At 70.3% G+C, this 228,233-nt stretch carries 217 protein-coding genes, 1 tRNA gene, 15 pseudogenes and 1 riboswitch (2 of these 234 cut by a window edge); of the genes and pseudogenes, 156 read left to right on the top strand and 77 right to left on the bottom strand.

Features of this window, described 5'->3' with window-relative positions; translation table 11 throughout:
- Positions 1-119 carry the final stretch of a hypothetical protein gene (locus ACZZ0J_RS11580; protein ID WP_463437013.1) on the top strand. It extends 328 nt beyond the left edge of the window, so the window shows 119 of its 447 coding nt (coding positions 329-447); its start codon lies beyond the left edge, outside the window; its stop codon occupies positions 117-119.
- Positions 120-302: 183 nt separating this feature from the next.
- Positions 303-605 carry a DUF427 domain-containing protein gene (locus tag ACZZ0J_RS11575; protein WP_463437011.1) on the top strand — a complete coding sequence of 101 codons (303 nt, stop codon included), beginning with the start codon at positions 303-305 and terminating at the stop codon, positions 603-605.
- A gap of 18 nt (positions 606-623) precedes the next feature.
- On the opposite strand, the gene ACZZ0J_RS11570 is transcribed toward ACZZ0J_RS11575, so the two are convergent.
- The 6 genes from ACZZ0J_RS11570 to ACZZ0J_RS11545 form a co-directional block, all read right to left on the bottom strand.
- Positions 624-1,883, bottom strand: coding sequence for an Nramp family divalent metal transporter (locus tag ACZZ0J_RS11570; protein ID WP_214546623.1), 1,260 nt, complete (start codon positions 1,881-1,883; stop codon positions 624-626).
- Positions 1,884-1,958: 75 nt separating this feature from the next.
- A complete protein-coding gene (locus ACZZ0J_RS11565) occupies positions 1,959-2,654 on the bottom strand; it encodes a CGNR zinc finger domain-containing protein (protein ID WP_123311680.1) in 696 nt (231 codons plus the stop codon).
- A gap of 47 nt (positions 2,655-2,701) precedes the next feature.
- Positions 2,702-3,193, bottom strand: coding sequence for a SprT-like domain-containing protein (locus ACZZ0J_RS11560; protein WP_194647351.1), 492 nt, complete (start codon positions 3,191-3,193; stop codon positions 2,702-2,704).
- Positions 3,190-4,020, bottom strand: a complete 831-nt coding sequence (locus ACZZ0J_RS11555; protein WP_123339450.1) for a hypothetical protein — start codon at positions 4,018-4,020, stop codon at positions 3,190-3,192. Before ACZZ0J_RS11555 ends, ACZZ0J_RS11560 begins: the two co-directional genes overlap by 4 nt.
- A 125-nt stretch (positions 4,021-4,145) precedes the next feature.
- The gene (locus ACZZ0J_RS11550) at positions 4,146-4,853 is read right to left on the bottom strand and encodes a hypothetical protein (RefSeq protein WP_463437008.1); all 708 of its coding nucleotides are present in this window, start codon (positions 4,851-4,853) and stop codon (positions 4,146-4,148) included.
- Between the two features lie 115 nt (positions 4,854-4,968).
- Entirely contained in the window at positions 4,969-5,811 is an 843-nt protein-coding gene (locus tag ACZZ0J_RS11545; RefSeq protein ID WP_463437006.1) for a spermidine synthase, read from the bottom strand.
- 143 nt (positions 5,812-5,954) lie between these two features.
- Here ACZZ0J_RS11545 and ACZZ0J_RS11540 point away from each other — a divergent pair, with 143 nt between their 5' ends.
- The 6 genes and pseudogenes from ACZZ0J_RS11540 (at position 5,955) to rpoC (ending at position 17,242) form a co-directional block, all read left to right on the top strand.
- A complete protein-coding gene (locus tag ACZZ0J_RS11540; RefSeq protein ID WP_463437004.1) occupies positions 5,955-6,479 on the top strand; it encodes a hypothetical protein in 525 nt (174 codons plus the stop codon).
- A gap of 85 nt (positions 6,480-6,564) precedes the next feature.
- Positions 6,565-7,824, top strand: a complete 1,260-nt coding sequence (locus ACZZ0J_RS11535) for a sensor histidine kinase (RefSeq protein ID WP_463437002.1) — start codon at positions 6,565-6,567, stop codon at positions 7,822-7,824.
- Positions 7,821-8,471, top strand: coding sequence for a response regulator (locus ACZZ0J_RS11530; RefSeq protein WP_463437000.1), 651 nt, complete (start codon positions 7,821-7,823; stop codon positions 8,469-8,471). Before ACZZ0J_RS11535 ends, ACZZ0J_RS11530 begins: the two co-directional genes overlap by 4 nt.
- A 306-nt stretch (positions 8,472-8,777) precedes the next feature.
- Positions 8,778-9,389, top strand: a complete 612-nt coding sequence (locus ACZZ0J_RS11525; protein ID WP_463436998.1) for a hypothetical protein — start codon at positions 8,778-8,780, stop codon at positions 9,387-9,389.
- A gap of 438 nt (positions 9,390-9,827) precedes the next feature.
- Positions 9,828-13,315, top strand: a pseudogene (gene rpoB, locus ACZZ0J_RS11520) (DNA-directed RNA polymerase subunit beta).
- A gap of 45 nt (positions 13,316-13,360) precedes the next feature.
- On the top strand, positions 13,361-17,242 hold the full coding sequence (gene rpoC / locus ACZZ0J_RS11515) for a DNA-directed RNA polymerase subunit beta' (RefSeq protein WP_463436996.1): 3,882 nt from the start codon (positions 13,361-13,363) through the stop codon (positions 17,240-17,242).
- A gap of 129 nt (positions 17,243-17,371) precedes the next feature.
- On the opposite strand, the gene ACZZ0J_RS11510 is transcribed toward rpoC, so the two are convergent.
- Entirely contained in the window at positions 17,372-17,767 is a 396-nt protein-coding gene (locus tag ACZZ0J_RS11510; protein WP_463436994.1) for a VOC family protein, read from the bottom strand.
- An 85-nt stretch (positions 17,768-17,852) separates the two neighbouring features.
- Between ACZZ0J_RS11510 and ACZZ0J_RS11505 the strand changes: the two genes are divergently transcribed.
- From ACZZ0J_RS11505 to ACZZ0J_RS11480, 6 genes are all read left to right on the top strand, one after another.
- Positions 17,853-18,881, top strand: a complete 1,029-nt coding sequence (locus ACZZ0J_RS11505) for a GNAT family N-acetyltransferase (RefSeq protein ID WP_463436992.1) — start codon at positions 17,853-17,855, stop codon at positions 18,879-18,881.
- Positions 18,882-19,059: 178 nt separating this feature from the next.
- Complete coding sequence (locus tag ACZZ0J_RS11500; RefSeq protein WP_111083486.1) at positions 19,060-20,727, top strand: GspE/PulE family protein; 1,668 nt, start codon at positions 19,060-19,062, stop codon at positions 20,725-20,727.
- A gap of 219 nt (positions 20,728-20,946) precedes the next feature.
- Positions 20,947-22,272 carry a type IV pilus twitching motility protein PilT gene (locus ACZZ0J_RS11495; protein ID WP_463436990.1) on the top strand — a complete coding sequence of 442 codons (1,326 nt, stop codon included), beginning with the start codon at positions 20,947-20,949 and terminating at the stop codon, positions 22,270-22,272.
- Entirely contained in the window at positions 22,272-23,495 is a 1,224-nt protein-coding gene (locus ACZZ0J_RS11490; RefSeq protein ID WP_123293117.1) for a type II secretion system F family protein, read from the top strand. Before ACZZ0J_RS11495 ends, ACZZ0J_RS11490 begins: the two co-directional genes overlap by 1 nt.
- 192 nt (positions 23,496-23,687) lie before the next feature.
- Complete coding sequence (locus ACZZ0J_RS11485; protein ID WP_194647359.1) at positions 23,688-24,119, top strand: type II secretion system protein; 432 nt, start codon at positions 23,688-23,690, stop codon at positions 24,117-24,119.
- Between the two features lie 77 nt (positions 24,120-24,196).
- Positions 24,197-25,117 (top strand): prepilin-type N-terminal cleavage/methylation domain-containing protein, encoded by a 921-nt coding sequence (locus ACZZ0J_RS11480; protein WP_463436987.1) that lies wholly within the window; start codon positions 24,197-24,199, stop codon positions 25,115-25,117.
- 67 nt (positions 25,118-25,184) lie between these two features.
- On the opposite strand, the gene ACZZ0J_RS11475 is transcribed toward ACZZ0J_RS11480, so the two are convergent.
- Positions 25,185-25,466 carry a hypothetical protein gene (locus ACZZ0J_RS11475; protein WP_463436985.1) on the bottom strand — a complete coding sequence of 94 codons (282 nt, stop codon included), beginning with the start codon at positions 25,464-25,466 and terminating at the stop codon, positions 25,185-25,187.
- A 1-nt stretch (position 25,467) separates the two neighbouring features.
- Between ACZZ0J_RS11475 and ACZZ0J_RS11470 the strand changes: the two genes are divergently transcribed.
- The 41 genes and pseudogenes from ACZZ0J_RS11470 (at position 25,468) to map (ending at position 53,915) form a co-directional block, all read left to right on the top strand.
- Entirely contained in the window at positions 25,468-25,659 is a 192-nt protein-coding gene (locus ACZZ0J_RS11470) for a hypothetical protein (RefSeq protein WP_463436983.1), read from the top strand.
- Positions 25,656-26,357 carry a PulJ/GspJ family protein gene (locus ACZZ0J_RS11465; protein WP_463436981.1) on the top strand — a complete coding sequence of 234 codons (702 nt, stop codon included), beginning with the start codon at positions 25,656-25,658 and terminating at the stop codon, positions 26,355-26,357. Before ACZZ0J_RS11470 ends, ACZZ0J_RS11465 begins: the two co-directional genes overlap by 4 nt.
- Positions 26,358-26,808: 451 nt before the next feature.
- Entirely contained in the window at positions 26,809-27,711 is a 903-nt protein-coding gene (locus tag ACZZ0J_RS11460; RefSeq protein ID WP_463436979.1) for a hypothetical protein, read from the top strand.
- Positions 27,708-28,247 carry a hypothetical protein gene (locus ACZZ0J_RS11455; RefSeq protein WP_463436977.1) on the top strand — a complete coding sequence of 180 codons (540 nt, stop codon included), beginning with the start codon at positions 27,708-27,710 and terminating at the stop codon, positions 28,245-28,247. Before ACZZ0J_RS11460 ends, ACZZ0J_RS11455 begins: the two co-directional genes overlap by 4 nt.
- Complete coding sequence (locus ACZZ0J_RS11450) at positions 28,214-29,089, top strand: prepilin peptidase (protein ID WP_463436975.1); 876 nt, start codon at positions 28,214-28,216, stop codon at positions 29,087-29,089. The genes ACZZ0J_RS11455 and ACZZ0J_RS11450 overlap by 34 nt, the downstream gene beginning before the upstream one ends.
- A gap of 42 nt (positions 29,090-29,131) precedes the next feature.
- Complete coding sequence (pilM, locus tag ACZZ0J_RS11445) at positions 29,132-30,184, top strand: type IV pilus assembly protein PilM (protein WP_131921051.1); 1,053 nt, start codon at positions 29,132-29,134, stop codon at positions 30,182-30,184.
- Complete coding sequence (locus ACZZ0J_RS11440) at positions 30,181-30,921, top strand: hypothetical protein (protein WP_463436973.1); 741 nt, start codon at positions 30,181-30,183, stop codon at positions 30,919-30,921. The genes pilM and ACZZ0J_RS11440 overlap by 4 nt, the downstream gene beginning before the upstream one ends.
- Before the next feature lie 481 nt (positions 30,922-31,402).
- Entirely contained in the window at positions 31,403-31,621 is a 219-nt protein-coding gene (locus ACZZ0J_RS11435; protein ID WP_463436971.1) for a hypothetical protein, read from the top strand.
- A 174-nt stretch (positions 31,622-31,795) separates the two neighbouring features.
- On the top strand, positions 31,796-32,407 hold the full coding sequence (locus ACZZ0J_RS11430) for a CBU_0592 family membrane protein (protein WP_463436969.1): 612 nt from the start codon (positions 31,796-31,798) through the stop codon (positions 32,405-32,407).
- A gap of 27 nt (positions 32,408-32,434) precedes the next feature.
- Positions 32,435-32,920: a DUF6121 family protein gene (locus tag ACZZ0J_RS11425; protein ID WP_194647367.1), complete on the top strand. Its 486-nt coding sequence runs from the start codon at positions 32,435-32,437 to the stop codon at positions 32,918-32,920.
- Between the two features lie 36 nt (positions 32,921-32,956).
- Positions 32,957-34,123 (top strand): hypothetical protein, encoded by a 1,167-nt coding sequence (locus ACZZ0J_RS11420; RefSeq protein ID WP_463436967.1) that lies wholly within the window; start codon positions 32,957-32,959, stop codon positions 34,121-34,123.
- Positions 34,124-34,352: 229 nt separating this feature from the next.
- Positions 34,353-34,721 carry a 30S ribosomal protein S12 gene (gene rpsL, locus ACZZ0J_RS11415; protein WP_017885540.1) on the top strand — a complete coding sequence of 123 codons (369 nt, stop codon included), beginning with the start codon at positions 34,353-34,355 and terminating at the stop codon, positions 34,719-34,721.
- 5 nt (positions 34,722-34,726) lie between these two features.
- Positions 34,727-35,197, top strand: a complete 471-nt coding sequence (rpsG, locus tag ACZZ0J_RS11410) for a 30S ribosomal protein S7 (protein ID WP_055950927.1) — start codon at positions 34,727-34,729, stop codon at positions 35,195-35,197.
- 86 nt (positions 35,198-35,283) lie between these two features.
- Positions 35,284-37,395 (top strand): annotated as a pseudogene (fusA, locus tag ACZZ0J_RS11405) (elongation factor G); the annotation flags it as partial.
- Between the two features lie 151 nt (positions 37,396-37,546).
- Positions 37,547-38,734, top strand: a complete 1,188-nt coding sequence (gene tuf, locus ACZZ0J_RS11400) for an elongation factor Tu (protein ID WP_111083472.1) — start codon at positions 37,547-37,549, stop codon at positions 38,732-38,734.
- Between the two features lie 205 nt (positions 38,735-38,939).
- A pseudogene (locus tag ACZZ0J_RS11395) lies at positions 38,940-39,917 on the top strand (DNA topoisomerase IB).
- A 79-nt stretch (positions 39,918-39,996) separates the two neighbouring features.
- Complete coding sequence (locus ACZZ0J_RS11390) at positions 39,997-40,614, top strand: hypothetical protein (RefSeq protein ID WP_463436964.1); 618 nt, start codon at positions 39,997-39,999, stop codon at positions 40,612-40,614.
- Positions 40,539-40,823, top strand: coding sequence for a hypothetical protein (locus ACZZ0J_RS11385; protein WP_463436962.1), 285 nt, complete (start codon positions 40,539-40,541; stop codon positions 40,821-40,823). Before ACZZ0J_RS11390 ends, ACZZ0J_RS11385 begins: the two co-directional genes overlap by 76 nt.
- A gap of 510 nt (positions 40,824-41,333) precedes the next feature.
- On the top strand, positions 41,334-41,642 hold the full coding sequence (gene rpsJ, locus ACZZ0J_RS11380) for a 30S ribosomal protein S10 (protein WP_463436960.1): 309 nt from the start codon (positions 41,334-41,336) through the stop codon (positions 41,640-41,642).
- Positions 41,643-41,653: 11 nt separating this feature from the next.
- On the top strand, positions 41,654-42,310 hold the full coding sequence (gene rplC / locus ACZZ0J_RS11375; protein WP_027466731.1) for a 50S ribosomal protein L3: 657 nt from the start codon (positions 41,654-41,656) through the stop codon (positions 42,308-42,310).
- A 2-nt stretch (positions 42,311-42,312) separates the two neighbouring features.
- Positions 42,313-42,971: pseudogene (gene rplD, locus ACZZ0J_RS11370) on the top strand (50S ribosomal protein L4).
- Positions 42,968-43,266, top strand: a pseudogene (gene rplW / locus ACZZ0J_RS11365) (50S ribosomal protein L23). The pseudogenes rplD and rplW overlap by 4 nt, the downstream one beginning before the upstream one ends.
- A gap of 18 nt (positions 43,267-43,284) precedes the next feature.
- Positions 43,285-44,124 carry a 50S ribosomal protein L2 gene (gene rplB, locus ACZZ0J_RS11360; protein WP_111083467.1) on the top strand — a complete coding sequence of 280 codons (840 nt, stop codon included), beginning with the start codon at positions 43,285-43,287 and terminating at the stop codon, positions 44,122-44,124.
- 11 nt (positions 44,125-44,135) lie between these two features.
- Positions 44,136-44,417 (top strand): 30S ribosomal protein S19, encoded by a 282-nt coding sequence (rpsS, locus tag ACZZ0J_RS11355; protein ID WP_017885529.1) that lies wholly within the window; start codon positions 44,136-44,138, stop codon positions 44,415-44,417.
- A 25-nt stretch (positions 44,418-44,442) separates the two neighbouring features.
- The gene (gene rplV / locus ACZZ0J_RS11350) at positions 44,443-44,835 is read left to right on the top strand and encodes a 50S ribosomal protein L22 (protein ID WP_111083466.1); all 393 of its coding nucleotides are present in this window, start codon (positions 44,443-44,445) and stop codon (positions 44,833-44,835) included.
- Positions 44,835-45,647: a 30S ribosomal protein S3 gene (gene rpsC / locus ACZZ0J_RS11345; RefSeq protein ID WP_017885527.1), complete on the top strand. Its 813-nt coding sequence runs from the start codon at positions 44,835-44,837 to the stop codon at positions 45,645-45,647. Before rplV ends, rpsC begins: the two co-directional genes overlap by 1 nt.
- Positions 45,648-45,649: 2 nt before the next feature.
- A complete protein-coding gene (gene rplP / locus ACZZ0J_RS11340; protein WP_111083465.1) occupies positions 45,650-46,069 on the top strand; it encodes a 50S ribosomal protein L16 in 420 nt (139 codons plus the stop codon).
- Positions 46,069-46,389 (top strand): 50S ribosomal protein L29, encoded by a 321-nt coding sequence (gene rpmC / locus ACZZ0J_RS11335; RefSeq protein ID WP_111083464.1) that lies wholly within the window; start codon positions 46,069-46,071, stop codon positions 46,387-46,389. Before rplP ends, rpmC begins: the two co-directional genes overlap by 1 nt.
- The gene (gene rpsQ / locus ACZZ0J_RS11330; protein ID WP_111083463.1) at positions 46,389-46,673 is read left to right on the top strand and encodes a 30S ribosomal protein S17; all 285 of its coding nucleotides are present in this window, start codon (positions 46,389-46,391) and stop codon (positions 46,671-46,673) included. Before rpmC ends, rpsQ begins: the two co-directional genes overlap by 1 nt.
- A 31-nt stretch (positions 46,674-46,704) precedes the next feature.
- Positions 46,705-47,073 (top strand): 50S ribosomal protein L14, encoded by a 369-nt coding sequence (gene rplN / locus ACZZ0J_RS11325; protein ID WP_111083462.1) that lies wholly within the window; start codon positions 46,705-46,707, stop codon positions 47,071-47,073.
- A 3-nt stretch (positions 47,074-47,076) separates the two neighbouring features.
- Entirely contained in the window at positions 47,077-47,436 is a 360-nt protein-coding gene (gene rplX / locus ACZZ0J_RS11320) for a 50S ribosomal protein L24 (RefSeq protein WP_111083461.1), read from the top strand.
- Entirely contained in the window at positions 47,436-48,029 is a 594-nt protein-coding gene (gene rplE / locus ACZZ0J_RS11315) for a 50S ribosomal protein L5 (RefSeq protein ID WP_194647370.1), read from the top strand. The genes rplX and rplE overlap by 1 nt, the downstream gene beginning before the upstream one ends.
- Positions 48,030-48,182: 153 nt before the next feature.
- Positions 48,183-48,581, top strand: a complete 399-nt coding sequence (rpsH, locus tag ACZZ0J_RS11310; protein ID WP_017885519.1) for a 30S ribosomal protein S8 — start codon at positions 48,183-48,185, stop codon at positions 48,579-48,581.
- A 6-nt stretch (positions 48,582-48,587) separates the two neighbouring features.
- Complete coding sequence (rplF, locus tag ACZZ0J_RS11305) at positions 48,588-49,124, top strand: 50S ribosomal protein L6 (RefSeq protein WP_111083459.1); 537 nt, start codon at positions 48,588-48,590, stop codon at positions 49,122-49,124.
- 2 nt (positions 49,125-49,126) lie between these two features.
- Positions 49,127-49,501, top strand: a complete 375-nt coding sequence (rplR, locus tag ACZZ0J_RS11300) for a 50S ribosomal protein L18 (RefSeq protein ID WP_031259041.1) — start codon at positions 49,127-49,129, stop codon at positions 49,499-49,501.
- Positions 49,498-50,373 (top strand): 30S ribosomal protein S5, encoded by an 876-nt coding sequence (rpsE, locus tag ACZZ0J_RS11295; RefSeq protein WP_463436955.1) that lies wholly within the window; start codon positions 49,498-49,500, stop codon positions 50,371-50,373. The genes rplR and rpsE overlap by 4 nt, the downstream gene beginning before the upstream one ends.
- Positions 50,373-50,558, top strand: coding sequence for a 50S ribosomal protein L30 (gene rpmD / locus ACZZ0J_RS11290; RefSeq protein ID WP_173168934.1), 186 nt, complete (start codon positions 50,373-50,375; stop codon positions 50,556-50,558). Before rpsE ends, rpmD begins: the two co-directional genes overlap by 1 nt.
- Before the next feature lie 17 nt (positions 50,559-50,575).
- Positions 50,576-51,020 (top strand): annotated as a pseudogene (rplO, locus tag ACZZ0J_RS11285) (50S ribosomal protein L15); the annotation flags it as partial.
- 147 nt (positions 51,021-51,167) lie between these two features.
- Positions 51,168-52,489, top strand: a pseudogene (gene secY, locus ACZZ0J_RS11280) (preprotein translocase subunit SecY).
- Positions 52,486-53,075, top strand: a pseudogene (locus ACZZ0J_RS11275) (adenylate kinase). Before secY ends, ACZZ0J_RS11275 begins: the two co-directional pseudogenes overlap by 4 nt.
- Positions 53,076-53,135: 60 nt before the next feature.
- A pseudogene (gene map, locus ACZZ0J_RS11270) lies at positions 53,136-53,915 on the top strand (type I methionyl aminopeptidase).
- Positions 53,916-54,138: 223 nt separating this feature from the next.
- On the opposite strand, the gene ACZZ0J_RS11265 reads toward map, so the two are convergent.
- Positions 54,139-55,422: an LCP family protein gene (locus tag ACZZ0J_RS11265; protein ID WP_463436953.1), complete on the bottom strand. Its 1,284-nt coding sequence runs from the start codon at positions 55,420-55,422 to the stop codon at positions 54,139-54,141.
- A gap of 293 nt (positions 55,423-55,715) precedes the next feature.
- Between ACZZ0J_RS11265 and infA the strand changes: the two genes are divergently transcribed.
- The 9 genes and pseudogenes from infA to ACZZ0J_RS11220 all read left to right on the top strand — a co-directional run bounded on the left by infA (position 55,716) and on the right by ACZZ0J_RS11220 (position 63,436).
- The gene (gene infA, locus ACZZ0J_RS11260) at positions 55,716-55,937 is read left to right on the top strand and encodes a translation initiation factor IF-1 (RefSeq protein ID WP_017885509.1); all 222 of its coding nucleotides are present in this window, start codon (positions 55,716-55,718) and stop codon (positions 55,935-55,937) included.
- Positions 55,938-56,007: 70 nt separating this feature from the next.
- Positions 56,008-56,124 (top strand): 50S ribosomal protein L36, encoded by a 117-nt coding sequence (gene rpmJ / locus ACZZ0J_RS11255; protein ID WP_071276701.1) that lies wholly within the window; start codon positions 56,008-56,010, stop codon positions 56,122-56,124.
- A 185-nt stretch (positions 56,125-56,309) separates the two neighbouring features.
- Positions 56,310-56,684 carry a 30S ribosomal protein S13 gene (gene rpsM / locus ACZZ0J_RS11250; protein ID WP_058728274.1) on the top strand — a complete coding sequence of 125 codons (375 nt, stop codon included), beginning with the start codon at positions 56,310-56,312 and terminating at the stop codon, positions 56,682-56,684.
- 9 nt (positions 56,685-56,693) lie between these two features.
- On the top strand, positions 56,694-57,092 hold the full coding sequence (gene rpsK / locus ACZZ0J_RS11245; protein ID WP_017885507.1) for a 30S ribosomal protein S11: 399 nt from the start codon (positions 56,694-56,696) through the stop codon (positions 57,090-57,092).
- A 190-nt stretch (positions 57,093-57,282) separates the two neighbouring features.
- Positions 57,283-58,278: a DNA-directed RNA polymerase subunit alpha gene (locus tag ACZZ0J_RS11240; RefSeq protein WP_463436936.1), complete on the top strand. Its 996-nt coding sequence runs from the start codon at positions 57,283-57,285 to the stop codon at positions 58,276-58,278.
- A 63-nt stretch (positions 58,279-58,341) separates the two neighbouring features.
- Entirely contained in the window at positions 58,342-58,911 is a 570-nt protein-coding gene (gene rplQ / locus ACZZ0J_RS11235; protein WP_131845954.1) for a 50S ribosomal protein L17, read from the top strand.
- Positions 58,912-59,071: 160 nt separating this feature from the next.
- Positions 59,072-60,190 (top strand): FUSC family protein, encoded by a 1,119-nt coding sequence (locus ACZZ0J_RS11230; RefSeq protein WP_463436933.1) that lies wholly within the window; start codon positions 59,072-59,074, stop codon positions 60,188-60,190.
- Positions 60,191-60,440: 250 nt separating this feature from the next.
- Positions 60,441-60,914: pseudogene (locus tag ACZZ0J_RS11225) on the top strand (AfsR/SARP family transcriptional regulator); the annotation flags it as partial.
- Positions 60,915-60,931: 17 nt separating this feature from the next.
- Positions 60,932-63,436 carry an ATP-binding protein gene (locus ACZZ0J_RS11220; protein WP_463438176.1) on the top strand — a complete coding sequence of 835 codons (2,505 nt, stop codon included), beginning with the start codon at positions 60,932-60,934 and terminating at the stop codon, positions 63,434-63,436.
- 10 nt (positions 63,437-63,446) lie between these two features.
- On the opposite strand, the gene ACZZ0J_RS11215 is transcribed toward ACZZ0J_RS11220, so the two are convergent.
- Positions 63,447-64,280: an ABC transporter permease gene (locus tag ACZZ0J_RS11215; protein WP_123339476.1), complete on the bottom strand. Its 834-nt coding sequence runs from the start codon at positions 64,278-64,280 to the stop codon at positions 63,447-63,449.
- Positions 64,277-65,290, bottom strand: coding sequence for an ATP-binding cassette domain-containing protein (locus ACZZ0J_RS11210; RefSeq protein ID WP_463436931.1), 1,014 nt, complete (start codon positions 65,288-65,290; stop codon positions 64,277-64,279). The genes ACZZ0J_RS11215 and ACZZ0J_RS11210 overlap by 4 nt, the downstream gene beginning before the upstream one ends.
- A gap of 90 nt (positions 65,291-65,380) precedes the next feature.
- On the opposite strand from ACZZ0J_RS11210, the gene truA reads away from it, so the two are divergent.
- The 5 genes from truA to glmM all read left to right on the top strand — a co-directional run bounded on the left by truA (position 65,381) and on the right by glmM (position 72,162).
- Positions 65,381-66,235, top strand: coding sequence for a tRNA pseudouridine(38-40) synthase TruA (gene truA / locus ACZZ0J_RS11205; protein WP_463436929.1), 855 nt, complete (start codon positions 65,381-65,383; stop codon positions 66,233-66,235).
- An 81-nt stretch (positions 66,236-66,316) separates the two neighbouring features.
- Positions 66,317-69,466, top strand: coding sequence for an ExeM/NucH family extracellular endonuclease (locus tag ACZZ0J_RS11200; RefSeq protein ID WP_463436927.1), 3,150 nt, complete (start codon positions 66,317-66,319; stop codon positions 69,464-69,466).
- A 330-nt stretch (positions 69,467-69,796) separates the two neighbouring features.
- On the top strand, positions 69,797-70,243 hold the full coding sequence (gene rplM / locus ACZZ0J_RS11195; protein WP_071259898.1) for a 50S ribosomal protein L13: 447 nt from the start codon (positions 69,797-69,799) through the stop codon (positions 70,241-70,243).
- Positions 70,244-70,280: 37 nt separating this feature from the next.
- Positions 70,281-70,766, top strand: a complete 486-nt coding sequence (rpsI, locus tag ACZZ0J_RS11190; protein WP_111083442.1) for a 30S ribosomal protein S9 — start codon at positions 70,281-70,283, stop codon at positions 70,764-70,766.
- A gap of 22 nt (positions 70,767-70,788) precedes the next feature.
- The gene (gene glmM / locus ACZZ0J_RS11185; protein WP_463436925.1) at positions 70,789-72,162 is read left to right on the top strand and encodes a phosphoglucosamine mutase; all 1,374 of its coding nucleotides are present in this window, start codon (positions 70,789-70,791) and stop codon (positions 72,160-72,162) included.
- A gap of 246 nt (positions 72,163-72,408) precedes the next feature.
- On the opposite strand, the gene coaA is transcribed toward glmM, so the two are convergent.
- A complete protein-coding gene (gene coaA, locus ACZZ0J_RS11180) occupies positions 72,409-73,353 on the bottom strand; it encodes a type I pantothenate kinase (RefSeq protein WP_123339480.1) in 945 nt (314 codons plus the stop codon).
- A 105-nt stretch (positions 73,354-73,458) separates the two neighbouring features.
- The gene (locus ACZZ0J_RS11175; RefSeq protein WP_111083439.1) at positions 73,459-73,944 is read right to left on the bottom strand and encodes a glutathione peroxidase; all 486 of its coding nucleotides are present in this window, start codon (positions 73,942-73,944) and stop codon (positions 73,459-73,461) included.
- A gap of 70 nt (positions 73,945-74,014) precedes the next feature.
- On the opposite strand from ACZZ0J_RS11175, the gene glmS reads away from it, so the two are divergent.
- The 9 genes from glmS to ACZZ0J_RS11130 all read left to right on the top strand — a co-directional run bounded on the left by glmS (position 74,015) and on the right by ACZZ0J_RS11130 (position 82,196).
- Positions 74,015-75,862, top strand: a complete 1,848-nt coding sequence (gene glmS, locus ACZZ0J_RS11170) for a glutamine--fructose-6-phosphate transaminase (isomerizing) (RefSeq protein WP_214546653.1) — start codon at positions 74,015-74,017, stop codon at positions 75,860-75,862.
- A gap of 7 nt (positions 75,863-75,869) precedes the next feature.
- A complete protein-coding gene (locus ACZZ0J_RS11165; RefSeq protein WP_463436922.1) occupies positions 75,870-76,244 on the top strand; it encodes a holo-ACP synthase in 375 nt (124 codons plus the stop codon).
- The gene (gene alr, locus ACZZ0J_RS11160) at positions 76,241-77,344 is read left to right on the top strand and encodes an alanine racemase (protein ID WP_123671434.1); all 1,104 of its coding nucleotides are present in this window, start codon (positions 76,241-76,243) and stop codon (positions 77,342-77,344) included. The genes ACZZ0J_RS11165 and alr (ACZZ0J_RS11160) overlap by 4 nt, the downstream gene beginning before the upstream one ends.
- Positions 77,345-77,417: 73 nt before the next feature.
- Entirely contained in the window at positions 77,418-78,506 is a 1,089-nt protein-coding gene (gene alr, locus ACZZ0J_RS11155; RefSeq protein ID WP_463436920.1) for an alanine racemase, read from the top strand.
- Positions 78,507-78,555: 49 nt separating this feature from the next.
- Positions 78,556-79,011 carry a tRNA (adenosine(37)-N6)-threonylcarbamoyltransferase complex ATPase subunit type 1 TsaE gene (gene tsaE / locus ACZZ0J_RS11150; RefSeq protein ID WP_463436918.1) on the top strand — a complete coding sequence of 152 codons (456 nt, stop codon included), beginning with the start codon at positions 78,556-78,558 and terminating at the stop codon, positions 79,009-79,011.
- A 74-nt stretch (positions 79,012-79,085) separates the two neighbouring features.
- Positions 79,086-79,712, top strand: coding sequence for a tRNA (adenosine(37)-N6)-threonylcarbamoyltransferase complex dimerization subunit type 1 TsaB (tsaB, locus tag ACZZ0J_RS11145; protein WP_463436916.1), 627 nt, complete (start codon positions 79,086-79,088; stop codon positions 79,710-79,712).
- A 4-nt stretch (positions 79,713-79,716) separates the two neighbouring features.
- Positions 79,717-80,265, top strand: a complete 549-nt coding sequence (gene rimI, locus ACZZ0J_RS11140; RefSeq protein WP_463436914.1) for a ribosomal protein S18-alanine N-acetyltransferase — start codon at positions 79,717-79,719, stop codon at positions 80,263-80,265.
- A complete protein-coding gene (tsaD, locus tag ACZZ0J_RS11135) occupies positions 80,252-81,307 on the top strand; it encodes a tRNA (adenosine(37)-N6)-threonylcarbamoyltransferase complex transferase subunit TsaD (protein WP_214546659.1) in 1,056 nt (351 codons plus the stop codon). The genes rimI and tsaD overlap by 14 nt, the downstream gene beginning before the upstream one ends.
- A gap of 115 nt (positions 81,308-81,422) precedes the next feature.
- Positions 81,423-82,196 carry a DUF4190 domain-containing protein gene (locus ACZZ0J_RS11130; RefSeq protein ID WP_463436912.1) on the top strand — a complete coding sequence of 258 codons (774 nt, stop codon included), beginning with the start codon at positions 81,423-81,425 and terminating at the stop codon, positions 82,194-82,196.
- On the opposite strand, the gene ACZZ0J_RS11125 is transcribed toward ACZZ0J_RS11130, so the two are convergent.
- Positions 82,189-83,379 (bottom strand): class I SAM-dependent methyltransferase, encoded by a 1,191-nt coding sequence (locus ACZZ0J_RS11125; RefSeq protein WP_463436910.1) that lies wholly within the window; start codon positions 83,377-83,379, stop codon positions 82,189-82,191. The genes ACZZ0J_RS11130 and ACZZ0J_RS11125 overlap by 8 nt on opposite strands.
- A 160-nt stretch (positions 83,380-83,539) precedes the next feature.
- Between ACZZ0J_RS11125 and groES the strand changes: the two genes are divergently transcribed.
- Together groES and rarD are read left to right on the top strand one after the other, a co-directional pair.
- Positions 83,540-83,836, top strand: coding sequence for a co-chaperone GroES (gene groES, locus ACZZ0J_RS11120; protein ID WP_110893972.1), 297 nt, complete (start codon positions 83,540-83,542; stop codon positions 83,834-83,836).
- A gap of 154 nt (positions 83,837-83,990) precedes the next feature.
- On the top strand, positions 83,991-84,953 hold the full coding sequence (gene rarD / locus ACZZ0J_RS11115) for an EamA family transporter RarD (RefSeq protein WP_463436908.1): 963 nt from the start codon (positions 83,991-83,993) through the stop codon (positions 84,951-84,953).
- A gap of 169 nt (positions 84,954-85,122) precedes the next feature.
- Here rarD and ACZZ0J_RS11110 read toward each other — a convergent pair whose 3' ends face one another.
- The 3 genes from ACZZ0J_RS11110 to guaB all read right to left on the bottom strand — a co-directional run bounded on the left by ACZZ0J_RS11110 (position 85,123) and on the right by guaB (position 88,606).
- Positions 85,123-86,454, bottom strand: coding sequence for an ABC transporter substrate-binding protein (locus tag ACZZ0J_RS11110; protein ID WP_194647386.1), 1,332 nt, complete (start codon positions 86,452-86,454; stop codon positions 85,123-85,125).
- A gap of 191 nt (positions 86,455-86,645) precedes the next feature.
- Positions 86,646-87,029: a VOC family protein gene (locus tag ACZZ0J_RS11105; protein WP_463436906.1), complete on the bottom strand. Its 384-nt coding sequence runs from the start codon at positions 87,027-87,029 to the stop codon at positions 86,646-86,648.
- A 74-nt stretch (positions 87,030-87,103) separates the two neighbouring features.
- The gene (guaB, locus tag ACZZ0J_RS11100) at positions 87,104-88,606 is read right to left on the bottom strand and encodes an IMP dehydrogenase (RefSeq protein ID WP_123293173.1); all 1,503 of its coding nucleotides are present in this window, start codon (positions 88,604-88,606) and stop codon (positions 87,104-87,106) included.
- Between the two features lie 242 nt (positions 88,607-88,848).
- Here guaB and ACZZ0J_RS11095 point away from each other — a divergent pair, with 242 nt between their 5' ends.
- The 7 genes and pseudogenes from ACZZ0J_RS11095 to ACZZ0J_RS11065 all read left to right on the top strand — a co-directional run bounded on the left by ACZZ0J_RS11095 (position 88,849) and on the right by ACZZ0J_RS11065 (position 96,490).
- Positions 88,849-90,243, top strand: a complete 1,395-nt coding sequence (locus tag ACZZ0J_RS11095; RefSeq protein WP_463436904.1) for a branched-chain amino acid ABC transporter permease — start codon at positions 88,849-88,851, stop codon at positions 90,241-90,243.
- Between the two features lie 12 nt (positions 90,244-90,255).
- Positions 90,256-91,242 (top strand): branched-chain amino acid ABC transporter permease, encoded by a 987-nt coding sequence (locus ACZZ0J_RS11090; RefSeq protein ID WP_123293176.1) that lies wholly within the window; start codon positions 90,256-90,258, stop codon positions 91,240-91,242.
- On the top strand, positions 91,235-92,137 hold the full coding sequence (locus tag ACZZ0J_RS11085) for an ABC transporter ATP-binding protein (RefSeq protein ID WP_123293178.1): 903 nt from the start codon (positions 91,235-91,237) through the stop codon (positions 92,135-92,137). Before ACZZ0J_RS11090 ends, ACZZ0J_RS11085 begins: the two co-directional genes overlap by 8 nt.
- Entirely contained in the window at positions 92,134-92,952 is an 819-nt protein-coding gene (locus ACZZ0J_RS11080; RefSeq protein WP_463436902.1) for an ABC transporter ATP-binding protein, read from the top strand. The genes ACZZ0J_RS11085 and ACZZ0J_RS11080 overlap by 4 nt, the downstream gene beginning before the upstream one ends.
- A 189-nt stretch (positions 92,953-93,141) precedes the next feature.
- Positions 93,142-93,333, top strand: a complete 192-nt coding sequence (locus ACZZ0J_RS11075; protein ID WP_123936942.1) for a hypothetical protein — start codon at positions 93,142-93,144, stop codon at positions 93,331-93,333.
- Positions 93,334-93,420: 87 nt separating this feature from the next.
- Entirely contained in the window at positions 93,421-94,539 is a 1,119-nt protein-coding gene (locus ACZZ0J_RS11070; protein WP_123339491.1) for a GuaB3 family IMP dehydrogenase-related protein, read from the top strand.
- Between the two features lie 65 nt (positions 94,540-94,604).
- Positions 94,605-96,490 (top strand): annotated as a pseudogene (locus tag ACZZ0J_RS11065) (glycerol-3-phosphate dehydrogenase/oxidase).
- Positions 96,491-96,622: 132 nt separating this feature from the next.
- Here the strand turns inward: ACZZ0J_RS11065 and ACZZ0J_RS11060 are convergent.
- Positions 96,623-97,123 (bottom strand): hypothetical protein, encoded by a 501-nt coding sequence (locus tag ACZZ0J_RS11060; protein ID WP_463436900.1) that lies wholly within the window; start codon positions 97,121-97,123, stop codon positions 96,623-96,625.
- Between the two features lie 75 nt (positions 97,124-97,198).
- On the opposite strand from ACZZ0J_RS11060, the gene ACZZ0J_RS11055 reads away from it, so the two are divergent.
- From ACZZ0J_RS11055 to guaA, 5 genes are read left to right on the top strand one after another with little or no spacing between them, the layout of a single operon-like run.
- Positions 97,199-97,729, top strand: coding sequence for a cation:proton antiporter regulatory subunit (locus tag ACZZ0J_RS11055; protein ID WP_071260110.1), 531 nt, complete (start codon positions 97,199-97,201; stop codon positions 97,727-97,729).
- 3 nt (positions 97,730-97,732) lie between these two features.
- Positions 97,733-99,184 carry a cation:proton antiporter gene (locus ACZZ0J_RS11050; RefSeq protein WP_123339493.1) on the top strand — a complete coding sequence of 484 codons (1,452 nt, stop codon included), beginning with the start codon at positions 97,733-97,735 and terminating at the stop codon, positions 99,182-99,184.
- A 5-nt stretch (positions 99,185-99,189) separates the two neighbouring features.
- Entirely contained in the window at positions 99,190-99,969 is a 780-nt protein-coding gene (locus tag ACZZ0J_RS11045) for an SURF1 family cytochrome oxidase biogenesis protein (RefSeq protein ID WP_123671443.1), read from the top strand.
- 10 nt (positions 99,970-99,979) lie between these two features.
- Complete coding sequence (locus ACZZ0J_RS11040) at positions 99,980-100,426, top strand: DUF3817 domain-containing protein (RefSeq protein ID WP_111083416.1); 447 nt, start codon at positions 99,980-99,982, stop codon at positions 100,424-100,426.
- The gene (guaA, locus tag ACZZ0J_RS11035) at positions 100,423-102,003 is read left to right on the top strand and encodes a glutamine-hydrolyzing GMP synthase (protein ID WP_111083415.1); all 1,581 of its coding nucleotides are present in this window, start codon (positions 100,423-100,425) and stop codon (positions 102,001-102,003) included. Before ACZZ0J_RS11040 ends, guaA begins: the two co-directional genes overlap by 4 nt.
- Positions 102,004-102,329: 326 nt before the next feature.
- On the opposite strand, the gene ACZZ0J_RS11030 is transcribed toward guaA, so the two are convergent.
- Together ACZZ0J_RS11030 and ACZZ0J_RS11025 are read right to left on the bottom strand one after the other, a co-directional pair.
- Positions 102,330-103,193, bottom strand: a complete 864-nt coding sequence (locus tag ACZZ0J_RS11030; protein ID WP_463436896.1) for a Bax inhibitor-1/YccA family protein — start codon at positions 103,191-103,193, stop codon at positions 102,330-102,332.
- Positions 103,194-103,229: 36 nt separating this feature from the next.
- The gene (locus ACZZ0J_RS11025; RefSeq protein WP_463436894.1) at positions 103,230-104,219 is read right to left on the bottom strand and encodes a DUF817 domain-containing protein; all 990 of its coding nucleotides are present in this window, start codon (positions 104,217-104,219) and stop codon (positions 103,230-103,232) included.
- 106 nt (positions 104,220-104,325) lie between these two features.
- On the opposite strand from ACZZ0J_RS11025, the gene ACZZ0J_RS11020 reads away from it, so the two are divergent.
- The 5 genes from ACZZ0J_RS11020 to ACZZ0J_RS11000 all read left to right on the top strand — a co-directional run bounded on the left by ACZZ0J_RS11020 (position 104,326) and on the right by ACZZ0J_RS11000 (position 113,131).
- Complete coding sequence (locus ACZZ0J_RS11020) at positions 104,326-105,336, top strand: glycerophosphodiester phosphodiesterase family protein (protein WP_463436892.1); 1,011 nt, start codon at positions 104,326-104,328, stop codon at positions 105,334-105,336.
- Between the two features lie 12 nt (positions 105,337-105,348).
- Complete coding sequence (locus tag ACZZ0J_RS11015; RefSeq protein ID WP_463436890.1) at positions 105,349-107,790, top strand: ATP-dependent helicase; 2,442 nt, start codon at positions 105,349-105,351, stop codon at positions 107,788-107,790.
- Positions 107,791-107,940: 150 nt separating this feature from the next.
- Positions 107,941-109,362, top strand: a complete 1,422-nt coding sequence (locus ACZZ0J_RS11010; protein ID WP_463436888.1) for a pyridoxal phosphate-dependent decarboxylase family protein — start codon at positions 107,941-107,943, stop codon at positions 109,360-109,362.
- A complete protein-coding gene (locus ACZZ0J_RS11005) occupies positions 109,359-110,735 on the top strand; it encodes a lysine N(6)-hydroxylase/L-ornithine N(5)-oxygenase family protein (protein WP_463436886.1) in 1,377 nt (458 codons plus the stop codon). The genes ACZZ0J_RS11010 and ACZZ0J_RS11005 overlap by 4 nt, the downstream gene beginning before the upstream one ends.
- On the top strand, positions 110,732-113,131 hold the full coding sequence (locus ACZZ0J_RS11000) for a GNAT family N-acetyltransferase (RefSeq protein ID WP_463436884.1): 2,400 nt from the start codon (positions 110,732-110,734) through the stop codon (positions 113,129-113,131). The genes ACZZ0J_RS11005 and ACZZ0J_RS11000 overlap by 4 nt, the downstream gene beginning before the upstream one ends.
- 183 nt (positions 113,132-113,314) lie before the next feature.
- On the opposite strand, the gene ACZZ0J_RS10995 is transcribed toward ACZZ0J_RS11000, so the two are convergent.
- From ACZZ0J_RS10995 to ACZZ0J_RS10940, 12 genes are all read right to left on the bottom strand, one after another.
- Positions 113,315-113,950, bottom strand: coding sequence for a pyridoxine/pyridoxamine 5'-phosphate oxidase (locus tag ACZZ0J_RS10995; protein WP_463436882.1), 636 nt, complete (start codon positions 113,948-113,950; stop codon positions 113,315-113,317).
- A gap of 18 nt (positions 113,951-113,968) precedes the next feature.
- Positions 113,969-114,619, bottom strand: a complete 651-nt coding sequence (locus ACZZ0J_RS10990; protein WP_463436880.1) for a hypothetical protein — start codon at positions 114,617-114,619, stop codon at positions 113,969-113,971.
- Positions 114,616-116,208 (bottom strand): nicotinate phosphoribosyltransferase, encoded by a 1,593-nt coding sequence (locus ACZZ0J_RS10985; RefSeq protein WP_463436878.1) that lies wholly within the window; start codon positions 116,206-116,208, stop codon positions 114,616-114,618. The genes ACZZ0J_RS10990 and ACZZ0J_RS10985 overlap by 4 nt, the downstream gene beginning before the upstream one ends.
- Positions 116,205-116,882 carry a phosphoribosyltransferase family protein gene (locus tag ACZZ0J_RS10980; RefSeq protein ID WP_463436876.1) on the bottom strand — a complete coding sequence of 226 codons (678 nt, stop codon included), beginning with the start codon at positions 116,880-116,882 and terminating at the stop codon, positions 116,205-116,207. The genes ACZZ0J_RS10985 and ACZZ0J_RS10980 overlap by 4 nt, the downstream gene beginning before the upstream one ends.
- A gap of 2 nt (positions 116,883-116,884) precedes the next feature.
- A complete protein-coding gene (locus tag ACZZ0J_RS10975; RefSeq protein WP_463436874.1) occupies positions 116,885-117,055 on the bottom strand; it encodes a hypothetical protein in 171 nt (56 codons plus the stop codon).
- A 24-nt stretch (positions 117,056-117,079) separates the two neighbouring features.
- Positions 117,080-118,162 (bottom strand): hypothetical protein, encoded by a 1,083-nt coding sequence (locus ACZZ0J_RS10970; protein WP_463436872.1) that lies wholly within the window; start codon positions 118,160-118,162, stop codon positions 117,080-117,082.
- Entirely contained in the window at positions 118,159-118,701 is a 543-nt protein-coding gene (locus ACZZ0J_RS10965) for a hypothetical protein (protein ID WP_463436871.1), read from the bottom strand. The genes ACZZ0J_RS10970 and ACZZ0J_RS10965 overlap by 4 nt, the downstream gene beginning before the upstream one ends.
- A complete protein-coding gene (locus ACZZ0J_RS10960) occupies positions 118,701-119,534 on the bottom strand; it encodes a hypothetical protein (protein WP_463436869.1) in 834 nt (277 codons plus the stop codon). The genes ACZZ0J_RS10965 and ACZZ0J_RS10960 overlap by 1 nt, the downstream gene beginning before the upstream one ends.
- Positions 119,525-120,133, bottom strand: a complete 609-nt coding sequence (locus ACZZ0J_RS10955; protein WP_463436867.1) for a hypothetical protein — start codon at positions 120,131-120,133, stop codon at positions 119,525-119,527. Before ACZZ0J_RS10955 ends, ACZZ0J_RS10960 begins: the two co-directional genes overlap by 10 nt.
- Positions 120,130-121,968: a WXG100 family type VII secretion target gene (locus tag ACZZ0J_RS10950; protein ID WP_463436865.1), complete on the bottom strand. Its 1,839-nt coding sequence runs from the start codon at positions 121,966-121,968 to the stop codon at positions 120,130-120,132. The genes ACZZ0J_RS10955 and ACZZ0J_RS10950 overlap by 4 nt, the downstream gene beginning before the upstream one ends.
- Positions 121,969-121,970: 2 nt before the next feature.
- Positions 121,971-122,300, bottom strand: a complete 330-nt coding sequence (locus ACZZ0J_RS10945; RefSeq protein ID WP_123936922.1) for a DUF6507 family protein — start codon at positions 122,298-122,300, stop codon at positions 121,971-121,973.
- Between the two features lie 100 nt (positions 122,301-122,400).
- Positions 122,401-122,697: a WXG100 family type VII secretion target gene (locus tag ACZZ0J_RS10940; protein WP_071404660.1), complete on the bottom strand. Its 297-nt coding sequence runs from the start codon at positions 122,695-122,697 to the stop codon at positions 122,401-122,403.
- Between the two features lie 107 nt (positions 122,698-122,804).
- On the opposite strand from ACZZ0J_RS10940, the gene ACZZ0J_RS10935 reads away from it, so the two are divergent.
- On the top strand, positions 122,805-125,534 hold the full coding sequence (locus ACZZ0J_RS10935; protein ID WP_463436861.1) for an FtsK/SpoIIIE domain-containing protein: 2,730 nt from the start codon (positions 122,805-122,807) through the stop codon (positions 125,532-125,534).
- A 23-nt stretch (positions 125,535-125,557) separates the two neighbouring features.
- The gene (locus ACZZ0J_RS10930) at positions 125,558-127,225 is read left to right on the top strand and encodes an FtsK/SpoIIIE domain-containing protein (RefSeq protein ID WP_463436859.1); all 1,668 of its coding nucleotides are present in this window, start codon (positions 125,558-125,560) and stop codon (positions 127,223-127,225) included.
- A gap of 71 nt (positions 127,226-127,296) precedes the next feature.
- Here ACZZ0J_RS10930 and ACZZ0J_RS10925 read toward each other — a convergent pair whose 3' ends face one another.
- The 6 genes from ACZZ0J_RS10925 to ACZZ0J_RS10900 form a co-directional block, all read right to left on the bottom strand.
- Positions 127,297-127,905: an FHA domain-containing protein gene (locus tag ACZZ0J_RS10925; RefSeq protein ID WP_123293218.1), complete on the bottom strand. Its 609-nt coding sequence runs from the start codon at positions 127,903-127,905 to the stop codon at positions 127,297-127,299.
- Positions 127,905-128,513: a hypothetical protein gene (locus ACZZ0J_RS10920; protein ID WP_111085350.1), complete on the bottom strand. Its 609-nt coding sequence runs from the start codon at positions 128,511-128,513 to the stop codon at positions 127,905-127,907. Before ACZZ0J_RS10920 ends, ACZZ0J_RS10925 begins: the two co-directional genes overlap by 1 nt.
- 5 nt (positions 128,514-128,518) lie before the next feature.
- Positions 128,519-129,322, bottom strand: coding sequence for an oxygenase MpaB family protein (locus ACZZ0J_RS10915; protein ID WP_463436857.1), 804 nt, complete (start codon positions 129,320-129,322; stop codon positions 128,519-128,521).
- A 92-nt stretch (positions 129,323-129,414) separates the two neighbouring features.
- Positions 129,415-129,780, bottom strand: a complete 366-nt coding sequence (locus tag ACZZ0J_RS10910; RefSeq protein ID WP_194647404.1) for a hypothetical protein — start codon at positions 129,778-129,780, stop codon at positions 129,415-129,417.
- Positions 129,781-129,841: 61 nt separating this feature from the next.
- Positions 129,842-130,135, bottom strand: coding sequence for a hypothetical protein (locus tag ACZZ0J_RS10905; protein ID WP_123340961.1), 294 nt, complete (start codon positions 130,133-130,135; stop codon positions 129,842-129,844).
- A gap of 43 nt (positions 130,136-130,178) precedes the next feature.
- A complete protein-coding gene (locus ACZZ0J_RS10900) occupies positions 130,179-130,613 on the bottom strand; it encodes an ester cyclase (RefSeq protein WP_463436855.1) in 435 nt (144 codons plus the stop codon).
- A 323-nt stretch (positions 130,614-130,936) separates the two neighbouring features.
- Between ACZZ0J_RS10900 and sucC the strand changes: the two genes are divergently transcribed.
- From sucC to ACZZ0J_RS10855, 9 genes and pseudogenes are all read left to right on the top strand, one after another.
- The gene (sucC, locus tag ACZZ0J_RS10895) at positions 130,937-132,106 is read left to right on the top strand and encodes an ADP-forming succinate--CoA ligase subunit beta (RefSeq protein ID WP_463436853.1); all 1,170 of its coding nucleotides are present in this window, start codon (positions 130,937-130,939) and stop codon (positions 132,104-132,106) included.
- An 11-nt stretch (positions 132,107-132,117) separates the two neighbouring features.
- Positions 132,118-133,004 (top strand): annotated as a pseudogene (gene sucD / locus ACZZ0J_RS10890) (succinate--CoA ligase subunit alpha).
- 104 nt (positions 133,005-133,108) lie between these two features.
- Positions 133,109-134,521: a cell division protein PerM gene (locus ACZZ0J_RS10885; RefSeq protein ID WP_463436851.1), complete on the top strand. Its 1,413-nt coding sequence runs from the start codon at positions 133,109-133,111 to the stop codon at positions 134,519-134,521.
- Positions 134,522-134,610: 89 nt separating this feature from the next.
- Positions 134,611-135,129, top strand: coding sequence for a hypothetical protein (locus ACZZ0J_RS10880; protein WP_463436849.1), 519 nt, complete (start codon positions 134,611-134,613; stop codon positions 135,127-135,129).
- Positions 135,130-135,170: 41 nt separating this feature from the next.
- On the top strand, positions 135,171-135,764 hold the full coding sequence (gene purN, locus ACZZ0J_RS10875; RefSeq protein WP_463436847.1) for a phosphoribosylglycinamide formyltransferase: 594 nt from the start codon (positions 135,171-135,173) through the stop codon (positions 135,762-135,764).
- Entirely contained in the window at positions 135,761-137,395 is a 1,635-nt protein-coding gene (purH, locus tag ACZZ0J_RS10870) for a bifunctional phosphoribosylaminoimidazolecarboxamide formyltransferase/IMP cyclohydrolase (protein ID WP_123671462.1), read from the top strand. Before purN ends, purH begins: the two co-directional genes overlap by 4 nt.
- Positions 137,396-138,000: 605 nt before the next feature.
- Positions 138,001-139,809: an ABC transporter ATP-binding protein gene (locus tag ACZZ0J_RS10865; protein ID WP_131877582.1), complete on the top strand. Its 1,809-nt coding sequence runs from the start codon at positions 138,001-138,003 to the stop codon at positions 139,807-139,809.
- A 92-nt stretch (positions 139,810-139,901) separates the two neighbouring features.
- A complete protein-coding gene (locus tag ACZZ0J_RS10860) occupies positions 139,902-141,710 on the top strand; it encodes an ABC transporter ATP-binding protein (protein ID WP_123671580.1) in 1,809 nt (602 codons plus the stop codon).
- A 37-nt stretch (positions 141,711-141,747) separates the two neighbouring features.
- Complete coding sequence (locus ACZZ0J_RS10855; RefSeq protein ID WP_463436844.1) at positions 141,748-142,173, top strand: DUF805 domain-containing protein; 426 nt, start codon at positions 141,748-141,750, stop codon at positions 142,171-142,173.
- A gap of 39 nt (positions 142,174-142,212) precedes the next feature.
- Here the strand turns inward: ACZZ0J_RS10855 and ACZZ0J_RS10850 are convergent, their stop codons facing one another.
- Positions 142,213-142,560, bottom strand: a complete 348-nt coding sequence (locus ACZZ0J_RS10850; RefSeq protein WP_463436842.1) for an MGMT family protein — start codon at positions 142,558-142,560, stop codon at positions 142,213-142,215.
- Between the two features lie 14 nt (positions 142,561-142,574).
- Positions 142,575-143,030 carry a GNAT family N-acetyltransferase gene (locus ACZZ0J_RS10845; protein ID WP_111085338.1) on the bottom strand — a complete coding sequence of 152 codons (456 nt, stop codon included), beginning with the start codon at positions 143,028-143,030 and terminating at the stop codon, positions 142,575-142,577.
- Between the two features lie 85 nt (positions 143,031-143,115).
- Between ACZZ0J_RS10845 and ACZZ0J_RS10840 the strand changes: the two genes are divergently transcribed.
- From ACZZ0J_RS10840 to ACZZ0J_RS10815, 6 genes are all read left to right on the top strand, one after another.
- The gene (locus ACZZ0J_RS10840; RefSeq protein WP_463436840.1) at positions 143,116-144,093 is read left to right on the top strand and encodes an ROK family transcriptional regulator; all 978 of its coding nucleotides are present in this window, start codon (positions 143,116-143,118) and stop codon (positions 144,091-144,093) included.
- On the top strand, positions 144,090-144,440 hold the full coding sequence (locus ACZZ0J_RS10835) for an ROK family protein (RefSeq protein ID WP_463436838.1): 351 nt from the start codon (positions 144,090-144,092) through the stop codon (positions 144,438-144,440). Before ACZZ0J_RS10840 ends, ACZZ0J_RS10835 begins: the two co-directional genes overlap by 4 nt.
- A gap of 82 nt (positions 144,441-144,522) precedes the next feature.
- Positions 144,523-145,443, top strand: a complete 921-nt coding sequence (locus ACZZ0J_RS10830; RefSeq protein WP_463436836.1) for a hypothetical protein — start codon at positions 144,523-144,525, stop codon at positions 145,441-145,443.
- Between the two features lie 117 nt (positions 145,444-145,560).
- On the top strand, positions 145,561-146,547 hold the full coding sequence (locus tag ACZZ0J_RS10825) for a lamin tail domain-containing protein (RefSeq protein ID WP_463436834.1): 987 nt from the start codon (positions 145,561-145,563) through the stop codon (positions 146,545-146,547).
- Entirely contained in the window at positions 146,511-147,572 is a 1,062-nt protein-coding gene (locus ACZZ0J_RS10820) for a hypothetical protein (protein ID WP_463436832.1), read from the top strand. Before ACZZ0J_RS10825 ends, ACZZ0J_RS10820 begins: the two co-directional genes overlap by 37 nt.
- Positions 147,573-147,666: 94 nt before the next feature.
- Positions 147,667-147,963, top strand: a complete 297-nt coding sequence (locus ACZZ0J_RS10815; protein WP_463436830.1) for an LPXTG cell wall anchor domain-containing protein — start codon at positions 147,667-147,669, stop codon at positions 147,961-147,963.
- Between the two features lie 76 nt (positions 147,964-148,039).
- Here ACZZ0J_RS10815 and ACZZ0J_RS10810 read toward each other — a convergent pair whose 3' ends face one another.
- Positions 148,040-148,549 carry a hypothetical protein gene (locus ACZZ0J_RS10810; RefSeq protein WP_463436828.1) on the bottom strand — a complete coding sequence of 170 codons (510 nt, stop codon included), beginning with the start codon at positions 148,547-148,549 and terminating at the stop codon, positions 148,040-148,042.
- 145 nt (positions 148,550-148,694) lie between these two features.
- Between ACZZ0J_RS10810 and ACZZ0J_RS10805 the strand changes: the two genes are divergently transcribed.
- The 13 genes and pseudogenes from ACZZ0J_RS10805 to ACZZ0J_RS10745 all read left to right on the top strand — a co-directional run bounded on the left by ACZZ0J_RS10805 (position 148,695) and on the right by ACZZ0J_RS10745 (position 163,518).
- Positions 148,695-149,537, top strand: coding sequence for a PhzF family phenazine biosynthesis protein (locus ACZZ0J_RS10805; RefSeq protein WP_463436826.1), 843 nt, complete (start codon positions 148,695-148,697; stop codon positions 149,535-149,537).
- A gap of 236 nt (positions 149,538-149,773) precedes the next feature.
- Entirely contained in the window at positions 149,774-151,132 is a 1,359-nt protein-coding gene (locus ACZZ0J_RS10800) for an extracellular solute-binding protein (RefSeq protein WP_123293238.1), read from the top strand.
- Between the two features lie 108 nt (positions 151,133-151,240).
- Entirely contained in the window at positions 151,241-152,191 is a 951-nt protein-coding gene (locus tag ACZZ0J_RS10795; RefSeq protein ID WP_111085332.1) for a carbohydrate ABC transporter permease, read from the top strand.
- Positions 152,191-153,090 (top strand): carbohydrate ABC transporter permease, encoded by a 900-nt coding sequence (locus ACZZ0J_RS10790; protein ID WP_333925055.1) that lies wholly within the window; start codon positions 152,191-152,193, stop codon positions 153,088-153,090. Before ACZZ0J_RS10795 ends, ACZZ0J_RS10790 begins: the two co-directional genes overlap by 1 nt.
- Before the next feature lie 37 nt (positions 153,091-153,127).
- Positions 153,128-156,240 (top strand): annotated as a pseudogene (locus tag ACZZ0J_RS10785) (alpha-mannosidase).
- A gap of 911 nt (positions 156,241-157,151) precedes the next feature.
- Entirely contained in the window at positions 157,152-157,517 is a 366-nt protein-coding gene (locus ACZZ0J_RS10780; RefSeq protein ID WP_463436823.1) for a hypothetical protein, read from the top strand.
- Positions 157,518-157,550: 33 nt separating this feature from the next.
- The gene (locus tag ACZZ0J_RS10775) at positions 157,551-158,291 is read left to right on the top strand and encodes a histidine phosphatase family protein (protein WP_194647418.1); all 741 of its coding nucleotides are present in this window, start codon (positions 157,551-157,553) and stop codon (positions 158,289-158,291) included.
- Positions 158,281-159,144, top strand: a complete 864-nt coding sequence (locus tag ACZZ0J_RS10770; protein WP_463436821.1) for an NAD(P)H-hydrate dehydratase — start codon at positions 158,281-158,283, stop codon at positions 159,142-159,144. Before ACZZ0J_RS10775 ends, ACZZ0J_RS10770 begins: the two co-directional genes overlap by 11 nt.
- A gap of 277 nt (positions 159,145-159,421) precedes the next feature.
- Entirely contained in the window at positions 159,422-159,820 is a 399-nt protein-coding gene (locus tag ACZZ0J_RS10765) for a hypothetical protein (RefSeq protein WP_463436819.1), read from the top strand.
- Positions 159,772-160,563 (top strand): ABC transporter substrate-binding protein, encoded by a 792-nt coding sequence (locus ACZZ0J_RS10760; protein ID WP_463436817.1) that lies wholly within the window; start codon positions 159,772-159,774, stop codon positions 160,561-160,563. The genes ACZZ0J_RS10765 and ACZZ0J_RS10760 overlap by 49 nt, the downstream gene beginning before the upstream one ends.
- Before the next feature lie 67 nt (positions 160,564-160,630).
- Entirely contained in the window at positions 160,631-161,479 is an 849-nt protein-coding gene (locus ACZZ0J_RS10755; protein WP_463436815.1) for an ABC transporter permease, read from the top strand.
- Between the two features lie 177 nt (positions 161,480-161,656).
- Positions 161,657-162,451, top strand: a complete 795-nt coding sequence (locus ACZZ0J_RS10750; protein WP_463436813.1) for an ABC transporter permease — start codon at positions 161,657-161,659, stop codon at positions 162,449-162,451.
- Complete coding sequence (locus ACZZ0J_RS10745; RefSeq protein ID WP_463436811.1) at positions 162,448-163,518, top strand: ABC transporter ATP-binding protein; 1,071 nt, start codon at positions 162,448-162,450, stop codon at positions 163,516-163,518. The genes ACZZ0J_RS10750 and ACZZ0J_RS10745 overlap by 4 nt, the downstream gene beginning before the upstream one ends.
- A gap of 164 nt (positions 163,519-163,682) precedes the next feature.
- Here ACZZ0J_RS10745 and ACZZ0J_RS10740 read toward each other — a convergent pair whose 3' ends face one another.
- The gene (locus tag ACZZ0J_RS10740) at positions 163,683-164,162 is read right to left on the bottom strand and encodes an NUDIX hydrolase (RefSeq protein WP_463436809.1); all 480 of its coding nucleotides are present in this window, start codon (positions 164,160-164,162) and stop codon (positions 163,683-163,685) included.
- 59 nt (positions 164,163-164,221) lie between these two features.
- Here ACZZ0J_RS10740 and nagB point away from each other — a divergent pair, with 59 nt between their 5' ends.
- Positions 164,222-165,007, top strand: a complete 786-nt coding sequence (gene nagB / locus ACZZ0J_RS10735) for a glucosamine-6-phosphate deaminase (protein WP_111085323.1) — start codon at positions 164,222-164,224, stop codon at positions 165,005-165,007.
- A 9-nt stretch (positions 165,008-165,016) separates the two neighbouring features.
- Here the strand turns inward: nagB and ACZZ0J_RS10730 are convergent, their stop codons facing one another.
- From ACZZ0J_RS10730 to ACZZ0J_RS10720, 3 genes are read right to left on the bottom strand one after another with little or no spacing between them, the layout of a single operon-like run.
- The gene (locus ACZZ0J_RS10730) at positions 165,017-166,204 is read right to left on the bottom strand and encodes a MalY/PatB family protein (protein WP_463436807.1); all 1,188 of its coding nucleotides are present in this window, start codon (positions 166,202-166,204) and stop codon (positions 165,017-165,019) included.
- 45 nt (positions 166,205-166,249) lie between these two features.
- The gene (locus ACZZ0J_RS10725; RefSeq protein ID WP_463436805.1) at positions 166,250-166,603 is read right to left on the bottom strand and encodes an SbtR family transcriptional regulator; all 354 of its coding nucleotides are present in this window, start codon (positions 166,601-166,603) and stop codon (positions 166,250-166,252) included.
- Positions 166,494-166,811: a helix-turn-helix domain-containing protein gene (locus tag ACZZ0J_RS10720; protein WP_463438175.1), complete on the bottom strand. Its 318-nt coding sequence runs from the start codon at positions 166,809-166,811 to the stop codon at positions 166,494-166,496. The genes ACZZ0J_RS10725 and ACZZ0J_RS10720 overlap by 110 nt, the downstream gene beginning before the upstream one ends.
- A gap of 89 nt (positions 166,812-166,900) precedes the next feature.
- Between ACZZ0J_RS10720 and ACZZ0J_RS10715 the strand changes: the two genes are divergently transcribed.
- Together ACZZ0J_RS10715 and ACZZ0J_RS10710 are read left to right on the top strand one after the other, a co-directional pair.
- On the top strand, positions 166,901-167,446 hold the full coding sequence (locus ACZZ0J_RS10715) for an SDR family NAD(P)-dependent oxidoreductase (protein ID WP_463436803.1): 546 nt from the start codon (positions 166,901-166,903) through the stop codon (positions 167,444-167,446).
- A complete protein-coding gene (locus tag ACZZ0J_RS10710) occupies positions 167,410-167,796 on the top strand; it encodes a hypothetical protein (RefSeq protein ID WP_463436801.1) in 387 nt (128 codons plus the stop codon). The genes ACZZ0J_RS10715 and ACZZ0J_RS10710 overlap by 37 nt, the downstream gene beginning before the upstream one ends.
- Before the next feature lie 552 nt (positions 167,797-168,348).
- On the opposite strand, the gene ACZZ0J_RS10705 is transcribed toward ACZZ0J_RS10710, so the two are convergent.
- Positions 168,349-168,693: a hypothetical protein gene (locus ACZZ0J_RS10705; RefSeq protein ID WP_463436799.1), complete on the bottom strand. Its 345-nt coding sequence runs from the start codon at positions 168,691-168,693 to the stop codon at positions 168,349-168,351.
- Positions 168,694-168,818: 125 nt separating this feature from the next.
- Between ACZZ0J_RS10705 and ACZZ0J_RS10700 the strand changes: the two genes are divergently transcribed.
- Positions 168,819-171,275 carry a GH92 family glycosyl hydrolase gene (locus ACZZ0J_RS10700; RefSeq protein WP_463436797.1) on the top strand — a complete coding sequence of 819 codons (2,457 nt, stop codon included), beginning with the start codon at positions 168,819-168,821 and terminating at the stop codon, positions 171,273-171,275.
- Between the two features lie 42 nt (positions 171,276-171,317).
- Here the strand turns inward: ACZZ0J_RS10700 and ACZZ0J_RS10695 are convergent, their stop codons facing one another.
- Positions 171,318-171,959, bottom strand: a complete 642-nt coding sequence (locus ACZZ0J_RS10695; protein WP_463436795.1) for a DUF3592 domain-containing protein — start codon at positions 171,957-171,959, stop codon at positions 171,318-171,320.
- 243 nt (positions 171,960-172,202) lie between these two features.
- On the opposite strand from ACZZ0J_RS10695, the gene ACZZ0J_RS10690 reads away from it, so the two are divergent.
- Positions 172,203-172,385: a hypothetical protein gene (locus tag ACZZ0J_RS10690; RefSeq protein ID WP_463436793.1), complete on the top strand. Its 183-nt coding sequence runs from the start codon at positions 172,203-172,205 to the stop codon at positions 172,383-172,385.
- A gap of 36 nt (positions 172,386-172,421) precedes the next feature.
- Here ACZZ0J_RS10690 and nagA read toward each other — a convergent pair whose 3' ends face one another.
- The 8 genes from nagA to clpS all read right to left on the bottom strand — a co-directional run bounded on the left by nagA (position 172,422) and on the right by clpS (position 178,593).
- A complete protein-coding gene (nagA, locus tag ACZZ0J_RS10685; RefSeq protein WP_463436791.1) occupies positions 172,422-173,588 on the bottom strand; it encodes an N-acetylglucosamine-6-phosphate deacetylase in 1,167 nt (388 codons plus the stop codon).
- Positions 173,585-173,992 (bottom strand): YrdB family protein, encoded by a 408-nt coding sequence (locus tag ACZZ0J_RS10680; protein ID WP_463436789.1) that lies wholly within the window; start codon positions 173,990-173,992, stop codon positions 173,585-173,587. Before ACZZ0J_RS10680 ends, nagA begins: the two co-directional genes overlap by 4 nt.
- 8 nt (positions 173,993-174,000) lie before the next feature.
- Positions 174,001-174,861 (bottom strand): formyltetrahydrofolate deformylase, encoded by an 861-nt coding sequence (purU, locus tag ACZZ0J_RS10675; protein WP_205463260.1) that lies wholly within the window; start codon positions 174,859-174,861, stop codon positions 174,001-174,003.
- A 105-nt stretch (positions 174,862-174,966) separates the two neighbouring features.
- Entirely contained in the window at positions 174,967-176,289 is a 1,323-nt protein-coding gene (locus tag ACZZ0J_RS10670; RefSeq protein WP_463436787.1) for an MFS transporter, read from the bottom strand.
- Between the two features lie 100 nt (positions 176,290-176,389).
- Positions 176,390-176,815, bottom strand: coding sequence for a MarR family winged helix-turn-helix transcriptional regulator (locus ACZZ0J_RS10665; protein WP_463436785.1), 426 nt, complete (start codon positions 176,813-176,815; stop codon positions 176,390-176,392).
- A 76-nt stretch (positions 176,816-176,891) separates the two neighbouring features.
- Positions 176,892-177,818 carry a GNAT family N-acetyltransferase gene (locus tag ACZZ0J_RS10660; protein WP_463436783.1) on the bottom strand — a complete coding sequence of 309 codons (927 nt, stop codon included), beginning with the start codon at positions 177,816-177,818 and terminating at the stop codon, positions 176,892-176,894.
- Positions 177,815-178,291, bottom strand: a complete 477-nt coding sequence (locus ACZZ0J_RS10655) for a DUF2017 family protein (RefSeq protein ID WP_463436781.1) — start codon at positions 178,289-178,291, stop codon at positions 177,815-177,817. The genes ACZZ0J_RS10660 and ACZZ0J_RS10655 overlap by 4 nt, the downstream gene beginning before the upstream one ends.
- A complete protein-coding gene (gene clpS / locus ACZZ0J_RS10650; protein ID WP_194647434.1) occupies positions 178,288-178,593 on the bottom strand; it encodes an ATP-dependent Clp protease adapter ClpS in 306 nt (101 codons plus the stop codon). The genes ACZZ0J_RS10655 and clpS overlap by 4 nt, the downstream gene beginning before the upstream one ends.
- Positions 178,594-178,630: 37 nt before the next feature.
- Positions 178,631-178,716: riboswitch (ZMP/ZTP riboswitch) on the top strand.
- 54 nt (positions 178,717-178,770) lie between these two features.
- On the opposite strand from clpS, the gene glyA reads away from it, so the two are divergent.
- From glyA to ACZZ0J_RS10635, 3 genes are all read left to right on the top strand, one after another.
- Positions 178,771-180,075 (top strand): serine hydroxymethyltransferase, encoded by a 1,305-nt coding sequence (glyA, locus tag ACZZ0J_RS10645; RefSeq protein WP_463436779.1) that lies wholly within the window; start codon positions 178,771-178,773, stop codon positions 180,073-180,075.
- Between the two features lie 16 nt (positions 180,076-180,091).
- The gene (locus ACZZ0J_RS10640; RefSeq protein WP_123671583.1) at positions 180,092-181,003 is read left to right on the top strand and encodes a tetrahydrofolate dehydrogenase/cyclohydrolase catalytic domain-containing protein; all 912 of its coding nucleotides are present in this window, start codon (positions 180,092-180,094) and stop codon (positions 181,001-181,003) included.
- Between the two features lie 184 nt (positions 181,004-181,187).
- Positions 181,188-181,691: a hypothetical protein gene (locus ACZZ0J_RS10635; protein WP_463436777.1), complete on the top strand. Its 504-nt coding sequence runs from the start codon at positions 181,188-181,190 to the stop codon at positions 181,689-181,691.
- Positions 181,692-181,814: 123 nt separating this feature from the next.
- Here ACZZ0J_RS10635 and galK read toward each other — a convergent pair whose 3' ends face one another.
- Both galK and galT read right to left on the bottom strand, forming a co-directional pair.
- Positions 181,815-182,951 (bottom strand): galactokinase, encoded by a 1,137-nt coding sequence (gene galK / locus ACZZ0J_RS10630; RefSeq protein WP_463436775.1) that lies wholly within the window; start codon positions 182,949-182,951, stop codon positions 181,815-181,817.
- Complete coding sequence (gene galT, locus ACZZ0J_RS10625) at positions 182,948-184,045, bottom strand: galactose-1-phosphate uridylyltransferase (protein WP_194647437.1); 1,098 nt, start codon at positions 184,043-184,045, stop codon at positions 182,948-182,950. The genes galK and galT overlap by 4 nt, the downstream gene beginning before the upstream one ends.
- 64 nt (positions 184,046-184,109) lie before the next feature.
- Between galT and ACZZ0J_RS10620 the strand changes: the two genes are divergently transcribed.
- Positions 184,110-184,955, top strand: a complete 846-nt coding sequence (locus ACZZ0J_RS10620; RefSeq protein ID WP_463436773.1) for a DeoR/GlpR family DNA-binding transcription regulator — start codon at positions 184,110-184,112, stop codon at positions 184,953-184,955.
- Positions 184,952-185,884 carry an aldose 1-epimerase family protein gene (locus ACZZ0J_RS10615; protein WP_463436771.1) on the top strand — a complete coding sequence of 311 codons (933 nt, stop codon included), beginning with the start codon at positions 184,952-184,954 and terminating at the stop codon, positions 185,882-185,884. The genes ACZZ0J_RS10620 and ACZZ0J_RS10615 overlap by 4 nt, the downstream gene beginning before the upstream one ends.
- Before the next feature lie 188 nt (positions 185,885-186,072).
- On the opposite strand, the gene ACZZ0J_RS10610 is transcribed toward ACZZ0J_RS10615, so the two are convergent.
- The 4 genes from ACZZ0J_RS10610 to ACZZ0J_RS10595 all read right to left on the bottom strand — a co-directional run bounded on the left by ACZZ0J_RS10610 (position 186,073) and on the right by ACZZ0J_RS10595 (position 187,702).
- Entirely contained in the window at positions 186,073-186,393 is a 321-nt protein-coding gene (locus tag ACZZ0J_RS10610; protein WP_111085292.1) for a hypothetical protein, read from the bottom strand.
- A gap of 170 nt (positions 186,394-186,563) precedes the next feature.
- Complete coding sequence (locus tag ACZZ0J_RS10605; protein ID WP_194647440.1) at positions 186,564-187,313, bottom strand: SGNH/GDSL hydrolase family protein; 750 nt, start codon at positions 187,311-187,313, stop codon at positions 186,564-186,566.
- 102 nt (positions 187,314-187,415) lie between these two features.
- Positions 187,416-187,488, bottom strand: a tRNA-Lys gene (locus ACZZ0J_RS10600).
- 52 nt (positions 187,489-187,540) lie between these two features.
- Entirely contained in the window at positions 187,541-187,702 is a 162-nt protein-coding gene (locus ACZZ0J_RS10595) for a DUF2207 domain-containing protein (protein WP_146249745.1), read from the bottom strand.
- Positions 187,703-187,828: 126 nt separating this feature from the next.
- Between ACZZ0J_RS10595 and ACZZ0J_RS10590 the strand changes: the two genes are divergently transcribed.
- The 3 genes from ACZZ0J_RS10590 (at position 187,829) to ACZZ0J_RS10580 (ending at position 190,492) form a co-directional block, all read left to right on the top strand.
- Positions 187,829-188,458: a DNA-directed RNA polymerase subunit beta gene (locus ACZZ0J_RS10590; protein WP_463436769.1), complete on the top strand. Its 630-nt coding sequence runs from the start codon at positions 187,829-187,831 to the stop codon at positions 188,456-188,458.
- 568 nt (positions 188,459-189,026) lie between these two features.
- A complete protein-coding gene (sigK, locus tag ACZZ0J_RS10585) occupies positions 189,027-189,626 on the top strand; it encodes an ECF RNA polymerase sigma factor SigK (RefSeq protein ID WP_123293272.1) in 600 nt (199 codons plus the stop codon).
- Complete coding sequence (locus ACZZ0J_RS10580) at positions 189,623-190,492, top strand: anti-sigma factor (protein WP_194671678.1); 870 nt, start codon at positions 189,623-189,625, stop codon at positions 190,490-190,492. Before sigK ends, ACZZ0J_RS10580 begins: the two co-directional genes overlap by 4 nt.
- Before the next feature lie 264 nt (positions 190,493-190,756).
- Here ACZZ0J_RS10580 and pstB read toward each other — a convergent pair whose 3' ends face one another.
- The 7 genes from pstB to ACZZ0J_RS10545 form a co-directional block, all read right to left on the bottom strand.
- Complete coding sequence (pstB, locus tag ACZZ0J_RS10575; protein ID WP_123340921.1) at positions 190,757-191,536, bottom strand: phosphate ABC transporter ATP-binding protein PstB; 780 nt, start codon at positions 191,534-191,536, stop codon at positions 190,757-190,759.
- Positions 191,537-191,570: 34 nt separating this feature from the next.
- On the bottom strand, positions 191,571-192,656 hold the full coding sequence (pstA, locus tag ACZZ0J_RS10570) for a phosphate ABC transporter permease PstA (RefSeq protein WP_123340920.1): 1,086 nt from the start codon (positions 192,654-192,656) through the stop codon (positions 191,571-191,573).
- 12 nt (positions 192,657-192,668) lie between these two features.
- Positions 192,669-193,619 carry a phosphate ABC transporter permease subunit PstC gene (gene pstC, locus ACZZ0J_RS10565; protein WP_123340919.1) on the bottom strand — a complete coding sequence of 317 codons (951 nt, stop codon included), beginning with the start codon at positions 193,617-193,619 and terminating at the stop codon, positions 192,669-192,671.
- A 173-nt stretch (positions 193,620-193,792) separates the two neighbouring features.
- Positions 193,793-194,896: a phosphate ABC transporter substrate-binding protein PstS gene (gene pstS, locus ACZZ0J_RS10560; RefSeq protein ID WP_123340918.1), complete on the bottom strand. Its 1,104-nt coding sequence runs from the start codon at positions 194,894-194,896 to the stop codon at positions 193,793-193,795.
- A 210-nt stretch (positions 194,897-195,106) separates the two neighbouring features.
- Positions 195,107-196,054: an NUDIX hydrolase gene (locus tag ACZZ0J_RS10555; RefSeq protein WP_123671493.1), complete on the bottom strand. Its 948-nt coding sequence runs from the start codon at positions 196,052-196,054 to the stop codon at positions 195,107-195,109.
- Positions 196,051-198,216: an RNA degradosome polyphosphate kinase gene (locus ACZZ0J_RS10550; RefSeq protein WP_123293277.1), complete on the bottom strand. Its 2,166-nt coding sequence runs from the start codon at positions 198,214-198,216 to the stop codon at positions 196,051-196,053. Before ACZZ0J_RS10550 ends, ACZZ0J_RS10555 begins: the two co-directional genes overlap by 4 nt.
- A gap of 75 nt (positions 198,217-198,291) precedes the next feature.
- Positions 198,292-199,287 carry a DUF418 domain-containing protein gene (locus ACZZ0J_RS10545; protein WP_463436764.1) on the bottom strand — a complete coding sequence of 332 codons (996 nt, stop codon included), beginning with the start codon at positions 199,285-199,287 and terminating at the stop codon, positions 198,292-198,294.
- A gap of 213 nt (positions 199,288-199,500) precedes the next feature.
- On the opposite strand from ACZZ0J_RS10545, the gene ACZZ0J_RS10540 reads away from it, so the two are divergent.
- The 3 genes from ACZZ0J_RS10540 to ACZZ0J_RS10530 all read left to right on the top strand — a co-directional run bounded on the left by ACZZ0J_RS10540 (position 199,501) and on the right by ACZZ0J_RS10530 (position 205,668).
- Positions 199,501-199,782, top strand: a complete 282-nt coding sequence (locus ACZZ0J_RS10540; protein ID WP_027466625.1) for a hypothetical protein — start codon at positions 199,501-199,503, stop codon at positions 199,780-199,782.
- Between the two features lie 106 nt (positions 199,783-199,888).
- On the top strand, positions 199,889-202,915 hold the full coding sequence (locus ACZZ0J_RS10535) for a DUF6531 domain-containing protein (RefSeq protein ID WP_463436761.1): 3,027 nt from the start codon (positions 199,889-199,891) through the stop codon (positions 202,913-202,915).
- Between the two features lie 62 nt (positions 202,916-202,977).
- Entirely contained in the window at positions 202,978-205,668 is a 2,691-nt protein-coding gene (locus ACZZ0J_RS10530) for an RHS repeat-associated core domain-containing protein (protein WP_463436759.1), read from the top strand.
- A gap of 89 nt (positions 205,669-205,757) precedes the next feature.
- Here ACZZ0J_RS10530 and ACZZ0J_RS10525 read toward each other — a convergent pair whose 3' ends face one another.
- A complete protein-coding gene (locus tag ACZZ0J_RS10525; protein WP_463436757.1) occupies positions 205,758-206,171 on the bottom strand; it encodes a hypothetical protein in 414 nt (137 codons plus the stop codon).
- A 300-nt stretch (positions 206,172-206,471) separates the two neighbouring features.
- Between ACZZ0J_RS10525 and ACZZ0J_RS10520 the strand changes: the two genes are divergently transcribed.
- Entirely contained in the window at positions 206,472-206,870 is a 399-nt protein-coding gene (locus tag ACZZ0J_RS10520) for a hypothetical protein (protein ID WP_463436756.1), read from the top strand.
- A gap of 18 nt (positions 206,871-206,888) precedes the next feature.
- Here ACZZ0J_RS10520 and ACZZ0J_RS10515 read toward each other — a convergent pair whose 3' ends face one another.
- Positions 206,889-207,482: a hypothetical protein gene (locus ACZZ0J_RS10515; protein WP_463436754.1), complete on the bottom strand. Its 594-nt coding sequence runs from the start codon at positions 207,480-207,482 to the stop codon at positions 206,889-206,891.
- A 252-nt stretch (positions 207,483-207,734) separates the two neighbouring features.
- On the opposite strand from ACZZ0J_RS10515, the gene ACZZ0J_RS10510 reads away from it, so the two are divergent.
- From ACZZ0J_RS10510 to ACZZ0J_RS10490, 5 genes and pseudogenes are all read left to right on the top strand, one after another.
- Positions 207,735-210,491, top strand: a complete 2,757-nt coding sequence (locus ACZZ0J_RS10510) for a hypothetical protein (RefSeq protein ID WP_463436752.1) — start codon at positions 207,735-207,737, stop codon at positions 210,489-210,491.
- Positions 210,488-211,894, top strand: a complete 1,407-nt coding sequence (locus tag ACZZ0J_RS10505; protein ID WP_463436750.1) for a hypothetical protein — start codon at positions 210,488-210,490, stop codon at positions 211,892-211,894. The genes ACZZ0J_RS10510 and ACZZ0J_RS10505 overlap by 4 nt, the downstream gene beginning before the upstream one ends.
- 89 nt (positions 211,895-211,983) lie before the next feature.
- Positions 211,984-212,394, top strand: a pseudogene (locus tag ACZZ0J_RS10500) (FHA domain-containing protein); the annotation flags it as partial.
- Between the two features lie 200 nt (positions 212,395-212,594).
- Positions 212,595-213,497, top strand: coding sequence for a hypothetical protein (locus tag ACZZ0J_RS10495; RefSeq protein ID WP_463438247.1), 903 nt, complete (start codon positions 212,595-212,597; stop codon positions 213,495-213,497).
- Positions 213,494-216,181 carry an FtsK/SpoIIIE domain-containing protein gene (locus tag ACZZ0J_RS10490; protein WP_463436748.1) on the top strand — a complete coding sequence of 896 codons (2,688 nt, stop codon included), beginning with the start codon at positions 213,494-213,496 and terminating at the stop codon, positions 216,179-216,181. The genes ACZZ0J_RS10495 and ACZZ0J_RS10490 overlap by 4 nt, the downstream gene beginning before the upstream one ends.
- A gap of 90 nt (positions 216,182-216,271) precedes the next feature.
- Here ACZZ0J_RS10490 and ACZZ0J_RS10485 read toward each other — a convergent pair whose 3' ends face one another.
- The 3 genes from ACZZ0J_RS10485 to ACZZ0J_RS10475 are packed head-to-tail and all read right to left on the bottom strand — an operon-like array spanning position 216,272 to position 219,854.
- Entirely contained in the window at positions 216,272-218,275 is a 2,004-nt protein-coding gene (locus tag ACZZ0J_RS10485; RefSeq protein WP_463436746.1) for a serine/threonine-protein kinase, read from the bottom strand.
- A 56-nt stretch (positions 218,276-218,331) separates the two neighbouring features.
- Complete coding sequence (gene mshD / locus ACZZ0J_RS10480; RefSeq protein WP_463436744.1) at positions 218,332-219,171, bottom strand: mycothiol synthase; 840 nt, start codon at positions 219,169-219,171, stop codon at positions 218,332-218,334.
- Positions 219,171-219,854, bottom strand: coding sequence for a winged helix-turn-helix domain-containing protein (locus ACZZ0J_RS10475; RefSeq protein WP_123293289.1), 684 nt, complete (start codon positions 219,852-219,854; stop codon positions 219,171-219,173). Before ACZZ0J_RS10475 ends, mshD begins: the two co-directional genes overlap by 1 nt.
- Positions 219,855-220,006: 152 nt before the next feature.
- Here ACZZ0J_RS10475 and ACZZ0J_RS10470 point away from each other — a divergent pair, with 152 nt between their 5' ends.
- From ACZZ0J_RS10470 to ygfZ, 3 genes are all read left to right on the top strand, one after another.
- On the top strand, positions 220,007-220,288 hold the full coding sequence (locus ACZZ0J_RS10470; RefSeq protein ID WP_123936868.1) for a hypothetical protein: 282 nt from the start codon (positions 220,007-220,009) through the stop codon (positions 220,286-220,288).
- Between the two features lie 137 nt (positions 220,289-220,425).
- Positions 220,426-221,028, top strand: a complete 603-nt coding sequence (locus ACZZ0J_RS10465; protein WP_463436741.1) for a heme-binding beta-barrel domain-containing protein — start codon at positions 220,426-220,428, stop codon at positions 221,026-221,028.
- A complete protein-coding gene (ygfZ, locus tag ACZZ0J_RS10460; RefSeq protein ID WP_463436739.1) occupies positions 221,028-222,113 on the top strand; it encodes a CAF17-like 4Fe-4S cluster assembly/insertion protein YgfZ in 1,086 nt (361 codons plus the stop codon). The genes ACZZ0J_RS10465 and ygfZ overlap by 1 nt, the downstream gene beginning before the upstream one ends.
- 97 nt (positions 222,114-222,210) lie before the next feature.
- Here ygfZ and ACZZ0J_RS10455 read toward each other — a convergent pair whose 3' ends face one another.
- Positions 222,211-222,987 (bottom strand): class I SAM-dependent methyltransferase, encoded by a 777-nt coding sequence (locus tag ACZZ0J_RS10455; RefSeq protein WP_123340904.1) that lies wholly within the window; start codon positions 222,985-222,987, stop codon positions 222,211-222,213.
- A gap of 45 nt (positions 222,988-223,032) precedes the next feature.
- Here ACZZ0J_RS10455 and ACZZ0J_RS10450 point away from each other — a divergent pair.
- A pseudogene (locus ACZZ0J_RS10450) lies at positions 223,033-223,778 on the top strand (phosphoglyceromutase).
- Between the two features lie 188 nt (positions 223,779-223,966).
- On the opposite strand, the gene ACZZ0J_RS10445 reads toward ACZZ0J_RS10450, so the two are convergent.
- Both ACZZ0J_RS10445 and phoU read right to left on the bottom strand, forming a co-directional pair.
- Positions 223,967-224,506, bottom strand: a complete 540-nt coding sequence (locus tag ACZZ0J_RS10445; protein ID WP_194647523.1) for a P-loop nucleotide/nucleoside kinase family protein — start codon at positions 224,504-224,506, stop codon at positions 223,967-223,969.
- Between the two features lie 31 nt (positions 224,507-224,537).
- Positions 224,538-225,206, bottom strand: a complete 669-nt coding sequence (gene phoU / locus ACZZ0J_RS10440) for a phosphate signaling complex protein PhoU (RefSeq protein WP_463436736.1) — start codon at positions 225,204-225,206, stop codon at positions 224,538-224,540.
- Between the two features lie 145 nt (positions 225,207-225,351).
- Between phoU and ACZZ0J_RS10435 the strand changes: the two genes are divergently transcribed.
- Positions 225,352-226,518, top strand: coding sequence for a sensor histidine kinase (locus ACZZ0J_RS10435; protein ID WP_111085243.1), 1,167 nt, complete (start codon positions 225,352-225,354; stop codon positions 226,516-226,518).
- Positions 226,515-227,195, top strand: coding sequence for a response regulator transcription factor (locus ACZZ0J_RS10430; RefSeq protein ID WP_111085241.1), 681 nt, complete (start codon positions 226,515-226,517; stop codon positions 227,193-227,195). The genes ACZZ0J_RS10435 and ACZZ0J_RS10430 overlap by 4 nt, the downstream gene beginning before the upstream one ends.
- Before the next feature lie 203 nt (positions 227,196-227,398).
- Here the strand turns inward: ACZZ0J_RS10430 and ACZZ0J_RS10425 are convergent, their stop codons facing one another.
- Complete coding sequence (locus ACZZ0J_RS10425) at positions 227,399-227,803, bottom strand: hypothetical protein (protein ID WP_463436733.1); 405 nt, start codon at positions 227,801-227,803, stop codon at positions 227,399-227,401.
- A 155-nt stretch (positions 227,804-227,958) separates the two neighbouring features.
- Between ACZZ0J_RS10425 and ACZZ0J_RS10420 the strand changes: the two genes are divergently transcribed.
- Positions 227,959-228,233, top strand: partial view of a CarD family transcriptional regulator gene (locus tag ACZZ0J_RS10420; protein WP_017888066.1) — the 5' portion only. Its footprint extends 208 nt past the window's final position; the window shows 275 of its 483 coding nt (coding positions 1-275); its start codon is at positions 227,959-227,961; its stop codon lies beyond the right edge, outside the window.

Genomic DNA, 228,233 nt, shown 5'->3' with positions numbered 1-228,233 from the left:
TCGAGGACCTGCTCGCCGCCGGCGCCGTCGTCGATGCGCTCGCCGCGGTCGGGATCGACCACACTCACCGGAGGCAGCCGCGGCCTGCGCGGCGTACACCGGGCTCCGGCGCGCGGTGAAGCACCTGGTCACGGCGTCCGAGAGCGCCGCCGTCCTCGGTCGCGAGCCGGTGAACGCGGCGCTCGTCGTCGGACCGGACCTGGTCGTCCTGCGGGAATCGCGGGGCCGGGCGTAGCGTTCGGGCGGACAGGGACCGGAGCGCCGTCCAGGCCGTCCGGCACCAGCGAGCGAAGGAGCAACGCATGAAGGCAGTCGTCGGCGACACGGTGATCGCGGAGGCCCAGGAAGAGGACCTCATCAAGATCGAGGGCAACTGGTACTTCCCGCCGTCGAGCGTGAAGTCCGAGCTGTTCACCGAGAGCCCCACCCAGTACCACTGCCCGTGGAAGGGCGACACCCAGTACTTCACGGTGAACGTCGACGGACAGGCGCTGCAGGACCGCGCGTGGTCCTACCCGACGCCGATCCCGTCGTCGTTCGACCGCGTCGGCAAGGACTACTCGGGCTACGTCGCGTTCTGGAAGGACGTCACGGTCGTCGAGTGACGACCGACGTCACGGCGCTCACTGCGTCACCGTGAGCACGATCAGTGCGACGTTGAGCGCCACGATGACCGCCGCGATCACCCACGCCACCACGCGGGTGGTCGCGGCGTTCACGTCCGTGCCCATGATGCTGCGGCGCGACGTGTAGACGACCAGCGGGACGATCGCGAAGGCGATCCCGAAGCTCAGCACCACCTGGCTCACCACCAGCAGCATCGTCGCGTCGGCACCGATCGCGAGCAGCACGATCGCCGGCACCAGGGTGATCACACGCCGCGCCACGAGCGGGATCCGGACGTGCAACAGCCCCTTCATGATCTCGGCGCCGGCCATGCAGCCGACCGAGGTCGAGGCCAGTCCGGACGCCAGCAGCCCCACCGCGAAGAGCACCCCGACGACGGGCCCGACGTGGTCGGCGATCGCCCGCTGGGCGCCGGGGATCGAGTCGGTGCCGGCGACGCCGGGCAGGGTCGCCGCGGCCAGGACGAGCATGCAGATGTTCACGCCGCCGGCGACCACCAGCGCGAGACCGACGTCCCACCGGGTCGCGACGAGCACGCGGCGGCGCTCGGGGCCGGCGGGCACGTCGCCGTGCCGGTCGCGGGCGAGCGCCGAGTGCAGGTAGACCGCGTGCGGCATGACCGTCGCGCCGAGCATCGACGCCGCGAGCATCACCGACTCCGAGCCCTCGAACCGCGGCACCAGGCCGCTGACGAGCTCGGCGGGGGAGACCTGCGCGAAGAGCAGTCCGGCGCAGAAGCCGACGGTGAGGATCGCGAGCATCGCCGTGACGACGGCTTCGAAGGTGCGGGTCCCGCGGCGGCTGTGCAGGGTCAGCAGGAGCATCGAGACCACGCCCGTGATGAGCCCGCCGGCGACGAGCGGCAGGCCGAAGAGCAGGTGCAGGGCGAGCGCGCCGCCGATCACCTCGGCGATGTCGGTCGCGGCCGCGACGACCTCGGCCTGCCCCCAGAAGAGCAGCCTCGGGGTGCGACGCATCCGCAGGCCCAGGTGCTCCGGCAGGGACTTGCCCGTGACGACGCCGAGCTTGGCGGACAGGTACTGCACGACGACCGCGCTCGCGTTCGCGGCGACCAGGACCCAGAGGAGCAGGTAGCCGTACTTCGCCCCGGCGGTGAGGTTGGCGGCCACGTTGCCGGGGTCGACGTAGGCGATGGCCGCCACGAACGCCGGGCCGAGCAGGGTCAGGCCCGCGGCGCGGCGGCGCGGCGTGCCGGAGGGCTGCTCGGTGGTCCTGGCGGCGGCGGTGTCGGTCACGGGACCCAGCATGCCAGAGAATTCGGCGCGCCGAATCTTTTCTTCGCGGTGCCTTGACGGCTGGCTGGAGGGTGGTCAGGCCGCCGCGCGCCGAGCGCGGTGCGCACGGACCTTGGCGCGGTTCCCGCACCGCTGCATCGAGCACCAGCGACGCGTCCCGCCCCGCGAGGAGTCGTAGAAGACCAGCGCGCAGTCGTCCGCCGAGCAGCGGCTCAGACGCGTCGGCCGGCCGTCGGCCTCGACGTCGTCGAAGCCGACCTCGGTGAACAACGCGACGGCGTCACGCGCGACGCTGGACAGTGCCTGGGCCAGGCGGACACGGTTGGCTCCGGCACGTCGGCGGCCACCCGGGAGGCTCGGGGGCACGTCCGGCAGGGCGGCGAACAGGTTGACGGTGTCGATGTCGTCGGGCGCGGGGCGCGTGCGGCCGGTCCCGGCACGCAGGCCCGCCGCGACGGCGGTGCGCTCGGCCGCGGTGGTCGCCGGGCCGGGGGCCGCGGCGACGGCGAGTCGGGCGATCGCGGCGCGGAGCGCGCGGGCGTCCTGCAGCTCGCGCGCGCTGGCCCCGACGTCGATCGGTTCGGTGTGGTCGCTGAGCCACTCGTCCAGGTCGGCCGGGCTCGCGAGCAGCTCACCGAGCTGCGATCGGGGACGCCGGCCGTCCGGGTCGTCGGCGAACCCACCGGTGTGCGCGAAGTCCAGGGCGATCCGACCGGCGTCGAAGAACCAGGTGGATCCGGCGTCCGTGCGGATGTGCTGCCCCGTGTGCATCCGTCCAGGCTAACGGGTTACCGGCGCGCCTCCGAGCGCGGACGGACTCATGCGGTAGTCGAGGCCACCGTCGACGGGGTGTCAGCCTCGCTCCGGCGCCGCCAGACGATGGCGTTGCGCGCGTCGAACCGGCGGGAGCACCGGGCACAGGCGAGCTGGCGGGTGGGCGTCCGGTAGCGGAAGTGCTCGTGTCCGGCGGGGCAGGTCCCGATCCACGGTGCGAGCTCGCTGGCGATCGGGCCGTCGTGCAGCCGTGACCCCGTGTACCCGATGGCGGACGCGGTCCGCTTCCACTTCGGGCCGTGGCCCGCACGTGCCCCGGCGAGGGCGTGCGCGACCTCGTGCAGCAGGACCTGCTCGACGTCGTCGTCCGAGAACCGTGCGGCCAGGTGTCGGCTGACGGTGATGCGCTTCCGGGCGAAGTCGCACTGTCCCGCACGGGTCTTCGCGTGGTCGAACCCGAAGGCCCATGCGCCCGCGCCGAGGTGCTCGGTGATGAGTGCCTCGGCTCGGGAACGGACCGTCTCGAGTGCGGTCACTGGTCGGCGCGGGGGTCGGCCTGGCCCTTCTTGGCTGCCCGTGCGGCGATCCGTCCCCAGATGTCGTCGGCCTCGGTGCGCGCGGCGTCCGGCGCCCCGAGCACCCGGCGGCGGATCGGCGGGACCTGCTTGACCGGCTCGGCGACGCGCATGGTCGGTTCGTCGTCCTCGGCGCGGCGGGCGGCGACCTCGCGAGCCGTCCGCGGCTTGTCGGCGGGTTCGGCGGGGTGCGTGATCGAGGCACGCATCGCCGCCTCGACCGCGGTGCGCAGGGCGTCGGTGCGCTCGGACGGGGCACCGGCCTGGCGGAACGCCTGGTAGGCACGGGACAGAGCGGCACGGGACTCTTCGAAGCGGTCGTTCTCGAACAGCGACCACCCCTCGATCTCGGCGGCGGCACCCTCGAGCTCCGGCCACTCCTCGGTCGCGGCGGTGTCGCGGGCCAGAGCGGCCTCGGTCGCGGCACGCTCGTGGCGACCGAGGTCGTGCAGGATGTGTGCGCGCCGGATCCGGGCGGCGACCTTGTCCTGGCGCTCGCCCGTGAACATCGCGAGGCGGAAGACCTCTTCCGCCACGACGAGTGACTCGTCGAGTCGGCCGAGCAGGCGGAGGAGTTCGGCGCGTTCCGCGAGCGCCTCGGTGCTGCGGCTCTGACCGAGGTCGCGCAGACGCTGGTGCACGGCGTCGACGTCGACCGCCGGCCGCAGGCTGATGGGCGCGAAGGTGCTGCCCGGGCTGACCCCGGCCGTCACGGGAGCCGCGTGGCGCGGTTCACGGGACGGGTCGGACGGGTCGGGCTGCTGACGGTCGTCGGGCGGGAGGGACATCGGTTCGAGGGTAGCCGCGCTCTGCCGGGAGCGGCCGGTGCGACGCGCTCAGGCTTCGCGCCGGTCGACGCGAAACGGCCCGCCGTGCCGGAGCACGACGGGCCGTTCAGGACGGGCTCAGCGGATCAGGACATCCCGCTCGCCGCGACCGCAGCGACGCCGACCGCCACGACGAAGACGATGAGCGCGACGACGGCGAGGACGATCGCGAAGACGCCCCAACCGCGGCCACGCTTGGTGACGGCAGCGATGATGCCCTGCACGATCGCCCACAGGCCGAGGGCCGTGCCCAGGTAGAACATGAGGGACCCGGTGATGACGTTCGACGAGGTCATCAGCTCGGTGATCTGGGCGTCGCTCGGCGTCGCCCCGCTGTTCTGCATCGAGTCGCGGAAGGCATCGGAAGCCCCGAACGACTGCCCGAACAGGTACCCGCCGATGGCTCCGACGACCAGGGCGGCGAGGCCGACCACGAACGCGATCACGCCGACGGTCTTCTTCTTGGCCTTCGGCTCCTCGTAGCTCTGCCACGCGGGCGAGCCGGAGCTCGCGGGCGCCGCGGCGTACGGCTGCTGGTTGTACTGCTGCTGCTGGCCGTACTGCTGCTGGCCGTACTGGTCCTGCTGCTGCCCGTACTGGTTCTGCTGCTGCCCGTACTGGTTCTGCTGCTCGCCGTACTGCGGGGCGGACTGCCCGTACTGCGGCGTCGGGTCGCTCCGCTCGCCGTACCGCGGTGCGTCGGCGGCGGGCTGCTGCTGCTGCGGGGCTTCGCCCCAGCTCGGCGCCTGGCCGTCGCCCGTCCGGTCCTGGTTGCTCCGGTCGTCGTTCGTCATCAGGGGATCCCATCGCTCGGTCGCGCACCTGCGCGGTCGTTCAGACCATCCTGACAGCCGCACCCGCCGAGTGCCCGGGAACGGCCTGGCGCGCCGCCCCGTCGTCACCGCGGGGTCAGGCGCCGAACACGCTCCGGTTCGGCTCCGGTGACGCGACGGCCGTCGCGTCGGTGACGATCGGCGCCCCGGCGATGAACGCCCGCAGCTCGGCCCCGTGGACGACCTTCGCCGGCATCGGATCCGAGGAGTACCGCCGCGGCATCTCGGCGATCGGCAGGTCGGTCGGCGAACCGAGCAGCACGATGTTCCCGAACCGCCGCCCCTTGAGCATGCCGGTGTCCGCCACCGCTGCGACCGACGGCAGCACGGCCTGCAGCGTCGACGCCTGCCCCCGTGCGAACGCGAGACCCGCGCCGTCGGCCACGTTCACGGCGACGACGCCGGTCGGCGACAGGAACGCGGCGACCTCGCGGTAGAACTCGATGCTCGTCACGTGCGCCGGGATCTGCGAACCGCCGAAGACGTCCACCACGGCCAGGTCCACCGTGCCGCGCAGCCCGGAGGGGAGCTTGCCGAGCACCTCGCGCGCGTCGCCGTACCGCACCCGGATCGACGCACCGCGGGGGAACGGCAGGACCTCGCGGACGTGGTCCACCAGGTCGCGCTCGAGCTCGATGACCTGCTGGCGGGAGCCCGGCCGGGTCACCGCGACGTACCGGGGGAGCGTCAGGGCGCCGGCGCCGAGGTGCAGCGCCGTGACCGGGCCGGACGGCAGCAGGTCGATGGCGTGCCCGATCCGCCGGATGTACTCGAACGCCAGGTGGGTCGGGTCCTCGAGGTCGACGTGCGACTGCGGCGTGCCGTCCACCACGAGCGTGAAGGACCCGGGGCGGTGCCGGTCCGGCTCGACCACCGAGTACCCCGCACCGATCCGGAACCCGTCGAACGCATCAGCCATGCGGTCAATCGAACACCACCTCGACCGGCACCGCGATCACCACCCGGGCCCCCACCCCTGGTTGGTGTGCTCGCGGACGCGCCGGAACGAGGCTGGATCCATCGGTCGGGGACGTCCCGCCGGGTCACCTCGAAAGGCACACCATGTCGGTCCAGCTCCTCGTCAACGTCCTGATCGGCGTCGCTCTCGTCGGCTTCCTCGGGTACCGCCAGGCCACTTGGCAGTACCTCGACCCGGCGCGCATCTGGCGCACGCCGATGATCATGGCGATCATCGGCGTGGTGGTCCTGGCGCAGTCGGGGGCGACGATCACCACGATCGACGTCGTGTTCCTCGGCATCGAGGCCCTGATCACGATCGGCGTGGGCCTGACGATGGGCACCATCACCCGGTTCCGCACCGTCGCCACCCCGGACAGCAAGGGTCGGACGATCCAGTCCCGCACAGGCTGGCTCGGGGCGTCGCTCTGGATCGTGCTCATCGCGGTGCGCGTCGGCCTCGACGTCCTCGGCGGCCACCTCGGTGAGCACCTGCTCACCTCGACCGGCGCGATCCTGCTCGTGCTCGCCCTGAACCGCGCCGCACGCGCCGTCGTCATCGACCAGCGCATCCCGCGCGGCGACCGGACCGCCGGCCGCCGCACCACCCGCGGCATGATGGTCCGGTGACCCTGCTGAGCGGACCGGACCCGACCGACCTCCCCGGGGTCGGTCCCGTTCGGCAACCGCCTGGGGACTCAACGCCCTCGGCATCGTGATCGTCGGGTTCTGGTTCGTGAAGAACGGACTCGAGCTGCAGCTCCCCGCGTGGGTGTGGGTGCTCGGCGCGGTGGCGCTCGCCGCGTGGGCGCTCCGTGAGTTCGGCCGGACGCCGCAGCTGCTCGTCGTCGCGGGCGTGGTGATGATCGTCGCCGGTTCCCTGACGGTGGTGGCGACCGACTCGCTCATGATCGTCCCCGTGATCGTCGGGATCGTCCTGCTCGGCGCGAACCTCCGGGTGCCGGTCTGGGTCGCAGCGGTGACCGCGGTGGGGGCGGTGGTGGTGATCGCCGTCTGCGCGACGATCGAGCACGCCTCGGTCCAGTTCGTCCTCGGCACGAGCGGTGGGCTGCTGCTCGGCGTGCTCATCGGGTTCAGCCGCCGGCAGTTCCGGGTCGCGGCGCAGCGTGCGCGGCAGGCCGAGCGGGACCAGCAGCGGGCACAGCTCCTCGCCGACCGGTCCCGGGCCTCGCGGGACATCCACGACGTGCTCGCGCACTCGCTCGGGGGTCTCGTGCTGCAGCTCGACGCGGTCGAGGCCCTGCTCGAGGCCGGCCGGGTCGACGACGCGGCGAAGCGTGCCGGCGAGGCCAGGACCCTGGCGGCGGACGGTCTCGCCGAGGCCCGCCGGGCCGTGCACGCCCTCCGCGACGACGCGGACGCCGAGCCCGATGCCACCCCGGACGGGGCCGCCGTCCCCGACCCGACCACGACCGCGGACCGCGCCACCACCCCGGACCGGACCACAGCCCCGGACCAGGCCACGCGGACCACCGGAGCCGACGTGCCGGACGCGAGCCGCGCCTCCCGGCCGTCCACCGACCACGTGCCGGACCGCACCGACCGCACCGACCGCACCGACCGCACCGACCGCACCGACCTGACCGCCCTGGTCGCCGCCCACCGATCGTTCGGCGGCACGATCGTGGTGCAGGGCGACACGACCCTGGCCGCACTCGACGAGGCACACCGCGCCGCCGTCGTCCAGGTCGCCCGCGAGGCCCTCAGCAACGCCCGCAGGCACGCCCCCGGCCGACCCGTGTCACTGTCCGTCGTCCGCGACGGCGACGCCGTGGACGTCGTCGTGGCCAACCCGCTCACCGGCGGCGGCCAGGGGCTGCTCGGGATGCGCGAGCGCGTCGAGGAGCTCGGCAGCGGCGCGACGGTCGAGGCCGAGCGGTCCGACGACGAGTTCGTCGTCGCGGTGCACCTGCCGGTGGACGCCGTGGTCACCACCGAGGGGGACGCCTCGTGACCATCCGTGTCCTCGTCGTCGACGACCAGGCGATCGTCCGCGACGGCCTGGTGACGGTGCTGTCGCTCGTACCGGACCTGCACGTGACGGGTGAGGCCGCCGACGGCGCCGAGGCGATCGCGGCGGTGGACCGTGACGCTCCCGACGTCGTGTTGATGGACCTGCGCATGCCCGGCACCGACGGGCCGACGGCGACCGCGCGCATCGTGGCCGACCACCCGCAGGTGGCGGTGCTCGTGCTGACGACCTACGCGGACGACGAGTCGATCGTGACCGCGCTCCGGGCGGGTGCGCGCGGGTACCTGACGAAGGACGCCGGACGGGCCGAGATCGCGACGGCGATCCGGGCGGTCGCGTCGGGGCAGTCGACGTTCGACGCGACGGTCGGAGCGCGGCTGGTGGCGCAGCTCGCCGGCGGCGGGGCGACGGCATCCGCGCCCGCTGTGCCGCCGGTGCGAGACCGGTTCCCGGACCTCACCCCGCGCGAGGCCGACGTGCTCGAGCACATCGCGGCCGGCCGGACGAACCCGCAGATCGCGGCGGAGCTGTTCCTGACGGTGCCGACGGTGAAGTCGTACGTGAACCAGGTGTTCGCGAAGCTCGGGGTCGCCACCCGCGCCGAGGCGGTCGCGCGCGTCCTGCGCTGACCGGTCCTGGCCGGTACGTGAATGCGTACACATGGACGGCCAGCCGACGCCAAGACTCGTTCCGTACTGTTCATCCGGTCGTCACGCGGGACCGCGTCGATGCGTGCAGTGCCCCACACCTCGCGCGTCCGCCCTCCCGACGTGACCACGACGTGCCGTCGAGCGCCCCCACCGCTCGAGCGTGCGCGCCGTCGGCACGTGTCCGCGTGCCCCTTCCGGTCACCCGCGTGCGCTGGCCGTGATCACATCGCACCCGTCATGTAAAATACGGGATGCAACACTCCGCCGAGCCGCAGGAGACCCGACATGACCGCCGACACGATGAGCGTGCCCACCGCACGCCCGACCGCACCGACGACCCGCGCCGCCACGCGCACCACCGCGAGCCGGACGACGCGGGTGCCCCGCGCCTCCCGTCCGGCCCACGCCGACCACGAGACGGCGCCCACCTGGATGCGTGTCGTCGGCACGGTCCTGCTCCTCGGCGGGCTCGGCCTGACCGCGGCGGTGACCGCGTGGCCCGGCGACGCACCGGAGACCGCGCTCATCGTGCCGGCGCTGGTCGCCGTCGTGGCGGGCGTGCTCCTGCTGCTCGCGCGAGCCGGGTTCGCCGTCACCGACACGCACGTCACGCTGCACTTCCGGCCGCTGCCGCCACGGCGCATCGCACGCCGGCACATCGCCGACGTCCGACTCGTCGAGGCGGACGCCCGCACCTACGGCGGCGTCGGCCTGCGGATCGGTCGCGGCGTGCGCGCCCTGATCCTCACCCCCGGACTCGGGATCGAGCTCACCGACGACCGTGGCCGCGTCACCTTCGTGCGCACCCGCCGACCCGAGGGCGCCTTCCGTGCGCTGGCGGGACGGCAGGGCCAGCCGGGAGGCGCGGCGCACGTCGAGCGCGAGCGCCTCGGCTGAGCGCACGGCCGGGTCCACTGCGCGGGCCGGGTGCGCAGGCCCGTTGCGGGCCGTCGCCGGCCGGACGCGGCCGGGAATTCCGCGGGCGCGCAGCGGCTTATACACGCCACTGCCGAATCTGGTCAAGCCAGGACTGGACAGCACGACTCGGCGCGAACTATGATGGCAGTTCGCGCTCCCTGGCATCCGTGTCGTCATATTGCGGTCGACGCAGAGTTCTGAGTTGTACAAGCTCAACTCGCCCTGGTGCAGCCGGACCCGTATATGGCGGCGGGTCCCGCTCACGGAGATCATCCCACACGTGCACCGACGTTCCGCGTCAGGCACGCGTCGGCGTGGTCGCAGGGCATGAACTCGCGGGGATCGCCGAGCGATCATCTACTCACCTACATGCTGCTCGTCAGTATCGGCCCGACGGGGCCTACGGAGGTCACACCCTTGGCTGCTGCGCCCAACGCATCCACCAACCCCAAGAACGGTCGCAACCACTCGCGACTCTCGTTCGCCAAGATCACGGACACCCTCACGGTTCCTGATCTGCTCGCACTCCAGACGGAGAGCTTCGACTGGCTCGTCGGCAACGACGTCTGGAAGGCCCGTCTCGCAGAGGGACAGGAGCAGGGTCGCACCGACCTCGCCCTGCACTCCGGGTTGGAGGAGATCTTCGAGGAGATCTCCCCGATCGAGGACCTCGGCGAGACCATGCAGCTCTCGTTCACGGCGCCCGAGCTCGAGGACCCCAAGTACTCGATCGACGACTGCAAGGAGCGCGGCAAGACCTACGCCGCTCCGCTGTACGTCAACGCCGAGTTCATGAACCACATGACGGGTGAGATCAAGACGCAGACGGTCTTCATGGGCGACTTCCCGCTCATGACCGAACGCGGCACGTTCATCATCAACGGCACCGAGCGCGTCGTCGTGTCGCAGCTCGTCCGTTCGCCCGGCGTGTACTTCGAGCGCCAGCAGGAGAAGACGTCCGACAAGGACATCTACTCCGCTCGCGTCATCCCCTCGCGTGGTGCGTGGCTCGAGTTCGAGATCGACAAGCGCGACCAGGTGGGCGTGCGCATCGACCGCAAGCGCAAGCAGTCGGTCACGGTCTTCCTCAAGGCGCTGGGTCTGACCAGCGAGGAGATCATGGAGGAGTTCCAGGGCTTCGCCTCGATCGAGTCGACCCTCGAGAAGGACGCCATCCTCACGAAGGAAGAGGCGCTCAAGGACATCTACCGCAAGCTGCGCCCGGGCGAGCAGGTCGCTGCCGAGGCCGCGCGTGCGCTGCTCGACAACTTCTACTTCAACTCGAAGCGCTACGACCTGGCGAAGGTGGGCCGCTACAAGGTCAACCGCAAGCTCGGGATCGACGCCCCGCTGTCCGACTCGGTGCTGACCGTCAAGGACATCGTCGCGACGATCAAGTACCTCGTGTCCCTGCACGCGGAGAAGACCACGCTGAACGGCGTGCGTGACGGTGAGCCGGTGCAGCTGCGCCTCGACGTGGACGACATCGACCACTTCGGCAACCGTCGCATCCGCGCCGTCGGCGAGCTCATCCAGAACCAGGTCCGCACGGGTCTGTCCCGCATGGAGCGCGTCGTCCGCGAGCGCATGACCACGCAGGACATCGAGGCGATCACGCCCCAGACGCTCATCAACGTGCGTCCGGTCGTCGCCGCGATCAAGGAGTTCTTCGGAACGTCCCAGCTGTCGCAGTTCATGGACCAGAACAACCCGCTCGCGGGCCTGACGCACAAGCGTCGTCTCTCGGCCCTCGGCCCGGGTGGTCTGTCCCGTGAGCGTGCCGGCGTCGAGGTCCGTGACGTCCACCCGTCGCACTACGGCCGCATGTGCCCGATCGAGACCCCGGAAGGCCCGAACATCGGCCTGATCGGCTCGCTCGCGTCGTTCGGTCGGATCAACTCGTTCGGCTTCATCGAGACCCCGTACCGTCGCGTCGTCAACGGCGAGGTCACGAAGACCATCGACTACCTGACCGCCTCGGAAGAGGACGAGTTCGTCGTCGCGCAGGCCAACGCCCCGCTGACCGACTCGTTCCACTTCGCCGACGACAAGGTCCTCGTCCGCAAGAAGGGTGGCGAGGTCGAACTCGTCGCCAAGGGCGAGGTCGACTACATGGACGTCTCGCCGCGCCAGATGGTGTCGGTCGCGACCTCGCTCATCCCGTTCCTCGAGCACGACGATGCGAACCGCGCCCTCATGGGTGCGAACATGCAGCGTCAGGCCGTCCCGCTGCTCCGTTCCGAGTCGCCGCTCGTCGGCACCGGCATGGAGGGCTACACCGCGATCGACGCCGGTGACGTCGTCACCGCCGACAAGGCCGGTGTCGTCTCCGAGGTCTCGGCCGACGCCGTGACCCTGCAGCTCGACGAGGGTGGCACGCAGACCTTCTACCTGCGCAAGTTCGACCGCTCCAACCAGGGCACGAGCTACAACCACCGCGTGGTCGTCTCGGCCGGCGAGCGTGTGGAGCAGGGCGAGGTCATCGCCGACGGTCCCGCGACGGAGAACGGCGAGCTCGCGCTCGGCAAGAACCTCCTCGTCGCGTTCATGCCGTGGAGGGCTACAACTACGAGGACGCGATGATCCTGTCGCAGAACCTCATCAAGGACGACACGCTCTCCTCGATCCACATCGAGGAGTACGAGGTCGACGCCCGCGACACGAAGCTCGGCAAGGAGGAGATCACCCGTGACCTCCCCAACGTCAGCCCGGACCTGCTGGCCGACCTCGACGAGCGCGGCATCATCCGCATCGGTGCCGAGGTCCGCCCCGGCGACATCCTCGTCGGCAAGGTCACGCCGAAGGGCGAGACCGAGCTCTCCGCTGAAGAGCGCCTCCTCCGCGCCATCTTCAACGAGAAGTCGCGCGAGGTGCGCGACACCTCGCTGAAGGTGCCCCACGGTGAAGAGGGCACGATCATCGGCGTCAAGGTGTTCGACTCGCAGGACGGCGACGACGAACTCGGCTCTGGTGTCAACCAGCGAGTGGTCGTCTACATCGCCCAGAAGCGCAAGATCACCGCGGGTGACAAGCTCGCCGGTCGTCACGGCAACAAGGGCGTCATCTCGACCATCCTCCCGGTCGAGGACATGCCCTTCCTCGCCGACGGCACCCCGGTCGACATCGTCCTGAACCCGCTCGGCGTCCCCGGCCGCATGAACTTCGGCCAGGTCCTCGAGATCCACCTCGGTTGGCTCGCCAAGCAGGGCTGGAACGTCGAGGGCATCCAGGAGTGGGCATCGGCCCTCCCCGAGGCAGCGCACAGCGCCGCTCCGGGCACGAAGGTCGCCACCCCGGTGTTCGACGGTGCGTACGAGCGCGAGATCGAGGGCCTCCTCGACTCGACCCTCCCGAACCGCGACGGCGAGCGCCTGATCGGCTCGTCCGGCAAGGCGCAGCTCTTCGACGGTCGCTCCGGCGAGCCGTTCCCCGAGCCCGTCTCGGTCGGCTACATGTACATCCTCAAGCTGCACCACCTGGTCGACGACAAGATCCACGCTCGTTCGACGGGTCCGTACTCGATGATCACGCAGCAGCCGCTGGGTGGTAAGGCGCAGTTCGGTGGCCAGCGATTCGGTGAGATGGAGGTGTGGGCGCTCGAGGCGTACGGCGCCGCCTACGCCCTCCAGGAGCTCCTGACGATCAAGTCCGACGACATCCTCGGCCGCGTGAAGGTCTACGAGGCGATCGTCAAGGGCGAGAACATCCAGGAACCCGGCATCCCCGAGTCCTTCAAGGTCCTCATGAAGGAGATGCAGTCGCTCTGCCTGAACGTCGAGGTCCTCTCGGCCGACGGTCAGGCGGTCAGCCTGCGCGACAACGATGACGAGGTCTTCCGCGCTGCGGAGGAGCTGGGCATCAACATCTCCTCGCGGTTCGAGTCGTCGTCCGTCGACGACATCTGATCCCGCCCGTACATCGAAGCCTGAATCAAGCAAGAGAGAAGAACATTGCTCGAAGCAACTTCCTTTGACGCCATTCGGATCGGCCTCGCGACCGCCGAGGACATCCGTCAGTGGTCGTACGGCGAGGTCAAGAAGCCGGAGACCATCAACTACCGCACCCTGAAGCCCGAGAAGGACGGTCTGTTCGGCGAGCAGATCTTCGGCCCTTCCCGCGACTGGGAGTGCGCCTGCGGCAAGTACAAGCGTGTCCGGTTCAAGGGCATCGTCTGCGAGCGCTGCGGCGTCGAGGTCACCAAGTCCTCGGTCCGTCGTGAGCGCATGGGCCACATCGAGCTCGCTGCCCCCGTCACGCACATCTGGTACTTCAAGGGCGTCCCGTCGCGCCTCGGGTACCTCCTCGACATGGCGCCGAAGGACCTCGAGAAGGTCATCTACTTCGCGGCGTACATGATCATCGACATCGATGAAGAGGGCCGTCACGCGGACATGCCCGGTCTCGAGAACGAGATGCGTCTCGAGATCAAGACCCTGGAGAGCCAGCGCGACTCGATCATCGCCGACCGCCTCAAGAAGCTCGAGGACGACCTCGCAGCCCTTGAGGAAGAGGGTGCGAAGGCCGACGTCAAGCGGCGCACCAAGGACACCGCCGAGAAGGAGATGTCCCAGGTCCGCAAGTCGTTCGACGAGGACATCACCCGTCTCGAGCGTGTGTGGGAGGACTTCCGCAACCTCAAGGTGGGCGACCTCAAGCCCGAGGACGCCGTCTTCCACGAGCTCCAGGACCGGTTCGGGATCTACTTCGACGCCTACATGGGCGCCGAGGCGATCAAGCTCCGGCTCGAGGCGTTCGACCTGGCTGCCGAGGCCGAGGCGCTGCGTCTGCAGATCGCCGAGGGCAAGGGCCAGAAGAAGATCCGCGCGATCAAGCGTCTGCGCGTCGTCAGCTCCTTCCTCGCCACCGGCAACTCGCCGGCAGCGATGGTGCTCGGCGTCGTGCCGGTCATCCCGCCGGAACTGCGCCCGATGGTGCAGCTCGACGGTGGCCGTTTCGCCACGTCGGACCTCAACGACCTCTACCGTCGTGTGATCAACCGCAACAACCGTCTCCGCCGCCTGCTCGACCTCGGTGCCCCCGAGATCATCGTGAACAACGAGAAGCGCATGCTGCAGGAAGCCGTTGACGCGCTGTTCGACAACGGTCGTCGTGGACGTCCGGTCACGGGTACCGGCAACCGCGCCCTGAAGTCCCTGAGCGACATGCTCAAGGGCAAGCAGGGTCGTTTCCGCCAGAACCTGCTCGGCAAGCGCGTCGACTACTCGGGCCGTTCGGTCATCATCGTCGGCCCGCAGCTGAAGCTGCACCAGTGTGGTCTGCCCAAGCAGATGGCGCTCGAGCTCTTCAAGCCGTTCGTGATCAAGCGCCTGATCGACCTGTCGCACGCGCAGAACATCAAGTCGGCCAAGCGCATGGTCGAGCGTTCGCGTCCGCAGGTGTGGGACGTGCTCGAGGAGATCATCCGCGAGCGCCCCGTGCTGCTGAACCGTGCGCCGACGCTGCACCGTCTGGGCATCCAGGCGTTCGAGCCGCAGCTCGTCGAGGGCAAGGCCATCCAGCTCCACCCGCTCGTGTGTGCTGCGTTCAACGCGGACTTCGACGGTGACCAGATGGCCGTGCACCTGCCGCTGTCGGTGGAGGCCCAGGCCGAGGCCCGCATCCTGATGCTCGCCTCGAACAACATCCTGAAGCCGTCCGACGGCCGTCCGGTGACCCTGCCCGCACAGGACATGATCATCGGTCTGCACCACCTGACGACCGTCCGCGAGGGCGCCGTCGGTGAGGGCCGTGCGTTCTCCTCGGTCGCCGAGGCGATCCTGGCCAACGACCAGCACACGCTGCACCTCAACGCCATGGCGAAGATCCGCATGACGGGTGTCCACTTCGCCGAGGGTGAAGCTCCCGAGGGCTACGAGCAGGGCGACACCGTCCTCCTCGAGACGACCCTGGGCCGTGCGCTCTTCAACGAGACCCTCCCGGCGAACTACCCGTTCGTCCAGAAGGTCACCGACAAGGGCGTGCTGTCCGCGATCGTCAACGACCTCGCCGAGCGGTACTCCAAGACCGAGACGGCCGCTGCGCTGGACCGGATCAAGGACGCCGGCTTCTACTGGGGCACCCGCTCCGGTGTGACCGTCGCCCTGTCGGACGTCGTGACGCCTCCTCGCAAGAAGGAGATCATCGCGGGCTACGAGATCCAGGCCGCCAAGGTGCAGGGCGAATTCGACAAGGGTCTGATCACCGACTCCGAGCGTCGCGCCGACCTGATCAAGATCTGGACCGAGGCCACCAACGAGATCGCGCAGGAGATGCGGGACAACTTCCCCGTCGACAACACGATCAACCGCATGGTGTCGTCGGGTGCTCGTGGTAACTGGCTGCAGGTCCGCAACATCGCGGGTATGCGTGGTCTGGTGAACAACCCGAAGGGCGAGATCATCGCCCGCCCGATCATCAACTCGTACCGCGAGGGCCTGACCGTGGCGGAGTACTTCATCGCCACCCACGGTGCTCGCAAGGGTCTTGCCGACACCGCGCTCCGTACCGCGGACTCCGGGTACCTCACCCGTCGTCTCGTGGACGTCTCGCAGGACGTCATCATCCGCGAGGACGACTGCGGTACGACCCGTGGCCTCGAGCTGCCGATCGCGACCGTGGACGCCGACGGCAAGCTGGTCCGCGACCCGCGCGTCGAGAACACCGTGTACTCGCGCACCCTGGCCACCGAGGCCGTGGACGCCAAGGGCACGGTCGTCGCCGAGGCTCGCGAGGACGTCGGTGACGTGCTCCTCGAGAAGCTGCTGGCAGCCGGTGTCGAGAGCATCAAGGTGCGCTCGGTCCTGACCTGCGAGTCGGCCGTCGGTGTCTGCGCGAAGTGCTACGGCCGTTCGCTCGCCACCGGCAACCTGGTCGACATCGGTGAGGCAGTCGGCATCATCGCCGCGCAGTCCATCGGTGAGCCCGGTACCCAGCTGACGATGCGTACCTTCCACACGGGTGGTTCGGCCTCGGCCGACGACATCACCCAGGGTCTGCCGCGTGTCACGGAGCTCTTCGAGGCCCGTACGCCCAAGGGCGCGTCCCCGATCGCCGAGGCCCCCGGCCGCGTCGTCGTCGAGGACACGGACAAGGGTCGTCGGATCATCCTCACGCCGGACAACGGTGACGAGCCGTTCATCTACCCGGTGCTCAAGCGTGCGACGCTCCTCATCGAGGACAACCAGCACGTCGAGCTCGGCGAGCAGTTCATCGCCGGCACCGTCGACCCGAAGGAAGTCCTCCGGGTCAAGGGTGTCCGAGAGGTCCAGAAGCACCTGGTCAACGGTGTGCAGGACGTCTACGGCTCGCAGGGTGTGCCGATCCACGACAAGCACATCGAGGTCATCGTCCGGCAGATGCTCCGCAAGGTCACCGTCGTCGACCACGGCGACACCGACCTGCTGCCCGGTGAGCTCGTCGACCGGTCGCGCTACAACATGCTGAACCGTGCGGCGCTGCAGGAGGGTCGCAAGACCGCCTCGGCTCGCCAGGAGGTCATGGGCATCACGAAGGCGTCCCTCGCGACCGAGTCGTGGCTGTCCGCCGCTTCCTTCCAGGAGACCACCCGCGTGCTCACGCAGGCGGCCATGGAGGGCAAGCAGGACCACCTCGTCGGCCTCAAGGAGAACGTCATCATCGGTAAGCTCATCCCCGCCGGGACGGGCCTCAGCCGGTACCGCGACGTGGACGTGAACGCGACGGAAGAAGCGAAGGCAGAGCGGTACCCCAACCGCATCTTCGCGGACGACTCGTCGTTCTCGGACGCCGACCTGAGCTTCGTCGACTTCGACAGCTTCTCGTCGGACGACTTCACGCCGGGCACGTACAACTGAGTCTGATGTGATCCCACGAAGGCCCCGTCTCCGCAAGGAGGCGGGGCCTTCGTCGTGTCGTCACCACGTGACGGACGGGAGGCCCGGTGCCAGGCCGCCACGGGCCTCCCGGCCTGCGAGCGGTGGCGTCTAGAGCGCGCGGTCCGCGCCGTTGTCGCGACCCGAACCGCGACCGGTCTCGTCCACGAGCGAGAACAGGCCGAGGACGTTGCCGTCGGGGTCGCGGACGTCGAACCAGTTCACGGCGCCGTCGACGCACTCGACCGGTCCGATGTCGATGCCGAGCGAGCCGATGCGGGCGTGCTGCGCGCCGACGTCGTCGACGCCGAACCGGACGCTCACCGGGTTCTCCTCGGCGGAGTCGTCCTCGTAGAGCTGGATCCAGATCCCGCCGACCTCGTACTCGGCGACACCGTCCTCGGGTTCGAGGTCCGGTTCGGTGCGCTCGAAGACGGCGCCGTACCAGAGGCAGGACGCCTCGATGTCGGTGACGGGCAGCCCCACGGTCACGCTCGTGATGTCCATGACTCATCATGGTCCCGGTCGGGCCTGCTCGTCGAGGGGCTCTCCGCGGTGTCTCGCCGCGCGGCGGAACTGGCAGGGTGGATGGATGGCGACCCTGCGCGAACGGATCACGGCCCCGGCACACCTCTCGTTCCCCACGCCGATCGGCGGGCTGACGTTCCGCGCGGGCGCGCACGACGACGTCGGGGCGATGCACGCCGTCGCCGTCGCGTCGGCCGCGGTCGACGACCCGCACGCTCGTCCCTCCACAGCTGACCTCGAACGGTCGTTGTCCACCGAGGGGCTGGACGTCACCAGGGACACCGTGGTGGGCGTCGATGCTGGAGGGCATGTGCAGGCCTACGGCATCGTCATCGACGTCCCCTCCCGCGTCACTGCTGCGCGCGCCGTGCTCGACGGGGCGGTCCACCCCGACCTGCGCGGGCAGGGGATCGGACGGCGGGTGCTCGCCTGGCAGGTCGGCCGGGCCCGGCAGCGCCTGGCGACGCTCGACGTCGACCTGCCGGCGACGCTCGACGTCGGCGGACGGCAGGGGTCCTCGGCGCTCCGGCTGGCGGCGCACTTCGACTTCGCGCCGGTGCGCACCTGGCTCGACATGCAGGTCGTGTTCGACGACCGCGGGCCGGACGCCGACGCGGTGCCCGTCCTGGCGGACGGGCTCGTCCTGCGGCCCGTCACGGCGGACGACATCGAGCCGCTCCGGACGGCCAAGAACGACGCCTTCCGCGACCACTGGGGTTCCCAGCCGATGGTCGCGTCGGACTGGCGGGGGTTCCTCACCTCGGACAAGAGCCGGCTGGATCTGTCGCGGGTCGTCGTCGGTGCCGACGGTTCGGTCGTGGCGTTCACGATCGTCGAGGTGGAGCCCGACGGGTTCGCTGCCCGGGGCCGTTCGTACGGGTACGTGCACTGGGTCGGCGTCGTGCGTGCAGCACGGGGGACGGGGCTCGCCCCGATCGTCCTCGACGCCACCCTGCAGGCGATCCGTGCCGACGGGCTGTCCGCGGCGGTGCTGCACGTCGACGCCGAGAACCCGAGCGGAGCCGGGCGCATCTACGAGCGACTCGGGTTCGTCGCCGGCGAGGTCCACGTCACCGCGTCGGCGTCGCTCTGACCATCGCGTCTGGGGTCCTGGACCCCAGTTCTGGGTGCATCCGGACCCCCTCCGCCCCCTCCTTCTGGGACTGCGGCCGACGACTGTCGCAGAAGTAGCGTGGTCGAGCGCCACATCCCTGGTGGTGCGCAACCCGACCACGTCTCGCCGCGCGCGAGTCCAAGGAGGCACAGGACTCATGGCGACCCTGTCCGAGATCCTCATCCTGAACGGCGCCCTGCCGATCGAGCACCTCGACTCGATGACGGGCGACGAGGACCTGGACGAGCGCGCCATCCGCGGCCTGGTCGACCAGGGCGTCGTGAGCGAGGCGCAGTTCATCACCGCCCGCGCAGCGTCGAACAACTCCCGCACCGTCCCGTTGACCGACTACCCGGTCGACGGCACCGCGGTCTCGATCCTCCCCGCTGCGCTCTGCCGGCGCCACGGCGTCCTCGGCGTCGGGTTCGAGGGCGAGCTGCTCATCCTCGCGATGGTCAACCCGACCAACGTGCTCGCGATCGACGACGCCCGCGCTGCGTCCGGCCGGCCGATCAAGCCGCTCCAGGTCGACGAGCGCGACCTGCTCACCGCGCTCGATCGCTACCTGCGTGCCGACGACGAGCTCAACGACCTGACCTCGTCGCTGGAAGAAGAAGCCTCGGTCAGCTCCTCGGCCCAGGTGGACCTGGCCGACGGTGCCCTCGACGACGTCCCGATCGTCCGCTTCGTGAACCTGCTCGTGTCGCAGGCGATCCAGGACCACGCCTCGGACATCCACATCGAGCCCGGTGAACACGAGGTCCGGATCCGCTACCGCATCGACGGTGTGCTGCACGAGATGGCCCCGGCGCCGAAGAACATCCAGAACGGCGTCATCAGCCGCCTGAAGATCATGAGCGACATCGACATCGCCGAGCGTCGCAAGCCGCAGGACGGCCGCATGTCGGTCCGCCACGGCGGCCGCCAGATCGACCTCCGCGTGGCGACGCTGCCCACCGTGTGGGGCGAGAAGGTCGTCATGCGGATCCTCGACAACACGAACACGTCGCTGACCCTCAAGGACCTCAACCTCCTCGAGCAGAACTTCCAGGCGTACCAGCGGTCGTACTCGAAGCCGTACGGCATGATCCTGGTCACCGGGCCCACCGGCTCCGGCAAGTCCACGACGCTGTACACGACCCTGAACGCGGTCGCGAAGCCCGAGATCAACGTCATCACGGTCGAGGACCCGGTCGAGTACCGGATGGCCGGCATCAACCAGGTGCAGGTCAACCCGAAGGCCGGGCTGACCTTCGCCTCGGCGCTGCGCTCGATCCTGCGCTCCGACCCCGACGTCGTCCTGCTCGGTGAGATCCGCGACCACGAGACCGCCCAGATCGCCATCGAGGCATCCCTCACCGGCCACCTCGTGCTGTCCACCCTGCACACGAACGACGCCCCCTCCGCCGTGACCCGACTCACCGAGATGGACATCGAGCCCTTCCTGGTCGGCTCCGCGCTGGACTCCGTCGTGGCCCAGCGTCTGGCGCGACGGCTGTGCGACCGTTGCAAGGCCCCCGCCGTGTACGAGGCCGAACAGCTCCGGACCCTCGGGTTCCTGCGCCCCGGCGACGAGGTCCCGGCGTTCTTCGCCCCCATCGGCTGCGCGGTCTGCTCGAACACCGGGTACCGCGGCCGCATCGCCCTGCACGAGGTCATGACCGTCACCGAGGAGATCGAGCGCCTCGCCGTCTCGCGTGCCTCGAGCGCCGAGATCAGCCGCGTCGCCCAGGCGCAGGGGATGCTGACGCTCCGCCAGGACGGCTTCGAGAAGGTCAAGCTCGGTCTCACGAGCGTCGACGAGATCCTGCGCGTGGTCGCGTAGTCACGAGAGAGCGCAGCAGATGACCGACTCCGTGTACGACATCACGATCCCCGGCGACGAACCCGTCGCCGGCTGGCACCCGGGCAACCCCGGCACCGAGGTGGGCTCCCGCCGTGCAGCACGCCTGGCTGCCGCCGCAGCGTCGGCCCCTCCGAGCAGGTCTACGACCTCGGTGACGACGCCGCCGGCTGGCCGGCACCGTCCGGATCGCCCGTCGCCGTGCCGGTCGCGCAGCCGCTCGCCGCTCCGGCGACGCCGCCCGCCGGCGTGCCGTCGTCGATCGCGACCTACGGCTACGCCGAGGCGCCGACGCAGCAGCTCCCCACGGCCCCTGCGGCCCCGGCACCGGCTGCCACGATCGGCGGCGACATCGAGTTCTCGCGCCACGCACGCGAGGTCGCGGACCCGGACCTGATCACCGCGCTCGCCCAGGTCGTGTACCAGGGCGCATCCGATCTGCACGTCACCGCCGACGCGCCGCCCACGGTCCGCGTCGACGGCTCGCTCCGTCCCGCAGTCCCCGGAGGCGCGTGGTCGCGCGGCAAGGTCATCGCCGCACTCAAGACGATGCTGTCGGTCGAGCAGGCCGGCCAGTTCGACCAGGAGCAGGAACTCGACTTCGCCTACTCGCTGTCGCCGGAGTACCGCTTCCGCGTGAACTTCTACCAGCAGCGCGGCAACTGGGGCGCGGCCTTCCGCATCATCCCCACCAAGATCAAGACGCTCAAGCAGCTCGGCATCCCCGAGCACGTCGCCGACTTCGCCGGCCTGCCCCGCGGACTCGTCCTGGTCACCGGCCCGACCGGTTCCGGCAAGTCCACGACCCTCGCCGCCCTGATCGACCTGGTGAACGAGAGCCGGGCCGACCACATCGTGACGGTCGAGGACCCGATCGAGTTCATGCACGAGCACAAGAAGGCGATCATCAACCAGCGCGAGGTCGGTGCCGACACGCACTCCTTCGCCGCTGCGCTGAAGCACGTGCTGCGCCAGGACCCCGACGTCATCCTGATCGGCGAGCTCCGCGACCTCGAAACCATCTCGGTCGCGCTCACCGCGGCCGAGACCGGTCACCTGGTGTTCGCCACCCTGCACACGCAGAGTGCCCCCGGCACGATCGACCGTGTCATCGACGTCTTCCCGCCACACCAGCAGGGCCAGATCCGCACGCAGCTCGCCGCGACCCTGCAGGGCGTCGTCTGCCAGACCCTGGTCCCGAAGGCCAACGGTGTCGGCCGGGTCGTCGCCACCGAGATCATGACGATCACCCCCGCCATCGGCAACCTGATCCGCGAGGGCAAGACCTACCAGATCACGTCCGCCATGCAGGCCGGCCGTGACCTGGGCATGCACACCATGGACCAGGACCTCGCCGAACTGGTCAACGTCGGCACGATCTCGCGCAAGGCCGCGATGGACAAGGTGCACGACGAAGAGGGCTTCGACCGGCTGGTGCAGCGCGTCGAGTCACCGTCCGACTCCTCGGCAGCCGCGATCGCCGCCAGCGGGATCGACTTCGGCGACAAGTTCTCCGGAGGCTACTGATGTCCCTCGCATTCGACTACCGCGGGCGCGACGGCGCCGGCAAGCTCGTCAAGGGGCGCCTCGACGCCTCGTCCGAAGGAGCGGTCGTCCAGCGGCTCCGGGGCATGGGCGTCTCGCCGATCGCGATCACGGAGTCCAAGGCCGGCACCGGCCTGCAGACCGAGATCAAGATCCCGGGCTTCGAGAAGGGCGTCGGTCTCAAGGACCTCGCGATCATGTCGCGCCAGGCCTCGACGATGCTCACCTCGGGACTCTCGCTGCTGCGCGCGCTGTCGATCCTCGCCGACCAGACCGAGAACAAGAAGCTCAAGGACATCCTCGGCAAGGTCCGCGACGACGTCGAACGCGGTGTCTCGTTCTCCGACGCGGTGGCGAAGTTCCCGGTCGACTTCCCGCCGATCATGATCAACATGATCCGTGCGGGCGAGACCGGCGGGTTCCTCGACCAGGCCATGGACTCCATCGCCACGAACTTCGAGAAGGAGCACAAGCTCCGCTCGACCATCAAGTCGGCGATGACCTACCCCGTGGTCGTGCTGTGCATGTCGCTGGCCGCGGTCGTCATCATGCTCATCTTCATCGTGCCGATCTTCCAGAACATGTTCTCGTCGCTCGGTGGACAGCTCCCGATCCCGACCCAGATCCTCGTCTCGATGTCGCACGCCATGCGTTGGCTGGCGCCGGTACTGGCCGTGATCGCGGTGGTCGGCTGGTTCTGGTACCGGGCCAACAAGAACACGGATCGGTTCCGGGCGTTCCGCGACCCGATCCTGCTGCGTCTCCCCGTGTTCGGCGCATTGGCTAAGAAGATCGTGATCGCGCGGTTCGCGCGCAATTTCTCGAACATGATCGGTTCCGGAGTTCCAATTCTGCAGGCCTTGCAGATCGTCGGAGAAGTATCGAACAATTTCGTCGTGCAAAGCGCGCTCGTCCGCGTTGCCGAAGCGGTTCGGAAAGGTGAATCCATCGCAGCGCCGATGGCGGTGGAAAAAGTGTTCCCGAGCATGGTCTCGCAGATGATCGCCGTTGGTGAGGACGCCGGCTCGCTCGAGACGATGCTCGAGAAGATCGCTGTCTTCTACGACGCCGAGGTCGAATCCACCACCGAATCGTTGACGGCACTCATCGAGCCGCTGCTCATCGCGTTCCTCGGAGTCGTCGTCGGCGGGATGATCGTCGCGCTCTACCTGCCGATCTTCCAGATCACCTCGCTCGTCAAGTAACCACTCGGAGTCCATGCCCCTCGTGCGGGGGCATGGAAGCACGGAATGCCCCCGTTACTGGGGGCATTTTGGTGCCCCTGACCCCCCGTTCTCGGGATTACGCACAGAAACACCCCTGAATACTCTTGTGACCGGCGGCGGAGCACTCCCCGGCACAATCCCCATCGCATTCCCAGAAGAATGGAAACCACCATGTACTTCGCTCTCATGGGCAAGCTCGACGCTCGCCGCAAGGGTCTCCTCGAGGACAACGAAAAGGGCTTCACGCTCATCGAACTCCTCGTCGTCGTCATCATCATCGGCATCCTCGCGGCCATCGCGATCCCGGTGTACCTCAACGTCCAGAACAACGCGAAGGACGCGACCGTCAAGTCGGACCTCGCGAACGCGAAGACGGCCGTCATCGCGTTCCAGACGGACAAGAACGGCGTTCTCCCGACTGGGACCGAGTTCGGCGCCACGGACACGATGACGCCGTACGGCTACACGAAGAGCGATGGCACGACGTTCACCTACAAGCCCGCGGCGACGGGTAGCTCGTTCTGCATCTCGGCGAAGGGTGCGACCACGACCGACTGGAAGATCACCGACACCACCGCAGCAGCCAAGGGCACCTGCGCCTGATCTCAGGGCATCGGAAGGGCGGCTCGTCGTGTGACGGGTCGCCCTTCGCACAACGAGAGTGACCGGAGGAGGTGACCATGTTCCGTCGAATGAACCGCGTCCTGCAGCGCGCAGAGTCCGGGGATGCCGAGGCCGGCTTCTCCATCATCGAGGTCATGGTCGCGATGATGGTGTTCGCCATCATGTCCGTGGGGATCGCCTACGGCATCGCGAACACCCTGCAGCTCACCCAGACCAGCCGCGGACGTGAAACCGCCGTCGCACTCGCGTCACAGGACATCGACACGCTCCGCCAAACCGCAGCTGCTTCGACCGGCGGCATCTTCAAGGTCGTGAGCAAGGCCGGCGCTGCCAACACGAAGACCATCGGCGGGGTGACCTACAAGATCGAGCGCGCCGTCACCTGGGTTCAGAGCGACGGAGCCAGCGGTGCCTGCGGCACGTCGAACGGCAAGCTCGCCTACAAGAGCGTCGTCGAGACCGTGAGCTGGCCGAATCCTCGTGGCGGCGGAGCAAGCTCGACGACTGTCACCTCCGCGATCGCCCCGAGCGACGCCGTCACCGACCCTGGGTACGGGACGATCATCATCTCGGCAGTGACGGCGTCGGGAAGCCCCTACCAGGGCGTTTCGATCACCGTCACGCCGCTCGCCGGGGGCGGCGGTTCGACGCTCACCACCGCCGTGCAGTCGACGGACGCGCAGGGCTGCTCGTACGCGGTCAACGTGGCGCCGGGCGACTACACGGTGACGGCGACCACGACCGGAGGCATCGACACCAACCAGGCGCAGCCGTCCTCGCAGACTCCGATCACGGTTTCTGCAGGCGCGAGCTCCCCGGTGCCGTTCGTCTACGACCGCGCGAGTCAGCTGACCCTCCAGTACGCGAAGACCTACAACGCCACCCTGCCGACGAACATGGTGACGGTGCTCTCGAGCTCGGTGGGGGCCTCGACACCATCAAACCGTGGGACGTCGCGAGCACGTCCCTCGTGGTGACGTCGACGTCGAAGCCGTCAGTGCCGGTGTTTCCCTTCACCTCGGGCTACGCGGCGTACGCCGGGCCCTACTCCAACAGTCCCAGCTCCACGGTGAGTTGTCTGAGCCCGAACCCCTCAGCGTGGTCGACACCGAACGCCGCCGGGGCCATCGGGGCCATCCCGCCCACGATCGAGACGTCGCCGGGCGCTCCTTCGTCGGCGTCTGTCATGACCGGCGTCGCCACGGTGAGCGGAGTGAAGGGCCGGTACATCACCGCTGTCTCCTCGGCGAGCCCGGCGGCGGGCGACCCCGGATGCTCAGCCGGGATGACGATGAAGTTCCCGGTCTCCTCGGCAGACGTCGCCACGGTGGCACTGCCGTTCGGGACCTGGACCATCTACTCGGGCACGAGCTTCGGATCCACCACGAAGAACGAGATCGCGTCGAACGCATCGAACGTGAAGCCGGTGACCAGTGGCTCCGTCAACCAGAAGACCGCGCTGGTGATCATCAGCTTCGACAACACGTTGACCCTCGACCCGAGAGGCCAGACGTCGTGATCCGCCTTCTCCGCCGTCTGCACCGTGATCAGGCCGGCATCAGCCTCTCCGAGCTGCTCGTCGCCGTGAGCGTCTCGATGGTCATCCTCGTCGCGGTGGGGGGCTTCTTCACCGCCACGTTGCGGGCGGGTGCGACCAACACCTCGTCCGACCAGAACGCGCGGTACGCGTCGGTCGTGATGAACTCCGTCACTCGGTACGTCCATGCCGCCAGCCTGCTGCCCAAGTCCGACGGTAGCTACGCCGCAGCCGTCACCGAGGCGGCCCTGACGCGACTGACGTTCTACGCCTACATCAACCTCGACGGGAGCGGTACCGACAACCCGGTCCAGATCCGCTACTCCCTCAACGCGGCGAAGAAGGTCGTCCTCGACCAGTGGGACGGCACGGCGTCGAACGGCTTCTGGACCTTCCCGTCGACGGCGCAGGCGCCGACTCGTTCGATGGTGATCGGAGGCCCGGTGGCTTCTCCCACCGGTGGCGCACCGATGTTCGACTACCTCGGGGCGGACGGCAGCCCGCTGCCGGCGCAGAGCGACGGCACCGTCTCGACAACGCAACTCGGCAACGTCCGCGCCGTCCGGGTCAACCTGGAACTCGGGTCGACCGTGAGTGGGGCTGCAGGGAACACGACCATCCAGAACACGCTCTACCTCTTCAACGTCGTCTACGGGACCAGCAACGGAGGAACGCCATGACCCGGCTCCGGAGCGTGCTCGAGCGGGCGCGCGACGAAGACCGAGGGATGATCCTCGGCAACGTCCTGATCTTCGGGACCGTGATGATGCTGCTCGTCGCAACGATGATCGCCGTGTCGACCTCCGGGGCGGTGAAGTCAGCGACGGACCGCAACTTCCAGAACGCGATGGCGGCCGCGTACGCAGGACTGGCCGACTACCAGTCCAAGCTGTCCAATGACAACGGCTACGCGCTCTACGGAAACTCGAGCGCGCAGTTCAGCAAGGCGAGCGGTTCGAGCTTCAGCGGGCAGGCGGACAACATCGCCTTCACGAATGCCGGCTCCACCTGGGCCAAGGTGGTCGGCTCAACCGACCAGTGGTACCGGTACGAGGTGGACAACTCGAACTACTCCGCAAAGGGCGTCCTGAAGGTCCGTGTCACGGGGAAGTCGGGGGTAGCGTCCGGTCGTTGGTCGCGAACCTCAAGGGCGACGGGTTCATCAACTACCTGTACTTCACCAACTACGAGTCGTCGAACCCTGCGATCACCGGAAGTACCTGCACGACCGTCTACCAGTGGCAGTCGGCAAGCAACAAGTGTGCGGCGGTCCAGTTCGCCGGTACCGATGTCCTCAACGGTCCGATCCGGACCAACGACGTCTTCACCGCGGCCTGCGCGACCGTGTTCAACGGGCCGGTCGAGCAGCACGACACCTCGGTCCGCCCCGCGAGTGGGACCTGCGCTGGCACTTTCAACGGGGGTGCCGCGAGTGCGGTGCCCTACCTCGGGCTGCCTGCGCTGAACTCGAACCTCTCGCAGGAGACCCGCGTCGACCTCCCGACCTCGGTACCCCGGCCGGGCTGCCTGTACACCGGCCCGACCCGGGTGTCGTTCCTGGGCAACGGGAAGATGACCGTCTGGTCACCGTGGACGAAGGCAACGCAGGTGCAGGTGAACGGTTCGACCGGTGAGGTCAAGGCGGGTGCCGACATCGCGAAGGCCGCTGCGCTGTGCGGAGCCGTCGCTGACCTGCAGAGTTCGGCAGGCGCCACGATCCCGACGCTCCCGACGAACCTGATGTACGTCCAGGACATCCCTTCTGCCGCGAACGACGTGAACGCCTGGGCCGCCAACACCTTCCCTTCCCGGTACACGAACACCTACTGCACGACGACGGTGACCGTCCGGTCGAACGGGAGCGCGACGACCACCAGCAACCAGGCCTTCAACAACGGTCAGGGTTTCCCGGCGTCGGGGAGTGGGTCAACGGTGGGCAGTCTGGGTCCTACTACCAAACCGGATCGGCATCGGACACGTACAGCTGCTCAGCTGGCGATGTCTTCGTCAGCGGGGGCTTCAGCGGCGCCATGACGATCGCTGCATCGGGCACGGTTTGGGTCACCGACGACATCACCTACGCCAGCGCCACCAACGACGTCCTCGGACTCGTGGGCCAGAACGCGGTCGAGATCTACAACCCCGCGCGGTGCAGCTCGTACCCGACGACGTACCAGCCGCGGGTCGGCTACGTGACTGACACCACCCGTTGCAACCAGAGCGGCGTCGGCCTCCTGAACCGCAGCAGCGGCGCGGGCATCACGATCAGCGCTGCCATGGCGAGCAACGCCGGCACGTTCTGGAACCAGAACTACGACATCGGGCCCAAGCTCGGCGTGCTCAAGGTCGTCGGATCGATCGCGCAGAACTGGCGTGGTGCGGTCGCAACGACCGGCAGCACGGGGTTCTCGAAGAACTACGTGTACGACCAGCGGCTCCTCACGACGGCACCACCGAAGTTCCTGCAGCCCGTCTCGACGTCGTACGGCGTCACCACGCAGGTCGAGGTCCAGACGGCGTACAAGGTCGACGGATCGTGCGCGACCACCAGCAGCGGGGCATGCCGGTGACCGCGGTCCGTGAGCTCCTCCCGGTGACCCTGACGCTGGCAGGCGTCTTCGGTCTCGTCGTCGGGTCGTTCCTCAACGTCGTCGTGTACCGGGTACCCGCAGGATTCTCGGTGGTCGCACCGCCGAGTGCCTGCCCGCGTTGCGGTCACGAGATCCGGCGCCGCGACAACGTTCCGGTGCTCTCGTGGTTGGCCCTGCGCGGTCGGTGCCGGGACTGCGGTGCGCCCATCTCGGCGCGCTACCCGTCGGTCGAGCTGGCGACTGCCGCCCTGTTCGTGGGCGTGGCGTGGTCGTGGTCCTCGTCGGTAGCCGTGATGCCGCCCGGGACGGCCGTGCTCGCTGAAGCCATCGACTTCGCAGCTCTCCTCTTCCTGATGGCCGTCTCCGTGGCACTGGCACTGATCGATCTCGACACGCGCCGACTACCGAACGCCATCGTCTACCCGTCCGCGGGCGTCCTCGGGATCCTGCTCGTCACGGCTACGGTCCTCAGCGGTGATGTCGGTGCGCTCGTGCGAGCTGTGGCTGGTGCTGCCGTGCTCGGCGGCGCCTACCTCGTGCTCGCCCTCGCGGTCCCCGGGGGAATGGGGCTCGGGGACGTGAAACTCGCCGTGGTCCTCGGCTTCGTGCTCGCGTACCTCGGATGGGGACCCCTCGCAGTGGGTGCTTTCGGAGCCTTCGTCGTGGGCGGTACCGTCGCGATCGCACTGCTCGTGAGCGGGCGAACACGGTGGCGCGGCGGTCTGCCCTTCGGGCCGTCGATGCTCGCGGGCGCCTGGATCGGGATCTTCTTCGGCCAGGACATCTGGACCGCCTACCTCCGGCTGCTCGGGCTCGCCTGACTTCTCCGGCAACCAGACTCCAACCAAAGCGAAAGCAGCATCATGGGCAAGAGCATCGTCGGCATCGACATCGCGGGTACCGCGATCCGGGCGGTCGAGGTCGCGAACGCAGACCGCGCTCGGCCGACCGTGTTGCGTTTCGCCGAGGTCCCGACGCCGCCCGACGCCGTCAGTCGCGGTGAGGTGCTCGAACCGAACACCGTGGCTGCGGCGCTGCGCTCGCTGTGGTCCACCGGCCGCTTCCGCTCTCGGGACGTCGTGCTGGGCATGGGGAACCAGCGTGTCCTGTCCCGCGACCTCATCGTCCCGGCAGCACCCCTGGAGCAGATTCGAGAGAGCCTGCCGTTCCAGGTGCAGGACATGCTCCCTGTGCCGGTCGGTGATGCGATCCTCGACTTCTACCCGACCTCAGAGGGCATGAGTGAGGACGGCCCGGTCGTGCACGGGCTCCTCATCGCGGCGATCAAGGACGCAGTCCTCGCCAACGTCCACGCGGCGCAGCTCGCCGGGCTGAACCCCGTCGGGGTCGACCTCATCCCGTTCGCGTTGACCCGGGTGCTCGTCGGCCGCCCTGGCCTGCCGGGCACCACAGTGCTGGTGCAGCTCGGCGCGGACACGACCACCGTCGTCCTGTCGACCGACGGCATTCCGCAGTTCGTCCGGATCATCCCCATCGGGGGCAACGACGTGACCCGCGCGCTCGCCGGCAACCTCGACATCGAGTTCGCGCAGGCGGAGGCCGTCAAACGTCACCTCGGGATCGGGCAGGGTGCGAGAACGCCTGATGACGGCCGGGCAGTGGCGATCATCAGCGATTCAGTACTCGAGCTGATCGCGAGCCTGCGGAACACCATCAACTACTACGTGAACACCCGACCCGGCGAGCGGGTCGAACGGATCGTCCTCGTCGGCGGCGGAGCCCGACTCGTCGGGTTCCGGAACGCGCTCGCTGAGCACACGCGGCTCCCGGTCGAGTTCCGGTCCGCATTCGCAGGAGCCGACGTCGCTCGGTCGATCCCGGCCGACGACATCGCAGTACACGAGGACGCGATCGCCGTCGCCTACGGGCTGGCAGTGGGGAGCCGAGCAGCATGACTGCAACCGAGATCAGACCGATCGTCGCCAGTCCGGACGCGACCGGCGAACAGCCTGGTCGAGGCCGTCGACCGAAGAAGGCTGCCTCGACGACGTCCATCGTCGGCCGTGAGCCGCGCGTCGACCTGCTCCCGGCCGAGGTGCACACGGGGCGCCGAGAGCGTGCGCTTGCCCGCCGGGCCTGGCTCGGCGTCGTGGTGGCGGCCGCCGTGGTGGTCGTCGGATCGGGGGTTGCGTACGTGCACCAGCTCGAGACCGCCGAAGCCCTCCGCAGTGCACAAGCGGAGACGACGTCGTTGCTCCAGCAGCAGCTGCGGTACTCGGACGTGCGACAGGCGGAGCGGGACGCAGCGCTGCTCGAGGCGGCGCAGGCAGTCGGCGGGTCGACGGAGGTCGACTGGAACGCGACCCTCGCACAACTCAAGGCCGTCCTCCCTGCGGGGGTGTCGATCACAGCGATGTCCATCGACTCGGCAGACGTGACGAAGGCGTTCACACAATCGACAGTGCCGTTGGAGGGAACGCGGATCGCCACGATGCAACTGACCATCGAGAGCCCGAGCATCCCGTCCGTCCCCGACTGGACTGCCCGCTTGTCGACGATCAAGGGGTACGCGGATTCGACCATCACCTCGGTCTCGCTCGAGGCCGACACCGGTACGTACTCGGCGACGATCGAAGCGCACCTTGGCGACAAGGCCTACGACGACAAGTACACGAAGGACGATGCCAAGTGAACAAGAGCCGCCTCTCGCTGATCGTCGCTCTCGCCGCCGCGCTCGCCGTCCTCGCTGGCGGGTGGTTCCTCGGTGCGCAGCCGCAGATCGCACAGGCGTCCACCAACGCGTCGCAGCGAGCGGACATCGCAGCTACGAACTCGGGCAACCGCGCTGAACTGCGCCGCCTCGAGAAAGCGTCCGAGTCGCTCGACTCGACGGAGCGAGAGCTTGCAGCGCTGCGCGCGTCAGTTCCTGCAGCGCCCGAGACTGACTCCTTGTTGTCCCAGCTGAATCTCGCGGCCTCTTCGAGCGGCGTCACCGTGACCTCGGTCACCTTCGGCGAGCCGAAGGCCTATCTGCCGGAGGGCTCCGGATCAGCGGCGGCGCCGAGCCCGTCAGCATCCCCGAGCGCTGCGAGCTCGAGTGCCACGCCGACGGCGGCAGCGATGCCGGCGGCGCCCACCCCTACAGCGATGACCAGATCACCGCATCGAACTTCGTGCTCATCCCCGTCACCGTTGCCGTCACGGGCTCCTACGACCAAGCGCTGAGCTTCACGAAGGCCGTCCAGGACGGCGAGCGGCTGTTCCTGGTGAACGGCATCGCTGCGACGAGTGCCGATGAGGGGGACTCGCCGATGGCGAGCCAAGCATGGTCGCTCTCCGGTTCCGTCTACGTGCTCTCGGACGCCGCACCCGCGGCCTCCGCGAAGGGCTGATCCGACCCCCTCCCACTGGGGTGTGACGCGCCACGCCGACCCTCTTCCGCGACATCCGTCGGTGTGCGTACGATGCTCACGACGCCGTGATCGCGGCTGCTCATCTCCTCTCGAACGGTCGGCTCGAACCGGCCGTTCCCGTCGTGCCCGGAGTCGCGCGTGTTGGTCGGAATCGTGGAATTCCTGGGTTGGTTCGGCGCCGCAACCGTGCTGGCTGGTTACATTCTCTTCTCCACGGGGAAGCTCCCGAACGGGCCGGTCTACCAGCTCTTCAACCTCGTCGGTGGCCTGGCGGTCGCCGTCAACGTGGCCGCGCACCACGCGGTGCCGTCCACGATCGTCAACGGCATCTGGGCGATCGTCGCCGTGGTCGTGCTGGTGAAGATGGGGCGCGCTCGACGCGCGGCGAAGCGCGGCGAGCCGGCGGCCTCCGAGGCGACCGTCCTGCACGCCGAACCGGCGTCCACCACCGGCGTCCTGCCGATCATCGGCCCGGCCCTGCGGGACCACGAGCCGGAGGAGCCCTCCGAGGCGGACGCAGCCCCGGGCCTCCAGGCAGAGCCCACCACCAGCACGACGCAGGCCGCACCGACCACCAGCACGACGCAGGTCGCTCCGATGACCGAGACCGTCCCGATCATCACCGCGACGATCGCACTCGCCCTGGTCGCCGCAGCGCAGGGGCACGTGGAGCGCGCGGACAGCGCGGACAGCGCGGACAGCGCGGACAGCGCAGGCTCTGCTGAAGGCGCCGACCACGCGGAGCGGACCGAAGCCACCCGCTGACCGTCCCGTCGGCGATACGATCACCTCATGTCCCGGTGGTTGATCGCGACGATGACGTCCGTCCTCTTCATCGCGCTCGTCGTCGCCGTCGCGGGGTTCGAAGCGCTCCTCGCCGACGTCGAGGCGATCGCGCAGCCGGACGCGACCCCGTACCTCGGCCCGGCCATGGTGATCGGCGCCGCCGTGGTGGTGTTCCTCGCGACCGCGGTCGGCGCGCGAGAGGGCAACCCCGGTGTCACCGGCCTGGTCGCCGCCGCGACCGCCTACCTGGTGATGCTCGGCGTCGGCGCCGTCGGGTACGCGGCGATCCGCCGCGACCTGACCGAGCTACTCGTCTTCCCGGCCGGTTACGCACTCGGGCCGTTCGTGGTCGGGTCCGTCGTGGTGGCGCTCCTGTCGGTGATCGGCGGGATCTCCGTGGCCCGGCACCAGGCCCGGACGACGGACCGGACGCCCACTGCCGGGCAGCGGCAGGAGACCACCGTCGCGGGGGACGACACCGTCGGGCGGTAGTCTTCCCGGGCACGACGCACACGCAACGGGGGAACGATGAGCGACCAGCACACGCCGGATCCGGACCAGCAGGACGGCTGGGGAGCCGTGCCGTCGGTGGCGTCGATCCGTGGGACGCAAGGAACGCCAGCGACCGCGCAGAACGCGCAGTACGCCCCGACCGCGTCGCGCGCTCCGCGCCGGAAGCTCCGCCGAGGCCAGCTCATCGGGATCATCGCCGGCGGCACCGCCGTCGTGCTGCTGCTCGTCGCCGGTGTCGTCGGGTACTCCGTCGGCTCGGCCACCCACTCGGCCGACCGACCGGTGCGGGCGTTCCTCGACGACCTGACCGCGGGCAAGGTCGCCGACGCCCTCGACGCAGCGGGCATCGACCGGACGAAGTCGGACGTGCTCCTCACCGACGCCGCGTACGCGAAGGCGACCGCGAAGGTCACCGGCTACCGGGTGGCCGCGACGCGCACGGACGGCGACACCGCCACCGTCCGCGCGTACCTGCGCCAGGCCGGCCGTGACGTCGCGGCGACCTTCACGCTCGACAAGACCGGCACCGACTGGGGCGTGTTCCCGGTCTGGGAGCTGCAGGCGCCGGAGCTCGGCAGCGTCGACGTCAGCGTCCGGGGTCCGTCCGGCGCCTCGGTGCAGGTCGCGGGCACGTCGACGAAGACCCCGAAGGACGGCACGGTCGGCCTCCGCGCCCTCCCCGGCACCTACGCGGTCACGTACGACGGCGGCAAGTGGACGAAGGCCACGGGTGGCAGCGCCGTCGTGAGCGGGTTCGGTGGCAGCGCCTCGACGCCCGTGCAGATGACCGCGACGCTCACGGACGCGGGGGAGCAGGCGGCGAAGCGAGCCGTGGACGCCTGGGTGGACGACTGCATCGCCTCGAACGACGCCGCGCCGGCCGGGTGCAGCTTCTACGCGTACGGCGAGAACCCCGCGTACACCTACACGAACGAGAAGTGGACGCTCGAGTCGCGGCCGACCGTCGCCGTCGGCAGCTGGACCACGAACGGCTGGCTCGTCTCCACCACCACCTTCGGCCGGGCCACCTTCACGGCGGACATCGCCGGCGCCGGCGGCACCGGGACGGCCACGGCCGGACCGCTCAACGTGAACGCGAGCGGGTACATCACGGGGTTCTCGAGCTCGGGTGCGACCTTCCGGTCGGCGGTCGGCAACGGGTCCTCGGACACCGGCTCATGACGGTGTCCGGCGTGGTGCCGGCCCGGATTGATTTCGTCCCGTTACGCGGGTAGTCTCTTCTGGGTGTGCGCCCTCGGGCGCGCCCGAAAAGTCCGGCGAGCGAGATCGCCCAGTCGGACCACTCCGTCCCCCCGCAGGTTCCTCCGCCGTCAGGCGGTCATCAGCGTGGGACGAGGAAGCCGGCGGATCGCGCCGGCCAGAGAGCACGAGCGAAGAACCAGGAGAACAGTTGCCTACTATTCAGCAGCTGGTTCGCAAGGGTCGTACGCCGAAGGTCACCAAGACCAAGGCGCCCGCCCTGAAGGCGAACCCCCAGCAGCGTGGTGTGTGCACCCGCGTCTACACCACCACCCCGAAGAAGCCGAACTCCGCACTGCGCAAGGTCGCTCGTGTGAAGCTCTCGAACGGCACCGAGGTCACGGCGTACATCCCCGGTGAGGGCCACAACCTCCAGGAGCACTCGATGGTGCTCGTCCGTGGCGGTCGTGTGAAGGACCTCCCCGGCGTGCGGTACAAGATCATCCGTGGCGCCCTGGACACCCAGGCCGTGAAGAACCGTAAGCAGGCTCGTAGCCGCTACGGCGCGAAGAAGGGTTGAGTTAGATGCCTCGTAAGGGTCCCGCCCCCAAGCGTCCCGTCGTCGCCGACCCGGTCTACGGTGCGCCGATCGTCAGCCAGCTCGTCAACAAGATCCTGCTCGACGGCAAGAAGGGCCTCGCCGAGCGCATCGTCTACGGTGCACTCGAGGGCGTCACTGCCAAGAACCAGCAGGATGCTGTCGTCACGCTCAAGAAGGCGCTCGACAACGTCCGTCCGACCCTCGAGGTCCGCAGCCGCCGCGTCGGTGGCTCGACCTACCAGGTCCCGGTCGAGGTCAAGCCGCACCGCGCGAACACCCTTGCGCTCCGCTGGCTGACCTCGTACGCCAAGGCCCGTCGCGAGAAGACGATGACCGAGCGTCTCATGAACGAGATCCTCGACGCGTCGAACGGTCTCGGTGCCGCGGTCAAGCGCCGCGAGGACACGCACAAGATGGCCGAGTCGAACAAGGCCTTCGCCCACTACCGCTGGTAGTCCGGCACCGTCCGGGCACCGGTGGTCAAGAACCCCGGCGCCCGGACGGCCGCCAACCTCTCCTACAACTCTTCCGGAGGAACCCTGTGGCACAGGACGTGCTCACCGACCTGAACAAGGTCCGCAACATCGGCATCATGGCGCACATCGATGCCGGCAAGACCACGACGACCGAGCGCATCCTGTTCTACACGGGCATCACGCACAAGATCGGTGAGGTCCACGACGGCGCTGCCACGATGGACTGGATGGCGCAGGAGCAGGAGCGCGGCATCACGATCACGTCGGCCGCGACGACCTGCTTCTGGGACAACAACCAGATCAACATCATCGACACCCCCGGTCACGTGGACTTCACGGTCGAGGTGGAGCGTTCGCTCCGCGTCCTCGACGGTGCGGTCGCCGTCTTCGACGGCAAGGAGGGCGTCGAGCCCCAGTCCGAGACCGTGTGGCGTCAGGCCGACAAGTACAACGTCCCGCGCATCTGCTTCGTCAACAAGATGGACAAGCTCGGCGCGGACTTCTACTACACCGTCGACACGATCATCAACCGCCTCGGTGCTGAGCCCCTCGTGCTCCAGCTGCCGATCGGTTCGGAGAGCTCGTTCGAAGGCGTCGTCGACCTCGTCCAGATGCGTGCACTCACCTGGCGCGGCGACGCCAAGGGTGACGTCGCGATGGGTGCGAAGTACGAGATCGAAGAGATCCCGGCCGACCTGCAGGACCGCGCCGCCGAGTACCGCGAGAAGCTCATCGAGCGCGTGGCCGAGGCGGACGACGTCCTCATGGAGCGTTACCTCGAGGGCGACACCGACTTCTCGGTCGACGAGATCAAGGCCGCGATCCGCGCCCTCACCGTGAGCAGCACGCTCTACCCGGTGCTGTGCGGTTCTGCGTTCAAGAACCGCGGTGTCCAGCCGATGCTCGACGCCGTCATCGACTACCTCCCGTCCCCGCTCGACGTGCCGCCGATGATCGGCCACGACGTCAAGGACGAGGAGAAGGAGATCATCCGCAAGCCCGACGCGTCGGAGCCGTTCTCGGCCCTGGCGTTCAAGGTCGCGGTGCACCCCTTCTTCGGTCGCCTCACCTACGTCCGCGTGTACTCCGGCTCGATCGAGTCCGGCGCACAGGTCATCAACTCGACCAAGGGCAAGAAGGAGCGCATCGGGAAGATCTTCCAGATGCACTCCAACAAGGAGAACCCGGTCGCCAACGTGACCGCTGGACACATCTACGCGGTCATCGGCCTCAAGGACACCACCACCGGTGACACCCTGTGCGACCCGACCAACCAGGTCGTCCTCGAGTCGATGACGTTCCCGGAGCCGGTCATCGAGGTCGCGATCGAGCCGAACACGAAGGCTGACCAGGAGAAGCTCTCCACGGCCATCCAGAAGCTCGCCGAAGAGGACCCGACGTTCCGCGTCGAGCTCAACGCTGAGACCGGTCAGACGACGATCAAGGGCATGGGCGAGCTCCACCTCGACATCCTCGTCGACCGCATGAAGCGCGAGTTCCACGTCGAGGCGAGCGTCGGCAAGCCCCAGGTGGCCTACCGCGAGACCCTCACGAAGATCGTCGAGCGGTACGACTACACCCACAAGAAGCAGACCGGTGGTTCCGGCCAGTTCGCGAAGGTGCAGATCGCCCTCGAGCCGATGGAGGTCACGAGCGAGAAGGTCTACGAGTTCGTCAACGCGACCTCCGGTGGCCGTGTCCCGCGCGAGTACATCCCCTCGGTCGACGCCGGTATCCAGGACGCCATGCAGGTCGGCATCCTCGCGGGCTACCCGACCGTCGGCGTGAAGGCCATCCTCAAGGACGGCGCGGCGCACGACGTCGACTCGTCCGAGATGGCGTTCAAGATCGCCGGTTCCATCGCCTACAAGGAAGCGGCCCGCAAGGCCGGTCCCGCGATCCTCGAGCCGATCATGGCCGTCGAGGTCCGTACTCCTGAGGAGTACATGGGCGACGTCATCGGTGACCTGAACTCCCGTCGTGGCCAGATCGCCTCGATGGAGGACGCCTCGGGCGTCAAGGTGGTCCGCGCGAGCGTGCCGCTGTCCGAGATGTTCGGCTACGTCGGCGACCTGCGGTCGAAGACCTCTGGTCGTGCGGTCTACTCGATGACCTTCGAGACCTACAGCCAGGTCCCGGCCAAGGTCGCCGAGGAGATCATCGCGAAGAACGCGGGGAGTGACGCTCGAGCGTCTCTCCACAGGCGGGGTGCCCGGCGACGGGCCCTCGCCACCAAGTAAAGTAAAGACACACACCGCGCATCAACGGTCGCGAGCCCATCCAGGGCCGGCCGGGGATGACGCTTCCGAGTCCTGAGGAGGACCCACAGTGGCCAAGGCCAAGTTCGAGCGCACCAAGCCGCACGTCAACATCGGAACCATCGGTCACGTCGACCACGGCAAGACCACGCTCACGGCGGCGATCACCAAGGTTCTGCACGACCAGTACCCGGACCTCAACGAGGCCCGTGACTTCGCGCAGATCGACAACGCTCCCGAGGAGCGCCAGCGCGGCATCACGATCAACATCTCGCACGTCGAGTACCAGACCGAGAAGCGTCACTACGCGCACGTCGACGCCCCCGGTCACGCCGACTACGTGAAGAACATGATCACGGGTGCGGCGCAGATGGACGGCGCGATCCTCGTGGTCGCCGCCACCGACGGCCCGATGCCCCAGACGCGTGAGCACGTGCTGCTCGCCCGCCAGGTCGGCGTCCCCTACATCGTCGTCGCGCTGAACAAGTCCGACATGGTGGACGACGAGGAGATCCTGGAGCTCGTCGAGCTCGAGGTCCGCGAGCTCCTCGGTTCGCAGCAGTTCGACGAGGACGCCCCCGTCGTGCAGGTCTCGGCGCTCAAGGCGCTCGAGGGCGACGAGAAGTGGGTCAAGTCGGTCCAGGACCTCATGGCCCAGGTCGACGAGCACGTGCCGGACCCGGTGCGCGCCACCGACCAGCCGTTCCTGATGCCGATCGAGGACGTCTTCACGATCACCGGTCGTGGCACGGTCGTCACCGGTCGCGTCGAGCGTGGCACGCTCAACCTGAACGAGGAGGTCGAGATCGTCGGCATCCGCGCGACGCAGAAGACCACCGTCACGGGCATCGAGATGTTCCGCAAGCTGCTCGACCAGGCGGTCGCCGGTGACAACACCGGTCTGCTCATCCGTGGCCTCAAGCGCGAGGACGTGGAGCGCGGCCAGGTCGTCGTGAAGCCGGGTTCGGTCACGCCGCACACCGAGTTCCAGGCGAACGCGTACATCCTGACCAAGGAAGAGGGCGGGCGTCACAACCCGTTCTACGCGAACTACCGCCCGCAGTTCTACTTCCGCACCACGGACGTCACCGGCGTCATCACGCTGCCCGAGGGCACCGAGATGGTCATGCCCGGTGACACCGTCGCCATGACGGTCGAGCTGATCCAGCCGATCGCCATGGAAGAGGGCCTCCGTTTCGCCATCCGTGAGGGTGGTCGTACGGTCGGTGCCGGTACGGTCGAGAAGATCGTCAAGTAACTCCGGTTACCTGCCTCAGCGGGGTCGAGCCTTCGGGCTCGGCCCCGCTTTGTCGTTCCCCGACAGGTCCCGGTACCGCCCACGAGTCACTGACGGCCGCTCACGGCCCTGGCGGGCGGTGGACGGGAGGCCCGGGTACGCCCGCCACGACGGCGCCCGTCCGCCCCGTGCGGCGTCCCAGGCACCGGGGAGTTGGCTCGGCCGGGTGACTCGTCTGCGCTGTTCCACGACCTCCGGTCGTGGCTACCACCGTGTCCGGAGCGGACGCGGCTTCTCGTACCGCGACCCCGACGGCGCGACCGTGACCGATGCCGCGGTGCGTCAGCGGCTCGAGGACCTCGTCATCCCGCCGGCGTGGGACGACGTCTGGATCTCGCCGTACGAGAACGGGCACGTGCTCGCGACCGGCATCGACGGAGCCGGACGCCGCCAGTACATGTACCACCCGTCGTGGCGTGAGCGGATGGACCGGATCAAGTACGACCGGGCGCTCGCCCTCGCGGAGTCGCTGCCGGTCGCACGGCGCGGGGTGACGCAGTGACCTCCGACGCCCGGAACCCGATCGCCGCCGAGCGCTGGCCGCAGCGTTCCGGATGCTCGACCAGGGATCGCTGCGGGTCGGTTCGGAGCGGTACGCCAGCGAACACGGAGCCGCGGGCTGTCGACCCTGCTGTGCGCACACGCCCACGTCTCCGGTGACGACATCGAGCTCGACTTCCCCGGCAAGAGCGGGCAGGAGTGGTCGTCGTCGATCCACGACGCCGACCTCGCGACCGTGATCACCGGCATGAAGCGCCGCGGGCCGAACGCCCGACTGCTGTCGTTCCGTGAACGCCGCGGTGACGAGTGGGAGCCGTTGTCCGCCGAGGACATCAACGCCTACGTCAAGGAGCGCGCGGGTGACGACTTCACGGCGAAGGACTTCCGTACTCTGCACGGCACGGTGGCCGCGGCCGTCGACCTGGCGCAGACCGGTCCGCTGTCCTCGCAGGCGAAGCGGAAGCGTGCGGTGTCCCATGCCGTGAAGGCCGCGAGCGACGAGCTCGGCAACACCCCGACGGTGTGCCGGCAGAGCTACATCGACCCGCGGCTGCTCGACGCGTACGAGCACGGCGAGACCATCGATCCGGCCCGGATCCACGCCGCCGAGTCCGAGGTCCGGGCGCTGCTCTACCGACAATGACCCCGGGAGCGTCCGGATGACGTAGCGTTGGTCGACGTGCCGGACCACCCCACACGGCACGGAAGGACCCACAACAGTCGTGACTGACGAGTGCATCCACGGTTTCCCCACCGAGCTCTGCGACATCTGCGCGCCCCGGCAGCGTGAGGAGTCGGCGATCCCAGCCGCTCCGGCGCCACGGCGGACCCGCATCACCACCAACCTGCGCGTCGACCCGCCGGCCTCCGGCCCCGGGACGTCGCTGCGTTCGCCGACGTCCCTCCGGTCGTCGTCGGCCGACCTGCCCGAGGCTCGGGTGTTCGCGTCGCTGCGTGCGCACCACGTGACCCACATCGACAACCTCGACGGCATCGTCGGGTCCGGCGCCATCCTGGCGGCCGACCAGGCGGAGCCCGCCGTCGACGTCAGCAGCCCCGAGACCCGGGCCGCTCGCGCCGAGGCCGAAGCGCCCGACGGCAGCACCATCGCGAGCCACGTGCCGTTCACCCTGTCGCCGGATGCCGTCCGGTGGGACGAACTCCGCACCGGCGCCGTCGGGAGCGGTGGTCCGACGCCGCCCGACGCACGCGTGCGGTGGACTACGTCGTGCTCGTCGTCCCGGTCTCGGCCTTCGGTGACTCGGTGGTCGTCGCCGACCAGGACGCCGACGCCGACGACGTCCGGTTCGCCGTCGGCCCCGACGCCGGGACGAACCTGATCCGCCGGACGGACTTCTCCGACCCCGAGATGCTCGGACTCGAGCTCCTCGCCGGGCCGAGCGTGCCGTTCTCGTCCGTCGCGGTGATCGGCGTCCCGAACGACAGGGCCCGTCAGACGGTCCGTGCGGTCCTCGCCGACCACGGCGGCCACGCGCCGCGCGTGGCGGTCTTCCCCCCGTGGTTCGTTCCTCCGGTGACGGCCGAGTAGACGTCTCCACGAGCGCCCTCCGGACCATGTCCGGAGGGCGCTCCGCGTTGCGGCGGCGACCCGTGCCTCCAGGCCGTCCGATCCGCGTGGATCCGGGGAAGCGAGCCGGTGTCGACACGCCCGGCACATCGCGACACGCCCGGGTTGCACGTGGGCTCGGGACATGCGAGACTTGTCCGGTTCCGAATTCCCCGCGGGTGCGAGTCCGCAGGATCACTGCTCTGGCAGTGCACAACCCCCCTGTTCAGCAGGGCTGGGTTGGGCCGCAGGCAGCAGAACACGACTCCCCGAGGTCATGACGGACGCGACACTGTTGCGCCCGGAGTGCGAGGAAGTCGATTGCCCACGCTGGACGGCCAAGGTCGCCCGCGCGGTTGACAGGTGAACAGCGGTCATCCCCAGCGGATGCGGCCGGTTGGTTCAGGAAAACAGCACGGTCTGCAGCAATGCGGAGCCGAGCGGCGTCAGGCGGCCTGCGGGTGCGCGGCGCAGAGAGAGGACAAGAGACACATGGCGGGACAGAAGATCCGCATCCGGCTCAAGTCGTATGACCACGAGGTCATCGACACGTCGGCCTGGAAGATCGTCGACACGGTGACCCGTGCCGGTGCAACCGTGGTCGGCCCGGTGCCACTCCCCACCGAGAAGAACGTGATCGCAGTGATCCGTTCCCCTCACAAGTACAAGGACTCGCGCGAGCACTTCGAGAAGCGCACGCACAAGCGGGTCATCGACATCGTCGACCCGACGCCGAAGGCCGTCGACTCGCTCATGCGACTCGACCTGCCGGCAGACGTCAACATCGAGATCAAGCTGTAAGGGGCTGACCAATGGCGAACTCAACCAAGACCGTCAAGGGCCTCCTCGGCAAGAAGCTCGGGATGACCCAGGTGTGGGACGAGAACAACAAGTTCATCCCCGTCACCGTGATCGAGGTCGGCCCGAACGTGGTCACCCAGATCCGCAACGCTGAGCGCGACGGCTACGAGGCGATCCAGATCGCCGCCGGTGCCATCGACCCGCGCAAGGTCAACAAGCCGGCCGCCGGCCACTTCGAGGCCGCCGGCGTGACCCCGCGTCGCACCCTCACCGAGATCCGGACCAACGACTCCGCTGAGTACACGCTCGGCCAGGAGCTCACCGTGGACGGCACGTTCACGGCGGGCCAGAAGGTCGACGTCGTCGGTACCTCCAAGGGCAAGGGCTTCGCCGGTGTCATGAAGCGCCACGGCTTCCACGGCGTCGGCGCCTCGCACGGTGCACACCGCAACCACCGCAAGCCCGGCTCGATCGGTGCTTCCTCGACCCCGTCGCGTGTCTTCAAGGGCATGCGCATGGCCGGTCGTATGGGTGGCGACCGCGTGACCGTCCTCAACCTCACGGTGCACGCCGTCGACGCCGAGAAGGGTCTGCTGCTCGTCAAGGGCGCCGTCCCCGGTGCTCGTGGCCGCTCCGTCTTCGTCCGCACCGCCGTGAAGGGTAAGTGATCATGGCCACCACGACCGCAACCACGATCGACGTCCTCGACGCATCGGGTGTCAAGTCCGGCACCGTCGAGCTGCCCGCAGCTCTCTTCGACGTCGAGACCAACGTCCCGCTGATCCACCAGGTCGTCACCGCGCAGCTCGCAGCCGCGCGTCAGGGCACCCACAAGACCAAGAACCGCGGCGAAGTCCGCGGTGCCGGTCGCAAGCCGTTCAAGCAGAAGGGCACCGGCCGCGCCCGTCAGGGTTCCGTCCGTGCTCCCGAGCACACCGGTGGTGGCGTCGTCCACGGACCGACCCCCGCGACTACTCGCAGCGCACCCCCAAGAAGATGATCGCCGCAGCGCTGCTCGGCTCGCTCTCGGACCGCGCCCGCGGTGGCCGCATCTCGGCTGTCGACGGCTTCGTCGAGGCCGACGTGCCGTCGACCAAGGTCGCTCGCACGCTCCTCGAGAAGGTCGCGCCCGTCAAGCACGTGCTGATCGTGCTCGAGTCGAACGACGAGCTGACGCTCAAGTCGATCCGCAACCTGCCGAACGTCCACGCGCTCTCGTACGGCCAGCTGAACGCCTACGACGTCCTCAAGTCGGACGCCGTCGTCTTCAGCAAGAGCGCCCTCGACGCCTTCATCGCGTCGAAGACCGCGAAGGAGATCACCGCATGAGCGGCTTCAACAAGGACCCGCGCGACGTCATCATCTCGCCGGTCGTCTCGGAGAAGAGCTACGCGCTCATCGACCAGGGCAAGTACACGTTCATCGTGGACCCCGCTCGAACAAGACCGAGATCAAGCTCGCCATCGAGAAGATCTTCGAGGTCAAGGTCGCGAGCATCAACACGCTGAACCGCCCGGGCAAGACCCGTCGCACCAAGTTCGGTCTCGGCAAGCGCAAGGACACCAAGCGCGCCATCGTGACGCTCAAGTCCGGTTCGATCGACATCTTCACGGCTGTCGGCTGAGGACCAGAGGGATAAATCATGGCTATTCGTAACTACAAGCCGACGACCCCCGGTCGTCGCGGCTCGTCGGTCGCCGACTTCGCTGAGATCACCCGTTCGACTCCGGAGAAGTCCCTGCTTCGTCCGCTGCCGAAGACCGGTGGTCGCAACAGCTCCGGCCGCATCACCACGCGTCACATCGGTGGTGGCCACAAGCGCCAGTACCGCGTGATCGACTTCCGTCGCTCCGACAAGGACGGCGTGGACGCCAAGGTCGCTCACATCGAGTACGACCCCAACCGCACTGCGCGCATCGCGCTCCTGCACTACGTGGACGGCACGAAGCGGTACATCATCGCGCCGAACAAGCTCAAGCAGGGCGACGTCATCGAGCAGGGCCCCGGCGCCGACATCAAGCCCGGCAACAACCTGCCGCTGCGCAACATCCCCGTGGGTACCGTCGTGCACGCCATCGAGCTCCGCCCCGGTGGCGGCGCGAAGATGGCCCGCTCGGCCGGCGCCTCGGTGCGTCTCGTCGCCAAGGACGGCCCATACGCGCAGCTCCGTCTGCCGTCGGGCGAGGTCCGCAACGTCGACGCACGCTGCCGCGCCACGATCGGCGAGGTCGGCAACGCCGAGCAGTCGAACATCAACTGGGGCAAGGCCGGCCGCATGCGCTGGAAGGGCGTCCGCCCGACCGTGCGTGGTGTCGCGATGAACCCGGTCGACCACCCCCACGGTGGTGGCGAGGGCAAGACCTCCGGTGGTCGTCACCCGGTCAGCCCCTGGGGCCAGGCCGAGGGTCGCACGCGCAAGCCGAACAAGCCGAGCGACAAGCTCATCGTCCGTCGCCGTAACGCCGGCAAGAAGCGCAAGTAGGAGTTCAGAAGATGCCACGCAGTCTGAAGAAGGGCCCCTTCGTCGACGAGCACCTGCTCCGCAAGGTCGTCACGCAGAACGAGGCCAACACCAAGAACGTGATCCGTACGTGGTCGCGGCGGTCGATGATCGTCCCGAACATGCTCGGGCACACCATCGCCGTGCACGACGGCCGCAAGCACATCCCGGTGTTCGTCACCGAGTCGATGGTCGGTCACAAGCTCGGCGAGTTCGCGCCGACCCGCACCTTCCGTGGTCACGTGAAGGACGACAAGAAGGGCCGTCGCCGCTAACGCGGGGACGCAGAGGAGGAACGAAATGGTGGAGTCGATCGCACGCGTGCGACACATCCGCGTCACGCCTCAGAAGGCCCGTCGCGTCATCGAGCTGATCCGCGGCAAGCAGGCCCACGAGGCGCTCGCCATCCTGAAGTTCGCCCCCCAGGGCGCTTCGGAGCCCGTGTACAAGCTGGTCGCCTCGGCGATCGCGAACGCCCGGGTGAAGGCTGACTCGACGAACAGCTTCCTCGACGAGCGCGACCTCTACGTGAGCCGCGTCTTCGTCGACGAGGGAACGACCCTGAAGCGGTTCCAGCCGCGCGCCCAGGGCCGGGCCTTCCGCATCAACAAGCGCACCAGCCACATCACGGTCGTCCTCGCGACGCCGGAAGAGGCCGAGGCTGCCGCGACGAGCAAGAAGGCGAGCAACTAATGGGCCAGAAGGTCAACCCGTACGGCTTCCGTCTCGGGATCACGACGGACCACGTCTCGCACTGGTTCACCGACAGCAAGAAGGCCGGTCAGCGCTACGCCGACTACGTGGCCGAGGACATCAAGGTGCGCGAGTACCTGAAGAAGACCCTCGACCGCGCCGGTGTCGCTCGCATCGAGCTCGAGCGCACCCGTGACCGTGTCCGCGTGGACATCCACACGGCGCGTCCGGGCATCGTCATCGGCCGCCGCGGCGCCGAGGCGGAGCGCGTTCGCGGTGAGCTCGAGAAGCTCACCAAGAAGCAGATCCAGCTGAACATCCTCGAGGTCAAGAACCCCGAGACCGAGGCTCAGCTCGTCGCGCAGGGCATCGCCGAGCAGCTCTCCGCTCGTGTCGCGTTCCGTCGCGCCATGCGCAAGGGCCTGCAGGGTGCACAGCGCGCCGGCGCCAAGGGTGTCCGCATCCAGGTGTCGGGCCGTCTCGGCGGCGCCGAGATGTCCCGTTCGGAGTTCTACCGCGAAGGCCGTGTGCCGCTGCACACCCTCCGCGCGAACATCGACTACGGCTTCTACGAGGCCCGGACCACGTTCGGCCGCATCGGCGTGAAGGTCTGGATCTACAAGGGCGACATCACGAACAAGGAGCTCGCTCGCGAGCAGGCGAACCAGCGTTCGTCGCGCCCCGAGCGTCGTGGCGGCCCGCGCGGTGAGCGTGGCGACCGTGGCGGCGACCGTCGTGGCGGCGACCGCGGTGACCGCCGCCCGCAGCAGGCCCCGCAGGACGCGCCGGCCGGCGCAGGAGTTGAGGCGTAACCATGCTTATTCCCCGTCGAGTCAAGCACCGCAAGCAGCACCACCCGAAGCGTTCGGGTCAGGCAACCGGTGGTACCAAGGTCAGCTTCGGCGACTACGGCATCCAGGCCCTCACCCCGGCGTACGTGACCAACCGTCAGATCGAGTCCGCTCGTATCGCCATGACGCGTCACATCAAGCGTGGCGGCAAGGTCTGGATCAACATCTACCCGGACCGTCCGCTCACGAAGAAGCCGGCTGAGACCCGCATGGGTTCCGGTAAGGGCTCGCCCGAGTGGTGGGTCGCCAACGTCAAGCCGGGTCGTGTGCTCTTCGAGCTCTCCGGCGTCACCGAGGACATCGCCCGTGAGGCGCTGACCCGTGCAATCCACAAGCTGCCCCTCAAGGCACGCATCATCAAGCGCGAGGAGGGCGACGCATAATGGCGATCGGTTCCAAGGAGCTCCGTCCGACGGAGCTCGACACGTTCGAGAACGAGCGTCTCGCTGACGAGCTGAAGAAGGCCAAGGAGGAACTCTTCAACCTCCGCTTCCAGTCGGCCACCGGCCAGCTGGAGAGCCACGGTCGTCTCCGTGCCGTCAAGCGCGACATCGCTCGCATCTACACCGTCCTCCGCGAGCGCGAGCTCGGCATCCGTGCCACTCCCGCGCCCGTCGAGACCGCCACCAAGGCCAAGAAGACGACGAAGAAGGCTGACAAGCCGGCTGAGTCGACCGAGGCCGAGACCGCCGAGGAGAAGTAATGGCGAACGAAGAGAAGACCTCCGCCGCCCTCACTCGCGGCTACCGCAAGACGCGTCGCGGCTACGTGACCAGCGACAAGATGGACAAGACCATCGTGGTCGAGGTCGAGGACCGCGTGAAGCACGCGCTCTACGGCAAGATCATCCGTCGCACGTCCAAGGTGAAGGCCCACGACGAGCTCGGCACCGCTGGTGTCGGCGACCTCGTCGTGATCAGCGAGACCCGTCCCCTCAGCGCTTCCAAGCGCTGGCGCCTGGTCGAGATCCTCGAGAAGGCCAAGTAGGCCTCGGCCTGCTTCGGAATAGGAGACAGCAGTGATTCAGCAGGAATCCCGCCTGAAGATCGCCGACAACACGGGTGCCAAGGAGATCTTGACCATCCGCGTGCTCGGTGGTTCGGGTCGTCGCTACGCCGGTCTCGGTGACGTCATCGTCGCCACGGTGAAGGACGCCATCCCCGGCGGCAACGTGAAGAAGGGTGACGTCGTCAAGGCGGTCATCGTTCGCACCAAGAAGGAGACCCGTCGTCAGGACGGCTCCTACATCAAGTTCGACGAGAACGCGGCAGTGATCCTCAAGGCCGACGGCGACCCGCGCGGCACGCGCATCTTCGGTCCGGTCGGTCGCGAGCTCCGTGACAAGAAGTTCATGAAGATCATCTCGCTCGCGCCGGAGGTGCTGTAAGCCATGGCGAACATCAAGAAGGGTGACCTCGTCCAGGTCATCACGGGCGCGACGCAGGAGCGTGGCGGCGACCGTGGCAAGCAGGGCAAGGTCATCGAGGTCCTCAAGGACAAGCAGCGGGTCGTCGTCGAGGGCGTGAACTTCGTCACGAAGCACGTCCGCGTCGGCCAGACGCAGCGCGGCTCGAAGACGGGTGGCATCGAGAAGCACGAAGCCTCGATCCACGTGTCGAACGTCGCTCTCGTCGACCCGAAGACGAAGAAGCCGACCCGCGTCGGCTTCCGTACCGAAGAGGTGGAGAAGGGCGGGGTCAAGAAGACCGTCCGCGTCCGCTACGCCAAGAAGTCAGGTGAGACGCTCTGATGACTGACACGACTGCAACGACTGAGGCCCCCAAGGTCCAGCCGCGCCTCAAGCAGAAGTACAAGGACGAGATCAAGGCCACGCTCACCGAGCAGTTCGGCTACGCGAACGTCAACCAGGTCCCCGGCCTGGTCAAGGTCGTCGTGAACACCGGTGTCGGCGAGGCCGCTCGCGACTCGAAGATCATCGAGGGGGCCATCAAGGACCTCACGGCGATCACGGGTCAGAAGCCCCAGGTCAACATCGCTCGCAAGTCCATCGCGCAGTTCAAGCTGCGCGAGGGTCAGGCGATCGGTGCGCACGTCACCCTCCGTGGTGACCGCGCCTGGGAGTTCCTCGACCGCCTGATCTCCCTCGCACTGCCCCGCATCCGCGACTTCCGCGGTCTCAGCGACAAGCAGTTCGACGGGAACGGCAACTACACGTTCGGTCTCTCGGAGCAGTCCGTGTTCCACGAGATCGACCAGGACCGCATCGACCGTGTCCGCGGCTTCGACATCACTGTCGTCACCACCGCGAAGACGGACGACGAGGGACGCGCGCTGCTCCGCCAGCTCGGCTTCCCGTTCCGCTCCAACGAGCAGACGGTCTAAACTACTTCGGGCGGTGCGGGCCGGAGGATTCACGTCCTCCGGCCCGCACGCACGAACACACCGATCCTGGGGAACCGCCCCGGGATCACTCGATCGCTCAGGTCGGCATTCGTGGAACGGGTGTCGAAACCAGGCGAGAAATGGACGAACATCATGACGATGACCGATCCGGTCGCAGACATGCTGACCAGATTGCGGAACGCGAACTCCGCGCACCACGACGCCGTCGCGCTCCCGAGCTCCAAGCTCAAGAAGAACATCGCCGACATCCTCAAGCGTGAGGGCTACATCAGCGAGTGGAAGGTGGAGGACGCCCGAGTCGGGCAGACCCTCACCATCGACCTGAAGTACGGCCCCGAGCGCGAGCGTTCGATCGCCGGCATCAAGCGCGTGTCGAAGCCGGGCCTCCGGGTCTACGCGAAGTCGACGGAGATCCCCCAGGTCCTCGGTGGCCTCGGCGTGGCGATCCTCTCGACCTCGTCCGGCCTGCTGACCGACCGCGAAGCCGAGCAGAAGGGCGTGGGTGGGGAAGTCCTCGCCTACGTGTGGTGATCGACAATGTCACGAATCGGACGTCTTCCCATCGACATCCCCGCCGGCGTGACCGTCTCCGTTGACGGTCAGAGCGTGGCGGTCAAGGGCCCGAAGGGCGAGCTCGCGCTCGTCATCGCGGAGCCCATCCAGGCCAAGGTCGAGGAGAACCAGGTTCTCGTCACCCGTCCGGACGACGAGCGCGAGTCGCGTTCGCTCCACGGCCTGACCCGTACCCTCATCGCCAACAACATCATCGGCGTGACCCAGGGCTACACCAAGGGCCTCGAGGTCGTCGGCACCGGTTACCGCGTGCAGGCGAAGGGCTCGAACCTCGAGTTCGCGCTCGGGTACTCCCACTCGATCACGGTCGAGCCGCCCGCGGGCATCAGCTTCGCGGTCGAGGGCAACAACAAGGTCACGGTCGCCGGCATCGACAAGCAGGCAGTCGGCGAAGTGGCGGCGAACATCCGGAAGCTCCGGAAGCCCGAGCCGTACAAGGGCAAGGGTGTCCGTTACGCCGGCGAGAACGTGCGCCGCAAGGCCGGAAAGTCAGGTAAGTGATCATGGGACTCCTCAAGACACGAGGCAAGAGCAAGGCGGCCGCCAAGGCGCGTCGTCACAACCGTCTCCGCAAGAAGATCACCGGCACCGAGGCTCGTCCCCGTCTCGCCGTCACCCGCTCGTCGCGTCACGTGTTCGTGCAGGTCATCGACGACGCGAAGGGTCATACCCTCGCAAGCGCCTCGACGATGGAGGCAGACCTCCGCTCGTTCGACGGCGACAAGACCGCCAAGGCCCGTCGCGTCGGTGAGCTCCTCGCCGAGCGCGCGAAGTCGGCTGGCGTCGAGGCCGTGGTCTTCGACCGCGGTGGCAGCAAGTACGCCGGTCGCGTCGCCGCGATCGCCGATGGTGCCCGTGAAGGAGGGCTGAACCTGTGAGCGACAACGCGAACACCAACGAAGACGCCAAGACCGGGGCCGTCGAGGCCACGGACGCCGTCGAGACCACCGAGGCGAGCACGGAGGCCACCGAGGCCACCGAGGCGACCGCTGAGGGCACCGAGGCAACTGCTGAGGGTACCGAGGCAGCCGCTGAGGGCACCGACACCGCCGCGAAGGGCAAGGAGGCGGAGGCACCTGCCGTCGCCGAGCGTCCCGTCGAGACCGCTGCCGGTTCCGCATCGAACAACCGCGACTCGGCCGACAACCGTGGCCGTCGTGGTGGCGGTCGTGACCGTCAGCAGGGCCGCGACCGCAACAACCGCGGTGGCGACAGCCAGTTCCTCGAGCGCGTGGTGACCATCAACCGCGTCTCGAAGGTCGTCAAGGGTGGTCGTCGCTTCAGCTTCACGGCGCTCGTCGTCGTGGGTGACGGCAACGGCCTCGTGGGCGTCGGCTACGGCAAGGCCAAGGAGGTCCCCACGGCGATCTCCAAGGGTGTCGAAGAGGCGAAGAAGAACTTCTTCCGCGTCCCCCGCGTCGGCAACACCATCCCGCACCCCGTGCAGGGTGAAGCCGCTGCTGGCGTCGTCCTCCTGCGTCCGGCCGGCCCGGGTACCGGTGTCATCGCCGGTGGTCCCGTCCGCGCCGTGCTCGAGTGCGCCGGCATCCACGACGTCCTGAGCAAGTCGCTCGGTTCGTCGAACACCATCAACATCGTGCACGCGACCGTCGAGGCTCTGAAGCAGCTCGAGGAGCCCCGCGCCGTCGCGAGCCGTCGTGGCCTCGACGTCGAGCGGGTCGTCCCGGCTCGTCTGCTCCAGGCCGAGGCTGCAGCACTGCGTGCCGCGACCGAGAAGGCAGGTGCGTGATGGCGACGCTGAAGATCACGCAGATCAAGTCCGTTATCAGCGAGAAGCAGTACCAGCGCGACACGCTCCGCAGCCTGGGTCTCAAGCGCATCGGCCGTACGGTCGAGCGTGAGGACAACGCCCAGAACCGCGGGTACATCGCAACGGTGGCGCACCTCGTGAAGGTCGAGGAGGTCGACGCATGAGCGACGAGAAGAACGAGCGCGTGCAGGTGCTGAAGCTGCACCACCTCCGCCCCGCAGAGGGCGCCAAGAAGGACCGCACCCGTGTGGGTCGCGGTGAGGGCTCGAAGGGCAAGACCGCTGGGCGTGGTACCAAGGGCACGAAGGCCCGTTACCAGGTCCGGGTCGGCTTCGAGGGTGGGCAGATGCCGCTGCACATGCGCACCCCGAAGCTCCGCGGGTTCAAGAACCCGTTCCGGGTCGAGTACCAGGTCGTGAACCTGGACAAGATCCTCGGAGCTCTACCCCGATGGTGGCGACGTCACCGTTGCGGGCCTGGTCGCCAAGGGCGCCGTCCGCAAGAACGAGAAGGTCAAGGTTCTCGGTCAGGGTGACATCACCGTGAAGATCACGGTCACGGTCGACAAGGTCTCGGCGTCCGCCGCCGAGAAGATCGTGGCTGCTGGCGGCACCGTCTCCCAGTAACCCTCGTCGGCGGCCCGTGGCGTTTGCGCACGGGCCGCCGTTACGGTTTCCTGACAGTGGCCGGCATCCGCCAGCCTGGTCGGCCCTGCCGACCGACACCGGAACGGCCGCGATCGACGGCCCCGGTCCCAGAAGTTCGGAGTCCTCGTGTTCAGAGCGGTCGCGCGCATCATGCGCACCCTGATCTTCGCAAGAAGATCGGCTTCACCCTCGCGATCATCGCGCTGTTCCGCCTCGGGTCGTACATCCCGGCACCGTTCGTCGACTACGCGGCCGTGCAGAGCTGTCTCGCCAGCGCCTCGTCGTCCGGCGGTCTCTACGACCTGATCAACCTGTTCTCCGGCGGCGCGCTGCTGAAGCTCTCGGTCTTCGCGCTCGGGATCATGCCGTACATCACGTCGTCGATCATCGTGCAGCTCCTGCGCGTGGTCATCCCGCACTTCGACTCCCTCTACAAGGAGGGCCAGTCCGGTCAGGCGAAGCTGACGCAGTACACGCGCTACCTCACGATCGCGCTGGGCGTGCTGCAGTCCACCACCCTGATCACGGTCGCCCGCTCGGGTGCCCTCTTCGGCACGAACGCGTCGTCCTCCTGCTCGTCGATCATCTCGAACGACAGCTGGTACGCGATCATGCTCATGGTCGTCACGCTGACCGCCGGTACCGGCCTCATCATGTGGATGGGCGAGCTCGTCACCGAGCGCGGCATCGGCAACGGCATGTCGCTCCTCATCTTCACGTCGATCGCGGCGCAGTTCCCGTCGGCGCTCTGGGCCATCGAGCAGTCGCAGTCGTTCGAGCTCTTCCTGTTCGTCATCCTGGTCGGACTGGTCATCATGATGGCCGTCGTGTTCGTCGAGCAGTCACAGCGGCGGATCCCGGTCCAGTACGCCAAGCGCATGGTCGGCCGGCGCACGTACGGCGGCAACAACACGTACATCCCGATCAAGGTGAACATGGCCGGCGTCGTGCCCGTCATCTTCGCGTCGTCGCTGCTGTACCTGCCGGCCCTGGTCGCGCAGTTCAACAAGCCCTCGGACGGCTCCGAGCCCGCAGCGTGGGTCACCTGGATCGAGAACAACCTCGTCTCCGGCGACAACCTGTTCTACATGGTGCTGTACTTCCTGCTCATCGTCGGGTTCACGTACTTCTACGTGGCGATCACCTTCAACCCCGAAGAGGTCGCCGACAACATGAAGAAGTACGGCGGGTTCATCCCCGGCATCCGTGCCGGTCGTCCGACCGCCGAGTACCTCGACTACGTCCTCACCCGGGTGACGCTGCCCGGCTCGCTCTACCTCGGTTTCATCGCGCTCATCCCGCTGGCAGCACTGGCGCTGTTCGGCGCGAACCAGAACTTCCCGTTCGGTGGCGCGAGCATCCTGATCATCGTGGGTGTCGGTCTCGAGACCGTGAAGCAGATCGACTCGCAGCTGCAGCAGCGTCACTACGAAGGGCTTCTCCGTTGAGCGCACGTCTCATCATCGTCGGACCCCCGGAGCGGGGAAGGGCACCCAGGCCGGACGGATCGCCGAGTCCTTCGGGATCCCGGCCGTCTCGACGGGCGACATCTTCCGCAAGAACGTCGCAGAGGGCACGCCGCTCGGTGTGCAGGCCAAGGCGATCATGGACGCCGGCGACTACGTGCCGGACTCCCTGACGAACGAGCTCGTGAAGTCCCGCCTGAACGAGGCGGACGCTGCCGAGGGGTTCCTGCTCGACGGGTACCCGCGCACGGTCGGACAGGTCGAGTACCTCGACGCGCTGCTCGCTGAGCAGGGCACCGGCATCGACGCGGTCGTGCAGCTCGTCGCCGACCAGGACGAGCTCGTCGGCCGGCTGCTCAAGCGCGCCGAGCAGCAGGGCCGCAGCGACGACAACGAGGAGACGATCCGTCGTCGCCAGCAGGTCTACACCGAGCAGACCGCTCCGATCGTCGGTGCCTACGGCGAACGCGGCCTCGTGCTCGACGTCGACGGCCTCGGCGCGATCGACGAGGTCGGCGACCGCATCCAGGCCGCGCTGTCGGCTCGCGGGCTGACCGCGGGCGTCTGACCCGGCGTGGTCCGTTTCCGCAAGCCCTCGATCTACAAGACGCCGGACGAGCTCCGCGCCATGGTGCGCCCCGGGCTGCTGACCGCTGAGGCGCTCGACGCAGTGCGTGCGGCGATCCGTCCCGGCATCACGACGGGTGAGCTCGACGCGATCGCCGAGCGGACGATCCGCGACGGCGGCGGGATCCCGAACTTCCAGCTCGTGCCGGGCTACCGGCACACGCTGTGCGTGTCGGTGAACGACGAGATCGTGCACGGCATCCCCGGTGACCGCGTACTCGCTCCCGGTGACATCGTGTCGGTGGACGCCGGTGCCGAGGTCGACGGCTGGAACGGCGACAGCGCGTTCACAACGGTCGTCCCCGGTGGTGACGCCGAGGTGTCCGCAGCGCGCCAGACCCTCTGCGACACCACGGAGCGATCGCTCTGGCACGCGCATCGCGGCGCTCGCGCACGCGAAGAACCTGCACGAGGTCGGTGCCGCAGTCGAGGACGCCATCGACGAGACCGGCGCCTGGGGCATCGTCGAGGACTACACGGGGCACGGAATCGGTCGCTCCATGCACGAGGACCCGCCGGTCTTCAACTACCGCGTCCGCGGTGCCGGTCCGGCGGTGAAGCCCGGCCTGGTGGTGGCCATCGAGCCGATGGTCACCGCGGGCACGATCGACAGCTCGACGGACGACGACGACTGGACCGTCCGCACGATGGACGGCAAGGACGCCGCGCACTGGGAGCACAGCGTCGCGGTGCACGCCGACGGCGGTGGGTCCTGACGGCCCCCGACGGCGGCGCTGCGGGCCTGGCCCCGCTGGGCGTGACGCCCGTCCCGATCCCGTAGGACGGGCCTCCAGTCCGACACGCCACTGCCGGCCGTGCACCCCGACCGGGAGGCTCGGCGCGGCTCCGTCGCGCAGCGCGCGCCTGGCGGTCCCACGTCCACGGCCGAGCGAGACGCCGTCGTCGTGCGGAGACGCCGGCAAGACGCCGAGACGCCGTCGGATCCGGCGGCGTCTCGTGTGTTCGAGGGCGTCGTGCCAGGACGACCGCGTCTCGCGACGCGGTCAGTTGCCGACGGAGCAGGTCTGCTCGGAGGCGCTCTGACCGGTGATCGACGACGGCAGCGGGGTCGACGTCGCCGTGCCCGTGGCGGACGAGCTCGCCGAGGACGAGGTGCCCGATGGTGCCCCGCTCGACGCCGACGACGAGGTGTCGGACGGCGTGGTGCCGGTCGACGGTGCGGTCGTCGCGGTGCCCCCGGCGGTCGGCGACTCCTCGGACGCGCGCCCGGTGCTCGAGTCGCTCAGCGAGGACTTCACGTCGTTCTGCAGGGCCACGTTGAGCGTGTGGGCGGTCTCCTGGTCGACGATCACCCGCGCGCTGTCGTCGGGGTCGTCGGCGACGGGGTACTGCACGAAGAGCATGTTGGCGGTGCTCATGCCGCGCAGTGCCGAGGCGAGGCCGACGAGGGTGCGGGTCTGGGCCAGACCGTCCGACAGCGTCATGTTCGACAGGGCGGCGCCGGCGAGTTTGTAGAGGGTGATCGGGTTCGACAGCGTGCCGTCGGAGGTGACCTTGCGGAGCAGCGCCGACAGGAACACCTGCTGCGAGCTGATCCGGGCGAGGTCGCTGCCGTCGCCGACGCCGTGGCGGGTGCGCAGGAACGCGAGGGCGTCGGAGCCCTCGAGGTTGTGCGAGCCGGCGGTGAGGTGCAGGCCGGTGAAGGTGTCGTCGATCGGCTCCGCGACACAGACGTCGACGCCGCCCAGGGCGTTCGACATCTCGATCACGCCGTCGAAGGTGATGAGTCCGGCGTACGGGATGCTCAGGCCGGTGAGGTTCTCGACGGTGTCCACCACGCACGAGACGCCGCCGTTGCCGAGTGCCGTGTTGAACATCGCCGAGGTCGACGCGGGGTACGTCGTGCCGCTCGCCGGGTTGGTGCAGGCCGGGACGGGGACCATCAGGTCGCGGGGGAAGCTGACCGCGGTGAGCTGCTGGTGGTCCTGCGAGACGTGGATGAGCATCGTGACGTCGTTGCGGGCACCCTCGACGTCCTCGTCGGAGTCGAACTGGCCGACGCGGGTGTCGCTGCCGATGAGCAGGATGTTCGCGCCGCCCTTGATGGCCGTGATGTCGGCGGTCTTCGCGGTGCTCTGGTCGTCGGTGCTGAGCTGCACGGTCTGCGGCGCGGTCGCCAGCTGGGCGCCGGCGATGGCGGCGACGCTCGTCCCGCTCACGAGCACGACGGCCAGCGCCGAGGCCACGACGGCCACGAGCGTGGTCCAACCGCGACGGCGGGCCTGCTTGCCGTGTGTGGCGAAGGGGCGTCGTGTGGCGTCGGGCACGTGGTCTCCGTTCGGTGGTCCGCGCGAGGTACGTCGGCGGCGGACGTGGCTGCGGAGCAACGCTACGGTCCGGGCGGGGGCCTCGGCCCGGAGCGCGCCGTCAAACCACTGTGGAACACTCAGGCATGCCACCGGAAGCCCCAGGTGAGGGGCGTGCCGTGCCTGCACTTGGCAATTGCGGGTTTACCACATAAGATCGATCTTTGGTGTGTCATGCCCTCTCGGGTGTGGCGACCGACCCGCAGACCGGTTCGGGGATCACACCTGTTCCACAACCAAGCGACAGTGAGGCTATGGCCAAGAAAGACGGCGTCATCGAGATCGAAGGCTCGGTGCTCGAAGCTCTGCCCAACGCGATGTTCCGCGTTGAGCTGACGAACGGACACAAGGTCCTCGCGCACATCTCCGGGAAGATGCGCCAGCACTACATCCGCATCCTCCCCGAGGACCGCGTGATCGTGGAGCTGAGCCCGTACGACCTGACCCGCGGCCGGATCGTCTACCGCTACAAGTGATCCGCGAGCTGGAAAGGAACGGCTCGGCAATCCTGCCGCGCACGAAGCCAGCGAGCACGAGGAAAGAACAATGAAGGTCAACCCCAGCGTCAAGCCCATGTGCGAGCACTGCCGAGTGATCCGCCGCAAGGGCCGCGTCATGGTGATCTGCAAGAGCAACCCGCGTCACAAGCAGCGCCAGGGCTAGTCCCGGGCGCGTGACCGGCGCCCACGCTGTCCCTCGGACAGCAGGCTGCTCGAGCACGACCCACAACTGAAGATCGACAACGCAGTACCAGAACCCGGTCGCACGACGACCGGGGACACCTCGGGTCGGAGGCCCGGGCACCGGTACTGCTCCACACCTCCATCGACAACAGGAGCAGCCATCACATGGCACGTCTAGCAGGCGTCGACATCCCGCGCGAGAAGCGCGTGGAGATCGCACTCACGTACATCTACGGCGTCGGCCGTACCCGCGCGGTCCAGGCACTCGCCGAGACCGGTATCTCCGGTGACATCCGCGTCAAGGACCTGACCGACGACCAGCTCGTCGCCCTCCGTGACTTCATCGAGGGCAACTTCAAGGTGGAGGGTGACCTCCGCCGCGAGGTGGCAGCCGACATCCGTCGCAAGGTCGAGATCGGTAGCTACGAGGGTCTTCGCCACCGTCGTGGTCTCCCGGTGCGCGGTCAGCGCACCAAGACCAACGCGCGTACCCGCAAGGGACCGAAGCGCACCGTGGCAGGCAAGAAGAAGGCTCGATAGGAGACCCCGATGGCTACCCCCAAGACTGCCGCGCGCAAGCCGCGCCGCAAGGAGAAGAAGAACGTCGCAGTGGGCCAGGCCCACATCAAGAGCACGTTCAACAACACGATCGTCAGCATCACCGACCCGTCGGGTGCCGTCCTCAGCTGGGCGTCCTCGGGTGCCGTGGGCTTCAAGGGTTCGCGCAAGTCGACGCCGTTCGCGGCGCAGCTCGCCGCCGAGTCCGCTGCGCGTCAGGCGCAGGAGCACGGCGTCAAGAAGGTTGACGTCTTCGTGAAGGGTCCGGGTTCGGGCCGCGAGACCGCGATCCGTTCGCTCCAGGCCGCTGGCCTCGAGGTCGGTTCGATCAACGACGTCACTCCGCAGGCGCACAACGGTTGCCGCCCGCCGAAGCGTCGTCGCGTCTGACGCGAGGAGCAACCGGCCGCGCCCTGCTCGTCCCCTGACGGGGTCGGGCAGGGCCCGCGGCCATTCCTGGTCGTTCGATCGCGCACATCGGTGCGCGTGATCACAACTCAACAGACCCGTCGGGGCCCACGCGGCCCCGTCGTACCGCCAAGTGTCATATAGCGGACACTTCGCCGAAAGGAATCCCACAGTGCTCATTGCACAGCGCCCCACCCTGACCGAGGAGTCGATCTCCGAGCACCGCTCGCGCTTCGTCATCGAGCCGCTCGAGCCGGGCTTCGGTTACACCCTCGGCAACTCGCTGCGCCGCACGCTCCTCTCCTCGATCCCCGGCGCGGCTGTCACCAGCATCCGCATCGACGGTGTCCTCCACGAATTCAGCACCGTTCCCGGTGTGAAGGAAGACGTCACCGAGATCATCCTCAACATCAAGAGCCTCGTCGTCTCCAGCGAGCACGACGAGCCGATCACCGCGTACCTGCGCAAGCAGGGTGCCGGTCAGGTCACCGCAGCGGACATCTCCGCTCCGGCCGGCGTCGAGATCCACAACCCGGACCTCGTCATCGCGACCCTGAACGAAACCGCGCGGTTCGAGCTCGAGCTCACGATCGAGCGCGGCCGCGGCTACGTCTCGGCCACGCAGAACCGTTCCGAGTTCTCCGAGGCCGGTCAGATCCCGATCGACTCGATCTACTCGCCGGTCCTCAAGGTCACCTACCGCGTCGAGGCGACGCGTGCCGGTGAGCGCACGGACTTCGACCGCCTGGTCGTCGACGTCGAGTCGAAGCCGGCGATCACGCCGCGCGACGCCATCGCGTCGGCCGGTCGCACGCTGGTCGAGCTGTTCGGGCTCGCTCGCGAGCTCAACACGGCCGCAGAGGGCATCGAGATCGGCCCTGCGCCGGTCGACGCTGTCCTGTCGAACGAGCTGCAGACCCCGATCGAGGACCTCGACCTGTCGGTCCGCAGCTACAACTGCCTGAAGCGCGAGGGCATCAACACGGTGTCCGAGCTCGTCGCCCTGTCGGAGACGCAGCTCATGAACATCCGCAACTTCGGTCAGAAGTCGGTGGACGAGGTCAAGGACAAGCTCACCGAGCTCGGCCTGTCCCTCAAGGACACCGTCCCCGGATTCGACGGCGCCCACTTCTACAGCGGGTACGACGAGGACGAGTCCAACAACTGATCTCGCGCTCACGCGCAAGCGCGCTGACACCGCGCGCACCACTTTCACCACTGGAGAACTGACATGCCGAAGCCCACCAAGGGCCCCCGCCTCGGTGGCGGTCCCGCTCACGAGCGCCTGCTCCTGAGCAACCTCGCCAACGCCCTCTTCACGCACGGTCGCATCACGACCACCGAGACGAAGGCCAAGCGCCTCCGTCCGGTCGCCGAGCGGCTCATCACGTTCGCGAAGCGCGGCGACCTGCACGCTCGTCGTCGGGTCATCGCGACCCTGCGCGACAAGTCCGTCGTGCACACGCTGTTCACGGAGATCGCCCCGCAGGTCGAGGACCGTCAGGGCGGCTACACCCGCATCACGAAGCTCGGCTTCCGCAAGGGCGACAACGCCCCGCTGGCGTCGATCGAGCTCGTCCTCGAGCCGGTGTCGGGCACGCCCGCCCCGGTGAAGCGCACCGCGGCTCCGGCCGCCGCCGCTCCGGTCGAGGAGCCGGCCGCCGACGAGACCACCGAGGAGGCCCCGGTCGAGGAGACCGAGACCACCGAGGAGTCCGCGCCGGTCGAGTCGGAGACCGAGACCGAGGCTGCCGCCGAGGTCGAGGCCGACGCCGCCGAGAAGAGCGACGACACCAAGTAGGACCCCGCGTCACCACGACGAAGCCCCCGCGACCCAGGTTGCGGGGGCTTCGTCGCGTTCGGGAGCGCTCCCCCTGCACCCCGACGTCCGGAGAACGCAGGACCGTCGCCTTCCCAGTGCGTGCCCCGTAGCGTGTCCGCCCGACAGGGAGAGTCACCACATGGAGTTCCAACACATCGCGGGCGTCGGTCGCCGCGCGTGGCGGTGGAGCCGCACGTCCGGCACACAGCCGCGACTGCTGCACGCAGCCAAGGCCGCCGGCGCCGCGGCACTGGCCTGGTTCATCGCCAGGCACGTGCCCGGGGTCGCGTCCGACTACCCGTACTACGCACCGCTCGGGGCGATCGTCGCGATGCAGACGACGGTCTACGCGGGGCTGCGCAACGGCATCCAGACGCTCGTCGGCATCCTGCTCGGCATCGCCGTCGCGGGCTTCACGATGATCGTGGGCGACCCGGGGATCCTCGCCGTGGCCCTGGCGGTCGGCATCGGGGTGCTCGTCGGCGGGTTCCGGGTGCTCGGCGAGGGCAGCACCTGGGTCTCGACGGCGGCGTTGTTCGTGCTGCTCGTCGGCGGGGCGAACGCCGAGGGCTACTCGTTCGGGTACCTGGTGCAGATGGCCGTCGGCGTCGTCGTCGGTCTGCTCGTGAACTTCCTGGTGTTCCCTCCGCTGCACTTCTGGGACGCCGAACGTCGGATCGACGAGGTGAACGCCGTCTTGGCCGAGCACCTCGAAGGCCTCGCCCGGGTACTCGAGAGCGGGGAGCGCGACGAGGACGCCTGGAACCGGCAGCAGGACAAGCTCGACCGTGCGATCGCCGATGTGCGCGCGCGGGTGTCCGTCGCCCACGAGAGCCGGAAGATCAACCCCCGCGGGGCGCTCCGAGGGTCACGGGCCCGGCTCCAGCAGGACGGGGCACGCTTCCGGGCGCTCGAACGGGTCGCCTGGTACACGACGGACCTCACCGAGCTCGTCGCCCGGTCGGGTCCGGTGTCCTCGAACCTCGGTCGTCCGGACCCGGCGTTCACCGAACCGCTCACCGAGGCGATCCGGCAACTCGCCTGTGTGATCCGCGGGGAGTGCCCCGAGGACGAAGGCGACAAGGCGATCGAGCGACTCGAGCGGGCGCTCGACGCCTCGCGCGAGAACCCCTCACACGTCGCGGTGACGGCGTCCGCGCTCGTGGCGCTCCGCGGCATCGTGGAGTCCGAGCGTCGTGCGACGGACAACCTCGACACCCGCACGGGGCCGTCGGCGTTCCACCGTCCGCGCGGCTGACGCGAGGACCCCGTGACACCGGCGCTCCGTAGACTCGCACCGTGACCGTCCCGCCCCGAATCAACGTCCTCGGACCGGTCACGGTGACCGGTGCGGACGGCCGGCAGTCGCCCGTGCCCGGAGCGCTCGCTCGGGCGTTCCTGACGGCGCTGGTGCTCGCGCGCGGCCACGCCCTGACCACCGAGTCCCTGATCGACGACCTCTGGCCGGACGCGCGGCCGCGGGTGCGCGTGCGGCGCTGCAGACGCTCGTGTCCCGACTGCGCCGGAGCGTGGCGGACGGCCTCGTGGTGTCGACGAGCACCGGGTACGCGTTGGGCGGCGACCCCGAGGACGTCGACCTCGCCCGTGCTGCGCGTGCGGTGGGCGAGACGGAGCCGGCAGCGGTCCGTGCCGCCCTCGACCTCTGGCGCGGTGACCCGGGCGCCGACGTCGACGGCGACCTGGGCGCGGCGCTCGCGGACCGTGCGGCAGCCCTCCGGCGGACGCTCCGGCGCGCGCTCGGCGGCGCCCTGCTCGACGAGGGCGACGCCGACGAGGCCGCCGCACTCTGGGCGGCAGAGGCCGTCGCCAACCCCTACGACGAGGTCGCGGTCGCCGGTTCGATGCGCGCCCTCGCCGCAGCCGGCCGCACGAGCGAGGCCATCGCCGCCTTCGCGGCGCACCGTGACCGCCTCGCCGACGAACTCGGCGCCGACCCCTCGGCCGACCTGGTCCGCCTCAACGCCGAGTTGTTGCGCCGATCCGGCCCCGCAACGGGCAGCGTCCGCCGCGTCGGCCTGCGTGCTGCGCCGAACACGTTGGTCGGGAGGAGGCCGACCTCGCCGCCGTCTCGGACCTGCTGTCCGCCGGACGGCTGGTCACGATCCTCGGCGCGGGTGGGCTGGGGAAGACCCGCCTGGCGCAGGCGGTCGCCGCCGGCCTGCCGCCGACACAAGGCGTCGTCGTGGTCGAACTCGCGCCGCTCGCCACGGCCGACGACATCGTGCCGGCCCTCGGCGCGCTGCTCGGCATCGCCGAGTTCCGCTCCACCCGATCGCTCCGGGACGCCGTCGCGGCCGACCTGCGCACCCGGGTCGTGCGGGCGCTCGCCGACGGGCCGACCGTGCTCGTCCTGGACAACTGCGAGCACCTGGTGGCCGAGGTCGCCGCCTTCGCCGCGGATCTGCTCGCGACCGTGCCCGCCCTGCGGATCCTGACGACGTCGCGCGCGCCGCTCGCCATCGCCGGCGAGGTCGTGGCCCCCCTCGCACCCCTGCCCGTCGAGGCCGACGGGGCGGCCGTCCGGCTCTTCACCGAGCGGGCGCGGGCCGCGCGACCCGGAGCCGTGCTGCCGGTGGACACCGTGCGCCGGATCTGCACGCGGCTCGACGGGTCACCGCTGGCCATCGAGCTCGCGGCCGCACGCATCCGGGGGATGAGCGCCGACGAGATCGAGCGCCGGTTGGACGACCGGTTCGCGCTGCTGCGCGGCGGTGACCGGAGCGCCCCGGAGCGGCACCGCACCTTGCTCGCCGTGATCGAGTGGAGCTGGCGCCTGCTCGACGCCGGGGCCCAGGACCTGCTGACGCGTCTGGCGCTCTTCCCGGACGGACTCGCGGTCGACGCCGTCGAGGCGGTCGCGGCCCCGGACCGCCGGGTGGACGCGCTCGACGACCTCGCCGAGCTCGTGGAGCAGTCGCTCGTGCAGCTCGTGGAGCACGAGGGCGAGCCCGTGCGGTACCGGCTGCTCGAGACCGTGCGGGAGTTCGGTGCGGCCCGGCTGGGGGACCGCGGCGCCACCGAGGCCGTCCGTGCGGCCATGATCGGCTGGGGCCGGGGGTTCGCGGCCGAGCGCAACCTGCTCACGATCACGGGTTCCGCACAGCTCGAGCGGTTCCGCGAGGTCGCCCGCGAATCCGACAACCTCGTCACGCTGCTCCGCTGGAGCCTGGCTGCCGACGACACCGCGGCGGTCGCGCACCTGTTCGCGGCCCTCGGCGGCTACTGGTCGCTGCGCGGTGCCCACGGTGAGGTCGTCGCACTCGGCCCTGAGGTCGTCCCGGTCCTGCGCCGTACCGGACCGGCGGCCGAGGACCGTGCCGCGACCGTGCTCGGACTCGTCGTCACCGGCGGGTCGTCCGCGTTCAGCGACAAGCGCACCGCAGCCCTGGCCGTGTCGACCCTGCGCCGCGTGATGCGCGACGGTACCACCGGGTTCGCGGTGCTCGACGCCCAGGCAGCGCTGCTCCTCACCCTGGGGCGACCGGCCGACGGGTACGCCCTGCTCGCCCGCTACCGCGACGACCCGGAGCCCGGTGTCGCCTGCCTGGCGAACATGCTCAGCGCGCCGCTCGCCGAGAACGACGGGGAGTCCGCCGTCGCCCTGCGGTACGCGACCCGTGCCGAGACGCTCTCGCGGTCGAGCGACGACGCCTGGACGACCGGGTCGATCGCCGTCACCATGACCCAGCTCCTGGCGCAGACCGGTCGGCACGCCGACGCCCTGCGGTCCGCCGAGGTCGCCCGCGAGCAACTCGAACGGTTCGGGGCCGACGACGACCTGTACGAGATCGGTTGGACCGTCGGGCTCTGCGCCGCGAGCACCGGCGATGTCGTGCGAGCCCGGCAGGTCGCCGACGACCTGCAGCACCGGCCGGTCGAGGCCCGCGGCGGGTTCGACGAGGACCGGGTGCAGATCGGCGTGCTCGCGATGGCCATCGGTGCGGAGTGCTCGCGCTGGGAAGGAGCCCTCGACGACGCGGCGGCGGAGTACGCCCGCGCCTGGGACTCCGTGCTGCCCCTGCGGAAGCAGACGCCGCACTGGACGCTCATGGCGGGCTCGGCGCGGATCGCGGCGCGGGACGAGGCGGCGGTGCGCCGGTCCGACGGAGGCGTGACGGGCCTCCCGGTCGACGACGTGGCGGTCGCGAGACGCCTGCGCGTCGGTGCGCTCGTGATGCTGCGCGTCCACCCGTGGTGGCTGGACCTGCCCGTGATCGGGACCGCCCTGCTCGGGCTGGCGCTCGCCGCCGCCCGCGACGGACAGCCGGAGCACGCCGCTCGCTGTTGGGGGCTGGCGACCCGACTCGGTTCGCGGCAGGACTTCGGCGTGCTCGCACACCCGCGGATGCGGTCGGTGCTGGCCGGGGCCCTCGGTGCCACGGTGCTGGCGGACGCCGAGACGGCCTCGGCCGGATCGAACCGGACCGAGGCCGTCTCGCAGGCGCGGCTCCTGCTCGAGGAGCTGCGGTTCCGCGTGCGCTGATCGGCGCCCGTCAGGCCTTGCGCATGTACGCGCGGACCGTCAGCGGCGCGAACACCGCGACCACGACCGCTGCGCCGAGCAGGCTGATCCAGAGGTCGACGCCCACCGTGCCGTGGTTCACGAGCTCGCGGACCGCCGTGATCAGGTGTGAGATCGGGTTGACCTCGGAGAACCAGCGCAGCCAGTCCGGCAGGGTGTCCGCCGGCACGAACGCGTTCGACAGGAACGTCAGCGGGAACAGCACCATGTTGGAGATGCCGGAGACGCTCGACGCCGTCCGCGCGACGACGCCGAAGTAGGCGAAGATCCAGCTGATCGCCCACGCGACGACGATGACCAGCAACCCGGCCAGGACGACCGCACCGAAGCCGCCGGCCGGACGCAGCCCCATGATGATGCCGACCGTGAAGGTGATCGTCGTGGCGATCGCGTACCGGACGGTGTCGGCGAGCAGCGCACCCGCGAGCGGGGCGATCCGGGCGATGGGCAGGGACTTGAAGCGGTCGAAGACGCCCTTGTCCATGTCCTCGCGCAGCTGCACGCCCGTGACGATCGACGACGTGATGTTCGTCTGCACCAGGATGCCGGGGATGATGATCGGCAGGTAGCTCGCGACGTCACCCGCGATCGCACCACCGAAGATGTACGTGAACATCACGGTGAAGATGATCGGCATCAGGGTGACGTCGAACAGCTGCTCCGGGGTGCGCCGGACCTTGATCAGGCCGCGGTACGCCATCGTGAGCGACTGCCGGACGGTGGCGCCGAGCCCGGTCGCACCGACGCCGGGGCGCGGGGTGATCCGGGGCGCAGCGGTGCCCGTGGTGGTGGTGATGGTGGTCATGCGATGCTCCCTGCGAGTTCGCGGTCGGTGCTGTCGTTGTCGTCGTCGGTGCCGTCGTCGTCGGTGGTCGCCGGTGCGCCGGTGATCGTCAGGAAGACCTCGTCGAGGGTGGGCTTCTGCACGCTCATCTCGGCGAGGGTGATGCCGGCCTCGCGGAACGACACCAGCAGGTCCGTCACGCGGTCGGGGTCCGACATCGGTGCGGTGAGACGCGAGCCCTCGGGGCTGGCCACCGCGTCGACACCGAGGGTGTTCCGGACGATCGTGCGCGCGGCGTCGAGCCGGAGCGCATCGGTCAGGCGGAGCTGCAGCGACGAACTGCCGATCGAGGCCTTCAGTTCGTCGCTCGTGCCCTCGGCGACCACCTTGCCGTGGTCGATGACCGCTATGCGGTCGGCGAGCTGGTCCGCCTCGTCCAGGTACTGCGTCGTCAGCAGCACCGTCGAGCCCGTCGCCACGAGCTCGCGGATGGTGTCCCACATCTGCGCACGGGTCCGGGGGTCGAGCCCCGTGGTCGGCTCGTCGAGGAAGATCAGCGGCGGCTGCGCGATCAGGCTCGCAGCCAGGTCGAGCCGGCGACGCATGCCGCCGGAGAAGGCCTTGAGCGGGCGCGACGCGGCCTCGGTCAGCCCGAAGCGCTCCAGCAGTTCCACGGCCTTCCGCTTCGCGTCCGCGCGGGACAGCCCGAGCAAGCGCGCGAAGATCACCAGGTTCTCGGTCGCGCTGAGCGTCTCGTCGACACTGGCGTACTGACCCGTCACCCCGATCAGGGTGCGGACCGTCTGCGCCTCACGTCGGACGTCGTGCCCGAAGATCCGGGCCTCGCCGCCGTCCGCCCTGAGCAGGGTCGCGAGCATGGAGATGGTGGTGGTCTTGCCGGCGCCGTTGGGACCGAGCACGCCGTAGACCGTGCCGGCCTCCACACGGAGGTCGACACCGTCCACTGCGCGGTTCGTCCCGAAGGTCTTCACGAGGCCGGAGGCCTCCACCGCGAGCGGTGTCGTGGTCATCGAAATGTCCTTTCGTCGATGTCGAGGACGATGGTGCCGCGGGGCGCTCACGCGGCACTGACGTGGCGCTGACATCGCTACCGTGGGCACGTGAGCGAAACGGTGCGACTGCGGCTGGACATCGCGTACGACGGGGCCGCGTTCTCCGGGTGGGCCCGGCAGCCCGGGCTGCGGACCGTGCAGGGCGCGCTCGAGGCCGCCCTCGCCACCGTCTTCACCCGGTGGGGCGAGCCGCCACTGCTCACCGTCGCCGGACGCACCGACGCCGGCGTGCACGCCACCGGGCAGGTCGCCCACCTCGACCTCTCCGCCGAGCAGTGGGACGCGCTCAGCGCCAAGCGCGGCACGGGGCGCTCGCCGCTGGACGGTCTCGTCAAACGCGTCAACGGGATCGCGGCACCGGAGGGCGACGTCGTCGTCACCCGGGCGTCGGTCGCGCCGGACGGGTTCGACGCCCGGTTCTCGCCGCTCTGGCGACGGTACGAGTACCGGATCGCGGACGCCGACGCCCCGCGCGATCCACGTCGGCGCGGGTACACGGTCTGGCACGGGGCGAGCCTCGACCCGGCAGCGATGGAGCGCGGTGCGCTGACGCTGTTGGGGCTGCACGACTTCGCGACGTTCTGCAAGCCGCGCGAGGGCGCGACGACCATCCGGACGTTGCAGGAGTTCCGCTGGGACCGCGAGCCGGACGGCGTGCTGGTGGCGCGCCTCCAGGCCGATGCGTTCTGCCACTCCATGGTGCGTGCGATGGTCGGGGCGACCATCGCCGTCGGCGAGGGGCGGTTCGGGCCGGAACGGCTCGAGGAGCTCCGCGTCGCCGAGACGCGGACGAGCGCGTTCAAGACGGCGCCGGCGAAGGGGCTGACCCTGACCGAGGTGGGGTACCCGGCCGACGATGAGCTCGCGGGTCGGGCGGAGCAGACGCGGGCACGGCGGGAGTGAACGCCCGGTCCTGATGTTGCCGAACGCAATCATTTACCTCGACGCAACCTGAGCGACTCTGCAGGTCGGTAGCGTGCGGGCATGCCCAACCTCCTCGGGCGCACTCTGCTGTGCGCCACGGCTGCTGCGACACTCCTCGCGGCCCCGCTCGTCACCGTCACCGCAGCGACCGCGAACCCCGAGGGGAGTGGCCTCGTCATCGAGGAGGCCTACCTGAAGGCCGGCAGCAACGGCGCCTTCTACAACCAGAAGTTCATCGAGATCGGCAACCCGACCGACGCCCCGGTGTCGCTCGACGGCTGGTCGCTGCAGTACCGCTCGGCGACGAGCACCGGCGCCTTCTCGACGAGCGCGCTCGAGGGGACGGTGCCGGCCGAGGGCACGTTCCTGGTGTCGATGGCCGGCAACGGCGGCGCCACCCCGGTCGGAGCGGACCTGCCGACGGCGGACGACACCGCCTCGCTGAACCCCTCCGGCACCACGGGCACGCTCGTGCTGTCCGACGCCGCCACACCGGTGGCGCTCGCCGCGGGACCGGTGACGACCGGCACCGCTGGTGTCGTCGACCTGCTCGGCTACGGCGCTTCGAACACCTTCGAGGGCACCGTGCGCACCGTCGAGGGCGCGAACGCCGTGCCGAACGGCCTGGTCCGCCAGGGCACGACGGACACCGACGACAACGGCGCGGACTTCTCGGTGACGACGACCCTGACCCCGCGGAACGCCGCGGGCGAGACGGCTGCGCCGACCGACCCGACCGAGCCCACCGACCCGACAGAGCCGACAGACCCGACGGACCCCGGCGCCCCCGCCGAGGCCGTCACCATCGCGCAGCTGCAGGGCACCACGGACACCTCGCCCTACGCCGGCAAGACCGTCACCACCGACGGCGTCGTCACCGCGGTCTACGCGTCCGGCGGCTTCAACGGCTACACGATCCAGACCCCGGGGACCGGCGGCGCGATCGACTTCGGCACCCACACGGCGTCCGACGCCGTGTTCGTCTTCTCGTCCGCGACCGCCGGGCTGGTGGCCGAGGGCGACCACGTGCGGGTCACCGGTGCGGTCTCCGAGTACTTCGGCCTGACCGAGCTCACCGTGTCGAACACAGCGTCGTTCCAGAAGCTCACCGACACCGTCGTCGCCCCGCAGCCCGCCGCGGTCGCGTTCCCGTCGTCGGACGCGCAGCGCGAGTCGCTCGAGAGCATGATCATCGCCCCGCAGGGCTCCTTCACGGTCGCCGACAACTACACGACGAACCAGTACGGCGAGGTCGTGCTCGCCAGCGGCGCCGGCCGGCTCGTCCAGCCGACCGAGGTCGGTCGCCCCGGCAGCGCCGAGGCGAAGGCCGTCGAGGCGTCCAACGCCGCGCGCAAGGTCACGCTCGACGACGGTGCCAGCACCAACTTCCTGACGAAGGCGAACCAGGGCATCCCGGTGTCGTGGCTGACCCAGGGCCCGGTCACCGTCGGTGCGACCGCCACGTTCGAGGGTCCGGTCGTCCTCGACTACCGCAACAGCGGGTGGAAGTTCCAGCCGACCGCGCCGATCACCGGAGCGACCCCGGCGGCGGACCTGCCCGCGGCGTTCTCGAACGTGCGTCAGGCGAAGCCGCAGGACGTCGGCGGCGACCTGAAGCTCGCCGGGTTCAACGTGCTGAACTACTTCCCGACCACGGGTGACCAGCTCACCGGGTGCTCGTACTACACCGACCGCGCGGGCGACCCCGTCACGGTGAACTCCGGCTGCGACGCCCGCGGTGCTGCTGAGCAGGAGGACTTCCTGCGCCAGCAGGTCAAGATCGTCAAGGCGATCAACGGCCTCGGCGCGGACGTCGTCTCGCTCGAGGAGATCGAGAACTCGGCGCGCTTCGGCCAGGACCGCGACGCCGCGGTCGCCACGCTCGTCGACGCCCTCAACGCCGCCACGGGCGAGGACACCTGGGCCTTCGCGAAGTCCCCCGCGACCGTTCCGGCGAGCGAGGACGTCATCCGCCTCGCGCTCATCTACAAGCAGGACCGCGTCGAACCCGTCGGCGACTCGACGATCCTGCTCGACGCCGCGTTCACCAACGCCCGGCAGCCCGTCGCGGACGCGTTCCGCCCCGTCGGCGGCACCGCCGACGATGACTTCCTGGTGATCGCGAACCACTTCAAGTCGAAGGGCTCCGGCACCGGCGAGAACGCCGACCAGGGCGACGGCCAGGGCGCCTCGAACGCCGACCGGGTGCGGCAGGCCAAGGCCCTCGTGACCTTCTCCACCGACATGCAGGCGCAGTACGGCACCGACAAGGTGTTCATGCTCGGCGACTTCAACGCCTACAGCAAGGAGGACCCGGTGGTCGTCCTCGACGACGCCGGCTACACCGACCTCGGCCCGGCGCTCGACGCCACCGAGTACTCGTACGTGTTCTCCGGCCTGAGCGGGTCGCTCGACCACGTGTTCGCGTCCCCGGCCGCCACCGAGACGGTCACGGGCGTGGACATCTGGAACATCAACTCGGTCGAGTCGGTGGGCCTGGAGTACAGCCGCTACAACTACAACGCGTCGGACCTGTACACCGACGACGTGTTCCGCGCGAGCGACCACGACCCGATCCTGGTCGGCTTCGACCTCGACGCTGCGGGGACGGACCCGGGCACGGACCCCGGTACCGACCCGACCCCGGTGCCGACCCCGACCCCGACGCCGACGCCGGGTGACGGCGGCACGACCCCGACCCCGACGCCGGGTGACGGCGGCACGACCCCGACCCCGACGCCGTCGCCGTCGCCGTCGCCGTCGCCGTCGCCGACCGCTCCGATCGGCCCGGTGGCCCCGTCGGAGACCGGCCTGACCGACGCGAACCGCGGGAGCGTCTCGGCGCCGTCGTCCGCTCGTGCGGGGGAGACCATCACGGTCACGGTGGGCACGCAGTACGCGGGTGACGTCGTGAACGTGTGGTTGTACTCGACGCCGACGCTGCTCGGCACCGTGACGGTCGCCGCTGACGGCACGGGGCGCGTCACGATCCCGTCGGACACCCCCGCTGGTGCACACCGCCTCGCGGTGACGGCCGCGGACGGGAGCCTGATCGGCTGGGCCCCGATCACGATCACCGCTGACGGGCAGCTCGCGTTCACGGGTGCCGAGGGCCTCGGTGCCGGTGCGCTGGTCGCGTTCCTGCTGCTCGCCGCGGGTGCCGGCGTCCTGATCGTCCGCCGTCGGAGGACCGCGGCCGCCGCGGGGTAGTCCCCACGCCCCACGGGGGCACTTCGTGAGCAGGAATGGTCGGGTTCGCCGTGCGCGACCCGACCATTACTGCTCACCATGCGGGGTGGGCGCGAGTGCAGGACGGACGGGAGGCCCGTGGCCAGGCCGCCACGGGCCTCCCGTCCGGCAGTGGCTGCGTTTGACCGACGCGACCCGCGTCGGCTAGGCTCTCACCTTGGTCTGTGCGCCACGCGCGCCGGACAGTCAGATGAGCCCTCCATCCGGGCGTTCCGCCGGCTTCTGCCGCGGGGAACCCCGACCGGAGTGGGATTCACGGACTCCTCACCTCGACACGAAAGCAGCACTCCTGTGACTCGCACGTTCTCACCGAAGCCGGCAGACGTCCAGCACGACTGGATCGTAATCGACGCGACCGACGTCGTCCTCGGCCGTCTCGCCACCCACGCCGCGGCGCTCCTGCGCGGCAAGCACAAGGCCACCTTCGCCCAGCACATGGACATGGGTGACTACGTCATCATCGTGAACGCCGACAAGGTCGCCCTGACCGGTTCGAAGCTCGCGAAGAAGGTCTACTACCGCCACTCCGGGTACCCGGGCGGCCTGACGGCGACCTCCTACCCGGAGATGCTCGAGAAGCACCCCACCCGCGCCGTCGAGAAGGCGATCCGCGGCATGCTGCCGAAGAACACCCTCGGTCGCGAGCAGCTCAAGAAGCTGAAGGTCTACGCCGGCGCGGAGCACCCGCACTCCGCGCAGCAGCCCAAGGCGTACATCTTCGACCAGGTCGCACAGTAGTTCCGGCCACGACGACTTCAAGGACACGAAAAAACTCATGGCTCAGATCGCTGATTCCCTCGACCAGACCCCGGAGAGCTTCACCACGGAGAGCGCACCCGCCGCTGCCGAGGCTGCTCCCCGTCAGATCCTCAACGTCTCCGGCGGTGCCGTCGGGCGCCGCAAGGAGGCCATCGCGCGCGTTCGCCTCGTTCCGGGCTCCGGCACGTTCGTCGTGAACGGTCGCTCGCTCGAGGACTACTTCCCGAACAAGCTCCACCAGCAGCTCATCAACGACCCGTTCAAGGTCCTCGAGCTCCTCGGCTCGTACGACGTCGTCGCCCGCATCACCGGTGGCGGCCCCTCGGGTCAGGCCGGCGCACTCCGCCTCGCCATCGCCCGCACCCTGAACGAGATCGACCGCGAGAACAACCGCGCGACCCTCAAGAAGGCCGGCTTCCTCACCCGTGACGCCCGCGTCATCGAGCGCAAGAAGGCCGGTCTCAAGAAGGCCCGCAAGGCTTCGCAGTTCTCGAAGCGCTAGTCGTCACCGGCTGAAGATCGCAATGCCGCGTCTGTTCGGTACCGACGGGGTTCGTGGTCTCGCCAACGGCGAGCTGACGGCCGCGCTCGCACTGGGTCTTGCCCAGGCGAGCGCGGCCGTCCTCACACACGGACACCATGCCGACGCCCGCCGGGCGTCCGGTCGACCGCGCCCGCGCGCGGTCCTGGCGCGCGACCCGCGCGTCTCCGGTGAGTTCCTCGGGTCCGCTGTCGCGGCCGGGCTCGCCTCCGCCGGCGTCGACGTGCTCGACGCCGGGGTCATCCCCACTCCCGCTGCGGCGTTCCTCGTCGCGGACATCGACGCCGACTTCGGCGTGATGATCTCCGCGTCGCACAACCCTGCCCCGGACAACGGGATCAAGTTCTTCGCCACGGGTGGTCGGAAGCTGCCGGACGAGGTCGAGGACCGCATCGAAGCGGCCATGCACGACCACTCCGCGCCGACCCCCACCGGCATCGACGTCGGCCGGATCACCCGGTTCGCCGACGCCGAGGACCGCTACGTCGTCCACCTGCTCGGCACGCTGCCGCACCGGCTCGACGGCATCCACGTCGTGCTCGACTGTGCCAACGGTGCCGCCGCCGGCGTCTCGCCCGAGGTGTTCGTGAACGCGGGGGCCCGCGTGACGCTCATCGGCGCCGAGCCCGACGGGTGGAACATCAACGACGGCGTCGGCTCGACCCACATCGACAACCTGTCCCGCGCCGTCCTGGCTGCCGGCGCGGACGTCGGCATCGCGCACGACGGCGACGCCGACCGCTGCCTGGCGGTGGACGCCGCGGGCAACGCCATCGACGGTGACCAGATCATGGCGATCCTGGCGCTGTCCTTGCAGGAGCGCGGTCGGCTGAAGGACGACACCCTCGTCGCGACGGTCATGTCCAACCTCGGGCTGAAGCGGGCCATGGCGGATGCGGGCATCACCGTGATCGAGGCCGGCGTCGGCGACCGCTACGTGCTCGAGAAGATGAACGAGGGTGACTACTCCATCGGTGGCGAGCAGTCCGGCCACATCATCTTCAACGAGTACGCCACCACGGGCGACGGCATCCTGACCGGGCTGCACCTGGTCGCCGAGATGGCGCGCACGGGCAAGTCGCTGCAGGAGCTCGCATCGTGCATGACGGTGTTCCCGCAGGTGCTGCTCAACGTCCGTGGCGTCGACCGGCACGGTCTCGCCGACCAGGGTGTGCAGGACGCGGTCGCCGCGGCTTCAGCAGCACTCGGTGACACCGGTCGCGTCCTGCTCCGCCCGTCGGGCACCGAGCCCGTCGTGCGCGTGATGGTCGAGGCCGCCTCGCAGGACGATGCCCAGCGCATCGCCGAGGCGCTCGCCGCCGTCGTGCAGGAGCGCCTGGCGCTCGACGCCGCGTAGGCCGGGGTGCCGGGCGCGACTTCGCGCTGCGCGCGCGCCGCGTTCGCGCCCCGGTGCGGGCGTCGCGCCCCGACTCTTCGGGGCGCTATGACCGTACGGGGGCGCACACCCGGGCGCACCCGTGCTCGCGACCGCGTCGCGCTCGCGTCGCGCGCCGCTTGCGCTGCGCGCCCCGCTGCGGTCGTTGCGCCCCGACTCTTGGGGGCGCGATGACCGTACCGGGGCGCGCACCAGCGCGCACCCGCGCTAGATCTTGCGGAGCAGGACCGAGTTCACCTTGTGGTCGGCGGCCTTCTTCAGCACCAGGGTCGCGCGGGAGCGCGTGGGCAGGACGTTCTCGAGCAGGTTCGGCTCGTTGATCGCCCGCCAGACCTCGGTCGCCGTCCGGACCGCGTCGTCGCGCGACAGCGAGGCGAACCGGTGGAAGAACGAGTCCGGGCTCGAGAACGCCTCCTCCTGCAGCGCCAGGAACCGGTCGACGTACCAGGCCTCGATGTCCTTGGTCTTGGCGTCGACGTAGATCGTGAAGTCGAACAGGTCGGACAGCGCGAGCCGCCCGTGCACCGGCGGGGCGAGCACGTTCAGGCCCTCGACGATGAGGATGTCCGGCTGGCGGACGACGATCTCGGCGTCCGGCACGATGTCGTAGACCAGGTGCGAGTAGTACGGCGCCCGGACCTCGGTCGCGCCGCTCTTCACCTGGCTGACGAACCGCAGCAGGGAGCGACGGTCGTAGGACTCCGGGAAGCCCTTCCGGTCCATGATCCCGCGACGCTCGAGCTCGGCGTTCGGGTACAGGAAGCCGTCGGTGGTCACCAGCTCGACCCGTGGGGTGTCCGGCCAGCGCTTCGTCAGCTCGCGGAGCAGTCGGGCGACGGTCGACTTGCCGACGGCGACGGACCCGGCGACGCCGATCACGAACGGCGTGCGTCCGGCTCGGTCACCCAGGAACGCCGATGTCGACGCGTGCAGGTTCCGTGCACCGGCGGCGTAGAGCGTCAGCAGCCGCGACAGCGGGAGGTAGACCTCCTGCACCTCCTGCATGTCCAACCGGTCGCCGAGCCCGCGCAGCTGCACGATCTCGGTCTCGGTGAGCGACAGGTGCTCCTTGGGTGCGAGCTGCGACCACTCGTGCCGCGGGATCTCCACGAACGGGGTCGGGTGCGCGACGGCGGTCTCCGGGATCGGCATGGGGACGAGCGTACAGACGGGAGGCCCGGTGCAGGTGCGCTGACCGGCTCACCTGCACCGGGCCTCCCGTCCAGTGCTCGGTGTGCGTCCGCAGGACGCGGTGCGTCAGGCGGGCAGGGCGGCCTCGATGGCCGCGATCACCTCGGGGGCGTCCGGCTTCGTGGTCGGACGGAAGCGCGAGACGGTGCCGTCGGGGGCGACGAGGAACTTCTCGAAGTTCCAGCTGACCCGACCGGCCTTGCCGTCGGCGTCCGGGGTCTCCTTGAGCGCCTGGTAGAGCGGGTGCGCGCTCTTGCCGTTCACCTTGACCTTCTCGGACATCGGGAAGGTGACGCCCCACGTGGTGGAGCAGTACTCGTCGATGGCCTCGGACGAGCCGAGCTCCTGCAGGAACTGGTTGCTCGGGAACCCGAGGACCGTGAAGCCGCGCGGGCCGTACTGCTTCTGGAGGGCCTCGAGCTGCTCGTACTGCGGAGCGAGACCGCACCGCGACGCGACGTTCACGACCAGCACCGCCTTGTCCGCGAACGAACCGAAGGTGGTGTCCTCGCCGTGCAGCGTGGTGATGGCGATGTCGTCGAAGCGTCCCATGGCCGAAACGTTATCCCCAGCCCTGCTGCTTCGCAGGGTCCGCGCTCAGGCAGACCGTAGGATCGCTTCCATGTGTGGAATCGTCGGCTACGTCGGCAGCAACAGCAGCCAGGACGTCCTCCTCGGTGGCCTCCGTCGCCTCGAGTACCGCGGCTACGACTCGGCGGGCATCGCCGTGGTCGACCCCGCCGGAGACCTCGTCTCCGCCAAGAAGGCGGGCAAGCTCCAGGCCCTCGTCGACGAGCTCGAGTCGTCGCCGATCCCGGACGGCACCACGGGCATCGGGCACACCCGCTGGGCGACCCACGGCGGCCCGACGGACGGCAACGCCCACCCGCACCTGGCCGACGGCGACAAGCTCGCCCTCATCCACAACGGCATCATCGAGAACTTCTCCGAGCTGCGCGCCGAGCTGCAGGCCGAGGGCATCGAGTTCCGCAGCGAGACCGACTCCGAGGTCGCCGCGCACCTGGTCGGTCGGGCGTTCCGCGAGACCGGTGACCTGACCGCCGCCATGCAGCAGGCCGTACAGCGACTGGACGGAGCGTTCACGCTCCTCGTCGTGCACGCCGACCAGCCCGGCGTCGTCGTCGGCGCCCGTCGCAACTCCCCGCTCGTGGTCGGCCTCGGTGACGGCGAGAACTTCATGGGCTCGGACGTCGCCGCGTTCGTCGCCTACACCCAGCGCGCGCTCGCGATCGGGCAGGACGAGATCGCCACGATCCGCCCCGACGGCGTCGACGTCATCCACTTCGACGGCACCCCGGCCACCCCGAGCGAGTTCGAGGTGAACTGGGACGCCTCCGCCGCCGACAAGGGCGGCTGGTCCTCGTTCATGGCGAAGGAGATCAGCGAGGAGCCCGAGGCCGTCGCCAAGACGATCCTCGGCCGCGTGCACGACGGCGCCGTCACCCTGACCGACCTCGACCCGATCGCCGAGCGCCTGGCAACGGTCGACCGCGTCATCGTGATCGCCTGCGGCACCGCTGCGTACGCCGGCATCCTCGGCAAGTACGCCATCGAGCAGTGGGCCCGCATCCCGGTCGAGGTCGAGCTCGCCCACGAGTTCCGCTACCGCGACCCCGTGCTGAACGACCGCACGCTCGTCGTCTCGATCAGCCAGTCCGGCGAGACCATGGACACGCTCATGGCCGTCAAGTACGCCCGCGAGCAGGGCGCGCAGGTGCTGTCGATCTGCAACACCCAGGGCGCGACGATCCCGCGCGAGTCCGACGCCGTGATCTACACGCACGCCGGGCCCGAGGTCGCCGTCGCGTCGACCAAGGCCTTCATCGCCCAGGGCGTCGCGCTGTACCTGCTGGGCCTGCACCTGGCCACCCTCCGCGGCACCATGACGGCGGAGCAGATCGCCGAGCAGGTCGCCGAGCTCGAGGGCCTGGCCCCGAAGCTGCAGCAGACCATCGACGACGCCGCCGGCATCAAGGACCTGGCGCGCTGGATGGCGGACACCCGCAGCGTGCTGTTCCTCGGTCGCCACGTCGGCTACCCGATCGCGCTCGAGGGTGCGCTCAAGCTCAAGGAGCTCGCGTACATCCACGCCGAGGGCTTCGCCGCCGGTGAGCTCAAGCACGGCCCGATCGCGCTCATCGAGCCCGGGCAGATCGTCTTCGTCATCGTGCCGTCGCCGCGTGACCCGCGGTCGCTGCACCCGAAGGTCGTGTCGAACATCCAGGAGATCCGCGCCCGTGGTGCTCGCGTGATCGCCATCGCGGAAGAGGGCGACGCCGCCGTACTGCCCTTCGCCGACGAGGTCCTGCGCATCCCGCTCGCGACCCCGCTGTTCGAGCCGCTGCTCGCCGTGGCGCCGCTGCACATGTTCGGCATGGAGCTCGCCGCGGCCAAGGGCCTCGACGTCGACCAGCCGCGCAACCTCGCGAAGTCGGTCACCGTCGAGTAGTCGCACGATGATCATCGGCATCGGGGTCGACGTGGTGGACCTGGAGCGGTTCGAGCGGGTGCTGTCGCGCACGCCGGCGATGCGTGCGCGGTTGTTCACCCCGGCCGAGCAGGTCCGCGACGGCGAACCACGGCCGATCGCGTCGCTCGCTGCGCGGTTCGCGGCCAAGGAGGCCCTGATCAAGGCGTTCGGCTCCAGTGCCGGGCTCAGCTGGCAGGACCTCGAGGTCGTGTCGGACGATCAGCGCAACCCGTCGCTGACGCTGCACCAACAGGCGCGACAGGTGGCGGATGCGCGTGGCGTGACGAGCGTGCACCTGTCGCTCTCGCATGATGGAGGGATCGCGACCGCGTTCGTGGTCCTGGAGGGAACAACGAAGTGAGTGCGTTCACCGGCATCACGGTCGATCGTGAAGCGCTGATCGAGAACTACGCGACGATCGCCGAGCAGGTCGCACCGGCCGGTGTCATCGCGGTCGTCAAGGCCAACGCCTACGGCCACGGCGCGCTCGACGCCGCACGGGCCTTCGTCGACGCCGGTGCCGAGTGGCTCGGCGTCGCGGACATCGACGAGGCCGTCGCGCTCCGGCAGGGCGGCATCGACGAGGACGTCCGGATCCTCGCGTGGTTGCACGCCCCCGACGAGGACTTCCGCCGGGCAGCGCAGTACGGCATCACCCCGGCGGTGTCGAGCGTCGAGCAGTTGTCCGCCGCTGCCGACTCCGAGGTCGGCGCCGTGCACATCTGCGTCGACACCGGCCTGAGCCGCAACGGTGCGGTCGAGTCCGAGTGGGCCGAACTCTTCGCGACCGCCGGCGCCCTCGCCCGTGGTGGCAACCGCACCCGTGTCGAGGGGCTGATGTCGCACCTGTCGAACGCGTCGCGCACGGACGACCTCGACCAGGACGCCGCACTGCAGCGCGCACTCGACGGCCTCGCCGCCAACGGCATCGTGCCCGACCTGGTGCACCTCGCCGCGAGCGCCGCGAGCATCGCCGTGCCGGAGACGCGCCGCGACCTGTCCCGCGTCGGACTCGCCCTGTACGGCCTGAGCCCGTTCACCGACCGCACGTCGGCCGACCTCGGCCTCCGCCCCGCCATGCGTGTGACCGCTGCCGTGCTCCGCACCGTCGACGTCCGCGCCGGCGAGGGCGTGTCCTACGGCTACACCTGGCGGGCGTCGACCGACACCCGCCTCGCGGTCATCGGTCTCGGGTACGCCGACGGGTTCGACCGCGACTTCGGCAACCGGGTCTCGGTCCGCATCGGCGACCGCACGTTCCCGGTGGTCGGCCGGGTCGCGATGAACGCCATGCACGTGGACATCGGCGACGCCGACGTCAGCATCGGCGACGAAGCCGTGCTCTGGGGCGACCCGGCGAACGGCGACCCCGCGGTCGAGGACTGGGCCGCCGCGATCGGCACCATCAACTACGAGGTGGTCGCCCGGGTCGGCCACAGCGTGCACCGGAGGACGACGTGAGCTCCGCACCCTGCGCCAGGCACGGATCGACCTGGACGCCTACCGCGCGAACCTCGACCTGGTCCGCGAGTGGATGGACCCCGTCGCGGTCATGGCGATCATGAAGGCCGACGCCTACGGCCACGGTCTCGAGCCGATCGCGCTCGCCGCGGTGGACGCCGGCATCCGCTGGATCGGGGTGCTCACGGTCCCCGCGGCCCTGCGTCTGCGGTCGATCGGCGTCGGTGAGGACGTCCACCTCTTCACCTGGCAGCACGACCCCGCACTCGACTTCCGCGACGCCATCGACTCCGCCGTCGACCTCGGTGTCTCGAACGTGCCGGAGCTGCAGCGCGTCATCGACGCCGTCGACCAGCGACCCGCGCGCGTGCACCTCGGCTTCGACTCCGGGCTGCACCGCGACGGAGCGACCCCGGCGGCCTGGCCGGCGCTCGTGTCGCTCGCGCTGGACGCCCAGCGCGCCGGCCGCGTCGAGGTCGTCGCGGCGTACACGCACCTGGCGGAGTCCTCGGACCAGGACGACGCCGACGCCGTGGCGCTCTTCGACGCCGCCGTGGAGCAGGCAGACGACCTCGGGCTCGACCTCCCGATGGAGCACGTCGCCGCTTCGCTCGCCGGGTTGGAGCGCAAGGAGTTCCGCAAGGACATGGTCCGGATGGGCGCCAACCTGTTCGGCATCCCGGGCGCGGACGGTGTCTCGGCGGCCGACCTCGGGCTCGAACCCGTGATGACCCTGACGGCGTCCGTCGCGAAGACCAAGCGGGTCCCCGTCGACACCGGCGTCTCGTACGACTACACGTACCGCACCACTTCGGAGACCACGCTCGCGCTCGTGCCCGTCGGGTACGCGGACGGCGTCCCCCGTCTGGCGCAGGGCCGCATCGAGGTCGCGATCGGCGGCAAGCGCTACCCGATCGCCGGCCGTGTGGCCATGGACCAGTTCCTGGTCGACGTCGGCGACGACGACGTCCGCACCGGCGACACCGTGACCCTGTTCGGCACCGGCGAGCACGACGAGATGACCGTCCTCGACTGGGGCCGTTCGCTCGGCACCATCGGCGAGGAGATCGTCTGCCGCATCGGGCCCCGCGTGCCACGGTTCTACGAGGGCCACGACATCGAGGGACGCGTCGGGGAGTACCTGCGGGGCGACCAGTCGTGACCGGCACCCTCGGGTCCTGCTGGACGCAGCCGTCGACGGCACCGATGCGATGGGCGAGCTCGGGGCGCGGTTGGCCGCGGTCCTGCGTGCCGGGGACCTGGTCGTGCTGACCGGGCCGCTCGGCGCCGGCAAGACGACGCTGACCCGTGGCCTCGGCGCTGCCCTCGGCGCGCGTGGCCAGGTGTCGAGCCCGACCTTCGTCCTCGCCCGGACGCACCCCACCACCGCCGGACCGGACCTGGTGCACGTCGACGCCTACCGGCTGTCCGACCCCGTCGAGCTGGACGACCTCGACCTCGACTGGGACGCATCGATCGTCGTGGTCGAGTGGGGCCGGGGCATGGTCGACGGCATCAGCGACAGCGTGCTCGACGTCGAGATCACCCGGGCCACCGGCGCCGTGGACGCAGCCGCCGACGACACGGACCCGGACGACGTCCCCGACGAACCCCGCCGCGTCGTCGTCACCGCCACCGGCCCACGCTGGGACGGCGTCTCGCTCTGACCCCGGTGGCGCGTGCGTGCGGCCCGACAGCAGCGCCGCCGTCGACGTCGCCGCACCCCGCCTACGATGGACGGGTGCTCCTCGCCATCGACACCTCTGCCGGAACGTCCGTGGCCGTCGTCGACCCGGCCACCGGCAAGCCCCTCGCCACCCGCGACACCGAGGACAGCCGCCGGCACGCCGAGGTGATCGGCCCGTTCCTGGCCGAGGCGCTCGCCGAAGCGGGCATCACCGGCGCGGACGTCACGGGCGTCGTCGCCGGCATGGGCCCCGGCCCGTTCACCGGCCTGCGCGTCGGCATCGCCGCCGCCCGCACCTTCGGCGCCGCGGTCAGCGTCCCCGTCCTGCCGCTCGTCAGCCACGACGCGGTCGCGGCCGACGAGCGCGACGGCCGACGGGACGGACCGTTCGTCGTCCTGACGGACGCCCGACGGCGCGAGGTCTACTGGAGCGCGTACGACCAGACCGGCACGCGGGTTGCAGGTCCGGGTCTCGCCAGGCCCGCCGATCTCGACGAGGCGATCCGTGCCTCCCGGCCCGAAGCGGTGGGCTGGGACCGCGTGACGGCCCTGTCCATCCCTGCCTGGAGGCTCGGATCACTCGCCGCGGACCGCCTGCGGTCCGGCGCGGGGTTCGACCAGGACACCCCCTCTACCTGCGGGAACCCGACGTCACAGTGCCGGGTGCGCCGAAGCGGGTGAAGCAGTGACGGTGCCGGACGGGCTCCGCCTGCGGCGGGCGCACCCGCAGGACCTCGACGACATCATGTGGCTCGAGCACGTCTCGTTCCCGACGGACGCCTGGTCGGCGTCGCAGATGTCGGGCGAGCTGTACTCGCCGCACGGGTACTACGTCGTGATCGAGACCGTCGACGACTCGGCCGCGCCGTCGGTCGTCGGGTACGCCGGACTGTCCTCGCTGGCGGGCAACCCGGTCGCCGACGTGCAGACCATCGCGGTCGCAGCCGAGCAGCGCGGCAAGGGACTCGGACGGGTGCTGTTCACGGACCTCCTCGACGAGGCCCGTCGCCGCGGTGTGCGCGAGGTGTTCCTCGAGGTGCGCGCCGACAACCCGGTCGCGCAGTCGATGTACACGGCGTTCGGGTTCGAGCACATCGCGACCCGGCCCCGCTACTACCAGCCGGACGGCGTCGACGCGTGGGTGATGCGGGCGGAGCTGCCGGTCGCGGCAGACGCGGCGCCGACGTCGGCCGTCGGCCCGATCGGACAGGAGGCGCTCGATGAGCGTGGCTGAACCACTGGTGCTCGGCATCGAGACGAGCTGTGACGAGACGGGCGTGGGCATCGTGCGGGGGCGCACCCTGCTCGCGAACGTCATCGCGTCGAGCATGGACGAGCACGCCCGGTACGGCGGCGTCGTGCCCGAGGTCGCCGCGCGGGCGCACCTCGAGGCGATGACCCCGACGCTGCACGAGGCCCTCGAGCGGGCCGGGGTCACCCTCGACGAACTCGACGCCGTCGCGGTCACCGCCGGGCCGGGTCTGGCGGGTGCGCTCATGGTCGGGGTCGGTGCCGCGAAGGCGCTCGCCGTCGCCACCGGCAAGCCCCTGTACGGCGTGAACCACCTGGTCGGGCACGTCGGCGCCGACGTCCTGCGCACGGACGGCAGCGACATCGAGCTGCCGACGATCGCACTGCTGGTGTCCGGCGGGCACACCTCGCTGCTGCTCGTGAAGGACCTGGTCGGCGACGTCGAACTGCTCGGCGAGACCATCGACGACGCCGCGGGTGAAGCGTTCGACAAGGTCGCGCGGCTGCTCGGGCTGCCGTACCCCGGCGGGCCGCAGATCGACCGGGCCGCGGCGGACGGCGACCCGAAGGCCATCCGGTTCCCCCGCGGCCTGACGCTGCCGAAGGACCTGGCCGCGCACCGGTACGACTTCTCGTTCTCCGGGCTGAAGACCGCCGTCGCTCGCTGGGTCGAGCGCTGCCGCGACGAGGGACGCGAGGTCCCCGTGGCCGACGTGGCGGCGAGCTTCCGCGAAGCGGTCGTGGACGTCCTGCTGACCAAGGCCCTGAACGCGTGCCGCGACACCGGCGTGGACCGGCTCCTGCTTGGTGGCGGTGTGGTCGCGAACGCCCGACTGCGGCAGGTCGCCGAGGAACGGTGCGCCGCCGCGGGCGTGCAGCTGCGGATCCCGCCGTTCGACCTGTGCACGGACAACGGCGCGATGATCGCGGCCGTCGGCGCACGCCTGGTCGCCGAGGGACACGCCCCGAGCGACCTCGGGATCGCGGCCGACTCGACGTTGCCGGTGACGACCGTCCAGGTCTGAACCGTCCGGGCCCCGACCCGGTCTGAACCGTCCGGGCCCCGACCGGTCGGCCCTCGGGCGCCTGTGGGAGGATTCACGTGGCGTCGGAGAGACCGGGCGCCGAGAGGGGTGGACGGTGTCCGATCAGAACGAGTGGCCGAAGCCGGGCGAGACGACGCCGGGCGGCACGACCGGTGGCACAGCGGGCGCGCAGCCCGAGGGGACGTCCGCTCCGGACGCACCGCAGGCCCCCGACGCACCCCAGGCCCCGTCGGCTCCCGATCAGCCGCAGAACCCGTCCGGGCAGCAGCAGCCGTCGAACCCGTACGCAGCTCCGCAGCAGCCGAACCCCTACGGCCAGCCGCAGCAGTCCAACCCGTACGGCCAGCCCCAGCCGTCGAACCCGTACGCGGCTCCGCAGCAGCCGCAGAACCCGTACTCGGCACCGCAGGCGCCGCAGGACCCGTACGGCGCCGCCCAGAACCCGTACGGCCAGCAGAACCCGTACGCGCAGCAGGGCGGTCAGAACCCCTACGCGCAGCCGCAGCAGCAGCCGTACGCGCCGGCGGGTGCCTACGGTGCGACGGGGTACCAGCCCTACGCGCAGCGCCCGAAGACGAACACGCTGGCGATCCTGTCGATCGTGTTCGGCCTTGCCGCCGTCCCGATGTGGTTCATCGCGATCCTGCTCGGCCCGGCCGGAGCGATCCTCGGCCACGTCGCACTCGGCAAGATCAAGCAGAACGGTGAGGCCGGCCGAGGGCTCGCCCTGACCGGCATCATCGCCGGCTGGGTGATGACCGGCGTCTGGCTGATCTGGATCGCCTTCATCATCTTCCTCGCGGCGGTCGGCCAGAGCGGCTACTCCGACTACGGCTACGACTCGGGCACCGGCGCGTTCCTCAGCTGAGCCGCTCGCACAGGATCGCGGTGTGCCGGCCCTCCAGCCGGGTGAGGACGAGCGTGACCCGGCCGGTCCCGCGCAGCCGCAGCCGCTTGCGGAACTGTGCGGGATCGACGTCCACGCCGCGCTTCTTGATCTCGACGGTGCCGATGTCATCGGCGGCGAGTCGCGCTGACAGCCGCTTCACGTCGAGCGGCATGGTGTCGAGCACCCGGAAGCCCTGGGCGAAGGGCGTCGACACGGCACGGTCCGAGGTCACGTAGGCGATCCCGTCGGACAGCATGTGGCCGTCCAGGTCGCGTGCCAGGTCCCCGATGAGTCGCGCGCGGATGACGGCGCCGTCCGGCTCGTACAGGTGGGCACCGAGCGGCCCCACCCCGGCGTCCTCTGAGTCTGCCGGGCCGGTCATCTCGGCGATGCCGTGCGCACCGATCACCGTGGCGGCGCGGCGGATGCCCGGCCGGGCGAGGGGCCCGAACCACAGTGCGAGCTCGACGACCTCGCGGTCGACGGACGTCCACTGTGCTTCGGCCGTGTCCGGGATCAGGTCGCGGTCGATCCCGGGACCGAGCTTCACGCCCGTCGGGGTGTGCGTCGCGGCCGCGAACACGGTGTCGAGCGACGGCGACCAGTCGTCCGGGTCGGCCAGTCGGCGGGTGTCGGAGTGGCCGCTCGTCCGGCGGGCCGGGTCCATCCAGACGCCGTCCACCGAACCGAGGTCGAAGGCCGCTGCGTCACCGAGTTCGACCCGCGCGTTCGGCCACACCGCCAGGTTGTGCGTCGCGACCGCTGCGGTGACCTCGTCGCGGTCGACCGCGGTGACGTCGAGGTCGAGCGCCGCCATGGCCATCGCGTCGCCGCCGATCCCGCACCCGAGGTCGGCGACCCGGGTCAGGCCGGCGGCGGCGAAGCGTCCGGCGTGCTGCGCGGCGACCTGCAGCCGGGTGGCCTGCTCGAGTCCGGCCTCGGTGAAGAGCATGCGCGCGGCGAAGTCGCCGAACTTGCCACGGGCCTTCAGCCGGAGCTTGGCCTGGGTGAGGACCGCCGCGACGAGCTGCCGGTCGTGCCCCTCGGCGCGAAGCCGCGACACCACCCGGACGATCTCGCCGCCGTCCGAGACGCCGGGGGTACGGTCGAGCAGGGCCATCCCGTCAGGGGTCAGCAGTGTGGCGAGTTCGGCGGCTTCCATGTCCCGATCCTCCCAGGTGCTGGATGTTCCCCTGATGTGCTGGCACTCGGATTGACCGAGTGCCAGTGTCCCCCTAGAGTTGGCGTTGGCACTCTCCTGTGCGTAGTGCCAACCCGGTTTTCATCTGTACCGAGTCCGTACCGAGAAAGAAGAGGTCACCGTGGCCGTCAGCATCAAGCCGCTCGAGGATCGCATCGTCATCCGCCAGGTCGAGGCGGAGCAGACCACCGCATCCGGTCTGGTCATCCCCGACACCGCGAAGGAGAAGCCCCAGGAGGGCGAGGTCGTCGCCGTGGGTCCGGGTCGCATCGACGACAACGGCAACCGCGTCCCGCTCGACGTCGCCGTGGGTGACAAGGTCATCTACTCCAAGTACGGCGGAACCGAGGTCAAGTACTCGGGCGAGGACCTGCTGGTCCTGTCGGCCCGCGACGTCCTCGCGGTCGTCGTCAACTGAGTCCAGTACTCCACGCGAACGCCCCGTTCGGCCTGTCGGCCGGCGGGGCGTTCGTGCGTCTGCGGGCTTCCGGCGGGTCCGTCGCGTGCACGTGCTCCGACCGGGAGGCCCGTGGCACGCCCGGCCCGTCGGTGGCCGTTCCTAGGATGGTTCCGTGAGTGAACCGAGTCCCGCGCGACCCGTCCGCAGCGAGGCATCCGTCGGCGTGGTGCAGGCGATCGTCGCGTACGGGCTCTGGGGCCTCATGCCCCTGCTCTTCGCCGCGATGGCCCCGGCCGGCGCGTTCGAGATCGTCGCCTGGCGCATCGTCTTCGGGCTGGTGTTCTGCGCGGTCGCGATCGCCGTCACCCGCTCGTGGCTCCGCACCCGTTCCCTGATGGCGCAGCGCCGGGTGATGGCGGTGATGGGGCTCGCCGCGGTCCTCATCCTGGTGAACTGGACCGTGTACGTCCTGGCGACCACGACCGGCCACACCGTCGAGGCCGCCCTCGGGTACTTCATCAACCCCCTGGTCACGATCGCGCTCGGCGTCGTCGTGCTCCGCGAACGCCTGCGGCCGGCGCAGTGGGCCGCGGTCGGCATCAGCGTCGTGGCGGTCGTCGTGATCGCCGTCGGCTACGGCCAGGTGCCGTGGATCTCGCTGGTGCTCGCGTGTTCCTTCGGCCTGTACGGCCTGGTGAAGAAGCGGGTCGGTGGCACCGTCGACGCGCTGAGTGGCCTGACGATCGAGACCGTGTGGCTGCTGCCGATCGCGGTCGTGGCGCTGGTCGTCCTCGGCGCGACGGGTCTCGGTGGCGGCGTGACGTTCACGAGCGAGGGCTGGGTGCACGTCCTGGTGACGGTGCTCACCGGCCCGGCGACGGCTGTCCCACTCCTGCTCTTCGCGTCCTCGGCGCGGCGGGTGAGCCTGTCGACCCTCGGGTTGACGCAGTACCTCGCGCCCGTGATGCAGCTGCTCGTCGGTGTGGTGGTGCAGCACGAGGCGATGCCGCCCGCGCGCTGGTTCGGCTTCGGGATCGTGTGGTTGGCGCTCGTGGTGCTGACGGCGGACTCGTTCGCCGCCGCGCGGGCGTCCCGTCGCCGAGCGCTCGCACCTGCTCCGGCCGAGCCTGCCTGACGGACGTACCCCGGGCCTCCCGTCCGCCCGTCGGTGCCGCGCCGTGCCTGGCCCGAGTCTCGGCGTGCGCGACAGTTCTCGCGTGCGCGACGCCGAGAAACGTCGCTGGGCCCGAGTCTCGGCTCCGTGAAGCCGAGACTCGGGCCCAGAGTGGGACCGGTAGTGCTGGTTACTTCTTGACCGCGCCCTGGATGGCGCTCTGGTAGACGGGCTTGTTGTCGCCGTCGAACTTGTAGATGCCGATGTAGGCGCTCGACGGGTCGTTGTTGTCGTCGAACGGACCGATGCCGGACGGGCCGGTGTAGTGGATGTCCTTGCCGTCGTCGAGGAGCGCGACGCACTCCTTGAACGTGGCGCACTCGGTGCCGCCGTCCGCTCCGGAGACCGCGGCCATGTTGGCCTGGATCGTGCCCGAGTCGGTGCCCTTGCCCTTCACGGCAGCGAGGGCGGCGAGGACGGTGGCGTCGTAGGACTCCGCCGCGTACGAGTAGTCGGCGAGCGTCTTGTTCGACGACTCCTTGTAGAAGTCGGACAGCTGCTTCTTGAAGTCGTCCTTCGGCGAGGCACCGGGGATGGTGCCCTGGGCGCCGTTCAGGGTGCCCTTGTCGAAGTCCTTCGAGTAGTCGGCCGTGTTGCCGTCGGACATGTAGATCTTCGCCGTGTTCCCCTGCGAGACGAGCTCCGGGATGATCGACTTCGTCTCGTCGAAGGCCAGGACGACGATCGCGTCCGGCTTGGCTGCGAGTGCGGCCGTCACCTCGGACGAGAACGTGGTCTGACCGGGCGGGAACTCCTGGCCCTCGCCCTTGCCGCCGTAGACGACCTGGCCACCGGAGGCCTCGACCGCGGACTGCACCGAGTTGCGGAGGCCCGTGCCGTAGGTGTCGTTGAAGACGAGGAACGCGACCTTGGCGTTGCCGTCACCGGTCACGAGCTGCCCGAGCGCCGAACCCTGCACCGAGTCCGGCGGAGCGGTCCGGTAGTAGTACGACGAGTAGCCGGAGAGGTCGCTCGCGGTGTTCGCGGGCGAGATCTCGACGATGCAGTTGCTGGTGAGCTGGTCGATGACGTTGAGCGTGACCGACGAGGACTCGGCGCCGATCGCGACCGGGACCTTCGCGTTCACGAGCTTCGTCGCGGCCGAGCTCGACACGGTCATGTCGTTGCTGTCGCCCGAGTCCGTCGCCGGGTCGATGGTGACGTCCTTGTCGAGGACGCCGCCCGCGGCGTTGATGTCCTTGACCGCGAGGCCGACACCGGACTCGGCCGGCGGGTTCAGGTACGCCAGTGAACCGGTGAGCGGCAGGATCGTGCCGATCTTCAGTGCGTCGGTGCTGGGGGTGTCGGGGGCCTTGCAACTGGCGGCGGGGTCCTTCTTCGCACCGCTCGACGCCGAGCTGGACGGGGAGTCGCCGCTGCTGGTGGTGGAACACGCGGCGAGCAGGACGGCTACTGCGCCTGCCAACGCCAGTGCCGTGGTGGCACGGGTGGTTCTGATCATCCGTGGAGCCCTTTCTCTGCGCGGAGGCGTTGCCGCTTCGGGTCGAACGCGGCGCCTCCACTGGATGTCGAGAAACGTAGGGTCCCGGTGTTTCGCCCGTGTGACGGGGCGGTACGGAAAGTGTTTCGTTACCGAGCCGTGATCGTTTCTGTGCGGAGGATCAGGGATCGGCGATCCGTGCAGCCCGTGTGTCAGGCGTCGAGTTCAGCCACGGAACGCAGCACGCAGAACTCGTTGCCCTCCGGATCGGCGAACACGACCCACCCGCCGTCGTCGTGTCGGAGGTCCGCGAGCTCGGTCGCACCGATGCCCCGCAGTCGCTCGACCTCGGCATCGCGCGTGCGGTCGGTGGGACGCAGGTCGAAGTGGATCCGGTTCTTCACGGACTTCGCCTCGGGGACCTGGATGAACAGCACCTGGTGCGAGCCGTCGGGTGCGGTGATCATGCACTCCTCGTGCCCGGGGGCGTTCGGGTCGTCGGCGATGTCGACGTAGCCGAGGACCTGCTTCCACCACTCCGACAGGGCGAAGGCGTCACGGCAGTCGATCGTGGTGTGGGAGACGGCGCTGACCATGCCGTGACACTACTGCCGGCAGACGACGAACGCCCCGCTCCGGTGGGGAGCGGGGCGTTCGGGGTGCAGTCGGCTCAGCTGCGGTAGTTCGGCGCCTCGACGACCATCTGGACGTCGTGCGGGTGCGACTCCTTGAGCCCGGCAGCCGTGATGCGGACGAACTTGCCGCGGGCCTTGAGCTCCGGGATCGTCCGGCCGCCGACGTAGAACATCGACTGCCGGAGCCCACCGGTGAGCTGGTACACGACGTTGCCGACCGAGCCGCGGTAGGGCACCTGGCCCTCGATGCCCTCGGGGATCAGCTTGTCGTCGTTGGGGACGTCGGCCTGGAAGTAGCGGTCCTTCGAGTACGAGGTCTTCTTGCCGCGGGTCTGCAGTGCGCCCAGGGAGCCCATCCCGCGGTACGCCTTGAACTGCTTGCCGCCCACGAAGACCAGGTCGCCGGGGGACTCGTCCGTGCCGGCCAGCAGCGAACCGAGCATGACGGTGTCGGCACCGGCCACCAGGGCCTTGGCGATGTCGCCCGAGTACTGCAGGCCACCGTCGGCGATGATCGGCACGCCGGCCTCGCGCGCAGCGAGGGAGGCTTCGTACACGGCGGTGACCTGCGGGACGCCGACGCCGGCGACGACACGGGTGGTGCAGATCGAGCCGGGCCCGACGCCCACCTTGACGGCGTCGACACCGGCGTCGATGAGCGCCTGCGCACCGGCACGGGTCGCGACGTTGCCGCCGATGACGTCGATGTCCGCGAAGGACGGGTCGGCCTTGAGGCGGCGCACCATGTCGAGCACGCCTTCGCTCTCGCCGTTGGCGGTGTCGACCACGAGCACGTCGACGCCCGCGTCACGTAGGGCCTCGGCACGCTGCCAGGCGTCGCCGAAGAAGCCGATCGCGGCACCGACGCGCAGTCGGCCCTCGTCGTCCTTGGTGGCGTCCGGGTACTGCTCGCTCTTGTCGAAGTCCTTGACGGTGATGAGGCCGCGGAGCTTGCCCTCGGCGTCCACCAGGGGGAGCTTCTCGATCTTGTGCTGCGCGAAGATCGCGATGGCTTCTTCGGGGTCGATGCCCTCCATCGCGGTGATCAGCGGCGCCTTGGTCATGACGTCGCGCACGAAGGTGGTCGACTGCTCGAACGTCGCCACGAACCGCATGTCGCGGTTGGTGATGATGCCGACGAGCGTGCCGTCCGCTTCGACCACGGGCAGGCCGGAGACGCGGAACTGTCCGCAGATCGCGTCGACCTCGGCCACGGTGGCGTCCGGGGTGGTGGTCACCGGGTTGGTGATCATGCCCGATTCGGAGCGCTTGACCTTGTCGACGTAAGCGGCCTGGTCCTCGATGGAGAGGTTGCGGTGGAGGATCCCGATGCCGCCCTGCCGTGCCATGGCGATGGCCATGCGGGCTTCGGTGACGGTGTCCATCGCTGCGGAGAGCAGCGGGACGTTGACGGAGATCCGCCTGGTGAGCCGGGACGCGGTGGACGCCTCGCTCGGGATGACGTCGGTGTGCCCCGGCAGGAGCATGACGTCGTCGTACGTGAGTCCGATGAATCCGAACGGATCCGGCTGGTCCATGGGTCCCCTTCGTGGGCGAGTGAAGTGGTCGAGACACCGAGAACGCAACGGCGGGTTCCGGATAGGACATGGTAACGCGCGTGGGCCGTCCCGCTATTCCGCGTTCCGCCTGGGAGAACGGATCGCGGCTCTCCTCCACACAGGTCACGGTTGCGCGACGACTCACAGCGGGAACGAGTTGGAAACACGGGTGTCACACAATCCCCATAGCGTCACTCGACATCCGAACGAGAGGCTCTTCCGTGGGATCCATCACTCCTCCGGGACGGGCGCAGCCGCGCCTGTTCCGCCTCCGCCAGGCCCGGCGACGACCGGTCCTGGCGGCCGTGCTCGTCGCCGCGTTCCTGGCGACCTTCCTGATCGACTGGGCGGTCACCCTGCCGGCTTTCAGTGCCACGTCGGCACCGGCGACCAGCCAGGCCTGCACCGTCAGCCCGACGAACGGGTGCATCCAGGGCACGATCACCGACTCCGAGCGGGAACCGGCCGACGACGTCGACGTCGACGTCGCCGGGCCCGGCGGCTTCGCCGAGACCGTCACCACGAACGCCGACGGCCGCTGGTCGGTCAGCGTCGACGAGGCCGGCGAGTACACCGTGAGCGTCGACCAGGACACCCTGCCGAAGGGCCAGTACCTGACGAACGCGGCGGACGCGGAGCGCAAGGTCCAGGCGACCCTGAACGCCAACGTCGGGCAGATCTTCCAGCTGTCCGACCAGAAGGGCGCCACCACCACGACGGACTCGTCGAGCGTCAGCCCGCAGCGGGCCTGGCAGCAGTTCGCCTCGGGGATCCGCCTCGGTCTGCTCATCGCGCTGGCGTCGATCGGCCTCTCGCTCATCTACGGCACGACGGGGCTGTCGAGCTTCTCGCACGGTGAGCAGGTCACCCTCGGCGGCTTGCTGGCCTACGTGTTCGCGAACCAGCTCGGCTGGAACATCTGGGTGACCGGCATCGTTGTCACGCTGCTGTGCGCGGCGACCGGGTACCTGCAGGACGCCGGGATCTGGCGGCCACTGCGGCGCAAGCGGATCAGCCTCACGCAGCTCATGATCGTGACGATCGGTCTGTCGATCGCCGCCCAGTACGCGTTCCAGTACTTCTTCGGGGCCGCGACCGTCCGGATCCAGCAGGGCAACCCCGAGACCGTCCGGTTCGCGGGGGTCACGCTCACGGTGCAGTCCTACGTGGCGATGGGTATCGCGCTGGTCGTCCTGATCGCCACCGGCCTGTTCCTGGCGAAGACCCGCTTCGGCCGGGCCACCCGCGCGGTGTCGGACAACCCGGCGCTCGCCGCGGCGTCCGGCATCGACGTCGACCGGGTCATCCGGTTCGTGTGGACGCTCGCGGCCGGTCTCGCCGGCCTGTCCGGCGTGATGCTCGGCCTGGTGCTGAACGGCGTGAACTGGCAGACCGGCCTGCAGCTGCTCCTGCTCATGTTCGCCTCGGTGACCCTGGGTGGTCTCGGGACGGCCTACGGCGCGCTGGTCGGATCGATGATCATCGGCGTCGTCGTCGAGCTCACGAACCTCGTGCTCCCCGGTGACTTCAAGTACGCCACCGCCCTCGTCATCCTCATCCTCATCCTGCTGTTCCGGCCGCAGGGCATCTTCGGCCGCGCCGAGCGGGTCGGCTAAGGGAGCACGCGCATGGACTACATCCTCAACCTGCTGTCCTCGCTCACCCAGGAGGCCCTCGCCCCGACCACGGCGGCGTTCGCCCTGGCGGCCATCGGACTGAACGTGCACTTCGGCCTGACGGGGCTCGTGAACATGGGCCAGGCGGCGTTCCTGCTGCTCGGCGCCTACGGCTTCGCGATCTCGATCACGAACGGGCTGCCGTTCGTGATGGCCGTGCTCATCGCCCTGCTCGTCGCCATCGTGTTCGCGATCATCCTCGGCGTCCCGACCCTGCGACTGCGCGGCGACTACCTGGCGATCGTGACGATCTCCGGCGCCGAGATCATCCGCATGGTCGGCCGCTCCAGCCTGCTGACCACGACGACGGGTGGCTCCAACGGCATCACCGGGTCGAGCTACCGCGACCCGTTCACCGCCCTGAGCCCGCTGCCGGACGGCACCACGACCATCCTCTGGTTCACCTACGCGAACAACGGCGTCAACGGCTGGTGGATCCGCATCGCCGCCTGGGCCCTCGTCGCGCTGTTCACCTTCGTGCTCTTCCTGCTCATGCGCAGCCCCTGGGGTCGTGTCCTGAAGGCGATCCGCGAGGACGAGGACGCCGTCCGCTCCCTCGGCAAGAACGTCTACTCGTACAAGATGCAGGCGCTCGTCTTCGGTGGTGCGCTCGGAGCGCTGGCGGGGATCATCTACGTCCTGCCGAGTTCGGTGCAACCGGACGCCATGGGCCGCTCGATGACGTTCTTCATCTGGACGGCGCTCATCCTCGGTGGTGCCGCGACGGTGTTCGGTCCGGTGCTCGGCGCGGTGCTGTTCTTCGTCGTCCGGCTCTTCATCCGCACCCTGGCCGGCGACTTCATCCCCGACTCGATCATGAACGCCCAGCAGGCCGAGCAGTTCTCGTACGTGCTCGTCGGCGTCGCGCTCATGCTCCTGATCGTGTTCCGACCACAGGGCCTGCTCGGCAACAAGAAGGAGCTGACGTTCAGTGTCTGAGACCTACGGCTACACGAAGGCCGACCCGATCCTGACGGTCGACGGCGTCACCCGGCACTTCGGTGGCATGACCGCCGTGGACGTCGACCACCTCGAGGTCCAGCGCGGCTCCATCACGGCCCTGATCGGACCGAACGGCGCCGGCAAGACGACCTTCTTCAACCTGCTGACCGGCTTCGACAAGCCCAGCCCCGGTGCCAGGACGCAGTTCAACGGCGCCACGCTGCAGAAGACCAGCGCGACCCACATCGCCAACCGCGGCATGGTCCGCACCTTCCAGCTGACGAAGGCGTTGTCGCGGCTCACCGTGATGCAGAACATGCTGCTCGGCGCCCGCGACCAGCCCGGCGAGAACTTCTTCGCCGCGCTGATCAAGCCGGTGTGGGCGAAGCGCGAGCGGGAGATCACCGCGAAGGCCGAGGACCTCCTCGCCCGCTTCAAGCTCGACGACAAGGCGGACGACTACGCCGGTTCGCTGTCGGGCGGCCAGCGGAAGCTCCTCGAGATGGCCAGGGCGCTGATGTCCGACCCGACGATGATCATGCTCGACGAGCCGATGGCGGGCGTGAACCCCGCGCTGACGCAGTCGCTGCTCGGGCACATCCAGTCCCTGCGCGACGACGGCATGACCGTGCTGTTCGTCGAGCACGACATGCACATGGTCCGGCACATCTCGGACTGGGTGGTCGTGATGGCCGAGGGCAAGGTCGTCGCCGAGGGGCCGGCGGACACCGTGATGGACGACCAGGCGGTCATCGACGCGTACCTGGGTGCGCACCACGACACCGACCTGGGTGACGACTCGCTCCTCACCGAGGAGACCTTCGAGGAACTGGCGGAGGAAGTCGCGGAAGAAGACGCGGCGGACGCAGCAGCAGAGGAGAAGACCCGATGACGGACGCAGTCGACCCCACGAACGCGAGCAGCGCCTCCAGTCCGGAAGCGCCGACGGCGAGCACCGCCACGCTGGAACGCGAGCCGGTGCTGAGCGCGAAGAACCTCGTCGCTGGCTACCTGCCGGGGGTGAACATCCTGAACGGCTGCGACCTGGACTGCTACCCCGGCGAGCTGATCGGGATCATCGGGCCGAACGGTGCGGGCAAGTCCACGCTGCTCAAGGCCCTGTTCGGTCTCGTGTCGATCCGCGAGGGGTCGGTCACGCTGCAGGGCGAGGACATCACGAACCTCAAGGCGAACAAGCTCGTGCAGGCCGGCGTCGGCTTCGTCCCGCAGACGAACAACGTGTTCCCGTCGCTGTCCATCGAGGAGAACCTGCAGATGGGGCTGTACCTGCGGCCCCGCAAGTTCGCGGAGCGCCTCGAGGTCATCTACGACCTGTTCCCGGTGCTCGCGCAGCGCCGCGGCCAGCGGGCGGGGTCCCTGTCCGGCGGCGAGCGGCAGTCGGTCGCCATGGCGCGTGCGCTGATGATGGACCCGAAGGTGCTGCTGCTCGACGAGCCGAGTGCCGGACTGTCCCCGGTGCGCCAGGACGAGACGTTCCTGCGGACCCGCCGGATCAACAAGGCCGGTGTGTCGATCGTCATGGTGGAGCAGAACGCGCGACGCTGTCTGCAGATCTGCGATCGTGGGTACGTGCTCGACCAGGGGAGGAACGCGTACTCGGGCACGGGGAAGGAACTCGCGGACGACCCGAAGGTCATCGAGCTGTACCTCGGGACGCTCGCCAAGGACGTCGACGCAGGGCGCTAGCGCGCTGTGTCGACTGCGGGTACCGCTGTGGGGGTGGTATCCGCGACGGGTGGGGCCGTGCGTGGTCGCTTCGCGCCGCACGGCCCCGCTCCTGCACGTGGGGCCCCGTCGGCTCGCGACGGTGCGTGGCCGGCTCCGGTTCTGCCGGGAGGCCCGTCCCGCGTCCGCCGGGTCGGTATCGTTCCGCAGGTGCAGAGACTGTCGGCGGGCGCGATGGACGCCCTGGTGTGGGTGGTCTTCATCGCGCTGTTCGTCGGTGCGGCGCTGCTCGTGAAGGTGGCGGCTGCGCTCCTCGTCGTGCTCGTGGTGCTCGCGCTCCTGCTCGGCTTCGTGCTGCGGGTGCTCCGCAAGCGACGCCGGACCCCGCGCCGCCCCCGCTGACCCTGCGGCCCGCGGCCCGCGGCCCCTGCCCCGGTCCGCACCGTCCGGTCCGTGCACGCCCCCGGACCTGCCCGGTAGGCTTGCCGGGTGAGCGAAGTCGAGATCGGTGCAGGCAAGCGCGGACGTCGGGCGTACGCGTTCGACGACATCGCGGTGGTCCCCTCCAGGCGCACGCGTGACCCGCGCGACGTCAGCGTGCAGTGGTCGATCGACGCGTTCACCTTCGCGTCGCCGATCCTCTCGGCGCCGATGGACTCCGTGTCCTCGCCGGCCACGGTCATCCAGATGGGCAAGCTCGGCATCCTGGGCGTCCTCGACCTCGAGGGGCTGTGGACCCGCTACGAGGACCCGACGCCCTACTACGACGAGATCAAGTCGCTCACCGACGGCAACGTCACGAAGCGCATGCAGGAGATCTACTCCGAGCCGATCAAGCCGGAGCTGATCACCGCGCGCCTGGCCGAGATCCGCGCCGCCGGGGTGCCGGTCGCCGGCTCGCTCAGCCCGCAGCGCACGCAGGAGTTCTCGAAGACGGTCGTCGACGCCGGTGTCGACCTGTTCGTCATCCGCGGCACGACGGTCTCGGCCGAGCACGTGTCGCAGAACGAAGAGCCCCTCAACCTCAAGAAGTTCATCTACGAGCTCGACGTCCCGGTGATCGTGGGCGGTGCCTCGACGTACACGTCGGCGCTGCACCTCATGCGCACGGGTGCTGCCGGTGTCCTCGTCGGCTTCGGCGGCGGCGCTGCGTCCACCACGCGTGCCGCGCTGGGCATCCACGCGCCGATGGCCACCGCGGTCGCCGACGTCGCGGGTGCGCGTCGTGACTACCTCGACGAGTCGGGTGGCCGCTACGTGCACGTCATCGCCGACGGCGGTCTCGACACCGCCGGCGACATCGTCAAGGCGATCGCGGTCGGTGCGGACGCCGTCATGCTCGGCACCGCGCTCGCCCGCGCCACCGAGGCACCGGGTGGCGGCTTCCACTGGGGTGCCGAGGCGCACCACCCGGAGCTGCCCCGCGGCCGCCGGGTCGAGGTGGGCACGATCGCCCCGCTCGAGAACGTGCTGAACGGTCCGACCCCGACGTTCGACGGCCGCGCCAACCTCGTCGGTGCGCTGCGCCGCTCGATGGCGACGACCGGATACTCCGACGTCAAGGAGTTCCAGCGAGTAGAAGTGGTCGTGGCGCCGTACCACCAGTGATCCTGGTGGCACCCGCGCACCGACGCGGGTGACGCTTCGGCGCCGACCGTGACCCGGAGGCGACGATGGCGAAGTCCAGCACCACGAAGCAGACCAGTTCGGCCGGACGTCCTGGCGACGTCGTGCCGGGGGCGGGGTTCGACCCCGCGGCCAAGCTCGGCCCCGACGAACGCGCGGCGGCGATCGAGACCCTCAAGACGAAGGAGCTCGACGTCCTGGTCGTGGGCGGCGGCATCGTCGGTGCGGGCAGTGCGCTCGACGCCGTCACCCGTGGCCTGACCGTCGGCATCGTCGAGGCTCGTGACTGGGGTTCCGGCACGTCGAGCCGTTCGTCGAAGCTCGTGCACGGTGGCATCCGTTACCTGGAGCAGCTGAACTTCGGGCTCGTGCGCGAGGCCCTCATCGAACGCGGCCTGCTGCTGCAGCGGATCGCCCCGCACCTGGTGAAGCCGGTGCGCTTCCTCTACCCGCTCAACCACCGCGTGTGGGAGCGGTTCTACATCGGCATCGGCATGGCGATGTACGACGCCTTCAGTTGGTCCGGCGGTCGTCCGCCCGGGGTCCCGCACCACCGGCACCTCAGCCGCACGCAGGTGCTCCGCTCGATGCCGTCGCTCAAGAAGGACGCCTTCGTCGGCGGCATGACCTACTACGACGCCCAGGTCGACGATGCCCGCTACGTCGCTTCGCTCGTCCGCACGGCGGCGTCCTACGGCGCGCACGCCGCGAGCCGCATCCGGATCGAGGGCTTCATCAAGGTGGGGAGCGCGTGGTCGGCGCCCAGGCCCACGACATCCAGACCGGCGAGCGGTTCGAGATCCGCGCGAAGCAGGTCGTGAACGCCACGGGCGTCTGGACGGACGACACCCAGGCGATGATCGGCACCCGCGGGCAGTTCAAGGTGCGGGCGTCGAAGGGCGTGCACCTGGTCATCCCGCGCGACCGGTTCCAGTCGAACATGGGCATGATCCTGCGCACCGAGAAGAGCGTGCTGTTCGTGATCCCGTGGGGCCGGCATTGGCTGGTCGGCACGACCGACACCGACTGGTACCTCGACAAGGCGCACCCGGCGGCGACCGCGGCCGACATCGACTACATCCTCGAGCACGTCAACAAGGTGCTCCGCGTCCCGCTCACCCGCGAGGACGTCGAGGGCGTCTACGCCGGCCTCCGTCCCCTGCTGGCGGGGGAGTCCGACCAGACCTCGAAGCTGAGCCGCGAGCACGTGGTGGCGCACACGGTGCCCGGACTCGTCGTGGTCGCCGGCGGCAAGTGGACGACCTACCGGGTGATGGGCAAGGACGCCATCGACGAGGCAGTCGCCGCGATGGACGGCAAGATCCCGGCGTCGACGACCGAGGACATCCCGCTGCTCGGGGCCGAGGGCTACCCGGCCGCGTGGAACCGTCGCGCACGGACCGCCCGCAGCTTCAACGTGCACAAGGTCCGCATCGAGCACCTGCTGAACCGCTACGGCACCCTGGCCACCGAGGTGCTGCAGCTCGTCGAGCAGGACCCCGCCCTGGCCGAACCGCTGCCGGGCGCCGACGACTACATCGGTGCCGAGGTCGTGTACGCCGCCTCGCACGAGGGGGCCCTGCACCTGGAGGACGTCCTCGCCCGCCGCACCCGCATCTCGATCGAGGCCTGGGACCGCGGCGAGTCGGCGGCCCCGGTCGCCGCGAAGCTCATGGCCGACGTGCTCGGCTGGGACCAGGAGACCACCGAGCACGAGGTGTCGAACTACCTGAAGCGTGTGGCCGCGGAACGCGAGTCGCAGCTGCAGCCCGACGACGAGAGCGCTGACCGTGTGCGGCTCGAGGCACCGGACATCGCGTTCGGCTTCGACGAGGACGACGTCGTCGTGGGTGGCGGCCGCAGCAGCGGCGCCGAGGGCGCGAAGGCGTCCGACGAGCAGGTGGTGGGGGAGAAGACGAGCGAGCCGGAGTAGCGCGGCCGGCAGACGCCGTCGTGTCACCGAGACGACGGCGCCCGCTGGTGGCGCAGGACGCCAGCGTGTTGCGTGGCCCACCCGCGCCTCCAGGCAGACGGCAGAGCGGACGGGAGGCCCGTGGTGCGTCCGTCAGACGGCCAGCGTCCCCGACACGGTACGGCCACGGCGTCGCTCGCCGACGACGAGCACGACCGGGATCGCGAGCAGCGCGACGAGGCTGGTGACGTAGAGGACACCGGCCCAGATGGTGTGGTCCTCGCCGCCGATGCCGTAGCCGTCGGCCACGTCCATCCCGAGCTGGAAACCGGAACCGAACACCTGGACGGCGCCGGCGGCCACGATGGCCAGCAGCCAGGCGGCGGCGACGTGCGCCGTCGTCCGCCGGACCAGCGTCACGATCAGGACCGTGACCGCCAACGCGATGCCGACCGCCGCGATGACGAGCACGGCCACGACGTCGGTCCGCACCTGGTACCCCTGCGCGTCGAGGTGGCCGTAGATCGCACCGAGCGACTGCCCCGGCACCGCACTGAGCGGGTCGAGCACGAGCGCGTTGAGCGCCAGCAACCCCGCGTACAGTGTGACGACCAGCGTCCCGACGACCCCGACGACGATCCGAGTTCTCCCCATCCACAGAACAGTAGCGACCGGAATGCGCGGGGCCGTGCGGTGGTTAGCATGGGCGTACTCGAAAAGGGAGCCATCATGGTCGACGTCCATCGCGTCAAACTCCCCGGAGTCGGCGTGCTGCACAGCTTCTACACCGACGACGGTGGCAAGTGCGGTGTCATCACGCACCGGTCGGGTCACTCCGACCTCATCTCGTTCGCCGACGTCTCCGACGGCGCGGACAAGTCCGAGAAGGTCTCGCTGCGCCTCAGCGAGGACGAGGCGCACACCCTCGCCGAACTCCTGGGCGGCACCCGGATCACCGAGGGCCTCGACAAGCTCGACGAGATCCCCGGTCTGTCCATCGACTGGTTCTCGGTCGACTACGACGACGCGATCGCCGGCAAGCCGCTCGGCGACCTGCACGACTCCGGCTTCATCGGCCTGACCGTCGTGGCCGTCGTCCGTGGCGACAGCGCCAACCCGGCACCCTCGCCGGACTTCGTCGTCTTCCCCGGTGACACCATCGTCGTCGCCGGTTCCCCCGAGAAGGTCGCCAAGGCCTTCTCCTTCTACCGCAGCGGAGAGCTTGCGGCCGCATCGGCCGAGGCCCCGCGGAAGAGCTAGCGCATGCACCTGGGCGGTGAACTGCTCACCATCGGTGTGCTGTTCGTCATCGCCTACGTGCTCGGGCGGCTCGGCAAGACCATCGGTCTGCCGGCGATCCCGATCTACATGATCGTCGGGCTCATCGCGAGCCCGCACACCCCGTGGATCGGCCTGAACGTCGAGTCGCACACGATCGAGCTCATCGCGACGTTCGGGCTCATCCTGCTGCTGTTCAACCTCGGGTTGGAGTTCGACCAAGAGGAGTTCTACGGCAACGCCGGCAAGCTCCTGGTGTCGGGCGGCACCTACGTCGTCATCAACATGGGCGTCGGGTTCGCGTTCGGGTTCTCGCTCGGCTGGGGCACCCGGGAAGCCCTGATCATCGCCGGCATGACGGCCACCTCGTCGAGCGCGATCGTCACGAAGCTCCTCATCGAGCTGCGACGACTCGCGAACGACGAGACCCCGATGATCCTGGGCGTCACGGTCATCGAGGACGTCTTCATCGCCGTCTACTTGGCGATCGTCTCGGTCGTGCTGTCCGGCGACACCAACGCCTGGGCCGTCGTCGGCAAGCTCGCGCTCGCGTTCGGCTTCCTCATCGTGATGTTCACGCTCGCCCGGTTCGCCGGCAAGTGGGTGTCGAAGATCTTCGCGACGCGGGACGACGAACTGTTCACGGTGCTGTTCTTCGGGCTCGCCGTGATGTTCGGTGGCATCGGCGACCTGCTCGGCGTGACCGACGCCATCGGTGCGTTCGTCATCGGTCTGCTCTGCGGTGCCACCCGGTACCGCGACCGCATCGAACAGCTCGCCCTGCCGATGCGCGACGTCTTCGCCGCGTTCTTCTTCGTGAACTTCGGCCTCGGCCTCGACCTGTCGACGTTCGGCGAGGTGCTCTGGCCGGTCCTCGGTGCGATCGGCATGACGGTCGTGCTCAACGCGGTCGCCGGGCAGATCGTCGCGCGCATGAACGGCTTCAACGTCCAGCAGGGGATCAACACCGCCGTCATCCTGGTGAACCGTGGGGAGTTCGCGCTGATCCTCGCGACGCTCTCGGCTGCCGCCGGACTGGAATCCCGGATCACCGCGTTCGCGGGTCTCTACGTCCTCGTCATGGCGATCCTCGGGCCGTTGCTCGCGGTGAACTCGGAGCGGATCGGCCGCCTCGTGGTGCGCCCCGCCCGCCTCGCCCGCCTGCGCGGACGACTCGGTGGCCGCCGGGCGGTCGCCGCGGCTGCCGCCGCCGAGGCGGCAGAGGCCGAGGAAGCCGAAGCAGCGTCCGCGGCCGCGGTCCGCCGTGCCGAGCGGGACCGCCAGTTCGCGGAGGAGTTCGCGCTCGTGGAGGCCGCTGGCAGGGACGAGCAGGAGAATGGGTCACCGGAGGCGACCGACGAACCCGTCACGTCGCCCGTCGAGATCCCCACCGAACGCCCCGAGCGTCCGGTCCGACAGCGCGATCCGGAGTACTGATACAGATGTGGGCCGTTGCCCGACGACCGAGGTGGATCGCGCTGCTGTTGCTGGCGCTCGTGCTCGCGGCGGTGTTCGCCGGGCTGGGCAAGTGGCAGCTGGAGCGGAGCATCGCCAACGGCAAACCGCTGCCGGCGACCACCGAGACCCGCAAGACGCTCGAGGCGGTCACCGCGCCCGAAGAACCCGCGAGCGAGACCATCGCCGGCCAGAAGGTCACCGTCACCGGCACGTTCGTCGCCGGCGACACCACGATCCTGACCGGCCGCACCGGGGGTGGGACGTACCAGACCGTGGGCCACTTGGTGGACTCGGATGGTGGGGCGAGCCTCCCGGTCGTCATCGGGTGGTCCGACCAACGGTCGGCCGCCGTCGCCGGTGGTGACCGCCTGACGGACGGGCAGACGCTCACGGTGCAGGGCCGGTACTACCCCGCCGAGTCGCCCGACCAGGACACCTACAAGCAGGCGGAGTACTCCGCCGTGGCACCCGCGCGCTTCGTGAACACGTGGAAGGCGTTCGACGACCGGATGTACCTCGGGTACGTCGTCGCCGACGGTGCCACCGCGCAGGCCGCCGACCTCGGCACCATCGCCGACCGTGCGCCGTCGCGCGAGGTCCAGTTCGACTGGCTGAACCTGTTCTACGCGATCGAGTGGGTCGTCTTCGCCGGCTTCGCGGTGTTCCTCTGGTACCGGTTCGTGAAGGACGCCTGGGAGCGCGAGGAAGAGGAGCGGCGCGAGGCTGCCCTCAGCGTCGACGGGGCCCTCGCGGACCGACGGTAGGCTGGTCGTCATGGCCTTGACCGTCCGAACCCGCGACATCCCGAAGATCCCGGGTGCGGTGAAGTGGTACCGCGTCTCCGCGTACATCACCGGTGTGCTGCTGCTGGCCCTCGTGATCGAGGTCATCATCAAGTACACGCCGCTCCAGCTCGAGATGCAGCTCGGCAACGGCCCGTTCTTCGTGCCGAACGGCACGGCCGGTGAAGCACCCGGCACGTTCAACCTGTCGATCGCGATCCTCATCGCGCACGGCTGGCTGTACGTCCTCTACCTCTTCACGGACTTCCGTCTGTGGAGCATCATGCGCTGGAAGCCCTCCCGCTTCCTGCTCATCGCCCTCGGTGGCATCATCCCGTTCATGTCCTTCGTGGTCGAACACCGCATGCAGCAGAAGGCCATGGACACCTACCACGAGCTGATCGCTGCCCAGCAGCGTGAGAAGGAGGCCGCTCGGTGAGCGAGACCGAACAGCGTCCCGTCCTCGTCGTCGACTTCGGAGCCCAGTACGCGCAGCTCATCGCGCGTCGGGTCCGTGAAGCGAACGTCTACAGCGAGATCGTCCCGCACTCCATCACGGCGGAGGAGATCCGCGCGAAGGACCCCGCAGCCATCGTGCTGTCCGGCGGTCCGTCGTCCGTGTACGAAGAAGGTGCGCCGTCCCTCGACGGCGACATCCTCGACCTCGGCGTCCCCGTGCTCGGCATCTGCTACGGCTTCCAGGCCATGGCGACCGCCCTCGGTGGCGAGGTCGCGAACACCGGCCTGCGTGAGTACGGCGCGACGTCCGTCGACGTCAGCGGCACCGACAGTGTCCTGCTCGGTGGCCAGCCCGGGTCGCAGGTCACGTGGATGTCGCACGGCGACTCCGTGGCGAAGGCCCCCGAGGGCTTCGAGGTCCTCGCGTCGAGCGCGTCGACCCCCGTCGCGGCCTTCGCATCCGACGAGCGCAAGCTCTACGGCGTGCAGTGGCACCCCGAGGTGAAGCACTCCGAGCACGGCCAGGCCGTCCTCGAGAACTTCCTGCACCGCGCCGCCGGTCTGCCCGGCGACTGGAACTCGAGCAACGTCATCGACGAGCAGGTCGCCCGGATCCAGGCCCAGGTCGGGTCGAACCGCGTGATCGCCGGCCTGTCCGGCGGTGTCGACTCCGCCGTCGCCGCAGCCATCGTGCACAAGGCCGTCGGTGACCAGCTCACCTGCGTCTTCGTCGACCACGGGCTCCTCCGCGCCGACGAGCGCAAGCAGGTGGAAGAGGACTACGTCGCCTCCACCGGTGTCCGGCTCATCACGATCGACGCCGAGCAGCAGTTCCTCGATGCCCTCGCCGGTGTGAGCGACCCCGAGCAGAAGCGCAAGATCATCGGCCGCGAGTTCATCCGCACGTTCGAGGCCGCGGCCGAGGCACTCGTGCTCGAGGCGCGCGGGGACGGTGACGACGGCGAGGTCAAGTTCCTCGTGCAGGGCACCCTCTACCCCGACGTCGTCGAGTCCGGCGGCGGAGCAGGCACCGCGAACATCAAGTCGCACCACAACGTGGGCGGCCTGCCCGAGGACATGACCTTCGAGCTCGTCGAGCCGCTCCGTGCGCTCTTCAAGGACGAGGTCCGTGCCGTCGGTCGCGAGCTCGGCCTTCCCGAGGTCATCGTCGGCCGCCAGCCGTTCCCCGGACCGGGGCTCGGCATCCGCATCGTGGGTTCGGTCGACAAGCAGCGGCTCGAGCTGCTCCGCGCCGCCGACAAGATCGCGCGCGAGGAACTCTCCGCAGCGGGTCTCGACGGGGAGATCTGGCAGTGCCCGGTCGTCCTGCTCGCCGACGTCCGCTCCGTGGGTGTCCAGGGCGACGGCCGCACGTACGGGCACCCGATCGTGCTCCGTCCGGTCTCGTCCGAGGACGCCATGACCGCGGACTGGACGCGCCTGCCGTACGACGTGCTCGCGAAGATCTCGAACCGCATCACGAACGAGGTGCCCGACGTCAACCGGGTCGTGCTCGACGTCACGTCGAAGCCGCCGGGGACGATCGAGTGGGAGTGACGCTCCCTGAACGACCGGAGGCCCGGCACGCCCTGCGTGCCGGGCCTCCGCGCGTCCGTCGGGCGCGCGTGCGGCGTGCGTGCGTGCGGCGCGTCGGGCGTCCCCGAGGTTCCGAGATCTCGGCATCCGAGCCTCCCCCGGGGCACCTGTGGAACCTCGGCGTCGCACCCGCGGCATGTCGTGGAACCTCGGCGCCGCGGGCACGGCGAGCCCCACAGCCCCGCAGCCCCGCAGCCCCGCAGCCCCCACGCCCCCACGCCCCCACGGCACCCCAGGAACGACGAAGGGCCCCGGCAGCGCCGGGGCCCTTCGTGTACGCGGTGGTACTAGTTGCGCGCGCTGCTCGCGACGATGGCGAGGATGCGCAGGATCTCGAGGTACAGCCAGACGATCGTCATGATCAGGCCGAACGCCGCGGTCCAGGCGTAGATGCGGGGAGCTCCACGACGGACACCGGTCTGGATCTGGTCGAAGTCGAGGATCAGCGAGTACGCCGCCATGACCACGACGAGGATGCCGATGATCACGCCGAGCGGGATGCCGAAGACGGTGATCCCGAGGGCACCGAACGCGGTGTTCGTCACCCCGGTCCACATCAGGACCAGGTTGATGAGCGAGAACACCATGTACCCGACCATCGCGACGAGGAAGAAGCGCGTGGCCTTCGGTGTGGCGCGGACCTTGCCCGATGCGAACAGCGCGAGCGTCACGGCGAAGACACCGAGCGTCCCGAACACCGCCTGGGTGACGATTCCGCCCCACATCGAGTTGTACGCGCCGGAGATGCCACCCACGAACAGGCCCTGGGCGAAGGAGTACGCCAGGACGAGGCCCGGTGAGGGCTTCTTCTTGAACATGTTCACGAGCACCAGGACGAACCCGACGACGGCGCCGATGATCCAGACGATCGGGGGCAGGTTCCAACCGGCCACTGCACCGACGACGAGCACGCCGAAGGCGAGCAGCGTCTTGACGATGGTGTCCTCGTACGACATGCGGTCGGTGTCGACCGTCGATGCCGCCGGGCGGTCGTACATGTACTGCAGCTGCTCGGGGGTCATCCCGCCCTGTGCCTGCTGCGGGGTCTGTCCCCAGCCGGCCTGCTGCTGACCAGCGCCACGCCCACCCCAGGTGTTGGCTCCCTGGGCGTTGAAGGCGGGGGACTGGTCGAAACCGGGCTTGAAGGCCATGGTGTCCTCTTCCTAGGAGATATGAGTCCTCTCAGCCTAGGTGCGCTCGGTCGCGGAAGGCTGAGGATTCGCGGCGAGCGGACGCGGGCCCGGAGGCCTTGACGACGGCAGCCTATGGGCGCCCGCTGCACGCACGCCTCGAAGACGTCGAGAGTCCGCCGTCCAGCGTGCCGAGCCCGACGGCACCGCCGGGTAGAGCCAGGTGACGAGCGCCACCGAGATCGTCATGAGCAGGAACCACGCGACGATCTTCGTCGGGGCCACCGGGTGCCAGACCGCGAGCTGCGCGGGGTAGCTCCACGCCCCGGCCCAGGTCGCGACGTTCTCGGCGAACCAGATGAACACGGCGACGAGTCCCATGGCGACGAGCACCGGCATGCGCATCGTCGCTCGGTGGATCCGGACGTGCATGGTCGTGCGGGCGAAGAGCAGCACGACGAGTGCGAGCAGGACCCAGCGGGCGTCGGGCAGGAAGTGGTGCCCGAAGAAGTTCAGGTACACGCCGGCAGCGACGACGGCGAGCAGCCACTGCCGCGGGTACCGGTCGAACCGCAGGTCGAACAGGCGGTGCACGCGGACCATGTACGACCCGACCGCGCCGTACATGAACCCGGAGAACAGCGGGACACCGGCGATCACGAACAGCCCGCCGGGTTTGTACGACCACGAGCCCATGTGCGTCTTGAAGACCTCCATGGCGGTGCCGACGACGTGGAAGAGCAGCACGACCCGGAGTTCCCGCACGGTCTCGAGCCCGAACACGAGCATGCCGACCTGCAGCAGCACCGCCACGACGGTCAGCACGTCGTTCCGGAACGTCGCCGGCACGGTCACGGAGGCCACGGCCATCGAACCGAGCAGCAGTGCCCCGAACGCGCACGCCCACGCCTGCTTCGCGCCGAACACCAGGAACTCGGTGACGAACAGCCGGACGGGCCGGTGCGGCTGGTGCCCGGCGTCGAGCAGTCGGCGGGCGGCACGGTCGATCCGGGCCTCGACGGCGGTGGAGAGCGATCGGACGGTCATGCAGCGATGGTCAGCGCCGATGCTGAGATGCACGGGCTCCGGCCGGGCGCGTGTGTCCCGCGACACAGGACGGTCCGCGGTCACCCTGGCCCAGTAGGGTCGCGCCATGACCCTCGTGATCGCCCACCGCGGTGCGTCCGGCTACCGCCCCGAGCACTCGCGGAGCGCGTACGAACTCGCCATCGAGCTCGGTGCCGACGCGATCGAGCCGGACCTGGTGCCCACGAAGGACGGCGTGCTCGTGCTCCGCCACGAGAACGAGGTGTCCGGCACCACCGACGTCGCGGACCACCCGGAGTTCCGGCACCTGCGCACGACGAAGACCGTCGACGGCCAGAGCCTGACCGGCTGGTTCACCGAGGACTTCACCTGGGCCGAGCTGCAGACGCTCCGCACCCGGGAACGCCTGCCCGCGCTGCGGCCCGGGTCGGCCGAGCACGACGGCGAGGAGCCGATCCTGCGCCTCGAGGACCTGCTCGCGATCCTCGACGCCGCGCCTCGTCCGGTCGGGCTGGTCGCCGAGGTCAAGCACGCGGCCTTCTTCGGCCGCGCGGGCTTCCCGATGGACGAACTCGTCGACCGCGCGCTCGGTGACGCCGGGTGGCGCCGTGACGAGCGGCTCACGGTCGAGAGCTTCGAGAAGGGCGTGCTCCGCGACCTGCGCGAGCGGCACACGGGTGGTCGGCTGGTGTACCTCCAGGAGGCCCGTGGCAGCGCCGCCGACGAGGTCGCGTCCCACGGATCGCTCGCCCCCACCTACGCCGCGGAGCGTTCCGAGGACGCGCTCGCGTCGTTCGCGACCGAGTTCCACGGCATCAGCGTCGACCTCGGCACGCTGATGGCCGGGGTGGACAGCGTCGCGCTCGAGGACCCGTCGCCGGTCCGGAGCGCGATCGTCGACCTCGCGCACGCCGTGGGCCTCGCGGTGTACACGTGGACGCTCCGACCGGAGAACCGGTTCCTGCCCGGGCCGCTGCGCCGCGGTGGTGACGTCGCGGCCTTCGGCGACTGGGAGCGCTGGTACACCTCGGTGATCCGGACCGGCCTCGACGGGGTGTTCGCGGACCACACCGACCTGGCGGTCCTCGCCCGGTCGGCTGTCGAGGGTCCCGCTTAGACTGTCCCGAACATGACGATCGTGCTCGACCCCTTCGAATCGACGCCCGAGCCGGGCGCCGGTGCCCGTGCGTACGAAGACCCGTTCACCGCGGGTCTGAACCCCCAGCAGAAGGAAGCCGTCGAGTACCGCGGCGAGTCCCTGCTGATCGTGGCCGGTGCCGGATCCGGCAAGACGAGCGTCCTCACGCGCCGCATCGCGCTGCTGCTCGCCAACCGTGAAGCCTGGCCGTCGCAGATCCTCGCGATCACCTTCACGAACAAGGCTGCGGCCGAGATGCGTGAGCGCGTCCGGGCCCTGGTGGGTGGCGAGTCCGACGGCATGTGGATCTCGACGTTCCACTCGGCGTGCGTGCGCATCCTCCGGCGCGAGGCGGAGCGGTTCGGGTTCGCGCAGTCGTTCACGATCTACGACTCCGCCGACTCCAAGGCGCTGCTGAAGCGGATCATCAAGGACCTCGAGGCGGACACGCTCGGGCTCACGGTGGGCGCCGCGGCGTCGAAGATCTCGAAGCTCAAGAACGAGCTGCAGGACATCGACTCCTACGCCCGCAACATCAACGTGAACGACCCGCAGGAAGTCATGTTCACCGAGGTCTTCCGTCGGTACACGAACGACCTGCGCCGGGCGAACGCCTTCGACTTCGACGACCTCATCGGCCAGACGGTCTTCCTGTTCCGGGCGTTCCCCGAGGTCGCTGCGCTCTACCAGCGGCGCTTCCGCTTCATCCTGGTCGACGAGTACCAGGACACCAACCACGCGCAGTACTCCCTGATCCGCGAGCTCACGCGTCCGGTGCCGGTCGAGCAGGTCGACAAGCTCGAGGACTCCGGCCAGCACGTCGCCCGCATGCGCGAGCGCGACGGGTCGATCGCCGGAGCGTCCCTGACCGTCGTGGGCGACTCGGACCAGTCGATCTACGCGTTCCGCGGGGCCGACATCCGCAACATCGTCGAGTTCGAGCGCGACTTCCCGAACTCCAAGGTGATCCTGCTCGAGCAGAACTACCGCTCGACGCAGACCATCCTCGACGCCGCGAACGCCGTCATCGCGAACAACTTCGACCGTCAGGCGAAGAACCTGTTCACCGACGTCGGCGCGGGCGAGAAGATCGTCGGCTTCACCGGGTACACCGGCCACGACGAGGCCCAGTTCGTCGCCGACGAGATCCAGCGCCTGCGCGAGGACGGCATGGACTACCGCGACATGGCGGTGTTCTACCGGACCAACTCGCAGACCCGTGCGCTCGAGGAGATCTTCATCCGCGCGGCGATCCCGTACCGGGTGCTCGGCGGCACCAAGTTCTACGAGCGCGCCGAGATCAAGGACGCCATGGCGTACCTGATCACCGTGGCGAACCCTGCCGATCCGATGGCGCTCCGTCGTGTGCTCAACGTGCCGAAGCGCGGCATCGGCTCCGTCACCGAGACGACCCTGCAGCGCTACGCCGACGAGCACGAGACCACGATGCGCGATGCCCTGCGGCACGCGGGTGAGCTCGGCTTCGGGCCGAAGGTGCGGAACGCCATCACCGAGTTCGCGGCGTTGCTGGACTCCGTGTCCGAGAAGGCCCCGACGCAGCCGGTCGTCGACACCCTGACCCAGCTGCTCGACGGCTCCCACCTGCTCGAGAACCTGCGGAAGTCGCCCGACGCGCAGGACGCCGCCCGGGCCGACAACATCGACGAGCTCGTGGCGGTGACGCGCGAGTTCCAGAAGAACAACCCCGAGGGCACGCTGACGGACTTCCTGACCGAGGTCTCGTTGGTGGCCGCGGCGGACGAGCTCGACGACTCGTCGGGCACGGTGTCGCTCATGACGCTGCACACGGCCAAGGGGCTGGAGTACGAGGCCGTGTTCCTGACCGGGGTCGAGGAAGACCTGCTGCCGCACCGGATGTCCGCGAACGAACCGGGTGGTCCGTCGGAGGAACGCCGGCTGTTCTACGTCGGCATCACCCGCGCGAAGAAGGTCCTGTTCCTGTCGCTGGCGATGACCCGCGCCCAGTTCGGTGACGTCAACGTCGCCATGCCGTCGCGCTTCCTGCAGGAGATCCCCGAGGGGCTCATCGAGTGGAAGCAGTCGCCGGGCATGGCGAACAGTCGTGGTGGCACGCAGCCCCGTGCGCTGAACGCGAAGCGCGAGGGCGGCATCGGCGGCGGTGGCGGCGGCTACCGCGGTGGTGGGGGCTGGGGCGGTGGCTCGTACGACCGCGCGGCCGCTGCGTCGAAGACCCGCCCGAAGACCGAGTGGGCGAACCGGGTGTCCGGCCAGGTGCGCGACAACGGCGACATGGAACTCGTCACCGGCGACCGGATCAAGCACGTCGACTTCGGCGAGGGCACCGTCTCGGCGGTGACCGGTCAGGGCGCGAAGCGCATCGCCGAGATCGCGTTCGACTCCGCGGGCCGCAAGAAGCTGCTCATCAAGATCGCGCCGATCGAGAAGCTCTAGCCGGAGCCAGCTGAACGTCCGTACACCCCGCCGGTTCCCCGGCGGGGTGCGTTCGTCGTGGGCACGAGGACGTCGCGCCACGCCCGAGACCTGGGAGTCCACCCCTGTTCGGGTGACACCGAAAAGCAGGTGAGGTTAGCCTTACCTAACGTGACACCCATCGAACTGCTGACCACTGCCAACGCCGAGCGCTACCGGTCGACCGTCGGGTCGACGGTGGACCAGCTCGCCGACCGACTCGCCACCGTCGACCGCCCGACGACCGCGACCGCCCCGGACGCGCTGCACGACCGGGTGCGCGCGGTCGACCTGGACGCCGCTCCCGTCGGGACGGAACAGGCGCTCGCCGAACTCGACGACCTGTTCGTCCGCGAGGCCGTGTGGTTCCACGACCCCGGCTACCTCGCGCACCTGAACTGCCCGGTCGCGCTGCCCGCGGTCGCCGCCGAGTCCGTCCTCGCCGCGGTGAACCCGTCGGTCGACACCTGGGACCAGTCCCGCATCGGCACGGACATCGAACGCCATGTGGTCGACTGGCTGGCCCGCCGGGCTGGGTTCGCTGCCGGCGACGGGGTGTTCACCTCGGGCGGATCGCAGTCCAACCTGCAGGCACTGCTGCTGGCGCGCGAAGCGGTCGGTGTGGCCGGAACCGTGTTCACGACGGCGGAGACGCACTTCAGCATCGCGAAGTCGGCACGACTCCTCGGGCTCGAGGCCGTGGTCGACGTCGCCACGGACCACGCCGGTCGGATGCGACCGGCAGCCCTCGCGGAGGCGATCGCCGCGACCCGGGCAGCGGGCCGTACCCCGATCGCGGTCGTCGCGACCGCCGGCACCACCGACCGCGGGGTCATCGACCCGATCGAGCCGATCGCCGACGTGTGTGATCTGGAGGACGTCTGGCTGCACGTCGACGCCGCGTACGGCTGTGGACTGCTCGTCTCCCCGACGCGTCGGCACCTGCTCGCCGGCATCGAGCGGGCGCGCAGCGTGACGACCGATCTGCACAAGTCGTTCTTCCAGCCGGTGTCCTCGAGTGCACTGCTCGTCCGTGACCCGGCCGACCTGCGCCGGACGGCCTGGTACGCCGACTACCTCAATCCCGAGGACGCCGCCGAGCCGAACCAGGTCGACAAGTCGCTGCAGACCACCCGCCGCTTCGACGCCCTGAAGCTCTGGGCCACGCTGCGCGCGACCGGGGCCGACGCGATCGGCACCGCGTTCGACGCCGTCATCGACCTCGCCGCCGCCACCCACCGGATCGTCGAGGAGCACCCCGACCTGGTGCTCGTCGCGCCGACGCAGCTCAGCACCGTGCTCTTCCGCTGGCAGCCCGCCGGCATGACGGACGACGACGCCGACGCCCTGGTCGCCCCGGTCCGCGCGGCGCTGCTCGCCGAGGGCCGGGTCCTCATCGCGAAGACCGTGATCGACGGCCGACCCTGCAACAAGCTGACGCTGCTCAACCCCGAGACCACCCCGGCGCAGATGCGCGCGTCGCTCGACCACGTCGCCGCGACCGCGGAGCGTGTCCGAGTCGTCACCACCACCCCGGAAGGAGCGATCCGATGAGCCACGACGAGCAGCCCGTCCACGACCTGATCGGCATCGGCATCGGCCCGTTCAACCTCGGCCTCGCCTGCCTCACCGACCCGCTCGACGACCTCGACGCGGTGTTCCTCGACGCCGCCGACGGGTTCGCCTGGCACCACGGCATGATGCTCGACGACGCCACGATCCAGGTGCCCTTCATGGCGGACCTGGTGACGATGGCCGACCCGACCTCGCCGTTCTCGTTCCTCGCCTGGCTCAAGGAGACCGGCCGCCTGTACCCGTTCTACATCCGCGAGGACTTCCACCCCCTGCGCAGCGAGTACGACGCCTACTGCCGCTGGGCCGCCGACCGGCTCGGCACCCTCCGGTGGGGCCGGTCCGTCACGGCAGTCGAGCACGACCCGGCGACGGACGTGTTCACGGTGCACGCCGAGACCGATCAGGGTCCCGAGACGTACCGCGCACGCCACGTCGTGGTCGGCATCGGTACGGAGCCGTCGGTCCCCGCCCCGCTGCGCGGGATCGCCGGACCGGTCATCCACTCCGCCGAGTTCCTGCCGAACCGCGACGCGCTCCGCGGTGCCGCCTCGATCGCGGTGATCGGCAGCGGGCAGTCCGCCGCCGAGGTCTACCGCGAGCTGCTCGAGGACCTGCGCCAGGACGACTACCGGCTCGACTGGATCACCCGGTCGCCGCGGTTCTTCCCGATGGAGGACACGAAGCTCACGCTCGAGATGACGAGTCCGGACTACACGGACCACTTCCACGGCCTGCCCGAGGGGGAGCGCGACCGCCTCGGGCGCGAGCAGCGCGGACTCTACAAGGGCATCAGCGCGGACCTCGTCGACGAGCTCTACGACCAGCTGTACCGCATCAGCGCTCGAGGCCCGATCCCGACGACCCTGCGCACCGAGACGAGTGTCGTCGACGCCGAGTGGCTCGCCGACCGGGGGACGTACCGGCTGATGCTCCGCCACGAGCAGCTCGGCGAGACGTACGAGCACGAGGTCGAGCGGCTCGTCCTGGCGACCGGGTACACGCCGCGCACACCACGGTTCCTCGACCCCGTCGAGCACCTCGTCGCCCGTGACTCCCGTGGTCGCCTGGCCGTCGCGCGCGATCACCACGTCGACACGCTCGGCGGACGCATCTGGGTGCAGAACGCCGAGGAGCACACGCACGGCCTGACCGCGCCCGACCTCGGCATGGGTGCGTGGCGGAACGCATCGATCATCCGGTCCGTCACGGGTCGCCCCGTGTACGGCCTGGAGGCCCGGATCGCCTTCCAGGAGTTCGGCCTGCCCGCCACGGACCAGTCCACCACCCCACCCGACGGCGCGCACCGCGCGCCGGCCCGGCAGGCGACCGAGCGCACGGAGGTGCCCGCATGAGCGCGCACGTGACGGGCACTGCACTGGCCGGTGCGCCCGAGGCGACGGTGTCTGCCGGAGCCGCTCCGGGCCTCCTGGCCGTCGAACCCGTGGACCCGGACCGCGACGCCGCCGTCGTCCGGTCGTGGCTCGCCCACCCGGCGTCGTCGTGGTGGGAGATGGGGCACCTCGACGTGGCAGAGGTCCGCGACTACCTGGCCGGCGTGCAGGCGGACCCGGCGCAGGCTGCGTGGCTCGGCCGACGCGACGGTGAGCCGTGCTTCCTGGTCGAGACCTACGACCCCGCCGCCGTCCTGCTCACCGACGTGTGGGCGGCGGAGCCCGGCGACGTCGGTATGCACCTGCTCGTCGCACCGGTGCCGGCCAGCGGCCGCGTGCACGGACTGACGAGCGCCGTGATGCGCGCCGTCGTCGAGCACTGCCGCGACGTCCTCGGTGCACGCCGGGTCGTCGTCGAGCCGGACGTCCGGAACTCCGCGGTGCAGGCGAAGAACACCGAGGTGGGCTTCCGCGCCCTGCGCCAGGTGGACGTCGACGGCAAGCGGGCCCTGTTGTCGGTCCTCGACACCGACCGGATCGGCGTGCCCGACGACGACGGCCCGGCCGCGCACCTGCGACCCGAGCACCTGGAACCCGCAGAACGACACCTGGTGGCGAAGGCCATCGCCGAGTTCACTCACGAGCGGCTGATCGAACCCGTGCCGGACGGGGACGGGTGGCGGCTCGACGCGGGGGACTCGACCTACCGGTTCCGGGCACGGCAGCACGTGCTCGAGCACTGGTCGATCGACGAAGCCTCGCTGACGCGCACTCGCTCTGGGCTACCGGCGTCGCTCAGTGCGCAGGACCTCGTGCTCGAACTGCACGAGGTACTCGGGATCCCCGACGAGCTGCTCGGTACCTACCTGGAGGAGATCGCCTCGACCCTGGCGAGCGCCGCCGCGAAGCACCGGCGGGGTGGACCGTCGGCGGCGCAGCTCGCGCGTGGGCGGTCCGCTGCGGGCTCGGCCGGCTCGTCCGGTTCGTCCGTCGACGACGTCGTCGCCTCGTTCCAGGACGTCGAGGCGGCGATGACCGAGGGCCACCCGGCGTTCGTCGCCGCGAACGGGCGGATCGGGTTCGGGCTCGACGAGTACCGCGCCTTCGCGCCGGAGGTCGGCGGCCGCTTCCGCTACCGGTGGCTCGCCGCCCGACGTGCGCACACGCACCTGGCGCTCGCCGCGGACCGGACCGAAGAAGCCCACTGGGAGGCGGAGCTCTCCGAAGCGGTCGTGGCCGGGTTCCGCTCCACGCTGGAACGTCGCGGCCTCGACCCCGACGACTACGTGTGGATCCCCGTGCACCCCTGGCAGTGGCAGCACCGGATCGCCGTGACGTTCGCACCCGACCTGGGGCGGCAGGACCTCGTCGACCTCGGCGACGGGCCGGACGAGTACCAGCCGCAGCAGTCCATCCGCACCGCGTTCGACCACTCGGACCCGACCCGCTCGTACGTCAAGACGGCGCTCGCCGTGCAGAACATGGGGTTCCTGCGGGGGATGTCGCCCGCGTACATGCGGAACACCCCGGCCGTGAACGACTGGGTCGAGTCGATCGTCGCCGCCGACCCGACACTCGAGTCGGTCGGGTTCTCGGTGCTCCGGGAGCACGCCGCCATCGGGTACACCGGCGACGCCTACCACCGGGTCGACGTGTCGTCGCCGCAGCGCAAGATGCTCGCGGCACTGTGGCGGGAGAGCCCTCTGCCGCGGGTGACGGACGGCGAGCGACTGCTGACGATGGCGGCGCTGCTGCATCGGGACGCCGCGGGGAACGCCGTCGTCTCCGCGCTGATCGAGGTGTCGGGGCTTCCTGCCGACGAGTGGGTGCGGCGCTGGCTCGACGCCTACCTGTTGCCGGTCGTGCACTGCCTGACCGTGCACGACCTGGTGTTCATGCCACACGGCGAGAACCTCGTGCTCGTCGTCCGCGACGGTGCCGTGGTCCGTGCCGTCATGAAGGACATCGGGGAAGAGGCAGCGGTGCTCGGGCGGCACGACGATCGCCCCGTGCCCGCCGACATCGACCGGATCGTGCACCCGGTGTCCGACGACGAAGCCGCGCTCGCGGTGTTCACCGACGTGTTCGACGGGGTGCTGCGGTTCGTCGCGGCGATCCTCGACGACGACGGAGTGCTGCCGGAGGGTCGGTTCTGGGAGGTCGTGGGGGAGTGCATCGACGCGCACGCCGCCGCGCACCCGGAGCGCCGACGGCCGCTGGACCTGCGGGTGCCGACGTTCGAGCACTCCTGCCTGAACCGGCTGCAGCTGCGCAACACCCTGTCGATGGTCGACCTGGCGGACCAGTCGTCGTCGCTCATCCGGGCGGGGGCGATGGCGAACCCGATCGGGCGGTAGGGGCTGCGCCGCGGACTCTCTCGGTGCGAGGTTGACCACTCCGTGCAGCGCAAGAAGCGCGCACGGAGTGATCAACCTCGCACCAGCCGGAGCGGCGACGGCGCCGGTGCGGGTCGCTGACGATCACCGTCGAGTCCCCGAAGCCATCGTGGTGGCAGCGGGACTGACCGGGAGCGGACTCGACTACGGCTGCAAGCGGGTGGCCGACCAGGCGCCGTCGGCGAGCACGTACTGCAGGCGGCGGTGCATCCGGTCGCGACTGCCGTGCCAGAACTCCACGACGTCGGGTTCGAGCCGCCACGCGACCCACCCAGCCGGCCGCGGCACGGCGTCGTCGGACTCGTCGAGCAACACGTTGGCGTCGTCGATCAGGTCCTGCAGCGTCCGCGGTTCGAGCACGGCGGACTGGTCGGCGATGGCTGTGGCGGCGCGGGACTTCGGCGACCGATCGGTGAACAGCGCGTCGGATTCGTCGTCGGACAGCTGCACCGCCCGGCCCTCGAACCGGAGCTGTTGCATCGTCTCGCGCCAGTAGACCTGCAGCGCCGCGTGTGGGTTCTCGGCGAGCTGACGACCCTTCGGGCTGAGCGTCGAGGTGCCGAACACGAGCCCGCGGTCGTCGAGTCGCTTCACGTCGACCGTGCGGGCGGACACTCGACCGTCCGCACCGGCCGTGGCGAGGGTCATCGACTTCGGCTCCGAGACGTCGCGTTCGTCCGCGGCATCCAGCCACTGCTGCGCGAGGTCGAACGGCGACGCCGGGGGCGCGTCGAACTCGGGCAGGTGCAGGGAGTCGTCACCGGACAGGGAAGAGGACATGGGTCCACCCAACCGTGCTCAGTCCTGCCACGTCCAGGCTGCCGGGGGACGCCCGCCCCGGGGTCCCGCACTCGCTGGGAGGTCGACCCGGGCAAGCGCGGTGTTCGTACGGAGCGTCCGGTTGAGGTTGCCCGGGTCCGGTGTGGTCCCCGTCAGGGCGATCCGCAGCCGAGCGGCGTCCGCCGTGGTGAACGGATCGCCGAGCAGCGCTCGCGTGAACGGCAGGTCTGACCAGAGGAGGACCCGTGCACGCTCGAGCGCCGAGGCGACGATCCGGTCGTGGTCGAACGGCAGTCCGAGCGGGAGCGTGCCGACGTCGTGCCACGTCGCGTCGGCGTGCGCTGCCGGGTCGATGACTGCGAGGAACGCGATGCTGATCGCGGAGCTCCGTGGATCGCGGTCGGGCCCGTCGAACGCGCCGACCTGCGCGAGGTGGCGTACCGCCGTCGAGCCGACGCCGACCTTGGACCGCAGGGCGCGCCGTGCACCGTCGGCAAGGATCTCGGTGCCGTCGAGGAGCACGCCGGGGAGCGCTTCCTGTCCGACGTACGGTGCGTACGCCCGACGCGCGGTGGCGACCCGCAGACCGTCCGTCGTCACGAAGGACACCGGGACGACGTCGATCGCGATGAGCGGTTGGTCGCGGATCGCCGCTGCGGCATCGGTCACGCGGTGGCCGCCCGGCGGGTGGCACGAGCCGAACGCTCGTCGCGGAGCGTCTGGCGGACGTCGGCGAAGGACTGGAGGCGCGTGAAGCGGCCGTCGACCCACACCGGCTGGAGCAGGCTGCTCGCCTCGTCGTCGGCCGTGGCCTGGTCGGTCTGCCGGATCTCGCCAGTCTCGTCGCGGTGCAGGGCGATGCGGCCCTTCGCGCTCTTCTTGCCGCTGCCGGTCTTCGGGTCCTTCTGGATGTCGACGGGCTCGCCGTCGACGAGTGCCCACGTGGCCTTGACCGCGCTGCCGAGGTTGTCGCGGGTCATGTACTGGTACGTGTACGACCCGATGCCGAGCACGATGTTGTCGCTCGAGTACCCCTTGGCGGCCAGGCGCTCGTAGATGCGACGGGCACGGTCGAGCGTGATGCTGTCGCCGTAGATGACGCCGATGTGCTGGTCGAGGACCTTGAAGCCCTGCTCGTTCACGGTGTGCCCGAAGATCTCGTCGAGCAGTTCGACGACGCCCTTCTGCTCGTGGCTGCGGTCGGCGGCGAAGAGTTCCGCCTCGTCGACGCCGTGCAAGGTGCCGGTGACGATGTCGACCGGGTCGCCCGAGTCGGGGCGGATGACGAGCTTGCCGTCACGACCGGTGATGCGGTCCTTCAGCTGCGGCAGGGTCTCGGTGATGACCTTGAACAGGTCGAAGCCGTCGCTGACCGCCGAGACGATACCCGTCGGGTACACGTCGAGGATCTGCTCGAACGTCGCCAGCTCGCCGTCGGCGCCGCGGACGCACATCACGCTGTGCTCGGTGGCGGGCACGCTCGCGGCCACCCAACCGTTGTCGCCCGGGTAGTAGCGGTCGATGAAGTCGAGCGACGGCATCGAGTCGGTGCCGAGGAACGAGAGCAGGTGGCCCGCGCCGCCCGCTGCGGCCGACTCGATGCTCGACTGCCCACGGAACGAGAAGTCGTGCGCGGCGAAGTCGATGCCGGCCGGGACCGCGCCGGTGCGGGCGGCCCAGTCCTCCATCAGGTCGCGGTACTCGAGCGCCTTCGTCGCGACCGTCGACGGGTGCCAGATCGACGCCGACAGGGCGGTCTCGATGTAGTTGGGCAGCCAGTAGAACTCGTCGATCGTGTTCTCGACGGTCAGCGTCGCGACGCCGATCGGAGCGAGGGTGCCCTCGGGCAGCGCACGGATCTCGAGGGGCAGGTAACCGAGACGGTGCAGGGCCCGGACGTGGTCGGTGCCGATGTGGTTCGGGCCGAAGTAGCTCTGCAGCGCGTCGTCGAAGAGCCGGACGACCTCGTCTTCGTCCGCCGCGAAGAACGGTGCCCAGGCCTCGACGAGCGAGCGCTGGATGAACGCCTGCAGCCCGAAGACCACGGCGTGCGTCGACTCGGGCATGTGCGCGTTCGACCGGTTCGTCCAGTTGATGAGGATGCGGGTGGTGCCGGCCGGGTAGACCTGCCGGTGCGAGTGCTTGTAGCCGTCGACGGCCAGCAGGGGCGCGATCGGGCTCGCCGTGGTGATGCGCGGTTCGATCCCCGTGGTCGTGCGGGGGCTCTCGGTGCTCGTGGTGCTCGTGGTCTGCGTCATCGGATCTGCTCCGTCAGGTAGGGGGTGAGTGCGATCGTGCGCAGGCCGTCGATGGCGTTCTGCGCGGGGTACGAGTCGGTGGTGACGATCTCGCCGAAGTGGTCGGCGAGCTGTGCGGCCCGACCGGAGAAGACGCCGTGCGAGATCCAGAGGCTGAGGCGCTCCTTGGGCAGGCCCGTCGAGCCGGCGAGGCCCATGAACGTGCCGCCGCCGTCGCAGATGTCGTCGACCACCAGGAACCGGCCGGTGTCGGGGAGTGGCTCGCAGGTGAAGCCGTCGAGCTTGCCGGTGTCGGGGTTGCGGTGCTTCTCGGCGCGGTACAGCGGCAGCCCGCACGCCTCAGCGACCGCGGTGGCGCGGGGTACCGCACCCTTGTCGGGGGCGATGATGCCGGTGTACGGGTCGCCGCCGTCGTACTCGGGTGCGCTGACCACGGCGTCACGGACGACCTGCTCGCTCGTGACGACGGTCAGGTTGTCGACGAGTCCGACGATGACCGGCGAGTGCGGGTCGAACGCGATGACCTGGTCGAGGTGGAAGCCGTTGAGGACGTCGGCGTAGACCTTCGCGCCGAACGGCAGGCCGCGGTCCTGCCGGGCACCGGGCAGGTAGGGGACGAGCGCGACGGACTTCGATCCGCGCTGTCGCACGGCGTCCGCCCACATGCCGAGCATGATCAGATCGTCGCCGTTCGTGCCGCGCAGGGTCGCGATCTCGGTGAGGCCCCCGGCTCGGCGGTGTCGTTCGCGACCTTGACGTGGGCTTCACCGGCGGGGAACCGCATGGTGGAGAACGTCGCTGCCGTCTGGTTGCCCTGGGCGTCCCAGGTGCTGAGTTCGACTGCCATGGCTCGACCGTACCACGGTAATTGTCAATGGGACAAGAACGGTTCTTCCCGAACGATCCGGAGGTGCCCGGCACCGCTGACGAGCACCGTGTACGCCACCCCGTCGGCCGTGCCGTGGAAGGTCGTGTTCGCCCCCTGGTCGTCGTCGCGCCCCGTCGGGACGCGACCGTGGTCGGGCCAGAACATGGCGTCGATCGCGGTCGACGGCACCATGCCGAGCCCCTCGATGTGTCGCCGCAGCGCTTCGACTTGCCGTTGCCGGGTGAGCGCTGCCAACTCGGTGGGTCGGAATCCGGTTGTCGGCAGGCCCTGCGCGCGGGTGTCGAGCAGCACCTCCACGTGCGCGCGGGTCCGTCCGGTGTAGCGGCGTCGGAACCGTCGGACCCGCACCACGCCAGCCTCGTCGACCCGGATGTCGACGAGGTCCGACCACCGCACACCGTCCTCGTCCGCACCGACCGTCGTCACGAGCCGCACACCGTCCGGTTCGTCGGACAGCGCTTCGGCCTCGTCCCGTTCGTCTGGTCGCAGTGCATCGCCGACCAGCGAACGCACGACCTGCCATCGCTCGTCGCCGGGGCGTCGGCCACCGAAGAGTGCGGCACGGAGGCCGCCTCGCCGGCTCCGTTCGGCGACGAGCTGGTCGCACGGTGCCGAGACCGAGACCACCTCGTCGGCGTCCTCGTACGATGCGGCAGCAAGATCGAGTGGCGCGACCCCGACCGCCAGGCGCTGCTCGGCCACGGTCGTCAGGTGATCGGCAGCCGGAGCGAACACGTCGACCAGGTCCGCTGAACGGGGAGAACGCCCACGTCGGAGCCGGTAGGCGTGAAGGCCCCCGCCCTGGTCCCTCGCCATGCCGCTCGGCCAGACGTCGATCCGTGCACCCTCGACGCCGAGCAGCCAGCCGCGTCGTTCGAGCTCCATCCGCACCGTCGACAGGGCCTCGAAGGCGTCGTCCTCGACGGCGACGTGCTCGACACCGTCGACGACGACGGTCACTGAGTAGCGAAACCGGCCGTCCGCGCCGGACGGCTCGGAGCTCACGGTGATCATGGCTGGCGTCGTCTCGCCCTGGCGGTGCGCCGTTCGCGCGTACTCGGTCATCCGGGCGTCGATGCCGATGTCGGCCCGAGCAGGTTGCGGGCGGCCGTGCGCCAGGCACGGGGGACGGCGTCGAGGGAGTCGACGACGGTGCAGCTCGCACCGCCCGTCGACGCCTCGAGGAGCATCCATGCCGAGTGCGGCCGAGCAAGTCTGCTGACGACGTCCCCCCAGATCCCGTTGGCTCCCGACAGCTCGAGGACGCGGACGCCGGACGGTGCGAACGGGAGCAGACCTGGGCGCCGTGGATGCTGCTCCGTGATCGGGACGCCGTCGCCGTGTCCTTCGGCGGCGTCGACCTGCACGACGAAGCGACCGCTCCACTCGTCCTCGAGCAGGGACTGCCGGATCACCGGCCGCGTCGCGACGCCCCGCGTCGCCGGACGGTCCTCGGCGACCGAGTACGCGAACTCGACACGAACACCCCGATCGTGCGGTTCGGTGGCGGGGCGACCATCGGACTCGATCGCCAGGGAGAGGCCGTTCGGAACCGGTACGGCCCGGACCGTCGTCTGACGGGTACTCGCGCGCCAGGTCAGCATCAGGACACGTGGCTGTCGGGCCGCCCGAGCACCCACGCCTGCTCCGGTGAGGACCGGCGATCGGTCACGAAGACGGGCAGGGGCACGAGCGATGCGGCCTGGACCCGGACGCGTCCGAGTTCGTCGGCGTCATCCGTGTCGACGAGTACCACGATCCGCTCGGACGCCCGTTCGACGATGACACCGACCGTGCTGATCGCCGCCCCGTCGTACTGTTCGCGGAAGTCGGTCACCGCCGGGTACTGCTCCGGCTTCGGGGCACCGACGACGACGTCGAACCCCGCCGGGAACGGGCTCGCCGCTCGGACGAGTGCCGCCGTCGTCCATGCGTCGAGTTCGAGGGGCATCGTCGGCCCCACCGCCAGCGTCGACGGGACGCCGGATCGGCCGGCCTGGTCGAGGAGCACCCCCACGGGCAGACCATCCGGTTGCGGGCTGACGACTCCGTCCACGATCACCGCGGGGATCATCGACGTGATCGCCAGGTCGCGGGGTGAGAGCACCGGCGCGCGGTCCCGCGACCCACCGACGATCCGGTCGATGTCCTCGGGCAGCAGGACCTGCTCGTCGGGCTGGCCGGGCTGGAGCAGGAGAGCCACGTCGGCCGGGGTCGCGCGGAGCGCCGACCACAGCGTCGTGTGCAGGAGGACCGCGTCGTCCGGGGCCGCGGCCTGAGCCTGTTGCTGGTCGAGGAACGCGAGCGCGACGGCCTGGGGCGACTCGTCAGCCGGGGCGATGACCGCCGGGACGCCGTCCTCCGTCGCCAGCATCCACAGGTCCGTGTCGACCGCCCGTCGCCAGGCCGTGAGCTCGGCCGGGTCGCTCAGATCCACGGGCCTTCGAGTTCCCGTTGCGCGGGAGTGGCCTTCTTCCGCCAGCCATCGACGATCTTCGTCCATCGGTGCAGTGCCTTGGTGGTCTGCTTCGAGGGCGATGGAGCACCGTCGGTCTCGAAGGAGAGGACCTGGTCGAAGTACCCGGTGTCGCCGTAGCGCGTGAGTGCGGCTCCGGGGCCGATCTGCGAGACGACTTCGGCGCCGCGGGGGAAGGTGAAGAGCCCTTGTGCCATCGAGGGTTCGTTGCGGACATCCACGAGTCGGCCGAGGTCACTCGACCGGATCACAATGGTCGTCAGCGAGCCGTACGCGAGCAGGCGCGGCGGAGTCCCACCGGCGCGGGTGTCGACGCGCCCGTCGATGTGGTCGTTGAGCAGGAACTGGTGACGTGCGCCGACTCGGACGTCGACTTCGGGGTCGAGCGCGTCGAGGAGCAGCGCCAGGAGTTTCGCCCGTGCGACGAGATCCGGGAGCGTTGCGTCAGGGGACCACCGAGGTGCCGTGCCGTAATCGATGACCAGCCGGCCGTCATCGGAGAACGACCGATCGGCGACCGGTCCCACGACGAGGACGTCCGGGAAGCCCTCGTGGATCATTCGTTGCTCCCGACGAGCGGCTGCGTGTAGGCCACCGCGCGCCACGGTGCGTGCAGGGCTCCGCGCATACCGACCGACTCGGTGATCGACCGAACGCTCGGGTCCATGCCGGAAGGCCCGCCTGCCGGGAACGGCGATGGGCTGTCGGTCGCCATGCCGGAGTGGAAGTACTGCGTTCCACCGCCGGCGCCGAACTGCGGGTTGGCCTGCGCCGTACCGACGGCGTACGGCTGGTCCGCTCCGATGTGTGCGACTGAGACGTCTTCACGGTACGGGGTCGGGTAGTCGAAGTTCGCGCCGACCTGGGCCGATTCGTGGAACGCGGCGGAGTCGCCGCTCGGGGCGTTCGGGACGGCGTAGCTCGCCGACGGGCTCTGCATGCCGGACGGCGTCGAGGCGAACGCGTCGATCTGCGCGTGCGGGCCGGTCACGTTGGTCATCGAGTCGACACCGTAGTAGCCGTCGCCGCCCTGCCACAGCTGGCTGGCCCGGGCCGGATCCGTCCGAGCGATGTCGGACACGTGGGCGTTGTAGGCGCCGCTGACGGTGCGGTTGAAGGCGCGGTCACTCGCGGTGAAGGCGTCGGTGAGGCGCTCGACGATCGGCTTGCCCTGCGACCCCGAGAAGCCGGTGTGCAGCCCCTTCGCCGCATCGACGGCGCTGTGCACCATGTTCGCTGGGGTCAGGTAGCGCACCTGGAGCGCCATGCGCTCGAGTCGCCGCGTCGGGTTTGACGCGAACTGCTTCACCGCCAGCGGAAGCTCCTTGAGCGCCATCACGCCGTAGCGGCCAGCTCCGCTGAGGGTCCGGCCGGCGAGCGAGCCGAGCGATCCGGTCGAGCGGGCGAGCGAGAACGCCTTGCGTGCGTCGCCGGCTGCGGACAGGAGCCGTCCGGCGGTGGTGATCCCCTTCATCCCCGGGATGCAGTCGAGCAACGCGAAGGCGAGGTCCCACCCGTCGGCGGTGCCCTTCGACATCTTGTACAGGGTGTCAGCGAGTACGAGCAGGGCTGCGCCGAGCACGATCCAGGCGAGTGGCCCGCCGATGATCATGACGATGATGCCGCCCACAGCGACGACGACCTTCGCGATGGAGACGATGGTCTCCCACGCCTCGGACCCGAAGATCTTGTCCCACGTGGACTGCTTCCCCAGCCCCGCGTCGGCGGCTTCACCGATCTTCGTCGCGGTCCGCTGCTCCGCGTCCTGCCAGTCACCCTTCGCATCCGCCACGAGCCGCTTCGCTGCGTCGATCCGCGACTGCGCCGCCGCGATGTCGCCCTGCGCGGACGACACGGACCCCTGCGCGACAGCGGCGTTGTCGGACGCCGCCCGCAGCTGCGCCGGCGACGGCACGTCCACCCCGTCGGGCACGTCGGAGCCGGCCGGGTACTCGTCCGCGACCTTCGACAGGTCCTTCGACGCCGACTGGTAGTGCGACAGGTTCGACTGCGCATCGGAGAGCCGGTCCTGCGCCGCGGCGAGGTCCCCGGAGGCGTCCTTCGCGTCCGCGAGCGCCCCATCAGCCCGGTACTGGGTGTCATCGACCGTGTCCGCCCACCCCGACAACGCCGTCGCGGCGAGTTCGTACGAGTCGACGAGCTTGGTCAGGTCCGACGGGGTGTCCTCGATCGCGTCGACGAACACGTCGGCTGCTTCACCCTCCCAGTCGGTCAGCCACCCGGACCCCTTCACCGACTGCAGCCGGGTCGAGGCGTCATCCGCCGCGTCGGAGATGCGCTGGTACTCCCGCGACATCATCCGCAACGTCGACGGATCACCCTTGACCGGATCATCACCCTGATCGACGACATCCCACCCCGACGGCCGCCCCATGACTACTCCGCCCTCGAGGCAGCGGGTCCGCCGCCGCCGTTCTCGTCGTTGACCTGCAGCGCCTGTGCGAGCTGCTCGTCGGTCTCGGTGTAGGTCTCGACGGACGCGCTGAGCATGTCCGCCAGCGCCTTCGTCGAGTCGCTGATCTTGTCGCGCTTGTCGCCCCAGCGGTGGTCGAAGTCGTGCAGGGCGTCCTGCACGGTGCCCGAGCCGATCTCGTCGTCGGACGCGTCGACGCGCTTGTGCGCCTGTTCGAGCGTGCTGTGCACGGTCGACAGGTCGGTCTGGAGCTCCCCGAGCCCCATCAGGTCAACGAGCAGTCTCGAAGCCACGGAACAATCCCTCCCCGATCACGAACCGGAAGCCACCGCCACCGGAACCGCGTCGACCCCGTGCCCCACGCGATCGCGGGGCACGGGGTCGTCAGCGGTGTCAGCCCTTGAGGCCGGAAGCGAGCGACTCGTCCGTCTCGGACAGGGTCTGCGACGCCTTCGACAGGAACGTCGACAGGCCCTCGAGCCCCTGGACGGTCTGGGTCACGCCACGGTTGAACTCGTCGTAGGACTCGCCGAACGCGACGGACGACTTGTCGGTGACGTAGCCGTCGGAGATGAGCTGCTGGATCTTGCGCTGCAGGGCGGAGAGACGGTCTTCGATGTCCGCCTGACCGGCCTTGAGGTCGGAGGCTGCTGCCTCGAGGTCTGCGTACGAGACGTTGATGTTCGCCACGGTGTGACTCCCTTTCCCCGGAGTTTCGTCATGTCCCCCCAACGGGGCGTGTTGCAGGGGACACTACCATCGTCCTGCGACATGTAGTCAATGCTACGGGGGATGCCATGACCTTCACGTTCACGATGGTCGACCGCGAGAGTGGTCAGACCGCCAACGTCTACGTCGACGGGGACGACACCCGCGCGGTCGGCGAGCTCGTCGCCGAGGCCGAACGCCTCATCGCGACGGACGTCGTGGCCTCCGGACGGACCCCGGCGTACTTCGTCGGCGAGCAGCCGCTCGACCTGGCCGCGACGGTCGCGGAGTCCGGTGTGCGCGAGGGCGTGGTCGTGGCCCGCAGCCTCGAGCAGGTGCCGCCGCAGCCGCTCCGTCCGCTGACCGACGCCGAGATCCGGATCGTCTCGGGCCTGCACGCCGGCACCATCGTCCGGGTGGGCACCGGCACGGTGACGATCGGCACGGCGACGAACGCCACGGTGCGCATCCCGGTGAGCACCACCGCCGAGGTCGAGGCCGAGGCCACCGGGGCCGACACCGTCCCGGAGGTCGCCCTGCTCGTGTCGGTCACGGCCGACGGCGCGAAGGTCCGTCCGGCGAACGGCTTCGCCGGGGCAGTGCTCGACGGTACTGCCGTCACCGAGGAGACCGACTGGCCGGAGACCGCGCAGCTGGCGATCGGCGGGGTCCTGCTCGGCTTCGGTCGGGCGCCGGACCGTGGGGCGCACCTGTCCCTGGCCGACGACGGCATGTCGCTCGAGTACAACCGCCCGCCGCGCATCCTGCCGCCCGACGAGCACACCCGCTACCAGCTGCCGGCCCCGCCGACCGAACCCCCGGCGCGCGCGCTGCCCATCCTGATGGCGCTGGCGCCGATGGGCATGGCCGTGATGTTCGTGTCGACCACCGGTCGCTGGATCTACCTGCTCATCGCCCTGCTGTCGCCGATCCTGATGATCATCACGGGCCTCCAGGGCCGCCGCCAGGGCAAGAAGACGTACCGCCAGCGGATCGTGGAGTACGAGGACACCAAGGCGCGCATCGAGGCGGACGCGACCGAGAGCCTCCAGTCCGAACGGGCACGCTGGATCGCGAGCGCGCCCGACCCGGCTGCCGTCTACGAGACGGCGGTCACGCCGCTGCCGCGCCTGTGGGAGCGGCGCCGCACCGACCCCGACCACCTGCTCGTCCGCGTCGGCACGGCGACGCAGCGGTCCGAGGTGACCATCGAGGATCCGGAACAGCTGTCGCACAAGCGGACCGTCGCGTGGGACGCAACCGACGTGCCGGTCCGGATCCGCCTGGCGGAGCGCGGCGTGATCGGCATCGCCGGTCCGGACGACGACGCCCGACGGCTGGCGAACTGGGTGGTCGCGCAGCTCGCGACGCTGCAGAGCCCGAAGGACGTCACCTTCACGCTGCTCACCGACACCACCCGGACCGCGCTGTGGGAGTGGATGTCCTGGTTGCCGCACGTCCGCCGCGACGGTGCTGACCAGCCGATGACGAGCATCGCCTCGAACGCCGCGACGACCGCGCGGGCCATCGCCGAACTCGCGGCGATCATCGACGCCCGCAAGGAAGCCGGCATCGGCAAGAAGACCCCGCCGGCCGACGAGATCGTCGTCGTGATGGACGGCGCCAGGCGCCTGCGAGCGATGCCGTCGCTCGTGCAGGTGCTGAAGGAGGGGCCGTCGGTCGGGGTGTTCAGCATCTGCCTCGACCTGGACGAGCGGCTCCTGCCCGAGGAGTGCGACGCCGTGGTCGTCGTCCGCGACGACCGGATCCGGGTCACGCAGCAGCGCAGCGAGCGGATCGACGACGCGCGACCCGACCTGGTCGACCAGGACTGGCTCGAGTGGGTCGCCCGGTCGCTGTCGCCGATCGTCGACGCCAGCCCGGACGTGCAGGACGGCGCCATCCCGTCGTCGGCGCGGCTGCTCGACGTGCTCCAGCTCGAACCGCCGACGTCCGAGGCCGTACAGGCCCGCTGGCTGCTCGGTGGACGCAGCACGACCGCCGTCATCGGCGCCTCGATCGACGGGCCGTTCGCGATCGACCTGCGGAACGACGGTCCGCACGGACTCGTCGCCGGCACGACCGGTTCCGGCAAGTCCGAGCTGCTGCAGACGATCGTCGCGTCGCTCGCCGTCGCGAACCGGCCGGACGAGATGAACTTCGTGCTCGTCGACTACAAGGGCGGTGCGGCGTTCAAGGACTGCGTCGACCTGCCGCACACGGTCGGCATGGTCACCGACCTCGACACCCACCAGGTGGAGCGGGCGCTCGAGTCGCTCGGCGCAGAACTGCGCACCCGCGAGCACGCCCTCGCCGAGGTCGGCGCGAAGGACCTCGAGGACTACCAGGACCTGCAGGCGAAGCGCGCCGCGTCGGGCGACGCGATCCCGAGCCTGCCGCGGCTGCTCATCGTCATCGACGAGTTCGCCTCGCTCGCCCGCGAGTTGCCCGACTTCGTCAAGGGCCTGGTCAACATCGCCCAGCGCGGTCGGTCGCTCGGCATCCACCTCGTGCTCGCCACCCAGCGCCCCGGCGGTGTCGTGTCGCCCGAGATCCGCGCCAACACGAACCTGCGGATCGCGTTGCGCGTCACCGACCAGTCGGAGAGCCAGGACGTCATCGGCGCGAACGACGCCGCGCGGATCGCCAAGACGACGCCCGGGCGCGCGTACGTGCGGCTCGGTGCGGCCTCGTTGCTGCCGTTCCAGTCCGGTCGGGTGGGTGGGCGTCGGCCCGGCACGGACGACCAGGAGGCCCGGCCCGCCCTGGTCCGCGAACTCACCTTCGCCTCGTACAGCGAACCAGCCCCCGCCCGGTAGCCGTCGAGGCCGCCGCCAGCGACGTGGAGGTCACCGACCTGAGCGTCCTCGTCGCGTCGATCGGCGACGCCACCCGCGCCCTCGGCACCCCCGAGCAGCGGAAGCCCTGGCTGCCGCCGCTCGGCGCGGTCGTCGGGCTCGACGACGTCGAAGCCGCAGGTGCTGCCGGAGCCGCCGAGCTGCCGCCGCTCGCCGTGGCCTGGGGCGTCGAGGACCACCCCGCCGACCAGCAGCAGCGTCCCGCGGTGTTCGACCTCGACGCCGACGGCCACCTGTTCGTCATCGGGTCGCCACGCTCCGGCCGCAGCCAGACGCTCCGCACGCTGGCCGGTGCGATGGCCCTGCGCCTCGGCGTCGGCGACGTGCACATGTACGGGATCGACTGCGGCAACGGCGCCCTGCTCGCGCTCGGGGCCCTGCCGCACTGCGGTGCCGTGGTGCAGCGGCACGAGCCCGACCGGGTCTCGCGGCTGCTCGGCATCCTGCTCCGCACCGTGCAGGAGCGCCAGGCCGCCTTCGCGAGCGGCGGGTACTCGTCCATCGCCGAGCAGCGGTCCGACGAGCACACCACCCCGCTGCCGCACGTCGTCGTGTTCCTGGACCAGTGGGAGAGCTTCATGGCGACCCTGGCGGACGCCGAGAACGGTGCGCTGCACGACGCCGTCCAGACGCTGCTGCGCGAGGGCGTCGGCGTCGGCGTGCACCTGATCGTCTCCGGCGACCGCACGCTGACCTCCGGCCGGATGTCGAGCCAGGTGGAGCGGAAGCTGCTGCTCGCCCTGGCCGACCGCGGCGACTACAACTACGAGGGCATCAACGGCAAGAAGCTGCCGGAGTCGATCCCGCCCGGCCGCGGCTTCCGGAACGCCACCGCGACGGAGACCCAGGTCGCCGTGCTGCCCGGCGGCCTCGGCGGACGCGACCAGGCGGCGGCGATCCGCGGCATCGGTGACGAGGTCCGCGCCCACGTCCCCGCGACCGTGCCGAAGCCGTTCCGGATCGACGTCCTGCCGCGGTCCATCACGTTCGAGGAGGCCGTGCGGTACCTGCCCTCGACGGACGCCTCGGTCGGCCGGGTCGCGCTCGGCGTCGGCGGCGACGAGCTCCGGCTCTTCACCCACGACTTCGTGCAGGACACCCCGGTGTTCATCGTCGCCGGCAGCCCGCGCTCCGGCAAGAGCACCGCGCTCGTGGCGATGGCCCGGCACGTCCTGTCCGCAGGTGGGTCGGTCGTCGCGGTCACGCCGCGGGACTCCCCGCTCCGGGCACTCGACGGCGCACCGCGCGTGACCGTGGTCACCGACGGCGGGATCGGGGCCGAGGGCCTCTCCGCCGCGATCGACACCGGCTCGGACGGCTTCACGCTCGTGCTCGTCGACGACGCCGAGGCGCTCAAGGAGACCCCGGCCGAACCGGTGTTCCGGGCGATCATGGACTCCGACCGGGGCCGATCGGTCGGGCTCGTCATCGCCGGCGACGTCGAGGGCGTCGCGAGCGGGTTCCGTGGATGGCAGGTCGACGCGAAGAAGGCCCGTCGCGGAATGCTGCTCGCGCCGCTCAGCACCGTCGACGGCGACCTGATCGGCACGAAGCTGTCGAAGAGCCTGGTGACACAGGACCGCGTGCCGGGTCGGGCGCTGCTCAACGACGCCGACCAGGCGCTGCGGCTGGTGCAGGTGCCCGCCGACTGACGGGGACGGCGCGGCGGCGTGGGGTCGAGTCGCCGCGGCGTCGAGTCGTCGAGCCGTCGCGCCGCTCGGCGTCAGCCGAGTGGGGCTTCGCCGACCAGCGCGGTCTGCGGCTCGGCGCGCAGGGTGTGGCCGCCGAACACGACCACGTCGCCCGGCTGCACCACGGTGCGCTGCGCCGGCGGCACCATCGTCGCCGGGAACCCCGGCCGCTGCAGCTCGACCCCGTTCGCCGACGCCGTGTCGAGCACCCAGAGCGACCCCTCGGCACCGAAGCCGAACTCCAGGTGCGTGCGGCTGAGCAGCTTGTCCGGGTCCTCGAGGGCGATCATGTGCGCGTAGCCGCCGTCCGGGTGGGCGCTCGCCGGGTCACGGCCGATCAGCCCGCCACCGGACACGGTCACCCGCTGGTGGTCGTCGAGCACCAGGACGGCCGCCGCGGTCTGCCGGGCCGGAGCCGCGTCGCGGCGAGCCGTGCCACCGGCGGAGCCCAGGGGACGCCCGGGCAGCTGCGCGACGGTCGCCCGCACCCGGTCGGCGCTGGCGCGGGGAGCCGGCGGCGGCGTGACGACCGCGCGGGCGAGTTCGCCGCGCTGCGCCATCCGCGCGAGGTCGTCGACGGTGACCCGCTCGACGACGGGTTCGACGGGCTTCCGACGCTTCCGGAACGGCCAGATCCGCATCAGTCGACCCCGCCACCGACCGTGGCCGAGTCGATGAGCTCGAACGTGTCGGTCACGGTCTCGAACAGTTCGTACAGCGGCTCGGCCAGGTCGGTCGCGGGCGAGGACACGCTCACCAGCGCGACCTGGTCACCCGCCGGCACGAACGTCTGCATGAGCACGACGTCGAACGAGCCGCGGCCGTCCGGCGCCTGCACGGTCGAGACGCCCCAGACGCGCGGCACCCGACCGACGCGCGGGACCTCGTGCACGTCGACGTGCATGCCGTCGTCGTCACCGCCGAGCGCGGCGACGTGGTCGGTCAGGGCGGCGAGCGGGTCGCCGCCGGCCTCGGGAGCGGGCAGGACCGTGACGGTCAGGGCGCCGGAGACGATGCCGTCCTCGCTCGGCTCGGCGAAGGCCGCGCAGTACCGCGCACCGCTGTCCCATGCCGACCGGGCGAACCGACGGAGGGCCCGGACGATCTCGGTGCGGTGGTCCCAGAGCTCGCGCTGGTCCTCGATGCGCTCCTGCACGAGGGCGCTGATCCGGTCGTCGCGGCGCTCCGGCTCGACGGGCAGCTCGAACCAGGAGCGCGGGACCGTGATGGCGAAGTGGTCGACCGACATGCCCGCTACCGTACCGTGGCGTGTCGCCCGGCCGTCCGGCGCATCGCCCGCAGCAGCAGCGGACCCGGCAGCCGCAGCAGGGCCCCGGGCAGGACCGACCGCACCCCGGTGACCACGGCGACCGTCCGCTGGAACCGACGTTGCTCGCGCGGCCCCCACGCGAACCCGTAGGCGGTCCGCAGCCGTTCCGGCAGCATCCCGACCGTGACGATCCGGACGAGCGGCATCGCGGCACGCACCCAGAACGGCGCGAAGCGCGGGTGGAGCAGGTCCCGCACCACGCCGCGGGCGTCGTCGGTGACCTCGAGCCGGTCGAGGGCGTCGGCCCAGTACTCGTCGAAGGCGGCCACCGAGGTTGGCCAGCGCTCGGCGGGCACCCGCAGCGTCGTCGCGATCGGGGCGTACGCGGCGAGGACGTCCTCCGCGCGTTCCGAAGTGACGGGCACGCCGAACAAGTCGTGCGCCCGACGAGCCGAGTCGAACAGGGTCGCGGCCACCCACAGCTGCCGGTCGACCTCGTCCGCGCCGGTCACGGGCGCGTGGGCCCGGTTCACGAAACCCGCGGCGATCGCGGCGTCCTGCTCCGTGCCGGAGACGACGGCGTACACGAACATCAGGGTGTGGGACAGCCGCTGCTGGGGTCGACGGGCGAAGTCCGAGTGACGGCGGACGCCTGCCGCGACGATCGGGTCGGCGATCTGCAGCAGGATGGCGCGGCCGCCCGCGGCCACGGGTGTGCTGTCAGCGAGGAACCGGCGCAGGCTGCGGTCGTGGACGCGACCGGACGACGGACGGGAGGTGGGCCCCACCAGCCGGTTCCGGCGCACCGCGCCAGCGGGGTGACGGCCGTGACTGGAGGGACGTGGCGGGCCCGGCACCGGGCCTCCAGGCCGTGGGGTGGTCACGCTCCACCCCGTCGCCGTCGCGCCCGCAGGACGGGGACGAGATCAGCGGCGATCGCCGCGACGAGTGCGGCCGCGCCGGTCACGAGAGCGGTCACCAGGTACGTGCCGTCGGCCCGGACGTCGCCCGTCAGGGCGAGCAGGGTGGCGACGAGCCAGATCGCGGGGAGCGGCCAGAGGCGGCTCGGTGCTCCGGTGACGACGGCTCCGACCACCGCGACCGCGAGGAGCGGGACCCATCGTCCTGCCGGCTCGGACTGCGCGGCGAGGTGTGCAGAGGCCGCGACGAGCAGCATCGCCGCGATCGCCACCAGCCGGGCGGCCGACGGCATGCTGCGGACGCTGGCACGGACACGACGGAACACGGCCCGATGCTACGGGCCGAGTTCCGCGGATCGCTGGGGGACGCTGATCAGACGGTGCGGATCAGAGCGGCTTGGTGCCGAGGTCGCCCCCCAGGTCCGGCCGGTCCTCATCGGCGTCGTGCTCCCACAGGTCGGGCGACCCCTCGCGCGGGGAGCCGCCGGTCGGGCCGTCGTCGGTACCGTCACCGGGCTGCGGCTCGACGGTCTCGCCGGCGACCGCGTCGTTCGTCACGGTCTCGAGGGACTCCTCGGACTCGTCCACCTCGTACGGGCCGACGTGCTCGCGGTCGATGTCGTCGTCGCGGCGCTGCTGGGCCTCGAAGTCGTCGACGGGGCTGATGCCGGGATCGCTCATGGTGTCCTCCTGGGTGTGGGTGGTGCAGGGTGTCGGGTGGTGTTCAGGCGCTGACGAAGTGGACGTCGCCGGAGCCGAGCGCGAGCTGCTCCGCCAGACCCTTCTCGTCGGTGGCACCCCAGCGTTCGGCGATCTTGCCGTCTCGGAACTTCGAGACCTGGATGCCGCGGACCTCGAAGGTGCGACCCGTCGGCGCGTGGCCCTGGAACGGACCGGTGTGGGTGCCGCGGATCGTGAACACCACGGTGATGTAGTCGTCTGTGACGACGAGCGGGTCGGGCTCGAGCGTGAGGTCCGGGAACGCGGTGGTGAACTCGGTCCAGAAGTCGACGATCCCCGCGAGGCCGGGCTGCTGGTCGGGCGCGGGGTCGTGGTCCACGACGTCGTCGGCCCACACCTCGGGGAAGCGGTCGAAGGCCCGCGCCTCCAGGATCTCGCCGAGTCGTTCCTGCGCCTGCTGGTTCCGTTCCGCGGTCATGCGGGGTCCTTCCGTCGGGGTCTTCCGGTGTACGCCGGTCCCCCTGGGACGACCCGGAACGCCGGGGGAGTTCACCTCGACGTCACCTGCTCGTCACGAGGGACGTGCACACTGCCGGTGCTCGGGGAGTGGAGCGCGGTCGCCGACGGGTGGTCGAGCGACCGCGCCTTCCCTGCGTCCCGCGCCGCCCGTTGTCTCGACGTCCATGTCGCCGCGCTAGGCTGCGTGACGGCCGTTGTCTCGACATCGAGCGACCCTCGATGTGGAGTGCGCGACCGGGAAACCGATGCCGATCGCACGAACCGTGCGGGAAGAAGAACAGCGTGGATCTTTTCGAGTATCAGGCCAGGGACCTCTTCGAGTCCTACGGCGTCCCCGTCCTCCAGGGGATCATCGCCGACACCCCGGAAGAGGCGAGAGCGGCGGCCGAGAAGATCGGTGGCGTCGTGGTCGTCAAGGCCCAGGTGAAGGTCGGTGGGCGCGGCAAGGCCGGCGGCGTCAAGGTCGCGAAGACCCTCGACGAGGCGTTCGAGCACGCGCAGGCCATCCTCGGGCTCGACATCAAGGGCCACACCGTGCAGCGCGTCATGATCGCCCAGGGCGCGGACATCGCCGAGGAGTTCTACTTCTCCGTGCTGCTCGACCGGGCCAACCGCTCCTACCTCTCGCTCACCAGCGTCGAGGGCGGCATGGAGATCGAGCAGCTCGCGGTCGAGAAGCCCGAGGCGCTCGCCCGCGTCGAGGTCGACCCGCTCACCGGGATCGACGCGGCCGCCGGTCGCGCGATCGCCGAGCAGGCCGGCTTCCCGGCGGAGCTCGTCGACCAGGTGGCCGACGTCTTCTCGAAGCTCTACGACGTCTACAAGGGCGAGGACGCCACGCTCGTCGAGGTGAACCCCCTCGTCCGCACCGGCGACGGCCAGATCCTGGCGCTCGACGGCAAGGTCTCGCTCGACGAGAACGCCGACTTCCGCCACCCCGCGCACAAGGACCTCGAGGACTCCGCCAGCGAGGACCCGCTCGAGGCCAAGGCGAAGGCCCACGGCCTGAACTACGTCAAGCTCGACGGCCAGGTCGGCGTCATCGGCAACGGGGCGGGCCTCGTCATGTCGACGCTCGACGTCGTCGCCTATGCCGGTGAGCGGCACGGCGGCGTGAAGCCCGCGAACTTCCTCGACATCGGCGGCGGCGCCTCGGCCGAGGTCATGGCCAACGGCCTCGACGTCATCCTCGGCGACCCGCAGGTGAAGAGCGTCTTCGTGAACGTCTTCGGCGGCATCACCGCCTGCGACGCCGTCGCGAACGGCATCGTCGCCGCCCTCGGGATCCTCGGCGACGCGGCCACCAAGCCGCTCGTCGTGCGCCTGGACGGCAACAACGTGGAAGAGGGCCGACGGATCCTGGCGGAGGCAGCGCACCCGCTCGTCACCGTCGCCGCGACCATGGACGACGCGGCCGAGCAGGCCGCCGAACTCGCCGCTGCCGCGGCCTGAAGGGACTGACCATGTCGATCTTCCTCAACAAGGACTCCAAGGTCATCGTCCAGGGCATCACCGGCGGCGAGGGCACCAAGCACACCGCCCTCATGCTCAAGGCCGGCACCCAGGTCGTCGGGGGCGTCAACGCCCGCAAGGCCGGCACCACCGTCACCCACGGCGACGTGTCGCTGCCCGTCTTCGGCACCGTGCGCGAGGCCATCGACACCACCGGTGCCGACGTCTCCATCGTCTTCGTGCCGCCGGCCTTCGCCAAGGACGCCGTGCTCGAGGCCATCGATGCCGCGATCCCGCTCGTCGTCGTCATCACCGAGGGCATCCCGGTGCAGGACGCCGCCGAGTTCTGGGCGCACGCCAAGGCGCTCGGCGGGAAGACCCGCATCATCGGCCCGAACTGCCCCGGCATCATCACCCCGGGGAGTCGCTCGTCGGCATCACCCCGGCGACGATCACCGGCAAGGGCCCGATCGGCCTCGTCTCGAAGTCGGGCACCCTGACCTACCAGATGATGTACGAGCTGCGGGACCTGGGCTTCTCGACCGCCATCGGCATCGGCGGCGACCCGGTCATCGGGACGACGCACATCGACGCGCTCGCCGCGTTCGAGGCCGACCCCGAGACCGAGGCCATCGTGATGATCGGTGAGATCGGTGGCGACGCCGAGGAGCGCGCAGCCGAGTTCATCAAGGCGCACGTCACGAAGCCGGTCGTCGGGTACGTCGCGGGCTTCACTGCCCCCGAGGGCAAGACGATGGGCCACGCCGGAGCGATCGTGTCCGGTTCCGCCGGCACCGCCGAGGCGAAGAAGCAGGCGCTCGAGGCCGCAGGCGTCAAGGTCGGCAAGACGCCGTCCGAGACCGCTGCGCTGCTGCGCGAGGTCGTCGCCGCCCGCTGACGACCATCGCCCGGCACACGGTCGGGACGAAGCCGGGAGGCTCGGTGCGGGTTCCGCGCCGAGCCTCCCGTCGTTCGGGGGTCGGCTCACGTATCCTCGCTGCGATGAACCGCCTGGGAACCGCTCTGCTCGCCGCGATCGAGGCGGTCGTGACGGTCGGCGTCGGCATCGGGATCGCCCTGGTCCCGCTCACGCTGCTGTGGGGCTTCGAGTACGGCCTGCAGATCGACTGGGACGTGTTCTGGAAGGCCACCGGCAGCGTCTGGCTCGTCGGCCACGGCGTCGACGTCTCGTTCCTGCTCGGGTCCGCGCTGGCGAAGAGCTCGGGGGTCAGCGGTGCCGCCGACCCCATCCACGTGACGCTCGCGGCGCTCGGCTTCGCGGTCGTGACCGCCTGGCTCGGCGCCCGTGCCGGTCGACGCTTCGCGGAGACCGAGCACCGCACCACCGGCCTGCTGGTCGGGACGGCGGTCGTCGCGGCGCTCGGCCTGGGCGTCGCGCTGTCGTCGACCTCCGCCGCCACGCAGCCGACGATCTGGCAGGCGGTGGTCCTGCCCGCGCTGTGGTTCGGGATCCCGGCGCTCATCAGCTCGGAGGTCTGCCGACGACGGCGCGACCTGCCGGCGGACCCCGCCACCCAGCGTGTGCTCGACCTGCTCGACCGCGTGCCCGTGCTCTGGCGTGCGATCGCCGGGTTCGGCCTCCGTGCCGGGACCGCCGCCACCGGAGTCGTCGTCGCGTTCGCCGGGGTCGTCGTCGCACTCCTGCTCTTCACGTCGTTCGCCGAGGTGATCACCCTGTACGAGCAGTCGCACGCCGGTGTGATCGGTGGCATCGCCCTCACCGTCGGGCAGCTCGCGTTCCTGCCGGACTTCGTCGGGTGGGCGACGTCGTGGCTGATCGGCCCCGGGTTCGCCATCGGCACCGGTTCGAGCGTGTCCCCGATCGCCACGACCCTCGGACCGATCCCCGGACTGCCGGTGTTCGGCGCCCTGCCGACCTCGGGCCACACCTTCGGCCTGGTCTGGATCCTGGTGCCGGTGATCGCCGGCTTCGCGATCGGCGGCTCGATGCGCCCGCGACTCGTCCGTGCGCTGGGGAACGCCGACTCCGCACTCCACCGAGCGCTCGCCGGTGTCGCGACGGGCATCGTCGCCGGTGTCCTGACCGGGCTGATCGCCTCAGTGTCGTCGGGTTCGTTCGGCCCCGGACGACTGGCCGACGTCGGCCCGCACGCCCTGGTGGTGGGTGGGTTCGCCGCGCTCGAGATCGGCCTGCCGGCGGTCATCGCCCTCGCCGCGGGCAGCGACCTCGTCCGCTTGCCGGACCGGGGCTGGACAGGGGGCGCTGGACCGAGGCAGACGACGACGCGGACCGGAGCGGAGCCGAGGCCGGGACGGGATCGCTGCTCGCCGCGCTCGACCAGGCTGGCGCGGGACGGACCACCGACGTGCACCGGTTCGTGGTCGAGGAGTCCCACGACGGGTCGACCGCTGCCCGCTCGCGCGCCGCTGTGACCAGCCCGACGGAACCGATCGCCGACGAACCGGTCGCGCCTGCGCCCATCGCAGCGCCTCGGACGCCCCCGCGCGACCCGGACCACGACGTGGAACTGCCGGCCTGGGCGCAGACCGACGCCGTCGCCTCGGAGCGTCTGGCGGACGAGAGCCCGACCGAGCCCCGCTCGTCGGGACGTGCCGCGATGGGTGCCCTGCGCGATCGACTGCACGGTGCCGCCGACGGAGTGCGCGAACGGGCTGGTGGACTCCGCGAGCGAGCTGGTGGACTCCGCGAGCGAGCTGGTGGATTCCGCGACCGCGCCGGCGGACTCCGCGATCGCGTGACCGGTGCCGACGCCGTAGCGGAGCAGCAGCGCCCTGCGCCCGCTCCGGAACGGCCCGCCACGTCGACGCCCGCACCCGACCACACCGACGCGCAGCCGGCGTTCCCGTGGAGCACCGAGGAGTTCGTCGCCGGACGGGACGACGTCGACGACGAACCGGCCGCGCCCGAGGCTCCCGCCGCCGCTCCCACCCAGGCGGCCCGTCCGACGAACTGGGACGTCACCGACCAGATCCCCGACGAGGAGCTGCCCTGGTGGCGCCGACCGAAGGGCGATCGCTAGCGCCGACGTCACGACGCGCGGGTCCCGGTAGGGTTGGTGCCGTGCTCGAACTGGTCGTCCTGATCTCCGGTACCGGGTCGAACCTCCGAGCCCTGCTCGAAGCGACCTTCGACGCCGAGTACCCCGCCCGTGTCGTCGCCATCGGTGCCGACCGCGATGCCGAGGGTCTCGGTCTGGGCGAGGAGTTCTCGATCCCGACCTTCACGGTGCCGTTCTCGCGCTACGAGACCCGCGCCGAGTGGGGACAGTCGCTCGCCGAGCAGATCCGCCCTTGGTCGCCCGACCTGCTCGTGCTCTCCGGCCTGATGCGCCTGCTGCCCCCGGCCGTGGTGTCCGAGTTCGCCCCGGGCATCATCAACACCCACCCGGCGTACCTGCCCGAGTTCCCCGGCGCGCACGGCGTGCGGGACGCCCTGGCCGCCGGCGTCACCGAGACCGGCGCGAGCGTCATCGCGGTCGACGACGGCGTCGACACCGGCCCGATCCTGGCCCAGGAGCGCGTCCCCGTGCTCCCGGGCGACTCCGAGTCGACGCTGCACGACCGCATCAAGCCGGTCGAGCGCCGCCTGCTCATCCAGACCATCATCGACATCGCCAACGGCACCACCGACCTGAAGGGCACCCCGAGCGCATGAGCGTGCACGCAGCCGACCCCAGCCTCTACCGCGACCGTGACGTGGTGCCGGTCCGCCGCGCACTCATCTCGGTGAGCGACAAGTCCGGCCTGCTCGAGCTCGCCGGCGCCCTCGCCGAGTCGGGTGTCGAGATCGTGTCGACGGGGTCCACCGCCCAGACGATCCGTGACGCCGGGTACGCCGTCACCGACGTCGCGAGCGTCACCGGGTTCCCGGAGTCGCTCGACGGCCGGGTCAAGACGCTGCACCCCTCGGTGCACGCCGGTCTGCTCGCCGACCTGCGCCTCGAGTCGCACGAGCAGCAGCTCGCCGACCTCGGGATCGCGGCGTTCGAGCTCGTCGTCGTGAACCTGTACCCGTTCGTCGAGACGGTGGCCTCTGGTGCCGACACCGCGACCGTGGTCGAGAACGTCGACATCGGCGGCCCCGCGATGGTCCGTGCGTCGGCGAAGAACCACCCGAACGTCGCGATCGTCGTCTCACCGTCGTCCTACGCCGAGGTCGTCGAGGCCGTCCGCGCCGGCGGTACCTCGCTCGAGCTCCGCAAGCGTCTGGCGGCCCAGGCGTTCGCGCACACCGCGGCGTACGACACCGCGGTGGCGTCCTACTTCGCCAGCGACGTCGTCGCGGCCGCTGCGGCGCCGACGACCAGCGGCGACATCCAGACGCCCGGAGCGTTCGACGAGCACCTCGGCTTCACCGCCGACCTGTCGGCCACGCTCCGCTACGGCGAGAACGCGCACCAGGCAGCCGCGCTGTACACGAGCACCGACGGCGCCGGCATCGCGCAGGCGACGCAGCTGCACGGCAAGGAGATGTCGTACAACAACTACGTCGACGCCGACGCGGCCGTCCGTGCGGCGTTCGACTTCGACACCCCCGCGGTCGCCATCATCAAGCACGCCAACCCGTGCGGCATCGCGATCGCCCCGGCGGACGCCGCCGATCCGATCGCCTCGGCCCACGCCGCCGCGCACGCCTGCGACCCGCTGTCGGCGTTCGGTGGGGTCATCGCCGCGAACCGTCCGGTCACCGTGGCGATGGCCGAGACCGTGAAGGACATCTTCACCGAGGTCGTCGTCGCCCCGGGCTTCGACCCCGAGGCACTCGAGATCCTGTCGCGCAAGAAGAACATCCGCCTGCTCACGCTGCCGGCCGACTTCGCCCTGGCGCCGCGCGAGGTCAAGCAGATCTCCGGCGGCTTCCTGGTGCAGGACGCCGACCGCTTCACGGCGTTCGACCAGTCCACGTGGACCCTGGTCGCCGGCGAGCCCGCTGACGACCAGACCCTCGCCGACCTGGCCTTCGCGTGGAAGGCGAGCCGTTCGGTCAAGTCGAACGCCATCCTGCTGGCGAACCAGGGCGCGAGCGTCGGGGTCGGCATGGGCCAGGTCAACCGGGTGGACTCGTGCCACCTCGCGGTGAACCGTGCGGGTGACCGCGCGACCGGCAGCGTCGCGGCGTCCGATGCGTTCTTCCCGTTCGCCGACGGCCTGCAGGTGCTGCTCGACGCCGGTGTGCGCGCGGTGGCCCAGCCCGGTGGCAGCGTCCGCGACGACGAGGTCATCGCAGCGGCGACGGCCGCGGGCGTCACGATGTACTTCACGGGCGAGCGCCACTTCTTCCACTGAGGCGAGCACTGAGGCGAGCACCACTTCGAGCACTGAGGCGAGCACCACTTCGTCCACTGAAGTGAACAAATCGCGGCACCCTATTGCGCGCTGAGAGTCACTGTGAATAGTCTGTAAGGCTCCGCGACAGGCAGCCGACGGTCCCTCGGGACCGGTGGCACCGCGGACACAACGGTGACGAAGACGACGACTGGAGTGACGATGGACAACATGACCGGAACCGTGGCGACGGCCGCCCGTGCAGGTCTCGTGTCCGTCGTGGGGACCACTCCGCACGGCGATCCCTGATCGCACCGCGACCGCGCGTCGCGGCCGCCGTCTAGCCAGGCCGTTCCCACGGCCTCGCGGCGCCGCACGACCAGCGTCCGCGAACCACCCGCCTGAACCCGGGGGACGAGTGTCTCCCGGTGCCCTCCGGCCCGACCGACGTCACGCGAGTGACGGCGGAGGCGCGACCACGCGCCCGGCCGATGATCACCACGCAACGCCACACCGAGCCTCCAGGTCGAGGCCGCGCACGCACCGCACGCCAGCAGCACGCAAGCAGCAGGCGGCCAAGGCGCAGCGCGACCCGGGGACCCGGCAGACGCATGAGGACGCAACGCATGTCCAAGTCGCCCACCACGGCGCGCCCGTCCACCTTCCGCGCGATCGCGCGGATCTACCCCTACGTGAAGCCCTACCAGGGGCGCCTCATCGGCGGCATGGCCGCAGCGATGGGAGCCTCCTTGGTGGCGCTCGCAATCCCCTACGTCCTGCAGTGGCTCGTCGACGGCCCGCTGTCATCGAAGGACGGCGCACAGATCTGGCCCGCCGGCCTCGGCGTGCTCGCCCTCGGTGTGCTCGAGGCGTTCTTCATCGCCTCGCGTCGCCGGATGGTGATGCGCCCCTCGACGCGGATCGAGGCCAGCATGCGGAACTCGCTCTACGCGAAGCTGCAGGACCTGCCCGTCGCGTTCCACGACCGGTGGGAGTCGGGGCAGCTGCTGTCCCGTTCCGTGTCGGACCTGTCGTTGATCCGCCGCTGGCTGGCCTTCGGTGTCGTCCTGCTCGTCGTGAACGTCGTGACGATCGTCGTCGGCTTCGTCGTGCTGTTCACCTTCGGGTGGCTGCTCGGGCTGATCTTCCTGATCGCGTCGATCCCACTGTGGATCAACGGGCTGCTGTTCGAGCGTCGGTACTCCGTCGTCGCGCGCCGCAGCCAGGACCAGGTCGGTGACCTCGCGACGAGCGTCGAGCAGTCGGTGCACGGCATCCGCGTGCTCAAGGCGTTCGGCCGCGGCGGGTCGAAGCTCGAGGAGTTCAGCGAGCAGGCCGAAGCCCTGCGCGGCACGGAGATCAAGAAGGCGAAGGCCATCGCGAGCATCTGGCTGTGGCTGCTGCTCGTGCCGGACGTCGCGTTCGCGCTGTGCTTGCTCGCCGGCATCTGGCTGGCGTCGCAAGGCGAGATGACCGTCGGTCAGCTGTTCGCGTTCTTCGCGACGGCGACCGTGCTGCGGTTCCCGATCGAGTCGATCGGCTTCCTGCTCTCGATGACGTTCGACACCCGCACGGCGGTCGACCGCTTCTTCGAGGTCATGGACTCCGAGAACACCATCACGGACCCGAAGGACCCGAAGACGATCGCGGAGCCGCACGGTGCACTGTCGTTCAACGGCGTGCACTTCCGGTACCAGGACTCCGCACCGCAGTACCCGGACCTGATCAACGGCGTCGAGCTGCAGCTGCAGCCGGGCGAGACCATGGCGCTCGTCGGGCTCACGGGCTGCGGCAAGACGACGCTGCTCTCGCTGGTGCCGCGCCTGTACGACGTGACCGGCGGATCGGTGACGATCGACGGGGTCGACATCCGCGACCTCACCCGCGAAGAACTGCGCCGGCACGTCGGCGTCGCCTTCGAGGACGCCACCCTGTTCTCGTCGACCGTGCGCGAGAACGTGCTGCTCGGTCGACCGGACGTGCAGGGTGCCGAGGCCGAGGCGCTCATGCGCGAGGCACTCGACATCGCGCAGGCGTCCTTCGTGGACGACCTGCCCGACGGCGTGGACACCCGGGTGGGCGAAGAGGGGCTGTCGCTGTCCGGCGGACAGCGGCAGCGTCTGGCGCTGGCCCGTGCGATCGCTGCGCGGCCGTCGGTGCTCGTGCTCGACGACCCGCTGTCGGCGCTCGACGTCGACACCGAGGCGCGGGTCGAGGCCGGTCTGCGCCGCGTGCTCGCCGACACCACGTCGCTCATCGTGGCGCACCGTCCGTCGACGGTGACGCTGGCCGACCGGGTCGCGCTGATGGAGAACGGCGTCGTCACCGCCGTCGGGACCCACCACGACCTGATGGCCACCAACGAGCACTACCGCTACGTCATCTCGTCGCTCGACGACGACGACGCGACCGCACGACAGGAGGCGATGGCATGAGCCAGCAGACCGACCAGAACCTGCCGGGAGGCACGGCGTCCGTCCCGCAGGAAGCTCCGGACGAGCAGGCTGCCGCGCCCGTCACCGCCTCGATCACCACCCTGGGCGTGCGCGGCGAGGAGCGCGAGGACTTCACCAAGGCGGAGAGCAAGCGCCTGCGGCGTCGCTCCCTCGCCCTGCTCGGTTCCCTCGCGGCCCCGCTGAAGCTCCGCCTGGTGCTGCTCGGGATCGTCGTCGTGGTCTCCACGGCGGGCACCGTCGCGGGTCCGGCGCTCATCGCGTGGGGCATCGACAACGCCCTGCCCGCCGTGATGGACCAGAACGACTGGGTGCCGGCGTTCGGCGTCGTCGCGACGTACATCGTCGTGGCCGTCCTCGGCGCGGTGCTCACCGCCTGGTACACCGTGCTCGCCGCACGGATCAGCCAGGCGATCCTGTTCGACCTGCGCAAGCGGGTGTTCCTGCACACGCAGCGGCTGTCGCTCGAGTTCCACGAGACCTACACGTCCGGCCGGATCATCTCCCGCCAGACGAGTGACCTCGACTCGATCCGCGAGCTGCTCGACTCCGGCCTGAACCAGCTCATCCAGGGCGTGCTGTACATGGTGTTCACCGCCGTGGCCCTGGTGTTGCTCGACCCGACGTCCGGGCTCGTGCTCGCGGTGTCGCTCGTGCCGCTCTGGTTCCTGATCCGCTGGTTCCAGAAGAACTCGCAGACGCTGTTCCGCGCCACCCGCGTCACCTCGGCGCGCGTGATCGTGCACTTCGTCGAGACGATGACGGGCATCCGTGCCGTGCAGGCGTTCCGCAAGGAGTCCCGCAACAAGGACGAGTACGGCGGCTTCGTCGAGGACTACCGGCTGGCGAACACGAAGGTGTTCAACCTGTTCGGGACCTTCGACCCGGTGCTCGTGCTCATCGGCAACGCCACGCTCGCCGCGGTCGTCATCGTCGGTGGGTTCCGGATCGTCGGCGGGACGCTCGAGGTCGGTGCGCTGCTCGCGGTCGCGCTGTACGCCAAGCGCTTCTTCGACCCGGCGCAGGAGCTCGCGATGTTCTACAACGGGTACCAGTCGGCCTCGGCGGCGATGGAGAAGATCTCCGGCGTCCTCGAGGAACGACCGAGCGTGCCGGACCCCGTGAAGCCGACCAAGCTGGCCGACGCCACGGGCAAGATGGACTTCGACGAGGTCGTGTTCGCGTACAACGCGGGCAAGGTCGTCCTGCCGGAGTTCGACCTGCACATCCCGTCCGGGCAGACCATCGCGCTCGTCGGGTCCACCGGCGCCGGCAAGTCGACGCTCGCCAAGCTGATGGCGCGCTTCTACGACCCGTCGCACGGTTCCGTGCGGCTCGACGGCGTGGACCTGCGCGACCTCGACACGAAGGACATGCGCCGCGCGATCGTCATGGTCACGCAAGAGGCCTACCTGTTCTCCGGCACGGTCGCGGACAACATCGCGCTCGGCAAGCCGGGGGCCTCCCGCGCCGAGATCGAGGCGTCCGCCAAGGCGGTCGGCGCGCACGAGTTCATCATGGCGCTCCCCGACGGGTACGACACCGACGTGAACAAGCGTGGCGGTCGTGTCTCGGCGGGACAGCGGCAGCTGCTCTCGTTCGCGCGGGCGTTCATCGCGGACCCGAAGGTGCTCATCCTCGACGAGGCCACGGCGTCGCTCGACATCCCCTCGGAGCGGCTGGTGCAGGAAGGGCTCGAGACCCTGCTCGCCGACCGCACCGCGGTGATCATCGCGCACCGCCTGTCCACCGTCGCGATCGCCCACCGCGTGCTCGTGATGGAACACGGGAAGATCGTCGAGGACGGCACCCCCGCCGACCTCATCTCGGGTACCGGGCGGTTCGCCCAGCTGCACGCGGCCTGGCGCGACTCGCTCGTGTAGGACGCAGCCGGGCTGCACCACGTGGTTGGCTTGCTCCATGAGCAACGACAGCGTGCAGCCCGGCGGCGTCGCCCTGCGCGACCCCTTCTACGGCGTACCCTTCACCGAGGCCGTCCGGCGGTTCTGGCGGAAGTACACCGTGTTCACCGGACGGGCCTCGCGTGCCGAGTTCTGGTGGTGGTGGATCACGTCGCTCGCGATCGGACTCGTGCTGCAGCTCGTCCCGCAGGCGTTCACGCCGGACACCGCGCTGTTCGAGAACCCCGTCGGGTCCTACCTGTTCGTCCTCTGGGGCCTCGCGACCCTGATCGGGTCGCTCGCCCTCGGCGCCCGACGGCTGCACGACGCCGGTCTGTCCGGCTTCTGGCAGTTCCTGCACGTCGTGCCCGGCATCGGCTCGCTCGTCGTGAACGTGCTGTGCCTGATCCCGACGAGCCCGAAGGGCGAGCGCTTCGACCGCTGACCGCCGGCGGACGCACGGCCGACGTGCGCGGGCCGGGCATCAGAACGGGTCGTCCGCATCCGCGGACGGCGACCAGCAGGCACGACGCATGTCGAGCCTCCAGGCCGCCGTCCCCTGCACGAGCGGCGTCCCCTCCGCGCGGTAGTGCTGGAGCGCACGGGCCTCGTGGTGCAGCGGCGGGTGCCCACCTGCGCGCACCACGCGCCACCAGGGCAGGTCGGCGCCCTCGTGCGCCATCACCTTGCCGACCGCACGCGACGCGCGTGAGCCGAGCGCTGCGGCGACGTCGCCGTACGTCATGACGTGACCCGGCGGGATCATCCGGACCACCTCGGCCACCGCCGCCCCGAAGTCCTGCTCCGGCGCGGGGGCGTCGTCCTCGGGCACGTCGTTGGAGAACGCTAGAGCGTCAGGACCGCGAAGTGGTCGCCGTACTGGGTCTCGCGGACGACCTCGAAGCCCACGGCGCGGAAGAACGCCTCGGGGCTGTCGTCGCCACCGGGCTCGTACACGACCGTCAGGCGTTCCTGCCCGCGGCTGCGCGCTTCGTCGGCCAGGCCGTGCACGGCGAAGCGGCCGACGCCGCGACCCTGCGCCGTGCCGGCGACGTTGACCCGCCAGATGGCGCTGCGTAGCTCTTCCTGCGCGTTGTCCGCGTCGAACGATCCGATGATGAGGCCCAGGACCTCGTCGCCGTCCAGGACCACACGGGTCCACGCGGAGCTCGGCTTGACGTCGGACTCGGCGACCCCGTAGGTGGTCGGCTGCACGAACTGTTCCTGGCCCGGCTTGAGCGTCAGGGAGTTCGCCGCGGCAGCGGTCTTCGCGGAGAGTTCTTCGAGACGCAGGTCGGCCATGCGGCCAGGGTAACGGTGCGACCCGTGTGGGGGCCAGCGCGGACGGCAGACCGAGACCGCACCGTTGCCGCGGTATGGTCGCGGAATGGCAGAACATCGGCGTGGAGCGAACCTCCCGTCGATCGGCGGGTTCAACCGCACGGTCGTGCTCGATGCCGTCCGACGCTCGCCGGACGGCCTGAGCCGCGTCGAACTCGCCTCGCGAACGGGCCTCAGCGCGCAGACCGTGTCGAACGTCACGCGGTTCCTGATCGAGGCCGGCATGATCGTCGAGTCCGGCACCGTCGTCGCCGGTCGGGGCAAGCCCCGCACCATCCTGCGGCTCGAACCCGGCAGCCGCTACGCCGTCGGCGTGCACGTCGACCCGGCCGTCGTCACCTACGTGCTCCTCGACCTGGCCGGCACCGTCGTCGCCTCGTCGACCACCTCGACGCCGACCGCCGACGACCCGTCCGAGGTCGTCCGCACCATCGGCTCCGCCGTCGACGGCCTGATCGCCGACGCGGGCGTGGACGTCGACGGAGTGCTCGGTGTCGGGATCGCCAGCCCGGGCCCCATCGACGTCGACGCCGGCATCGTCGTCGACCCGCCGTTCCTGCCCCGGTGGCGGGACGTGCCCCTGCGCGACGCGCTCGCCGAGGCCACGGGCTACCCCGTCCTGCTCGAGAAGGACGTCACGGCCGCCGCGGTCGGCGAGATGTTCCTGGCGGGAGAGTCGTCGGCGCGGAACTTCGCGTTCGTGTACTTCGGCACCGGGTTCGGCGTCGGGCTCGTCGTCGACCACGAACCCGTGCGTGGCGTCGGGTCGAACGCCGGGGACGCCGGGCACATCATGGTCGACCAGCGATCGCTCGCCGGCACCCCGGACGGGTCCGGCACCCGGGGCGAGGTGGGTGCGGCCGTGGCGCCGGACCGGCTCGTGCGGATCGCGCGGGAGCGGGGGTGGCGTTGTCCGGTGGTGGCGACGCTGCTGGTGCGGTCTCGCCCGACGGCCCGGTCTCGTCCGACGGCCTGGTCTCGTCCGATGGCCCGGTCTCGTCCGACGGGTCGGTCGACGCGGTGAACCGTGCCTGGGACGAACTCGCCGAGGCCATCGCCGACGGCGACGAGGCCGCGACCACGCTCGCCGCCGAGGCCGGCACCGTCATGGGCGACGCCGCCGTCGTCATCGTGAACCTGCTCGACATCGACCGGGTCGTGTTCGGCGGACCGTTCTGGTCGCGCATCGCGAGCGCCGCGCTGCCGGCCGCCCGCGCGGCGATCGTCGGGTCGCCGTTGCTCGTGCCGAAGCACGCGGTCGACGTGGTCGAGAGTGACCGCGGTGCCGACGTCGCCGCGGTGGGGGCCGCGTGCCTGGTGCTCGACGCCGCGTTGTCCCCGCGGGCGAGCGGGCTGCTCATCCGCCGCTGACGGCGGTCGGTGGTGGCTCGCACCGCCCGCTACGCTGCGAACCGACGGATCCGCCAGGTGGGCGGCGAACGACGGGGGACACATGACGGACAACGGCGCCGCGGGCACGATCGACCGACGCTGGGCGAAGGTCCGGCCGCTCGTGTTCCGGACGATCATCGGCGCGGTCGTCGCAGCCGGGCTCGTCGGCATCGTGGCGGTGTTGGTCGGCGACTTCGGACGGGTCGCGGTGCAGCTGCTCCTGACGATCGTCGTGGTGGTCGTCTTCGCCCTGCTGTCCTGGTACGACGCCGACGTCTCGTCACGCCGATCGGGCACGTTCGCGTTCGTCAGCATCGCCACGTCGATGTACCTGCTCGTCGCGGGGCTGTACAAGGTGTGGCTCGCCCCGACGGACTCCTCCGGCGAGGACGGCCTCTGGCTCGTCGGCGAGCGGTTCTGGCACTGGATCTGGCTCGTCGGCGTCGCCCGCGTGGCGCTCCTGCACGTGCACCTGCTGCTCGTCATCCACCGCCGGTACCCGACACCGGCGCTCCAGGTCGTCGCGAAGGCCACCGTCGGGGTCATCGCCCTGCTCGCACTGCTGCTGTCGATCCCGCTGCTCGCACCCGACGTGGACTACGCCCGCGGCTACTGGCGACTCGTCTGGGTGGTGGTCATCCTCGACCTGCTCGGAACGGTCGTCGTCCCGCTCAGCAACGCGCTCTTCCGCCCGCGGGGCGCCGTCCCGGCGGGGGCGGTCGGAGCGTGGCCGACGCCGGAAGCGCCACCGGCAGCACCCCCGACGGCGCCCGCGGCACCGATCGCGACGTGGGGTGCCACCCCGGTGCCCGATGCCCCGACGGCTGCCGCGGCCGCCGGTCCGGTCAGCGCGGACCGGTACCGGTACGAGCCGCGTCCGGCGTCGTCGCGCGCCCTGGCGTGGCCGCGGTACGTCGACGGCACGCCACTGCCGGCGCTGCCCGACGGGTCGCCCGACTTCTCCGGGGTCGCGCAGGGCTGAGGGATCCCGGCGCTGGGGCGCCGCGCGACACCTGTCGTTCACCGGGCGGCCACCGGTCGGATGCCCAGGTGCTGAACAGTCGTGCAGGTCTCCCCTCCCCTCCCGAGAAGGACCTGCATGCGCACTCCTGCCCTGCGCCCCCGCTCCGTGCGGCTCGGCGCTGTCATCGTCACCGCGCTGGCCCTCGGCGCCGGCGTCGTCACGGCCAGCCCGGCACTCGCCGCCGTCGGTGACGACGACCCGAGCGTCGGCGCTGCCGCTCGGAACGGCCTCGTCGTCAACGAGGTCGAGTCGAACGGCGACGACACCGACTGGGTCGAGCTCGCGAACACGTCGTCGGTGTCGATCGACCTGACCGGTTACGCGTTCCTCGACGACGACAGCACCCACGACGCCTACGTCCTGCCCGCCGGCTCGACGATCGCCCCCGGCGGGTACTTCGTCATCGACCAGCTCTCGGCGACCGCGCCCGGGTTCGACTTCGGGCTCGGCGGCGCCGACACCGCGCGGGTGTACGACCCCGCCGGCGACCTGGTGCTCCGGTACTCGTGGACGAGCCACGCGGTCGTCACGTACGGCCGGTGCGCCGACGGGACCGGTGCGCTGGTCGACACCACCGCGTCGACGAAGGGCGCCGCCAACGACTGCTCCTCGCCCGTGCGCATCAACGAGGTCGAGTCGCAGGACGGCACCCCCGGCGACTGGGTGGAGCTGACCAACGTCGGCAGCACCACGGTCGACCTGGGTGGGTACGTCCTGCGGGACAGCGAGGACGACCACGCGTACACGATTCCCGCCGGCACGACGATCGCGGCTGGGGCTTCGCCGTCCTCGACGAGACGGACTTCGGCTTCGGGCTCGGCAAGGCCGACTCCGCCCGGGTCTTCGATCCGCGGGGTGCGCTGGTCGACTCGTACTCGTGGACGGCCCACGCTGCCGCCACGTACGGCCGCAACCCGGACGGCACCGGCGACTTCGCCGACACCGCCGAGCCGACGAAGGGCACGGCGAACCGGTTCGCCGGAGTCGTCACCGCCGAGCCGTGGCCCGGCGGCCCGGACGAGACCGTGCTCGACGACGAGGACACCTTCACCGGTGACCTGAGCGGCATCGACTGGACCACGTCCAGCACGTCCGAGGACGGCCAGCTCTGGGCCGTGCAGAACGGCGACGGCCTGCTCTACCACCTGACCTCGGACGGTCAGGGTGGCTGGGCTCCGTCGAACGCCGCGGGCACGGACCTGCGGTACGCCGACGGCACGGGGACCCCGGACGCCGAGGGCGTCACCGTCACGAGCGACGACCCGGGCGCCGTGTACGTGTCGACCGAGCGGGACAACGACGTGTCGAAGACCAGCCGTCCGTCGGTCCTGCGGTACGCCACCACCGACGGGTCTGAGTCGACCCTGCGCGCCACCGACGAGTGGGACCTCGCAGCCGACTTCCCGGGGCTCGGTGCGAACGCCGGCCTCGAGGGCGTCACCTGGATCCCGGACTCGTGGCTCACCGAGCACGGCTTCGCCGACGAGCACACCGGCGCGGCCTACGCGCCGTCGACGTACGCCGGACACGGCGAGGGGCTCTTCTTCGTCGGCGTCGAGGGCACCGCGAGCGTCTCCGCCTACGCCCTGATGGCGGACGGTTCGTTCCAGCGCGTTGCCACCATCCGTTCGCCGTTCGCGGTCGTCGCCGACGTGCAGTTCGACCCGACCCTCGACGCGCTCTGGGTGGTGTGCGACGACGCCTGCGCCGGACGCACCGCGCTGTACGAGCTGACCGACGGTGTCTTCACCGCCGCGAAGGTCTTCGAAGCGCCGTCGAACGCGGACCGGACGCTCGCCAACGAGGGCTTCGCGATCTCCGGCGTCTGCACCGACGGGGAGCGCGCAACGTTCACCGCCGACGACAACGACACGGACGGGTTCTCGCTCCGCACCGGGACGTACCCGTGCGAGAGCGGCGGCACGGACCCGGGCACCGACCCGACGCCGACGCCCACGCCTGCTCCGGGTGACGGCGGATCGACGCCTGCGCCGACCCCGGGACCGGTGGATCGACGCGGACGCCGACCCCGACCCCGTCGCCGGCCACTCCGATCGCCCCGGTGGCTCCCTCGGAGACCGGCCTGACGGACACGAACCGCGGGAGCGTCTCGGCCCCGTCGTCGGCCCGCGCGGGGAGACCATCACGGTCACGGTCGGCACGCGGTACGCCGGTGACCAGGTGACCGTGTGGCTGTACTCGACCCCGACGCTGCTCGGCACGGTGACGGTCGGCGCTGACGGCACGGTGCGCGTCACGATCCCGGCCGATGCTCCGGCTGGCGAGCACCGCATCGTGGTGACCGCTGCGGACGGCACGGTGCTGGGCTGGACCCCGATCACCATCACGGCGTCGGGCGAGCTCGCGTTCACGGGGGCCGAGGGCCTCGGGGCCGGTGCGCTCATCGCGTTCCTGCTGCTCGCCGCGGGTGCGGGTGTCCTGATCGTCCGCCGTCGCAAGGCGGCGGCCGCGGAGTAGCCCTGGGCGCGAGTGCACGGCGGACGGGAGGCCCGTGGCGGGTTCGCCACGGGCCTCCCGTCCGCCCCGTGGCGCGTCAGCCGTCGGTGCGCAACGTGCTCGAGTCGTCCTGACCGGGGATCGCGTCCTTCGTGGTCCAGCCGTACCAGCGGTCCCCGATCTCGGCGACCGCGCGCCCGTCGCCACACGTGACCAGGCCCGTCGTCGGGAGGTCCTCGGGCAGGAAGTCCGCTTGCATCGCCGATCCGCCGTACGCCTCGTCGAGCGGCGTGCAGGAGTCCGTGTCGACGCCCTCCTTCGACGCGAACCCGATGACGTACCCGGGCGCCGAGGCGTTGAGACGGACGTCGATGTCCTTCGCGTCCTCCGGCACCCACTCCGGCATGAAGAACGCCATGTCCTTCGACTCGCCGGACCGCGGGGCGTCCGAGTACGTGGCGAAGTGCTTCTGCGGTGTCTTGTTCGGGATGACGTCCTCGAGCACGCTGCACCCCGCGGTCAGCAGGAGCGCGGAGAGTGCGGCGGACGAGGCGAGGGCGATCCGGAGGGTCCGGCGGGAGGTGGTGGGCTGCGTGTCGGTGCTCATGCAACAAGTCTCGTGATGGATCACCGGCTGAAACATCACGTGCACACCCGGAGTCGTGCGGGGGTTACCCCCACCTGCAGGTGCCGAGCCACCCGTCGGTGATCGGCCCGCGCGGACCGCGCCGTCCCCGCAGTAGCGTCGGAGCATGAGCATCGACGTCCTCCGGTACACCGCCTTCGCCGCCGAGCCCGGAGGCGGCAACCCCGCCGGACTGGTCCTCGACGCAGCGGCGCTGACCGACGACGAGATGCTCGCCGTCGCCCGCGAGGTCGGCTACCCCGAGACCGCGTTCGTCGTCGGCGCCACGGCGACGGGCCCGCACGTCCGCTACTTCTCGCCCGCCGCCGAGGTGCCGTTCTGCGGGCACGCGACGGTCGCGCTCGCGGTGGCGCTCGCCGAACGGCAGGGGCTCGGCCGCCGGGTGTTCACGACGGCCGCCGGCGAGGTCGCCCTCGACGCGACCACCGGCCCGGACGGGGTGGTCCGGGTCGCGATGACGAGCGTCGAACCGGCGACGCGGGACATCGACCCGGCGCTCCTCGCCCGGTTGTTCGACCTGCTCGGGCTCACGGCCGACGACATCGCGCCGGGCTTCCCGGTGCTCGAGTCCTTCGCCGGCAACTGGCACCCGGTGCTCGTGCTGCACGACCGGGAGCTCTTCCACCAGTTCCGGTTCGCACCCGGACCGCTCGCCGACCTCAAGCGCGAGGCCGGCTGGCAGGGGACGGTCACGGTGCTGCTCCAGACCGGGGAGCGCGAGTACGAGGCACGGAACCTGTTCCCCGCCGGCCGCATCACCGAGGACCCGGCGACCGGTTCGGCTGCGGCGTCGACCGGGGCATACCTGCGCGAGGTCGGTGCCGTCGAGCCGGGGGACCGCGTCGTCATCCGGCAGGGGCGGCACGTCGGTCGTCCGAGTCTGCTGCTCGTCGACGTCCCGGAGTCCGGCGGGATCACCGTGACGGGGAGTGCATCACCGATCTCCTGACGCACGTTCTTTCCCAGAGCGCGTGGGATGGAAAGCGGAATCGGGCGTACCTGGTCGAAAGTTCCGACCAGGTACGCCCGATTCGGCACGGTACGCCCACCAGCCCCGCCCGCCCGCACCGCGCACCCGACGCGCGCGGCGCGAGAAACTCCTTGACACGGATAAGTCCATACGCTGGACTAATCCTGCGCGCGGGCGATGGAGCCCGCGGATGTCACCCGTGCAAAGGAGCACCGATGAAACGCACCCGCATCATCGCCGGACTCGCAGCCGTGGCCGTCGCCGCGGTCGGCCTGGCAGGCTGCTCAGCCTCGGGGTCCGCCTCGAGCGACACGATCAAGATCGCGTACCAGAAGTTCGGAGCCTTCCAGCAGCTCGACGCCCAGATGAAGGTCGTCAAGAAGGAGTACGAGAAGGACAACCCGGGCAAGAAGGTCACGCTCGTCCCGATCCAGGCCCAGGGCAACGACTACTACACGAAGCTCGCGCTCATGAACAAGGCGCCCGCGACGGCTCCCGACGTCATGTACGAGGACACCTTCCTCGTCAAGGCCGACGCCGAGGCCGGCTACCTCCTGCCGCTCGACAAGTACACGGCGAAGTGGAAGGACTGGGACCAGTTCTTCGACAACGCCAAGCAGGCCGGCCAGGGTGACGACGGCAAGATCTACGGCGTCCCGATGGGCACCGACACCCGCGCTCTTTGGTACAACAAGGACATCTTCAAGTCCGTCGGCCTGCCCGTGCCGTGGCAGCCGAAGACCTGGGACGACGTGCTCGCCGCGGCGAAGACGATCAAGGACAAGAAGCCCGACCTCATCCCGTTCAACATCTACTCGGGCAAGGCGCAGGGCGAGGCGTCGACCATGCAGGGCTTCGAGATGCTCCTGTACGGAGCGGACGGCTCCGGCAACACGCTCTACAAGGACAAGAAGTGGGTCACGGGCTCGAAGCAGTTCGAGGACTCGCTGCAGTTCGTGAAGGACGTCTACCAGGGCGGCCTCGGCCCGACACCGCAGCAGGCGCTCGACACGAACGTCGGCACGACCATCGCGCAGACGTGGCTGCCGAAGGGCAAGCTCGCGATCGACCTCGACGGTTCGTGGCAGTCCGGCACGTGGCTCAAGTCCGGCACTGCGCCGTGGGCCGAGTGGAACGACGTGATGGGTCAGGCGCCGATGCCGACGCAGAACGGTCAGGACCCGGGCTACAACTCGATGTCCGGCGGTTGGACCCTGGCGGTCGGCGCGAAGTCGAAGAACCCGCAGGCGGCGTTCGACTTCATCACGAGCTTCCTCGACAAGGACGGCTCGCTGAAGTACGACACCGAGAACAGCCAGATCGCCGTCCGCAAGGACGTCGCGGACGACACCGCCTACACCGACGCCAACCCGACGTTCAAGTTCTTCTCCGGACTGGTGGAGAACACGAACTTCCGCCCGGCGACGAGTGACTACTCGCAGGTGTCCAACGCGATCCAGGTCGCGATGGAGTCGGTCATGACCGGGCAGCAGACACCGAAGCAGGCGGCTGCCGTGTACGACAAGGCCGTCACGCAGGTGGTCGGCAAGGAGAACACCGTCTCGGCTGGTTGACGGACGTCACCCACTGACGGACGGGAGGCGCGGGGCGGCCCCGCACCGCGCCTCCCGGTCCGTCCTTCCCCACCTTCGGAACCCCTCCGCACCCGGAAGGCACCCATCGTGTCCAGCACCCCCCTCGCGCCGACGCTGTCGGCGCCCGGTGCGCCGAAGCGCACCGATCCACCCGTGCCGCGCAAGCGGCGACCACTGCGGAACGTCGGCCGAGCGGTCCCGCTCCTGCCCGCCCTCGTCCTGCTCGTCATCTTCCTGCTCGGCCCCGTCATCTCGTCGTTCTACGGGTCGTTCACGAACTCCGCGCTCACCGGCGCCGGCGCTGCCGACCAGCAGTTCGTCGGCTTCCAGAACTACGTCGAACTGTTCCAGGACCCGGACTTCCCGAAGTCCGTCATCCTGACGGTCGTGTTCCTGCTCGCCTCGGCGGTCGTGGGACAGAACGTGCTGGGGCTCGGCCTCGCACTCCTGATGCGCTCCGCCAACAAGGCCGTCCGCGCGATCGTCGGCACCTTCGTCGTCGCCGCCTGGGTCCTGCCGGAGATCGTCGCCTCGTTCGCCGCGTACGCGTTCTTCAACGACGAGGGCACGCTCAACGAGTTCCTGAAGTCCATCGGCATCAGCGGACCGAACTGGCTCTACACGTTCCCGATGTTCGCCGTGATCCTGGCGAACATCTGGCGCGGCACGGCCTTCTCGATGCTCGTCTACTCCGCCGCCGTGCAGGAGGTCCCCGAGGAGATCACCGAGTCCGCCGAGGTCGACGGCGCCACCGGGTGGCAGCGCCTCGTCTACATCACGCTGCCGGTGATCCGACGGAGCATCTCGACGAACCTCATGCTGACGACGCTGCAGACGCTGTCGGTCTTCACCCTCATCTTCGTGATGACCGGGGGTGGGCCGGGCACGAACTCGTCGACCCTGCCGATCCTCGCCTACCAAGAGGCGTTCAAGTTCTCGCAGCTCGGCTTCGGGACCGCGATCGCGACGATCCTGCTCGTGGTGGGGGCGGTCTTCTCGATCATCTACATCCGAGCCCTCAAGCCGGAGGTGGACTGATGGCCATCACTGCCCCGTCCCTCGACCCGACCACCACCCGCTCGGTGACCGCTCCCGGTTCGCTGCACATGACGTCGCCCCGCGGCCGCACCATGCGGTGGGTGGCGAACACCGTGCTGCTCGTCATCGCGGTGTGCTTCGCGGTCCCGCTGCTCTGGCTCGTCCTCGCCTCGGTCGACACCCAGGCGTCGCTGTCCGTGAAGCTGCCGACGCAGTTCACGCTCGACAACTTCACCAAGGTGCTCACGCCCGAGCTGTCGTTCATCCCACTCGCGAACAGCCTGCTGCTCTCCGGCGGCACGGCAGTCGTCACCGTGGTCTTCGCACTGCTCGCCGCCTACCCGCTGTCCCGCTACAAGATGCGGGTCAACAAGCCGTTCCTGTACAGCATCCTGTTCGGGACCGGCCTGCCGATCACCGCCATGATGGTGCCCGTCTACGCGTTGTTCGTGTCGCTCAACCTGATCGACAACGTGTGGGGCTGCATCTTCTTCCTCGCCGCGACGTCGCTGCCGATGGCGATCTGGATGGCGAAGAACTTCATGGACTCCGTGCCGATCTCCCTCGAAGAAGCAGCGTGGACCGACGGGGCGTCGATGATGACCACCCTGACGCGCATCGTCGTCCCGCTCATGCGTCCGGGCATCGCCGTCGTGTTCATCTTCGTGTTCATCCAGGCGTGGGGGAACTTCTTCGTCCCGTTCGTCCTGCTGCTCTCGCCCGACAAGGTGCCCGCCGCGGTGAGCATCTTCAACTTCTTCGGGCAGAACGGGGCGGTCGCGTACGGACAGCTCGCCGCGTTCTCCATCGTCTACTCCGTGCCCGTCATCGCCCTCTACGTGATCGTGTCCCGAGGCCTCGGCGGCGGCAACGCCCTCGCCGGCGGCATCAAGGGCTGATCCGCTGGCTCCGGCCGGCTCTCTCGAAAGGAACCACATGCACCAGGACGAACCGCTCGTCGAGGCCCGGATCGCCCGCCTCGTCCGCGACCGTGTCGACCCCGCCGTCCACCGCCGCTCGGCGCCGGTGACGATCGAGGCGTGGGAGGTGCCGGACGAGCCGGTGCCGTTCGACTCCGCCGTCCAGCAGGCGTACACGCCGTTCACGGTGGGCAGCGCCTGGGGTGGCCGACCGTGGGGGACCACCTGGTTCCGGATCACCGGCACCGTCCCCGCCGACTTCGGCACGGCGCCGGGGACCACTGCGGAACTGCTCGTCGACCTCGGGTTCACGAAGCGGCACCCGGGGTTCCAGGCCGAGGGACTGGCGTACCGGCCCGACGGCTCCACGATCAAGGGCGTCGAGCCGCGGAACGACACCGTGCCGGTCGAGGTCGGCGCAGGGGAGTCGTTCGAGCTGTACGTCGAGGCCGGCGCGAACCCGGACATCGGCGGCGACTCGTTCCAGGGCGCGACGCCCCTCGGGTCGCGCTCCACCGCGGGTGACAAGCCGATCTACCGCGTGCGTGCCCTCGAACTCGTCGAGCGCGACGACACCGTGTGGGAGCTGCAGCAGGACTTCTGGGTCCTGCGTGGCCTGATGGCGGAACTTCCCACGGACGGCACCCGCGGCGCCGACATCCTGCACGCCCTCGAGCTCGCAGCCGACGCGCTCGACCCCGACGACGTCGCCGGCACCGCAGCCGACGCCCGCGAGGTCCTGGCACCCGTGCTGGCCGTCCCCGCCAGTTCCGCCGCACACCGGGCGATCGCCGTCGGCCACGCCCACATCGACTCCGCCTGGCTCTGGCCGGTGCGCGAGACGATCCGCAAGTGCGCCCGCACCTTCTCGAACGTGCTCGACCTGATGGACCGCGACCCGGACTTCACCTTCGCCTGCTCGTCGGCGCAGCAGTACGCGTGGATCCGCGACGGCTACCCGTCGATCTGGGCCCGCATCAAGCAGCGCGTCGCCGAGGGGCGGTGGATCCCGGTCGGTGGCATGTGGGTGGAGTCGGACACGAACCTGCCCGGTGGTGAAGCGCTCGCCCGCCAGTTCGTCGCCGGCAAGCGCTTCTTCCTCGAGGAGTTCGGCATCGACACCCCCGAGGCCTGGCTGCCCGACTCGTTCGGCTACTCCGGCGCACTGCCCCAGATCGTCCGCGCCGCCGGCTCGAAGTGGTTCGTCACCCAGAAGCCGTCGTGGAACGAGACGAACGTCATCCCGCACACCTCCTTCCACTGGGAGGGCATCGACGGCTCCCGCGTCCTGACGCACCTGCCGCCGGCCGACACCTACAACTCCGACGTCTCCGCCGCCGACCTGCACCGCGGCGAACGGAACAACAAGGAGCGTGGCGTCGCCAACACCTCGATGCTGCTCTACGGCTTCGGTGACGGCGGCGGCGGACCCACCCGCGAGATGGTCGCGGCCGCCCGACGCCAGCACGACCTGGACGGCTCGCCGCGCGTGCAGCTCGGCACCCCCGCCCAGGTCTTCGAGGAGCTCGAACGGGTCCTGCCGACCCCCGGCGTGTGGTCCGGCGAGATGTACCTCGAGTTCCACCGCGGCACCTACACGTCGCAGATCCGCACGAAGCAGGGCAACCGCCGCTCCGAGCACCTGCTCCGCGAGGCCGAGCTGTGGGCGTCGACCGCGGCCGTGCGCCTCGGGCTGGACTACCCCTACGAAGAGCTCGAGCGCGCCTGGCACACCGTCCTGCTGCAGCAGTTCCACGACATCCTGCCGGGGTCCTCGATCGCCTGGGTCTACGAGAACGCCGAGGAGAACTACGCGCAGATCGCCCAGGTGCTCGAGGGGCTGATCGGCAACGCGACGACCGCGCTCGCGAACGGGGCGCTGCGGCGCTCGCCGGGGTCGGGGCCTCGTCGTCGGCCGCCGCCGGCGGCAGCAGTGCGCTGCTCGACGCGCCGTCCGGCGCCGACGCCGTCGGCGGCAGCGGCTCGTCCGGGAACGTCGTGCGCTTCAACGCCTCGCCGGTCGCGGCGGGAGACGCAACCGCCCTGGGTGGTTCGCTCGGCTCGGAACCGCGACCCGTGCCTCCCGTCCGCTCCGGCGACCACTTCGTCTTCGACACCGGCGTCGTCACGGCGACCATCGACGGCGTCGGCCACGTCGTGTCGCTCGTCGACCGCGCCAGCGGGCGCGACGCGATCGCACCGGGTGCGGCCGCTGCCGAGTACACGGTCTTCCGCGACACCCCGAACCAGTGGGAGGCGTGGGACATCGACCGTGCGTACCAGCGCAACGGCACCGTCCTGTCAGCGTCGTCGGTCGCGATCGACGGCTCCTCGCTCGTGGTGGAACGGGCCTTCGGGTCATCGACGCTCACGACCCGGTACTCCGCCGTCGAGGGCGAGCCGGAACTCACCATCGAGACCGAGGTCGACTGGCACGAGCACCAGAAGCTGCTGAAGCTCGCGTTCCCGGTGGACGTCCGTGCGTCGTCCGCCTCGAGCGAGATCCAGTTCGGCCACATCGACCGGCCGACCCACCAGAACACCTCGTGGGACCACGCCCGCTTCGAGACGTCGGCGCACCGCTGGGTGCACGTCGCCGAGCCCGGGTTCGGCGTCGCGGTGGCGAACGACTCCACCTACGGACACGACATCACGCGCTCCACACGGCCCGACGGCGGCACCACGACGCTCGTGCGCGAGTCGTTGCTGCGCGGGCCGACGTTCCCGGACCCGAACGCCGACCAGGGGCACCACGTGTTCCGGACGGTGCTGCGGGTGGGGGCGTCGGTGCTCGACGCCGCCGACTCCGGCTACCGGTTGAACCTGCCGGTGCGCTCTGTCGCCGGTTCGACCGTTGTTTCGCCGCTGGTCTCGGTGTCGTCGCCGCAGGTGCTCGTCGAGGCCGTGAAGCTCGCCGAGGACCGCTCCGGTGACGTGGTCGTGCGACTGTACGAGGCCTCCGGCGGTCGGGCGACCGACGTCGGGGTGTCGTTCGGGTTCGACGTCGCTTCGGTGGCGACGGTGGACCTGCTGGAACGCCCGCTGGGGGACTCGTGGGACTCGGGGGAGCCGGTCGTGCTCACGCTCCGGCCCTTCGAGATCGTGACCCTGCGGGTACGCCGGGCCTGAGGCAGCGGGGCCGGTCCCCCTCGGGGAGAGACCGCGGCGCCGGACGGGACACGGGTGCGTTCCGTCCGGCGCCGCCTTCTGTTTGTGGGGGTGGGTGGGTGGGTACCTGGTCGAATCGGGCGTGGGTGGTCGATTCGGGCGTACCTGGTCGAAAGTTCCGACCAGGTACGCCCGATTCCGCTTGGCATCGCGGCCGTTCTGGGAAGGAACGTCCTTCCTCCACAGGCGGGCAGGCCTGGAGGCCCGTCCACAGACCTCGACGTCAGCCCGCTGGGCGCATGGCGGGTCGGGCAACGTCGTCTCCATGAACGAACCGCTGCCCATCCTCCGAGCCTCGGCCACGCGTGAGGCCGGACTCGACGCCACCACCCTGCGCCGCCGGACCCGACTCCAGGGTCCGGGCCGACTCGTCCGGGCAGGGCCGAACGCGTTCGTCGACGGGGCAGCGTGGGACGCGGCCGGGCCACGGCAGCGGTACGTCACCCGCGTGTACGCGCGGCTCGGCCGGCTCGGCCCGCGGGCGACGGCATCGCACGACTCAGCGGCCGCGGTGCACGGGCTGCCCGCGCTCGGCGGGTGGAGCGTCCCGGTGCACGTCACCGTGCCGGAGTCGATGTACCGGGGCAGGACCACCGAGCTGGTCCTGCACACGAAACCGGTGTCCGGCGCCGAACGGGTCCGGGTCGGCGACCTCGCAGTGACCGCGGTCCCGCGGACGGTGATCGACATCGCGATGACCGGAGACCTGCGGACGGGGGTCGTCGTGGCAGACGCCGCGCTGCGCGCCGGGACCGGGCGCGACGAGCTGTGGCGAGCAGTGCACCCGAGTGCTCGCGGTCGGGCTCGGGCCGCGCAGGTCCTCGACCTGGCCGACGAGGCGTTCGGGTTCGCCGGCGGAGTCACTCGCGCGCGTGGTCTTCCGCGAGCTCGGGTTGCCCGCTCCCGTGCTGCAGCAGGAGTTCGTCGTCGATGGTCGCCGGTCCGCCGTCGACTTCTGGTTCCCAGCAGAAGGCGTCGTCGTCGAGATCGACGGACGCGCGAAGTACACGCAGGACCGGTACCGCGGCGGCCGCAGCCAGACCGAGGTGTTCCTGGACGAGAAACGTCGCCATGCCAGGCTGCTCACGGTGCCGGGTGTGCGGACGATCATCCGGCTCGAGTGGCGGGACCTGTTCGACCTCGATGCGCTGGCGCTCCGGTTCCGCGCCGCGGGGTTGCCGTGTGCGATCCGCCCGGTCCGGAGCGCCCGCCGCACCGCAGGCGGTGGGCGTCGGTGAGCCGGCTCAGCGCGGCGTGGTTAGCGTGGCGGCATGGCAGTGCAGGAGATCTGGCTCGTCCGCCACGGTGAATCGCTCGCGAACGTCGCCGCCGCCCGAGCAGAGGCCGCGGGCGACGACGTCATCGACGTCGAGTACCGGGACGCCGACGTCCCGCTCAGTCCGCTCGGCGAATCGCAGTCGCGGTCGCTCGGACAGGAACTCGCCGATCGTGGCATCGACGACGTCCCCGTGGCGCTGTGGGTCTCGCCGTACCTGCGTGCGCAGCAGACCATCGAGATCGCGCTCGGGGCCGGCGGGCTGGCCGAGCCCGAGAAACGGGTGGACGAGCGGCTCCGCGACCGCGAGCTCGGTGTGCTCGACCTGCTCACCCTGCAGGGTGTGCGGAACCGGTACCCCGACGAGGAACGTCGCCGGCAGTGGCTCGGCAAGTACTACCACCGGCCAGCGGGAGGCGAGTCCTGGGCCGACGTGATGCTCCGGCTCCGATCGGCGCTGGTCGACGTCGAACGGGTCGAGGGCACCGAGCGGCTCGTCGTCGCGGCGCACGACGCCGTCGTGATGCTGGTCGTGGCGGTGTGCCTCGACCTCGACGAGCCGGCGCTCATGGAGTTCGCCCGGACGCACGCGGTCGCGAACGCCTCCCTCACCCGACTCCGCCGCGAGCGTGCGGGAGCACCGTGGGTGCTCGAGGAGTTCTCCTCCGTCGGGCACCTCGACGACGACGAGGTCACGGCACACACCGGCCGGAAGGACGACGAGCATGTCCGCTGAGACCGTCACCCCGAACTTCCTGCGGGACTGGCCGCTCCCCGAGCCCGGCGCGGGCAAGTACGGTCGCGGGCAGGTGCTCGTGGTCGGCGGCGCAGCGCGGACGCCCGGAGCCGCGATGCTCTCGGCGCTCGCAGCACTCCGGGTGGGAGCGGGGCGGCTCACCCTCGCGGTGGGGCGGAGCATCGCGAACGAGGTCGCGGTCGCCGTGCCCGAGTCCGGCGTCGAACCGCTCGACGAGGACGCGGACGGTCACGTCGCCGTGGGCGCGATCGAGGGGATCGCGGACTCGGCTGCGAGCGCGGACGCGCTGCTGGTCGGCCCAGGACTCGACGAGCCGAACGGCACCCGTGACCTCGTGGCCGGACTCGCCGACGTCGTCGGACCACAGACCACCGTCGTGCTCGATGCGTTCGCCCTCGGGGTGGCGGCCGACGTGCGGGACCGCCTGGAACCGCTCCGGGGTCGGCTGGTGATGACGCCCAACTCCGGCGAAGCCGAACGGCTCCTCGGTCGTGAGTGCAGCGACGACGACGTGGCCGACGCGATGGCGATCGCGCAGCGGTTCGGTGCGGTCGTGGCCCTGGGCGACGCCATCGCGACGCCGCAGGGGCGGAGCTGGATCAAGGGCACCGGCTCCGGAGGACTCGGCACCAGCGGCAGCGGCGACGTCCTGTCGGGTGCGGTCGCCGGCCTGCTCGCTCGTGGCGCGGAACCGGCACAGGCGGTGGCGTGGGCGTCCTACGTGCACGCGGCTGCCGGCGATCGGCTCGCGGTGCAGGTCGGGCCGCTCGGGTACCTGGCGAGCGAGCTCGTGACCGAGATCCCGCGGGTGCTCGTCGAACTCGGCGCCTGACCTCGCCCGTTCTTTCCCAGAGCGCGCGCGATACCTCATGCTTTCGGGCGTACCTGCCAGGAACTTCTGACCAGGTGCGCCCGAATCGACCAGGTACGCCGCACGCCGCCCCCCGCCCCGCCCCCCGCCAGGCGAGAACGTACAGGCGCACCCGCTGTTCCGCAGCCGTTCACCGCCGCAGCACGGGCCGGAAACCGGCCGCCTCCACGATCGTCCCGGGCCGAGAACCGCGGCCCCACCCGAAGCACCCGCAGCACCCACCCGAAAGGCACCTCCCGTGCAGCACAAGCGCACCATCGCCGGCATCGCCCTCGCCGCCGCAGCGATCGTCACCCTCGCCGGATGCTCGGCCACGAGCTCGGCCAGCACGACGAAGGACGACACGAACTGGAAGACCGCCACGAGCGCCGAGGCCTCCGGTGGCATGGACGCTCTGGTGAAGGCCGCGAAGGCCGAAGGACAGCTCAACGTCATCGCGCTGCCGCCGTCGTGGGCCAACTACGGCAAGATCATCGACGGCTTCACGAAGAAGTACGACATCAAGATCAACTCCGCGAACCCGAACGGCTCCAGCGCCGACGAGGTCGCCGCGGTGAAGTCGCAGAAGGGCAGTCCACCGCTCCCGACGTGCTCGACCTCGGCAACGCCGTGCTGCAGGAGAACCTCGACCTGCTGACGGACTACAAGGTCGCGAACTGGAGCGACATCCCGGACACGCTCAAGGAGCAGGACGGCGCCTGGACCCGCGACTACACGGGCCTGATGTCGATCGGCTACGACTCGTCGAAGATCACCGACGCACCGAAGGACCTGACGGACCTGCTCGGCTCCGAGTACAAGGGCAAGGTCTCCATCGCGGGCGACCCGACGCAGGCGAACCAGGCCGCATCAGCCGTGTACCTGGCAGCGCTCGAGAACGGCGGCTCGGCCGACGACATCACCAAGGGCGTCGACTACTTCGGCAAGCTCAAGCAGGCCGGCAACTTCCAGAACGTGCTGCCCACGCAGGCCACGGTCGCCTCGGGTGAGACCCCCGTGGTCATCCAGTGGTCGTACAACAACCTCGCGTGGGGCCCCGCCGCCGGTGCGAGTGGCAACAAGGACTGGAAGACCGTCGTGCCGGAGGGTCAGGCGCTCGGCTCGTACTACTCGCAGGCGATCAACAAGGACGCCCCGCACCCCGCCGCCGCTCGCCTGTGGCAGGAGTACATCGCCAGCCCCGAGGCGCAGAACCTGTACCTGCAGGCCGGTGCGTTCCCGTCGACCCTCGCCGCCCTGGAGAAGTCCGGCAAGGTCGACCAGGACGCCCTCGACGCCGCCGGTGGCGCGCCGAAGGACTACGTCGAGCTGACCGACGCACAGGTGGCAGACGCCGCGAAGGTGCTGTCGGCCAAGTGGTCCTCGACCATGGGGTCCTGACCAGCATGACCACCGCATCGGCGGGCGCGCCCGCGGCGAGCGCACCGGCGACGAGCGCGACGAGCCCGTGCTCCCGCCGTCCGCACGAGCGTCCGCCGATGCCGTCCGTCACGGCGCCGGACCCCGTGTCCGGCGCCGTGTCGACCTGGCCTGGCTCGGCCTCACCCCGTTCGCCGCGTACGTCCTGCTCTTCCTCGCCGTCCCCGCGGTGATCGCGGTCGGTAGCGGGTTCTTCACCGACGACGGCACGTTCACCCTCACGAACCTCGCAGCGTTCGCCGATCCGTCGGTGCTGCGGGCCTTCGGTGGCTCGTTCGGCCTGTCCGCCGTGTCCGCGGTGATCGGCGCCGTCATCGGAGCGCTCGTCTGCTGGGCACTGTCGGCACTCCGGCCCGACGGGCTCGTCCGGTCGATGATCGACTCGGCCGCGAGCGTCCTCGCCCAGTTCGGCGGAGTCATGCTCGCGTTCGCGTTCATCGCCACGATCGGCGTGCAGGGGCTCGTCACGACGTGGCTGGTGTCGCTCGTCGACGTCGACCGCAACGCGACGGGCGCCTTCCTCTACACGGTGCCCGGTCTCGTGATCCCGTACGTCTACTTCCAGGTGCCGCTGATGGTCCTCACGTTCATGCCCGCGCTCGAGGGCGTGAAGACGCAGTGGGGCGAGGCCGCCGCCACCCTCGGCGCCTCCCGCGCCACGTACTGGCGCGGATCGCCCTGCCCGTGCTCGCACCGGCGTTCTGGGGCTCGTTGCTCCTGCTCTTCGCGAACGGCTTCTCGTCGTTCGCCACCGCCGCGGCACTCATCTCGCAGGGCGGCATCGTGCCGCTCACGATCCGCACGCAGCTCACCAGCGAGACGCTCATCGGCCTGCAGAACGTCGCCGGGGTGCTCGCCTTCGGCATGGTCGTCGTGATGGCGGTCGTCATGGGCGCGTACTCGCTGCTGCAGCGCCGGGTCGCAAGGTGGCAGCGATGAGCGCGGCAACGCCGGTGGGGCCGTCGCGTCCGACGTCGGTCGCGTCCGGTCGGACAGGAGGCCCGCCCGCGTCGGCCGCTTCGGCACGGCCCCGTCACGGGGCACCGCCACCGCCGTGCTCACGGTCGTCGGGATCGTCTTCGCCGTCCCGCTGGCCGCGCTGGTGCAGTTCACCTTCCGCCAGGGCACCGACGACGGTCTGACCGTCGCGCACTGGGCAGCCATCGTCGACCCGGCCAACGCGTTCACCTACCAGCCGGTGTTCGACGGCCTCGGGGCATCGCTGCTCATCGCGGTCATCACCGTCGGCATCGTGCTGTTCGTCCTGCTGCCCGCCCAGATCATCACGGCGCTGCGCTACCCGAGGCTCCGCCGCGTGCTCGAGTTCGTCTGCATCGTCCCGATCACGGTCCCCGTCGTGGTGCTCGTCGTCGGCTTCATCCCCGTGTACCAGGTGGTCTCGCAGGTCTTCGGATCCGGCGCGTGGACGCTGGCCTTCGCGATCGGCATCGTGACGCTGCCGTTCGCGTTCCGCCCGATCGCCGCCGCCATCACCGCGACGGACCTGACGGTGCTGTCCGAGGCCGCCCGGTCGCTCGGCGCCTCGTGGTGGACGGTCACCTGGCGGGTGCTCCTGCCGAACCTCCGCCGGGGCATCACCGCCGCGTGCTTCCTCACCATCACGGTGGTCCTCGGCGAGTACACGCTCGCCGCGTTCCTGTCCCGCACCACCTTCCAGACCGCTCTCGTGCTCGTGCAGCAGACCGACCCGTACGTCGCCGCGATCTTCTCGGTCGCGGCCCTCGTGTTCGGCTTCGTCCTGCTCGTCGTCATCGGCCGCATCGGGACGGGCCGTCGTGCCGGCCGTGCCCGCACCGTCCGCACCACCCGCGTCAAGGAGTCCGCATGACCGTCACCGCACCGGCAGCCCCGGCGTCCCTCGCCTCCACCGGCGCCGTCGTCGAGCTCGAAGCCGTCGAGAAGCACTACGGCACGCACCGAGCCCTGGCCGGACTGTCGCTCCGCGTCGAACCGGGCGAGTTCGTGTCCCTGCTCGGCCCGTCGGGCTGCGGCAAGACGACGGCGCTCCGAGCACTCGCCGGCCTCGAGGCCATCGACGCCGGAGCCATCCGCATCGACGGCCAGGACGTCGCCGCCACCCCGGTGAACAAGCGCGACATCGGGATGGTGTTCCAGCAGTACTCGTTGTTCCCGCACATGACGGTGCGGCAGAACGTCGCGTTCGGCCTCGAGATGCGCCGTGTCCCCGCCGCCGAGCGCAGGAGCCGCGTGGTCGAGGCACTCGACATGGTGCACCTGGGCGAGTTCGCCGAGCGCTACCCGCACCAACTGTCGGGTGGCCAGCAGCAGCGCGTCGCTCTCGCCCGCGCCCTGGTCACGCGGCCCCGCGTCCTCCTGCTCGACGAGCCGCTCTCCGCCCTCGACGCCAAGGTGCGCGTCTCGCTCCGCGAGGAGATCCGCCGCATCCAGCGCGACCTCGGCATCACCACGGTGTTCGTCACCCACGACCAGGAGGAGGCGCTCGCCGTCTCCGACCGCATCGCCGTGATGAACGCCGGCGACATCGAGCAGATCGGCACGCCGGAAGAGCTCTACCGCTCCCCGTCGTCGGCGTTCACGGCGGACTTCGTCGGGCAGTCGAACCGCCTGCAGGGCGACCTGCGCGGCGGCGACGTGTTCGTGTACGGGTTCCGCGTGCCCGCACTCGACGCCTCGGTCGCCGACGGGCCGGTGCTCGCCTACGTCCGACCAGAGGACGTCGCCTTCGCCCCGGAGGGCATCACCGGCACCGTCGTGTCGTCGAGCTTCCTCGGCTCGATCCGCCGCACCACGGTCCGGCTCGACGACGACACCGTCGTGACCGTGCAGCACGAGGTCGGCGACCGTCGCGCCGCCGGCGAGTCCGTCGCCGTCCGCCTGCTCGGCGCTCCCGTCGCGGTCGCCCCGCTCGCCTGACCGCCGAAGCGACAGTCCTCGCCGGGCCAGGCGCGTCCCCTCCGCGAAAGCGACAGTTCCCCGCGGAAGGTCGGCGGCACACTGTCGCTTTCGCGGGGTGGGCGCGACCACGGGCGGCCTGGAGGCGCGTGGCGGGGCCGCCCCGCGCCTCCAGGCCGGCGGGGTCAGCGCTGGAAGCGCGCCTCGCGCTCGTCGGCCAACGCCGCCGCGATGCGGGCACGCATGTTCGGGTGCATGTCGGGCAGGTCGTCGAGTCGCGCCCAGAACGCCTCGGTGTTCTCGCCGTCCGCCGGGTTCGGCGTGCCCGAGACGTACCGGCAGGCGAACACCAGGTCGAGGTACTGCGCCCGGTCGCCGTTCGCGTACGTCAGCTCCGGCAGCACCTGCACCCACGCCAGCCGTTCGGCGACGGCGACGACGTCCGCCTCTTCCAGGACCTCGCGTTCGGCGGCGACGGCCGGTTCCTCGCCCGGGTCGATGATGCCGGTGACGGGCGTGAGCGCGCCGTTGTCCGCCCGTCGGACCACGAGGAGTTCGCGATCGTCCCCGTCGCCCCGGGTGACCACCGCCGTCACACCGGTCATCCAGAGGAGATCGGTGCCGATCTTCGAGCGGAGGGACAGGACGAAGTCGGGGGTGGGCATGGGCCCACGCTACCGATCCCGCCCTGTCGGAGACTGGTCATGACCAGTAGCATGGGCGTGTGGAGATCATCATCCTGCCCACGCCGGCTGAGGTCGGTCGCGTCGCCGCGGCCAAGATCGCGTCCGTCGTCGCCAAGAAGCCGTCCGCCGTCATCGGTCTCGCCACCGGATCCAGCCCGCAGGGCATCTACACCGACCTGCAGCGTCGGGTCGGTGCGGGCGAGATCTCGTTCGCCGAGGCTCGCGGGTTCGCCCTCGACGAGTACGTCGGCATCCCGCTCGAGCACCCGGAGTCGTACGCCAGCGTCATCGCGCGCGACGTCGTGGCGCCGCTCGGGTTCGACCCCTCGCGGGTGCGGGTGCCCGACGGTCGTGCCGACGACCTGGAGTTCGCGGCGAAGGAGTACGACGCCGCGATCCGTGCCGCCGGCGGGATCGACGTGCAGATCCTCGGCATCGGCGCGAACGGACACATCGGGTTCAACGAACCGACGTCGTCCTTCGCCTCGCGCACCCGGATCAAGACCCTGGCGCCGTCGACCCGTGACGCCAACGCGCGGTTCTTCGACTCGCCCGAGCAGGTCCCGACGCACTGCATGACGCAGGGGCTCGGCACCATCCTCGACGCGCAGCAGCTCGTCCTCGTCGCGCAGGGCTCCGCCAAGGCCGACGCGGTCGCCGCCGCGGTCGAGGGGCCGCTCAGCTCGTTCGTCCCCGGCTCGGCGCTGCAGCTGCACGAGCACGCGACGGTCGTCGTCGACGAGGAAGCCGCCGCCGGCCTGCAGCTCGCCGACTACTACCGCTACACGTACGCGAACAAGCCGGCCTGGCAGGTGTTCGAGTAGAACCGACGATCAGCCGTCTGCGCGCTGCCGGAACGCGGTGTGCAGGCGGCTGAGGCCGTCGTCCAGGGTCTCGGCCGAGCACCCGAAGTTCAGTCGCGCGAAGCCCTGACCCTGTCGTCCGAACGCCGGGCCGGAGGCGAGCGCCACCTTCGCCTCGTCGACCAGCAGCGCCGCGGGGTCGTCGCCCCACGGCAGCGCCCGCAGGTCGAGCCACGCCAGGTACGACGCCTGCGGCTGCCGGTACTCGGCGCCGGGCAGCACGTCGCCGATCCGCTCGGCCAGGGTGCGCCGGTTCGCCGCGAGCTCGGTGAGCAGTGACGCCAACCACGGCTCGCCCTCGCTGAAGGCCGCGACGCTCGCGGTGTAGCCGAGGATGCCGGTGCGCTCGACGACCTCGGTCGGCAGGGCGTCGAACCAGGCACGGGCCCGCTCCGAGGCGCCGACGATCAACGCGCACTTCGTCCCCGCGAGGTTCCAGGCCTTGCTCGCGCTCGTCAACGAGACCCCGAGCGCGGCGGCCTCGGGGCAGGACTCCAGGAACGGCGTGAAGACCGCATCGGCGTGCACGAGCGGCGCGTGGATCTCGTCCGAGACGACCACGGCGTCCCACTCGTCGGCGAGCTTCGCGAGTGCGACGAGCGACGAGCGGTCGTGCACCAGGCCGAGGGGGTTGTGCGGGTTGCAGAGCAGCACGGTGCGCGCGCCGTCGGCGAACGCCTGTGCGAGGCCGTCCAGGTCCATCCGCCAGCCGGCCGTGGTGTCGAACGGGTCCGCGGGGCCGTCGGGCGCGAGCAACGGGACCTCGGTCACGGTGCCGCCGGCCTCGGACACGTACTCCCAGAACGGTGGGTACACAGGCGGCATGATGACGACCTGGTCGCCCGGCTCGATGATCCGGCGGAGCATCTCCACCGCCGCGACCGACACATCGGTGGTGGTGCGGACGAGGTCGGGGTCGACGCGCCAGGCCCACCGGCTCTCGGCGAAGTCCGCGAACGCCTCGGGCAGCGCACGACCGTGGCCGACGTACCCGGTGTCGCCGTTGGTGACCGCGGCGACGAGGGCGTCGCGCACCGGCTCCGCGAGCATCGAGTCCATCTCGGCGACGAACATCGGCAGGACGTCCGGCGGGTACGCGGTGTACTTCTCGCTCGTACGGCTGCGGTGCGCATCGAACACGGAGACCATGACGCTCATGCGCCCATCCTGACAGTGCCCGCCGGTTCGCGGCAGTGCCGGTCCTCAGGCCGGACGGAGCCCGGCGAGCAGGATCTCGACGTAGCGCTCCGGATCGCTGACCCGGGTGCCGCCGGCGACGGCCGCTTCGCGCATCCCGCACAGCAGCCGGCGGAGGTCGTCGGCGTCGACGTCCGTCCGGACGATCCCCTCGGCGCGTCCCCGTGCGAGCAGCGCGTCGACGGACACCACCAGGTCACCGGCGAGGGCGGCGGTGTCCGCGCAGGAGAACCCGCCGTTCGTCAGCAGGTCACCGAGGGCCGCGTCGTCCACCATGCTCCGGAACGCGGCCGTGACGACCCCGCGCAGCGCATCGGCTGCGTCCGGCAGCACGACGGCGTCGCGGACCTGGTCGAGCATGTCCTCGAGGTGCGTCGATCGCGAGCGCTTCGAGCAGGTGCTGCTGGCTCGGGAAGTGCCGGTAGGCCGTCCCGACCCCCACTCCGGCCTCGTGCGCGACGGCGTTCAGCAGGGCCGGTTCGCCCCGGTCGACGAAGGTGCGGGCAACGTCGAGCAGCGCCGTCCGGTTGCGCTGGGCATCGGAGCGCAGCGCCTCGGGCCGGGCCATCGCGATCGTCATGTGGACACTCTATCCGGTTGTGCTAGCGTTCCGGATGAATCATCCGATTCGGTGCGGCGAGCGAGCAGGAGACGACGATGGACAGCTTCGAGTGGGAACCGGCAGCGATGCCCGACCAGCACGGCAGGACCGTGGTGGTCACCGGCGCGACCGGTGGGCTCGGCCTCGTCGTCGCCACGACCCTCGCGTCGGCCGGCGCCCGCGTCGTCGCCGGCGTGCGCGACCTCGACAAGGCGGCTCGCGTCCTCCCCGTGGGGCTCGACCTGGAGGCGCGGCTCGTCGACACCGCGTCCGTCGCGTCCGTCACGGCGTTCGCCCGGCAGCTCGCCGAGGACGGCATCGTCGTGGATGCCCTCGTCAACAACGCCGGTGCGACGATCGGCACGTTCGGGCGCACCGACGAAGGAATCGAGCGCACCTGGGCGACGAACGTCGTCGGGCCGGCCGTGCTCGCCGAGGCCATGCTCCCGCTGCTCGGCGGGCCGTCTCCCGCGTCGTGCTCGTCGGCTCGAACCTGTCGCAGCGCACCCGCCGCGTCCCCGGGCCCGGCGGGGTCGACGGTCCGGACGACTACTCGCAGTTCGGTGTGTACACCGACTCCAAGACCGCGGCCGCAGCGCTGAGCGTCGACCTCGGTGAACGACTCCGTGCTGCCGGTTCGGACATCCGGTCGGTGATCGCGCACCCCGGCATCGCGGCGACGGGGATGAACGACCAGGCGGAGACCCTGACGCAGCGCCTCGGCGGCATGGTCGCCCGCAGCCTGGCCCGGACCGCCACGGACGGCGCTCGCTCGACGCTCTGGTCGGCGACCGCCCCGGACGTCACCGAGGGGGTGTTCGTCGGACCGGCCCTCCGGCGTGGTGACCGGCGGCTGCACGTCGTGCCGGTGAAGGGCCCGGCGGCGGACCCGGCGTTCCGCGCTCGCGTCCGGGCCTTCGTGGACCAGGTCGCGGTGCGCGCCGGGTCCTGATCATCCGTTCACCTGGACAGCAGGTGCCGGAGTGCCGCTTCCGTGATGCGCGGCGGCATCGCGTGGCCGCCGCCGAACACCTCGGTCGTCGCGACACCCGGACGGAACGCGTCGAGGACGCGCCGGACGCCGGCGAGGGGAACAGTCCGTCGTCCCGTCCCGCCGCGACGAGGACCGGCTGATCAACGGCTGACGCGACCAGGGGGACGTCGCCGGCGGCGGTCAGACCCGGGACGAACCAGGCCGGGTTGTGGCGGATCCGAGCGGCCTCGAACGAGGCCAGCGTCCCGAGCCCGCAGCTGACCACGCCCCGCGTGAGTCGGGCGTCGACGGCGAGTGCGAACAGTGCCACCTGGCCGCCGAGGGAGTGGCCGACGATGCCGAGTTCGGTGTCGGCAGCACTCGTCTCGATCATCCAGGACGTCACCGTGGCGATGTCACGCGAGTGCTTCGCCTGCAGGCTGCTGCCGTCCGCCACACGGAAGAGCGCATCGAGGCGTTCGTCGGCCGCCGGGTCGTCCGTCCAGTCGCGTCGGCGTTCCTCGAAGCCGATCAGATCGGGGATGACCACGCGGGCACCACTGCGAGCGAGCACCACGCCGTAGGCGAGGCTCGGATCCCCGCCCGCCCGGCGGCCTCGCTCTTCCCGGAGGTGAAGTCGCCCGCGTGCTGGTGGACGGCGATGACGTCCGTTCCGGTGCCGTGGTCCGGGGTCAGGAGGAAGCACGGGATGGTGTCGCCGTCGGCCGTGTCCAGCTCGACGCGTGCCCACTGCACCGATCCGTCGCGACCGAGCGGTTCCAGGCGGACCGCGACCGGACGGAGTTCGGCAGGGGACGGCAGCCCGAGCAGGTCGCGGACGCGTCCTCGGGCCGGTTCGTCGGTCGTCGACAGCATGCCCGGACGCTACCAGCGGCGGCGAACCCGCCCGTGGGCCGAGAACACGTCGACCGTGGTGAACAGCGGGGGACCGGTCGGTGACCCGGCGCGCGTCCCCGTCCGAGGGGTCTAGCGTCGCCGACGTGAACCGTTCTCGCGTGCACCGTCGCCCGCTCGTCCGCCCGCTCCCGCTCGCCGCGGTGGCCACGATCGCCGCGCTGCTCGGGACGGGGGTCGTCGCCGCGCCGGCCGTCGCCTCGCCGTCAGGGCAGGCAGCGCAGGCGGGGAGGACCGTCTCCGACCCGGCTCGGTACGTCGACCCGTTCATCGGCACGAGCGGCGACGGCAACACCTGGCCCGGCGCGACCGCACCGTTCGGCATGATGCAGTGGAGCCCCACCGGCACCGCAGGCGACCAGACCTCGACCCCGGTCGCGAACGGCTACTCGTACGACGTGAACCGGCTGCGCGGCTTCAGCCTGACGCACCTGAACGGAGCCGGCTGCGCGCCGGGGGCCGCCGGTGACGTGCCGATCATGCCGGTCACGACCCCGATCACGACCTCGCCGTCGGCCGACAGCACCGACGCGGTCTACGCCGCCGGCTACTCGCACGACGACGAGTCCGCGAGCCCAGGGCGCTACGGCGTCGCGCTCGACAACGGCGTCCGCACCGACCTCGCCGTCACCACCCGGGCCGGCATCGGCGAGTTCGCGTTCCCCGCCGGGAAGGCCGCGAACCTGCTCTTCCGCACCTCGAACTCGATCAACGGCAGCGAGGCCGCGACCACCCGCGTCGACGCCCGCACCCGCACGGTGAGCGGCAGCGTCCTGACCGGCGGCTTCTGCAGCCGCCGCGCGAACGGCGGCGGTGCCACCAACCCGGACCGCCGCAGCTACTACCGGCTGTTCTTCACGGCCACCTTCGACAAGGCGTTCACGAGCACCGGCACCTGGCAGGACGGCACGGTCCGACCGGGAGGCACGTCCTCCTCCGGTGGGGAGGGCTACCTGACCGGCGCCGACCGTGCCGGACGCGGCTCCGGCGCGTGGGTCGGGTTCGACGCGCGTCGCGGTGCGACGGTGCACGCGAAGATCGGCATCTCGTACGTGAGCGCCGCAGGAGCGATCGCGAACCGCGACGGCGAGGTGACGCAGCGCTCGACCGTCGCCAGCGTGGCGGCCGGCACACGGGCCTCCTGGAACCGCGAACTGTCGCGTCTGCGCGTCGGAGGCGGCACCGCTGACCGCACCACCCAGCTGTACACGTCCGTGTACCACGCGCTCATGCAACCGAACACGCTGAACGACCGTGACGGCCGCTACCTGGGGCCGGACCAGCGGGTGCACCACATGGACCGGGGGCACCGCGCCGTCTACGGCACGTACTCCGGGTGGGACCAGTACCGGGCGCAGATCCAGCTGCTCGCACTGCTGCGGCCGGACGTCGCCGGGGACATGGCGCAGTCGATGCTGCGGTTCGCCCAGCAGAACGGCGGGGTGTGGGACCGCTGGCTCCACCTCGGGGCGCCGACGCACGTGATGACGGGTGACCCCTCGGCCGCGACCCTCGCCACCTGGTACGCGATGGGGGTCCGAAACTTCGACGTGCGAGCCGCCTACGCCTCGCTGAAGCAGCAGGCGACCGTCGAGAACGACGACGCCGAGAGCGACATCGGGTGCCCGGGCCAGTGCCTGGCCCAACGCCCGGCGCTCGACGAGTACCTGCAGCGCCAGTACGCCGCGAACGACGACTGCTCGTGCTGGGGCGGCGCTGCCGAGACGCTCGAGGACTCGATCTCCGACAGTGCGCTCGGGTACTGGGCGGCTTCCCTGGGGCTGCGCTCGGACGCCCGGATGTTCGCGGAGCGCGGGACCTACTGGAAGAACACCTTCAACGCGGCCGTCGGCTACCAGGCCGCTCGTCAGGCCGACGGTTCGTGGACGCCGGACTGGTCGCCCTCGACCGGCACCGGGTTCGCGCAGGGGACCAGTGCGCAGTACACCTGGCTCGTGCCGCAGGACGTACGGGGGCTGTCGACGGCCCTGGGTGGCGACGATGCTGCTTCCGCTCGGTTGGACGCGTTCTTCCACGACAGCACCGGCGCGTTCGCGGTGACCGGCGGCGACGCCACGAAGTTCGACCCGACCAACGAGCCGGACATCCACACGCCGTGGATGTACAACGCGCTCGGGAAGCCGTGGAAGACGCAGGAGACCGTGCGCCGGGTCGTCGACGACGCCTACACGACCGGCCCGAGCGGGCTGCCGGGCAACGACGACCTGGGCACGATGAGTGCCTGGTACGTGTTCGCGTCGATCGGGTTGTTCCCGCAGACACCGGGGCGTGCGGAGATGCTCATCGGCAGCCCGACGTTCAGCACCGTCGACATCCGGCGGTCGAGCGGGGAGCGGATCGTCGTCCGGTCCTCCGGCACCGCGCCGTACGTGCACGGTGCTCGGTTGGACGGGCGCACCCTCGAGAAGTCGTGGGTCCCGGCGTCCTTCGTCACCCGCGGCGGCACCCTGTCGCTCCGGGTCGGCGACACGGCGGACACGACGTGGGCGAGCGGCGCTCGAGGGCGCCCGATCGACCACTGAGTCGGATCGGACACGTCGGGGTCTCGCCCTCTGGTGGTGCGGTCAGCGGCTGGGTCTGCGCCGCGCAGTGCCGAGCGGCCGTGCGGTCTCCGTGCGCCGACGCTTCCGTCGAGCGCGGCGGAGGTCGAACGGCAGTCCGACGGCCACGAGGGCGAGTCCGACCGCTCCGACCGTGATCCCGCTCCGCACCTGTCGCTCCAGGGCGGCACGAGCATCATCTCCTGCGAGCGCGACCGTCCAGTGGCGATCCGGATCGTAGAGCACCTCGATGCGGCGCCCACGCTCGTAGACATCGGGATCGCGCGTGGAGTACCGGCGCAACGAAGCCGTGAACACGTCGCCGTCGACGGTCTGCTCGGTCACCGGCCAGTACTCGTCCCAGGAGCCGCCGCGGTATCCGCTGTGGTGCTCGTGCCTGACCTCGACGACGACCGCTTGCGCCGTTCGGCCACGCTGCTGGAGGTCGGTGTTCTGCCGGAGTGAGGACACGTCGCCGGGCAGATGGAACACCGTCAGCAGGACGGCGAGGCCGCCGATGATCGTGAACCAGCGCGACCAGGTGTCGCGTGCGTACGTCCGGAGGCCTCGCCAGAACCGGGCCCATGTCAGCGGCTCGCGAGGGCGTCGCTTCCGCGGTCGTCGTCCGCGTCGTCCCGGCTTCGCCTTCGTGCTTCCCCCTGCCACGCGAACCAGGGTACGGCGCTCACCGATCGCTCGGATAGCGTCGACGGAACGGCAAGCACGCTGGCCGGAGGGATCTGGTCCCGACGTGCAAGCCCTACGATCGACCCGACTGAGGGGGACCACCATGACCGAACTCGCCGACTGGGAGACCGAGGGCGCCAAAGCCCGACCGACGACCCCGGACGATCGCACCCGGCCACCAGCACCGGCCGCCCTGCGCGCCACGACCTGGATCGGGGGCTGTTGCTCATCGCTGCGGTGTTCGTGTTCGTGGGTGCGTCGTCCCTCGGCGTGCGCGAGGACGAGCCCGAGGTGCACTTCCTCACCCGGCTCGTCGTCGTGGTCGTCATCGGGGTCGCCGTCGCCGGGCTCGGTGCGGTCGCCCTGCTGCTCCGGCTCGTCGCGGGAGCACTCGTCCGGCGCTGACCGGTCTGGACGCAGTCGGTCGAGCCGATCAGCGCGTCAGCGCAGCTCGCGCCCGCCGCCCCACACCCGCTGCACCTCGAGCGCCGGTGACAGCGCCACGAGGTCGGCCGCGTACCCCGGCGCGAGCCGCCCCAGCCGGTTGCCGAGCCCCAGCGCCGCGGCCGGCACGCTCGTCAGGGCCGCAACGGCCTCGGGCAGCGTCCGTCCGGCGAGCGACACCGCGTTCCGCAGCGCGACGTCCTGCGTCAACGTCGACCCCGCGATGGTGTCGGTCCCGGCGACGTGCGCGACCCCGTCGGTCACGGTGACGTCGAGCGACCCCAGCCGGTACGAGCCGTCGGCAGCGCCCGCAGCGCCCATGGCGTCGGTGATGAGCGCCACCCGGCCCGGGGCGGCGCGGAACAGGGTGTCCGCGACGACCGGGTGCACGTGCACGGCGTCGAGGATGAGCTCGAGCGTGACCCGGTCGTCGGCCACGGCGGCACCGATCGGCCCCGGTGCACGGTGGTGCAGCCCCGGCATCGCGTTGAACGCGTGGGTCAGCAGCGTCGCACCGGCGTCGAACGCGGCTCGGGCCTGGTCGTACGTGCCGACGGTGTGGCCGACGGCGACGGTGACCCCGGCGGCGACGAACCGGCGGACGGCGTCGAGTGCGCCCGGCAGCTCCGGTGCGATGGTGACCTGGCGGATGACGCCCTCGCCGGCTTCGAGCAGGGCCTCGACCGCTGCGGGTGACAGGTCGATGAGGAACGACTCGTTGTGGGCGCCCTTGTTGTGCGGGGACAGGAACGGCCCCTCCAGGTGCACGCCGAGCACGAGCGGGTCGATCGCCATCACGGAACGGATCCGCGCGAGCGAGTCCGCGAGCGCGGGGACCGGGTTCGCGACGAGGGACAGGACCGACCGGGTCGTGCCGTGGGCACGGTGCGCGGCCAGCGACTCGGCGAAGGAGTCGTCCTCGTACGACTCGGTCGCACCGCCGTGCCCGTGCAGGTCGGTGAACCCAGGCGTCAGGACCGCGTCGCCCAGGTCGACGACCTGGTCCGCCGCGGGGGCTTCGGGGCCGGAGCCGACCGCGTGCACCACGTCACCGGCGAGCAGGACCCAGCCGTCCGCCGTGGACCCGGCCGCGTCGACGACGCGGGATGCGCGCACCAGGGTGCGCTGGGCCTCCCGGCCGGCCTGGAGGCCCGTGGCGGTCATGCGGTCTCCCTGCGGAACGCGATCACGCCGCTCAGGGCGGCGATCACGATGAAGACGAAGCCCACGACCGGGTGGCCGATGGAGACCCAGGTCGCGCCCGCGGCGATGACCAGCGCGACCTCGACGATCGTCTTGCCGACGATGTCGGTCTCGATCGGCGACGCCGGCGAGCGGAAGAAGTACCAGACGACGGCGGCGAACAACGGGGCGCCGACCATGAACAGGTAGCCGGGCAGGGGGAGCTGCCACGACCAGTAGCCCCAGAACGCCAGGGAGAGCAGACCGAACGTGCAGACCAGGACGCGGAGCACACGCCAGACGTCGAACGGCCGTCGCTGCTTGCCGGCGGGTGCCGGGCCGGGGACTGCTTCCCAGTCGACGGGGGACTGCGGGGCGTTCGTCATGGTGCTGCCTACTTGAAGATGATGGTGCGGGCGCCGTCGAGCAGGACGCGGTCCTCGGCGATCCAGCGCACTGCCTGGGTGAGGGTGCGGGACTCCTCGTCCTGGCCGATGGAGACCAGCTCGGCGGGGTCCTTCGTGTGGTCGACACGGACGACGTTCTGCTCGATGATCGGGCCCTCGTCGAGGTCGCTCGTGACGAAGTGCGCCGTCGCGCCGATGAGCTTCACGCCGCGGGCGTGCGCCTGGCGGTAGGGGTTCGCGCCCTTGAAGCCGGGCAGGAACGAGTGGTGGATGTTGACCGCACGGCCCTCGAGTGCCGCGCAGAGCTCCGGCGACAGGATCTGCATGTAGCGGGCGAGGACGACGAGTTCGATGTCGTGCTCCTCGACCGCTTCGAGGACACGGCGCTCCATGGCCGCCTTGCTGTCCGCGTCGGTGACCGGACGGTGCTCGAACGGCACCGAGTAGAACGACGCGAGCTCGGACAGGTCCGGGTGGTTGGACAGTACGAGGGGGACCTCGATCGGCAGCTGCCCACCGCGCTGGCGGTAGAGCAGGTCGTTGAGGCAGTGCCCGGCCTTCGACACGAGGACGAGGGTGCGCAGCGGGCGACCGACGACGTCGAGCTGGACGCGGGCGTCGTACCGGGCGGCGACGGGGGCGAGAGCCGCCTCGAAGGTCGCGCGGTCCACCGGCGCCATGACCTGCAGGCGCATGAAGAACGTGTTCGTGTCGACGCTCGAGAACTGCTGCGACTCGGTGATGTTGCCGTTGGCGGCGACGACCGCTCCGGAGACGGCGTGCACGATCCCGGGCTGGTCGTCGCAGACGAGCGTCAGGGTCCAGTGCGTGGGGGTCGGGTCGGTCACCGGATCAGGGTACCGGGCGCGGCGAGCGCGGGGCTTCGTGCGCAGAAATGGTCGAGTGCCGCCACCCGACCCGACCATTCCTGCTCACGAAGCGGGCGCGGGACGTCAACGGTCGGTGCGGAGGCGTCGGTCGGCCAGGGTCAGGATCGTCAGGAGCACCGCGACGCCGAGGATCACCCACGCCAGCACGTGCAGGTCCGGTGTGGTCGGGGCCTGGCCGAACACGCCACCGATGAGCGACGAGGCCCCGATCGCCCCGATGTACACCGCCGTGCGGGACAGCCCGGCCGCGGTGCCGATGTACGCCGCGGGGACGAGCCGGTACAGCGCCGCCTGGTTCGACACCGACGCCAGGGCCTGCGGGACGCCGAACAGTGCCGGCGCCAGGGCGAGCAGCACGACCGGCGACCCGGTGTGCAGCAAGAGCAGGAGCGCCCCGCCGACGATCGGTACCACGGCCGCGACGATCAGGGGCCCGCGCACGGCGGTCTTCCGGGCGACGACGAACGACGCGACCCCTGCCACGATCGCGGCCGGCAGCTGGATGTACCCGGCGACGTCGCTCGAGTACCCGGCGACGTCCTGCACCCACTGCGAGAACCCGTAGGTCATCGTGTACGCGAGCAGGTAGGTCAGGAACAGCCGCACGTAGGTGCGGGACAGCGCCCCGTTCCGCGCGAGCATCCGGACGTCCACGAACGGCCGGACCGCGCGCAGCTCCCACAGCACGAGAGCGACGAGCAGCACGATCGCCACCGCGAGCAGCCACCACAGGCCGGCGGACAGGTCGAGCAGGAACACGAGCAGCGCCGAGACGGTGCCCGTCATGAGCAGCATGCCGACCGGGTCGAGCGCCTGCAGGACGGGCAGGGCCTCGTCGTCACGCGGACGGAGACGGTCGGACGGCAGCCACATCGACGCCACGACGATGCCGAACGCCGCCAGGGGCACGTTCACCAGGAAGATCGCGTGCCAGCCGAACGCGGCGATCAGCGCGCCGCCGAGCGGAGGCCCGGCCGCCGCCGACACGAGCGAGGTGATGGACAGCGCTCCGAGCACGAGCGGCGGGGTCGGCTTCCCGATCCGTGCCGAGTGCTGTCGGAGGGTGGTGAGGGCCGCCGGGTACGCCGACGAGGTGCCGATTCCGATGAGGACACGGGCGAACACCGCGCCGCCGAAGCCGGTCAGGAACTCGGGCACGACCCCGGCGACACCGACGATCACGAGCCCGGTCAGGAACACCTTCTTCGGGCCGAAGCGGTCGGCGAGCTTGCCCATCGTCGGCTGCGCGATCGCGCTCGCCAGGTACAGGGCGGCGACGAGCCAGATCGCCTGCGCCGCACCGATCCCCAGGTCGCGGGAGATGGGCGTGAGCGCGACGGACACCATCGTGGTGTTGATCGGGTTGAGCAGCGGCCCGACGAGCACCGGGATGAGGAGCTTCGGGCCGAAGCCACTGCCGGTGCTGCCCGGGGCGACGACGGGGGTGGGAGTGGTCGAGGTGGACGTGGGAGTGCTTCTTCCGGGGTCAGCGTTCGGTGAGCGGGGCGAGGATCGCGATCGCTCGGGCGACGGTGTCGCGGTCGGCGTCGGGCAGCGCGGCGAGCCGGTCGGTCAGGACGCGGGTGCGGGTGGTCCAGGCGTCCTCGCGGGCACGGGCGCCCTGGTCGGTCGCGCCGACGAGCGCACGGCGGCCGTCGGCGGGGTCAGGACGTCGTTCGACGAGGCCGAGGTTCTCGAGCGCCTGGACGGTCGCGCCCATCGACTGCGGCCGGACGCCCTCGGCGCGGGCGAGCTCGGCGACCGTGCTCTCGCCGTACCGCAGCAGGCGGCCGAGCGCGGCGGTCTGGGACGCCGTGACCTCGTCGGCCTTGCCGGTCAGCAGCGTTCGACGGATCCGGCCGTACAGCGTCAGCAGGTCACCGGCGAGCGCGGTCGGATCGGGTGATTCCATACCGGCACGGTACTACTTCGACAGCACAACTTGCAAGGCTGCCTTGCGAGTTCGAGGATCGCCGCTCCGGATCGACTCAGCGCTCGAGCACGATGCGGCGCCTCGTCACCACGAAGCCGGCCCGCTCGAACGCCCGGCGCATCGGGGTGTTCGCCGCGTCCGTCGTGCCGACCACCTTCGGCTCCCCGGCCTCGGCGTGCACGCGCAGCCCCTCGGCGAGCAGCTCGTCGACCACGCCACGCCCACGGTGCTGCGGCAGCACGCCGATGAAGCTGATCGCCGCGTCGTACGCCGTCCGCGTCGCCAGGACGAACCCGACCACCAGGCCGTCGGGGTCGAGCGCGATCCGCCAGCCGTCGCGCGACCCCGGCAGCGAGCGGTAGAACTCGAGGTCGTCGGCGGCGGCGCCCCGCGGGCCGAGTTCGTCCACCGAGGCCACGGTGTGGGCGTCGAGGCTCCCCACCGCGACGCGGGCGAACAGGTCCACGAACTCGTCGTCGTCACCGGACCGGAAGCGCAGCGAGGACGGCATCGGCACTCCGCGGTCCGGTGTCCACGCCACACTCACCCGCTCCGTCGACCGTCCGAGCCCCGCCGACCGAGCGGCCGCCGTGCGCCACGACACCGCGGCGACGGCCTCGGGATCGTCGTGCCAGTCCACCGCGACGTCGACGATCCACTCCGGTCGCACCCCGAACGCAGCGGTCCCCGCCGTGATCAGCCCGGCGGCGATCGCCACCCGCTCGTCCTCGGGCACCTCCGGAGCCACCAGCAGGTCGTCGAGCGTCGACGGCACCTCGGCGTCCGCGCCACCCCACCAGAGCGCCCGTGCCACCGGACGGCCGTCGCGCTCGGCCAGCCACGACCACCCCGGGCGGTAGTTGTGCGTGCCGGACTCGGCGCGGTACCGGTCCGGACCGATCCACGCGACCGGTTCCGACGTCGAGAACGTGAGCAGGGCCTCCCGGTCGTCCTCGGTGGTCGCGCGGAAGGTGACCGTCACCGCGGGTCGGTCATCGTCGTGATCAGGTGCTCCTGCACGTAGCCGAGCCAGTCGTAGACGTCGCGCAGGCCGACGCCCGTGTCGGCCTCGACGGAACGCTCCTCGTCGTCGGCGTCGACGATCCCGAGTCGGTCGGCGATCGTCAGCCGCAGGTCGGTCAGCGTGCGGAGCCAGGCCTGCTCGTCCTCGGGGTCGAGGGCGCCGTCGCGGGTCCCCGTCAGCCACTCGTGCACGGTCGTCGCGTTCGTGGTCTTCTCCGCCAGCAGGTCTGACTGCGTGTACTTCCGGAACTCCGCGCTGGCGTCGTCGTCGTCCGGGTAGGCATTCGGGAACATCCGCTCGGCCACCGGATCCGCCGTCAAGTCGCCGTCGAGCACCTGGCGCAGCTGCTCGGTCAGGGACGTGAGCAGCCCGCGCTCGCCGGAGGACATGCCGAGGTGGACGCCGTCGGCCCGGCGGACGAAGGGGATCACGCTCCGGGGGCCTTGTCGACGGTCGCCTGCAAGCCGTAGCCGTGCATCGACTGGACGTGGGCCTCCATCGCCTCGCGCGGACCCGTCGCCACGATGGCCCGACCCTCGGTGTCCACCTGGTGCATGAGCCGCTCCGCCTGCGCACGACCGAAGCCGAAGTGCCGCTGGAAGACGTAGGTGACGTACGACATCAGGTTCACCGGGTCGTCCCACACGACGGTGACCCACGGGGTGTCCGCGCGCGCACTGGTGCGTTCGTCCGGGGTGGTCCGTTCGTCCACGTCGGGCGAGGTCAGCGTCATGCATCCAGGGTGACACAGGGCGGGCGGCTCGGTACGATCGTCACGTCGCGACTGGCGTTGGATGGGTCACCATCGGGGAGCGACACCTGACACGGTGCGCGGCCGTACGCCTGGGCTGCGCCGACCGATCGTCCGTGCGCGACCCTCCCGGTCGTCGCCAACCCACGTAGGAGAACCGTGTCCATCACCGATCTGCCCGCCGTCGACGGCTCCGTCGACACCGACCGCGCAGCCTTCAACGCCCCGCTCACCGAGGTCGACCCCGAGATCGCCGCCGTCCTGCAGCAGGAGCTCGGCCGTCAGCGCGACACCCTCGAGATGATCGCGTCCGAGAACTTCGTGCCGCGTGCCGTGCTCGAGTCCCAGGGCTCCGTCCTCACCAACAAGTACGCCGAGGGCTACCCGGGCAAGCGCTACTACGGCGGCTGCGAGTACGTCGACGTCGCCGAGCAGCTCGCCATCGACCGTGCCAAGGCGCTGTTCGGGGCTTCCTACGCGAACGTGCAGCCGCACTCGGGCGCCACGGCCAACGCCGCGGTCCTGCACGCCATCGCCAGCGCCGGTGACACGATCCTCGGCCTCGAGCTCGCGCACGGCGGTCACCTGACCCACGGCATGAAGCTCAACTTCTCCGGCCGCATCTACAACGCCGTGGCGTACGGCGTCGACCCCGAGACGTTCGAGGTCGACTACGACGACATCCGCGCCAAGGCCATCGAGCACCAGCCGAAGGTCCTCATCGCCGGCTGGTCCGCGTACCCGCGCCAGCTCGACTTCGCGAAGTTCCGTGAGATCGCGGACGAGGTCGGCGCGAAGCTCTGGGTCGACATGGCGCACTTCGCCGGCCTGGTCGCCGCCGGTCTGCACCCGTCCCCGGTCCCGCACGCCCACGTCGTCTCGTCGACCGTGCACAAGACCCTCGGCGGCCCCCGCTCGGGCATCATCCTGTCCAACGACGAGACCCTGTTCAAGAAGCTGAACTCCGCGGTCTTCCCGGGTCAGCAGGGCGGCCCGCTCATGCACGTGATCGCCGCCAAGGCCACCGCGTTCCTGCTCGCCGGCACCCCCGAGTTCAAGGCCCGCCAGGAGCGCACCATCCGCGGGGCCCGCTTGCTCGCGGATCGGCTCACGCAGCCGGACGCCCGCGCGGCCGGCGTCGACGTCCTGACCGGTGGCACGGACGTGCACCTGGTGCTCGTCGACCTGCGCACCTCCGAGGTCGACGGCAAGCAGGCCGAAGACCTGCTGCACGAGGTCGGCATCACCGTGAACCGGAACTCCGTGCCGTTCGACCCGCGTCCGCCGATGGTCACCTCGGGCGTCCGCATCGGCACGTCGGCGCTCGCCACGCGTGGCTTCGGCGACGCCGAGTTCACCGAGGTCGCGGACATCATCGCGCTGACCCTCATGCCGAACCCGGACATCGCAGCGCTCTCGGCCCGGGTGAAGACCCTGACCGACGCGTTCCCCCTCTACGCGTGAGCGACGCCCTGAGCCCCTGCCCGTCGAGCGATGGGCGGGCGAGGGCACTGCCGTCCGCATCGACGGCACCGCCCTCGCCGCCCGGACCCTCGACGAACTGCGGGTCCGCATCGACCGGTTGCACGAGCACGGCATCCGTCCGGGCCTCGGCACGATCCTCGTCGGCGAGAACCCGGGCTCGCTGTCCTACGTCGCGGGCAAGCACCGCGACTCGGCGCAGATCGGGCTCGACTCGCACCGCATCGACCTGCCCGCGACGGCGTCCGCCGCGGACATCCGCGCCGCGATCCTGCAGATGAACGACGACCCCCGGGTCACCGCGTTCATCGTGCAGCTCCCGCTGCCGGAGGGCATCGACCCGACGCCGATGCTCGAGCTGATGGACCCGTCGAAGGACGCCGACGGCCTGCACCCGACGAACCTCGGTGAGCTCGTGCTCGCCGTGCCCGGTGGAGCAGGCACGATCGACGCCCCGCTGCCGTGCACCCCGCGGGGCATCGTCGCGATGCTCGAGGCGTACGACATCCCGATCCGGGGCGCGCACGTCACGATCATCGGGCAGGGCCTCACCGTCGGGCGTCCGCTCGGCCTGTTGCTCACCCGCCTCGAGGCGACGGCGACGCTCACACACTCCCTGACGGCGGACGTCGCCGCGGAGTGCCGTCGCGCCGACATCGTCATCGCGGCCGCCGGGGTCGCCGGGCTCGTCAAGCCGGACTGGGTCCAGCCCGGTGCGGCCGTGATCGACGTGGGCATCACCCGCGTGGTGAACGACGAGACGGGGAAGGCCAAGCTGCACGGTGACGTGGACCCCGCCGTCGCGTCCGTCGCGGGGTTCATGTCGCCGGTGCCCGGCGGCGTCGGCCCGATGACCCGCGCGATGCTCATGAAGAACGTGGTCGAGGCGGCGGAGCGCCACCTGAAGTAGGCGCGCGCGGCGGGCCGTTCGTCCGACCGTGCCGCGGTTCGTGCCGCGAAAGCGACAGAATCCCGCGAACAGTTCGCGGGATTCTGTCGCTTTGGCAGTGGCGGCGGCCGGGAGGCGCGGCTCGCCCCCGCCCCGCGCGTTCGGGGGACGGGTGCGGAGCCGCCCCCAGTGCTACGGTCACCGCATGGGGGAGAACGTCCAGACCGCGCCCGTGATGGCGGCCACCGGCAGGAAGCTGCGTCCGCGTGCGTGGGGACTCGCACTCGTCGGGATCGTCGCACTGGTGCTGTCCCCGAACCTGGTGCTCTGGAGCACGTCGTCGGGGTACGGCGGGGTCGACGCAGACGACAACTGGATCGACAACGGCGGCAAGGTCCTGGAGACCGCGCCGGTCACGGTGCAGGTCGAAGGGCACGTCGCGCCGGCCGCACTCGCACTGCTGCTGCTCGTGGTCGTCGTCGGCATCGTCCTGCCGCCGACGCTCGCGCGCTCCGGGCACCGCACCCTCGGCGACATCGTCCGGTACTCGGCGTACCTGGCCGTGCCGGTGTGCATCGTCGTCGGCGTGCTGGTCTACACGGTGTGGCAGAGCCAGTTCGTGATGGACCAGGTGCAGCACGAGGTGCTGCACCCGCACGGCTTCCCGTGGGGCGGCGTCACCGTCACCACGGGGCACATGACGCGCTGACCCCCGAGTCTCGGCCGCGCTGCCCCGAGTCTCGCGGTGAGTGACCGTTCTCGGGGGCGGCACCGCGAGAACCGTCGCCCAGCCCGAGTCTCACCGGTACTCGCCCGAGACTCGGTGAGGGGCTCAGTCGCGGCGGGCGCCCTGCGCGGCGTGCACCGTGAAGACGTTCGGCTCGCGGTAGCCGGCCTCGGCGAAGGCGGCGGTGACGGCCTCGGTGATCGCAGCACGCGATCCCTGGTCGACCAACGCGATCGCCGCACCGCCGAACCCGCCACCGGTCATCCGCGCACCGACCGCACCGTGCTCGACCGCGGTCGCGACGGCCAGGTCGAGTTCCGGCACGGAGATCTCGAAGTCGTCGCGCATCGACTCGTGCGACGCGACGAGCAGCGAACCGATCGCCCGCGGGCCCTGTTCGCGCAGCGTCCGGACGGTGTCGAGGACGCGCTGGTCCTCGGTCACGACGTGGCGCACGCGGCGGAAGGTCTCGTCGTCGAGCAGCTCCTGCGCACGGGGCAGGTCGTCGACGCTCAGGTCACGCAGGGCCTCGACGCCGAGCACCTGCGCACCCTTCTCGCACGAGGCCCGACGAGCCGCGTACCCGCCGGTGGCGTGGGCGTGCTCGACCCGGGTGTCGATGACCAGGACCTCGAGCCCGTTGGCCTCGAGCGCCAGGTCGACCACGGCGGTGTCGAGCGTGCGGCAGTCCAGGAACACGACGGCGTCCTGCTCGCCGAGCAGGGAGGCGGACTGGTCCATGATCCCCGTGGGGGCACCGACGGCGTGGTTCTCGGAGTACTGGCCGACGCGCGCCAGGGTCTTGCGGTCGAGGCCGAGCTCCCACAGGTCGTTGAAGGCGAGTGCGACGCCGCACTCGATCGCTGCGCTGGAGGACAGGCCCGCGCCGACGGGGACGTCGGACTCGATGAAGACGTCGAACCCGGTCGTGTCGGACAGGTCCGCGCCGGCCTGCTCGCGGAGCGCCCAGGCGATGCCGAAGACGTACGCCGACCAGCCGGTCATGTTCGACGGGTCGAGGTCGTCGAGCGACAGCTCGAGCACGGTGCCGGCGTCGAACGCGGACGAGACGCGCAGCAGACGGTCCGGCCGCGGAGCGATCGACGCGCTGGTGCGCCGGTCGATCGCGAACGGCAGGACGTACCCGTCGTTGTAGTCGGTGTGCTCACCGATCAGGTTGACCCGGCCGGGGGCGGAGTACCGCACCGCCGGCTCGTACCCGTAGACCTGCTGGAACGTCATGCTCGCTCGATTCCCTGTCGGATGAACTCGGCTGCCTTCTCGGGCACGAGGTCCCCGATCCAGGCGCCCATGGCGGCTTCACTGCCGGCCAGGAACTTCAACTTGTCCGCCGCCCGACGCGGCGACGTGATCTGCAGCATGAGCCGCACGGTGTCCCGCCCGACGTGCACCGGCGCCTGGTGCCAGGCGGCGATGTACGGGGTCGGGTCGTCGTAGAGCTTGTCGATGCCCCGCGTCAGGCGCAGGTGCATGTGGGCCAGTTCGTCCTTCTCGGCCTCGGTCAGACCGGCGAAGTCGGGGACGTGGCGGTGCGGCAGCATGTGGATCTCGATGGGCCAGCGTGCGGCGAACGGCACGAACGCCGTGAAGTGCTCGCCCTGCAGCACGACCCGGTCCGAGGCGCGCTCGTTCGCCAGGTGCTGCTCGAACAGGTCGGGCCCGAAGCGCTCGATGGAGTCGAGCAGGCGCTGCGTGCGGGGCGTGATGTACGGGTACGAGTAGATCTGCCCGTGCGGGTGGTGCAGCGTGACACCGATCGCTTCGCCGCGGTTCTCGAACGGGAACACCTGCTGGATGCCGGGCATGGCGGAGAGCGCGGCGGTGCGGTCCGCCCAGGCCTCGACCACGGTGCGGGCACGCGACTCGGAGATCGACGCGAAGGACCCCTCGGTCGCGGGCGAGAAGCACACGACCTCGCACCGGCCGACGCTGCGCAGCTGCCGGTTCAGGCCGACGTCGGTCAGCGCGTCGAGCGAGCCGGGTGCGTCATCGGCTTCGAGCGCCGGACCGAACGACGGTGACCGGTTCTCGAACACGGCGACGTCGTAGGTGCTCGGGATCTCGGACGGGTTCTGCGGTGTCTGCGGCGCGAGCGGGTCCTGGTCGGCCGGCGGCAGGAACGCACGGTTCTGCCGGCTCGCGGCGATGGAGACCCATTCGCCGGTCAGGACGTCCTGGCGCATCCGCGCGGTCTCGGGCCGAGGATCGAGCGCACGCTCGTCGATGGCACGCTCAGCGGGCAGTGTGCTGTCCGCATCGTCGAAGTAGAACAGGTCGCGGCCGTCCGCGAGCTTCGTCACGCGCTTGGTGATCACCGGAACAGCCTAGCGCCGATCCGAAGCGTTGCGAAAGTCTTCGGAAGCAAGCGAAACTAGAGCCGTGACCGACGACGACCTCTCCTTCCTGGCCGGATCGCTGCCCGCGCCGCTGCGGCAGGACCGCATCGTCTCCATCGTCGAGGGTGCACCCGGTATGGTCCGGACCGCCGCGCTGGCCGCGTCGCTCGGCACGAGTGAGGTGACGGTCCGGCAGGACCTCGCGGTCCTCGACCAGGAGGCCCGGATCCGCCGGGTGCACGGCGGCGCGGTCCGCCTCGGGGCCGGGTCCACCGAGCGCCCCTTCGAGGAGACCGCCGTCGAGCACCAGGTGGCCAAGGCCGCCATCGGCCGTGCGGCCGCAGCGCTCGTGCGGTCCGGCGAGTGCGTCGTGCTCGACGTCGGCACCACCCCGGCCGCGGTCGCCGAGGCGCTCGTCGCCCGCACGGAGCTGTCCGACGTCACCGTCGTCACGAACTCGCTGACCACCGCACTGGCCCTCGAGCGCGCCGTGCCGCGGTTCACCGTGATCGTCACCGGCGGCACCCTCCGGCCGCTCCAGCACTCGCTCGTCGCACCGTTCAACAACACCCTGTTGCCGATGATCGCCGCCGACATCGTGTTCCTCGGTGGCACCGGTGTGGACGTCGCGCACGGTCTGACCAACGTCAACCTGCCCGAGACCGAGGCGAAGCGGGTGCTCGCGGCCACGGCTCGGCGTACCGTCGTCGTCGCGGACGGGTCGAAGTTCGGCCGGGCCCACATCGGGGTCGTCCGCGCGCTCGAGGACATCGACGTCGTCGTCACCGCCGAGGCCGAGGCGGACGCGGTCGCCACGATCCGGGCGGGCGGCGTCGAGGTCGTCGTCGCGGACGGCGAGGACACACCCGGAAGGAACCACACCCCATGACCGCAGCACCCACCGGTGGCCAGTACCGCCTGCACCACGCCGGACCGGACGGCGTCGTCGAGGCCGTCGTGACCGAGGTCGCTGCCGGCATCCGAGAACTCCGCGTCGCCGGCTTCGACCTGACCGAGCCGTTCCCCGTCACCGAGCAGCCGCCCGGCGCCAACGGGATCGTGCTCGTGCCGTGGCCGAACCGCGTCGCCGGCGGGGTCTGGGAGCTCGACGGCAAGCGGCAGCAGCTGGATGTCTCGGAGCCGAAGTACGGCAACGCCTCGCACGGCCTGCTCCGCTTCGCGCCGTACCGCGTGGTGTCGCAGACCGAGACGGGCATCGTGCAGGAAGCCACGATCCACCCGCAGCACGGCTGGCCGTTCACCCTCGAGACCCGCGTGCACCACGAGCTCGTCGACGACGGCATCCGGGTGACGCACGAGATCACGAACCGTTCCGGAGCCCGCGCGCCCTTCGCCGTGGGGGCGCACCCGTACCTGCGCGCCGGTGACACTCCCGCAGAGGACCTCGTCGTCACCCTCGACGCCGCCACCGCCTTCACCGTCGACGAGCAGAAGGTGCCGAACGGTTCCGTGTCGGTGGAGGGCACTTCGTTCGACCTGCGCCAGGGACAGCGTGCCGGTGACGCCGATCTCGACACCGCGTACTCGGACATCACCCCGGACGCCGACGGTGTCCGCCACACGACCCTGCACGGCCCCGAGGGTGACGGCGTGCAGCTCTGGCAGGACGCGTCGTTCCCGTACGTGCAGGTGTTCACCTCTCGGGAGTACCCGCGTGGCGACGCCAAGGGCCTGGCCGTGGCGGTCGAGCCGATGACCGCTCCGGCCAACGCCCTGAACTCCGGCGAGGGCCTGCGGTGGCTCGAGCCCGACGAGACCTGGACGGGCACCTGGGGCGTCCGCCGCGTCTGGTCCTGACCGCCCCGCCGCAACCCGTCTCGCGAAAGCGACTCCGTCCCGCCGAAGGTTCGCGGCACAGTGTCGCTCTGGCGGAGTTGTCGCGGGTGCGGCCGGCGATCTGTCGCTTCGGCGGGGGAGTCACCGCTCCACTGGAAGCACGAACGCCGCCCCGGTGTGGGGCGGCGTCCGTGGCGGGCAGCTGCGGGTCAGCCGCGGCGCATGCGGAGCGCCTCGACCGCAAGGGACTCGCTGGCGTAGCGCCCGACCTCGTGCGCCCAGGCCGGGTCGTCCCCGCGCAGGGCGATGAAGTCCTTGCGCTGTCGGCACACGTAGCCGAGCACCGCGGTGGCCGTCGCGACCTCGATGAAGTCCTTGCGGATGTGCCGGGTCGTGACCTGCGCGTTGCGACGGAGCGTGTCGAGCAGGAGCTCGTTGCTCATCGTCGTGTTGGTCGCGGCGGCGAGCTCGACGATGCGGCGCGCGTCCCCGGTGCTGCTGGTCTGCGTGGCTTCGATGGGCTCGATCACGGTGTACCCCGTTCGTTCGTGGTGGTGCGGTGCTGCAGGATCCGGTGGTCGGATCCGGGAACGACACTATCGGCGGCAGCCCACCAGTCGGCTGTGCGCAGGCTGATGTGTGCAGGGGATCTGCCATGAGCCAGCTGGGGACGACTTGTACCCCGAACACGAACCCGAGGTCAGGCGCAGCGTTCGTCGTCGGGCGCAGCGAGCGCGTCGAGGGAGTCCGAGACCCGTCCGGCCATGTACTGGTAGCCGGCGTCGTTGAGGTGCCCGCCGTCGATCGCCGCGTAGCCCGGGCTGTTCGCCGCGGTGAACCACTGTCCGGCGAGCGGGTCGATGAACGGCACACCCGCAGCAGCCGCTCCCGCGGAGACCGAGGCGGCGACCCCGACGTTCGCCTTCGCCCGCGGCATCGGCGCTGACGGCCCGAGCGCCACGACGACGGCGTCCGGCCAGGTCTGTTCCGCCGCGCGGAGGGTCTGCTCGACGCGGGCCTGCAGCGTCGACGAGTCGACGAGCCAGTCGTTCTGGCTGCCCTGCACGATGACGAGCTGCGGAGCATCGGTCGTGGCGTGCCGTTCGAGGCGGGGGCCGAACGTGTAGTGCGAGGACCCGGTGCGCCCGGTGTCGACGTAGCCCGTTCCCGGGTAGCCGTCGATGGTGGCGTCCCAGTTGCGGTCGGCTGCGAGGTCCTGCGCCCATCCGTGGACGCCGCTGGTGGAGCCGCGGCCGGTGGTGTAGGAGTCGCCGACGATCAGGACGTGCGAGCCGGGGACGATCGCGTCCGCGACCTCGGCGGAGGAGACGCTCGACGACGTCGAGATGGGCTGGCAGGCACTCGACACGGTCGGCAGGATGACGAGCAGCCCGCTGACGCCGAGAGCCATGGCTCCGAGCGCGATGCCGGGGAGGAGTCGTCGTGCCACCCGCCACATTCTAGACAACGGACGTCCGGATGAGTCTGATGGTGGGCCCCGTGGGGCTCGAACCCACGACCCTCGGATGAAAAGCCGGCGTTCAGGAGAGTGTGGGCCCCGTGGGGCTCGAACCCACGACCCTCGGATTAAAAGTCCGGTGCTCTACCAACTGAGCTAGAGGCCCTCACCCGCAAGGCTAGCGGGTGAGGGCCTCTAGAAGAACCTGGTGTCGACGGTCAGCCGCGACGCCCGGTGAGCGTCCGCAGCAGCCACAGGACGACGGCCACGATGAGCAGCACGATGCCGACCCACAGCAGGAACTTGAGGCTCGCGGTGAAGCCACCGACGAACAGCAGGATGACCGCGATGACGGCCAGGATGATGAGCAACGGGTTCATGGGGGAGTCCTCTCCTTCACGTTCGGGAGGAGCGCCTCCCGACGAGACACCGTACCCGCGGCGCCGCCGTTGCGTTCTGGGCGAACGGAGGGCGGGCGTGTCACCGGCCGTGCCTACACTGACGCGGTGCCTCGCGATCACCACCGTCCTGTCCACTTCACCGATGCCGAGTTCGCCGCGATCCAGGGCGGCGAGGACCCCGCCGTCGTGAACCGCGTCGCGCACGAGACCGCGAACGCGCTGCTGCACCGGGTGCGTCAGGACCCGGACCCCGCGGTGGTGGAGCGGCTCGTGACCTACACGGACGTGCACGGCATCGACGCGATCGCCGACCTCTGGGCGCGGGTGGGTGCGCACACCCTGCCGGGTGCCCTGTGGCGGGTGTACCTCGTCCGCACCGTGATCCGGCAGAACCCGGAGGAGATCGCGTACTTCTTCCAACGCGGCACCGAGCGCATCGGCACGATCGACCAGGCCGTCGCGGGGGCGGAGCAGCCGACTGGTCCTGCCGAGATCCTCACCCTGGCGGACCGAATCCTGCACGGGCTGTACACGGGCGACTTCGCGGTGGCGCTCGACCGTGGGGCGGCGTTCTGCCGTCTGACCGCGGCCGGTGCGACTGCGGTGGCGGACGACTCCGACCTGACCGCGACCGGCCGCGCGAGCGAGCTGACGCGGCGTGCGCTCCGTCTCACGGAGCTGGCGGCCGACCTGACCGAGGCGGCGGCGCTCTGGCGTCGCGAGAGCCTGGACTAGCGAGCGAACGCGCCGGACCCGCGTCGGGCCTCCCGGCAGAACGCCGAAGGGCACAGCCGCAGGCAGAGCCGCGGGACAGAGCCGCAGGGCAGAGAAGAACCGGGCCGCAGAAGCGCCTCTCGGCGCGAGGCCGCTCGAAGCGGCGAATTTTGGAGCCCGGGGCTTGCTGCGGCCCGGCGACACCAACTCTACGACGCGTCGGCTGTGTCCGCTGCCCTGTTCACTCTCGGTGGACAGATCCGGACCCGGGCGTGCCCGACAGAGGGCCCGGACGCGGCGTCCCGACAACTTCTCGGCATCCGATCCAATCCACCACGGGCACCGCGCCGAATCATCAGCGTGACGGACTTGATGACCGTCACGAACGCGAGAGGCCCGGCGTGACCCGGACCGGTATCCGCCGGTCAATTCCCTGTGGGTCACGCTGGCCTCTCGTCTCGACCGCACGACGCGGCGGCTTCGTCCTACCCGGGGCGCGACCGCAGCACAGCACCACCGCATCACGCAGCACCCCTGACAGAACGGCCACAACCGGTCGCCGAAGCACCCGAGAGGAGGGAAACCTGCAATGCTTGCCCTCGTGGATAGCGACACCGAACGCTGGAGCTCGTCAGAGCCAGCCCAGGCATCGCCGGACGACCTCTTGGCGCGGGTTGCCTCCGGTGACCAAGCCGCCTTCGCGGACCTCTACGACGTCCTCTCCGGCCGGGTCCTCGGACTCGTGACGCGGCTCCTCCGGGACCGCGCCCAGTCCGAAGAGGTCACGCAAGAGGTCTTCCTCGAAGTCTGGCAACAGGCCACCCGGTTCGACCGGAAGCGCGGGACCGCCTCCAGCTGGGTCCTGACCATGGCGCACCGCCGAGCGGTGGACCGGGTCCGGGCGTCGCAGGCCTCGCACGACCGGGACACGAAGATCGGTATCCGCGACCTCGAGTCCGGTTTCGACCAGGTCTCCGAGTCGGTCGAGATCCGCATCGAACACGAACGTGTCGGCAGGGCCCTGGCCAAGCTGACCGAGTTCCAGCGGCAGGCCGTGCAGCTCGCGTACTACGGAGGCTTCTCGCACAGCGAGATGGCCGAACAACTCGGTGTCCCCATCGGCACCGTCAAGACCCGTCTCCGTGACGGGATGATCCGACTCCGAGACGAGATGGGGGTGACCTCATGACCGAACGACACGACGACCCCGCCCTGCTGACGGGTTCCTACGCACTCGACGCGCTGTCCGACGATGAGCGCATGCTCCTCGAGGACGTCCTCACGACGTCGCCCGAACTCCAGGCCGAGGCCGACTCGCTGCGCGAGACCGCGCTGCAGCTCGCCTTCGCCGCCGCTCCGATCGAGCCGCCGACGTCGCTCCGCGCGTCGCTGCTGGCCCAGATCGCGACGACCCCGCAGGCTGCACCACTGGCCGAGACGGCTCCTGCCGTCGACACGGCATCCGTCCAGGAGGCCCGTCCCGAGCCCGCCAGGCACGTCGCCTCGATCGCCGACGGCTCCACCACCGGTGGCCGGGCGACCTCCGAGGCTCGCCGCCGCTGGTTCCAGCGTCCGGCAGCCATGCTCACCAGTGCTGCTGCGGTCGCCGTGGTCTTCCTCGGTGTCGGCCTGGGTGTCGGCGTCGCGAACGGTCCGGCCGACGGACCGGGGACCGGCACCACGCAGGCTTCGAGCGGCCTCGACCGCATCTACGCCGCGTCGGACTTCCAGCGCAGCACCACCAAGGTCGAGGGCGGCGGCACGGCCACGGTCGTGTGGTCGGGTGACCTCGGCAAGTCAGCGGTCATCCTCGACGGTGTCGCCCAGGCCCCGAAGGGCAAGACGTACGAGCTCTGGTACATCGGCTCCGAGAACGAGGGCGGCACGATCAAGTCGGCCGGCCTGGTCGACGGTGTCGCCGACGGCGTGCACTCGGCCGTGCTGAAGGGCTCGATGTCCGACGGCGCGACGATCGGCATGACGGTCGAGCCGGCCGGTGGTTCGGAGCAGCCGACCACGACGCCGATCATGGCGGTCCCGACCACCTCGGCCTGACCCTCCCGAAAGACCGACCCCGCCCCGGCTCCGACGCAGAACGACGAAACCGCTGTCATACGACAGCGGTTTCGTCGTTCCAGCGCGTATGCAACATGGAGCGCCTGCAACGAGCGACCAGGTCGACGTCGCACGACATCGAGGGTGTCGTTCCGCGTCGGCACGAGCAACGCACCCAGCGCGACCACGAAGGCCCGGTGCGCGTCCGTGGCGGACGTGCACCGGGCCTCCCGGTCGTCCGTCAGCACGACGAACGGCTGCCGATCAACCGAAGCGACCCGAGACGTAGTCCTCGGTGGCCTGGACGGACGGGTTCGAGAACATCGTGGTGGTGTCGTCGAACTCGATGAGCTTGCCCGGTGCGCCGGTGCCGGCGATGTTGAAGAACGCCGTCTTGTCGCTGACGCGCGAGGCCTGCTGCATGTTGTGCGTGACGATCACGATCGTGAACTCCTTCTTGAGCTCCTCGATCAGGTCCTCGATGGCCAGGGTGGAGATCGGGTCGAGCGCCGAGCAGGGCTCGTCCATCAGCAGCACGTCGGGCTGCACCGCGATGGCGCGTGCGATGCAGAGACGCTGCTGCTGCCCACCGGACAGGCCCATGCCGGGCTTGTCGAGGCGGTCCTTGACCTCGTTCCACAGGTTCGCGCCCTGCAGGGACCGCTCGACGATGTCGTCGGCCTCGGACTTCGAGACGCGCTTGTTGTTGAGCTTCACGCCCGCGAGCACGTTGTCCTTGATGGACATCGTCGGGAACGGGTTCGGACGCTGGAAGACCATGCCGACCTGGCGACGGACGAGCACCGGGTCGACCCCGGGGCCGTACAGGTCGTCGCCGTCGATCTTGACCGAGCCCTCGACCCATGCGCCGGGGATGACCTCGTGCATGCGGTTCAGGGTGCGGAGGAAGGTGGACTTGCCGCAGCCGGAGGGGCCGATGAAGGCGGTGACGGTGCGGGGCTCGATGGTGATGTCGACACCCTCGACCGCCTTGAACTTCGAGTAGTAGACGTTGAGGCCGTCGACCTCGATGCGCTTGGACACGTTGATCCTTCTGGTGGGTGGGGAAGTGGGTTCGCTAGCGCGAGAGCTTGGGGGCGAAGAGTCGGGTGACGAACCGGGCGAGCAGGTTGAGCACCATCACGATGAGGATGAGCACCAGCGCGGCGGTCCAGGCACGGTCGACGAACGGCTGCGGGTTGGCGCCCTGCTGCGAGTACTGCGTGTACGCGTACACCGGCAGGGTCATCATCGGGTCCTTGAACAGGTCGTAGTTCATGCTCGCGGTGAAGCCGGCGGTGACGAGCAGCGGGGCCGTCTCGCCGATGACGCGGGCGATGGAGAGCATGACGCCGGTGGTGATGCCGGCGAGCGACGTGGGGAGGACGACCTTGAGGATCGTGAGGTACTTCGGCACCCCGAGGGCGTAGGACGCTTCGCGGAGCTCCATCGGCACGATCTTCAGCACCTCTTCGGTGGAGCGCACGACGATCGGGATCATCAGCACCGACAGGGCGACCGAGCCGACCAGGCCGAAGCGGGCACCGGGGCCGAGGAACAGCGCGAACAGTGCGTACGCGAACAGGCCGGCGACGATCGACGGGATGCCCGTCATGACGTCGACGAAGAACGTGATGCCCTTCGCCAGTGCGCCGCGGCCGTACTCGACCAGGTAGATCGAGGTGAGCAGCCCGATCGGCACCGAGATGAGCGCCGCGAACAGCGTGATCTCGAGCGTGCCGATCAGCGCGTGGATCGCGCCGCCACCCTCGGAGATCACCCCGCGCATCGAGTACGAGAAGAAGTTCGCGTCGAAACGGGCGAGACCGTCGGCCAGGACCGTCCAGAGCAGCGACACCAGCGGCAGGACCGCGATGACGAAGGCGGTGATGACGAGCGAGGTGATGAGCCGGTCGACGGCCTGGCGTCCTCCTTCGACGATGCGCGAGACGACCACGATCAGGACGTCGAACAGGACGGTGCCGAGGAAGAGCGCTGCGACGACGTTGAAGTCCTTGACCGAGCCGCCGGCGTTGAGCAGGGCGAACACGGCCACCAGGGCGACCCAGCTGCCGACCAGCAGCAGCCACGGAACCGAGCGGTGCAGCTTGCCGTTGGCGTAGACGTTGCCGGCGGTGCCGGTCTGACGGAGGGCGAGGGACATCGGGTGGACCTCTCAGCTGACCCGCGTGCGGACGATGTACCGCGCGAGCATGTTGATGACCAGGGTGATGACGAACAGGATCAGACCCGACGCGATCAGGGCGTTCAGGGCGGTCCCCGATGCCTCGGCGAACTGCAGCGCGATGTTCGCGGCGATCGTCGAGGGGTTCTGCGAGGTCAGCATCTGGAAGGTGACGTTCGTCGAGACCGACAGCACCAGGGCGATCGCCATCGTCTCGCCCAGGGCACGTCCGAGCCCGAGCATGATCGCGGACACGATGCCGGACTTCGCGAACGGCAGCACGGACAGGCGGATCATCTCCCAGCGCGTCGCACCGAGGGCCAGGGCGGCTTCCTCGTTGAGCGTGGGCGCCTGCAGGAAGATCTCGCGCATGACGGCCGTCATGATCGGGATCGCCATCACGGCGAGGACGATCGACGCGGTCAGGATGGTGCGGCCGGTGCCGGACACCTGGCCGGAGAAGAGCGGGAACCAGCCGAGGTACTCGTTCAGGAAGCCGTAGAACGGCTTCACGAACGGCGCCAGCACCACGATGCCCCAGAGGCCGTAGACGACCGACGGGACCGCGGCGAGCAGGTCGATGACGTAGCCGAGCACCGGGGCGAGGCGTCGCGGTGCGTAGTGCGAGATGAACAGGGCGATGCCGAGGGCGAGCGGGACCGCGATCACGAGCGCGATGAGCGCGGACCAGACGGTGCCGAAGACCAGGGGGCCGACGTAGTCCCAGAAGTTCGTGGCGTTGTTCGGCAGCTCGCCGACCTTGGCGGCGAACGCCGGGATGCTCTGCCAGACGAGGAACGCGGCGACGAGCACGAGCACGAACAGGATGAGGCCACCGGCGATCACCGAGGCGGCGGAGAACACCCGGTCACCGACGCGGACGACGGCCTTCGGCTTGGTCGGGGTGACGGTGGCCCCTGGCTGGGCCGGTGCGGTCGTCATGGGACTCCTGTCGGAGGAACGCCGGGGGAGGCGACGGGTTCGGGTGGTGGAGCGTGGAACGGGGTGCTGGTCGGACGGGCGCTGGCGGTGGAGCCGGGCTGCTCGCGTCGCGACGAGCAAGGGCCCGGACGCCGGTCAGGTGGGTGGGACCGGCGTCCGGGCGCTTGGGGGTCTTACTTGATGGAGTCGACCGCGGCAGCGGCCTTCTCGGCCAGGTCGGACGACAGGGCGGCCGACTTGGCCTCCTTCGCCGCGGCGTCCTGGGCGTCGCCGGTGACGACGTAGCTCAGGAAGCCCTTGACCAGGTCGGCCTTGTCCGAGTCCTTGTACTCCTGGCACGCGATGGCGTAGGAGACGAGGACGAGCGGCCAGGCACCGTCAGCGGTGTCCTTGCGGTCGATGTCGATCGCGAGGTCGTTGTCCTCGCGGCCGGTGGCGACCTTCGAGTCGGCGACGACCTGCGCGGCGCCGTCGGCCGAGATCTCGGTGGCCTTGTCGCCGACCATCAGCTTCGCCTTGTCGAGGTCACCCGCGCCGGAGTCGTCGATGTAGGTGATCGCGTTGGAGGCGCTGCCCATGGCGGAGGCGACACCGGAGGTGCCCTTCGCGCTGTCACCGACCGAGTACGGGAAGGTCTGGCTCGGCTCTTCGGTCCAGACGTCGCCGGCGTTCGCGGAGACGTACTCCGAGAAGTTCTGCGTGGTGCCCGAGTCGTCGGAGCGGTGCACGACCGTGATGTTCGCGTCCGGCAGCTTCGCGTCCTTGTTCAGCGAGGCGATCTCGGAGTCGTTCCACTTGGTGATCTTGCCCGAGAAGATGCCCGCGATGGTCTTCGCGTCGAGGGTCAGGTCGCTGACGCCGTCGACCTTGTAGGCGATCGCGATCGGGGAGATGTAGACCGGGATGTCGATGGCCTTGGTGTCGGCCTTGCACAGGTCGAAGGAGCCCGAGAGCTCCTCGTCGTTCAGTGCTGCATCGGAGCCGGCGAAGTCCGCGGCACCCGAGATGAAGTTCTTGCGGCCGGCGCCCGAACCATCGGGCGTGTAGTTGACCGTGACGCCCGAGGCCTGGTCCTGGAAACCGGCGGCCCAGGTTGCCTGCGCGGTCTGCTGGGCGGAGGAGCCGGAGCCGGTCAGGGTTCCGGTGAGGCTCGAGGAGCCGGAGTTGCTCGAGGAGGACTCGGTGCTGCCCGCGTCCTCGTTCGCCGCGCACGAGGAGAGCACGACTGCGCCGGCGATCGCGATTGCTGCGATCGAACCGATTCGCTTGATGTTCACAGGGGTCCCTTCGGGGATGGGGTGCAGTGGGACCACTGCGGTCCCTGGGCCGGTGCCGACCCGGGAGCGACTGTAGGGACGCGAGGTGACGGGGATCACGCGCGTTGGTGAACGGAAGGTGAACGAGGGGTTGTGCCGACCGGGAGGCGCGGATCGCGTTCCGGGCGCGGCGGACGCCCGGCACGTGGCCGGGTGCAGGGCGTGCGGTCGCTACGCCGGGATCGTGTTGCGGTGCGTCTCGACGGCGACGAGGGTCTCGCCGGCGATGTGCATCACCGAGAAGTCGCCGACCGAGAGCATCGCGGCGCGGCGGAGGTCGAACCGGCCGGAGTCGTCGGCCGTCGCGGTGGCGATCCGGGCGATGATGTCCGGCACCACCGGCCCGTGCGAGCACAGCACCGCGGTCTTGCCCTTGTCGAGCCGGCGGCGGACGACGCCCTTGACGTCGGCGGCGCCGCGGTCGTGGGCGTCCTGGCTGATGTCCGGGGTGCTCGAGACGCCGAGCTTCGTGGTGGCGGACAGCGGTTCGACGGTGGCGAGGCACCGGGCCGCCGTGCTGCTCACGATCTTCTTCGGGCCGAACGCGGCGACGGGCGATGCCGCGGCCTTGGCCTGCGAACGACCGACGGGCAGGAGTGGACGGGTGGCGTCCGGGCCGTTCCAGTCGGAGCCGGGCACGGTCTTCGCGTGCCGGAGCGCGATCAGGGCGAACGTGCGGTGGTGGCCGGCGGCGGCGCGTTCGGCAAACCGGTCGAGGATCGCCACGTCGCGCTCGTACGTCAGACGGTTGCGGGCGTCGTCGATCGTGACCCACTCGAGGGCGGCGACCTCGTGGTTCGGGGTGAAGTCACCCGCGCGGGCGTACTCCTTCGACGAGACACGGGCGGCCCAGTAGTGCACGACCTTGTCGCGACCGTTCGGCAGCACGTACTCCGCGGTGCCGAGCGGGGCGCCGAGGTGCACGCGGTACCCGGTCTCCTCGTCGATCTCGCGCACGGCGGTCGTCGGGACGGCCTCGCCCGGGTCCACCTTGCCCTTGGGCAGCGAGACGTCCTTGTGGTGGTCGCGGTGGATGAGCAGCACGAGGGGCGTGCCGTCCTGTTCGCGCCAGACGACTGCGCCGGCGGCGAGGACGGGGCCCGAGGGACCGCCGCTCACCGAGTGGAGCGCTTCCGAGCCGAGATCTTCCGCATCGTCACATTCTGCACGTCTTCGAGCGGGCGACCGTCATCGTCGGTCGAGTGGCGGGTCCACTCACCGTCGGACTCGAGGTGCCACGAGCTCGCGGTGTCGGCCATCGCCAGGTCGAACATCGCGAGCACCTCGTCGATGTGGTCCGGTGCCGTCAGCCGGACGAGGGCCTCGACGCGGCGGTCGAGGTTGCGGTGCATCATGTCGGCGCTGCCGATGAAGACCGCCGGGTCGCCGTCGTTGTGGAACGCGAACGCGCGGGAGTGCTCGAGGTACCGCCCGACGATGCTCCGCACCCGGATGGTGTCGCTCACGCCTTCCATCCCCGGCTTGAGCGAGCAGATGCCGCGCACCCAGACGTCCACCGGCACGCCTGCCTGGCTGGCCAGGTACAGGGCGTCGATGATCTGCTCGTCGACCATCGAGTTGACCTTGATCCGGATGCCGGACGGCTTGCCGGCGCGGGCGTTGTCGGACTCGGTCTGGATCCGCTTGAGCAGCCCCTTGCGCAGGTGCAACGGCGCGACGAGCAGCCGCTTGAACTTCTTCTCGATCGCGTAGCCGGACAGCTCGTTGAACAGGCGCGTCAGGTCCTTGCCCACGGTGTCGTCCGCGGTGAAGAGGCCCATGTCCTCGTAGATGCGCGAGGTCTTCGGGTTGTAGTTGCCCGTGCCGATGTGGCTGTAGTGCTTGAGCGTGCCGCCCTCTTGCCGGATGACGAGCACGAGCTTCGAGTGCGTCTTCAGCCCGACCAGGCCGTAGACGACGTGCACGCCGGCCTTCTCGAGCTTGCGGGCCCACGTGATGTTGTTCTGCTCGTCGAAGCGCGCCTTGATCTCGACGAGCGCCAGGACCTGCTTGCCCGCGGCGGCCGCGTCGATCAGGGCCTCGACGATGGGGCTGTCACCCGAGGTGCGGTACAGCGTCTGCTTGATCGCGAGCACGTGCGGGTCGGCCGCGGCCTGCTCGAGGAACGCCTGCACGCTCGTCGCGAAGGACTCGTACGGGTGGTGCACGAGGACGTCGTTCGCCTTGATCGCACGGAACAGGTCGGGCTTCGTGTTCGGCTCACCGGGCTGGAACTGCACCGGGGTCGTCGGCACGTGCTTCGGGTAGTGCAGGTCCGGGCGGTTGATCTTCGAGAGCTCGAACAGTCCACCGAGGTCGAGCGGCGACGGCAGCCGGAAGACCTCCTGCTCGGTGATGTCGAGTTCGCGCACGAGCAGGTCGAGGGTCACCGGGTCCATGTCCTCGGTGATCTCGAGGCGGATGGGCGGACCGAACCGGCGACGCAGCAGCTCGCGCTCGAGGGCCTGGATGAGGTTCTCGGCCTCGTCCTCCTCGATCTCGACGTCCTCGTTGCGGGTGACCCGGAACACGTGGTGCTCGAGCACCTCCATCCCCGGGAACAGGTCGTCGAGGTGGTTCGCGATGAGGTCTTCGAGGGGGATGAAGCGCATGCGGCCGGAGTTGTCGTCCGGCAGCTTGATGAAGCGGGAGAAGTTCTGCGGCACCTTGAGGCGTGCGAACTCCTGCCGCTGCGACTTCGGGTTGCGGACCCGGACGGCCAGGTTGAGCGAGAGCCCGGAGATGTAGGGGAACGGGTGCGCCGGGTCGACTGCCAGGGGCATGAGCACCGGGAAGATCTGCTCGTTGAAGTACTCGCGCATCCGGAGCCGGTCGGCCTCGTCCAGGTCGGACCAGTGCTCGACGTGGATGCCGGCGGCGTCGAGGTCGGGCTTGAGCGACCCGATGAACGCCTGGGCGTGGCGGTCCTGCAGCTCGTGCGCCTTCTTCGCGATGTCGCGCAGGACGTCGCTCGGTGCACGGCCGACGTTGGTGGGCACGGCGATGCCGGTGTCGATGCGGCGCTTCAGGCCCGCGACCCGGACCATGAAGAACTCGTCGAGGTTGGACGCGAAGATCGCCAGGAAGTTCGCACGCTCGAGCAGGGGCTGCGTGCGGTCCTCGCCCAGCTCGAGCACCCGCTGGTTGAAGCGCAGCCAGCTCAGCTCGCGGTCGAAGTAGCGGTCCGACGGCAGCGACTCGTGCTCGATCTCGACGACCTCGTCGAAGTCGTCGAGGTCGGGTGCGACGGATTCGCCGTCGAGCTGCGGTTCGGTGTCCATGTCCACATCCTGCCACCCGGGCCCCGTGGCCGGAGGGCCTCCGGTGGACGCTGTGGAAACACGCGGTGAACGCGCTCAGCCGGACGTCGACGGTCGGCGCAGGACCGGGACGTGGCCCCACCGCGTCACGACGCGCCACGACCACTCGACCGGGCCGTACGTGAACCGGCGCAGCCAGAGCCGGCTCGCGATCGACTGCACCGTGATCGAGAGGACTCCGATCACGACGACCGGCCACGAATCGGCACTGTGCCGCAGGTCGAGGGCCGGTCCCGCGACCCAGGCGATGACGGCCGCGGCCACGAAGTTCGTCAGGGCCATCCGGCCGAGCGGCTCGAACACGGCTGCGAGCACCCGCTGCGCCGGAGTGTGCCAGAGCAGGGCGAACCCGGCCGTGTACGCGATCGCCATGACGACCCCGGCGATGCCGCCCGGTGTGGTGAAGCGCGGATCGCCGGGCGTGGTCGTCTGCCACAGCACTGCCGGGACCGCTGCGACGGCAGCGCCCTCGAACACCGCGGCGATCCACCTGGTGCCGCGCTCGGCGACCCACGGCAGCCCGAACGCGGCCGACCCGGCGCCGAGCAGCATGAGTCCGGGCAGGCTCAGCACACCGCCGCCGGTGGACACGTACGCGGCGACCGTCCCCACGGCCCCGAGCAGCAGCACCGGGAGCCGGGGGAGCAGCAGGACGAACGGCATCACCACGAGACCGACCACGCCGTACTCCGCCAGGATGTTCCCGGGGTAGATCAGCCAGAGCAGTGCGCCGATGGCGAAGAGGGCGACCAACCGGCGGACGAGCACCGCCCAGACGGCCGCACCACGTCGGCGCGCGCCGTCCTGCATGAACCACAGGCCCATGCCGAAGAGGAACGCGAACACCGGGACGAAGCGCGTCTGCACGGTGAAGTCGAGCACGTCCCGCACGGGGTCGTCGTGCATCGGGTCGAGGGCTGCCCCGATCTCGGTGATGTCAGCGATGTTCACGGCGATGATGCCGGCGAGTGCGAACCCGCGGACGGCGTCGAGCAGGTGTGCGCGGTGGGGGAGTTGCGGCGAGGTGGTCATGCCTCCGATCCCAGCGGAGGGGGCACCCGTCCCGCGTCGTCCCGACGGATGATATTCAGTACATCACCGCAGGTGCCGCGCTACGGCATGGAGGAATGGTCACGATATACGAACGGTGACATCTGCGCCGGTTTGTGGGTATGGTGGGTCCCGTCAGAGCCTCCGGGGGATTCCACTGCGCGGGGGTGCAGCTACGAATGAAAGAGGTTCATCATGTCGCGTGTCCTTTCGACCGAGCAGGCCAAGACCGCCATCCGTCAGGTCCAGTCGATCATCAACGGTGGTTTCACCGACCAGATCTCGCAGCTCGACGCCCAGGGCCGGATCCTGTCCGACTCGAACGTCTGGGACGGCCCGCTCGCGGCGACCTTCCGTGGGTCGACCTGGCCGGAGACCAAGGCCGCCCTCGACAAGGCGAAGACCGAACTCGAGCAGCTCCGCACGCAGCTCGACAAGATCTCGCAGGACATCTTCACCGCGGGTGGCGGCGCGTAAGCAGCCACTCGTTCCGCCCGGACCGTCGCGCTCGCGGCGGTCCGGGCGTTCGCGGTCGGTGGGGCCGCGTGACCAGCACGACCAGTACGACTTCGGGGGATGAACCATGGCTGACCTGCACGGCAACGATCCGGTCAAGTTCGACAACGGCACGGCCGACGCACTCCGCACGGCGCTGAACGGCGCAGCCGAGTCGATCGAGGGGCAGGCCGGCTCGCGGCAGTCCTACGTCACCACCGCGTCGCTGGAGTTCCGCGGGCACTTCTCCGAGCTCTTCGCGCAGAACGCCGGCACCGCGAAGAGCGACGCCGAGGACATCGCCACGAACCTGCGCACGGTTGCGGGCTGGGTCGACCAGATGAAGGAAGCCGCCAAGAGCGAGAACGCTCGCCGCAAGACGGCGAGCGACTGGTACGAACACCACGAGAACCGCAACTTCATCGAGGTCGCCGTCGACTGGGCCAGCGGTAACGACAACCCGCCCGAGGTCAAGCACGAGGATGCTCCGACCTTCGCGCCTGCCAGCGCAAAGTCGACGACGCGTCAGACGCCCAACCCCGGCGCCGGTGGTGGCGGTGGTGGCGGGACGTCGTCGGCGAAACCGGAGGACCTGCGTTCCTTCGCCACCGGATCGACGTCGCTCAACAGCGACCTCGCCGGCAAGCCCGCGGGGCTCCGCGGCAAGCTCGACGACTTCGCGACGAAGTGCTCGTGGGGCACGATCAACGCCGACGGGCTCGTGTCGGCGTTCGACAAGTGGCTCGCCGCCAACGGCCAGGACGTCACCTGGGCGAACACCATCGCCGACGCATTCGCTGCTGCCGGCGGTGAAGGCGCTGTCTCCACGGTCTCAGACGCCGCGCTCGCCGCAGCCCTGGCCGCCGCGGGGGTCTCGCAGTCCCGCACCGACCTGCAGTTCGATCCGCCGTCGGCCTACGGGGCCCAGCCGACGACCGGCTACTCGATGGACCCGGTCAACACCACGACGGGCAACTTCCTCGAACCGGAGCTCGACCTCGGGTTCACCGGTGCATCTGCAGCGCTGCAGGTCACCCGCATGTACAACTCCCTCGACCAGCACGTCGGGCTCTTCGGTCCGGGGTGGGCGTCGATCCTCGAGACCCGCCTGCTCCTCGACGACGAGGGCGCATCCTTCGTCGGGGCCGACGGCCGTCAGGTCCGGTTCCCGCGCGACGGCGAGGGCTGGGCGCGCGGAGTCGGCGAGAACCGCTGGCTCGCGGCCGAGGGCGACCGGCTCGTCGTCCGCGACAACCAGGGCGAGCGCATCGAGTTCTCGCCGTCCGGGCAGTGGCTCGGGCAGCGGGGCGGCGCCGGTACTGCGGTCCGCGTCGAACGGGACAGTGACGACGTCGTCGTGCGTCTGGTGCACGAGCGCGGACGCTCGATCGACGTCGACCACGTCGACGGCCGGGTCGCGGTGCTCCGCGCGTCCGACGGCCGCCGGGTCGAGTACGGGTACGACGACCGGGGCCGCCTCGTCACGGCGACCGATGCCGTCGGTACCCGGACCTACGGCTGGAACGACGACGACCTGATCACCACGGTCACGAGCGCAGCCGGTGTCGTCGAGGTCGACAACACCTACGACGACCAGCGCCGCGTCGTCGAGCAGGTCAGTCCGCACGGCCGAACAGTGCGGTTCGCGTACCTGCCCGGCCGGGTCACGGTGGTGTCCGACCTCGACGGCTCGCGGTCGAGCTCCTACATCGCCGACGCCAAGGGTCGTCTCGTCGGGGTCATCGACTCCGATGACCGCCGCCAGTCGATGAGCTACGACCGGCACGGCAACCTGGTGTCGGCGACCGAGCGCGACGGGTCGGTGACCGTCCACGCGTACGACGACCGCGGCCGGAAGACCCGCACCGTCACGCCGTCCGGCGGCGACCTGACCTCCGGGTACGACGAGCAGGACCGCGTCACGACCGTCGTCACCGAAGCCGGCGCCGTCGTCGCGTACGAGTACGTGGGCGATGACCGCGATCCGTCGGTCATCACCGACCCGATCGGCGGCCGGACTGAGTTGACCTGGGAAGACGGCGCCCTCACCCACGTCGTCGACCCGACCGGCGTGGTCCTGACCTTCGACCACGACGCGTTCGGCGAGCTCGTCGCGACCACGAACGCCGTCGGCGACACCGCTCGCATCGAGCGCGATCCGGCCGGTCACCCGGTTGCCGCGGTCAGCCCCTCCGGCGCACGGAGCGAGTACCGCTACGACGCCGCCGGGCTGCTCGTCGAACGACGTGACGCCGACGGAGCCGTCTGGCGCTTCGAGTACGGCGCCGGCTCACGCATCGCAGCAGTCGTGGACCCGCTCGGCGCTCGGACCACGTTCGACTACGCCCCGAACGGCGAGCTCGCGACGACCACCGACCCGCTGGGTCGGCGTGTCTCGCGGACGTTCGACGACCAGGGGAACCTGGCGGAGCTCGCATTGCCGGGCGACGCGGTCTGGACGTTCGCGCACGACGCGTTGTCGCGCCTCCAGTCCGTCACCGACCCCGCGGGCGCGACCTGGCGTCGTGAGTACGACGTCGTCGGCGAGCTGACGGCGACCGTCGACCCGACGGGCGTCCGCCAGGAGTTCTCGGACGACGTCGCGACCGGCGTCGCGACCCTGCGCGACGCTTTCGACACCGCGACCGTCCGGTTCGACGAGTACGGCCGACCCGTCGAGTCCACGTCTGACGAGACCGGTTCCGAACTCATCACCTACGACGCCGCCGGTCGGCCCGTCGAACTCGTCGACGGCGAAGGCGGACTGACCCGACTCGAACGTGACCTCGCCGGTCGTGTCGTCGCGTTGATCGCTCCCTCGGGCGCGCGCTCCACGTACGAGTACGACGCCTGCGGTCGTCCCGCCGCGGCGACCGATGCCGCCGGTGCGCGGACGACGCTCGCCTACGACGCGGACTCCCGCGTCGTGGCCCGGACCCTGCCCACCGGCGAGGTCGAGGAGGTCACGTACGACGCCGTCGGACGTGGGTCACGCAGACGACTCCGGGTTCCGGCACCGCGCGGTTCCGGTACGACCAGGCCGGGAGGCTCGTCTCCAGCCACGACGCACGCTTCGGCCGTCGTCGGTTCCGCTACGACCCCGCGGGGCAGCTGATCCAGGTCGTCAACGGTCTCGACGGGGTCACCTCGTTCGAGTACGACGACCGGGGAAGGCTGGTGACGATCACCGACTCTGCCGGCGGGACCACACGACGCGAGTACGACGCCGCCGACCGTGTGGTCGCCGTCACGGACCCGCTCGACCGCACCGCCACAGCGGCCTACGACCCGGCCGGGCGCCAGATCCGCCAGACGGATCCCGACGGCCGCACGACGGAGTGGACCCACGACGCGGCTGGCCGACAGCGGGCCGTGCTCGTCGACGGTGCGGTGCAGTCGGAGATCTCCCGCGACGCCGTCCACCGCACGGTCGTCGTGACGGACCACACCCGTGGTGCCGGTCGGACGATCGAGCACGAGCTCCAGCACGACCGCCGTGGCCTGCTCGTCCGCCGTGCCCGAGGCGACCAGTCCGTCGCGTGGGAGTACGACGCCGACGGCAACCGCACGGCTCGGGTCGACCCGAACGGCACCCGCGCCACCTACCGTCGCGATGCCGTCGGCCGCGTCGTCGGGGTGGAACGGGACGGCGCCCCTGCCGGCACGTTCTCGTACGACGCCTCGGGTCGGATCGTCCAGGCGGCCACGGGCGAACTGGTGCAGTCGTGGTCGTACGAGGGTGGCGCACTCGTCGCGCACACCTCGACGACGCTCGACGGTGCCACCACCACGAGCATCGAGCGCGATGCCGACGCGCGGATCACGGCGATCGACGGACCGTCCGGAATGGTGTCATACGAGTACGACGCTGCCGGCCAGCTCGTCCGCGCCGGGGGCTCGACGTGGACCTACGACGACCGTGGGCGGCTCGTCGCTGAGACCGTCCGCGGGGCCGAGACACGCTCTGAGTACGACGCTGCCGGTCAGCTGGTCGCGACGATCACCGAGGCCGGCCGGACCGAGTACGTCCACGACGGTCTCGGCCGACGCATCCGGCGGACCACCGCCGACGGTTCGACCACCGAGTACGCGTGGTCCGACCTGGGGTACCTCGCTGCCGTCGTCGACCGCGACGACGCGTACGCCGAGACCGGTCGGCTCGACGTCTGGGTCGATGCCCTGGGTGAACTCGCCGAGGTGGCCGGGGTCGCCGCGTGGTGGGACTCCGCCGCGGTCGTGCCGTCGCTCATCAGCATCGCCGACACGTCGTTGCTCGACCTGCCGGGGGGTGTCACCGCGATCGGCGATGTCGTCGCGCAGCCCGCGTGGCGCAGTGCTCGCGCAACCGACGCTGCCGACCCTTGGGCGGCGCTCGCTGCCGTCACCGACGTCGGACTGCCCGCGGGGGTGGCACTGACCGGTTCTGGTGGGGTGTCCGTCGCGGGGCTGGAGTGGCTCGGCGCCCGTGTGTACGACCCGGCGGCGCGGGGCTTCCTGTCGGTCGATCCGCTCGCGCCGATCCTGGGTGCGGCGTGGTCGGGGAACCCCTACTCGTACGCCGGCAACGACCCGTTGCAGGCCGTCGACCCGCTCGGGTTGCGGCCGGCGACGGACAAGGACCTGCAGTCGTACCGGGATGCGCACCAGGGGGCGATCGCGGCTGCCGGGAGCTGGTGGAACGACAACTGGGAGTACGTCGCCGCAGGTGCTGCGATTGGACTGGGTGTCGCGCTCATGTTCACCGGGGTCGGCGGCCCTGCTGGAATCGCGCTCATGGCTGCGTCTGGGGCGTTGCTCAGCGGGGGCGTCTCGGTGGCGTCGCAGAAAGCACAGACCGGAAAAGTAGATTGGGGCAGAGTCGGAGTCGACACTGCTGTGGGCGGCGTGCTCGGTGCAGCCGGTGGCGGAGCAATGATGTTCGGCAAGGCTGCCATGGCAGGCGCACCTGCAGGCCAAGCGGCGCGAGCCGTCGCGGTCAACATGGGTGTCAACGGAGGGGTCGGTGCTGTGAGTGGTGGTGTGACCAACCTTCAGAAGAACGGCTGGCAGATCCGCAACGGGTGGGAGTTTGCGGGGACGTCGTCGGCGGCGGGGTGTCCGGTGCTGCCGGAGGAATGGCTGGTCCGGCCGGGGGCACGATCGCTAAGGAAATCGGGTACTCAGCGTCCGGAGCGCTCGCTCAGGGACGTCCCTGGTGCTGAGCGGCGCATCAACGGCGGCCGGGACGGCAGTCAGTCAGGTGATCAGCGGGGACGGAGTGGATCTCGGCACTGTGGCGCAGAACGGAGCCACGGGTATGGCGGGCACGTACGTCAGCGGGAGGATCCTCCCGGGTCAGCACGGAGTGGATACCCTTGCGCAGATGCCCTACTTCCACCCGCGAACCCCCTCCGGCGCGTTCAACTTCTTGCAGAAGAACACGAGCACCTTGTGGGGATCGGCCGTCGGCGGTTCGGTCGTGGGAGGTCTTTTCGGATGACGAGTCGATCAAGCCGTCGAATACGACCTTGGTTCGTCGATGCTGTTGCAGCCCTCGCTTGCCTGGTAATCGCCTGGTGGCGCTTGCGGAGTGGTCCCCAGGACATCAACGTCCCCGCGGCGATCATTGTCGGTGCCGTTGCTCTCGGCTACGGGAGCGCCGTCGGATGCTGGTCGAAGCTGAACGATCGTCGCCCGGTGGTACTGGCCGCGCTGATGGTGGTTGTGGTCTTGGTCTTCATCGGCCTCGTCGGCGCTGCTCGGCCGTTTGCGGGTCTTCAATGGTTGTGGCTGCTCACCGCCTTTGCCGGTCTGATCAGTGGCGCAGCGGTCGGCGATCGCGTGAGCGTACGGCTCCGGGGAACTGCGCAACCGAGGATCGAGCGCTGACCAATCCTGTGTGAGCTGCTTGGTCAATCCTGTGTGAGCTGCTTGGTGCAGACAAGCGGTGTCCGTTGCGGAGTCGGCGGGGCAGTGGGTCAGCGCGCACTTTTTCGTAGCCAAGAATGCAGTCGCTCAACTTCGACCGCCGTGAGCGTGTGCGCGACGGCCTCGACGTTCGGCGTGATGACGAGAGCGATTGCGTCGACCGGCACGTTCTGTCGCGCCGCATCGATGGGTGCTCCCGTCATCTGTTCTCCGCCGAAGAACAGGAATGCGGTCGGAGTCGAATCAGACTCGATCTGTTGCACCCGACGGTTGACAAGGCTCGAGAGCTCTTCGCCACGAAAGACGGCGACGACGCTCGCAATCTCCATTGTCACGATGAGCTGGAGGCGACGGGTCAAGCCGCGGGGTTCGGCGGAAGCTGTGATCCGAAGACCGCCGGAATCCCACGTCGACGGTGACGGCATCTGGATCGCTCCCGCCCTGGAGGCACGCTTTTCGAACATGCCGAAATGCTACTGACGTGTGCTGCTGGGCGGGCCGCCCGCGAGCAGGAAGGCCCTCGCAGACCCCGATGAAACCGGTCAGATCGACGTCCAACGGAGACGGCTCCATCACCCTCGGCGCCGACGGCCGTCCCCGTGAAGCCGACGACGGCGCGGGCGGACTGACCCGCCTCAGACCTGATCTCGCAGGCCATCCTGGGACGGTGGACTGCCTGCCGGCTGGCCAGATTGTCGGCACGACGGGCGTCGGAGTCACGGTTGACTGACACCGGCGCTGAACGAGTCGCGCGGAGAAGGCGCGTGCGGCGGGACAAGGTCGCGGCATCGATCGTCCTCGCTGTCGTTGTCCTCGTGCCCCTGCTGGGCTTCTTCGTCGGGCCGATCACGTTGAAGGTGTATGACGCAGGACACCGGGGGCATGCAGTCTGTACCGTCACCTCTGCTCACAGCAGCGCCGGATCGTCCCACTCGCTGAAGGGGATCGGTTCGTCGATGGCGCAGATCGTGTTCGAGACTTCGGACTGCGGAACACTCGTTCTGCAGCGGGGCGTCACCCGCGACAACGAGGACGACCTCGCCGAGAGCATCGTCCCGGGCGAGCGCTACGAGTTCGACGTCGGCGCGGCCTCCTTCGCCATGCGGAGCTTCCTCAACACGATTCGACAAGCCGTCTACGTCAACAGCTTCGAGCTGGCCTGAGGGCGGCTGAGGCGCTCGTCAGTGCCCGAAGACCCGGACGAATTCGTTCCACTGCGCCGGCGCACGCTGCTCGAGCCATGCGCACAGTTCCGGGTAGGCGGCATCGATCGACAGGACGCTGATCACACCCCGTTGGCCGTGCACCTTGATGTCGAGCCCACCGAAGCGGTTCGTGGTGGGTCGGATGTGCTTGATCGCCGCCGGGTCGACGGTCCGCGGGGCGCGGAACATCGGGGTGACCACCAGCTGCGAGTCGTACGCCTCGACGCGACGGCGTTTCTGCCCGACGCCGAGGTAGACGAACAGCAGCCCGAACAGCACCATGCCGACGCCGGCAATGAGCATCCCGACCGCGTCGGGGTCGTCGAGCAGCGTGAGCGTGGCGAGGAAGAAGAACCCTCCCACGACGATGAACACGATCCCGATGATCCGGAGCAGCAGGTAGTTCCACCGGCGTGCGCGGACGGTGAAGAGCACGCCGTAGGCCTCGTCGCCGACGACGGTGGACGGTGGTCGTTTGCGATCGCTGCGGCGGACGAGCGCGCTGACGGCGGCCGGGATCGCGATCATCGCGAGCAGCGCGATGAGGACCGGCGAGAGGTTGAGTGTCACCGATCTGCCCCCGTTCGCGCGTGCGGACGTCGTCGTTCGATGGGCCCGAAGCCCTGGTCCCCCTGGATCATGCGTGCAGAGTATCAGCGCGGTTGTGGACGGCGAAGGCGCAACTCGCTGGATGCGATACGTTGTATTCCAGTCGGAGCGTGTGGCCCGAACGGGGGCGGCCAGGGCGGCCGATCGACGCGGACCCGACGCCATCGAGCAACTAGCATCGATGTGCTCGACGATTCTCTTGGGGGGAAGACCGTGATCAACCAGCGTGCCGGGAACACCGGAGCACGAAGCACCACTTGCCGGCTCGTGGGGGCGGTCGCCGTCACCGGCATCGCCGCGCTGGTGCTCGCCGGGTGCACGTCCGACGACAAGCCGGTGGCTGACCCGTCACGGATCCTGCAGACGGTCGACACGCGTCTGGCCGCGGACGGCTCGATCACGTCGATCTCCGACACCGCGATCTCGGTCGCGGGCAAGGACTCCTCGTCAGCGACGACCGACCACGACCCCGCGAAGGCGGCTGGTGACCTCCCGCTCCGCATCACGACGCAGTACTCGACGTCGAAGAAGACCGGTACCGACCTTGCCGACCTCGACGGGTACTCGGGCCGGATCGCGATCGACCTGACGATCGAGAACCTCACGGTCACGTCGAAGAACCTGACCTACGACGTCGCCGGGACCTCTCGCTCGACACCGGCGCTCGTGGGTGCACCGTTCAGCGTCGCGGCCTCGACCGTCCTCACCGGCACCGCGGCCGACCGCATCGTCACCGATGCCGCTGACTCCGGTTCGGCCACGGACGGCGTCGTCAGCACGAACGAGGACGGGGACGCCGTCGTCCAGTGGGGCCGCCTGCTGGCACCGCCGACATCCGGCGCGAGCAGCACGCTGCACCTCGTCGCCGACGTCAAGGACTTCACGGCACCGACGTTCGACGTCGCCGCGCAGCCCGGGCTGTCCACGGACCTGTCCTCGACCGGCGTGGTGAACGCGGCGTTCGGGTCCGACAGCGACTCCGAACTCGCGCTCCAGCGCCGCACCATCGACCTCATCTCGCAGGTGAACGAGGTGCTCGCACGAGCGGGCGGCACGATCACCGAGGTCCGGTCCAACCTCGAGACCACGTCGAAGACCCTCGGAGTCAGGACGGCCGAGCGGCTCAAGGAGAGCAGCTCGTCCCTGGCGGGCACCATGCGGTCCCTGTCCGGCGAGCTCGACTCCCTGAACGGCGACCTCGGCACGACCGTCAAGGCGACACAGTCCACGGTGCTGCAGCAGCTCCAGCAGACCACCACGAGTCTCGACAGCCTGCTCGGCGACACTTCGGCGACGGCACCGGCCACGGTGCTCGACGGCAACGGGTGCGCGGCGACGCCGAAGACCTCGACCGCGGGCGGCAGCGTCTACGGCAACCTGCTCCGCGTCTCGTCCCAGCTCGAGGGCTACGCCGACGCGAGCGAGGCGTGCAAGCAGCAGGTCAGTGCGCAGCTGTCCGCTGCCGTCGGCCCGACGGCCCCGGACGCGACGACCTGCGCCGCGACGGACGCGCGAGACTCGCTGACCTGCACGCTCTACGAGTCGTCCACCGCGATCAACGGTTCGCTGATCGGACTGGTGAGCACCGGGCAGGCGCTCGCTGCGCGGTTGCAGCCGGAGACGGTCGACGACGCCATCGCGAGCGCCGCCGACCTGGACGAGCAGCTCACGACCATCTCGACCACACTCGACGAATACGAGAACGGCGGGGACGGTGGCACCGGGGACGCCCTCCGCGCACTGTCGACGAGCGCTGACCAGATCGGCACGCGGCTCGACGCACTGGCGACGGCCGTGCAGACAACGCACGACCGTGCCGAGGCGGCACGTGACCTGGTCGACGGCGCAGGGTTCCCGCTGTCGATGCAGCGTCAGAACTCGGCGGTCGCGGACCAACTCTGCACCCTCGCGACGCTCGGACAGCTCGACCAAGCCGACGCTGATCGCCTCCGCGGCTACCTGACGGCCGAGCCCTGCGCCGGTGCGCCTGAGGGGACCGTGCTCCAGCCCGGACTCGGGTTCACCGACCCGATGGACGAACGACTGGACGACCAGACGGCGCGCTGGCAGGACGTCGTCGACTCGACCAGCGCCGACGCGACGACCGAGGGCACCATCGGCAGCGCGATCGCCGGCCTGCGGACCGATCTGGACGCGCTCGACGACAGCATCCGCGCTGTCCGTGACGCCGTCCGTGGTGGGAGCGACGACGTGGGTTCCACGATCGAACGCCTTCGCGCAGCAGTCGCGGACGCCGACCGTTCGCAGGCGGTCATCGCGACGCAGCTCGGGACGGTCCGCCAGACGCAGATCGACCTCGCGGCCCAGGTCGAGAAGACCTTCAAGGACGCTTCCGATCAGTCGTCGGAGACCTTCAAGAAGGCCATCGACGCACAGGTGCGGAAGGTCTCGACCACGGCGTCCGCGAGCAACCAGGCTGTCCGGGATGCCTTCGACAAGTCGATCGCCGGCCTCCGGTCCACCTCGGGCGAGGTCACGAAGGACTCGAAGGGCACGATCGACGAGCAGAAGAGCACGCTCGACCAAGAGGGTTCGGAGCTCTCCTCCGCGGTCGACCGCCAGACGGCGTCCAGCCTCGAGCGCATCGCGGCCAGCACGAGCGCCTCGACGCGTGACGTGCAGGGCGCTTCGACGCTGCTGACCGGCGACCTCAACCGCGTGATGCTCGACCTGGGCGACCGCAAGGTCAACGGCTCCGGCATCCTCGGCGCCATGGCCACGAGCGCGGCGAAGTCCGACTCCGCCGACTACCAGCTCGCCCTGGCGTCGCAGAACGCCGCGGGCTACGCGAACGTCCGGGCCGAGGACGTCGCCGGCATCCTGCTCCAGCAGGAGCAGTTCCGTGCATCGCTCGATGCGGCGACGACGCTGCCGGCGTTCCAGCTGAAGGTCCCGGCCAGCGCGACGTCGACCACGCTGTACACCTTCCGGATCGGGGCCGACCGATGAGTGACCAGACGACCGAAGCCACTGCGACCGAGGGTGCTGACGGAACGCGTCCGAGCAGCCGCCGTCCGCTGCTCTTCGTCGGCATCGCGGTGCTCCTCGTGGCCGCGGTCGTCGCCGCCGTCCTGACGTTCCGGGCGTTCGGCAGCAGCACCCCGGCCGAAGCGGTGTCGGCGACCGTGCCGGTGGAGATCACCGTGGCACACGTCCCGGCGAAGACGAAGATCGGCATCATCGTCACGCTCGGAGACGGCGAGGGATCCGAGTGGAACGAAGCGGCGCAGGGCGCGCTGGTGGCGGAGCGTCGGCTCGCACTCGGTGGCGCCGACGTCGCGCTCGTCACGAAGAACGACGGCGGGACCGCCGCCGGGGGCAAGGCCGCGGTGGACGCCCTCGTGAAGAGCGGTGTCGCGGGCATCGTCGTCGCCTCGTCGGGCAGCCACGTGTCCGGCGCCGTCACTGCAGCTGCGGCGAAGGGGATCCCGGTCGTCCTGCCCTACGCACCGGCGGAGAAGGACTCCTGGTCGACTGCACCGGCGGCTGGCTCGATCAGCAAGGCGATGACCACGGCACTCGGCGCCGCCGAGGCTCCACTGCTGGTCGACCTGGGCGGCGGTGCTCCGGCGGGCCTGCGGGTGGCGCACGTCCTGGACGGTGACGACACCGCGGACACCGCAGCGCTCGCCACGACCGTCGCCGAGCGCACCGGCGCAACGAGCAACGAGCAAGACGCGGACGCCGACGCCGACGCGAAGACCCCGACGCCAGACTCCGACGCCGTCGTCGTCAGCGGCTCCGCGGAACGCCAGGGTGCCTTCGTCGCCGCGCTCCAGGCCGAGAACGTCACGGTGCCGGTCGTCCTGACGCCGGATGCGACGAGCCCGGCGTTCGGTGCCGCACTCGTCGAGGCCGGCGGCAGCCTGAGCGGTTCCTTCCGGACCGTGGGTGTCGCCACCGACGACGCTCGAGCGCTCGCCTCCGACTCCGGCGGCCGGGCGATGTCCGCCTTCCTCGGTGGTGTCCGGGTGCTCGCCGGGGACCACGACGCCGAGAACCTGACCGGTGACCAGCCGTTCTCGGCGGTCGCGGGCGCGGCGGACTCGCGCAGCCACGACGCCGTCATCGCCCTGGTCCGCGCCGTCGGCACGGCGAGGAGCGCCGAGCCGGCGGACGTCACCGACGCCCTCGCCGCGCTCGACCTCGACACCGATGCGGGCATCGCCGGTCCGGCGCTCGACTTCACGCAGCAGCAGGCGCTCGGGACGCCCGCGACGGTGCTCGCGGCGTCGGCGCAGCAGCTCGGTCTCCGTCCGGCCAGCACCGCGTCCGGCGACGGCACCGGCAGCGGAACCGACGCCGCCCAGACCGCGTCGCTCGTCTGGTTCGACGACTCCAGCACGGACTGACCCACTCACGCACCGACCCGGAAGAGGAACGCGAGCATGCGCCTGCTGATCGAGCTCGACGACCGACGTGAAGCGGTCGAGGTCGACGGGTGGTCCGGCGCGTCCTCGCTGGGGGAGCTCATCGCGGCGGCGATCGGCGTCGAACTCGACGCCGAGACGACCCTCGCGGTCGACGGTCACCGCACCAGTGCGGCGACCCCGCTGCGCGACCTCGTCCTGCTCGAGGGCTCCCGCATCGGCCGCGCACCGCAGGAGCGGCCGCAGACGATCGACGGGTGGAGCGTCACCCTCGCCGGGGACTCGACGCGGGTCTCGTCGTACCGGTCCCGCGCAGCCGGAAGCTCGTCGTGGGCCGGGCTCCGCAGGCCGACGTCGTGCTGCCCACCGAGAGCGCTTCGTGGGAGCACTGCACGATCGAGCGCGAGGACGACGGAGTCCGGGTGCGTGACGCCGGTTCGACGAACGGCACCGTCATCGCCGGGGAACGCATCGATGCCGAGGGCGTCCTGCTCACCGGGACGACGAGCGTCATCCTGGGCGGGGCCGTGCTGCTCGTCCGGCCGGCGCTCGACGAGGTGCCCGTGCCCGCGGCCGGCTCGCTGGCGAACCTGACGCCGGCGGCGACGGCGCCGTTCAACCGACCGCCGCGCGCCGGACGGACCTCCGACGCCGAGACAGTCGTGCCCCCGGACGCAAGGACGTGCCACCGGCGTCGAAGTTCAGCTGGATCACCGTCGCCGCGCCCCTGGTGCTCGCCGGGGCGATGGTGCTCCTGCTCGGCGACGCACGGTTCGCGCTCTTCGCCCTGCTCTCCCCGGTCACCGCGATCGGGATGTGGTTCGAGCAGAAGCACCGCCGCGCGAAGAACCTCAAAGAAGAGGACACCCGCTTCGCCGAGGCCGTGGAGTCCTTCCGCGGTGAGATCTCCGAAGCCGCGGCCGTCGAGGCTGCCCGCCGCCAGGAGCTCGTGCCCGACCCGGCGACCGTGGTGCGGCGAGCCGAAGTGCCGACCACACTGCTGTGGCAGCGTCGCTCGGACGACGAGGACTTCCTGAGCCTGCACGCCGGCACCGGAGACGCTCCCTGGCGACCCGAGGTCGACCAGCGTGCGGCGTCCGCGAAGCTCGAGGACGAGGCGAAGGCCGCCATCGCCGACAGCCGTCTGACGGCCGCGCCGGTGGTGGCCGACCTGTCCGACGCCGGCGTCGTCGGGATCGTCGGCGATCGTCAGGGCGCCCTCGCCCTGGCTCGCAGCCTGCTCACGCAGGCCACCGTGCACTGCGGTCCGGCGGACCTGACGGTGGGCGTCTTCTGCGACGCGGGCCGCGCGGAGGACTGGGGGTGGGCCTCCTGGCTGCCGCACGCGCGTGTGGCGGGGAGCAGTACCGGCGCCCGCTGGATGTCGGCGCAGCGCGACCAGAGCGCGGCGATGCTCCGTGGCCTGCGGGAGTCGCTCGACGAGCTGCCGACGCCGAACCTGCTCGTCGTGGTCGACTCCGAGGTGCTCACCGAGGGTCGGGATGCCCCTGCCCGCAACCTGCTCGGCCAGGGCCGCTCGGTGCCCGGGCAGTCCCTGCGCCCGGGGAGCGACCACGCCGGGTGAGCGGGATCGTCATCGCGACGAACGAGCAGCAGCTCCCCGCCGCCTGCACGTCGATCATCACGGTCGGTGCCGATGCCGCCGCCACGGTCTACCGACCAGAAGACCGGACCCGTGTCGAGGACGTCGTGCTCGCCGGCCTCAGCGTCGAGACCGCCGAGCGCAGTGCCCGGAGCGTCGCCCACTTCGACGACCCCGAGCTCACGGTGCCCGGTGCCTCGTTGCCGTCGCTCGTCCGCCTGCCCGAGCTGTTGTCGAGCGAAGGGATCCGCACGGCGTGGGACGCCCGCACCGGCTTCTCGACCCCGATCGGCTCCTCCGAGAGCGGTGTGCTCGAGATCGACCTGGTGCGCGACGGCCCGCACGGCCTGGTCGGCGGCACGACGGGTTCGGGCAAGAGCGAGTTCCTCCGGTCCCTCGTGGCCGGGCTCGCCGCGCGGAACGACCCGACGCGCCTGAACTTCCTGCTCGTCGACTTCAAGGGCGGTGCGGCCTTCGCAGCGTGTGAGCGCCTCCCGCACACCATCGGCACGATCAGCAACCTCGACGAACAGCTCGCCGACCGTGCGATCCGGGCACTCGAAGCCGAACTCGAACGACGCCAGCGGGTGTTCGCCGCAGCCGGAGCCGACATCGACAACCTCGATGCCTACCTGGCGACGAAGCCGGTCGAGCCGATGCCGCGGCTGCTGCTGGTCGTCGACGAGTTCGCGATGCTCGCGAAGGACTTCCCGGACGTCCTGACGTCGCTCGTCAGCATCGCGGCCGTCGGCCGAACGCTCGGCGTCCACATGATCCTGGCGACCCAGCGGCCGGCCGGTGTGGTGAGCGAGGACATCCTCGCGAACACGAACATGCGGGTCGCCCTGCGGGTGCAGAGCCGTGAGGACTCGACGAACGTCATCGGTGTCCCCGCCGCAGCCGGGATCGGTCGACAGCAGACCGGCCGCGCCTACGTGAAGCTCGGGCAGGACGACATCACCCCGGTGCAGACCGCCCTCGTCACCGGCCGAGCCCGTGACGAGCGTGCCGAGCAGCCGGTCTCGGTCCGGCCGACCGACGTCTTCGGCGTCCCCGCTCCGATGCCGGCACCGGCTCCGACCGCGTCGGACGTCACCGACCTCGACCAGCTCATCGAGGCGATCGGGCAGGCCAACGCGGCAGCCGGGTACGCCCCGCCGCGTCCGATCTGGCCCGAGGCGCTCGGCGAGCGCGTCGAGCTGTCGGCCCTCACCGCCCCAGGCCCGGGAACCGCCCCAGGCCCGGGCACCGACCCGCGCCCCGCGGCGGTGCCCGTCGCCCTCGCCGACGACCCGGACCACCAGCGCCAGGTCACCAGCGGCTGGGACCTCGACGAGGGCAACCTCATGCTCATGGGCATCCCGGGCAGCGGGACGAGCACCGCCCTCGCGACGATCGCGCTGCAGCTCGCCGCGTCGTCGAGCCCCGACGAGCTCGACCTCCTGGTGCTCGACATGGGCCCGGGGGACCTCGCTCCACTCGCGCAGCTGCCGCACACGACGGCCTACGTCGGCTCCGGTGCGGGTGCGGGGGAGCTGCAGACGCGGTTCCTGCGGCACCTCCGCGTCGAGCTCGAGCGTCGTCGTGCGGCACCCGGTGGGCGCCGTGCCGTGGTGCTCATCGACGGCCTCGCCGCCCTGCGTGACGAGTACCAGGACTTCGAGGGGCAGCAGCTGCTCGACGCGCTCTACCGGGTGTACGCCGAGGGTCCCGCGCTCGGCATCTCCTTCGCGGTCTCGACGACGCGCGCGAAGGCTGTGCCGTCGGCGATGGACGAGGTCACCACGCAGAAGTGGATGTTCCGCCTCGCTGACCCGTACGACTACGCGTCCATCGGGGTCCGCCCCAAGGACGTCCCGCCGCCGGTGCCCGGCCGCTTCATCGACTCGACCAGGCGGCTGCAGTCGCACGTCGCGACACCGGACGTCCCGCTCGCGCAGGCCGTCGCACGGATCGCGGAGACCCGGTCGCACGGTGCGAAGAAGGCGACTGCGGTCGGCCGGCTTCCAGACGCCGTGCTGGTGGGCGAACTCGGCACCGGAGCGGTGTTCGCGGGTGAGCCCTGGCGGATCCCGATCGGCATCGCGGAGGACGACCTGCAGCCGGCGTCCGTCGAGGTCTACGACGGCGAACACGTGCTCGTCGCCGGGCCGGCACGGTCCGGCAAGTCGAGCGTGCTCCTCGCCGTCGCCGAGCTCGCGCGGACAGCCGAGGGCGTTCGTCCGGCAGTCTGGGCGATCTGCGACCGCCGGTCGCCGCTCGCCTCGGGTTCGTTCGACCGGATCGCCGTGGGCCCGGACGAGGTCCCGGCCCTGTTGGCCGGGCTGCGGCTCGCGCGTGGACCGGTGCTGCTGTTGATCGACGACGCCGAACGCTTCGAGGACGGCGACCAGGCCATCGCGACGCTGCTCACGACCGAGCGCCCCGGACTCTGCGTCGTGGCGGCTGGCCGCTCCGCGGACCTCCGGTCGCTCTACAGCCACTGGACCCGAGCGGTCCGCAAGTCGCGGTGCGGCGTGCTCCTGCAGCCGGACGTCGACTACGACGGCGAGCTGCTCGGTGTCACGCTCCCGCGCCGCGCACCGGTGGCGCTGACCGTGGGTCGCGGGTACGCGTCCTCCGGCGGCGCCGTCCGCCTCGTGCAGACCGCATCCGCCGGCAACTGACCGAGAGACACCGAGACCGTCGGCCTGGAGGCCCGTGGCCGCGTCCGCCACGGACCGCAGGGTCGACCCGCAGTAACGACCAGAGCGCGCTCAGTCGCGCGTCGTGATCCCGAAGGGCGAGCTCTCGAGGTTCGTGAAGTTCCCCACCGTCGCCCGGACCGTGCACGACGGGGCGACGGACAGCGCGGTGACCACGAGCCCGTCGGACGACACGGCCAACGCGCCCGAGCAGCCGTCGGCGAACCGCAGGCCGGACTCCCCGCCGGCCACGTCGACGAGCATCTGCGACGGACGCCCGGTGGCGGGACTGCGGTAGAGCGGGTTGAGCTCGTCGGCGCCGCTCGGCCACACCGGCACGAGTGTGACCGGCAGCGCTGTCTGGCTGACCGTGCGGTCGGGCGTCCGGACCTCGATGCCCTGCAACCGCTGCACCGGGTACGCGGTCCCCCGCACGGAGTCGTCGGTCAGGGCAGTGGTGGTCGCCTCGCCCACGCCGTCGAGCCACGTCTGCAGCGCCGCACCGTCCGTGACGGAGGCGAGCGGCACCGAGGCCTCGACCGTGACGTCACCGCCGGCGGGGACCTCGACGCCGGAGAGACTCCAGGCACACGTGGTGTCGACACCCGTCAGCGAGGGTTGGTTGCGCTTCGCCGAGATGCCCTCGCCGGACCAGGTGACCGCGGGGCAGGACGCCCCCGAGCGGGAGCCCGGCACGACTTCGAGGAACGGACCGGTCAGGGCCGATGCCTGCGCCGCGTACGTGACGCGCAGGTCGACGGTTCCCTTCGCCGGGTCGACGGTGGCACGGCGGGTGGTCGCGAGGCCCGTGGGCAGTGGGCGGTCCTGCTGGTACGCGTTGGCGGCCTGGGCGGTCGCCGTGCCGCGACCCGGCGTCTTCCGCAGCGCACCAGGCAGCCAGACGACCCCGCCGACGACGAGCGCGGCCACGAGCACGACGCCGATGCCCCCGAACAAGAGCGCACGGTTCGTCAGCCACTCGGGACGAGCGAACCGGCGCGTCGGTACCGGCTCGGCAGCGGGGGCGGTGGGCAGCGGCTGTCGGGCCATCGGCCGGATGACGGTCTGCGACCCGGCGGGGCCGAGTTCCGGAGCCGGCCCGGCCACCGCGGCGTCTTCCGGGACCCCGGTCCCGCCCCGGTCGGCGTCGCCATCGGGGCGGACCCCGCGGACCACGGTGGCGGGCCGATCGACCTCGTCGAACGCATCCGGGTCGCTCGCCGCGGGCATCGCAGGGGCCGAGGCGAGGGACCGGGCGAGGCGGCGCAGGGTCGCCGCGGCGTCCCCTGCTGCCGGACGGCTGTTCGGGTCCTTCGTCAGCAGGGCGGACACCGCGGACCACAGCGCATCGGGCACGTCGATCGGCGGTGGGTTCGAGGTGACGTGCCGGTACGCGACGGCGAAGTCCGTGCCGGGCCCGGCGAAGGGCGTGCGGCCGGACAGCAGCTCGTAGAGCATCACGCCGGCGCCGTAGACGTCCGCAGCGGGACCGGCGCGGCCGTGACTGATCGACTCGGGAGCCATGTACTGCGGCGTGCCGAGGAGCCCGGTGGTGGTGCGCTCCCGCTCGGCGACCACCGACGCGATGCCGAAGTCGGTGACCCGGACGTCGCCGGACGCACCGGGGACCCAGGGGGTCTGGAGCAGCACGTTGTCGGGTTTGACGTCGCGGTGGGTCACGTCGCGCTCGTGCGCTGCGGCGAGGGCGTCGAGGGTCTCGGCGGTGATCGTCAGGGCGTCCCGCGGGGTCAGCGGCCCGTTCGAAGCCAGCAGATCGCGCGCGGACCCGCCCGGCACCAGGTCCATGACGATCGCGAGCCGGTCGCCCTCGACGACCAGGTCCCGCACCCGCACGATCGAGGGGTGCTGCAGCGCGAGGAGCACCGAGCGCTCGCGGACGAAGCGTTCGACGATCTGCGGGTCGGCGGCGAGCTCGGCACGGAGCAGCTTCGCGGCGAACTGTTCGCCGGTCGTGCCGTGCTCGGTGCGCCAGACCTCGCCCGTGGCACCGGTCCCGAGCAGCTCGACCAACCGGTACGACGCACCGAGCGGCTCACCCTGACCGTACTGCGCCACTGCGTCCCCGACTTCCCGATTCCCCCGCTGGCCGACCCCTCGCCGACCACGCAATGTTACCGGCCGGTCGTCGCCTCCGCCTGCTCCGGCGCGGCGTACTGCACGTCTATCGCATACTGCTCGAACCCGGATCGCCGGTAGAGCGCCAGCGCGGGTTCGTTGTCGCCCTCGACGTACAGTGCGGCGGCAGTCAGCCCACGCCCGGTCAGCCGAGCCGTCCCCGCGCGCATGAGCACCCCGCCGAGCCGTTGCCCCTGCAGGTCGGGTCGGACGGCGACGGCGTAGAACTCGCCGATGCCGTCCTCGACCTTGAGCCAGCACGAGCCGGCCAGCTGCCCGGAGGCGTCGCGGAGCAGCAGTAGGTCCTCGCCGGAGAACCAGGCGTCCGACTCGCGGGCGTGCAGGTCGTCGAGCGTCATGCGGCCCTGCTCGGGGTGGTGCGCGAAGGCCGCGGCGTTCAGGGCGAGCCAGTCGGCCTCGTCCTCGGTTCCGGGCCGGAACGCGGACAAGCTGTACCCGGCCGGCACGTCGGCAGGAGCCGCGTCCGGAGAAGGCCCGGCTCCGTCGATCGGCGCCCGGAGCTGCAGCAGGGTGCGGGTCGCGCGCCAGCCGAACCGATCGGCCAGGGCCCGCGCTGCGGGGTGGTCCCCGTGTGCCCAGGCGAGCACGGGAGCGGCCCCGCCGCCCAGCGCGAGCGCCTGCGTGACGAGGGCGGTGCCGGTGCCGCGGCCACGGGCCTCCCGGTCGACCACGAGTTCCAGCTCGCCGTCGCGGACCACGGCGACCCCGTCGTCGACGGCGAGGACGGTCGCGCGCCCGGCGCGGACGTCGACCAGGGTCTGGTCCGAGAACGGCGGTGCTTCACCGGGCACGACGAACCGTGCGAGGTCCGGCACTACTGGCCCATCAGGCGCTCGGCCTCGTCGTCGTAGACGTTGAAGCGGTACCCGACGTTGCGGACGGTGCCGATGAGCGACTCGAGGTCGCCGAGCTTGGCGCGGAGACGTCGGACGTGCACGTCGACCGTTCGGGTGCCACCGAAGTAGTCGTAGCCCCAGACCTCGCTGAGCAGCTGCTCGCGCGTGAAGACCCGGGACGGGTGCGTGGCGAAGAAGCGCAGGAGCTCGAACTCCTTGAACGTCAGGTCGAGCGGCCGGCCGCGGACCTTCGCCGAGTAGCTGGCCTCGTCGATGACGACACCCGACGCCTGGATCTTCGAGCTGGACTGCCCCTTGGCCGCACGGCCCGCGGACAGCCGGATGCGGGCGTCGATCTCGGCGGGGCCCGCGCTCTCGAGCACCACGTCGTCGACGTTCCACTCGCTGTTGACGGCGGTCAGGCCGCCCTCGGTGACCACGAGCACGATGGGCGTCGTCGACCCGGACGAGGCGAGGATCTTGCACAGGGCCTTCGCGCTGACCAGGTCGGTGCGGGCGTCCACGAACATCAGGTCGCTCTGCGGCGCGTTGACCAGCTGTGCGGCCTCGGCCGGCACGTGACGGATCCTGTGGCTCAGGAGACCGAGGCTCGGCAGGACGTCGCCGGGCGCGGTCGAGGTGAGTACCAGGAGCTGTGCCACAGGACCTCCGCAGGTGGATGACGTCGTGGACACATCCTAGTGATGCTCGGGAAGTCCTCATCCGGCCGGACGGTTTGCGCGGCAACCCGCAAGCGCGCCGGGCGTGGAGCTGTGCCTGCGCGCCGGGCGTGACCCCTGTCATGATGGAACGCGTGACCCAGCCAGTGCAGCCCACCGACCAGCGGCGCCTCAAGCTGACGTCCGTCCTGCCGGTCTGGATCCTGGCCGTCGTCGGGGCGGTGCTCGTCCTGACGCTCGCCGAGCGCGACGCCTTCGCGTGGCTGCTGCTCGTGTTCGTCGCGTGCGTGATGGTGAGCTTCGTGCTCCAGCTCATCACCGCGACGAAGGACGGACTGGTCGAACGGATCAGCATCGCGTCGTCCGGTGCCTTCGTCGTGGTGCTCGTCACCGCGGTGGTGCTCCTGGCGCGTTGAGCCGAGCCGCGTAGACTCCGGGGCATGGATTCGCTGCTTGCGCTCGAGCTGTTCTACGTGGGCCTCCTCGGTCTGGCGTCGCTCGCGATCGCGTTCATCTCGGTCGTCGTCGTCGTGAAGCTGTTCAAGGGTCAGCGTTGATCGAGCTCCCCGAGGGTCTGGCGCCCGAACTGGTCCCGTTGTCGTGGCTCGTCGGCGTCTGGGAGGGCACCGGCGTCGTGGAGTACCCCGTCGGTGACGAAGAGGCGCCCCGCACCTACGAGTTCGGCCAGCGTGTGAGCTTCAGCCACGACGGACTGCCGTACCTCAACTACTCGTCCACCACGTGGCTGCTCGACGACGACCACACCCCGCTCGCCGCCGAGATGGGCTACTGGCGGATCGACCGTCCGACCGAACCGGGTGACCGCGGCCCCGCGATGCTCCTGGGCGAGGGGCCGACCCCGTTCACCACCGTCGAGAGCGTCGAGGCGCTGCGCAACACCACCGACGGCTTCGACGTCGAAGCCTCGATCGTGCACCCGACGGGCGTCAACGAGCTCTACGTCGGCCGCGTCCTCAAGGGTCGGATCGACCTGGCCACCGACGCCGTGATGCGCTCGCCGAACGCGAAGGACTACTCCGCCGCGACCCGCCTGTACGGCCTGGTCGAGGGCAAGTTGTTCTGGGCGTGGGACATCGCCGCGCTCGGCCGCGAACTCACCTCGCACGCCTCGGGGCAGCTCGCGAAGGTCGACTGATGTCGGCGTTCGCGGTGCGCGACGGCTTCGTCGCGTCAGCGCAGGGCCCTGCTGCGCACTTCGGCAACCCGCTGGGCGAGCAGCGGCTGCTGGCCCGTGGCCGCGCGGTCGTCGATCTCGGCCTCGGTGTCGTCACCGTCTCCGGCCCGGACCGCCTGTCCTGGCTCAACTCGATCACCTCGCAGCAGCTGACCGGTCTGCCGACCGGCGTCAGCACCGAGACCCTCGTGCTCGACCAGTCCGGCCGCGTCGAGCACGCCGCCCGCGTGGTCGACGACGGTGCGGTCGTGTGGCTCCTCACCGAACCGCAGGACGCCGCACCGCTCGCCGCCTGGCTCGACTCGATGCGCTTCATGCTCCGGGTCGAGGTCGCCGACCGTTCGGCCGACTTCGCGACCCTCGGCTGGTTCGGCGAGGCCGCCCCGTTCGCGTCGACCGTCCTGCCGGACCCGCCCGTCGTCGAGTGGGTCGACCCGTGGGCGGCCGTCACGCCCGGTGGGTGGAGCTACGCCGACCAGGAGGCCCACCCCGGCTCCGACTGGACCCTCCGCATCGCCGTGGTCACGCCCGGCACCTCGGCCGCGATCGCTGCGTCGGACGAACCCGTCGCGGGGCTGCTCGCGTACGAGGCGCTGCGGATCGCCGCCTGGCGTCCGACGCTGTCCGACGCCGACGAGCGCACCATCCCGCACGAGCTCGACTGGCTCCGCTCCGCCGTGCACCTGACGAAGGGCTGCTACCGCGGCCAGGAGACCGTCGCGAAGGTGCACAACCTCGGGCACCCGCCGCGTCGGATCGTGCAGCTGCACCTCGACGGCTCCGACGCCGTGCTGCCGGCCCCGGGCACGCCGGTCATGCTCGGCGACAAGCAGGTCGGGCGGCTGTCGGCCTCGGCGGTCCACCACGAGCTCGGCCCGATCGGACTGGCCGTGGTCAAGCGCTCGCTGGACCCCACCGCGACGCTGACCCTCACCGCCGACGACGTCGTGGTGACGGCGGCGCAGGAGACCATCGTCCCGCCGGAGGCCGGCGCCACGGCGAACGTCCCGCGGCTGCCCCGGCTCGGAGCCGTCAAGCGGTCCTAGGCTCCGTCCGGGGTCGATGCTGGCGCGAGACTCGGCCTGAGCGACACTTCTCGGGCCCCGGAGCGCGAGATCAGTCGCTGCGCGCGAGACTCGCCCCTCAGGTGGCGGGCTCGACCGCGGCCCACGGCACGCTGAGCTCGCCGAGCCGCCACCGGGTCGGCCCGTGCAGCACCGGCCACCCGCGGTCGCGCATGCCCCGCACCGTGGCGATCCACCGCTGCCGGGGCCCGTACGTGCCGAGCGGCGCCGCGACCGCCCACGACAGGTCGAGGTCGCGCAGGAACGCGTGCACCCGCTCACCCGGCACGTTCCGGTGGATGAGCGCCTTCGGCAGCCGTTCGGCGACGATCGACGGCACGTCGAGCCCGGCGAGCCGCAGCGACACCGTGAACGACACCGGTGCGTGCTCGTCGAGCGTCACCCACGAGGCCACCCGCCCGACCTCGTTGCACGTCCCCTCGACCAGCGCGCCGCCGGGCTGCAGGCGGTCCTGCATGATCCGCCACGACGCCACCACCGCGGACTCGTCGTACTGCCGCAGCACGTTGAACGCCCGGATCACGGCCGGTCGACGCTGCCCGGGAGTGGGGGTCTCGAAGCCCCCGAGCCGGAACGTCACACCGTCGCGGGTGCCCGCGTTCGCGAACGCCACGCGCGCCGGTTCGATCTCGATGCCGGTGACCTCGACGTCCGGACGCACCAGGGCCAGACGGTCGCGCAGCTCGAGCGTCGTCGTCGGCGAGGCCCCGTACCCGACGTCGGCGACCAGCGGGTCGTCGGCCTTGCGGAGCGCCGGCAACGACGCGATCCACCGGTCGACACGGCGGAGCCGGTTGTACCCGGTCGTCCCGCGCGTCACGTTCCCGATGGGCATGACGTCAAGGGTACGGGCCTGCCGACGCTCGGTAGACTCGGCAGCATGACCTCCACGCTCGTCCTGCTCCGTCACGGAAACAGTGACTGGAACCAGAAGAACCTGTTCACCGGTTGGGTCGACGTCCGGCTCAGCGAGCTGGGCGAGAAGGAGGCGAAGCGCGCCGGCGACCTCATCGCCGAGTCCGGCATCGTCCCCGACGTCCTGTACACCTCGCTCCTCACCCGCGCGATCCAGACGGCCGACATCGCGCTGCTCCAGGCCGACCTGGCATGGCTGCCGGTCAAGCGCGACTGGCGCCTCAACGAACGCCACTACGGCGACCTGCAGGGCAAGGACAAGGCCCAGACGCTGGCCGAGTACGGCGAGCAGCAGTTCATGGAGTGGCGCCGGTCGTTCGACGTCCCGCCGCCCCCATCGCCGACGGCGCCGAGTGGTCGCAGGCCGGTGACCGCCGCTACGCCGACCTCGGCGACCAGCTGCCGCGCACCGAGTCGCTCAAGCTCGTGATCGACCGCTTGCTGCCCTACTGGGCGTCGGACATCACGAAGGACCTGGGCGAGGGCAAGACCGTGCTGGTCACCGCGCACGGCAACTCGCTCCGCGCGCTCGTCAAGCACCTCGACGACATCTCCGACGACGACATCGCCGGGCTGAACATCCCGACGGGCATCCCGCTGGTGTACGAGCTCGACGACGACTTCCGCCCGACGAAGCCGGCGTACTACCTCGACCCCGAGGCCGCTGCCGCCGGCGCTGCCGCCGTGGCCGCCCAGGGCGCCAAGAAGTAGCACCGCACACACGAACGCCCCGCCCGGTCTCCGGGCGGGGCGTTCGTCGTTCGACCTGGTGGGTTCGCGAAAGCGACAGGGTGCCGCGAACGTTCCGCCGACTCCTGTCGCTCTGCCGGGAGGAACGGATCACCGCACCGACGACGTGTCGCTTCGGCAGGGCGGTCGGCTCCTCGAGCCTCGGCTGATCAGACGAAGTGCGACGCGATCTCCTGCACGAGGGCACCGACGTCGTAGGGCTTCGTCGTGTCGACGCGGACGACGGGGAGCAGCCCGGTCGGCCCCGCGGTGGGGCCGAGGGTGTCCCAGGTGTCGATGATCGATGCCAGGTCGCCGTGGACCTCGTGCCGGATCGGAGCGTCCGGCTCGTAGCGGTCGCGCAGGCGTTCGTCGGCCGTGGCGCGGTCGACGTGGCACCAGACCTCGACGGCACGGGGCGAACCGGCCGTCAGGAGCCCGGCGGTGAGGAAGTCCCGGCTCTCCGGGGTGACCCAGACGGCGTCCAGGACGACCCCGTTCTCGACCGCGCCGGCCATCGCCCACACGGTGTCCATCGCGATGCCACCGAGCGGCCGCGACGCGATCATCGGCCCGACGATGTCGGCGAGGGGCTCCTTGATCCGGTCCTTCGACAGGAACGGGCAGCCGAGCACCTCGGCCAGCGCAGCGCCGATCGTGCTCTTGCCGGAACCGGGCATGCCGTTGACGATGATCGCGACCTGAGCCATGCCTCGATCCTCGCAGACCGCGCAGGTGTGCTCAGACCGCGGCGGCCGAACTCGAGGCGCCGGTCCAGTCGCCGGTCGCCAGGTACTCGACCTTCTTGGCGATCGACACCGCGTGATCGGCGAAGCGCTCGTGGTAGCGGGAGGCCAGGGTGGCGTCGACGGTGTCGATCGGTCCGCCCTTCCACGCCTCGCCGAGCACGAAGTCGAACACGCTCGCGTGCAGTTCGTCGACGGCGTCGTCCTCGTCGCGGATCTCCGCGGCCAGGGCGATGTCCTCGGTCGCGAGCAGCCGCGTGAGCTTCTGCGACATCGCGACGTCGTGCTTGCCCATCTCCTTGAAGGTGCCGCGGAGGCCCTTCGGCACGACCTTCTCGGGGAAGCGCTGGCGGGCGAGCTGCGCGATGTGCTCGGCCATGTCGCCCATGCGCTCGAGCGAGGAGCTCACGCGCAGGGCGGTGACGACGACGCGCAGGTCGCGGGCGACCGGTGCCTGGCGGGCCAGGATGTCGATGGCGATCTCGTCGAGGCTGTTGGCGGCCTCGTCGATCTTCTGGTCGTCGGCGATCACCTCCTCCGCGAGGGCGACGTCGGAGTCGCTGAAGGCCTGGGTGGCCCGGGTGATGGCGGACTCGACGAGTCCTGCGATCTCGGTCAGTCGCTCCTGGACGTCCTGGAGTTCCTGCTGGAAGACTTCGCGCATGGGGGAGTACCTTCTCTGCGTACCGGACGAGTGTCGTCAGCCCAGGTGAACGAACGGTGACGTGGGGCTGAACGCTTCGCGATCCGGCCTTCCGGGACGGGTGAACGGTACCGGAACCCCGCATGACCATCCCTACACTGGCGGCATGGACAACGCGTGGCTCGTGCCACTGTCGATGCTCCTCGGCGGGGTCTTCGGCGCGGGCGTCGTGGTGCTGATCATCACCGCCGAGCGCACGGCTCGTGCAGCAGACGTGGCGGAACGCACCCTGCCGGACGGTGTCGCAGCGGTGATCGCGACGATGCACAACCCGGCGGTGGTCATCGACCCGTCGAACACGGTCGTGGCCGCATCGCCCCAGGCGCTGACCGTCGGACTCGTCGTGCGGCGCCGGCTCGTGCACCAGGAACTCCTCGACCTGGTCGACCGGGTGCGCAAGAGCGGCGAGATGGGGGCGGAGGACCTCGAGCTCCCGCGCGGACGGCACGGGGAGCTCATCGGCTACCTCAGCTTCCGGGCCGCGCAGCTCGGCAACCGGTACGTGCTCATCACGGCCGACGACCTGACCGAGAGCCGGCGCATCGACGAGGTCCGCCGTGACTTCGTCGCCAACATCTCGCACGAGCTGAAGACCCCGATCGGCGCCATCGGCCTGCTGTCCGAGACCCTCGTGATCGCGGCCGACGACCCGGAGCACGTGAAGAAGTTCGCGGCGCAGCTCATCACCGAGTCCGAGCGGCTCGGCGCCCTGACGAAGGACATCATCGAGCTGTCCCGGCTGCAGTCGGTCGACGCGTTGGAGAACAGCGAGGAGACGGGTGTCGACAAGATCGTGCAGGCCGCGGTCGACGCGAACGAGGTCGTCGCGCGCGCCCGCTCGATCGAGATCATCCGGGCGAAGAAGTCGAAGCTCCGGGTGATGGGCGACCCGGGCCTGCTGCAGGTCGCCGTCTCGAACCTCATCGCCAACGCGGTGAAGTACTCGCCCGACGGCACCCGCGTCGGCGTGGGCGTCCGGTCCGCGAAGGGCTTCGTCGAGATCGCGATCACCGACCAAGGCGTCGGCATCCCCGAGGCCGATCTGGACCGCGTGTTCGAGCGGTTCTACCGTGTCGACCCGGCACGGTCACGGGCCACCGGCGGCACCGGCCTGGGGCTCGCCATCGTCAAGCACGTCGTCGGCAACCACGGCGGCGACGTCCGTGTCTGGTCGCAGCCCGGCAAGGGCTCGACCTTCACCATCCGCCTGCCCGAGGCGGACACCGAACTGACCACCGCACTCGAAGAGCAACTGGAAGAGCAGCCATCGTGACCAAGATCCTCATCGTCGACGACGAGCCGGCCCTGAGCGAGCCCCTGGAGTTCCTGCTGCAGCGTGAGGGGTACGAGACCTCCGTCGCGGCCGACGGCGTGACCGCGCTGTCGAAGTTCGACTCGGAGAACCCGGACCTGGTGCTCCTCGACCTCATGCTGCCGGGACTCTCCGGCACCGAGGTCTGCCGCCAGATCCGGACCCGGTCGAACGCACCGATCATCATGCTGACGGCGAAGGACTCCGAGGTCGACATCGTCGTCGGGCTCGAGCTCGGCGCGGACGACTACGTGACGAAGCCGTACTCGACGCGCGAGCTGCTGGCCCGCATCCGTGCGGTCCTGCGCCGCCGCACCGAGGACGACCCGGCGGACAGCGGGATCCTGCAGGTCGGGGGCATCCGGATGGACGTCGAGCGGCACACGGTGTCGGTGGACGGGTCGGAGACGGCGATGCCGCTCAAGGAGTTCGAGCTGCTCGAGCTGCTGCTCCGGAACGCCGGCCGGGTGCTCACCCGCGGCCAGCTCATCGACCGGGTGTGGGGCTCCGACTACTTCGGCGACACGAAGACGCTCGACGTGCACATCAAGCGCATCCGCTCGAAGATCGAGCGCGTGCCGTCGACCCCGGAGATCCTGGTGACGGTCCGCGGTCTCGGGTACCGCATCGAGGCCTGAGACGGACGGACAGGAGGCCCGGTGCGAGTCCGTGGGACTCGCACCGGGCCTCCCGGTCTGAGCGCGTCCGCTCGCGCGTGCGCGGTGCGGCTACTCGCCGTCCGTCGGCGTGGCCGACGGGGTCTCGACCGGCAGCGTGATCTGGCTGGACGGCTCGGGGGTCGAGGTCGGCGCGAGGGTGGCGTACTCCTCTTGCGAGGTGGTCAGCACCGGCACGTTGGCCGAGACGCCCTCGGCGTCGGGGTACGAGAGTACACCTTGACGAGCGAACCGGGCTTCGCGTCCGCGCTGTCGAAGTCGAGGGTGTCGTGCTGCGAGTCGTTCGCCAGGTCGACGTGCGAGTTCGCCGGCACCAGCACGGTCTCGGTGTCGCCACCGATCTCGACCGACACGGTGATGCCGTCGGTGTCGGAGTTGTTCACCAGCGTGCCGATGAACCGCGCGCCCTCGCCGTCGTCCGAGATGAGGATGGCGTTCCGCACGTCGACCTTGCCGGTCGAGACGTTGACGCCGTCGGTGATCTGCTTGATGTCGACGGTGTGCGCGGGCGACATGAACTCGCACCCGGTGGCGCCCAGCGCGATGGTTGCCGCAACGGCGACGGACACGAGTACCCGAGCTCGCAAGAGATTCCTCCGTAAGTCGATGAGGACCAGACGGTCCCGCTCCATCTTAGCGATCACCGGGAAGGCCCAGTGCTGAGGGTCCCCTTACCCGAACATCCCTTGTGGTAAACTGGAAGTCTGGGAACGGAGCCTGATACATGCAATTCGAGGTCGGCGAGACCGTCGTCTACCCCCACCACGGGGCGGCAACCATCTCTGAAGTCAAGACGCGCGTCATCAAGGGCGAGGAAAAGGTCTACCTGAAACTGCGGGTCACGCAGGGTGACCTGACGATCGAGGTACCGGCGGACAACGTCGACCTGGTCGGAGTCCGCGACGTGATCGGCAAGGAAGGGCTCGACAAGGTGTTCGAGGTCCTCCGGGCGCCGTTCACCGAAGAACCCACCAACTGGTCGCGCCGGTACAAGGCGAA

This window comes from Curtobacterium sp. AC272 (assembly GCF_979258155.1).
The sequence above is the reverse complement of the archived record's forward strand: the minus strand, read 5'-3'. Positions and strand labels throughout refer to the sequence as shown.

Excerpts from the sequence above, each read along its gene's own strand:
- ACZZ0J_RS11575 (WP_463437011.1), top strand. The coding sequence starts at position 303 with ATGAAGGCAGTCGTCGGCGACACGGTGATCGCGGAGGCCCAGGAAGAG.
- ACZZ0J_RS11565 (WP_123311680.1), bottom strand. The coding sequence starts at position 2,654 with ATGCACACGGGGCAGCACATCCGCACGGACGCCGGATCCACCTGGTTC.
- ACZZ0J_RS11555 (WP_123339450.1), bottom strand. The coding sequence starts at position 4,020 with ATGTCCCTCCCGCCCGACGACCGTCAGCAGCCCGACCCGTCCGACCCG.
- ACZZ0J_RS11550 (WP_463437008.1), bottom strand. The coding sequence starts at position 4,853 with ATGACGAACGACGACCGGAGCAACCAGGACCGGACGGGCGACGGCCAG.
- ACZZ0J_RS11545 (WP_463437006.1), bottom strand. The coding sequence starts at position 5,811 with ATGGCTGATGCGTTCGACGGGTTCCGGATCGGTGCGGGGTACTCGGTG.
- ACZZ0J_RS11540 (WP_463437004.1), top strand. The coding sequence starts at position 5,955 with ATGTCGGTCCAGCTCCTCGTCAACGTCCTGATCGGCGTCGCTCTCGTC.
- ACZZ0J_RS11525 (WP_463436998.1), top strand. The coding sequence starts at position 8,778 with ATGACCGCCGACACGATGAGCGTGCCCACCGCACGCCCGACCGCACCG.
- ACZZ0J_RS11510 (WP_463436994.1), bottom strand. The coding sequence starts at position 17,767 with ATGGACATCACGAGCGTGACCGTGGGGCTGCCCGTCACCGACATCGAG.
- ACZZ0J_RS11505 (WP_463436992.1), top strand. The coding sequence starts at position 17,853 with ATGGCGACCCTGCGCGAACGGATCACGGCCCCGGCACACCTCTCGTTC.
- ACZZ0J_RS11500 (WP_111083486.1), top strand. The coding sequence starts at position 19,060 with ATGGCGACCCTGTCCGAGATCCTCATCCTGAACGGCGCCCTGCCGATC.
- ACZZ0J_RS11490 (WP_123293117.1), top strand. The coding sequence starts at position 22,272 with ATGTCCCTCGCATTCGACTACCGCGGGCGCGACGGCGCCGGCAAGCTC.
- ACZZ0J_RS11485 (WP_194647359.1), top strand. The coding sequence starts at position 23,688 with ATGTACTTCGCTCTCATGGGCAAGCTCGACGCTCGCCGCAAGGGTCTC.
- ACZZ0J_RS11480 (WP_463436987.1), top strand. The coding sequence starts at position 24,197 with ATGTTCCGTCGAATGAACCGCGTCCTGCAGCGCGCAGAGTCCGGGGAT.
- ACZZ0J_RS11455 (WP_463436977.1), top strand. The coding sequence starts at position 27,708 with ATGACGATCGCTGCATCGGGCACGGTTTGGGTCACCGACGACATCACC.
- pilM (WP_131921051.1), top strand. The coding sequence starts at position 29,132 with ATGGGCAAGAGCATCGTCGGCATCGACATCGCGGGTACCGCGATCCGG.
- ACZZ0J_RS11440 (WP_463436973.1), top strand. The coding sequence starts at position 30,181 with ATGACTGCAACCGAGATCAGACCGATCGTCGCCAGTCCGGACGCGACC.
- ACZZ0J_RS11425 (WP_194647367.1), top strand. The coding sequence starts at position 32,435 with ATGTCCCGGTGGTTGATCGCGACGATGACGTCCGTCCTCTTCATCGCG.
- ACZZ0J_RS11420 (WP_463436967.1), top strand. The coding sequence starts at position 32,957 with ATGAGCGACCAGCACACGCCGGATCCGGACCAGCAGGACGGCTGGGGA.
- rpsG (WP_055950927.1), top strand. The coding sequence starts at position 34,727 with ATGCCTCGTAAGGGTCCCGCCCCCAAGCGTCCCGTCGTCGCCGACCCG.
- rpsJ (WP_463436960.1), top strand. The coding sequence starts at position 41,334 with ATGGCGGGACAGAAGATCCGCATCCGGCTCAAGTCGTATGACCACGAG.
- rplC (WP_027466731.1), top strand. The coding sequence starts at position 41,654 with ATGGCGAACTCAACCAAGACCGTCAAGGGCCTCCTCGGCAAGAAGCTC.
- rplB (WP_111083467.1), top strand. The coding sequence starts at position 43,285 with ATGGCTATTCGTAACTACAAGCCGACGACCCCCGGTCGTCGCGGCTCG.
- rpsS (WP_017885529.1), top strand. The coding sequence starts at position 44,136 with ATGCCACGCAGTCTGAAGAAGGGCCCCTTCGTCGACGAGCACCTGCTC.
- rplV (WP_111083466.1), top strand. The coding sequence starts at position 44,443 with ATGGTGGAGTCGATCGCACGCGTGCGACACATCCGCGTCACGCCTCAG.
- rpsC (WP_017885527.1), top strand. The coding sequence starts at position 44,835 with ATGGGCCAGAAGGTCAACCCGTACGGCTTCCGTCTCGGGATCACGACG.
- rplP (WP_111083465.1), top strand. The coding sequence starts at position 45,650 with ATGCTTATTCCCCGTCGAGTCAAGCACCGCAAGCAGCACCACCCGAAG.
- rpmC (WP_111083464.1), top strand. The coding sequence starts at position 46,069 with ATGGCGATCGGTTCCAAGGAGCTCCGTCCGACGGAGCTCGACACGTTC.
- rpsQ (WP_111083463.1), top strand. The coding sequence starts at position 46,389 with ATGGCGAACGAAGAGAAGACCTCCGCCGCCCTCACTCGCGGCTACCGC.
- rplX (WP_111083461.1), top strand. The coding sequence starts at position 47,077 with ATGGCGAACATCAAGAAGGGTGACCTCGTCCAGGTCATCACGGGCGCG.
- rplE (WP_194647370.1), top strand. The coding sequence starts at position 47,436 with ATGACTGACACGACTGCAACGACTGAGGCCCCCAAGGTCCAGCCGCGC.
- rpsH (WP_017885519.1), top strand. The coding sequence starts at position 48,183 with ATGACGATGACCGATCCGGTCGCAGACATGCTGACCAGATTGCGGAAC.
- rplF (WP_111083459.1), top strand. The coding sequence starts at position 48,588 with ATGTCACGAATCGGACGTCTTCCCATCGACATCCCCGCCGGCGTGACC.
- rplR (WP_031259041.1), top strand. The coding sequence starts at position 49,127 with ATGGGACTCCTCAAGACACGAGGCAAGAGCAAGGCGGCCGCCAAGGCG.
- rpmD (WP_173168934.1), top strand. The coding sequence starts at position 50,373 with ATGGCGACGCTGAAGATCACGCAGATCAAGTCCGTTATCAGCGAGAAG.
- infA (WP_017885509.1), top strand. The coding sequence starts at position 55,716 with ATGGCCAAGAAAGACGGCGTCATCGAGATCGAAGGCTCGGTGCTCGAA.
- rpmJ (WP_071276701.1), top strand. The coding sequence starts at position 56,008 with ATGAAGGTCAACCCCAGCGTCAAGCCCATGTGCGAGCACTGCCGAGTG.
- rpsM (WP_058728274.1), top strand. The coding sequence starts at position 56,310 with ATGGCACGTCTAGCAGGCGTCGACATCCCGCGCGAGAAGCGCGTGGAG.
- rpsK (WP_017885507.1), top strand. The coding sequence starts at position 56,694 with ATGGCTACCCCCAAGACTGCCGCGCGCAAGCCGCGCCGCAAGGAGAAG.
- rplQ (WP_131845954.1), top strand. The coding sequence starts at position 58,342 with ATGCCGAAGCCCACCAAGGGCCCCCGCCTCGGTGGCGGTCCCGCTCAC.
- ACZZ0J_RS11230 (WP_463436933.1), top strand. The coding sequence starts at position 59,072 with ATGGAGTTCCAACACATCGCGGGCGTCGGTCGCCGCGCGTGGCGGTGG.
- ACZZ0J_RS11215 (WP_123339476.1), bottom strand. The coding sequence starts at position 64,280 with ATGACCACCATCACCACCACCACGGGCACCGCTGCGCCCCGGATCACC.
- ACZZ0J_RS11210 (WP_463436931.1), bottom strand. The coding sequence starts at position 65,290 with ATGACCACGACACCGCTCGCGGTGGAGGCCTCCGGCCTCGTGAAGACC.
- ACZZ0J_RS11200 (WP_463436927.1), top strand. The coding sequence starts at position 66,317 with ATGCCCAACCTCCTCGGGCGCACTCTGCTGTGCGCCACGGCTGCTGCG.
- rpsI (WP_111083442.1), top strand. The coding sequence starts at position 70,281 with ATGGCTCAGATCGCTGATTCCCTCGACCAGACCCCGGAGAGCTTCACC.
- glmM (WP_463436925.1), top strand. The coding sequence starts at position 70,789 with ATGCCGCGTCTGTTCGGTACCGACGGGGTTCGTGGTCTCGCCAACGGC.
- coaA (WP_123339480.1), bottom strand. The coding sequence starts at position 73,353 with ATGCCGATCCCGGAGACCGCCGTCGCGCACCCGACCCCGTTCGTGGAG.
- ACZZ0J_RS11175 (WP_111083439.1), bottom strand. The coding sequence starts at position 73,944 with ATGGGACGCTTCGACGACATCGCCATCACCACGCTGCACGGCGAGGAC.
- glmS (WP_214546653.1), top strand. The coding sequence starts at position 74,015 with ATGTGTGGAATCGTCGGCTACGTCGGCAGCAACAGCAGCCAGGACGTC.
- ACZZ0J_RS11165 (WP_463436922.1), top strand. The coding sequence starts at position 75,870 with ATGATCATCGGCATCGGGGTCGACGTGGTGGACCTGGAGCGGTTCGAG.
- alr (WP_463436920.1), top strand. The coding sequence starts at position 77,418 with ATGGACCCCGTCGCGGTCATGGCGATCATGAAGGCCGACGCCTACGGC.
- tsaE (WP_463436918.1), top strand. The coding sequence starts at position 78,556 with ATGGGCGAGCTCGGGGCGCGGTTGGCCGCGGTCCTGCGTGCCGGGGAC.
- tsaD (WP_214546659.1), top strand. The coding sequence starts at position 80,252 with ATGAGCGTGGCTGAACCACTGGTGCTCGGCATCGAGACGAGCTGTGAC.
- ACZZ0J_RS11125 (WP_463436910.1), bottom strand. The coding sequence starts at position 83,379 with ATGGAAGCCGCCGAACTCGCCACACTGCTGACCCCTGACGGGATGGCC.
- ACZZ0J_RS11110 (WP_194647386.1), bottom strand. The coding sequence starts at position 86,454 with ATGATCAGAACCACCCGTGCCACCACGGCACTGGCGTTGGCAGGCGCA.
- ACZZ0J_RS11105 (WP_463436906.1), bottom strand. The coding sequence starts at position 87,029 with ATGGTCAGCGCCGTCTCCCACACCACGATCGACTGCCGTGACGCCTTC.
- guaB (WP_123293173.1), bottom strand. The coding sequence starts at position 88,606 with ATGGACCAGCCGGATCCGTTCGGATTCATCGGACTCACGTACGACGAC.
- ACZZ0J_RS11090 (WP_123293176.1), top strand. The coding sequence starts at position 90,256 with ATGGACTACATCCTCAACCTGCTGTCCTCGCTCACCCAGGAGGCCCTC.
- ACZZ0J_RS11080 (WP_463436902.1), top strand. The coding sequence starts at position 92,134 with ATGACGGACGCAGTCGACCCCACGAACGCGAGCAGCGCCTCCAGTCCG.
- ACZZ0J_RS11060 (WP_463436900.1), bottom strand. The coding sequence starts at position 97,123 with ATGGGGAGAACTCGGATCGTCGTCGGGGTCGTCGGGACGCTGGTCGTC.
- ACZZ0J_RS11055 (WP_071260110.1), top strand. The coding sequence starts at position 97,199 with ATGGTCGACGTCCATCGCGTCAAACTCCCCGGAGTCGGCGTGCTGCAC.
- ACZZ0J_RS11050 (WP_123339493.1), top strand. The coding sequence starts at position 97,733 with ATGCACCTGGGCGGTGAACTGCTCACCATCGGTGTGCTGTTCGTCATC.
- ACZZ0J_RS11045 (WP_123671443.1), top strand. The coding sequence starts at position 99,190 with ATGTGGGCCGTTGCCCGACGACCGAGGTGGATCGCGCTGCTGTTGCTG.
- ACZZ0J_RS11040 (WP_111083416.1), top strand. The coding sequence starts at position 99,980 with ATGGCCTTGACCGTCCGAACCCGCGACATCCCGAAGATCCCGGGTGCG.
- ACZZ0J_RS11030 (WP_463436896.1), bottom strand. The coding sequence starts at position 103,193 with ATGGCCTTCAAGCCCGGTTTCGACCAGTCCCCCGCCTTCAACGCCCAG.
- ACZZ0J_RS11025 (WP_463436894.1), bottom strand. The coding sequence starts at position 104,219 with ATGACCGTCCGATCGCTCTCCACCGCCGTCGAGGCCCGGATCGACCGT.
- ACZZ0J_RS11020 (WP_463436892.1), top strand. The coding sequence starts at position 104,326 with ATGACCCTCGTGATCGCCCACCGCGGTGCGTCCGGCTACCGCCCCGAG.
- ACZZ0J_RS11015 (WP_463436890.1), top strand. The coding sequence starts at position 105,349 with ATGACGATCGTGCTCGACCCCTTCGAATCGACGCCCGAGCCGGGCGCC.
- ACZZ0J_RS11005 (WP_463436886.1), top strand. The coding sequence starts at position 109,359 with ATGAGCCACGACGAGCAGCCCGTCCACGACCTGATCGGCATCGGCATC.
- ACZZ0J_RS11000 (WP_463436884.1), top strand. The coding sequence starts at position 110,732 with ATGAGCGCGCACGTGACGGGCACTGCACTGGCCGGTGCGCCCGAGGCG.
- ACZZ0J_RS10995 (WP_463436882.1), bottom strand. The coding sequence starts at position 113,950 with ATGTCCTCTTCCCTGTCCGGTGACGACTCCCTGCACCTGCCCGAGTTC.
- ACZZ0J_RS10985 (WP_463436878.1), bottom strand. The coding sequence starts at position 116,208 with ATGACGCAGACCACGAGCACCACGAGCACCGAGAGCCCCCGCACGACC.
- ACZZ0J_RS10980 (WP_463436876.1), bottom strand. The coding sequence starts at position 116,882 with ATGCTCGGCATGTGGGCGGACGCCGTGCGACAGCGCGGATCGAAGTCC.
- ACZZ0J_RS10975 (WP_463436874.1), bottom strand. The coding sequence starts at position 117,055 with ATGGCAGTCGAACTCAGCACCTGGGACGCCCAGGGCAACCAGACGGCA.
- ACZZ0J_RS10970 (WP_463436872.1), bottom strand. The coding sequence starts at position 118,162 with ATGACCGAGTACGCGCGAACGGCGCACCGCCAGGGCGAGACGACGCCA.
- ACZZ0J_RS10965 (WP_463436871.1), bottom strand. The coding sequence starts at position 118,701 with ATGCTGACCTGGCGCGCGAGTACCCGTCAGACGACGGTCCGGGCCGTA.
- ACZZ0J_RS10955 (WP_463436867.1), bottom strand. The coding sequence starts at position 120,133 with ATGATCCACGAGGGCTTCCCGGACGTCCTCGTCGTGGGACCGGTCGCC.
- ACZZ0J_RS10950 (WP_463436865.1), bottom strand. The coding sequence starts at position 121,968 with ATGGGGCGGCCGTCGGGGTGGGATGTCGTCGATCAGGGTGATGATCCG.
- ACZZ0J_RS10935 (WP_463436861.1), top strand. The coding sequence starts at position 122,805 with ATGACCTTCACGTTCACGATGGTCGACCGCGAGAGTGGTCAGACCGCC.
- ACZZ0J_RS10925 (WP_123293218.1), bottom strand. The coding sequence starts at position 127,905 with ATGCGGATCTGGCCGTTCCGGAAGCGTCGGAAGCCCGTCGAACCCGTC.
- ACZZ0J_RS10920 (WP_111085350.1), bottom strand. The coding sequence starts at position 128,513 with ATGTCGGTCGACCACTTCGCCATCACGGTCCCGCGCTCCTGGTTCGAG.
- ACZZ0J_RS10905 (WP_123340961.1), bottom strand. The coding sequence starts at position 130,135 with ATGAGCGATCCCGGCATCAGCCCCGTCGACGACTTCGAGGCCCAGCAG.
- ACZZ0J_RS10900 (WP_463436855.1), bottom strand. The coding sequence starts at position 130,613 with ATGACCGCGGAACGGAACCAGCAGGCGCAGGAACGACTCGGCGAGATC.
- ACZZ0J_RS10885 (WP_463436851.1), top strand. The coding sequence starts at position 133,109 with ATGAACCGCCTGGGAACCGCTCTGCTCGCCGCGATCGAGGCGGTCGTG.
- purH (WP_123671462.1), top strand. The coding sequence starts at position 135,761 with ATGAGCGTGCACGCAGCCGACCCCAGCCTCTACCGCGACCGTGACGTG.
- ACZZ0J_RS10865 (WP_131877582.1), top strand. The coding sequence starts at position 138,001 with ATGTCCAAGTCGCCCACCACGGCGCGCCCGTCCACCTTCCGCGCGATC.
- ACZZ0J_RS10855 (WP_463436844.1), top strand. The coding sequence starts at position 141,748 with ATGAGCAACGACAGCGTGCAGCCCGGCGGCGTCGCCCTGCGCGACCCC.
- ACZZ0J_RS10845 (WP_111085338.1), bottom strand. The coding sequence starts at position 143,030 with ATGGCCGACCTGCGTCTCGAAGAACTCTCCGCGAAGACCGCTGCCGCG.
- ACZZ0J_RS10840 (WP_463436840.1), top strand. The coding sequence starts at position 143,116 with ATGGCAGAACATCGGCGTGGAGCGAACCTCCCGTCGATCGGCGGGTTC.
- ACZZ0J_RS10830 (WP_463436836.1), top strand. The coding sequence starts at position 144,523 with ATGACGGACAACGGCGCCGCGGGCACGATCGACCGACGCTGGGCGAAG.
- ACZZ0J_RS10825 (WP_463436834.1), top strand. The coding sequence starts at position 145,561 with ATGCGCACTCCTGCCCTGCGCCCCCGCTCCGTGCGGCTCGGCGCTGTC.
- ACZZ0J_RS10810 (WP_463436828.1), bottom strand. The coding sequence starts at position 148,549 with ATGAGCACCGACACGCAGCCCACCACCTCCCGCCGGACCCTCCGGATC.
- ACZZ0J_RS10805 (WP_463436826.1), top strand. The coding sequence starts at position 148,695 with ATGAGCATCGACGTCCTCCGGTACACCGCCTTCGCCGCCGAGCCCGGA.
- ACZZ0J_RS10800 (WP_123293238.1), top strand. The coding sequence starts at position 149,774 with ATGAAACGCACCCGCATCATCGCCGGACTCGCAGCCGTGGCCGTCGCC.
- ACZZ0J_RS10790 (WP_333925055.1), top strand. The coding sequence starts at position 152,191 with ATGGCCATCACTGCCCCGTCCCTCGACCCGACCACCACCCGCTCGGTG.
- ACZZ0J_RS10775 (WP_194647418.1), top strand. The coding sequence starts at position 157,551 with ATGGCAGTGCAGGAGATCTGGCTCGTCCGCCACGGTGAATCGCTCGCG.
- ACZZ0J_RS10770 (WP_463436821.1), top strand. The coding sequence starts at position 158,281 with ATGTCCGCTGAGACCGTCACCCCGAACTTCCTGCGGGACTGGCCGCTC.
- ACZZ0J_RS10745 (WP_463436811.1), top strand. The coding sequence starts at position 162,448 with ATGACCGTCACCGCACCGGCAGCCCCGGCGTCCCTCGCCTCCACCGGC.
- ACZZ0J_RS10740 (WP_463436809.1), bottom strand. The coding sequence starts at position 164,162 with ATGCCCACCCCCGACTTCGTCCTGTCCCTCCGCTCGAAGATCGGCACC.
- ACZZ0J_RS10730 (WP_463436807.1), bottom strand. The coding sequence starts at position 166,204 with ATGAGCGTCATGGTCTCCGTGTTCGATGCGCACCGCAGCCGTACGAGC.
- ACZZ0J_RS10725 (WP_463436805.1), bottom strand. The coding sequence starts at position 166,603 with ATGCTCGACCAGGTCCGCGACGCCGTCGTGCTGCCGGACGCAGCCGAT.
- ACZZ0J_RS10720 (WP_463438175.1), bottom strand. The coding sequence starts at position 166,811 with ATGGCCCGGCCCGAGGCGCTGCGCTCCGATGCCCAGCGCAACCGGACG.
- ACZZ0J_RS10715 (WP_463436803.1), top strand. The coding sequence starts at position 166,901 with ATGGACAGCTTCGAGTGGGAACCGGCAGCGATGCCCGACCAGCACGGC.
- ACZZ0J_RS10705 (WP_463436799.1), bottom strand. The coding sequence starts at position 168,693 with ATGCTGTCGACGACCGACGAACCGGCCCGAGGACGCGTCCGCGACCTG.
- nagA (WP_463436791.1), bottom strand. The coding sequence starts at position 173,588 with ATGACCGCCACGGGCCTCCAGGCCGGCCGGGAGGCCCAGCGCACCCTG.
- ACZZ0J_RS10680 (WP_463436789.1), bottom strand. The coding sequence starts at position 173,992 with ATGACGAACGCCCCGCAGTCCCCCGTCGACTGGGAAGCAGTCCCCGGC.
- ACZZ0J_RS10665 (WP_463436785.1), bottom strand. The coding sequence starts at position 176,815 with ATGGAATCACCCGATCCGACCGCGCTCGCCGGTGACCTGCTGACGCTG.
- clpS (WP_194647434.1), bottom strand. The coding sequence starts at position 178,593 with ATGACGCTGACCTCGCCCGACGTGGACGAACGGACCACCCCGGACGAA.
- ACZZ0J_RS10635 (WP_463436777.1), top strand. The coding sequence starts at position 181,188 with ATGGGGGAGAACGTCCAGACCGCGCCCGTGATGGCGGCCACCGGCAGG.
- galK (WP_463436775.1), bottom strand. The coding sequence starts at position 182,951 with ATGACGTTCCAGCAGGTCTACGGGTACGAGCCGGCGGTGCGGTACTCC.
- ACZZ0J_RS10615 (WP_463436771.1), top strand. The coding sequence starts at position 184,952 with ATGACCGCAGCACCCACCGGTGGCCAGTACCGCCTGCACCACGCCGGA.
- ACZZ0J_RS10595 (WP_146249745.1), bottom strand. The coding sequence starts at position 187,702 with ATGAACCCGTTGCTCATCATCCTGGCCGTCATCGCGGTCATCCTGCTG.
- sigK (WP_123293272.1), top strand. The coding sequence starts at position 189,027 with ATGCTTGCCCTCGTGGATAGCGACACCGAACGCTGGAGCTCGTCAGAG.
- ACZZ0J_RS10580 (WP_194671678.1), top strand. The coding sequence starts at position 189,623 with ATGACCGAACGACACGACGACCCCGCCCTGCTGACGGGTTCCTACGCA.
- pstA (WP_123340920.1), bottom strand. The coding sequence starts at position 192,656 with ATGTCCCTCGCCCTCCGTCAGACCGGCACCGCCGGCAACGTCTACGCC.
- pstC (WP_123340919.1), bottom strand. The coding sequence starts at position 193,619 with ATGACGACCGCACCGGCCCAGCCAGGGGCCACCGTCACCCCGACCAAG.
- ACZZ0J_RS10550 (WP_123293277.1), bottom strand. The coding sequence starts at position 198,216 with ATGGACACCGAACCGCAGCTCGACGGCGAATCCGTCGCACCCGACCTC.
- ACZZ0J_RS10545 (WP_463436764.1), bottom strand. The coding sequence starts at position 199,287 with ATGACCACCTCGCCGCAACTCCCCCACCGCGCACACCTGCTCGACGCC.
- ACZZ0J_RS10540 (WP_027466625.1), top strand. The coding sequence starts at position 199,501 with ATGTCGCGTGTCCTTTCGACCGAGCAGGCCAAGACCGCCATCCGTCAG.
- ACZZ0J_RS10535 (WP_463436761.1), top strand. The coding sequence starts at position 199,889 with ATGGCTGACCTGCACGGCAACGATCCGGTCAAGTTCGACAACGGCACG.
- ACZZ0J_RS10525 (WP_463436757.1), bottom strand. The coding sequence starts at position 206,171 with ATGTTCGAAAAGCGTGCCTCCAGGGCGGGAGCGATCCAGATGCCGTCA.
- ACZZ0J_RS10505 (WP_463436750.1), top strand. The coding sequence starts at position 210,488 with ATGAGTGACCAGACGACCGAAGCCACTGCGACCGAGGGTGCTGACGGA.
- ygfZ (WP_463436739.1), top strand. The coding sequence starts at position 221,028 with ATGTCGGCGTTCGCGGTGCGCGACGGCTTCGTCGCGTCAGCGCAGGGC.
- ACZZ0J_RS10455 (WP_123340904.1), bottom strand. The coding sequence starts at position 222,987 with ATGCCCATCGGGAACGTGACGCGCGGGACGACCGGGTACAACCGGCTC.
- ACZZ0J_RS10445 (WP_194647523.1), bottom strand. The coding sequence starts at position 224,506 with ATGGCTCAGGTCGCGATCATCGTCAACGGCATGCCCGGTTCCGGCAAG.
- phoU (WP_463436736.1), bottom strand. The coding sequence starts at position 225,206 with ATGCGCGAAGTCTTCCAGCAGGAACTCCAGGACGTCCAGGAGCGACTG.
- ACZZ0J_RS10435 (WP_111085243.1), top strand. The coding sequence starts at position 225,352 with ATGGACAACGCGTGGCTCGTGCCACTGTCGATGCTCCTCGGCGGGGTC.